A 230,686-nucleotide genomic window follows, 5' to 3' on the forward strand; every position below is an offset into this window, starting at 1 on the left:
GGTGCCATTTTCATGGAACACCCAGTCGAAGATGTAATCGTAATTGCCCACGGTACTCACCCAGCGCACCACCAGCTCGCGGCGCTCGGTGCTGACGTTAGGCTGGCCCATCTCCTGATGCTTATATTCCGGCCCCGCGTAGCGTTCGAAAATGGCGATCGCGCGCGGGATCTCCATCGGCGCGCCGGTGTAATCCGGAATGGTTTCATTGAGCATCACCGCGTTGGACGGCACGTCTTTACCGCGCACCAGCGGCGAGGTCAGGGTGCCCATGCCGTAGTCGCCGGAATCAAGATAGGCCTTAAAGTACCAGCCCACGTCCGGATCGCCGTAAGGAACGATCATGCCGCCGAGCGACCCCTGATACATAATCTGACGCTTTTTGCCGTTGTCGTTATACGTGACGGTTGAAATCATCGGGCCGACGCGGGAGTCCAGGCTCAGGTGGAAATCCCAGTTCTGCCAGTGCACCATATCGCCGGTGATGGTGTAGTTCTTGCCTTCCGGCTCGGTGATGTTGAGCGGTTTTTTCGGCGTCTCAACGCGGTCGCGGCCATCATAGGGACGCGGGGTCATGGGAACCGGAACAACGGCGCCTTCTTCAATCTTCTGGATCTTTTTCTGTTCAAGATCGACCACGGCCACCAGGTTCTCAATCGGGTGCGCCCAGTAGTTGCCGTCGCCCACGTCCAGATAGCTCACCACCTTCAGCAGGCGATCTTCCTGCTTCAGGCCGTCTTTACCGTCGAAATAGCCGACGGTCAGCGGCGTGGTAATCACTTTTTTCGGGTCGGTGATGCCGTGTTTTTTAAGCACCTCGGCGAACTCGGTACTTTCGTTAATAATCTGCTGAACCGCGGTGAAATCATCCAGCAGCACCATGCCGTGCGCGTCTTTCACCGGTTCCCAGCGCAGGATTTTTTTATCCTTCAGATCCACCACGCTTTCGATAACGTGCTTTCCATCGAGCATCACGATCTTCGCCTGACGCGGGGCATCCACAGCCGTACCGTTAAGCACAAAATCCCACACTTCGGCTTTCTCTGGCTCTGCAAGGGCAATCTGGGTAAAGCGGGTATTAGGCTTAAAGTCCGCCGAGGCTTTTACAATCTCAACGGCCTGCTTAATTTCGTCCGCCGTTAGCGCGTTTAGCGGGTGAGGGCGTTTTTCAACCTGGAAGGTCTGGTCAAGACCGGACTGGAAAACATCGTTGATGAAGGTATCGGAAATAAAGGCTTTCTTGCCTTTCATCACCACCGGCACCTCGAGCCTGAGGGTTTTGCCGTTGACGATGGCGGTTTTAGCGCCCGGTTTGACCTTCACAAAGGCACCGTCTTTCGCAATGGTGAACATCTGTGCGTAATCATCCCACTGCACGTCAGCGCCAAAGTCCTGCAGCGTTTTTTCCATCGGGACCATATGCGCCTCGCTGCCGTGGGCGAAAACAGGGGATTGCCAGGCGCAACACAGCGCAACGGCCATAGCCAGCGCCGTTCTACGGGCAGAAAAAGAAGAATTGCTTCCCATCGTAGACCTCATCTTGTTGTGTTTATTGTGTTGTGACAGCCTTATCCTGACAGGCGCCTGAGAAAAGCGTTTGCCTGCATCTGCCAGATTATTTGCCAGTCTTGCCAGGTTAAAAAAAGAGCGGGGATACATCACATGCTGGGCCATTTCCTCTCCCCACAAATGATGTCAGCACAGGCGACCCCCTCTCCCTTGAGGGAGAGGGCTGGGGTGAGGGGGAACATACGGCTGTAGTGGTCATTCCGTTCACTTCATGTTCCTTGCTATTCTGTCACGACATGACCAGTGAACGTGCCAGGGCGGCTCAGTCGCCGCCGCCCTGGCGACCCGGGCTCCCGGCGGTAAATCGCCGCTTCGCGGTGCCCTCAGCTTATTCCTTCAGGCTATCGGGTCGGGCATGAGCCTGCATCCCTGCAGGCCACGCCCTCTCGGCGCATCCCTGCGCCTCGCCCCGGCCTTACGGAAACGCCTCGGCGATTTACAGCCGGACCAAGGTATCGCTGTAAGCCATTAATTTTCCTGAAGCAATTTATCGCTTCCGGTTAAAAAAATTACAGGGATTCCTCCCCCTTTGGGGAGAGGGTCAGGGTGAGGGGCGTTAGCTGAAATCTCCCTGCTGGCGCGCCACCAGCGTCAGGATGGAGTAGAGCGCCACGGCCTGCTGGTGCTGGTTGAAGATCTCAACCGCCCATTCCACCACGCCGGTCGGTTTTTCCTCGGCACTGCGCTGTTTCTTCAGCGTTTTACGCTTGCAGGTCAAACGCACCTGAATGGTATCGCCCGGTTTGACCGGCTCGATAAAGCGCAGGTTTTCCATGCCGTAGTTGGCAATCACCGGCCCAACGCCCGCATCAACGAACAGTCCCGCCGCGGCGGAGATCAGGAAGTAGCCGTGCACCACGCGCTCGCCAAAGATCGACTCTGCCGCGCCGATCTTGTCCATATGGGCGTAAAAGTGATCGCCGCTCAGGCAGGCAAAGTTCACGATGTCCGCTTCCGTCAGGGTGCGGCGCGGCGTCAGCAGGCTGTCGCCCGGCTGCAGCTCCTCAAAGTATTTGCGGAACGGATGCACGCGATCTTCCTGCACCGTTGCGCCACGCACCCACTGCTTGCCAATGGCGGCCAGCATGGTCGGACTGCCCTGAATGGCGGTGCGCTGCAGGTAGTGCTTCACCGCGCGCAGGCCGCCCAGCTCTTCGCCGCCGCCCGCGCGCCCCGGGCCACCGTGCACCAGTTGCGGCAGCGGGGAACCGTGGCCGGTGGACTCTTTCGAGGCTTCCTCGTTGAGGATCTGAATACGCCCGTGGGCGCGCGCCGTGCCGAGAATAAACTGGCGGGCAATGTCCTGGTCTGCGGTGACCAGCGTGCCCGCCAGGCTGCCGCCGCCCGCGCGGGCAAGCTGCATCGCGTGCTGTGCATTGCGATACGGCATCAGCGTCGCAACCGGGCCAAAGGCTTCGGTTGAGTGGACTGCCGGAGTTTCATCCGGCTGCGGGCAGAACAGCAGCGTCGGCGGGAAGAACGCGCCCGCGGCCTGCAAATCCGCTTTGCCACCCAGGCGGACCTGGCAGCCTGCGGCGATCAGGTGATCCACTTTCTCCTGCACGTCCGCACGCTGTTCGGCGTTGACCAGCGCACCCATCTTTACCCCTTCCTGAGCCGGATCGCCCACCAACACCTTTTCCAGGCGGGCAATCAGCGCCTGGCTCACGGCGTCAATCTGGCTCTGCGGGACGATAATGCGGCGAATGGCCGTACATTTTTGCCCGGCTTTGGCGGTCATCTCGCGGACCACTTCCCGGATGAACAGGGCAAATTCCGGCTGCTCTGGCGTGACGTCTTCCCCCAGCACGCAGCAGTTCAGGGAGTCGGCCTCCATGGTGAACGGAATCGAATTCTCCACGATATTCGGGTGCACGCGCAGGCTTTGCCCGGTGCTGGCGGAGCCCGTAAAGGTCACCACGTCCTGACTGTCGAGCTGGTCGAGCAGATCCCCCGCGCCGCCGCAGATCAGGCTGATGGCGCCGTCCGGCACCAGCCCGCTGTCGACGATGGATTTCACCATCGCCTGCGTCACCTGTGCGGTGGCGGTGGCGGGTTTGATGATGGCGGGCATGCCGGCAAGCCAGGTCGGGGCCAACTTTTCCAGCATCCCCCAGCAGGGGAAGTTAAAGGCGTTGATGTGCACCGCCACGCCGGACTTCGAGGTCAGGACGTGACGCGCGGCAAAGCCGCCTTCTTTTGACAGAGGAATTAACTCGTCTTCCGGCCACACGGTGTCATCCGGCAGCTCGCGGCTGCCCAGGCTGGCGTAAGTGAAAAGGGTGCCGATCCCGCCTTCAATGTCCACCCAGCTGTCTGCTTTAGTCGCCCCGGTCTGTGCGGACAGGGCATAAAACGTCTCTTTTTCGCTAAGCAGGTGCTTTGCCACCGCCTTCAGCATGGCCGCACGTTCGATAAAGGTCATCTCGTGAAGCGCTTCGCCGCCGCGATCAATCGCATAGCGGCGGGCGGCCGCCATGTCCAGCCCTTCGCTGGTCACGCTCCACAGCGCTTCGCCACTGATGGCGTGATGAATAGTGCGTTCGCGGCCCCGGCCAGACTGCCAGGAACCGGATAAGAAGCTGGCTAACTGCTGCATCGCTTATCTCCAAATGTTACGTAATTTACTCATTAATAGTTTAATCATGAATCATAAAAATCAAGCGGCGTTTTTAATGAATTGTTAATGATGTGATCTGACTGGATGAATTACAGAATACGAAGGTCCGCTTATCAAGGCTTTCAGCAAAAGGCCTGCGAGCAACGTCACAGAATCAGGAAACAATTCTTGGGGTTATATTTAACCTTTGTGTAACTTTTAAAAAACAAAGTGATTCAACATTACGCTTTAATTTGCAAACTAACGAATCATAAAGGTGATGACGTGACGCAAGAACAACGGTTTGAGCAGCGCATAGCGCAGGAGACGGCGATTGAGCCTCAGGACTGGATGCCTGACGCCTACCGTAAGACGTTGATCCGTCAGATTGGCCAGCATGCGCACTCCGAAATTGTCGGCATGCTGCCGGAAGGGAACTGGATCGCTCGCGCCCCGACGCTGCGCCGAAAAGCGATCCTGCTGGCGAAGGTGCAGGACGAAGCCGGACACGGGCTTTACCTCTACAGCGCGGCGGAAACGCTGGGCTGCGCGCGGGAAGACATCTACCAGAAGATGCTCGACGGCAAGATGAAATACTCCTCCATCTTCAACTATCCGACCCTGAGCTGGGCCGATATCGGCGTGATCGGCTGGCTGGTGGACGGCGCGGCCATCGTCAACCAGGTGGCGCTGTGCCGCACTTCCTACGGTCCGTATGCCCGCGCGATGGTGAAAATCTGTAAAGAAGAGAGCTTCCACCAGCGTCAGGGCTTTGAGGCCTGCATGGCGCTGGCGCAGGGCAGTGAAGCCCAGCGCCAGATGCTGCAGGATGCCATCAACCGCTTCTGGTGGCCGGCGCTGATGATGTTCGGGCCGAACGACGACAACTCGCCGAACAGCGCCCGCAGCCTGGCGTGGAAAATCAAACGCTTCGGCAATGACGAGCTGCGCCAGCGCTTTGTCGACAACACGGTGCCGCAGGTAGAAATGCTGGGCATGACGGTGCCAGATCCCGACCTGCGTTTTGATGAAGAGAGCGGTCATTACCGCTTCGGCGAGATCGACTGGCAGGAGTTTGACGAGGTCATTAACGGGCGCGGCATCTGCAACCACGAACGCCTGGCCGCGAAACGTAAAGCCTGGGAAGAGGGCGCGTGGGTGCGGGAAGCCGCGCTGGCGCACGCCGAAAAACAGCGCGCCCGTCAGGCCGCTTAAGAGGAAATAACCATGAGCAATGTCTACTGGCCGCTGTACGAAGTGTTCGTACGCAGCAAACAGGGGTTGTCCCACCGTCACGTGGGCAGCCTGCATGCCGCCGACGATCGCATGGCGCTGGAAAATGCGCGTGATGCCTATACCCGCCGCAGCGAAGGCTGCTCTATCTGGGTGGTGAAGGCGAGCGAGATTGTCGCCTCCCAGCCGGAAGAGCGCGGCGAGTTCTTCGACCCGGCGGAAAGCAAGGTTTACCGCCACCCGACGTTCTACACGATCCCTGACGGCATCGAGCATATGTGAGGCAAAGAATGAACTCAATGACTGCCTATGCCCTGCGTCTGGGCGACAACGGTCTGGTGCTCTCCCAGCGTCTCGGCGCCTGGTGCGGCCACGCGCCGGAGCTGGAAATCGATCTCGCGCTCGCCAATATCGGCCTCGATCTGCTGGGCCAGGCGCGTAATTTCCTGACCTATGCCGCGGAGCGGGAAGGCCAGGGCGATGAAGACACGCTGGCGTTTGGCCGCGACGAGCGCCAGTTCCGCAACGTCCTGCTGGTGGAGCAGCCGAACGGCAGCTTCGCCGACACCATTGCCCGCCAGTACCTGATGGATGCCTGGAACGTGGCGCTGTATGAACGCCTAGCCCTAAGCCGCGACGGCCAGCTTGCCGCCATTGCCGCCAAAGCGATTAAAGAGGCGCGCTACCACCTGCGCTTCAGCCGCGGCTGGCTGGTGCGTCTGGGCGATGGGACAGAAACGTCTGCGCAAAAAATGCAGCAGGCCATCGACAGCCTGTGGCGTTTTACGGCGGAGCTGTTTGACGCCGATGACGTCGAGCGGGAGCTGATTGAGTCCGGCGTGGCGGTTGACCCGCGCCTCCTGCGCCAGCCGTGGGAAAGCGAAGTGTATGCCGGTCTGAATGAGGCCTGCCTGCAGGTGCCCGCCGAGGTGGCGTACCGCACCGGGGGCAAGCAGGGGCTGCATACCGAACATCTGGGCCCGATGCTGGCGGAAATGCAGTATCTCCAGCGCGCGTATCCCGGTCAGCAGTGGTAAAGGAGAACGCTATGCAACGCCTCGTCGACATCGCGCCTGCGCAAATCCCGCAGATCTGGGCGCTGTTAAGCAAGATCCCCGATCCGGAAGTGCCGGTGTTAACCATCACCGATTTAGGCATGGTGCGCAGCGTGAAGGCGCAGGGGGAAGGCTGGGTTATCGGCTTCACGCCCACCTACTCGGGCTGCCCGGCAACGGAACACCTGCTAGGGGCGATCCGCGAGGCGATGACCGCGCACGGCTTTACCCCGGTGCACATTGTGCTCCAGCTTGAACCCGCCTGGACCACCGACTGGATGACCCCCGACGCGCGCGAGCGCCTGCGGGCGTATGGCATCAGTCCACCGGTGGGGCATAGCTGTCACGCGCACGCCCCGGTGGAGGTGAGCTGCCCGCGCTGCGCCAGCATCGACACCGCGCTTATAAGTGAATTTGGCTCGACGGCCTGCAAAGCGCTCTACCGCTGCAATTCCTGCCGTGAGCCCTTCGACTATTTCAAATGTATTTGAGGCTGCCATGACAACGTTTCATTCATTAACAGTGGCAAAAGTGGAACCCGAAACCCGCGACGCGGTAACCATCACCTTTGCGGTGCCGCAGGCGCTGCAGGAGGCCTACCGCTTCCGTCCAGGCCAGCACCTGACGTTAAAAACGAAGCTTGGCGGGGACGAGCTGCGCCGCTGCTACTCCATCTGCCGGAGTGCCGCCCCGGGCGAAATCAGCGTGGCGGTCAAGGCGATTGAAGGCGGGCGCTTCTCCCGCTATGCCCGGGATGAGATCAAAGCGGGCATGGCGCTGGAGGTAATGGTTCCTCAGGGGCAGTTTGGCTACCAGCCGCGGGCCGAACGCGAAGGCCACTATCTGGCAATTGCGGCAGGCTCCGGGATCACCCCGATGCTGGCAATTATCTCCGCGACGCTTGAGACCGAACCGAACAGCCATTTCACCCTAATCTACGGCAACCGCAGCAGCCAGAGCATGATGTTCCGCCAGGCGCTGGCGGACCTGAAGGACAAATACCCGCAGCGCCTGCAGCTGGTCTCCATCTTCAGCCAGGAGCGGCTGGACAGCGACCTGCTGTATGGCCGCATCGACGGGGAAAAGCTGCAGGCGCTGGCGAAAACCCTGATCAACTTCCGCCAGTACGACGAGGCGTTTATCTGCGGCCCGTCCGCAATGATGGACGACGCGGAAGCCACGCTGAAGGCGCTGGGGATGCCGGACAAATCCATTCACCTTGAGCGCTTTAACACCTCCGGTATCACCGTTAAGCGCGCGGCGCACGTGCAGGTTGATGGACAAAAAGTGACCGTTCGCCAGGACGGGCGCGACCGTGAAATCACCCTGACGGCGGACGACGAAAGCATTCTCGATGCCGCCCTGCGTCAGGGGGCGGATCTGCCTTATGCCTGTAAGGGCGGCGTCTGCGCCACCTGTAAATGCAAAGTGCTGCGCGGGAAGGTGGACATGGCAACCAACTACAGCCTGGAGCCGGACGAGCTGGCGGCCGGGTATGTGCTGAGCTGCCAGTCGCTGCCGTTAACCGCCGACGTGATCGTCGACTTCGACGCGAAGGGGATGGCATGAGCGAACTGATTGTTACCCGTCATGGCCGCGTGCTGCAGCTGACGCTAAACCGTCCGGCGGCGCGCAACGCCCTCAACAACGTGCTGTTGACCCAGCTTGCGGAACAGCTTGAGGCCGCCGCCGTGGATGCCGAGATTTCCGTCTGCGTGATTTACGGCAGCGAGCGCTGCTTTGCCGCCGGGGCCGATCTCAACGAAATGGCGGAGAAAGACCTGCCCGCCACGCTAAACGATATTCGCCCGCAGCTGTGGTCACGCATCAATACGTTCAGTAAACCGCTGATCGCCGCCGTGAACGGCTTCGCGCTGGGCGCAGGCTGCGAGCTGGCGCTGCTGTGCGACGTGGTGATTGCCGGTGACAACGCCCGTTTCGGCCTGCCGGAAATCACGCTCGGCATCATGCCCGGCGCGGGCGGCACCCAGCGTCTTATCCGTAGCGTCGGTAAATCCCTGGCCAGCAAAATGGTGCTGACCGGTGAGAGCATTACCGCAGAGCAGGCGCTGAGCGCCGGGCTGGTGAGCGATGTTTTCCCGGCAGCGCTGACGCTGGAGTATGCCCTGAAGCAGGCGGCCCTGATGGGGCGCCACTCGCCGCTGGCGCTACAGGCAGCCAAACAGGCGCTTCGCCAGTCTCAGGAGGTGCCGCTTCAGGCCGGTCTGGCCCAGGAGCGCCAGCTGTTTACGCTGCTTTCTGCCACCGAAGACCGCCGGGAAGGCATCAACGCCTTCCTACAAAAACGCACTCCCGACTTTAAAGGACGCTAATTGTGGAATTTATTCTCAGTCATGTAGAACAGGGCGTGATGACCATTACGCTGAACCGTCCGGAGCGTCTGAACAGCTTTAACGACGTCATGCACCGGCAGCTGGCCGAGTGCCTGAAACAGGCCGAGCGCGATGACACCGTTCGCTGCCTGCTGATCACCGGGGCAGGACGCGGCTTTTGCGCCGGTCAGGACCTCAACGACCGCAACGTCGACCCTAACGGCCCGGCACCGGATCTGGGCATGTCCGTTGAAACCTTCTACAACCCGCTCGTGCGCCGCCTGGCAAAGCTGCCGAAGCCGGTCATCTGTGCCGTTAACGGCGTGGCGGCGGGCGCGGGCGCCACGCTGGCGCTCGGGTGCGACATGGTGATTGCGGCGCGTTCCGCCAGCTTCGTGATGGCCTTCAGCAAGCTCGGCCTGGTGCCGGACTGCGGCGGCACCTGGCTGCTGCCGCGCGTGGCCGGACGCGCCCGCGCCATGGGGCTGGCGCTGCTCGGCGACAAGCTCAGCGCCGAACAGGCGCAGGCGTGGGGCATGATCTGGCAGGTGGTCGATGACGAAGAGCTCTCCACTACGGCGCAGCAGATGACCCTGCATTTTGCGTCGCAGCCGACCTTCGGCCTGGGGCTGATCAAGCAGGCGATCAATGCTGCGGAAACCAATACCCTGGACGGCCAGCTCGATCTGGAGCGTGACTATCAGCGCCTGGCCGGGCGCAGCGACGACTACCGCGAGGGCGTCAGCGCCTTCCTCGCGAAGCGCGCGCCGAACTTTACGGGGAAATAAGATGCTGAACATACGTACGGTCGCCGTGATTGGCAGCGGCACGATGGGTGCCGGGATTGCCGAAGTGGCGGCCAGCCACGGGCATCAGGTGCTGCTCTATGACATCTCCAGCGATGCGATATCACGCGCCATCGACGGGATCCGCCAGCGTCTGGCCTCCCGTGTGACGCGCGGAAAACTCTCCGCCGATGCCGGGAGCCAGACCCTTGCCCGGCTTGTTCCCGTCACGGAGATCGACGCGCTCTCCACGGCCGATCTGGTGATTGAAGCGGCCTCCGAGCGGCTGGAGGTGAAAAAGGCGCTGTTTGCCCAGCTGGCTGAGATCTGCCCGCCGCAGACGGTGCTGACCAGCAATACCTCCTCCATCTCCGTCACGGCGATTGCGGCGGACGTCCACCACCCGGAGCGCGTCGCAGGCCTGCATTTCTTTAACCCAGCGCCGGTAATGAAGCTGGTGGAGGTGGTCAGCGGGCTGGCGACCTCCCCGGAAGTGGCCGACGCGCTGTGCGAGCTGGCGCTGAACTGGGGCAAACAGCCCGTTCGCTGCCAGTCAACGCCGGGGTTCATCGTCAACCGCGTCGCGCGTCCGTTTTATTCTGAAGCCTGGCGCGCGCTGGAAGAGCAGGTCGCGCCGCCGGAGGTGATTGATGCCGCCCTGCGCGAAGGCGGCGGCTTCCCGATGGGGCCGCTGGAGCTGACCGACATGATTGGTCAGGACGTAAATTTTGCGGTGACCTGCTCGGTATTTAACGCCTTCTGGCAGGAGCGTCGTTTTCTGCCTTCGCTGGTGCAGCAGGAGCTGGTGCTGGCTGGAAGGCTGGGCAAGAAAAGCGGGAAGGGCGTGTACGACTGGCAGGGCGACAAACCTGACGTGCAGTGGGTTGAGTCGGTGAACGACAGCTATAGCCCGATGCGCGTGGAAAAGCGACGTGACGGTGTCACGGAAATTGATGATGTGTACCTGATTGAAACGCAGGGAGAGACCGCGCAGGCGCTGGCGCTGCGGCTCAACGGCCCGGTGGTGGTGGTCGACCGCATCGAGCGTGACGTGGCGGTCATTGCCGCTGCCGCCAGCAACCCGCATACCGCGACGCAAAAAGCCATCCGCTACCTGCAGCAGCAGGGACACCGGGTGGTGCGAATTGCCGATTATCCCGGCCTGCTGATCTGGCGAACGCTGGCGATGATTGCCAACGAGGCGCTGGATGCCCTGCAAAAAGGGGTCGCCAGCGAGAAGGACATCGACACGGCCATGCGCCTGGGCGTGAACTACCCGAGCGGGCCGATCGCCTGGGGCGAGCGCCTGGGCTGGCAGCGCCTGCTCACACTGCTGGAGAACCTGCAGCGCCATTACGGCGAAGAGCGCTATCGCCCCTGTTCACTGCTGCGCCAGCGCGCGCTTCTGGAGAGTAGCTATGAGTCATAACGCCTGGCATAACGCCCGCACCATGTACGAACGGGACGCCTGTGCTCAGGCGATGGGGATGGACATTGTCGAGATGGACGAGGGCTACGCGGTTGTCACCATGACCATCACCCCGCAGATGCTTAACGGCCACAAAACGTGCCACGGCGGGCAGCTGTTTTCGCTGGCGGACACTGCCTTTGCCTACGCCTGCAACAGCCAGGGGCTGGCGGCGGTGGCCTCCGGCTGCTCGATTGATTTCCTGCGTCCGGGCTTTGCCGGGGACACGCTCACCGCCACCGCGCGGGTGAAGCATCAGGGCAAGCTGACCGGCGTGTACGACATTGAAATCCAGAACCAACAACAGAAAACCGTCGCCCTTTTTCGCGGAAAATCTCACCGCATCGGCGGCAGCGTGACAGGAGAAGCCTGATGCGTGACGCATTTATTTGTGATGGCGTTCGAACACCGGTGGGCCGTTACGGCGGCGCGCTTTCCGCAGTCCGAACCGACGATCTGGGTGCCGTTCCGCTGCGCGCGCTGCTGGCCCGCTACCCGCAGCTCGACCTGGAGCGGATCGACGACGTGATTTTCGGCTGCGCCAACCAGGCGGGGGAAGATAACCGCAACGTAGCGCGCATGTCGTCGCTGCTGGCCGGGCTGCCGCAGACGGTATCCGGAACCACCATTAACCGCCTGTGCGGTTCCGGGCTGGACGCGATTGGTTTTGCCGCGCGCACCATTAAGGCGGGCGATGGCGACCTGCTGATCGCGGGCGGCGTGGAGTCGATGTCCCGCGCGCCGTTCGTGATGGGCAAAGCCACAGCCGCCTTTCAGCGTCAGGCGGAGATCTTTGATACCACCATCGGCTGGCGATTTGTGAATCCGCTCATGCATCAGCAATTCGGAACTGACAGTATGCCGGAAACGGCAGAGAATGTAGCTGAATTGTTAAATATCAGCCGTGCCGATCAGGACGCGTTCGCCCTGCGCAGCCAGCAGCGTACCGCGCTGGCACAGCAGAACGGCATTCTGGCGCAGGAGATCGTGCCGGTGCCGGTGCCGGGTAAAAAAGGGGCGGTCACAGCGTTCAGCGTGGATGAACATCCGCGGGCGGACACCACGCTTGAACAGCTTGCCGGGCTGAAAACGCCGTTCCGTAAGAACGGGGTGATCACGGCGGGGAATGCCTCCGGGGTCAACGACGGCGCTGCGGCGCTGATCGTCGCCAGCGAGAAGATGGCGCTGGCGCAGGGGTTAGTCCCGCGCACGCGGATCGTGGCGATGGCGACGGCAGGCGTGGAGCCACGTCTGATGGGGCTTGGCCCGGTACCCGCCACCCGGAAGGTGCTGGAGCGCGCCGGGCTCAGTATTAACGATATGGACGTCATCGAGCTTAATGAAGCTTTCGCCGCGCAGGCGCTGGGCGTGCTGCGTCAGCTGGGCCTGCCGGACCATGCCGCGCACGTCAACCCGAACGGTGGCGCAATTGCGCTGGGCCACCCGCTGGGCATGAGCGGCGCCAGGCTGGCGCTGGCCGCGAGTAATGAACTGCACCGACGCGGCGGGCGCTACGCGCTGTGTACGATGTGCATCGGTGTGGGTCAGGGCATTGCCATGATCCTTGAGCGTGTTTGAGCATAAAAACAATGTGAGTACCCTACAATGACAAATACAACAAAGCTTGATCCGATTGAAACGGCCTCCCTTGACGAGTTACAGGCGCTGCAGACAGAGCGTCTGAAATGGACGCTGCATCACGCCTACAACAACGTGCCGATGTACAAACGCAAGTTTGACGCCGCGGGCGTTCACCCTGACGATTTCAAAGAGCTGGCGGATATCCGCAAATTCCCGTGCACCACCAAGCAGGACCTGCGGGATAACTATCCGTTCGATACCTTTGCCGTGCCGATGGAGCAGGTGGTGCGCATTCACGCGTCTTCCGGCACCACCGGCAAACCGACCGTTGTCGGCTATACGCAGGGCGACATCGACAACTGGGCCAATCTGGTGGCCCGCTCCCTGCGCGCGGCGGGCGGCAGCGCGAAGGACAAAATTCACGTGGCGTATGGCTACGGCCTGTTTACCGGCGGGCTGGGGGCGCACTACGGGGCCGAGCGTTTAGGCGCGACGGTGATCCCGATGTCCGGCGGCCAGACGGAGAAACAGGCGCAGCTGATCCGTGATTTCCAGCCGGACATGATCATGGTCACGCCATCCTACTGCCTCAACCTGATTGAAGAGCTGGAGCGCCAGATGGGCGGCGATGCCAGCGGATGTTCCCTGCGCGTGGGCGTCTTCGGCGCCGAGCCGTGGACGCAGGCCATGCGCCGGGAAATTGAAAAACGCTTAGGGATTACGGCGCTGGACATCTATGGGCTCTCCGAAGTGATGGGGCCGGGCGTGGCGATGGAGTGTATTGAAACCGTCGACGGCCCGACCATCTGGGAAGATCATTTCTACCCGGAGATCGTCAACCCGAACGACGGCACGCCGCTGGATGACGGTCAGCAGGGCGAGCTGCTGTTCACCACGCTGACCAAAGAGGCGCTGCCGGTGATCCGCTACCGCACCCGCGACCTGACGCGCCTGCTCCCGGCCACCGCGCGCAGCATGCGCCGTATGGACCGGATCAGCGGCCGCAGCGACGATATGCTGATCATCCGCGGCGTCAACGTCTTCCCGTCGCAGCTGGAAGAGGAGATCGTAAAGTTCGAACATCTTTCGCCGCACTACCAGCTGGAGGTGAACCGTCGCGGGCATCTTGATTCACTTTCCGTGAAGGTGGAGCTAAAAGAGAGCAGCCTCACGCTGACCCACGAGCAGCGTTGCCAGGTGTGCCACCAGCTGCGCCACCGCATTAAGTCGATGGTGGGGATTTCCACCGACGTGACGATCGTGAACTGCGGCAGCATCCCGCGCTCGGAGGGAAAAGCCTGCCGGGTGTTTGACCTGCGTAAAGCGGCGGCTAACGGCTAAGTTTCCTCTCACCCCGGCCCTCTTCCAAAGGGAGGGGGTTAGGGTGAGGGGCTATCCCAGGATCCTATGCTATGATTCATCCAGGACAAAAATAACAACAGAATGAATCACATGAATAAACTCGACGCCTTTATCCAGCACGCGGTCAGCTCCGTTCCCGTCAGCGGGACCTCGCTTATCTCCTCGCTATACGGTGACGCGCTTTCCCATCGCGGCGGTGAGATTTGGCTCGGCAGCCTGGCTGCCTTACTGGAAGGCATGGGGTTTGGCGAACGGTTCGTGCGTACCGCGCTGTTTCGCCTCAACAAAGAGGGCTGGCTGGACGTCTCGCGCATCGGACGACGTAGCTTTTACCGCCTGAGCGATAAAGGGCTTCGCCTGACGCGTCGCGCGGAGAATAAGATCTACCGCGCGGAACTGCCCGCCTGGGACGGAAAATGGCTATTGCTGCTCTCAGAAGGGCTGGACAAAACCACCCTTGCCGACGTCAAAAAACAGCTGATCTGGCAGGGGTTTGGCACGCTGGCGCCAAGCCTGATGGCCTCGCCGTCGCAGCATCTTGCGGACGTGCAGTCCCTGCTTCACGATGCTGGGGTGGCGGAAAACGTGATTTTCTTTGAAGCCCACTCGCCGCTGGCGCTCTCCCGCGCCGCGCTGCGTTCACGCGTGGAAGAGTGCTGGCAGTTAACCGAGCAAAACGCGATGTACGAGTCGTTTATCAGCTCGTTCCGGCCGCTGCTGCCGCTGCTGAAAGAGGCCGCGCCCGAGGAGCTGACGCCGGAACGCTGCTTCCAGATCCAGCTGCTGCTGATTCACTTTTATCGTCGCGTGGTGCTGAAGGATCCGCTACTGCCGGAAGAGTTACTGCCCGCGCACTGGGCGGGGCAAAGCGCCCGACAGCTCTGCATAAATATCTATCAGCGTGTCGCGCCGGGAGCGCTGGCGTTTGTCAGCGAGAAGGGCGAAACCTCCGTCGGCGAACTGCCCGTGCCCGGCACGCTCTACTATCAGCGCTTTGGTGGTCTCACAAGCGCATAAGGAGGGAAGATGCCTGTTTATCAAATTGACGGCCTGACGCCGGTCGTGCCTGACGAGAGCTACGTTCACCCAACGGCGGTGCTGATTGGCGACGTGATTCTGGGCAAAGGCGTTTATGTCGGTCCTAATGCCAGCCTGCGCGGTGATTTTGGCCGTATCGTGGTGAAAGACGGGGCGAATATTCAGGATAATTGCGTGATGCACGGCTTCCCGGAAGAGGACACGGTGGTGGAAGAGGACGGGCATATCGGCCACAGCGCCATTCTTCACGGCTGCGTGATCCGCCGTAATGCGCTGGTGGGCATGAACGCGGTGGTGATGGACGGGGCGGTCATTGGTGAAAACAGCATCGTCGGCGCGGCTGCGTTCGTGAAGGCGAAAGCGGAGATGCCCGCCAACCATTTGATTATCGGCAGCCCGGCCAAAGCGATTCGCGAGCTGAGCGAGCAGGAGCTCGCCTGGAAGCAGCAGGGCACGCGGGAATACCAGGTGCTGGTGGAGCGCTGCAAGCTGACGATGCATCAGGTTGAACCGCTGCGCGAGGTTGAGCCTGAACGGAAGCGGCTGACGTTTGATGAGAATTTAAGGCCGAAGTCTGCGGTGTAGGACGGGAAGTCTGCGCCAGGGCACTAACGGGAAGATGTGACCCCGCCTCATCATGCTATAAATCCTCCGACATAGACTCATCACGATAAAGGACGCAGAGTTATGCTGAGAGGAAAACGCGCTGTTATCACGGGCGGCGGCGGGGGATTTGGTCAGGCGCTTTGCGTCTGGCTGGCGCGAGAGGGCGTTGACGTTGATTTTAGCGCCCGTCGCGAGGAGGATATAGAAAAAACTTGCGCCCTCATAGCGGCTGAAGGGGGTGTGGCAAGAGGGTATCTCTGTGATTTAGCCCAGCCGGAATCCGTTTCTCAGTTCTCTTCGCAAGTCTTACATTCAGACAGGCCAATCGATATTTTAATACTGAATGCTGCTCAGTGGCTGTCAGGAACAATAGACGAACAATCGAGCTCTGAAATCGTCAATACCGTCAATTCAGGCCTGACAGGTTCAATCCTGCTCACCCAGACGCTGCTTTCAGGATTGCGACGCTCAGACGGCGCAGACATCATTGCGATTATATCCGCATGCGGTATTCCGAACTTTACAGATTCCATTGCCCATCCCGCTTTTTTTGCCAGTAAACACGGGCTAAGCGGCTTTCTAACGAAACTGTCAGCATACTTATCCAAAGAAAATATTCGGGTAACCGGGTTATATCCGCCTGATTTTGAACTGACCGGTTTAGATGCACATGTCGATCGTCAAACAAGAATGGGGGAGCGTCTGGTGAATGGACGGTCCATCTGGGAAACGATGCGTTTTGTGCTGACTCAGCCTCGAAGTTGCCATATTAGTACCATCTACTTTCAGGGGCCGACTCGTGAAGATCTGGCGCATCAGGCCTGAATCTGACGGCGGGCGCTCACCGTAATTGCTGATAAACGCGTTCAGGCATCCCATTATTCGCAAAACGGTTGCCAGAGATAATAAGGCTGTCTTTTTTCGCCATATCCATCAACAGCGCGATGCCAATGTAATTACTCCAGTTAAAGGTATTTTGCAGCACCACCACCGCATTGCCTTTTTCTTTGTCATAACCGATAAAGCTGGAGTAGCCGCCGATATAGCCGACCTGATAGGTGATTTTTTCCAGACCGATAAAGTCGGTGGTCCAGGCAATACCCTGTACCCCGTCGGGACGTTGAATATCGGTATTTCTGACTTCGGCGAAGACGCTGTCCAGCAAGGGATTGTGGGTCGTCGATACGTGATAGCGCGCATAGGCCGCCAGATCTTCGGCGTTGCTGTATAAGCTCGCTGCCGCCACCATGTTGTTGGAAAAATGCCAGTCCGGCGTGAGCTGTCCGCGCGGGATGAATTTCGGCTGATCGCCCGCGTGGCCGAGGGCGCGCTGCGGGTATCCTTTTAGCTGCTGTGGCGTAAAGCTGCTGTTAGCCATTTGCAGCGGATGGAAAATATAGCGCGAGGCTAAACTCTGGATATCTTCGCCTGTTTTGTGTTTCAGGATATAGCCGATCAGCGCGTAGCCGGTATTGGAGTATTGCGGCACTTTACTCTTTGGCGCTTGCCAGTCGGCGAGGTAACGCAACACGTTATCGCTATCCAGCTCGCCGTAGAAATTATCGCCCGTGCTTAAATAGCTGATGAATTTTCCAAGCATCGGAACATCCATATTCTGACGCGGCAGGCCGGAGGTGTGGGTTACCAGTTCAAGCAGGGTGATTTTTTGTGCATCCACGCTAAGCGGCGTACCCGGCGGTAACAATGTTGCCAGGCTATCGTTCCAGTTCAGTTGCCCTTCATTGACCAGACAAGCCACCACTTCCGCCGTGATCCCTTTGCTGAGCGAGCCGAGTGCAAACAGGGTGTCGGGCCTGACCGGATAACGATTGACCGCATCGGTTACGCCCCAGGTGTAAAACTGCGGTGAGCCGTGATTATGAATGACCGCGACCGTCATTCCTGGAACGGATTTTTGCGCCATGTAGTGACGCACCACGCTGTCAACGTCGCCATCCAGCGAATCATGAGTGAGAAGTTCCTGAGTACCTTCCGGGGAGGACATTTGTGAAAGTGTGCCACAACCGCTGAGGAGTGGGAGAGTAAGCAGAAGCCAGCGAATTTTTTTTGTTATGTTCTGCATACCTGATAGCGAGTGTGGTGGTCATTGGCGCGCCAGGAATGTATCACAAATAGCCTGCTTGAATGTAAACTTTCTACACGGTGACGGCCCTGTGGGTGGTCAACGTGACTTTTCGGCCAGCTTTGAGGGATTTTAGTATGACTCGCTTTTATCAACTTACCGCCACCCGTCTGGATGGACAGCTTACCTCTATGGCCGACTATGCCGGAAAGGTGGTTTTGGTCGTGAATACCGCCAGCCAGTGTGGCTTCACGCCGCAATATGCTGGTCTTGAAGCGCTGTACAAGAAGTACGCCGATCGGGGGTTAGTGGTGCTGGGCTTCCCCTGCAACCAGTTTGGTAAACAGGAACCCGGCGGCGCCGACGAAATCTCGAAAACCTGTTACATCAACTACGGCGTGAGTTTCCCGATGTTCGAGAAGGTTGAGGTTAACGGTAGCGCAGCGCATCCGCTGTTTCGTTATCTGAAAAACGAATTACCCGGCGTGCTGGGTGAGCGAATTAAGTGGAACTTTACTAAGTTTCTTATCGGACGCGACGGTAAACCACTGAAGCGCTTTGCTCCGATGACTACCCCAGAGAAAATGGAGGGGGAGATTGTTGAGGCTTTGCAGTGGTAGGTGTTGTGGTGACTGGGGCATTCCACAAATCAAGTGCTAACGAAAATGAATTATATGGAAGCTGGCAACTGACGCCCCTCGATTGTGGAAGATCTTACTGCCTTTCCTTATGACTGCTTTGTGCCAGCAGCGGACGTTGCGCGGTATGTTAGTTATGATACGAAATGTTTGCGTAAGATTTTTTCTAATAGTGAAAAAATTACTGTGACCCTTTTTGGAGTAATCGTCTGATAAGGCCGATATAAATAAAATTGCCATTTCTCCTGTCGCAGTTCTGGCAGGGGTTTTATGAGTTGACCATTTGCTAAGTACTCTCTACAGATAAAATCGCTGGACTGTACAACCGTTTTGCCAGCCAAAGCGGCCTGAATTTCTGCGTATGGGTCCGTAGTATAAAATTCAATATGACGAGGGACAAAGGTATTCACTGCGTCACTCATAAATTCAAAGATTTTTCCCGTTTCAGGATTAAGTAAACCACTGAATGGATAACGTTGCCGAAGATCTTCTAAATCCGTTGGAGCTCCCAGGCGCGCAACGAGTTCTGGGGATGCTACCAAAATATGTTCCACCTGCGTGATATTTTTAATGATAAAGTTTGGATTAGGTTCTCGCCCGACGCGTATACCTATATCGATACGATGCTCGACAGTATCAAGTTTCATCATGTCTAAACGCCAGTCGATAAATAATTCAGGATATGGGCGTAGCGCAGTCAATAGTTCATATAATACTTGTTCATGCTTTGGAAATCGAAGCGACGTGATACGGACAATGCCCTTCATTTCATTATCATCTTTCGCCGTCTGAAATAGTTTTTCCGAATCCTCAAGTAGTCGCCTGGCTTGAGGTAAAAAAAGCTCACCGAAGCTTGTGAGAAAGATCGAGCGAGTATTGCGTCTGAAAAGGGGTTCATCAAGCTGTTTCTCCAGCTCAGCGATTGTTCGTGTTACAACCGATGGTGAAACCGAAAGCTTTATAGAGGCTTCGCGGAAGTTGAGGGTCTCAGCGGCGATGATAAAAAACTTCAGAGCATCAAGTTTGTTCATGATTGTTGTGAAAGTTGCAATAATGTTTTTTGATATTAGCAATTAATTTGCAATTATTCCAGTCGTATAATCAAACCATCAAACAAGTAATCTATCGTATCCTTTTATCAGAACTTTGAAGAGTAATTTATGGCAATACAACCAGTAGAATTAAACAAAGCCTATCGTTTATTGCAGGTCGGGCCAACGACGATGATATCGGCTAAAAATAATGGTATTGAAAATGTCATGGCAGCTGCCTGGGTGGGATTAGTAGGCAATAACAAAGTGATGGCTTTTATAGGTCCACAGGCATTTACACGCGGCCTTGTCGAAAAAAGTGGATATTACGTTGTCCAGGTCCCAGTAGTAAATCAGATGGAAATGGTTTTATATGCAGGCGGTCACAGTTATTCTGACACACCAGAAAAAAACAATAAAATCCCACTTTTTTATCAGAAAGAGTTTGATCTGCCTTTAGTTGTAGGTTGCGCTGGCTGGCTAGTCTGTAAGGTTATACCCAATGAAGAAAATGAAAAGCAGCACAACTTGTTCATGGGGGAAATTGTCGGAGCATGGAGTGATGACCGCGTTTTCAGGAATGGGCACTGGATTTTTGATGATGCGCTTGATGAACTACGTACTGTCCATTACGTAGCTGGCGGACAGTTTTACGCCATTGGCAAAGGTACAAAATTTAATTATGGTCCGGGAAAAGACTAATCCTTACTTCTGTATAAATGTAGCCATAGAAAATGGCTACATAGAGGTAAGAACACCAAAATCAACCCATTAAAGATGTCCGCTCTTCGCTCAGAGCAGACATTATCCTCATCCAAGCCTGCTTCGCGCCAGGATAAAACCCATTACCCCCGCAGCCACGGCGTAATCGTCAGCCCGGTAAGCAAACCTTCCGGGCTGAGCAGGCGAGTGACGGTTTGCCCCCACGGCTCTATACGGTTAGCCACCAGCAACCGATAGCCTTTTTCGCTCAGAACGCGGGTAGCCGAGTCCAGATCCTGTACTTCGTACTCAATCCATCCCTGTGGTATCGGGTGCTCCGTGAGCCACTGTTCTTCTCCAAAACAGGACGCAGCCGCCTGTGCGAGCGGCCAGACGGCAAAATGCTTCACGCCTTCCAGCTGGCCCGCTTCAGTGAGCAGATATTCGCTATTCCCCTCCATCGGCTTCAGCGGAAGGCCGAGTGTCTGGACATAAAACGCGGCGCTGGACTCCGTATCCCGCGATATGGGCCCGAACCCGGCGACGAACAAGACATTAATACCCGGTAACGTCTGCAACATATCCACTCCTGAATGAGGTGAAATTCACCCTGAAATTATCTCACGATCGGCTGAAATACGACTCTCAATTCTGGTATCGCATTCACCGTGCCTGAACGTCCATGACGGGTTTAAAATTCAACGCGATGACGATCAGCAGCACGACTCCCGCACTCATGATCAACCATGCGCTGGTCAGCGAGACCGAACTGTCGCGAACGATCCCCGCAATTAACGGCATAAGCGCGGCAATCATATATCCACCTCCCTGAACTTTAGACAGTAACTTCCCGGCCTGCGCGGGCGTTCGCGCATGATCGAACGTGACGATAAGCGACAGCGGGAAGAGGGCGCCGATCCCGGTGCCAAGCAGCAGCGTGGATAAGACGGGCGTTGTACCCGGCGAAAAGACCAGGCACAGTAATCCCGCCAGCAGCAGCAACAATACGGCGATCAGCGGCACGCGGCGATCGGGGAATTTACCAATCAGCGCCGAGACGACAAACCCTGCAACAACCTCGGTTAACGTCAGCCAGGCCAGCATGTAGCCGCTGCTGCGTGCGGTCCATCCCGCCTGAATATAGAGCGGGGGCAGCCAGGCCAGTACCAGCGTATAGGCTCCCGTTCCCACGCCGAAAAAGAGCAACAGTAGTGCCGTACGGGAGGACGAGAGCGTAACGGTTTCGCGTGCTGGTTTTTCCCCCTGAGGATGCTTCACCAGCGTTATCCAGAGCATCAGCGCCAGCAGCGCTAACAGCCCTGCCATTGCCAGCGCGGGCTTCAGCGTTAGCCATGAAAACAACGGCTCAGCGCTGGCGGCGGCGACAGCCGCACCGGCCATAATGCCCGTGCTGAATAGCGACATTATCGTGCTGGCCGTTTGCGTATACTCCTTTTTTACCAGGGCAGGCATTAACGCCTGGATAGTGCCGATGCTGGCCCCGCCGAGTAACGCGGTGCCCATAAGATTCGCCGGTGAAGCGCTAAACCCGCGTAACAAACAGGCCGCAAGAAGGATGAAGAGCCCGAGCATAATTCCCCTGATTGCTCCGAGTGTGGCCAAAAGCCAGGGACCACACAGGGCGGCGAGTCCCATCATCGCCACCGGCAGGGTGGTCAGCAGGCTAAATTGCGTCGCGGTCAGCCCCGCTTCGCGCTGCAGCACGGAGAACAGTGGTCCAACCGAGGCCAGAATGGGGCGAAGGTTCAGCCCGACGATAAAAACGATAATGGCGAAGAGTAATGGCGATGTGCGTTTCAACATGGAATCCTTTTCGGGTGTGAATTGCCCGGGCAAATCGCCGCGAGCATTTATCTTAACGTTAAGATAAAATGTGTTTTTGCGTAAGATGTACCGCACAACAGGATAAATACCCACCCCATTAGAGGTGAAAATGAAAGACCATGTAGATTTCGTCGTCGGCCAGTGGGGCCGCGCCATGCCGGAGCTGGACGCCTCGTCGATGAAAATTTTTGGCCGAATGCTCCGGCTGATGAAGCATCTTGGAAAAGAATGGGCGGAGGCGATGGCGCAGTTTGGCTTTCGCGAGGGCGAGTTTGACGTGCTCGCCACGCTGCGTCGCGCCGGGGAGCCGTACTGCCTTTCGCCCACGCAGCTGTATACATCGCTGTTGATCACCTCAGGGGCGATAACGAACCGGCTCAACCGTCTTGAACAACAAGGGCTTATCACGCGGGTTGCCGATCCCGATGACAAGCGCAGCTCGCTCGTCAGCCTGACGCCGCGCGGGCAGGCTCGTATCGAACAGGCGCTGCTCGTGCATACACAGACGCAAAATGCTCTGCTAAGAAACCTCTCTGAGGCGCAACGCGCGCAGCTTGAGTCCCTGCTGAGGGAATTGCTGCTGGCGTTTCCGGCTGAGGAATGGGATGAAACGTCACCGTGTGCCGATAATACAAAAACTGCATGATTACACCTTACAGAAAGGGAACGTATGTCTTTACCGCCACTGTATGCGCTGCGCGCGTTTGAAGTTGCCGCACGGCTGAACTCCTTCAGTAAAGCGGCTGAAGTCCTGAATATCACGCCGGGAGCGGTCAGCAGGCATGTCCAGACGCTTGAAATGTGGTTCGACTGCGAGCTGTTTAAACGACAGGGGCCGAGAGTGGAGGTCAGCGACGCCGGGCGTATTCTGGCCGGTCAGCTTAGCGAGAGTTTCTCGAATATTGAGTGGGCCTGTCGCGCATTTAAAAGTGAAAACCACCTTCTGCGACTCAAAGCACCAAGCTCCCTGACGATGCGATGGCTTCTGAATGTGCTTAAATCTTTTCGCGAGAACCATGCGAAGCCGAAAATCGAAATTGCCAGCGTCTGGATGGACTTCGACACGGTTGACTTCAGCCGGGAACCTTACGATTGTGCGATCCTCCTCGGTAATGGCTATTTCGGCGAGTCAACAGAAAGCAGGCTGCTCTTCAGTGAATGGCTTATTCCGGTTTGTACCCCGTCTTTGCTGGAGTCTGCGCGGCATCAGCTTGCCCAGTGCGAGCTTATCCACCCCTCACCGGACCGACGAGACTGGCGACGCTGGCTTAAAAGGACGGGCTTATTCCCCGGACTCGACATGAGTGGCGGGATCGTGTTCGACACCCTGGAGCAGGGAAGCCTTGCGGCCATGCACGGACATGGTGTTGCTATAGCCGATCTTCGACTCACGCTTGAAGCCCTGAAAAGCGGGCTGCTCGCATTGCCCTTCAGGGAAGCCTTCGCAACCGGTGACGGCTACTATCTTGTCTGGCCCAAAAATTCGCTCAGAGGAGAGAGCATTGAACGGTTGCTGGCCTGGCTTAACCTTAATGCGCCTGTGGTGCCTTCTTTGGATATCGTCTGTCTTGATTTCAATGAAAAGCGGGTTTAATAAATAGCGGAATATTAATTGCGAGATATTCCGCATATTGAACGTGTTTATGCGTAGGGGATATTTGCCATCTTTTTATATCTATCCGGCAGGGCGCTGTTCAGGTTGAGTAATTTATCCAGTATATAAAGCGCAGGCGTTCCCTTTGCGCGTTCAGCGTCGATCAGCGCAGAGCGTAACAGATTGGCAGCCGATGTCATTTCACGGAAGTACTCCTCAGATTCAGCCGTCTGAACTTCGCCTGACGCGGCGTAATGCACCCTTGGCCAGTCCGCAAAGTCAAGCAGCGGAAGGATCCCGTCGTCTTTGGGTAAATGCGCAGAGAGCAACTCTTCAGCGTTACCCGGATTGCTTTGGGCGAAAGACAGAAGATGCAGTCGATGAATAAAGGGCGAAAGCATCTCAGCGCTATCGTTTTCTGACGAAAGTAACGTTATTAACGCATGAATATTTTCACCCGCGATGTTTTTTTCAGGTGAGATCATTTTCATTAGATGAAATAAAACATCGAGTGTCATACGTACTCCATATGCATGCAGGTGTATTTATTATTTGAGTTTCGCTCTCTGTTCCAGGTCAGGAAGAGACCGGGAATGAAGGGATGGTATTTCAATGAGATTACGTTTGAAAAACGAGAAATAGTGGGAATTAATGTGAGTTTTACTCAACATAGGTTTTATTATTCAATGAGATTCTCCAGATGTGATGATTAACTTACAATGATCAGCAGAATATCTGTCCGACAACCGTCTACAGAGGCGAGCAGACATGAGATTAGAGAGTGCGTCAGTTTTAGAAGAACTCCGGACCAGGCTAAGACCCGCATCGGTCGCGCAGGTCGGTGGGTTCCGGCCGCCTGAAGACCCCATTACGTCATGGTTTCTGAAGGGCGTTTCTCGCGCAGATGAAGGATTACCCACCTGGAAGGGCAAACCCATGTTTCCACTTCTTCAGATCAGGGTCGACGAGCTTCCTGTTATTCCTGACCAGTTGAAGGGCATAGCCCTTCTGGTGTTGTTTCACAATGTGGAACAACATCCCTTTGACGAACCGCACGGTGAAGGATGGTTAATTCGCGAGTATGCCAGCCTCGAAGGGCTTCAGCCATTGCCTGAATTGGACACGCCGTATCGGCCGTTTCCAGTTCAATGGCTGAGTGTCATTGACGATGCTCCTGGATGGGAAGATGCCTGGGATATTATTGATCTCTCTTGCGTAAATGATGATGAGCAGGCCAGTGAGAGTTTTTTTGAAGATTTCAATCGCTACAGGGGAACTAAGGTAGGGGGATTTCCGACTGAGATACAACACGGTGTGGGAATCGAAGAGTTTGTTTTTCAGGTTGGGTCAGAAGAAAAAGTAAACTGGATGTGGGCGGATAACGGTATCGGTTACTTTCACCGGTCATCAGAAGGGGAATGGCGGTTTTCATGTCAGTTCTACTGATGAGCTTCCTGCCGCGGGATCGACCACTCGCCCGGCAGTGATTTGTTTCACAAATCCCATCGCTCCTCGACCGTTCAGGATGGTATAACGTCCTGCGGCAACCGGGTTGCCGCAGACAGCCCACATAACTAAAGGCGTATATGAAACAGATTACTTTCAGTGACCTGCTGCAGCAAAGCGAGCAGGCGGCTAATTCCCCTCGCTTACGCGCGCATCGCAATTTACATCCTGAGCTTAGCGACCCGGTGCAGCGCCTGGCCATTGCAATGGAGCCCGGCACCTATGTTCGTCCCCATCGCCATCCGCACACCTTTGAACTGCTGACGGCGCTGAGCGGTCGCTTTCTGGTGCTGAACTTTGATGACAGCGGTAGCGTGACCCGGCGCGTCGTATTAGGCGAAGAGTGCAAGGTGCTGGAGATGGATGCCGGTACCTGGCATGCCGTGCTGTCGCTGGATAAAGGCGGCGTCATTTTTGAGGTTAAGCACGGGGGGTATCAGCCCGTGCCCGAGCACGATACCGCCCCATGGTCACCGGCAGAAAACGAGCCCGGCACCGGGAAGCTGATGAAATGGTACGCTCAGGCACAGGTGGGTGACGGTGGGTTTACCCTGTAATTATTCTCTTATGTGCCCGGCGCGCGGAAAGGCGAGCCGGGTAAAGAGATAAGCGATCACCTGAGTCAACTCACCGTACTAAAAAGCCAGTCACGAGCAGTCGACAGCGTCACAAACGGGCCTGACAGCGTGCTGTTGTGATGGGCGATAATATCGCTGGCGGATAAATAGTCATTATCCATTGTGGTATGCGCATCTGAAATCAATACCGTCCTGAAACCCAGCTCCGGTGCGGCCCGGCAGGTCGTATCGACACAAAACTCTGTTTTCATCCCGGCAATGACCAGCTGTTTGATGCCTCTCTGATTAAGTTCACGCAGCAATTCGGTATCACGAAAACAGCTGGGATAGCGCTTGATGAAAACAACGTCCTGCTCCTTCACGTCCAGTTCAGGTATCAGCTGTGATAACGGCCCATTCTCTGAGAGCGGGGAATCATCTGGTCCAATATGGCGGGCAAAAAAGACGGGCGCCTGAGCGTGTCGCGCGTTGGTGATTAACAGACGGATATTGGCCAGAACGGCATCGGCGGAACTGGGGGAAACTGGGCCCCGAAAGAGGCCCTGCTGCATGTCGATAATCAAGAGAGCATTGTCAGATGAAACCATTTTCTTTCTCCATTCAAAGGGTGGTGAACGGAGAGAGATTTCCCCGTCCTGGCCGGCGGGGAGTGAGGTTCTGTTTGTCAGTCGTTTGCTACAGATACGCTCGCACCGCCGAAGGTTCCGGTGGTGGTGAGGGTGGTTGTTGGCTGAACTGACTGATACATGCAATGACCTTTGTTTATTTCGCTGTTAGCGTAACTATCGCGTACAGTTATAGCGCTGGTGAGAGATTCTCTTCAATACACCAACATCAGTAGGTGCAACGTTAGCGTTGCGCCTGGCTGATATTATTTAATACTGTCGAGCCCTTTCAGGAAATCCTCAACCTGCTCGGGCGTCGCCGTGTCTGCCTGGTAAAGGATATCGAGCTTGACGTTCTTCAACCCGCAGAAGCCAAACACGCCTTCGATAATCTGCGTCTGAATCGCCGTCGAATAGCCGTGTTTATCAAATCCGGTGAGATCGCTACCGCCAGTGGCAATCAGGCGGACGGGAACATCCCTTAAGTTGCCCACAATCCGGCCGTCTTCGGCCACCTTATACGCCCAGTTCAGGGTTAACACGCGATCGAACCAGCCTTTCAACAGCGCGGGAACCGACCACCAGTACACCGGGAAGACGAATACCAGCATATCCGCGCGCTCGACGCGCTGCTGCTCGCGCAGAATATCGTCGGGGAGGGCGCTCGGATTGCCGTGATACAAATCGAGATCGGCGCGGGTCATCGCCGGATTAAACCCTTCAGCATGCAGATCGGCGATCTCAACCTGCGTACCTTCCTCGCGTAATTTTCCGGCAATACGGGCTGCCAGCGTATGGGATAACGAATTGTCGATCGGGTGTGCCGTCACGATCAGCGCGTTTTTAATGGCATGTGTTGCAGACATAGCGACCTCCAGATGGGGGAGAAGTAACGCCTATATTACTATTGGTAACTTAGTTGTCAATCCGCCCCCGGCGATCATTTTGTGCTATTCGCGTAGGTCTCCAGCACCCCGGTCATAGCGCCGCTGAGCGTATCTTCCGCCACGTTCCGGGCGAGCACGCCGTTGCCCGCCGCGGTGCTGAGCGCCTCCGCCGCGCCAATAATAGCCGTCAGTACCGCTTCCCCCTGAACGCCTTTTAAGACGATAAAAGGGGAAAGCGCGGTGCGCAGGCAGTCGGCACATTCGGCCACGCATGCTTCCCGAAACGTCTGCAGCGCGCGAGAACCGGACAGCGCCGCGGCGATTGGCCCGGTTTCAGGCCCGGCGGCAATTGCACAGTCGATATAGGCCGCGCTGAAAAAGCGGATCGTCTTCTCCAGCGTTTTGCTGTCGACCGCCAGCGTCTCGCGGAATTTCGCCAGCTGCCGATCGCTATAATCCTTGTACAGCGCCATCAGCAACCCTTCACGATCGCCAAAGTGGTCGTAGGGGATAGGTTTGGTCACGTTGGCCCGCTCGGCCAGGTAGCCAAGCGTCAGCGCCTCCGTGCCTTGCTGACGCACGATCCCTCGCGCAACCTCCAGCAGCTGCACGCGGCGATCCTCTTTTCTTAAGCGCTTAACAACCATACTTTCCTCAGAAGTGTTATCTACTCATGGTAGTTTACACGTTTTCAGCAACGTGCTGCACGCGTTGTTCCGCGGGGCGGATCCGAAACCAGATCGCATACATTGCGGGCAGGAAGATGAGCGTAATGATCGTCCCGCCCAGCGTTCCGCCGATCAGCGTCCAGGCCAGCGTGCCCCAGAATACCGAATGCGTCAGGGGAATGAACGCCAGCACGGCCGCCATGGCGGTCAGTAAGACCGGGCGTGCGCGCTGGACCGTCGCTTCAACCACCGCCTGGAACGGCTCGAGACCGTCCTTCTGGTTATGATCGATTTGACCGATCAGGATCAGCGTATTGCGCATCAGAATGCCGGAAAGGGCGATCAGACCGACCAGCGCGTTAATGCCAAACGGCTGATTAAATATCAGCAGGGTCGGCACGACGCCAATCAGCCCCAGCGGCGCGGTTAAGAACACCATCACCATCGCGGAGAGTGAGCGCACCTGCAAAATGATGATCAGCAGCGTTAGGGCAATCATGATCGGGAACAGCGGTAACATTGCCTGCGTCGCTTTGCCCGATTCCTCAATCGAACCCGCCATGTCAATACGGTACCCGGCCGGCAGCGCATCAACGATCGGCTGGAGCTGCTTCATGATGGCGACCGACACGTCCGGTGGCTGAAGATTGTCGGCAATATCGCCCCGCACGGTAATTGTCGGGGTGCGATCGCGACGGCGAAGGACCGGGTCTTCCATGCCGACCTCTATCTTGCCGATTTGAGACAGCGGCACGCGCTGTCCCGCATTGCCGACCAGGGTAAAGCCTTCGATTTTTGCCGGGTCAAGACGGATATCGCCCGCCGCGCGGGCAATGACGTCTACCGATCGAATATCTTCCCGCACGGAGGTGACTGGCACGCCTGAAAGCAGAAACTGAAGCTGATCGGCAACGGCGCTGGAGGTTAAGCCGGTCGCCTGCAGGCGGTTTTGATCGAGAGTGAAATGCAGGACGGGAACGCGTGACCCCCAGTCGGTGTTGACGGTTCGCATCATCGGGCTTGCCTGGAGCACGGCTTTCACCTTATCAGCGATGTCATGCACCTGTTCGACATCCGGGCCCGACACGCGCCAGGCAACCGGGAAGGGCGAGTAAGGGCCGAATACCAGCTGCGTCACCCGCACGCGGGCTTCGGGCACAAGACCGCTGGCGACGGCCTCCCTGAGCCTGAACTTGAGCGCCTCGCGTGACGTCTCGCTGTCCGTCAGGATCACGATTTTCGCAAAAGAGGGATCGGGCAGTTCAGGCGCCATTGCCAGATAAAAACGGGGCGACCCCTGACCAATATAGGCAGTGACGATTTTGGCTTCCGGCTGCTGGCCCAGCCACGCTTCTATTTTTGCGGTGGCGGTGCTGGTTTGCGCAATTGAGGTGCCGTAGGGCATCTGTACTTCAACCAGCACTTCCGGGCGATCGGAGGTCGGGAAAAACTGTTTTTTTACCAGCCCCATGCCGAGCACGGCCAGAATGAAAATGGCGACCACGGAGCCGGCCACGCGCCACTTTCTGGCGATAACGCGGCCAAGCAGCTGGCGAAAACGGTTATAGCGAGGCGTGTTATAGATGGCGGCATGGCCGCCTTCCACTTTGGGGATCGCCGGCAGGATCTTCACCCCAAGATAGGGCGTGAACACTACCGCGACAAACCACGATGCAATCAGGGCGAGGCCGACAATCCAGAACATATTGCTGGTGTATTCCCCGGCGGTCGACTGGGCAAACCCATTCGGCATAAAGCCAATGGCCGTCACCAGGGTTCCGGCCAGCATGGGCGCGGCGGTATGGCTCCAGGCGTAGGCTGAGGCTTTGATTCTGTCGTAACCTTCCTCCATCTTCACCACCATCATTTCGATGGCGATAATGGCATCATCAACCAGCAGGCCGAGGGCGAGTATCAGGGAGCCCAGCGTGACGCGGTCAAAGTTTATTCCCGCAGCCTCCATCACCACGAAGACGACCGCCAGCGTCAGCGGGACCGCCGCCGCAACGACTACCCCCACGCGCCAGCCCATGCTGACAAAACAAACCACCATGACCACAAGCAGTGCGACAAAGAATTTGATCATAAACTCATCGACCGACGAGCGAATATTGACGGACTGATCGGTGACTTTGGTCAGGGACATGCCAAGCGGCAGGCTATCATTAATTTTTGCCGTTTCCGCATCCAGCGCTTTACCCAGCGCCAGACCGTTCCAGCCTTCGCGCATTACGATGCCCAGCAGAAGGGCGGGTTCATGCTGATTGCGTATCAGCATCGTCGGGGGATCTTCGTAGCCACGTTCAACCGTTGCCACATCTGACAGCTTGAGGGTTTTGCCCTGAGCGACAAAAGGCGTATCGCGGATTTTCTGCAGTTCATCGAACGCGCCGTCAAGGCGGATAAAAATCTGCGCTCCTCGGGTCTCAATCGAACCCGCCGCGGTCAACGCGTTTTGGCTGTTGAGGGCATTGAAAATATCCTGGGGTGAGAGCCCTATCGTCGCCAGACGGTCGTGGGAGAAGGCGACATAAATCCGCTCGGCCTGTTCGCCGATAATGTTCACTTTCTTCACGCCGGGAACGTGCAGAAGCTGCTGGCGCAGGCCTTCGGCATCGCGTACCAGCTGCCGCTGCGGTTCGCCTTTTGCTTTCAGGGCAAAGAGAGCAAAGGTGACATCCGAGAATTCGTCATTGATCATCGGGCCGATGACGCCCGCCGGGAGACGCTGCGATTCATCTCCAAGCTTTTTACGCGCCTGATAGAACTCCTCCTGCACTTCGGCTGGCGGGGTCTTGTCCTGCAACGACAGCGTGATGAATGCCATGCCGGGACGGGTATAAGTTTCGGTACGGTCATACCACTTGAGTTCCTGCAGGCGCTTTTCCAGCGGCTCCGCGACCTGATCCTGGATCTCCTGCGCGGTCGCACCCGGCCAGACGGTTACCACCGTCATTTGCTTCACCGTGAAGGGCGGATCTTCCGCGCGCCCGAGCCCAAAGAAGGCGTAAATTCCGGCAATCGTGACCAGAACGATCAGAAACAGCGTGATGGAACGTTCGCGGACGGCCAGCGTGGACAGGTTGAAGCGGCTTCCGCTCATGGCGTGTTCTCCGCCAGGGCGTTATTGCGTTGTTTCGCGAGACTGACGACCTCACCTTCGTGCAGAAGATGTGCGCCTAGCGCAACAATCTTCTCACCGGGCTTCACGCCGCCCGTGACCAGCACGGCATCTTCACCCACGCTCAGCACCTTGACGGGCGTCCATGCGACCTTTGCGGGCTGGGCGGAAATGCGCCAGACGCCGGGACCTTTTCCTGCATCATAGAGTGAGGCCAGCGGGACCTGCATGATCTGACCTTCCGCTTTATTGTCCTGAATGTTCAGCGTGACGGTCGCCCCCAGCGGCGCGTTCGCCAGCAGGCCATCCAGCACGTAGCGGGCTTCATACGTGCGGGTCGCGGCATCGGCCGAGTCAGACAGCAGGCGAAGCGTTGCGGTGACCGGGTGTTTTTCATTGCCATAAAGCGTGGCCTGCGCTTCGCTGCCGACGGCAGGGCGCAATGTTTCCGGAAGCTGCACGAGCGCTTCACGCTGTCCCGCTCTGGCGAGCCTGATCGTCACCTGTCCGGCACTGACGACCAGACCCGGCTCGGCGAGCGTCTCCATGACCACGCCGTCTGAATCCGCCAGCAGGACGGCATATCCCGTGGCGTTTTGCGCCACGTTGGCCTGCGCGCGGGCGGCGCTGAGATCGGCCCTGGCCGTATCGGCTGCCGCTTTGATCTGATCATACTCCGAGGCAGAAACGGCGCCGGACGCCACAAGTCCGCGATAGCGCGCCTCATCGCTGGAGGCTTTTCGCGCGCGCGCCTGAGCCGCATCCACCGCACGCTGCTGCGCCTGTGCCTGTAATTTCAGGTCAACCGGATCCAGGCGCAGCAAGGGCTGACCCTGTTTGACGGTCTGGCCCGTATCAACCAGTCGCTCAAGGATTTTGCCCTGAACTCTGAAACCTAAATCGCTTTGCGTTCTTGCGACCACCACGCCCGTGAAGGCGCGGGCGCTATTGTTCGCAAGCTCGACGGATGCGGATCGGACAAGCGGTGGCTTTGTACGCGGATCGTCACTTGCGGAAATATCGCCGCATGCCACCAGGGCAAACGGCATGAGACAAACGGCAACGCGGGCTGAAGTGAGCCTGAGCATGGGAAACCTTTTCGACGTAACAGGACGGTTTCCGCATTCTCTGACTGGTGACCAAAAATGTCAATGGTCACAAGTTAGGGGGCAAGGCTTCTTAAAATGAGTGAAGAGAGAAGCACCGCCGCGGTGGGAGCCATTTCGAGATTGTATTGCAGCTGAACGGGATTAATAAAAGGACACATCACCATGTGGATAGCCTGAGTGACCTCATCCAGCGGCGTTTTTCTTTCAAACTCTCCGGCCTGCCTGCCTTCGATAATGATGCTCTCAATCAGCTTCATCAGACTTTCTGCATACCGCTCTGTCGACGGCCACTGCTCGCGCGCGGCGACGGCGGCGATGTCGTAAAGCTTACGATCGTGGAAAAACAGCTCGCTTCCGGCCTCGGTGAGCGCCTTGAAAAGACGGCGGAGTTTTTCGCTTGCTGACGGCGCATCCTCAATGGCGGAAAGCACTGCCGCCATGATCAGCTCCAGGCGGTTAGCGCAGATCACTTCGCCAATAGCCTGTTTGGAATCGAAGAACTTATAAATGTAGGATTTTGAAAAACCAATGGATTTAGCCAGTTCGGCGACGGTGGTTTTTTCATAGCCGTAGTGACCGAAGTGCTCAAAGGCCGCTTCGACGATTTGCTCTCTGACAGAATGGTCAAGTGGACCACGTATTGATGGGGCGTTCATAGTTTTAGTCATTATGTAAGCTTAGCGTGACGGGCCATGGTTGGCAACGAGTGACCATTTTGTATTTTGGTTACAGTTGTGCTGCCTTACGCCGTAAAGACGGGACAATCGGCTAGGTGGAGTAAGTGTATCACTGTTTTTTACGTTAATGTTTTTTAAGCCAGTCGAGAAAAAACTGGCTAAACGCCGTTACCTGAAGCGGCTGCAGTTTGCGCTGGGGGTAAACAAGCTGCAGCCCGACATCTTTGCGATCGTATCGGCTAAACCCGGTGAAGCTGTCGGCAAACAGCACCGTGAGCCTTCCGGTTTCAACGTCGTCTTTGACGTCCCACCACGATTTCCCCGCGATGCCAGCTCCGCTGAGCGCCCACTGACGAAGCAATGCTCCGTCGTCGCACACCATGGCGGGCTCAACGCGAACAATGCTTTCCTCACCATTAGTTTCAAAGCGCCATTCATTCATCACCACGCCCTGCGATTCCAGCGCCAGGCACCGGTGCCGGGCTAAATCGGCAAACGTGGCGGGGACGCCGTGGTCGTTAAGATACGCCCCGGAGGCAACCAGCACCCGACGGTTCGGGCGGATGTTTCTGACAACAAGACTGCTGTCCGGCAGGTTGCCAAAACGCACGCTCATATCCAGCCGGTTAGCGACCAGATCCTCAACGTGTTCTCTTAACGAAATGAAAAATTTAACGTCAGGATGGCGCCGGGAAAAATCAATGACGGCGGGGCTAAGATACTGTCTGCCAAAATCCGAGGGCGCGGAAAGGCGAATATTGCCGCTGAGCACGCCCTCTTTTTGCGTCAGTAACGACTCGGCATGATGCATCTCTTCCAGCACGCGCAGCGCGGCATGGTAAAACTCTTCCCCGGCGCGGGTCAGGGTGAGGGATCGCGTTGAGCGGTGAAACAGGCGCGTCTGGTAACGCTCCTCAATCGCCTTCAGCCTGGCCGTCATGGTAGCGGGGGAAAGCGACAGGCGTCGTCCGGCGGCGGAAAGACTTCCGGCCTCGGCAACTTCCACCAGTAAGGCCATGTCTTCGAGTTTGCCCATTATTCATATTTTCCGAAAAGTGCATCTACTTTTAGCGTAATTATCAAAATCAGATGCCGGCTGTAAAGTGATTTTATCCAAACCATAAGGGTTAAAATCATGCAACGTACCTCACTTTTTGAACGCTACAGGCTGGGTTCGCTGGACCTGAAAAATCGTATCGTCATGGCGCCGATGACCCGCGCGCGCTCCCTTCAGCCGGGAAATATCCCCTCCGCGCTGATGGCAGAGTATTACCGGCAGCGTGCCAGCGCGGGATTAATCATCACGGAAGCCACGCAGATTTCGCCTCAGGGCCAGGGATACTCATGGACACCCGGCATCCATTCGCCTGAACAGGTTTCGGGATGGCAACTCACGACGGGCGCCGTGCATCAGGCGGGCGGAGTGATTTTTTCGCAGCTCTGGCACGTCGGGCGAATGTCGCACGCCAGTTTTCACCAGGATGGTCAGCCCGTCGCCCCGTCAGCACTGGCGCCAGACGCGCAGGTGTGGGTGGTGAATGAGCATGGGGAAGGCCAGATGGTTGACTGCCCGCAGCCGAGAACACTCTCGCGCAAGGATATTCACAGCATCATCGCGGACTATCGTCAGGCGGCACTGAATGCCGTCCAGGCCGGTTTTGATGGCGTAGAAGTTCATGGCGGAAACGGGTATCTGATAGACCAGTTCCTGCGTCAAACCTCCAACAAACGCACGGATGAGTACGGCGGTACGCTGGTGAACCGCATCCGTTTTGCCCAGGAGGTGTTAAGCGCCATTGCCGAGGCCATTGGTCACGAGCGCACGGGCATCCGCCTTTCCCCATTTATTACCCAGCGCGGGATGAACGACCCGCAGGTTTCGGAGGCCATACTTGCGCTTGCGGCCTGGTGTGAACAAAAAGATATTGCATTCATCCACCTGGCGGAAGCCGACTGGGATGATGCCCCTCAGGTACCCGAGCGTTTCCGTCAGTCCCTTCGCGAGACCTTTAGCGGAACTCTTATCGTCGCGGGTAACTATGACCTTGATAAAGCTGAAAAGATCCTTGCTGCCGGCTATGCCGATTTGATTGCCTTCGGCCGACCGTTTATTGCCAACCCCGATTTGCCCCACCGGCTGGCAAACCAGCTGCCTCTTGCCCAGGTGCGCGACCCCGCCACGCTGTTTGGCGGTACCGGCACGGGATATACCGATTACCCAACGTACGCTCTACAGGAGGAAACATTATGACCCGTAAAACTTTAATTATCGGCGGCGCTTCCGGCATCGGTTTCGCCGTGGGCAGCCTGCTTGCCGGGCGCGGTGAGGAGATTATTCTTGCCGGACGCGACAGCGCAAAACTGGACGCCGCGCGACAGCGGCTGAGCGCCCACGCCGCGTCCGTTCACAACCTCGTGCTGGACATCAGCCGTGAGGAAGAGCTTGTTGCGCTCGGTGAAACGCTGGGCGAGGTCAATAATATTGTCGTCACGGCGGGTTCACAGGCGCCGGGCGGGTTGCTTTCCGGACTGGATCTCCGTGCGGCAAGGCAGGCCTTTGATACAAAATTCTGGGGAAGCCTCAATGTCGCCCGCTATCTCAGCGGGAATATTGCCCCCCGCGGTACGTTGACGTTCACCAGCGGTTTCGTGGCGCGCCGCACCGTGGCGGGCGCCATCGTAAAAACAACGATGAATGCCGCCATTGAGGCTGCGACAAAAGTGCTGGCGAAAGAGCTTTCACCGCTGCGCGTCAACGTCGTCAGTCCGGGGCTGACCGACACGGAAGCGTATGCGGGGATGGACGCCGCCGCGCGGGAAAAAATGCTCGCCGGCGCGGCGGAAACCCTGCCAGCCAAGGCCTGGGGAAGGGCGGAGGACATCGCGCAGGGGTATCTTTTCGCCATTGATAATCCCTTTGTGACGGGATCGATTATTGATATTGAGGGCGGGGCGTTAATTAACTGACCCTCATTAAATTGGTCCGCAGGTCTTCGTCTGCGGGCGACGTAATACTCTATTGAGAAACAACATGAAATATACGACGTGTTTTTGTCCCGCTATCGCGGCGCTTATTTTTGCCGGTCTGTCGGGCAATGCTATTTCCTCGCAGGGGGAATGGCTGCAGCCGAAACAGCTTATTGTGGACAACAGTCTGTCACAGGCACAATTAAAGGCGAATGAAGCTGCTGCCAGAAAATATGCCACGTTCTGGAACACCGGTAATGAAACTCTGGCGCGTGATGCCCTGGCAGTAAACTTTATTGATAAAACGCCCCCGGAAGGACGTAAGCAAGGTCCCGAGGGCGCTATTCTAGCTTCCAGGGCGTTTCGGACAGCCGTGCCTGATTTGCGTTGTGACGTTGAGCAAATGATTATTTCAGGCGATCGCGTGGTTTCGCATCTACATTTTCACGGCACCTTCACCGGGACATTCGGCAAGCTGAAAGGACAGGGGCAGAAAATAGATTTTATCGCCACCGATATTTATGAAGTCGCTGACGGTAAGATTGCGGCAAACTGGCACATTGAGGACAACCTGACGCTGATGAAACAGCTCGGCGCGCTGTAAAGTCACCACTCCGGGGCGGCCCGGAGTGATGCGAAAATCCTATAAGCCAAGATCGCTCAGCGAAGGGTGATCGTCCGGGCGTCTGCCCAGCGGCCAGTGGAACAGCCGCTCGGATTCTTTTATCGGCATATCGTTTACGCAGGCAAAGCGGCGCTTCATCAGGCCGTCCGGCTCAAACTCCCAGTTTTCATTGCCGTAAGAGCGGAACCAGTTGCCGGAATCATCATGCCATTCATAGGCATAGCGCACCGCGATCCGGTTATCCGTGAATGCCCAGAGCTCTTTAATCAGACGATACTCCAGCTCTTTTTTCCATTTCCGCTCCAGAAACGCCTGGGCTTCTTCACGGTTGGTGGCGAACTCTGCGCGGTTACGCCATTGGGTGTCCAGCGTATAGGCAAGCGCGACTTTCGCCGGATCGCGGCTGTTCCAGCCATCTTCTGCCAGCCTGACTTTTTCGATGGCGCTTTCACGAGTGAAGGGCGGTAAAGGAGGGCGTGTGTTCATGGCGATTACCTCAGTGTGATTTATGTAGACAGGTCTGTCTACTTGCGGTAATCTATGCCTGAAAAATAACGCTGTCAACACTCTTTTTGAGGCTGTCGAAAAAATGAAAATCGAACCCGCAAGTAATGAGACAAAAATCAGCGTCAGAGATAAAATATTACTCACGGCGCACGATCTTTTTTATTCCACTGGATTCAGGGCGACGGGGGTGGACACGCTGATTAAAGCGTCGAAAGTGACTAAGGTGACGTTTTATCGCCATTTTCCGAGTAAGAGCTTGCTTATTCTCGCCTATTTACACTATCGACATGAAATATGGATTAACTGGTTTGAGGCCACGCTTCGTCGACATCTCGTGGACGGCCAAACGCCTGCGGACGCTCTATCGGCTACCCTTTATGAATGGTTTATTTCGCCCGAGTTCCACGGCTGCGCGTTTATTAACGCCAGCGCGGAAGCCAAATCCGAAGAGATTGAAAGCGAAATAAAAGAGATTTGCCGCGATCATAAAATCGAAACAAAGAAGATTATTGCGTTGCTGACGAAGATTGCTGATGAGCGCGTCGTCAATGAAATCATGTTGCTCATTGACGGCGCAATTATTCATGCGCAAATGGGCATGGATACAGAAACGATAATAAATGCGTTAAAAAGGGTCTTAGCGGAACTGACCGGCCAGTGAGATTCCGGTGCTTAATCAACTCTTGCACCAAGTCGATTAAGCATCCGCGTTACACTGTTGGAATGGTGCCGCCATCAATCACAAATTCAGTACCTGTGATACTCGCAGCATGCGATGAAGCGAGGAAGACGATGAGGTTGGCAACCTCAATCGGGCGGGCAGGGCGTCCGAGCGGTATTCCACCTAACGCCTTCATAATGATCTGTTTGCCACCTTCGTAGTCTGTTCCTGCCTGCTTTGCCAGTCTCTCCGCAAGTGCCACCGCCGCTTCAGTTTCGATCCAGCCGGGGGCAACGCGCACCACCCGAACACCTTTCGGCGAGACTTCCTTTGAAAGACTTTTACTGTAGGTTGAGAGGGCTGCCTTAGCCGCCGCATAACCCGTTGTTGAATCCGGTAAAGGCAGTTCGCGCTGGATAGACGTCACGTGAATAATCACCCCATTTCCCTGCTCAAGCATTCCGGGAAGCAGGGCGCGATCTAAGCGTACTGCAGGTAACAAATTAAGATTGAGCTCCTGCTGCCACTCGTCTTCGCCAAGTGCAGCAAAACCGCCACCGGGTGAGGTTGAACCGCCTGCAACATGGATAATTACGTCGACACCTCCCATCTGTTCCTGCACTGCGGATGCGACTGAGGCACATCCAGCGACCGTAGTAAGATCAGCGGCTACGAAAGTATCCGCGATATTTACGTCTGGATCGTGGCGCGCCGTGGTAAATACCGTTGCACCGAGTTGTTTTAAAAGTCCGACGACTGCTTTGCCGAGCCCTTTCGTGCCAGCGGTAACAAGCACGCGCTTGCCTTTAAAATCAATATCTAATGACATGGACTTTCGCTCCCATTATTTACAGTACAGGTATATTCAACATAGACTGAGTAATTGACAAGTACGTACGAAAAAGTGAGTTACTAAATTATGAGTAAGTTATATAGTCCGGAATCTGCCGCAAGCGGCGTGGAGCAAGTATTACGGTTGCTGGAAGGGCGCTGGAAATTAATTATTCTTTTTCATCTTTTCGACGGAAAAGTGCAGCGCTATTCTGATTTCGAAAAACTGATCCCCGGTATTTCCCAAAAGATGCTGGCGCAGCAACTTCGACAACTCGAGTCCGACGGTATCGTTTCGCGGATGGTTTACCCTCAAGTGCCACCGAAAGTAGAGTATCGCCTCACCGATTGGGGGCAGGCATTATGCCCGGCGCTTGATGCCATGCTGAAATGGGCAGAAAAACGTGAGGCTTACGCAAGCCTGTAAGCCTGGCGGTCAGCACGCTTCAATGGAATAGCGTTATCCGTAACCCATTTGTGCAAAGGAAACGAAAAAATGAGAACACAGAAACGATGCCTTGGCTGCGTAGCTATTGTGGTTGATGACTACGATCGCGCCATTGAGTACTACACCGACAAGCTGGGGTTTACCCTCGTAGAGGATACGCCCCAACCGGGAAAACGCTGGGTAGTCGTCTCACCCAACCCGGAAAGCGACTGCACTATCCTGCTGGCTCGTGCCTCTAACGAGAGGCAGGAAGGTTTTATCGGTAATCAAAGCGGCGGCAGAGTTTTCCTGTTCCTTCAGACGGATGATTTTTGGCGCGATTACCATGCCATGAAGGCAAAAGGCGTTCATTTCTGCGAAGAACCTCGTGAGGAAGAGTACGGTACGGTGGTGGTGTTTGAAGATATTTACGGCAACCGCTGGGATCTTTATCAGACTGCGCAACCGTGAATACCACCGCAAATGATGTGTCATTCGCCTTTTGTCCTGTACGCTTCCCAGCAGAGCGTACTCAAAATTATGGGGATGTCTCTTTAGGGCCAGGGCTCTCGTCCCGCTGTGCCAGCGACAGCGCGCTGGCGCTTGCGGGATCGAACAGCGAGATGCTCTCAATCTGATTGAGTAAAATCACCTTGCGGAATGACATGGCGCTGCGGGGTTCAGAGTCGAGCGTAATGTCATGCTCCGCATACCACCTGCTGTAATTATTCTCGATGCGCAGGTTCATCGTATTCGCATCCCGGTACCCGCTCAACATCGGGATCAGCACGATATTGGCCGTTTTTTCATATTCCAGAGTCGCGGTGTGGATCATGCCGACGTAAATCCGTCTCGAGCGGAGCGTGACCTGCGCCAGCTCGCCTTGTTCCATACACTGGTATAGCAGTTGTTCGATCCCGCTCGACTGCGCCAGACGTTTGTAGAGCTTTTTCCGGCTTTCGCCGTCCAGCCTGGCGCTGCCCGCCCAGTTAGAGCGGTAGAGGCAAAACAGGATGGCGAACGCCAGCATCACGACCACCGGCGCCTGAATGCCTAAAAAACTCCAGTTCATAAAGTCGATTTGCCAGTCGGTATATTTCGGTGAGGCAAAGTGAAAAGCGTTATTGGCGGCGGAAAGGGCGAGCAGCAGCAGCCAGAGCAGACCCGTGGCAATCACCCCCTGCAGAACGAAAATACAGCCGTACAGCGCCACAAGAAAATAGACGTCCCAGCCAAAGGAACGCTTGATTTTAAAGCGGGTCGACAGGTCGCGGCTGGTGTACCAGTACCCGCAGACCATCAGCACCATAAATATCGCCGTTCCCATATCAGGCCCTCTTCAGCATGTTGACGTGACGCAGAAAATCCTGCCGCACCTCGTTGCTTTTGTAGTTCACGGAGGCGTTTCCGTCCTGGTCGATAATGATGCGGTCGCCATCTTCGACGGCTTCAATAATTTCCTGCTGGCTCATCACCTGCAGTAAGGATTCCGGGCTGGAGAAAAGGGAGAGAAAGAAACGTTTCATGTCAGGCATCCTTATGAATTAAAAGGAATAAGCCTGGATGAAGACCGATAAATTTGCTTTAAGGATATCCTGAAAGTTATAGCCGGGTGATGGCGAAGCCTCACCCGGCCTGAAAATTCGCCAAAAGAATGGCTTTCAACTTGTTGATATTTCTGCTTAATAAAAAATAAATTTGCACAAACTTGGACAAATAACGTTAATTGTGTAAGTTTTAAGTATGCGATTACGCCACGTTGTTTACAGCCAGGATGTGACCCATGAGCACTTTGCCCTCTGTCGTGAGTCGGTTTGTTGAGTACTACGCCGCACTGGATAGCCAGCCGCCGTCCGCGCTGGTCGGGCTTTACCATTCAAATGCCACGCTTGTCGATCCGTTCGGCGAGCATGACGGTATCTTTGCGCTTCAGCGCTATTTCACCCATTTGCTGGCCAACGTCGAGAATTGCCGTTTTTCTATCGATCCGCCGCTGTGCAGTGGGAACCGGTTTGTTGTCACCTGGGTGATGCACTGGTCGCATCCGCGCATTGCCGGAGGTGAGCCGCTCGATCTGCCGGGGTGCTCGGTGGTGGAGACGGAAAACGATCTCATCACGCACCAGCGCGACTACTACGATGCGGGAGAGATGATCTACGAACATCTCCCTCTGCTGGGCTGGGCGGTACGCGGCGTGAAGCGGAGAGTTAAATCATGAAGACGGTGCTGATTACCGGCGCAAGCTCGGGCATTGGCGCCGGGCTGGCAAAATCCTTTGCCGCTGACGGCTACCATGTGATTGCCTGCGGGCGCGATCCGGCGCGTCTGGAAGCACTGCATCAGACCTGCCCCAATCTCACCGTTCGTCTGTTCGATATGACGGACCGGGACGCCTGTCGCCAGGCGCTGACCGGCAGTTACGCCGATCTGATTATTCTCTGCGCCGGTACCTGCGAATATCTCGACCAGGGCGTGGTGGACGCGGCGCTGGTAGAGCGGGTCATGAACACTAATTTCCTCGGGCCGGTGAACTGCCTTGAGGCGCTACAGCCGCAGCTGGTTGCCGGTAACCGCGTGGTGCTGGTGAGCTCGATGGCCCACTGGCTTCCCTTCCCGCGTGCAGAGGCCTATGGCGCGTCCAAAGCCGCGCTGAGCTGGTTTGCCGAAAGCCTGCGCCTGGACTGGGAGCCAAAAGGCATTGCCGTGACGGTTGTTTCCCCGGGCTTTGTCGATACGCCCCTGACGCAAAAAAACGATTTTGCCATGCCGGGCAGGGTGACCGTCGACGAGGCGGTGAAGGCGATACGTATCGGTCTGGCGGCCGGGAAAATGCACATCGCGTTTCCGTCCGGGTTTGGCTTCATTTTGCGGCTGCTCTCCGGGCTGCCTGCGTTTCTACAGCGCGCGCTGCTGCGCAGGATGGTGCGTTCATGAACATTGCGATTATCGGCAGCGGCATTGCCGGGCTGACCTGCGCCTGGCGCCTGGCCGGGCATCATCAGGTGACCCTGTTTGAAGCGGGATCCACACCGGGCGGCCATACCGCAACGGTTGACGTGACGACGCCCCAGGGCACATACGCGATCGATACCGGTTTTATCGTCTACAACGACCGCACCTATCCGCGCTTTATGGGCCTGCTCAGCGAGCTGGGCATCAGCGGGCAAAAAACGCAGATGAGCTTTTCGGTACACAACCCCGAAACGGGGCTGGAGTACAACGGTCACACCCTGACGTCGCTGTTTGCCCAGCGCCGCAACCTGGTGAATCCGGCGTTCTGGCGTCTGCTTGGCGAGATCGTCCGCTTCAATCGTCTGGCAAAACAGGCGCTGGACGGGGTGGTGGACCCGAACGCCACGCTGCAGACGTTTCTGGACCAGCACGGCTTTACGCCGTTTTTTGCGCGCCACTATATTTTGCCGATGGGAGCCGCCATCTGGTCATCCTCGCTGCAGGAGATGAAGCGCTTCCCGCTGCCGCTTTTCTTACGTTTCTTCCAGAATCACGGGCTGCTGGATATCACCCATCGCCCGCAGTGGTACGTGGTGCCGGGCGGCTCGCGAGAGTATATCCGTGCGATGCTGGACAAATTAGGCGATCGGCTGACGCTGCATCTCAACTCACCGGTGCAGCGGGTGAGCCGCCACGAGCAAGGGGTTACGCTTCAGCTTGAAAACGGCAGCCATACTTTCGATCGGGTGATTTTTGCCTGCCACTCCGCCAGTGCTCTGGCGATGCTTGACGATCCCACCTCCGCAGAGCGACAGGTGCTGGGCGATATTGGCTGGCAGCGCAACGAGGTCGTGTTGCACAGCGACCCGCGCTGGCTGCCGGTGCGGCCGCGCGCGTGGGCGAGCTGGAACTACCGCCTGAGCGCGCAGGAGCAGGCGAGCGCCTGCGTTACCTACAACATGAACATTCTGCAGGGGCTTCCTGCGGGCAGCCCGCTTTTCTGCGTCACCCTGAACCCTGACGTGCCGGTAGATGAACGCTTCGTTCTGCAACGCTTCGTTTATGAACATCCGCTGTTTAACCCGCAAAGCTGGCGGGCGCAGGTGCGGCGCGGCGAGATCAACGGTCATAACCGGAGCTGGTACTGCGGGGCCTACTGGTACAACGGTTTTCATGAGGATGGCGTGCGCAGCGCGCTGGACGTGGTCAATGCGATAGCGGCCGGAGAGGGGAACTAAGATGAACAGCTGCCTCTACCACGGCGTATTACGCCACCGCCGCCTCCAGCCGAAAAAACACGAATTCAGCTACAGCGTCTTTATGGCCTGGCTGGATCTCGATGAACTGCCGCTGCTGCCGTCCGTCGGCGTACGGCACAATCGCTTTGCCGCCGCCTCGTTCCACGACGCGGACTATCCGCTCGGCACGCCGCTTAAAGAGAACGTGCTCAGCAGGCTGGAGAGCCTGACCGGAGAACGTCCGGACGGGCGGGTCATGCTCCTGACGCAGCTGCGCTATTTCGGCTTTCATTTCAATCCGGTCAACTTTTACTACTGCTATGACGAGAAGGAGACGCTGCGCTGGGTGCTGGCGGAGGTCCGCAACACGCCGTGGAATGAACGTCATTACTATGCCGTCAACGGACAGAATGCACAGCCCACGGAAAAAGCGTTTCACGTTTCCCCCTTCAATCCAATGGACATGATCTACCACTGGCGCTTTAACGACCCGGATAACACGCTGCATATGCACATTGAAAATCATCAGGAAGCGAAGGTCTTTGACGCCACGCTGGCGCTGCGCCGGGAGCCTTTGACGCGCCCCGCGCTGCGTGGGCTTTTGGTGCGTATCCCACTCATGACCCTGAAAACCGTTTTTGCCATTTACTGGCAGGCGCTGCGGCTCTGGCTCAAGCGCGTGCCGCTGTATAACCACCCCGTCAGCAGGAGTGAACGCTCATGACCGATCCCGTCTTTGCGTTAGAACCCGATATCCCGCGCAACGTGCGCATCGCGCGCTGGCTGCTTTTTCGTCTGTTAAGCGGTATCCGCGGCGGCTCGCTCACCCTGCGTGAAGGGGCGCAGACCTTCCATTTTGGCGAGACATCCTCCGCGCTGCACGCCGACGTACAAATCCTCACGCCCGGCGTATACTGGCGCGTCTTAACGGGCGGTAGCCTTGCTGCCGCAGAAGCCTGGATGGACGGCGAATGGGAAACCACCCACCTTACGCCGCTTCTGGAACTGCTGGCGCTCAACGGCGAGGTGCTTGGCCGTCTGGAAAACGGGTTCCGCCTGTTCGGCAGGCCGCTGGAGCGTCTGCGCCACTGGACGCGGCGTAACTCCCGCGCGCAGGCGCGTGAAAATATTGCCGCTCACTACGATCTGGGCAATACCTTCTATGCCCATTTTCTGGATAAAGAGCTGCTCTATTCCAGCGCCTTGTTTACGGAGGACGAGCAGGATCTGACGGCGGCCCAGCAGGCCAAAATGGCGCGCCTGTGTGACCAGTTAATGCTAGAACCGAATGACCACCTGCTGGAAATCGGTACCGGCTGGGGCGCGATGGCGGAATACGCGGCCCGTCATTATGGCTGTCGGGTGACTACCACCACGCTGTCACAGGAGCAATACGTCTGGGCGACCGAGCGAATTGCGCGCGCCGGACTGCAGGATCGGGTCGAGGTGCTGCTCTGCGACTATCGCGACCTCACCGGACAGTACGACAAGCTGGTCTCGATAGAGATGATTGAAGCCGTCGGGCAGCGCTATCTGCCCACGTTCTTCCGTACCTGCCAGGCGCGGCTGCGCCCGGGAGGACGGATGGCGATTCAGGCCATCACGATTCAGGACCAGCGCTATCGCGACTACAGCAAAAGCGTCGATTTTATCCAGCGCTACATCTTCCCCGGCGGCTTCCTGCCGAGCATCACCGCGATGAACGAGCTGATGACGCGCCACACCGATTTCGTGGTGCGCAATCTTTTCGACATGGGACCGGACTACGCCCGCACGCTGGCCCACTGGCGGCAGCGCTTTGTCCACGCCTGGCAGGATATTGAAAAGCTCGGCTTCGATGAACGGTTCCGCCGCATGTGGCTGTACTACTTTGGCTACTGCGAAGCCGGGTTTAACGCCCGCACCATCAGCGTGGTGCAGCTGACCGCCGAGCGCGTATGAAACGATATCTTCAGGTCTTTCTGCTGGCCGTCGCGTTCGATCTTTACTGGACGCTGGTGGTGCTCTTTCGCGAAAAGGGCCTGATTATCTGGCTCGCGCTGGCGGTTCTGGCATGCCTGCTTTTGCCGTCTGTATACCGTTTTTACGCCATTGGGCTGGCCGCGGCGGGAAGTTTGCTGGATACGCTCTGGGCGCTGACGGGACTGATTGCCTTTACGGGCGACTCCCTGATGCCGCTATGGATGGTGGCATTGTGGCTGATGTTTGCCACCGTCTGGACGCAGCTTACGCGCACCACCACGTTGCCCGGCTGGCTGCTGACCCTGCTTGCCGCCGTGGGAGGCCCGGTAGCGTACCTGATTGGCGAGCGGCTGGGTGCCATCACGTTTCTGGAGCCGACCTTTATCGTCATCAGCTGGATGGCGCCGGGCTGGCTGGTGTTGATGCTGTTTTTCCACCTGCTGATGGGGAGACAAAAATGAGAGCTGCGGTTTTGCTGCTTTGTCTGACGCTGGTTGTTCCCGTTGCCCTGGCCGCCGACTGGCTGGCGTGGCGGAAGGTGGGCGACGCCACGCTTACCTGGGGGCCGTTCACGGTCTATACCTCCCAGCTGCGTACTCCGGACGGGCGTTACGGTCGGGAGAACCAGGATCAGGCGCTGATAATTACCTATGCGCGCGACATCGATCGCGATGAACTGGTCGAGGCGACCCGCGACCAGTGGCAGGCGCAGGGTATCCTGGCGCAGGAAGCGCAAAGCGAAGCCTGGCTGCGGATGCTCCAGTCGCTGTGGCCTGATGTCCGACAGGGCTCACAGCTGGCGTTTGTTCTCAACGATAAGCAGGGGCAGTTCTGGTATCGCGATCCGACCCTTCAGAAAACCTTTATTCCCCTGGGACCACGCCAGTCAGAAGCGTTCAGCACCCGCTTTCTGGCCATCTGGCTCGATCCCCGCACGCAATACCCTGAACTGCGTCAGCAGTTAATCGGAGGCCAAAAATGAAACGTTTCCTGATGATGGCGCTGGCATTGACGATGCTTCTGGCGGGCTGTAGCACGGAGGTGACCGAGTACCGCCAGCAGCAGCCGCGGCTGGATATCTTCCACTACTTCCAGGGTAAAACTGAAGCGTGGGGGATGGTGCAGGATCGCAGCGGCAAGCAGATCCGTCGCTTTCACGTTGAGATTGCCGGGGATGTGATTGGCGATACGCTGACGCTCAACGAGCACTTCGTTTATGACGACGGTGAGAAGCAGCAGCGAGTCTGGCATATCCGGCGCCTGGGGAACGATCGCTATGAGGGCACGGCGGGGGATATTGAAGGGGTAGCAACGGGGCAGGCCGCAGGCAACGCGTTCAACTGGCATTACAGCATGAACGTGAAGGCCAACGGCAGCACCTGGCTACTGAACTTTGACGACTGGATGTACCTGCAGGACGAGAACCATCTGTTTAATAAAACCGAGATGAAGAAGCTGGGCGTCACCGTCGCCACGGTAACGCTGTTCTTTACCCGTAAGACATGAGTCTAGTCGCGGGTGCTGTGAATTTTACTGCCCGAGTAGATGAACCAGAGAGCAATCCCCAGGCAGACTACCGCCCCCAGACGGCTCGGCGAAAAGGGAATAGCGGCATTACCCAGCCAGCCAAAGTTATCAATTAACATGCTCATGGTGAGCTGGCCGAATATCACCGCCACCGTGGCGACGGCGGTGCCGATGCGCTGCACGGCCACGACCATAATCACAATATAAGGCACGCCAAACATTGCCCCGAGAAGCTGCCATTTCGGCACGTCCAGCAGGCTGACGGCCTGCTTAGGCTCAAAGAAGAAAATCAGCAGGGCGGTCACCAGCGCGCCGACGGAGAAGGTCAGAAACGCGCTTTTAAATACCCCCACGCTGCTGCCGAGCTGGCCGTTAATGGCGGCCTGAATGCTCAGCGTTGCGCCGCCGCAGACGGCCAGAAGAATCATAATCAGTGTCATACGTTACCCCTGTGCGACCAGAACCAGTGCTGCAATAATGAACCCCAGTGCAATAATGCGCTTTGCGTTTATCTTCCTGTGCGGCGAACCCAGCAGACCATAGTGGTCAATGATCAGGCTTTTAAAGACCTGGCCGGCCAGAATGCCAATCATCGTCATGGCGATGCCGATGGTGGGTGTCGCCACGGTCAGGATGACCACGTATACCGGACCGAGCACGCCGCCGAGCAGCTGCCAGCCGGGCTGTGCGAAAAACGACGGGCTGTTGCGCGGGCTGAAAAACAGCATCAGCAGAAACGTTAGCGCGGCACCGACGCCAAAAATACTGAACGTCGCCCATAAATCCCCGACCTTTCCACCCAGCGGTCCCAGCAGCCCCGCCTCGACGGAGAGGCCCATCCCGCCAGCAATCACCAGTAAAATCAAAACAAACTGCATTTTTCTTCCTCCCTTTTCAGGCGAAGAAGATTACGTGGGTTGTTCAATGAGAAAAATGCCATAATGCAGTAAACACCTTTGCGAGAAATGCATTAATGGTTGACGCCAGCAACATTAACATCCGCGCGCTGCTGATCTTTATCGACGTGTATGAAGCGCAGAACTTCTCCGTCGTGGCGCGGCGGCAGGGGATATCGGCCTCGCAGATATCGCGCGTGATCCACCAGCTTGAGGATGCGCTCGGGCAGCAGCTTTTCTATCGCAATACGCGGGCCGTCATTCCCACGGAAAGCGGTCATCTGTTTATTCGCTACGCCCGGTCAATGGCGGAAAACCTGGAAGAGGCGCGCCGGGAGCTGGACGCGCGTGCGGTGGAACCGTCCGGTGCGATCCGCATTAACGGACCGGTGTTTTTCGGCCAGAAGCACATTGCGCCCGGCCTTCCCGGCCTGTCGGAACGCTATCCCCGCCTGAGCGTAGAGCTGACGCTGACCGATGATTTTATCGACCCGCACCGGGATGCCGCCGACGTTATCTTCCGGATTGGCGTGCTAACGGACTCATCTTTTCACGCGCGGGTGTTCGGGCAGCAGGTGTATCATCTTGCGGCGTCGCCTGGCTACGTGCGCCGACACGGTGCGCCTGAAGGGCCGGACGATCTGAATCGCCATCACTGTCTGGTCTATCGCGGATCGTCAGGGCCTAACCGCTGGCTGTTGCGCAGGGCGGGCGAGGCGTGGACGCATTATCCCGTGACGCCATTGATGACCTCGAATAATGCGGAAGCGCTGCTGGCTGCGGCGCGGGGCGGGATGGGGATTGTACTGTTTCCGGACTGGCTGGTGAGCGAGCCGCTCCAGCGCGGTGAGCTGATTCCGCTCCTGCCCGCGCTGGAGTGTGCCATCAATACGGAACAGCAGGCGATCGCGGCGATCTACCCTGATGCCCGACATCCGCCCCTGAACGTCAGGGCGGTAATTGATTATTACGTTGAGCGTTTTGGTACGCCGCTTTACTGGCAAACGTAAGGGATTACGCGCCAAGCTCTCTGCGGATAATCTCTGCGCCAGCGCTGAGTGCTCTCAGCTTGCCGTTAGCCACCTGACGGGAGAGGGGAGCCATGCCGCAGTTGGTTGACGGATAAAGCTTGTCCGCATCGACAAACTGCAGCGCTTTTCGCAGCGTATCGGCCACTTCCTCCGGCGTTTCAACGGCGTTGGTTGCTACGTCAATCGCGCCGACCATCACTTTTTTACCTCGGATCAGCTCCAGCAGATCCATCGGCACGCGGGAGTTGTGGCACTCCAGGGAGATGATGTCGATGTTAGAGGTCTGCAGCTTAGGGAAGGCCTCTTCGTACTGGCGCCACTCGGATCCCAGCGTCTTTTTCCAGTCGGTATTGGCCTTGATGCCGTAGCCGTAGCAGATGTGGACCGCGGTCTCGCACTTCAGCCCTTCAATGGCGCGCTCCAGCGCGGCGATGCCCCAGTCGTTGACCTCGTCAAAAAAGACGTTAAACGCCGGTTCGTCGAACTGGATAATATCCACGCCCGCGGCCTCTAACTCACGCGCTTCCTGGTTGAGGATTTTAGCGAATTCCCAGGCCAGCTTTTCGCGGCTTTTATAGTGCGCGTCGTAAAGGGTGTCGATCATGGTCATCGGCCCCGGCAGGGCCCATTTGATAGGCTTGTCCGTGAGCTGACGCAGATACCTGGCATCGTCGACGAAGACCGGTTTCTGGCGCGCAACCGCAGAAACTACGGTCGGCACGCTGGCGTCATAGCGGTTACGAATGCGAACCGTTTGGCGGTTCTCAAAATCAACGCCGCTCAGGTGTTCAATGAAGGTGGTGACGAAGTGCTGACGGGTCTGTTCCCCGTCGCTGACGATATCGATTCCCGCACGGATCTGCTCATCCAGAGACAGGCGCAGCGCATCCTGCTTGCCCGCCAGAAGTTCCTGATCCTGTAATTTCCAGGGTGACCACAGCGTTTCAGGTTGCGCAAGCCAGGTCGGCTTTGGCAGGCTGCCAGCGGTAGAAGTCGGGAGCAATGTTTTCATAATAAAAGACCTTTTTTAATGTTTTAAAGCGTGTAGTTATCAGACCACTGCTCAAGAATGTGTTTGTAAGGCTTAATGAAGTATTCTTCGGTAAACCGACCCTGTTCAATCGCCAGACGGCTTCGCTCTTCCCGGTCATACACAATTTTGGTTAAGGAGTGATCCTGCTGGTTCAGATCCGGTCGGTAGCACAGCCCGGCCGCCGAGTTGGCGTTATAAATCTCCGGGCGATAGATCTTCTGGAACGTCTCCATCGTGCTGATGGTGGCAATCAGTTCGAGATCGGAGTAATCACTCAGCAAATCCCCGGTGAAGAAGAAGGCGAACGGCGCCACGCTGTGTTCCGGCATAAAGTAGCGCACGCTCAGGCCCATCTTCGCGAAGTACTGTTCCGTTAGCGACTCGCCGTCCGGCTGATACTCCACGCCCAGCACGGGGTGCTGGTTGCCGGTGCGGCGATAGGTATCTTTGCTGGATACGCTCAGGCAAATCACCGGTCCTTTTGTGAAGTTCTCTTTGTATTCCGGTGAACTCACAAAATGGCGGAAAATATTACCGTGCAGTTCGCCAAACTTTTCCGGAATGCTGAAGTGCTGCTGGTTCTTGTTGTGCTCCAGCAGCAGGACGCTGAAATCATAATCCCGCACGTAAGACGAGAAGTTATTCCCGACGATGCCAGGGATGCGCAGGTTGTTTTTCTTGTCGACAATAGTGGTTTGCAGTATCTCAATAGCCGGGAACGGTTTTTCCGCTCCAATGTTCAAATCGACAGAGATGATTTCAAGCTCAACCGCATAGCGATCGGCGTTTGGGTTATCCCAGCGCGCCAGAGCGTTGAAGCGGTTGTTTATCATCACCAGCGTATTGCGCAGGTTTTCCTGACGTTTTTCCCCGCGCGCCAGGTTGGCAAAGTTGGTGGTCGTACGCGTATTTTCAGACGGGTTGTAATTCTCATCGAAGCAACTGCGCTTAAGGGTATATGTGAAAGCTTTGCTCATTGTGGTTATGCATCCTAAGTTCATGTTGCTAAGAAGTTACCAATGCATAATTTATGCCTGAGCCCGCGGCGCAGGGGAAGTGACTTAATTTCACTGCAACATGAGGGAAGTTCATGAACAGGATTGCGCAAAGGCTGGCATAGTAAGAATAAGGGGCATCGCGCCCCTTAGCGTTATGCTGTAGGACGTTCGTTCCAGGCGTCACTGTGCATGATGTTGCCATCGACAATGCGCCAGGTGATTTTTTCGTACTGCAGACTTACGCTTTCAACATGGTTTATTTTATCGTTAGAAGCGATCTTCACGTTCGGCACGCTGCAGTTAACACCAGTAACCTTTACGTTCTCCATCAACACGGTGTAATAACAGACTTCCTGTCCGGCATCATTAATATGATAGAACTTGATTTCAGCGCTTTTAAGCGCCTGACCGGTAGATGCTGCTTTATAGAGATAGGGCGTGGAGCTATCAACCTCCTTTTCAATCCGCATGGATGAGTGTTGTCGCGTGCCGGTGATCTTGCCGTTAGCGCTGTCTACCGGTAGGTTAAGGCATAACTCAGCCCTATGATCTCAATGCTACCTTCACGGTCCTGAACATCAACGGAACCTTTAATATCTGCTCCACCATCGTCTTTTAGCCACATGTAGGGAGGAATTGGCATTCTTTATTTCCTTGTTTTATTGAGTAGCAGTATTGTTAAGCGATAAATAATAGTCGCGAGGGTCAGTACAATTAAAATATCGATATTGGCATATGTGTCATATATTGTTTCAGCATTCACGTCGCCATAAATAAAATCACATATAAATGAGGCCACGTCATGATCAAGATAGCGTTCAGCGGGCCCCAATATGCGGCCTACTATAATGCTGATGCATAGAAACCAGACCGTTTTGAATAGCCTGATGCCCCATTTACGGACAAGTGTTGGTGTAGCCACTTTCAATCACCTCAACCCAGCCGCGTGCCATCAGTGAACGCATACAGGGAACCTGAATAAGGTCCGTACTCATCAGAGCATTGCGGATCAATGCGTAATCAGAATCATGGGCAATCGTGATACATCCCTCAGATAGCGTACCCGGATGCAGCCGAAATAAACCCCGATAGACGTTATCAATCCAGGTGCCATCATCGATTCCCCAGTCATCCTTGTATAAAGCAAACCACTCATCGCGGCCAAATTCTGCCCCGGATCTAACCTTGTTCCACCGATCCTGAACCTTCGCTTTTAACCCCGAAAAGAAACCTCCAGTCCCTCTGTCAACAATCCAGTATTTCCCTGGAGGAATTGGACCTGAGCCTTTAACAGCACCACATAATCCATTGTTTCTGTAAATTCCCTGCCCGGAATGCGCCATAAACACGCCAACGCCGTGCAGGTTAAAAGGCGCATAGTCAGCACCGTTAAGCAGCATTGTTCCTTTTAAGGCCATATTTTCTCCTTAGTCTTTTAATTAGACAAAGGCAGCCTACGCCTGATGTGGGTACAGATATTCAACTCACATCATATTTCTGCGCTGCTAATTTTTTTTAAGATAATGACCTGACAATTTTTAATCTCTTTTGCGGCTGTAACGTTAGTAAACGCTGAATAAATAATAAACAAGGGTCAGGCAACAAAACGCCATGCCTACTTCTCTGGCACACGCTCCGCAATTCCCGCTATAATCCCCAAAATTTCCAACCGGTTTAGAAACAATCATGACAAAACTCACCTTACAAGAGCAGATGCTGAAAGCGGGCCTGGTCAGCAGCAAGAAAGCGGCGAAAGTGCAGCGCACGGCAAAGAAATCACGCGTTCAGGCGCGTGAGGCTCGGGAAGCGGTAGAAGAGAACAAGAAGGCGCAGATCGAGCGTGACAAACTGCTGAGCGAGCAGCAGAAGCAGGCCGTGATGGCGAAAGAGTTTAAGGCGCAGGTGAAGCAGCTGATTGAGATGAACCGCATCACCGTGGCGAAAGGCAACATCACCTTTAACTTCACCGACGGTAATCTGATCAAAAAAATCGAAGTCGACAAGCAAACCCAGGCTCAGCTGATCAACGGTCGTCTGGCGATTGCCCGTCTGGTGATTAACGCCAGCGGCGACTGCGAATATGCAATTATCCCGGCGGTGGTGGCCGATAAAATTGCCCAGCGCGATGCCGACAGCATCGTGTTAAACAGCGCGCTCAGCCAGGAAGAGCAGGACGAAGACGATCCGTACGCGGACTTCAAAATCCCTGACGATTTGATGTGGTAAAACGCGTTCAGAACGGGGCGGCGTGACGGGCGTTAACCGGCTCTCCGCTCATGGGATGAATAAAATTCAGCTCGCTGGCATGCAGCATCAGCCGGGGCGTTCCTTCAGCGCCCGGTACGTCAAGACCACCATACAGATCGCAGCCCAGAATCGGGTGCCCCAGCCGCTGGCAGTGAATACGCAGCTGATGGGTTCGCCCGGTCTCCGGAGTAAGTTCAACCCGCGTTAACGGCAGTCCCGTCTCCTGATAAAACCGTTCCACCACCCGATAGCGGGAGCGGGCGGGTTTCCCGGTGATGGCGCAGATCGACATCAGCGGGAACAGCGCCGGGTCTTTGGCAATCGGCGCATCGATTACACCTTCGTCATTTTCCACATGTCCGCAAAGCAAGGCGCTGTAGACTTTCTCCACGCTACGCTGGCTGAACTGCTGGCACAGTGCCGCGTTGATGGTCTTATTGCGCGCAACCACCATCAGCCCGGACGTGCCGAAGTCCAGGCGGTGTACCAGCGTGCAGCCGGGGAAGCTCTGGACCAGACGATAGTGAACGGAATCAAGGTTTTGCGGATTTTTTCCCGAGAGGCTGAGCAGGCCGGAAGGCTTATCGATCAGCAGCAGATGTTCATCCTGCCAGAGGATCTGAATGTCATCGTGACACGGTGGGGCAATAAAAGAATCAATGATCGCAGACATCAGGTCGCCCGGCTGGAGAGTGGGAGCGGATGATAACGAAATGCGGGGGAAAAGAAAAACCCTCCCACCGGGCGGTGAGAGGGTGAAGTCTTACGCTGCAACCAGGCTGTCGATAGCGGCTTTCGCGTCGGTCTGCGCTTTGGTCGCCACTTCAGGACCGTAGGCGATGCCTTCAGCGAACACGAAGTTCACGTCAGTGATGCCGATGAAGCCCAGGAACAGGCTCAGGTACGGCGCAACCAGGTCGGTTGGGGTGTCTTTATGGATGCCGCCACGGCTGGTCAGTACGATCGCACGTTTGCCTTTCACCAGACCTTCAGGGCCATTCTCGGTGTAACGGAAGGTTACGCCAGCGCGTGCCACCAGGTCGAAGTAGTTCTTCAGCTGGGTAGGGATGTTGAAGTTGTACATCGGGGCGTTGATGACGATAACGTCGTGCGCCTGCAGCTCGGCAATCAGCTCGTCAGAGAGCGCCAGGGCTTCCTGCTGACGTGGGCTCAGCGGTGCATCGCTTGGGCGCAGCGCGCCAACCAGCTCGCCATCCAGTACAGGAATTGGGTTTGCAGCCAGGTCACGCACGGTGATTTCGTCAGCAGAATGCTGTTCACGCCACTGTTCAACGAAGTAATCAGACAGCTGACCAGACTGAGAGTACCCTGCCAGAATACTGGATTTCAAAACTAATACTTTGCTCATGGGTGATTCCTGTTTTTGCATTTGATTGAAGGGGGTTGCCCCGTTGCTTGTTGACACTCTATTCACAATCCTGCCATAGAGATAGCGCAATATATCGAAGCCTATGTTCGAATTTTTTGAATAAGGCGCGAAAGGCGTCATTGTGGTACTCTATAGCAATCATTAAAAAGAGAATTTATCAGGGCGTGTAGCTCCCTTTAACGTTATGACAGAACAACAAAAATTCACCTTCCCGATGCTCCTGCAACAGCTCGATTCTCTGATGCTGCGCGACAAACAGCGTTTCGCCCGTCGTCTGCACGGCGTTAAGAAGGTTAAAAATCCTGATGCTCAGCAGGCCATTTACCAGGAGATGGCGAAAGAGATTGAACAGGCGGCAGGGAAAGTCTTGCTGCGCGAAGCCGCGCGACCGGCGATTACCTACCCGGAAAACCTGCCCGTCAGCCAGAAAAAACAGGACATCCTTGAGGCCGTCCGCGACCACCAGGTGGTGATTGTCGCGGGTGAAACCGGTTCGGGGAAAACCACCCAGCTGCCGAAAATCTGTATGGAGCTGGGCCGCGGGATAAAAGGCCTGATTGGCCATACCCAGCCGCGTCGTCTGGCGGCGCGCACCGTCGCCAACCGTATTGCCGAAGAGCTGCAGACGGAGCCGGGCGGCTGCATCGGCTACAAGGTGCGCTTCAGCGACCACGTGAGCGATAACACCATGGTCAAGCTGATGACCGACGGTATTCTGCTGGCGGAAATTCAGCAGGATCGCCTGCTGATGCAGTACGACACCATCATCATCGATGAAGCGCACGAGCGCAGCCTGAACATCGACTTCCTGCTCGGCTACCTGAAAGAGCTGCTGCCGCGTCGCCCGGATCTGAAAGTGATCATCACCTCCGCGACCATCGACCCGGAACGCTTCTCGAAGCACTTCAACAATGCGCCGATTATTGAGGTGTCTGGGCGGACGTATCCGGTTGAAGTGCGCTATCGCCCGATTGTGGAAGAGGCGGATGATACCGAGCGCGACCAGCTGCAGGCCATCTTCGATGCCGTTGACGAGCTGGGTAACGAAAGCGCGGGCGACATCCTGATCTTCATGAGCGGCGAACGCGAAATCCGCGATACCGCCGACGCGCTCAGCAAGCGCGACCTGCGCCACACCGAGATCCTGCCGCTGTATGCCCGCCTGTCCAACAGCGAACAGAACCGCGTCTTCCAGCCGCACAGCGGACGCCGCATCGTCCTGGCGACCAACGTGGCGGAAACCTCGCTCACCGTGCCGGGCATTAAATACGTGATCGACCCGGGTACGGCGCGCATCAGCCGCTACAGCTACCGCACCAAGGTCCAGCGGCTGCCGATTGAGCCCGTTTCGCAGGCGTCTGCTAACCAGCGTAAGGGCCGCTGCGGCCGCGTGTCGGAAGGGATCTGCATTCGTCTCTATTCCGAAGACGATTTCCTGTCGCGCCCGGAGTTTACCGACCCGGAAATTCTGCGCACCAACCTGGCGTCCGTTATCCTGCAGATGACCGCCCTGGGGCTGGGCGACATCGCGGCGTTTCCGTTCGTCGAAGCGCCGGATAAACGCAACATTCAGGACGGCGTGCGTCTGCTGGAAGAGCTCGGGGCGATTACCACCGACGAGCAGGCGACGGTTTATAAGCTGACGCCGCTGGGCCGCCAGCTCAGCCAGCTCCCGGTCGACCCGCGCCTGGCGCGTATGGTGCTGGAAGCGCAAAAGCACGGCTGCGTGCGCGAGGCGATGATCATTACCTCGGCGCTCTCCATTCAGGATCCGCGCGAGCGTCCGATGGACAAACAGCAGGCCTCGGACGAAAAGCACCGTCGCTTCCACGACAAAGAGTCCGATTTCCTCGCCTTCGTGAACCTGTGGAACTACCTCGGCGAGCAGCAGAAGGCGCTCTCTTCGAACCAGTTCCGCCGCCAGTGCCGGGTGGATTTCCTCAACTACCTGCGCGTGCGCGAGTGGCAGGATATCTATACCCAGCTGCGCCAGGTGGTGAAAGAGCTGGGCATTCCGGTGAACAGCGAACCGGCGGAGTACCGCGAAATCCATATCGCGCTGCTGACCGGCCTGCTGTCCCACATTGGGATGAAGGACGCCGAGAAGCAGGAGTATACCGGCGCGCGCAACGCCCGTTTCGCCATCTTCCCGGGTTCTGGCCTTTTCAAGAAGCCGCCGAAGTGGACCATGGTCGCGGAGCTGGTGGAAACCAGCCGCCTGTGGGGACGCATTGCCGCCCGTATCGATCCGGAATGGGTGGAGCCGGTGGCGCAGCATCTGCTTAAGCGCTCGTACAGTGAACCGCACTGGGAGCGCGCGCAGGGCGCGGTGATGGCGACCGAGAAAGTGACCGTTTACGGCCTGCCGGTGGTCGCCGCGCGTAAGGTCAACTACAGCCAGATCGATCCGGCCCTGTGCCGCGAGCTGTTTATCCGCCACGCGCTGGTGGAGGGTGACTGGCAGACGCGCCACGCCTTCTTCCGCGAAAACCTGAAGCTGCGCGCGGAAGTGGAGGAGCTTGAGCACAAGTCCCGCCGCCGCGACATTCTGGTGGATGATGAAGCGCTGTTCGAGTTTTATGACCAGCGCATCAGCCATGATGTGATTTCCGCCCGCCATTTCGACAGCTGGTGGAAGAAGGCCAGCAAAGAGACGCCGGACCTGCTCAACTTTGAAAAGAGCATGCTGATTAAAGAGGGCGCGGAGTCGGTCAGCAAGCTCGACTACCCGAACTTCTGGCATCAGGGCAACCTCAAGCTGCGTCTGACCTATCAGTTTGAGCCAGGGGCAGACGCGGACGGCGTGACCGTCCACATTCCGCTGCCGCTGTTAAACCAGGTGGACGAGAGCGGGTTCGAGTGGCAAATCCCCGGCCTGCGCCGCGAGCTGGTGATTGCGCTGATCAAATCCCTGCCGAAACCGGTGCGCCGCAACTTTGTGCCTGCGCCAAACTACGCGGAAGCGTTTTTGGGCCGCGTCACGCCGCTGGAGCTGCCGCTGCTGGACGCGCTGGAGCGCGAATTCCGCCGCATGACCGGGACGACCATTGATCGTGAGGACTGGAACTGGGATCAGGTGCCCGATCACCTGAAAATCAGCTTCCGCGTGGTGGACGATAAAAACAAAAAGCTGCTGGAAGGGCGCTCACTGAGCGAGCTGAAAGAGGCGCTGAAAGGCAAAGTCCAGGAGACGCTGTCTGCGGTGGCCGACGACGGCATCGAGCAGAGCGGGCTGCATATCTGGAGCTTTGGTCAGCTGCCGGAAAGCTACGAGCAGAAGCGCGGCAACTATAAGGTCAAAGCCTGGCCTGCGCTGGTGGACGAGCGCGACAGCGTGGCAATCAAACTGTTTGATAACCCGCAGGAACAGCAGCAGATGATGTGGCGCGGGCTGCGTCGCCTGCTGCTGCTCAACATCCCGTCGCCGATCAAGTATCTGCACGAGAAGCTGCCGAACAAGGCTAAGCTGGGGCTCTACTTTAACCCGTACGGCAAGGTGCTGGATCTTATTGACGACTGCATCTCCTGCGGTGTGGACAAACTGATCCACGAGGCGGGCGGCCCGGTCTGTACGGAAGAGGGCTTTGCCCAGCTGCATGAAAAGGTGCGTGCGGAGCTGAACGACACCGTGGTGGACATCGCGAAGCAGGTGGAGCAGATCCTCACCACCGTGTTCAATATCAACAAGCGCCTGAAGGGGCGCGTGGATATGACCATGGCGCTCGGGCTGTCGGATGTTAAAGCGCAGATGGCGGGCCTGGTGTACCGCGGCTTTGTGACAGGCAACGGCTTCAATCGTCTCGGCGATACGCTGCGTTATCTGCAGGCGATTGAAAAACGGCTGGAGAAAATGGCTATCGACCCGCACCGCGACCGCGCGCAGATGCTGAAAGTGGAGAGCGTGCAGCAGGCGTGGCAGCAGTGGCTCAACAAACTGCCGCCTGCCCGCCGCGACGATGAAGACGTGCAGGCGATCCGCTGGATGATCGAGGAGCTGCGCGTCAGCTTCTTTGCCCAGCAGCTCGGTACGCCGTATCCGATTTCGGATAAGCGTATTCTGCAGGCGATGGAGCAGATTTCAGCTTAAAACCCTTGCCCGGTTTTCTCCCTCTCCCTGTGGGAGAGGGTCGGGGTGAGGGCATCAGCCCGCACAATTTTCACCCGTTCACAATCGCCAGCGTAAACCCATCCCATCCCTTAACCCCCACCGTTTGCAGCGCGGTGGCGGTTAAACGCGGATTATCCCCTATCATCTCAATAAAACGCCGCACCCCCAGCACGCGCGCGTCGTCGCTTTGCCCGTTAATGACCTCGCCATCGCGCACCACGTTATCGCCGATAATCACCGTACCGGGGCGGGAATAGTGCAGCGCCCACTCCAGATAGCCGGGATTGTTTGGCTTATCGGCATCAATAAAGATCAGGTCGAACGGGGGAACGTTGCCGAAATTTTCCAGCGAACTCAGCGCCGGGCCCTCAATTAATCCAATGCGTTCGTTTAACCCCGCAAGCTGAATATTCTCGCGCGCAACGCGGGCATGCGTGGGATCGGCCTCAAGCGTAATCAGCTTACCGTCCGGCGGCAGCGCACGCGCCATCCAGATTGAGCTGTAGGCACCCAGCGTACCGATCTCAAGTATCCGCCGCGCCTGCGTCATGCGCACGAACAGCGCCAGCAGCTGCCCCTGATTGGCCGCTACGTCGTGCTCGGGGAGCCCGGCGCGTTTGTTGTTTTCCAGAACCTGATTCAGTACGTCATCGTCAGGGATAAGAGAAGAAATCATGTAATTATCTACGGCAGACCATTTTTGTTGCATAGATTGACTCCTTGGGTTTTCTTCCTGGCCCTGTGGGAGAGGGCCGGGGTGAGGGCATCAGCGCCCAAACCGGGTTTACGCGCTATTCCAGCCGCCGCCCAGCGCTCTGTACAAATCAATCTGCGCCAGCAGCAGGTTGTTTTTCACCTGCACGACGCTGGTCTGAACCGAGTACAGCGTGCGCTGGGCGTCCAGCACGTCCAGATAGGAGGAGTAGCCGTTGCGATTGCGGTTCTGCGCAATGCGCAGCGTCTCCTGGGCCACCTCCTGCTGGGCAAGTAGCTCCGTCAGCTGTTCCTGATAGCGACTTATCGCATCAAGGCTGTTGTTCACTTCGGCAAACGCGTTACGCACGGTTTTTTCATAGGCGTAGAGCGCCTGGTTACGCTGGGACTGAGAAATATCCACCTGCGCATTCAACGCCTGGCGGTTCAACAGCGGGGCGAGAATACTGCCCCCGACGCTCCAGAGCTGAAGCGGGTTGTCCAGCAGGCCGGAAAGGGTTCGATCCTGTATCGATCCGGTCGCGGTCAGGTTGATCGACGGCAGCAGGCTGGCGCGTGAGGCGGCAAGCGAGGCGTCTGCCGCAACCAGCTGTCGTTCGGCCTGGACGATATCCGGCCTGCGGTTCAGGAGCGTAGAAGGCAGCTGTGACGGGAGCTTCAGGGGCGTCAGCGTCTTATAGCGTTCACTGCGAGCCACCGCGCCAGGATTGCTTCCCAGCAGCAGGCTGAGGGCATTCTCCTGCTGCGCAATCTGATGCTGCAACAAGGGAACTTGCGCCCGCGTTGAGCGCAGTTCGGAATCCGACTGCATTAGCTCCAGGCGCGAGCTGTAGCCCGTCTCAAACTGACGTTTCGCGAGGTTAAACGCCTCTTCGCGTGATTTCAGGGTGGATTCGGTCACGCGCAGCTGTTCGTCAAGCGAGAGCAGGGTGACATACCCTGATGCAACGGAAGACGCGACGGTCAAATCCGCGGCGGCAGCGGCGGCTTTTTGCGCCGCCAGCGAAGCCTCGGCGGCATTGGCCGTGCTGCGGTTGACGCCCCAGATATCCACGTCATAGCTCGCCGTCAGGCTACCTCTGTACAGCGTGCCGTAGACCGGCAGCCCGGTCGCGGCGGACTGCGAACGGGCGCGCGTCCCGGTTACGCCCGCGTCAAGCGAAGGAAACAGGCTCCCGTCAGCTGCATAGACCCGCGCCTGATACTCGTTAATTCGTTCGCGGGCGATCAGCACGTCGCTGTTATTCTTAAGCGCCTGATCCACATAGCGGTTGAGGTGGTTGTCATGAAAATTGCGCCACCAGAGCTGCTCCGCCGGGGTGGCAGGGCCAGAGACGGTGCGCCACTGCGCAGGAATTTGCAGCGTCGGCTGCGCCGGTTTTACGTCGACGGACTGGCATCCGGCCAGCATGACCGCCGCCGCCAGCGCGGCAATCGGGCGAAGGATCATTACTTCGCCTCCCGCGTATCAATGGTCACCTGTACCGACATGCCCGGACGCAGCAGGGCAGAGTCCTCAGGCTTACCGAGCACCTCAATACGCACCGGAATACGCTGGGCGATTTTGACAAAGTTGCCGGTGGCGTTGTCCGGCGTGATGGCGCTGAACTCCACGCCGGTCGCCGGGGAAATACTCTCCACGCGGCCCTGATACGCTTTGTTGTTCAGGGCATCTACGGTGAACTTCACCGGCTGGCCGACGCGCAGCTCTGCGAGCTGAGTCTCTTTAATATTCGCAATGACCCAGTGCTGAGGAGGCACAAGGGTGGTGAGATGGGTTCCGGCGGTCACATACGCCCCGAGACGCACGGCGATCTGGCCGAGCTGGCCGTCGCGCGGGGCGATGATGCGGGTGTTTTGCAGGTCAATCTGCGCCAGCTCAAGCGCCGCTTTCGCGTTTTCGACATCCGCCTCAAGCGCGCCGCGGTTCACAATCACCGTCTGCAGATCCTGACGCGACATCTCAAGGGCGGCTTTCGCCTGGTCGATGTCGGCGCTGCCCTGGGCGGCACTGGCAAGCGCCGCGTCGCGCTCGCGAATGGAAAGCGAGCCGTCGGAAGTCAGCTCTTTCACCCGCTTTAAATCCGCCTGGCTTTTCAGGCTCTGGGCGCGGGCATTTTTCAGCGCGGCGTCATTTTTGGCGATGACGGCTTCGGCGCTTTTACGCTGCTGCAGGTTGTTATTCAGGGCGGCAATTTTCATCGCCAGCTGCGCCTCGGCTTGATGCACGCGCTGCCGATAGATTCGGTCATCGATCTGCACCAGCAGGTCGCCTTTTTTGACCTGCTCAAAGTCCTGAACCTTGACCTCAGTGATATAGCCGTTTACCTGCGGGCTTATAAACGTCGTCTGACCGCGCACGTAGGCATTATCGGTAAACTGTGCGTGGCGGGTGAACGGCGGCAACTGCCACGCGTAAAGGATCACCAGCACGCCAACAATACCGATGGCGGCGGCGGTAAAAACGGAAACAATGCGCACATTTTTGCGGGTGTTGGCCTGCTCTTTGGCGGCATCCTGCTGACTCATAAACTCTCCAGAACTCTATCAATTATTTGTTGCCGGTGGCGTTCTTCAGCGCCAGACGGGCAGTGATGCGCAGGCGCAGCAAGCGCCATAAAATCCAGACCAGCGTGGCGGCAGCGATGCTCGCCGTCAGCAGATAAGTATCGTTGTAAGCCAGAATATTCGCCTCCAGCGCGGTGACCGTTTGCAGCTGCGTTATCGCCTGCGTTCCCAGCAGCGCGCTGTCGCCGATCAGGCTTTTATACATCTGGGTATAAAGCTGAATTCGCTCGTTGACCAGCGGGTTGAGCGTGGTGAGCTGGTCCGCCAGCAGGCTGGAGTGGTATTTCTCGCGCCAGGTCTGGAAGGTGCCGAGGATAGCGGAGCCCAGCAGGCCGCCGAGGTTCTGGCTCATGCCAAACATCACCGAGAAGCTGACCAGGTTACGCGGGTCGGCGATCACGCCGCCAATGGCGGCCAGCATGGCGGGCGCCAGGAAGAAGGCGCTGCCGAAGCCGAGCAGGAACTGGCTTACCATCAGCTGATCCGGGCGGGTCAGGTTGTTAGACTGGCTGTCCAGCAGCGAGGCAACAATCATCAGCGCCAGGGAGGTAATAATTGGCCACGCCAGTTTCGTCGGCTTGATGGTGAGACAGCTGGTGACAATTCCGCAGACGATCCCGGCGAAAATAGACCACGCCAGGTGCGTCATCTGCTCGTTCTGTAAGCCTACGTACTGCAGCCAGCCGATGACACCGGTGTTTTGCTCTGCCAGCACGATACGGATCAGCAGCATAATCAGCCCCAGGCGGACGATGCTGCCGCTCGACAGCCAGCGGGTGTTCAGCAGCGGGTTAGTGCGGTTATGTTCAAAGACGATGGCCGCCACAATCAGCACCAGCGATAGCGCCAGCGACCAGCCAATCCACGGCGCTTCGAACCACCAGTCAAGGCGGCCTAACGAGAGTACGGCGCAGAGCAGGGCCATCCCGGGGGCCATTAAAAAGAAGGTGATAAAGTCTTTTTTCTCGAATACCTTGCGCCGGTCGCCCGGCGGCAGTTTTAAGGCTATCACGCAGGCCAGGGAGATCAGCGCCAGCCCCAGCTCGAAGAAATAGAGCCCGCGCCACTCGTCCAGCTGCAGCAGCTCGGTTGAAAACAGGCGCGCCAGCGGGATGGCGAGCGACGACCCGGTGATACCAATGGTCAGCGCCTTCAGGCGGTGCTTCGCAGGCCATGCCTGGATCTGGTAATAAATCCCCAGCGAGCTGAGCGCGGCGGCCACCATGCCGTGCGCGGCGCGAACCATCAGCGCCGAGCTGAGATCGTTAACGAACAAGTGGAAAAAGGTGACCAGCACGTACAGCACCAGAAAACCTTCGGTGAAGGCGCGCAAACCGTACTGCTGGCGGAATTTGACCAGCAGCAGGTTAATGGAGATGTTGGTCATCACATAGACCGCGGGCAGCCATGCGATTTCGGTCGACCAGGCGCCGAATGTCCCCTGCAAATTTTGCAGGTTGGCGGTCACCACCGCATTCCCCAGCGCCCCCGTCAGGCAGACCAGCAGGCCCACGACGCCGTAGGCAATGCGTTTTGGCGTACTGTGTTCGGGCGTGGAGGGCGAACCCAGCAGGGCGGGTTTCTCATGTGGCTGCCACTCGCGAGGAGCATAAGGGTCGCGTTCGGGCAGGCGCATAACGTCGTTTACCTTAGAAATGATTGAATAATTAGCGGGCTAGCGATTCTACGTCTGCCGCAAATGATAATTCAAGTGAATATGATTTACGCATGTTAATCAAATGGTGAAGGGAAATTTAAGGAAAAAGAGCGGCCCGCAGGACGGGCCGGGAACGGTCAGAGACGTTCGGGCTGCGCCTGGATGAGTGTTGCACGCTTAACGCGGCTGGCGCAGAAAATCGCGATTAAGGAAATGGTTACCGTGACGGCAAGATACCAGGCCACCGGCACCCAGTCGCCGTCATATTTTGCCAGCAGGCCGGTGGCAATCAGCGGGGCGGTACCGCCGGCCAGCGCGGCACCCAGCTGATAGCCGAGTGTAATGCCGGTGTAGCGCACGTTTGCACTGAAAATTTCAGAGCACAGCGTGCCGAGTACCGCCGTGACAGGGGCCCACAGCACGCCAAAGGCGATGACCGTCGCGAGCACGATGCCCCAGGTTGTACCGGTATTGAGCAGCATAAACCACGGAACGATAAACAGGCCAAGCACGAAGACGCTGATTGCGTACATGCGCTGACGGCCTACCTTATCGGAGAGCAACCCCATCAGCGGGATCATTATGGTCGCCACCAGGGCTCCCAGCGTCACGGCTTCCAGCGCCTGTGATTTTTGATAGGTCAGCGTGCTGGTGGCATAGCTCACTACAAACGTAGAGAAGATGTAGAAGGGGGCGGTTTCAACCACCTTCAGACCGGCGGCGATCAGCACTTCACGCCAGTGATGCTTCAGCGTATCGCGCAGCGGGGCCTTAGCCACCTGACCGGACGCTTTGACTCTCTTAAAATCGGGCGTTTCATCAATATCCTTGCGGATCCACAGGCCGAGCAACACCAGAACCGAACTCAGCAGGAACGGGATACGCCAGCCCCAGGAGAGAAAATCCTCCTCGCTGAACAGAGTCATCAGCGAAACGATAAAGGTTGCCATCAGCATGCCGATGGTGACGCCCGCTTGCGGAATGCTGCCGAAGAAGCCTTTACGTTTTTCTGGCGCGTATTCATAGGCCAGCAGCAGCGCGCCGCCCCATTCACCGCCGATGCCCATCCCCTGAATGATACGCATCAGGATCAGCAGAGCGGGAGCCCACAGGCCAATCATCTCATACGTGGGCAGCAGACCAATCATGACGGTTGCACCTCCCATTAGTGAGAGGGTTAGAACGAGGGTTTTTTTACGTCCGATACGGTCGCCAATATGGGCGAAAAGTACCCCGCCAATGGGGCGAATAAAAAAGGTTAATGAGAAAGAGAGATACGAGAGAATGAGACCGATCACCGGATCGACCATCGGGAAAAAGATCTTATTGAAGACCAGCGCGGCCGCCGTACCGTAGAGAAAATAGTCAAACCATTCAATGGCGCTCCCGGTAAGGCTGGCAATTAATACCTTTTTATTTTTTCGTAATACCGTCGTCGTACTTTCATGTTCTGTCATGACCTGAAACCCCGCCACGTTGATGATGAGAGAGAGGTGTCACCTGGCGCGCTTCAGGTGCAACCTGTGATGATGAAAAAGGTTGTGAAATTGTTAAGCAACTTAGGGTTGGATGTTGTTTTTGGCAAGCGAAGGGGGGATAAAACTGGTCAGATCACGGTGAAATAAGCAGCGCCGGGTGCTTTTACATAACGTCTGCACAATACAATGTTTTGTAAGGCTGGAAATCAAAAGCATAATAGGCAGGTGCAACCCGATGATTTTTGGATGTTTCTGGTTATTTCAGAAAATGATAAATTCGGCGCTTCAACAACGTGAGGAGTTCATCATGGTTCACCCCCATTTTCCCCTTCTGGCGGATGCCACGCTGGCGGCCATCAATACTGTCGGCGCATGGCTGGCGCAGGACGAACTGAGCGTGACGCGTCAGGCCCCGGAGATAGATGCGGTGATTCTGGCTGGAAACGCGGTGATCCCAACCATTGACGCGGCCTGCCGTATTGCCGCGCAGAGAGAAATCCCGCTCCTGATTAGTGGCGGCATCGGGCATTCGACCACCTTTTTATATGCTGCCATCGCCAGTCATCCGCGTTACCACACCGTACCGGTCGCAGGGCGGGCCGAAGCAAGCATTCTTGCCGACATTGCGCGGGAGTTCTGGAAGATCCCGCAGGGGCATCTGTGGGTTGAGGATCAATCCACCAACTGCGGTGAAAACGCGCGCTTTAGCTGGAACATGCTGAAACAGCGTCATCGAACGACCGGGCGGGTGCTGGTGGTGCAGGATCCGACGATGCAGCGCCGCACGATGGCGACGTTTGCCCGCGTTTGTCGGGATGAGTCCGAGTCACCGGAGTGGACAAGCCATCCCGGGTTTACGCCAACGCTGCAAAACGGAAAAGAGGGCGTGGAATTCGGTGAGGGCAACACCGGGCTGTGGCCCGTTGACCGCTATCTTTCTCTGGTTCTTGGGGAACTGCCGCGCCTGTATGATGACGCCAACGGCTATGGCCCGGCCGGGCGGGATTATATTGCTCACGTTGAATTCCCCGAGGCCGTCATGGCCGCATGGAAACAGCTGCAGCAGGATCCGGTCCTGAAGGTGACGCGAAAAATCATCTGAGCACGGAACAATTCCCTCGCCCCAATGGGGAGAGGGTTAGGATGAGGGGAAAAAATCACAGCGCCGCAAACTTATCCAGCGTCCGCACCAGTTGAGTGACGAAACCGTATTCGTTGTCATACCAGGCAACGGCTTTCACCAGCTGAAGTTCTCCCGCCTCTGACACCTCCGTCTGCGTGGCGTCAAACACCGAACCATAGTGCGAGCCAATCACATCTGACGACACAATTTCTTCGTCGGTATACCCAAACGATTTATTGCCCTGCGTCGCCTTTTTCAGCGCGGCGTTGATCTCCTCAACGGTGACTTTCTTGCCCAGAATGGCCACGAGCTCGGTTACCGAACCTGTTTTTACCGGCACGCGCTGCGCGTGGCCCTTAAGTTTGCCGCTGAGCGCAGGGATCACCAGGCCAATGGCTTTGGCGGCACCCGTGGTGTGCGGAATAATGTTCTCTGCCGCCGCCCGGGAGGCGCGAAGGTCTTTCCCGCGCGGGCCATCTACCAGCGCCTGCGTACCGGTATAGGCGTGAATGGTGGTCATAGTGCCCACCTTAATTTCAAACGCATCGTTCAGGGCTTTCGCCAGCGGAGCGAGGCAGTTGGTGGTGCAGGAGGCGACGGAGATGATGGTATCACTGGCGTCAATGGTGTCGTCATTAACGCTGTAGACGATAGTTTTCATGTCACCCGCAGGCGCAGAAATCAGCACTTTCTTCGCGCCGGCGTCCAGGTGCGCCCGTGATTTCTCTTCAGAAGTATAAAAGCCGGTGCACTCCACGACGATATCCACGCCTGCGGCTTTCCACGGAATGTGCTTCGCCTCTTTCTCGGCGTACACCGCAATGGTTTTACCGTCCACAATCAGCGCATCCTCGGTGAAGTCCACGCTCCACGGGAAGCCACCGTAGTTGGAATCATGCCTTAGCAGGTAGGCCAGCACTTTCGGGGAGGTGAGGTCGTTGATGGCGACGACGGTATTACTGTCCTGGGTTTCAAGAAGGCGACGCAGTACAAGGCGCCCAATGCGTCCAAAGCCGTTAATGCCAATTTTACTCATGGTGTTCTCCTGTAAACGTGTCGATGCGACAGTTTGAACTCATCCAGGCTTAGACCATCACGGGCAGGGCGGCAATTGAAGATGCTTCATGCGGGAGGAAGTATTTGAAAAACCATACAGAAAAGTTAATGAATTTTTAAGGAAAGGGGATTATGTTGGCGCGGTAACTGTTTTTAATTGAGAAATCACATGCGCACTAAATATACAAGCCTGCAAATCGGCATCCACTGGCTGGTGTTTCTGTTAATCATCGTCGCCTACTGCGCCATGGAGTTCAGAGGTTTCTTCCCGCGCACCGCGCGCCCGGCGATCAACATGATCCACGTCTCATGCGGTATCAGTATCCTGGTGCTGATGGTGACCCGTCTTCTGGTTCGTCTGAAGTTCCGCGCGCCACCGATTCAACCGAAGCCAAAAGCGATGGTGACGGGGATGTCCCATCTGGGGCATCTGGTGGTGTATCTGCTGTTTATTGCGCTGCCGCTGATTGGCATTGTGATGATGTATAACCGGGGCAGCGACTGGTTTGCTTTTGGCCTGGCGATGCCGCATGCGGCAGAGTCAAAATTTGACCTGGTTGATGTGCTGAAAGAGTGGCACGAAACGCTGGCAAATCTGGGCTATTTTGTGATTGGCCTGCACGCCGCGGCGGCGCTGATGCACCACTATTTCTGGAAAGATAATACCCTTCTGCGCATGATGCCGAAAAAGCGTTCGTAGTATTTAACGCTTGCCGGGTGGCGATGCGCCACCCGGCTTGTTTTTTAACCCAGCAAAGCACGCTCTTCGGCAGTTAACGCCAGCCCCTGAGTTGACCCCGTCTCCGACGACTTCACCGCCGCTTCCAGCACGGCCATCACCGCTAATGCCTCAACAGGATGGACAGGATTGGCGATTTCCCCGCGTAGCGCATCACGCACGTTAATATAGTACTGGCGCTGATCGCCTTTCGGGGTAGGGATCGTCTGCGGCGCGCCGTCAGCGCCGAAGAACACCATACTGTCGCTGTCTTCGCCCCAGAACTCACTGCCGGGGATCACCCCAGAGAGCAGCTGTGCTTCCTGCTGATCGATTCTGGCCTTCACCACGCTGCCCTTGTCCCCGTGGACGGCAAAGCGCGCCGTACCGCCTGCCACCAGCATGCTGGCGTGCAGAATCACCTTATGCTCCGGGTAGTTTAAGACCACGTGCGCCCAGTCGTTAATTTCTGCGCCGTCGCGCAGCGTCGCGATATTCCCCTGAACCGACTGCGGCAGGCCAAAGAGCTGCAGCGTCTGGTCGATAAGATGAGGCCCCAGGTCAAACCACAGGCCGCTCCCGGGGACATTCTGCTCGCGCCAGCGTACGCGCACTTCCGGGCGGAAGCGGTCGATGTGCGATTCAAGGTGTTTAACCTTGCCAGGCGTGCCTTGCTCAATAACCTGCTTAATGCCGAGGAAATCGCTGTCCCAGCGGCGGTTGTGGAAGACGGAGAGCAGCAGCTGCTTTTCCTCCGCCAGCGCAATCAGGTCGCGGGCTTCCTGCATGTCGAGGGTGAAAGGCTTATCCACGACCACGTGTTTACCCGAGTTCAGGGCCAGCGTCGCCAGCGGGGCGTGCGTGGCGTTGGGGGAGGCAATCACCACCAGGTCAACATCAGGATGCTGAATAGCCTCTTCAGGGGTGGCGACCACCTGTACGTCCGGCAGATCGCGTTTTACCTTCTCTTCATCGCGAGAAGAGACAACTGCCAGCTTAAGCCCGTCCACAGACTGGATCAGCGGGGCATGGAAGGTTTTCCCGACAAATCCATACCCGATCAGCGCAATGTTGATTGTTTGAACTTTACTCATGACCTTCTCCACGTTAATTCGCGCACACCGTGACCTGCAATGCGCCAGAGTCCCCAAGCTCAGGCCAGGGACGATCTAAAAAGAGTTGTTGAATGTTGGATAACCCGGAAACCAGATACGGCTCGCAGCGGTTAATTTTCAGATGATCGGCGACAATCCAGTGCACGTGGCTTGCGTCCAGCATTGCGCGTTTAACCTCGGCATCCGCTTCTTTACCGGCGCTCAACCCAAGTTCGGCATGAATGGCGCACGCCCCGAGGATAGCGATATCTGCCCGATAGCGGGACAGCAAAGATAACGTGGCGCTTCCGGCAAACAGGCGCTGCTGGTGGTCCCATTTCCCCCCGAGCAGGATCAGCTCAACGTCTTCCCGGTCGCTAAAGTGCTGGGCGATATCCAGTGACGTGGTAATGACGGTGAGCGGCCCCTGAAGAAAGGTGGCGACGGCCATCACCGTGCTCCCGGCATCCAGAAACAGGGTGGAGCCCGGTGGAACCTGCTGTGCGACCTGCTTACCCAGGCGCTGTTTGGTCTCCGGCAGCAGCGTATTGCGGCCCTGACGGTTCATGGCGGAGAGATTCAACGCGATGGCTCCGCCGTGGTTCTTCTGCGCCAGGCCCTGGTTCTCCAGGTCGGTCAGATCCCGACGGATGGTATCGGCTGAAACCTGCAGCTTTTCGGCCAGCTCGGTGATGCTGGCCTGGCCTTGCTCGCTCAGGATATCCAGAACGTAGCGTTGACGAGCGGTTTTGTGCATGGGGGTACATTCCTGCAAAATGTCGCAATAGTTTGCATAATACAGCATTTTAACGAAGAGAGAAGGGCAATGTCGTTTTGATGTGGGGGAAGTAGCGGGATGATTCAGTTGTATGATTATTAAAATTTTATTAAACAGGTATAAGAAAGCCGTTTTGAATGTTAATCACAATGTTATTGTTATGTTTTATTTAACGGTTTGGGTTATGTAACCACTGCACTACCATTGAATGGGTTTTAATTCTGTTAAATCGTTTTAGTGTGGTTTTTAATTGCTTTAATTAGTTTATTAATAGCATTAAATTTTAATTCAGCCTGTTTGGCTACTTAAATTGACACTTCTTTGAAAATCTTTGTGTCTGACCCGCGCGGAAATTAACGCAAAAATGTACAGGGAGCAAATTAAGAATTTTCCTTAAATAACAGTCGGTTTATATGTTTCATCTGAAAGGTCATTTTAAGAGTTTTGTCCAGAAACCCCATGTTTTTTCTTAATTGTAACACCGCCTTAACATTGGGGGTGTAGTGGCCTATAACACATTTTGTTATGCTGCTAACCACTTTAGGAAATAAGTAAATTCTTAATTTAAATAAGACGCAGGCAGATCTCATCTCCAGAGGAAATGGGTATGGGGGAGTTTTACCTAAAATACGGCAAGGATGCTAAATAAGATATTTGTCTAATTATCTATACCTCTTTTTGGGTAATTGCTTCAGTGTCACTCAGAGTCAGGGAGATAACAATGACGATATTACGAAAGCCTATGTTACGCCGATTTACAGCAGCACTGGCATTCATTTCATTAGCCATAAATACTGCGTACGCCAATACCAGTCAGGTGGGCATTGCCCCGGTTGCCACGACAACCTTAAAAGAAAGCATTCTTTTTGCTATCGATCGCGATCCGTCTATTAGTCAGCAGGCCGCACAATTAGGTATTGGCCAGGCACAAATAGATGAAGCGCGCAGCGGCTGGATGCCGCAAATATCGTTGAACGGGAGTACAGGGCACAGCCAGACCACCGATTCCAGCGGGTCGCTGAAGAATTCGGCCGCCTGGGGGCTGAGCCTGACGCAGCTGCTGTACGATTTTGGCAAGACCAATAACAGCATCAGCCAGTCTTCCGCCCAGCGCGATAGCTATCGCTATCAGCTGATGGGCACGCTCTCTGACGTGGCGGAAAAAACGGCGCTGAGCTACGTCGAGGTCAAACGCTATGCCGATCTGCTGCAGGCGGCAAAGGAGAACGTTCAGGCGCTGAAAAACGTTGAGCAGCTGGCAAAGCTGCGTGCCGACGCGGGCGTGAGTTCGACCTCCGATGAGCTCCAGACCCGCACGCGTATTGCTGGCATGCAGGCGACGGTCGCACAGTATCAGGCCGCCTTAAACAGCGCCCGCGCGCGGCTTGCGGTATTAACCGGTATGCAGGCAGAAAACTATTCGCCTGTACCCGCAAACCTCGCGGTTGAACCTGATTCGCTCAACCGCATTGATTATTCGCTGATACCGGCGGTTATGGCCGCGCAAAACATGGAGCGCTCTGCCCAGTACGGCGTGGAAACGGCGAAGTCCCAGCACTGGCCGACGTTAAGCCTGAAGGGCGGGCGCACCCGTTATGAATCGGACAACCGTTCGTACTGGGACGACCAGATCCAGCTCAATATTGACGCACCGCTTTATCAGGGGGGCGCAGTTTCCGCACGAGTGCGGCAGGCTGAAGGAGCACGAGCGATGGCCTCCTCTCAGGTCGATCAGGCGCGTTTCGACGTCCTGCAAAAAGCCTCCGTCGCGCAGGCGGACTGGACCGGCGCACGGGGAAGAATGGAGGCCGGGAAGCAGCAGCTGGAAAATGCCCTGCGCGCCCGGGATGTTTATAAAAATGAGTACACCCTGAGCAAGAGGAGCATTAACGATCTGCTCAGCGTTGAGCAGGATGTCTGGCAGGCTACTTCGGCGAAAATAATCGCTGAGTATGATGGCTGGAGTTCGGCAATTAATTATGCTTCCGCGGTTGATAATTTAATGCCGCTTATTGGAATAGAGAAAAACGCTGCCGCAAAATTACCCGATTTGAGTTAATAAAAGACGCGCAGTGTTGCGCAAAGTAAGACTGAAAATAATGGGTGTTTTTTCCCAGGGATAGCTACATCCATCTGGTGGACATATCCACAGGAATCCGTACACCTGCAAGGAGAAGAATATGAGTAACATAAAAGTTGTTGATGTCATCATTCGCAAAACGGCGGAGAAAACGAAATTAACCGGCGAAGGAAATCTGTCGGTCTCTATTTCATCCCCGAGCGTGATTGAAATCCAGGGTTCTGCTCAGGATGTGGTGCGCTATGTCCGCCAGGGTAAAGACCTCCTTATTTATATGAAAGATGGCAGCGTTATCCGCTGCAATAACTATTTTGTTGAAGATCCTGAAACGCATACTCAGTCAGAGCTGGTATTCAACGATCGTCAGGAACTGACGCATATTTCTTTTGCCGATGCCGGGGACGCGTCAGGCGCTGCGGTGACCGAGTTAACCGCACAGGCCACACCGATTAGCAGCATTCAACCTTTCCTTGAACAGGAAAGCGTATTAAGCGACGCGCCGTGGGGCTGGATTGCGGGAGCTGCATTAGGTGGCGGTGCCATCGGGGCGCTGCTGGCAAACGGCGGCGACGGCGAAACTAAGACAAAAGTTATTGATAATACGAAAGAGGTGGAAAGCGCCACGCCAACCTTCCTGCTGTCGGATAAAGCGGGTGACAAGCAGGGCGTGCTGAGCGCAAACGAGATCACGGACGACAGCAACCCAACCTTTAGCGGTACCGGTCAGCCGGGCGCGACCATCCAGGTTAAAGACAGCAGCGGCAGCACCATTGCGAGCACGATGGTCGGCAAAGACGGCACGTGGACGGTAATGTTACCGACCCAGACGGACGGGGAGCACACCTGGTCGGTCGTGCAGATCGACGGCAGTAAAACCACCTCTGCGGGCAGTATCACCGTGACGGTTTCAACCGCCGATGCCGCCATTACGCTTGCCACCACGGCGGGCGATAACGTGCTGAACGCCAGCGAACAATCCGCGGGCTTTACGGTTTCCGGAGCCAGCAAAAACCTGGCGCAGGGTACCTTACTTACCGTAACGCTGAACGGCAAAACCTACCCGGCTGAAGTCGGGGCAGACGGCGCGTGGAACGTGAACGTGCCTGCAGCAGACGCGCAGGCGCTGGGCGACGGCACCTGGACGATTAACGTCAGCGGCAAAGACGCGGCGGGTAATACCGTGAGCGGCAGCCAGACGATCGGCGTGGATACCACCGCACCAACCCTCTCTGTCGATACCCTCGCGCAGGACAACATCATTAATGCGGCTGAGCACAATCAGCCGCTGACCCTGACCGGTAAAACGAATGCGGAAGCCGGTCAGATCGTCACGGTCACGCTGAACGGTAAAAACTATAACGCTACGGTGGGTAGCGACGGCACCTGGTCCGTCACGCTTGCAGCGAACGACGTGCAGGCGCTCAACGAGGGCAATCACACTCTGACGGTTAACGTTAGCGACAAAGCGGGCAACGGTACGTCCGTGACGGGAGATTTCACGGTTGATACCACCGCGCCGGTCGTCACTATTGATACCGTGGCGGGCGACGATACCCTCAATATCAGCGAGCAGGGGCAGGCGCAGATTATTTCCGGGCAGGCGAGCGGCGCGTCGGCAGGCGATGTGGTCACCGTGACCGTTGGCGGACAGTCCTTCACCGGCGTGGTGCTGGCGGACGGCAGCTGGAGCGTAGGCGTTCCGGCGTCCGTGCTGGGCGCGTTGGGAGAAGGTAACCATACAATTTCAGTTTCCGTGACCGACGCGGCAGGCAACACCGGCAGCGCCACGCACGATATTACGCTGAGCGGAAACCCGCCAGAATTTACGATTGACGCCATCAGCCAGGACAACGTGCTGAATGCTCAGGAGGCAATGCAGCCGCTGAGCCTCACCGGCACCAGCAACCTGCCTGACGGCAGCACTATCACCGTGACGCTGAACAACGTCAGCTATCAGGCCACCGTTGAAAACGGTATCTGGGCGGTCCAGGTGCCGGTTTCCGACGTGCTGAATCTGGCGAACACCCTTTACACCGTTAGCGTCAGCGGTACCGACAGCGTGGGTAACAGCGGTTCTGCCGGGGCGACGCTGCTGGTGGATACCGTACTTCCGCAGGTCATTATCAACACCTTTGCGGGCGACAACCTGGTCAATAAAGCCGAAGCGGGCGTCGATCAAACCCTCAGCGGTCGCGTTACCGGCGCGGCGGCGGGCGATACCGTATCTGTCACCGTGGGCGGCAAGAGCTACACCGCAACGGTTGGCAACGACCTGACCTGGAGCGTGAAAATTCCGTCAGCGGATCTTCAGGCCTTCGGCGACGGGGATTTAACCTTTACCGCGTCGGTGACCAACGGGCACGGCAATACCGGCACCGGCGAGCGCGATATCAATATCAATGCTGAACTGCCGGGCCTGCGCGTAAACACCATTTCCGGCGATGACGTCATCAACGCGATCGAACAGCAGCAGGATCTGAGCGTCACCGGCTCCAGCACCCATCTGGCTGCCGGCACGCAGATTACCGTTACCATCAACAACGTTGATTACGTTACCGCGGTTAACGCCAGCGGCAACTGGCAGATCGGCGTCCCGGCGGCGGACCTGCAGGCCTGGAGCGCGGGAGGCATCACGGTTAGCGTCAGCGCGGTAGATGCCTGGGGCAACACCGTTGCGGCTGAACACCCGATTGAACTGGATCTGAACGCCGTGGCGGTCACCATTGATACCGTCTCCGGCGACGACCTGCTGAATGCCGCAGAAAAAGGGGCCGATTTAACCCTTTCCGGCCAGACGCAGGGCGTGGAGGCGGGGCAGACCGTGGTGGTGAAATTCGCCGACCAGACCTTCACCGCGCAGGTGCAGCAGGACGGCTCCTGGAGCCTGACCGTGCCCGCCAGCGCCATGGAAACACTCATCGACGGGCGCGCGCAGGTGAGCGTCAGCGTCACTAACGTCAACGGCAACAGTGCCGACGCGTCGCGCGTGGTCACGGTGGATACGCAGCCACCGGCGATTACGCTCGATAACCTGACCGCCGATAACATCATCAACGCGGCTGAAGCGCAGCAGGATTTACTGTTAAGCGGTAGCAGCAGTGCGGAACCCGGCCAGACGGTTACCGTGACGCTGAACGGCAAAACGTATCAGACTACGGTCCAGACGGACGGTACCTGGCAGCTGAGCGTCCCGGCGGCAGACGTCGGTGCCCTCAACGATGGCATCGTTACCGTGACGGCCACCGTGAGCGACGTGGCGGGCAACACCAGCAGCGCCGACCGCGTGGGGCTGGTGGACGCGACCGTGCCGCAGGTGACCATCAACAGCTTTGTCACCGACACCAACACCGTTAACCAGCTCGCCCATTCACAGGCGCAGATCCTGAGCGGCTCCGTCACCGGCGCGGCAGCGGGCGATCTGGTGACCATCACTATTAACAGCGTCGATTACACCACCGTGGTGGATGCGGCGGGCAAATGGAGCCTTGGCCTGCCGGCGTCCGTCGTGCAGGGGCTGGCTGACGGCACCTGGACAGTTGACGTCTCCGTGACCGACAGATCCGGCAATACCGGAAGCAGTTCGCTGGATGTGGTGGTGAATACCGTGACGCCCGTCATCGGTATCAACACGCTGGCGGCGGACGACGTGATTAACGCGACCGAGAAAGGCGAAGATCTGCAGATTTCCGGCACCAGCAACCAGCCGGAAGGCACGACTATTACGGTGACCCTCAACGGCATTCAGTACACGGCCACCGCTGACGCCAGCGGCAACTGGAGCGTGACCGTACCGGCGGCAAACGTGCTGGCGCTGGGCGAAGCGAATTACACCGTGACGGCGAACGTCACCGATAGCGTAGGCAACAGCGCCTCAGCCTCACACGATGTGCTGGTAGACAGCTCGCTGCCGGTGGTGACGATTAACACGCTGGCGGGCGACAATATCGTTAACGCGGCGGAAGTGGCGGCAGGGCAAACCCTGTCCGGTAAAGTCACGAACGCGGCGCCAGGTGACACTGTCACGATTATCCTTGGCGGCCAGACATACACGGCTGCCGTGCAGGACGATCTGACCTGGAGCCTGCCGTTAAGCGAGAGCCAGTTCACCGCGCTCGGTAACGGGGATCTCACCGTATCGGCCAGCGTCACCAACGCGCACGGCAATACCGGTTCCTCTTCGCTCGACTTCACCATCGACGCCCAGCTTCCGGGACTGCGTATTGATACGGTCGCAGGCGACGACGTGATCAACGTGATTGAACACGCGCAGAACCTGATTGTATCCGGAACCAGCACCGATCTGGCGGCGGGCAGCGCCGTGACCGTGACCATCAACGGCAAAGCCTATTCCGCAACGGTGCTGGCGGACGGCACCTGGCAGGCAGCGGTACCTGCAGCGGACGTGTCCCAGTGGGCGGATGGCTCACTGGATATCAAGGCAAGCGCGCAGGATGCTTCTGGCAACCCGGTAACCATCGGGACCGTCGTGGACGTCGATCTCACGCCGGTCGCCATCACCATCAACAGCGTGACCGACGACAACGTGCTTAACGCGGTGGAAAAAGGCCAGGATTTGGTGCTGTCCGGCACCACTTCCGGTGTTGAAGCGGGCCAGACCGTGACCATCACCTTCGCAGGGAAAACCTACACCACGACGGTGGATGGCAACGGCGACTGGACCTGGACCGTTCCGGCTGCCGATCTGAGCGGCCTGAAAGACGGCGACGCCAGCGTTCAGGTCAGCGTCATCAACGTGAACGGCAACGCCGCGTCTTCGGCGCAGGAGTTCAGCGTCGACACCACCGCGCCGACGGTGACCATCAACACCATCAGCGGCGATAACATGCTGAATGCGGCAGAGGCGGCGCAGGATCTGACCCTGAGCGGGACCTCTACTGCCGAAGCGGGCCAGACGGTCACCGTGACCTTCAACGGCAATCAATACAGCGCGCAGGTGCAGGCGGACGGCAGCTGGACGCTGGACGTGCCTGCGGCGGATCTGGCGGGCATCACCGACGGCAGCGCCGCGGTAACGGCGACCGTGTCAGATAAGGCAGGCAACCCGGCCAGCGCGGGCTCTTCAGTGCTGGTCGATACCACCGTACCGCAGATTTCGTTCAACATCGTTGCGGGCGATGACGTCGTGAATATTGCCGAGCACGGCCAGGCGCTGATCGTCTCCGGTAAGGTGACGGGCGCGCAGGCGGGCGACGTGATTACCGTGACCCTGAACGGGAAAGACTACAGCGCCATGCTGGACGCGTCCGGCAGCTGGAGCGTGGGCGTTCCGGCGGCGGACGTGGGCGCGCTGGCAAACGGCGAGCAGACGATCTCCGCGACCCTCACCGACAAAGCCGGTAACAGCACCAGCGCGACGCACGAGTTTGACGTCTCCCTCACCGCGCCGGTGATTGCCATCAATACCCTGGCGGCTGACGACGTGATCAACGCGACCGAGAAAGGCCAGGATCTGCAGGTGTCCGGCACCAGCAACCAGCCGGAAGGAGCCGCCATTACGGTGACGCTGAACGGCATCAACTATACGGCCACCGCCGACGCGAGCGGGAACTGGAGCGTGACCGTTCCGGCGGCAAACGTCTCGGCGCTAGGCGAAGCGAGCTATGTGGTGACGGCGAGCGTAACCGACAGCGCGGGCAACAGCGCGAGCACCGGCCACAGCGTGCTGGTCGACAGCGCGCTGCCGCAGGTCACCATCAACCCGGTCGCCACGGACGACGTTATTAACGCGGCGGAAGTGGCTGCCGGACAGACCCTGAGCGGGAAAGTGAGCGGCGCGGCGAGCGGTGACACTGTCACCGTTACCATCGGCGGCAATACTTATACGGCGACGGTTCAGGACGATCTGAGCTGGTCGGTCAACGTGCCGTCCACGATCTTAACCGCCATCGGGAACGGCGATCTGACGGTGTCAGCAAGCGTCACCAACGGCCACGGCAACACCGGCACCGGCGAGCGCGAAATCGTGATAGACGCTAACCTGCCTGGCCTGCGGGTCGATACCGTGGCAGGCGACGATGTCATCAACAGCATCGAGCACGCTCAAAACCTGATTATCACCGGCTCCAGCGAAGGCCTGGCAGCGGGCGCGGCGTTAACGGTGACCGTCAATGGTAAAACCTACGCCGCAACCGTGCTGGCGGACGGGACCTGGACGGCGGCCATTCCGGCGGCAGACGTCAGCGCGCTGAATGCGGGCACGGTCACCGTGACCGTGGACGGCCAGAGCGCGGCGGGCAATCCGGTTTCTATTAGCCATGACGTGAAGGTGGATCTGGCGGCAGTCGCCATCAGCATTAACCCGATTGCCTCTGACGACGTGATTAACGCGGCGGAGAAAGGCGCGGACCTGGTGCTGTCCGGCTCCACCACCAACGTGGAAGAAAACCAGACCGTCACCATCACCTTCGGCGGTAAGTCGTACACCGCGACGGTCGATGCCGACGGCAACTGGACAACCACCGTGCCGTCTGCCGATTTGGGCAGCCTGAAGGACGGCGATGCCAGCGTGCAGGTGAGCGTCACCAACGTGAACGGCAACAGCGCGTCCGCGGGCCGCGAGTACAGCGTAGACGCGACCGCGCCGACGGTGTCTATTGAAATCATCAGCGACAACAACATTATCAATGCGGCCGAAGCGCAGCAGGATCTGGTGATTAACGGCGTCACCAACGCCGAAGCGGGTCAGACCGTCACCGTGACCCTGAACGGCGTGGACTACACCACCACCGTTGAGGCTAACGGCAGCTGGAGCGTGACCGTACCGTCCGCCGATCTGGGCGCGATTGCCGACGGAAACTACACCGTCAGCGCCGCCGTATCGGATAAAGCGGGCAACCCGGCCTCCGCGGATCGCGACGTGCTGGTTGATACCACCGTTCCACAGCTGACCATTCACACCGTTTCCGACGACGACGTGATCAACAGCGCCGAGCATGCGCAGGCCCTGATTGTCACCGGTTCCGTGACCGGCGCGGCGGCGGGCGATGTGGTCACCGTCACCCTCAACGGCAAATCGTACACCGCCACTCTCGACGCCTCCGGCAACTGGAGCGTTGGCGTGCCTGCGGCGGACGTAACCGCGCTGGCCGCCGGGGATTACACCATCACCGCGGCGCTGACCGATAAAGCCGGCAACAGCAACAGCGCCACGCACGGCGTAGAGGTGAACCTGACCGCGCCGGGGCTGACCATTGACACCGTTTCCGGTGACGATGTAATCAACAATACTGAGAAAACCCAGGATCTGACCCTCTCCGGTACGGCTTCCGGCCTGGCGGCAGGTGCGGTGGTGACCGTGATGCTCAACGGCAAAGCGTACAGTGCGCAGGTGGACGATAACGGAAAATGGACCACCACCGTTCCGGCGAGCGAAGTCGGTCAGCTGGGCGAGGCGCTTTACACCGTCACCGCCTCGGCGACGGACGGCGTCGGTAACAGCACCAGCGCGTCTCACACCGTGAACGTGGAGTCCGTTCTGCCGGGCGTGATCGTTAACACCATTGCGGGCGACGACGTCATTAACGCGGCAGAGCTGGCAGCCGGCCAGACCATCAGCGGTAAGGTGGTGAATGCCGAAGCGGGCAACACCGTGACCGTGACCATTGGCGGTAACATCTACACCGCAACGGTGCAGAGCGATCTCACCTGGTCCGTCGATGTGCCTGAATCTGTTCTGACGGCGCTGGGCAACGGCGATTTGACGGTGTCAGCCAGCGTGACCAACGGCGTCGGCAACAGCGGATCCGCTGAGCGCGATATCACGATCGACGCTAACCTGCCGGGCCTGCGCGTGGATACCGTGGCGGGTGACGACGTGATCAACAGCATCGAACACGGGCAGAACCTGATTATCACCGGTTCCAGCGACGGGCTGATGGCAGGCGCGGCGCTGAACGTGACCGTAAACGGCAAGACCTATCCGGCGACCGTGCTGGAGGACGGCACCTGGAGCGCGGCGATCCCGGCCGCGGACGTCGGCGCATTGAGTGCTGGCACGGTTACCGTGACCGTTGCGGGCCAGAGCAGCGCCGGTAACCCGGTTTCCATCAGCCACGATGTAACGGTGGATCTGGCGAGCGTTGCCATCAGCATTGACGCCATCGCCACCGATGACGTGATTAACGCGGCCGAGAAGGGCGCGGATCTGGTGCTCTCAGGCACTACCTCAAACGTCGAAGAAAATCAGACCGTCACCATCACCTTCGGCGGCAAGAGCTACACCGCGACCGTAGGCGCCGACGGCAAGTGGACGACCACGGTGCCAGCGGCCGATCTGGCGGGTCTGAAAGACGGCGACGCCAGCGTGCAGGTGAGCGTCACCAACGTCAACGGCAACAGCGCCTCGGCGGGCCGCGAGTACAGCGTGGATGCGACCGCACCGTCCGTGACCATCAATACCCTGGCGACGGACGACATTCTCAATGCCACCGAAGCGAAGAGCGATCTGACGGTTTCCGGCACCAGCACCGCCGAAGCGGGCCAAACGGTCACCGTATCGCTGAACGGCAAAGACTACACCACAACCGTCAGCGCGGACGGCAGCTGGACGCTGAACGTTCCGGCGGCCGATCTGGCAGGATTAACCGACGGCAGCGTCACCGTTACCGCATCAGTCAGCGACAAGGCGGGTAACCCGGCGTCGGTGGATCACAACCTGGCGGTAGATATCACCGTCCCGGCGGTGACCATCAATACCGTGGCGGGCGATGACGTGATTAACATCGCAGAACACGGCCAGGCGCAAATCATCAGCGGCACCGCCACCGGCGCGGCAGCGGGCGATAAGGTCACCGTCACCATCGGCGGCCAGACGTACACCACCGTGCTGGACGCGGCGGGGAACTGGAGCGTGGGCGTCCCGGCGAACGTGATTTCCGGCCTCAGCGACGGCACTGTGACCGTCACCGCGTCGGTTACCGACTCGGCGGGCAACACCGGTACTGGCAGCCATAACGTGACCGTCGATACCGGTCTGCCTTCGGTCAGCTTCAACGCCATCAGCGGCGATAACGTGCTGAACGCGGTGGAGAAAGGTCAGGACCTGAGCGTCAGCGGCACCAGCGCCAACCTCGCGGAAGGCACCGTGGTGACCGTGACCCTGAACGGCAAAAACTACGCGGCCACGACGGCGGCAGACGGCACCTGGAGCCTGACGGTTCCGGCGGCGGATCTGGCGGGTCTGGGTCAGGCCAACTACACCCTGAACGCGAGCGCTACCAACGGGGTGGGCAACAGCGTGAGCAACACCGCGAACCTGCTGGTGGATACCGCGCTGCCGACCGTCACCATCCACACCGTGGCGGGCGATAACGTCATTAACGCGGCGGAAGTGGCGGCAGGCCAGACCCTGAGCGGCACCGTGGCGAATGCCGAAGCGGGCAACACCGTCACCGTGACCATTGGCGGCAACACCTACACCGCGACGGTGCAGAGCGATCTGACCTGGTCCGTCAACGTGCCGTCTGACGTGCTGACCGCGCTGGGTAACGGCAGCCTGAGCGTAACGGCGACCGTCACCAACGGCCACGGCAACACCGGTACCGGCGAGCGCGAAATCGCTATCGACGCTAACCTGCCGGGCCTGCGCGTCGATACCGTGGCGGGCGACAACGTGGTCAACAGCATCGAACATACTCAAAACCTGATCGTCAGCGGATCCAGCGACGGGCTGGCGGCAGGCACGGCGCTGACCGTCACCATCAACGGCAAAGACTATGCGGCCACGGTGCTGGCGGACGGCACCTGGAGTGCGGCTGTTCCGTCTACCGACGTGAGCGCGTGGCCGGAAGGCTCCGTCAAAATCAGCGTGACCGGCGACAGCTCAGCGGGTAACCCGATTACCATCAGCCATGATGTGACGGTAGATCTGGCGACCGTTGCCATCAGCATCAATGCGATTGCGACCGACGACGTGATTAACGCGGCGGAGAAGGGCGCGGATCTGGTGCTGTCCGGTGCGACCACCAACGTGGAAGCCGGGCAGACCGTGACCATCAGCCTGAACGGCAAAATCTACACCACCACGGTGGACGACAGCGGCAGCTGGACCTGGACCGTACCGTCTGCGGATCTGGCTGGCCTGAAGGACGGCGATGCCAGCGTGCAGGTGAGCGTCACCAACGTCAACGGCAACAGCGCCTCGGCGGGACGTGAGTACAGCGTGGATGCCACCGCGCCGACCGTCACGATTAATACCCTGGCGACGGACGACATTCTGAATGCCGCCGAAGCGAAGAGCGATCTGACCGTGTCCGGTACCAGCTCTGCAGAAGCTGGCCAGACGGTGACCGTGTCGCTGAACGGCAAAGACTACACCACAACCGTCAGCGCGGACGGCAGCTGGACGCTGAACGTCCCGGCGGCCGATGTTGCGGCCCTGACGGACGGCAGCGTGACCGTTACCGCATCGGTAAGCGATAAGGCGGGCAACCCGGCGTCGGTTGATCACACTCTGACGGTGGACGTGACCGTTCCTGCGGTGACCATCAATACCGTGGCGGGCGACGATGTCATTAACCTCGCAGAACACAGCCAGGCGCACATCATCAGCGGCACCGCCACCGGCGCGGCTGCGGGCGATAAGGTCACCGTCACCATCGGCGGCCAGACGTACACCACCGTGCTGGACGCGGCGGGGAACTGGAGCGTGGGCGTCCCGGCGAGCGTGATTTCCGGCCTCAGCGACGGCACCGTGACCGTCACGGCGTCGGTTACCGACGCGGCGGGCAACATCGGTAGCGGCAGCCATAACGTGACCGTCGATACCGGGCTGCCGTCCGTGGCGTTCAATGCCATCAGCGGCGACAACGTGCTGAACGCGGTAGAGAAAGGTCAGGATCTGAGCGTTAGCGGCACCAGCGCCAACCTCGCGGAAGGCACCGTGGTGACCGTGACCCTGAACGGCAAAAACTACGCGGCCACGACGGCGGCAGACGGCACCTGGAGCCTGACCGTTCCGGCAGCGGATCTGGCGGGTCTGGGCGAAGCGAATTACACCCTGAGCGCGAGCGCGACCAACGGCGTGGGCAACAGCGTGAGCAACACCGCGAACCTGCTGGTGGATACCGCGCTGCCGACCGTCACCATCAACACCGTGGCGGGCGATAACGTCATTAACGCGGCGGAAGTGGCGGCCGGCCAGACCCTCAGCGGCAAGGTAACGAACGCGGAGGCGGGCAATACCGTCACCGTGACCATTGGTGGCAACACCTACACCGCGACGGTGCAGAGCGATCTGACCTGGTCCGTGAGCGTGCCGGAGTCCGTCCTGACGGCGCTGGGTAACGGTGACCTGACGGTGTCAGCAACCGTCACCAACGGCCATGGCAACACCGGGACCGGCGAGCGCGAAATCGTTATCGACGCCAGCCTGCCGGGCCTGCGCGTTGATACCGTGGCGGGCGACGATGTGATCAATAGCATCGAACATACTCAAAACCTGATCGTCTCCGGCACCAGCGACGGGCTGGCGGCAGGCACAACGCTCACCGTGACCGTCAATGGCAAAACCTATGCGGCCTCCGTGCTGGCAGACGGATCCTGGAACGCGGCGATCCCGGCGGCAGACGTCGCGGCCTTCGCAGCAGGTACCGTCACCGTGACCGTTGCAGGTCAGAGCGCGGCGGGCAACCCGGTGACCATCAGCCATGACGTGACCGTCGACCTGGCGTCGGTGGCTATCAGCATCGATGCGATTGCCACCGACGACGTGATTAACGCGGCGGAAAAAGGCGCGGATCTGGTGCTCTCCGGCAGCACCTCGAACGTGGAGGAAAACCAGACCGTTACGGTTACCTTCGGCGGCAAGACTTACATCGCTAAGGTGGATGCTGACGGTAACTGGACGGCCACCGTGCCGTCTGCGGATCTCGCGGGCCTGAAGGACGGCGATGCCAGCGTACAGGTGAGCGTCACCAACGCGCACGGCAACAGCGCGTCGGCGGGCCGGGAGTACAGCGTGGACGCGACTGCGCCAACCGTGACCATTGATACGGTTGCAGGCGATAACGTGATTAACGGCAGCGAAGCGGCTGCGGGCGTTGCCATCTCCGGCACCACTACGGCGGAAGTCGGTCAGACGGTCACCGTGACGCTGGGCGGTAAGAGCTATACCGCGCAGGTGCAGCAGGGCGGCATCTGGAGCGTTAACGTTCCGGGCAGCGACCTCTCCACGCTGGCGGATAAGGGCTACACCGTGCAGGCGAGCGTGAGCGACGCCGCGGGTAACCCGGGCAGCGCGGGCAAGACAATTACGCTTGATACCACGCCGCCGACCGTCAGCTTTAACGTTGTCGCGGGCGATGACGTGATTAACAGCGTGGAGCACGGCCAGGCGCAGATCGTCAGCGGGTCGGCAACCGGCGCGAACGTCGGGGATAAAGTGGTTATCACCCTCGGTTCGCACCAGTACACCACCACCGTTGACGCCAGCGGCAACTGGAGCGTGGGCGTTCCGGCCAGCGTGATTTCCGCCCTGACCGACGGCACCGTGACCCTCAGCGCGACCATTACCGACAGCGCGGGTAACAGCAGCACCCAGACCCATGACGTGGTGGTCAACACCGCCTCCGTGGCGCTGACGGTGAACACCCTTAGCGGTGACGACGTGATCAACGCGGCTGAAGCCGGTTCGTCACTGGTGATTAACGGCTCCAGCGCGCAGTTCGCCAGCGGGACTCAGGTCACCGTGACCCTGAACGGCAAGAGCTATACGGCCACCATTCAGAGCGACGGCACCTGGACGACTACCGTACCGGTTGCAGACGTCAGCGCCCTGGCCGATGGCGCCAGCTATCAGGTGTCCGTATCGGCACAGGACAGCGCGGGCAACAGCGCCTCCGCAACGCATACTATCAGCGTGGATACCACTGCGCCGGTGGTGAGCATTGGGACGCTGTCGGTTGACGACATGCTGAACGCCGCGGAAGCGCAGCAGCCGCTGACCGTGCACGGTTCTTCCAGCGCGGAGGCGGGTCAGACCGTTACCGTGACGCTGGGCGGCAAAACCTATACTGCGCTTGTCGGCAGCGACGGCACCTGGACGCTCGACGTGCCGGCGGCAGATCTGGCCGTCCTGAGCCAGGGCGCGCTGACGGTGACCGCCTCGGTCAACGATAAAGCCGGTAATAACGGCCAGACCACGCACACCTTAACGGTAGACACCGTTGCGCCAACCGTGACCATCAGCACCGTGGCCGATGACGATATCGTCAACAACGCGGAGCAGCTGGCGGGCCAGACGATCCGTGGTACGACCACGGCGGAACAGGGCCAGACGGTGACCGTCTCCTTCAACGGGCACAGCTATCAGGCGACCGTCGAGGCGGACGGATCGTGGTCGGTCTTCGTGCCGGGCCGTGATTTCCTCGGCCTGAGCGACGGGGAGTACACCATCACCGCTTCGGTGAACGATAAGGCGGGCAACCCGGGCAGCGCAACGCACGACGTGACGCTGAACGGCGATGTGCCAACCATCACCATCAACACCTTTGCGCAGGATGATATCGTCAACGCCGCCGAGCACGGCACGCCGCTGATTATCAGCGGTACCACCGACGCGCCTGCAGGCCAGACGGTGACCATCACGCTGAACGGTAAAACCTATGCGGCTACCGTCCAGAATGACGGTACCTGGAGCTATACGGTGGGCAGCGCTGACGTGACCGCGCTGGCAGACGGCGGCTCGTACGTCATCAATGCGCAGGTGAGCAACACCATCGGCAACAGCGCCAGCGATAACCATACCGTCACGGTGGATCTCACCGCGCCGTCGATGGTGATAAGTATTGATTCGCTGCAAAACGATACCGGCCTGAGCGCAACGGATTTCATTACCAACGACAGTCAGGTCGTCGTCAACGGCTCGCTGACCGCGCAGCTCGGCAATAACGAGAAGGCGCAGATCAGCCTCGACGGCGGCGTTACCTGGATTGACCTGACCGTGACCGGCACCACCTGGCGCTACGCCGATGGCCGCACCCTGACGGACGGTATGTATCAGTACCAGGTGCGGGTGATTGATAACGCGGGCAACGTGGGGGCAACGGACAGCCAGGACGTGGTGATTGATCTGACGAAGCCTGCGGCAACCACCATTACCGTGGATTCCATTACGCAGGATACCGGCCTGTCCGGCAGCGACTTTATCACCAGCGACAACCAGATCAGCCTTAAAGGCACGCTCGGTGCGGCGCTGGGTAGCGGCGACCACGCGCAGATCAGCCTTGACGGCGGCGTCACCTGGACCGACGTCAGCGTCAGCGGCCTGAGCTGGACGTACGTCGATGGCCGCACGCTGGCCGACGGGGATTACAACTACCAGCTGCGCGTGATTGACGATGCGGGCAACATCAGCGCCACCGCCTCTCAGGTGGTGACCATTGATACCGTTGCGCCGGACGCCAGCAAAACGATCGCCATCGACAGCATCAGCGACGATACCGGCCTGAGCAGCAGCGACTTTATCACTCGCGACACGTCCCTGACGCTGCACGGCTCGCTCGGCGCGACGCTGGCCGACGGGGAATACGCGCAGATCAGCATCGACGGCGGCGTCACCTGGCAGAACGTGATTGTCACCGGCAACAGCTGGTACTACGTCGATAGCCGTACGCTGGGTAACCAGACCTATGACTACTACGTCCGCGTGGTGGATGCCGCCGGTAACGTGGGGGCCAGCGCCCATCAGCAGGTGACCGTCGATACGGTCGCCCCGGATGCGGCGATTACGGTGACCGTGGATAACATTACCGTGGATACAGGCTTCGACAATAACGACTTCCTGACCAGTTCGACCTCGTACACGCTGCACGGAACGCTCGGCGCAGAACTCGGCGCGGGTGAATTCGTGCAGGTGAGCATGGACGGCGGCAGCACCTGGGTATACGCCACCGTGAGCGGCACGCAGTGGAGCTACAGCGACACGCGTACTCTGACCGACGGCAGCCATAACTATCAGGTACGGGTCGTCGATCTGGCGGGGAACGTGGGGGCAACCACCTCGCAGGCGGTGACGGTGGATACCCAGGCGCCGCAGTACGGCGTCACCATCGACAGCATCAGCGAAGATACCGGCCAGTCCGGCAGTGATTTCATCACCATGGACACCACGCTGACCATTAACGGTTCGCTGGGCAGCGCGCTGGCAAGCGACGAGCGCGTACAGATCAGCCTGGACGGCGGGAATACGTGGCTCGATACCACGGTCACCAACCAGCGCTGGAGCTACACCGATACCCGCGATCTGCCTGACGGCGACTACACCTACCAGGTGCGGATTATCGACCAGGCGGGCAACGTGGGTTCGACCGCGTCTCAGGTCGTCACGGTAGACACCACGCCGCCGACCACGGTCGGCACGGTCGTCAGCTATACCGACGGCGAAGGCGAGCGTCAGGGCACCTTTGGCAGCGCGGTGGCAACGGACGATAACTCGCCGCTGATCAACGGGACGCTTAACCGCGCCCCGGATGACGGCGAGATCGTGCAGCTCTACCGTGACGGGGTTCTGCTCGGCCAGGTGACCATGAACGGCAGCGCGAGCTGGTCCTTCCAGGACAACGGCCTGAGCGACGGGAATCACACCTACATCGTGCGCGTCACCGACAGGGCCGGAAACTACACGGAATCCGACGGCTTTGTGCTGAACGTCGATACCAGCATCCCGACCACCACGGCGGCGATTACCGCGCAGACCACGTCGGACACTACGCCGATCGTCAGCGGTACCGTCTCCGCTGACCTGGTGAACGGTGAATATCTGGTGGTGACGGTGAACGGCAAAACCTACACCTCCCAGACGGGCGGTGCGGTGGTGGTCGACCCGGATCACAACACCTGGTATCTGCAGATCCCGGACGGCGATGCGCTGAGCGTGGCAAGCTACAGCGTGACCGCGCAGGTGAAGAGCAGCGCGGGTAACGGCAATACCACCGGTACGGCGACCGGCAGCCTGGTGATTGATACCACCTCGGTGAATACCGACTGGGCAACCACGGCGGGGAACAGCAACAACTCCACCATGACCCTCGGCATGAACAGCAGCGGTCTGTGGAATATCATCGCTAACGGCCAGTCATACTCCAGCAGCGACAGCTCGACCTATGCCGGCAATACGCTGACCAATACCCGTAACTACTACGTGGTGAGCCAGACCGCCGCCGACTTTGACCGTAACGGCACGCAGGACATTTTCGCGACGGAAAATACCTACGCCGGGTCAACGCAGGTGATGTGGACCTACGATGGCAGCACCTATAACGCCAGCCAGCTGGCAATGGGCACTACCATCTGGTACGGCGGCGTAATTGCGTACGATAAAACCGGCGATGGCTATCTGGATCTGGCCTACGGTGACTCCGGCGCGGACTCCATTACGTACCTGATCAACAAGAACGGCGTACTGTCGCCGGATGGGACCAATGGCGGAGCAGGTTTCTGGGGGCAATTCACCACCATGCGTGAAATCTCCGGCGTCGATCTGAACAACGACGGCACGGTAGATATTGTCCAGCACACTAACCGCAGCGGCGCGTACTCGTTAACCGTGATCAACAACAACGGTAACGGCACGCTCTCCATCGGTCAGAACCTGACGAACGTGTTTGTGGCAAACGCTTCAAATACCACCACGGCGGCATCCATGACGTGGGCGGACTTCAACGGCGATGGCTACATGGATCTGTACCTGGGCAGCAGCTACAACAACAACGGCGGGGTGATCTACTACAACGACGGTACCGGGAAGCTCTCGGCCACCAAGAGCGCGGTAGAAGCCTCTAACGCAGCGGCGGGCTATTTGTCTGTGGCGGTGGACTGGAACGGCGACGGACAGATGGACATCGTCAAGCTCAGCACCTACAGCGGCTCGCAAACGGCGACCCTGTTCACCAACAACGGTTACGGCTCTACCTGGACCTCAAGCCAGCTGGCTTCAGGCCTGGCGAACGTCACCGGCGTGGCGGCTGTCGACTACAACTGGGACGGCGCGCAGGACCTGCTGGTTTCTCAGCAGAACGGCAAGGTGGTGCTGGTGCAAAACAGCAAAACCATTGCTGACGGCACCGCGATGCATCTGCACATTGTCGACAGCGAGGGCATCAACGCCTACTACGGCAACACGGTCAATCTGTACAACGCCGCGGGCGTGCTGGTGGCCTCGCAGATCATCAACGCCCAGTCCGGTATCGGTTCGAACGATACCTCTGCGCTGGTGAGCTTCTACGGGCTGGATCCGAATGAAACCTATTCGGCTGAGATCCTGAAGATCACCAACGGCGTGTCGGATAACGTCACCTGGAGCGGTCTGGAAGCAGGCAACGGCAAGGAGGGCTATGTCCTGACGGCCGAAGCCGCCACCGGCGGCCACAGCGGGACTATCACCGGGACCGGGTATAACGACACCTTTATCGCGGAAAACGGCACCTATACCTACAACGGTTCCGGCGGCTGGAATACCCATTCCGACTATGACACCTGGAGCAACACCGGTGGGATGGACGTGGTGGATTACCGCAATGCGACCTCCGGCGTAACCGTTGACCTGCGCCTCTCAACCGCGCAGGACACCGGGTTCGGCACCACGCGTCTGCTGAACATTGAAGGGATTAACGGTTCGGATTTCGACGACGTCATCACCGGCAACAGCGGTGATAACCAGTTCGAAGGCCGCGGCGGAAATGACACCTTCAACATTGGCAGCGGCGGTCACGATACGTTGCTCTACAAGCTGATCAACGCGTCGGATGCGACGGGCGGTAACGGTCACGACGTGGTGAACGGCTTTACGGTCGGGACCTGGGAAGGGACAGCGGACACGGATCGTATCGACCTGCGCGATCTGCTCTCCGGCAGCGGCTATACCGGCACGGGCTCGGCGAGCTATGTGAACGGCGTGGCCACGCTGGACAGCAGCGCGGGCAATATCAGCGATTACATCCGCGTGGTGCAGAACGGCAGCAATACCGAGATCCAGGTTGACCTGGACGGTACGGGCGGCCAGTTCTCGCCGACCACTCTGGTGACCCTGAACGGCGTGCAGACGGATCTGGCGACGCTGCTGGCGAACCATCAGCTGTTAATTGCGTAAAACAACGCCGCGGGGAGCGATCCCCGCGGCCTTTTGGCATTTCTTTACACGAATAGTCATAACCCTATATTTCACAAGATTATTTTGCGGGCTCGTTTAGAAAGCGTTCGTTTTTTAATCATCCCGTAAAGGTATCATTTCAGGGCGGAATTACCGCTCTGGACAGGACGTAGCCTTATGAAGACACATCCACTGTACGAACCCTGGCTGCAGGGCATGCTCATCATCGCGAAGCACTACCGGCTGGATTTTTCCGCGGAGCATGTTCGGGTCACAATTAACCATGAAAGCCAGTCTCCGCGCCAGCTGGTGCTGGAGGAGATGGCGCGCCAGCTTGGGCTGGGGATGCGTGTGGTGGCGGCGGAAGCGGTATCCCTCGATCCGTGGCGTCTGCCGCTGCTGGCGGAATTTACCGGCGGGCAGATTGCGGTGATCAACCGCATGGACAACGAAGGCAACGTCAGCCTGCAGTTCAGCGGCGATGCGGGGCTGGAGACGACGCTGACGCGCGAGGAGATCGGGTCGCGGTTAAAGGGCCTGATGGTGCTGCGCCCGCTCGAATCCACGCCGGATGCCCGCGTGGATGACTACATCAAACCGTATGAGAAAAACTGGTTCTGGCAGCTGGCGCTGAAGGACTGGCGACGCTACAGCGATATTATGCTTGTGGCGCTGGTGGCTAACGTGCTGGCGCTCTCAGGCATGGTCTTCTCCATGCAGGTATACGACAGGGTGGTGCCGTCGCAGTCGGAGGCCACGCTGTGGGTGCTGTTTGGCGGCGTGATGATTGCCATCGTGTTCGAATTCATCATGCGTATGCTGCGGGTGCATATTTCTGATGTAGTGGGCAAGCGCGCCGACCTGCGTATCTCTGAACGCGTTTTTGCCCACGCGCTGCGGATTAAAAACGGCGCGCGATCGAAATCAACCGGATCGTTTATCGCGCAGATCCGCGAGCTGGAGTCGGTGCGCGAGCTGATCACTTCCACCACCATTGCGGCGATTTCCGATCTGCCGTTCTTCCTGCTGTTCGTCTTCATTCTGTGGATGATTGGCGGTCCGCTGGTGCTGGTGGTTCTGCTCGCCGTGCCGCTGCTGCTCATCCCGGGCCTGCTGGTACAGCGCCCGCTGGGGAAACTCTCCAGCGAAGGGATGCGCGAATCCGCCATCCGTAACGCCACGCTGGTGGAAGCGGTGCAGGGCATTGAAGACATCAAGCTGATGCGCGCCGAACAGCGTTTCCAGAACCAGTGGAATAACACCAACGACGTCGCCGCCAGCGTCGGCATGAAGCAGCGCTGGCTGACGGGCCTGCTGCTCACCTGGACGCAGGAGGTGCAGTCCATCGTTTATGCGGTAGTGCTGCTGGTGGGATGTTATCTGGTCATCAGCGGCGATATGACCACCGGTGCGCTGGTCGGGACCTCGATTCTGGCGTCGCGGACCATTGCGCCGCTGTCGCAGATCTCAGGCGTGCTCTCGCGCTGGCAGTCGGCGAAAGTGGCCCGCAAGGGGCTGGACGATCTGATGCAGCGTCCGATTGACGATCCGCAGCACGGCAAGAAGGTGCACAAGGCCCACCTGCGCGGCGACTATTCGCTTGAGGACGTTGGGTTTTACTACGACGAGGAAGAGAAACTCACCGTGCTCAACATCAGCAAGCTGCAGATCCGCGCCGGGGAGCGCGTGGCTGTGCTTGGACGCAATGGTTCCGGGAAAAGCACGCTGTTACAGCTTCTGGCGGGCATGCAGGAGCCGCAGCAGGGCAGCATTCTGCTGGACGATATTGCGCTCAATCACCTCGACCCGGCCGACGTGCGTCGGGACATGCAGCTGCTGAGCCAGCAGGCCCGGCTGTTCTTTGGCTCCGTGCGGGACAACATCCTGATGGGGAACCCGCTCGCCACCGATGACGAAATTCATCAGGCGCTGGTCAACAGCGGCGCGCTGGAGTTTGTGCGCAAGCAGAAAATGGGGCTGAACACCATCATTAACGAAGGCGGAACGGGCCTCTCCGGCGGACAGCGTCAGGCGCTGCTGCTGGCGCGTGCCCTGATCACTTCACCAAATATCCTGCTGCTGGACGAACCTACCGCCTGGCTGGACGAAATGAGCGAGAAGCAGTTTATTCAGCATCTTCACAAATGGCTGGGTAAACGCCGGACGCTGGTCGTGGCGACGCATCGCCTGCCGATTCTGGACCTGGTCGACCGCATCATCGTGCTGGAAAACGGCAAGGTGGTGATGGACGGACCGCGCGACGCTATCCTGCACCAGCACGGTATGGCACCGCAAAAAGCAGCACAGCGCACCGTGACCATGAAGCCGGCGGCGGTTGCAGAGGGGGGCGCGGCATGAATGATTTGTCTGGTTTCAATAGCCGGCTGAAGGAGCCTCGCCTGCCGCGATCTACCCTGGTGGCATGGTCGCTGTTTGCCCTGCTGGCGGTGTTTATCGCCTGGGCAAGCCTGTTCCATCTGGATGAGGTGACCACCGGCAGCGGTAAGGTGATACCATCTTCGCATGAGCAGGTCATTCAGTCCCTGGAAGGCGGCATTATCCACAGCCTGATGGTGCGCGAAGGCGACATTGTGGAACGCGGCCAGCAGCTCGCGCAGCTTGACCGGACGAAAACCGAGTCGAGCGTGCTGGAGAGTGAGTCTCGTCTGAATGCGGCGCTGGCAACGGCGGCGCGCCTGAAGGCCGAGGTGAACGACACGGAACTCGCGTTTCCGGAAGAACTGGATGACGACGTTGAGCTGGTCAAACAGGAAACGGCGCTCTACCAGTCCCGTCGTGAAAGCCTCGAAAAAGGACTGGCCGGTTTGCGTCAGGGGGCCGAGCTGGTGCAGCGCGAACTGTCGTTAACCCGTCCGCTGGTGACACAGGGAGCGGCCAGCAAGGTGGAGGTGCTACGTCTTGAGCGTCAGAAAAATGAGCTTGAGAACAAAATCACCGAGATGAAAAACCAGTATTACGTTCGCGCCCGTGAAGAGCTGGCGAAAGCCAATGCGGAGATTGAAGCCCAGCGTTCGGTGATGAAGGGTCGGGAAGACTCTCTGACCCGGCTGACCTTCAATGCCCCGGTTCGCGGGATCGTGAAGGATATCGACGTTACGACCGTGGGAGGCGTCATCCCGCCGAACGGCAAGCTGATGAGTCTGGTTCCGCTTGACGATCAGATGGTGGTTGAAGCGAAAATTTCGCCGCGCGATGTGGCGTTTATCCATCCCGGACAGAAGGCGCTGGTAAAAGTGACGGCCTATGACTACTCCATTTACGGCGGGCTGGAAGGGGAAGTGACCATGATTTCGCCGGACACCCTGCAGGATGAGGTGAAAAGAGATGTTTATTACTATCGCGTCTATATCCGTACCGACAGTAACCATCTGACCAATAAGCAAGGTCAGGAATTCCCGGTCTTTCCGGGCATGATTGCTACCGTAGACATTAAAACCGGCAGCAAAACCATTCTGGATTATCTGTTGAAACCGCTGAACAAGGCAAAAGAGGCGCTGCGGGAACGATAGGTTAAGGGCGTTCGGAACACCGAACGCCTGGTGAATTATACGGTTGACGTCATGTTTTGAGCGTGGCGTCGCTCTTTAGGTACAACGTTGATGTAATGGGTAACATACGCAAAATATAATCCGGCATAATTTTCAACAAGTTCGAGAAACGCCGGGTATATCGACATTCGACCATCACCACGATCTTTAAGATAACCTGCCTCTTGTGCCGATTTAATTATTCGGTTGACGTGAATGCGCGAAACAAAAAATTCTTTTGCTAGCGTGCTTGCTGAATATTCAATGACGGCACCATGGGCTGATTTGTTTTTCATGGCCTGCAGGTAAAGATAAAGCATAATCATACGCCCGCCATCTTTATCGATAAATAACCCCACTTCTGGCAGCACCTTTCGGAACGTTAATCCCCGAAAAAGATATTCAGCCGCGCGGCGAAAAAAGTTGTTTCTCAAAATATCATTATCCAACAGGTTAACATTAATGTTAAATGCTGGGTAAAGAATACTGACGGGCAAAAAAGCACCGGACATATAACGCTTAAGTTCATTAAGACCTTTTTCAGTGGGCGCGATTCTCGTTTTACGTCGGTCTTCCATGCAGCGCCAGGTCCTGATGCGCCCGGTAGTTCTGAGTATCGTAATGATCGCAATAACGCTGTTAGGGCTGGCTATCTTATAGCGAGAACATAACTCTTTAATCTCTGAAACTGACTCGGCCTGATTTCCAAAAATAAAACAACACATGGAGAGAATAATATTGAATCGTGATTCCTGCAGCATTGTCTTGTAGAACAAAGGTTGTTTTTTGTAGATGGTGTCATTAATTGTGTAGTGCTCTGATATTGCCTCACCGAATCGCGGATTGCTCTTTATAACATCCCTTCGATGTAGCAAGGCCCTGGATGAGATATGATTATCCATAGCATTTTTCTCGTATTTGAATGAACCGATAGATGAAGTATCCAGTCTTCTTTTTCGGAATTTTCATTATACCCTGAGAATGAGATGTTTGTCGGGGTTATTTGAAAAGAAAAGTATATTTAAACCGCGGTGATTAACGCAAAGATGTTCCGGTGAGTTCAACTGATAAATGTTTCGTACCCTGTGGCTGTATTGTAAAATTAATGATTATAAAAGGTGCGTTAGATTTTACGTGTTCACAAATGGAAAAGGTGCGTTAGTGCCCAGGAGCAGTTTATGACCCACAAAATTTCTCACAGAAATGGGGCGTGCGATGAACAAAAATTTGTCATTTCAGCCTGCGGTTTTACGTTCCAGGGATATCGTCTGATCCTAAGCCAGTACGGAATAGAGGCTTCGCATCTGCACTTTGAGGGGGATGAAATATCCGAGCGGGATATGGAAAATATCCTTATAAATCAAACTGCTCATATCGTTGTCTTTCTTGGTAAGGGGGTCGTGAATCTCCTGGAAAGCCTGAAGCGTCTGGCATCCGTGCTCAATACACTTCCCGTTATTCGACGCGTCACCCTGTATGGTGAAATGCCGGATGGCTGGCTGTATCGCACCCTGGGCAGTCTTTTAAATAATAGTTATCAGTTATCATTGATTCGTATAGCCCGCGTTTCAGATATTATAACCTTTATTCATCCGCACCATAATTTATTTAAGGACCGTTCGTGCTTATTGCGCGATCGTTACCGGGATAACTCTTCCCAGGAAAACGTAAAGTGGCTAACAAAAAGAGAGATTGATGTTTTATTAAATTTCTATCGCGGTATGTCAGTAAAAGAAATGTGCGAAAGAATGGGGTTGTCGAATAAAACGGTTTATACCCATCGGAAGGAGGGTGTTCTCAAATTAAATTTAATTAAGCGATGGCTACACGATCCGCATAATTTAAAAGCGGAAGGGCGAATTAAACATCAGCGCCAGAAAACAGAATTCACGGATAAGGAAACAGAAATATTTAATGCGCTACTTAAAAGAGAGATCTTCCCTGCCTATCAGATTATTACCGATCGTGACAAAAAGGGCGTAGGTTTTGAAATACTTATCCGCTGGAATAAAAACGGTAAAATTGTCAAGCCAGCCAGTTTTCTCACGGACATTTCAAATCATGAGATATGGTTAAAAATAACAGCGTTAGTCATCCATGCCGCCGTTTCGGGTATTAATAAGTATAACGGGAAATATTATTTTTCTGTGAACATCCCGCCTCGCCTGGCTTCCGGGAATGCATTGCCTGATATGGCACGCAAAGCCATCGATATGCTGCTCAAACCGCAGTGGGCCGAAAAGCTGGTCTTTGAATTTGCAGAGGATATTGACGTAACGAAGGACAAAAGGATCCCTGAAACCATGCGGCATTTACGTAATACGGGGTGTCGATTGTATCTGGATGACTGCTTCTCGAATCATCAAACTATGTTCCCGGTGCGCCAGGTGCATTTTGATGGACTTAAGCTGGATCGGGACATCGTTGAGCATTTTGTGGCAAACGATAATGACTATAACCTGATTAAAGCGATACAGCTTTATAGCGATATGACCGGAACGGACTGTATTGCAGAGGGGGTTGATAGTGAAGAAAAGTTTGAGAAATTAGTCGCGCTAGGCGTCAAGAATTTTCAGGGGTATTATTTATCGCGGGCCGTGAAAGAGGATGAGTTAGACCGTATGGTAAGATTGTTTAGTTAGGTAAAAATAAAGCCCCGAAGGGGCTTTTATTATTTTCGACCCAGCAACAGACCGAGAACAATACCGACAGCACCCGCGGCGACGAGGCCGGTGAGGGGATTATTTCTGACCGCTTCTGTTACATCGGAAACGGCATCGCTGGCCTGCGCGGCATATTTTTTGGCTGCACCTTTTACCTGATGCTTTGGTGAATCAACGAATTCACCAAACTGCTGCTGCGCTGAGCCTGCTAGTTCATCAAATTTATTTTTTGCTTTATCTTCAGCAAACTGGGTGTTTTTATCAGTACCGAAATCAGACATTTTTGCCTCCTTTTGTTGATAATTAAAGGATAGCCGCTCTTTGTGGATACGGGAGACGCAAGGCTAAATTCGGCACCTGAAAGGGCGGTTTTCGGATATATCTCTATATCCGGAACCCGTTATTTCTCATTGTCATCCTGACCGTAAAACAGTTTCCCGATGCGGATCAGAGGGCGGCCCTGTGACTTACGGTGCAGGTTACTGTCTCTGAGCGAATAAACGCAGCCGCAGTATTCCTGCTGGTAAAACTGTTCCCGCTTGCTGATCTCAATCATGCGTGAAGAGCCGCCCTGTTTGCGCCAGTTATAGTCCCAGTAAACCATACCCGGATAGCGCGCGGCCGCACGCTGGCCGCAGTCGTTTATCTGCTGCATGTTCTTCCAGCGGGAGATCCCGAGCGAGCTGCTGATGACGTTGAATCCATTCTCTGCCGCATAGAGCGCCGTACGCTCGAAACGCATATCGAAGCACATGGTGCAGCGGACGCCGCGCTCGGGTTCCCATTCCATGCCTTTCGCGCGCTCAAACCAGTTATCGGTGTCGTAATCGGCATCAACAAACGGCACGCCGTGTTTTTCCGCAAAGCGAATATTCTCCTCTTTACGAATGAGGTATTCCTTTTGCGGATGGATATTGGGGTTATAGAAGAAAATGGTGTACTCAATGCCCGACGCCTGGATGGCCTCCATCACTTCACCCGAGCAGGGGGCGCAGCAGGAGTGCAGCAGCAGTTTGTCAGCGCCGTTTGGCAAGGTGAGTTGAGGGCGGATAAAAGGGGCTGTCGTCATGGCGTTCTGCACTATGTTTATGAATTTTATGGAAGGGTAGCATAAATTCAGAATCTGTTGAGACGGGATCGACGCAGGAAAGAGCGATCCCGCGGGGCGGGATCTTCTCGGGTATGACGTGCCGCTATTCGGCAAATTTGAGCAACGCTTCTCCGTCAAGACGGTATCGTACCCATTCGGACTGCGGCAGCGCGCCAATGCTCAGATAAAAATTGATGGCGGGCTGGTTCCAGTCCAGCACGCTCCATTCGAGGCGGCCACACTGCCGTTTTACCGCGAGCTGAGCGATATGTTTTAGCAGCGCTGTTCCCGCGCCTTTACCGCGATATTCCGGGGAAACGTAAAGGTCTTCCATATAAATCCCGTTGCGGCCAAGCCAGGTTGAATAGCTGGTGAAGAACACGGCATAGCCGGCGATCTTGCCTTCACACTCCGCGATCAACGCTTCGGTTTTTGTGCCTGCGCCAAAGAGCGTTTCCCGGATCTCCTCCGGTGTGGTAACCACTTCTTCCGGGGCTTTTTCATACACCGCCAGCTCATAAATCATGGCGTAAATGGCTGCCGCATCTTCGGGGCGCGCCTGACGAAGGGTGATGCTCATTGTTTTTCCTGCTTTTTTGCGTGCGTCTTGATTGATGGCGTTAAGCATACGGCGTATTGTCTGAAGAATTAAGTGCAATGAAATCAACAAATGATGAATATTATGCATCCGGTACTGAGGCGTCTTGATTTAAACCTGCTGCCCGTTTTCGACGCGATTTACCGCCACCGCTCCGTTCGGCTGGCCGCTGACGAGCTGGCGATGAGCACATCGGCACTGAGCCATGCGCTGTCGCGTCTGCGTGCCACCCTGAATGACCCGCTGTTCTTCCGCGAAGGGCATCGCATGTCCCCCAGCGTGTATGCTTCTCAGCTCGCGCCTTCGATTGCTTCCGCACTGTCGTTTCTGAATCATGAGCTGACTCCGCAGCCGGAGTTTGATGCAGCCAGCAGTTCGGAGTGCTTACAAATTGCGATAACGGACTTTACCGCGCTGTGCATTTTCCCGGCGCTGATGCACAAACTGCAGCTTGCGGCCCCGGGCTTGCGTTTCGAATTGCGCTATCTGCCTCACAGCCCGGCGCTGACGGAACTGCTGGCGGGCGAGGTGGATCTGGCGCTGGGCTTCAGCACTCAGGATGATATCCGGCACCCGGAGCTGGAAGAGATCGACTGGTTTGAAGATGAGTATGTGGTCATTAGCAACGCGCGCCGGACGCGGCTGACGCTGGAGGAGTATCTCGCTGCCCGACACCTGGTGGTGACGCCATGGAATGAGAAGCAGGGCGTTCTGGACGTGCGGCTGGAACAACTGGGCTATACCCGACAAATCGCGATCAAAACGCCGTCGATGCTCAGCGCACCGTTTATCGTAGCGGAAAGCGACCTGCTGATGGCCATCCCTCGATACGCCGCTGAGAAGCTGGTTGCGGCAGCAGGCCTGAGGATTTTTCCTTTACCGTTCTCGATACGCACGTTTGAAGTGAAAATTTACTCGCATAAACGCAGCGGCCAGCGGGGCGCAACGCGCTGGCTTCAGGAGGAGCTGCAAATGCTGGCGCAAAATTCCATAAAGGCTTCGACTGCGGCGGGAGCAAGTCGACGTGAAGGCCGCGTGATATAGAGAGGATAGGTTTCGCCCGGCCATTCCGGAAAAATTTCGACCAGCATTCCGTCAGCGATCAGCTGTTCAACGCTGAGTGAAAGCACCTGGGCAATGCCAACGCCACTTACGCAGGACTGAACCATCAGATCGACATCGGTTGTGGTGAGATGGCCACGGGTTTCAACCGTCAGAACTTCCCGACCACGGCGGAATTCCCATTCGAACGGCTTACCGCGGCGAGGATCGATAAACTGGATGCACTCATGACTCTTCAACGCTTCAGGATGCCCCGGTCGCCCGTGCCGTTCCAGATAGGCCGGTGATGCTACCGTCAGCACGCGTGTCTTTAACAACAATTTTGACGTAATAGTCGAGGGGAGTTGCGGCCCAAAACGCACCGCAACATCTATTCCCTCCGTCACTAAATCCCCGACGTCCGGTTGCTGGACCACTGTCAGTTCCAGTTCCGGATGACGTTCGCGTAACAGCGGCAGGTTCGGCGCCAAAATATGTCGGGCAAATATTGGATTAAGACTGACCCTTAATGTACCCCGAACAGCCACGGCGGCACCGGAGACGTAGCTCGCTGCAACTTCGATACCTTCCAGATGCGGCGCGGCGCGCTCATACAAAGCCCGACCTTCATTCGTCAGGTTCAAGGTACGCGTAGTCCGGTTCAGCAAGCGCACGCCTAGCCTCTCTTCAAGCCTGTCTATCGATCTGCTGACGCCAGACGCTGACAGCCCCAGCACCTCGCCAGCGCGGCTGAAGCTGCCCGCCTCTACCACCGCGGCCAACACGCTTAATCCTGACAGTAACCGTCCGTCAAAACTCATTCCCGCTCACCTTTGACTTTATGCAAATATAATTTGAATAAAGCTACCTTTATCAAAGATGGCGCGCAACCTATTGTGTCAGCCAATTCGTTGCGAAGAGCAATTTTCACGATCGTCGTCCTGGCGAACCGCGCAACGAACGGCACCACTTAACCCTGAGGAACATGAAATGACAACGACGCGCACACTTTTTAAAGGCGGCATCATCCTGACCCTGGATGCTGACGTACCCAATCTCTCCGTGGGCGATGTGCTTGTGCAGGACGACCGGATAGCGGCTGTCGGCCCGGATTTGCATGCGGATGAAGCCCATGTGATTGACGCCACCGATCATATTGTTATGCCTGGCCTGATTGATGCCCATCACCACGCGTGGCTTGGGGTTATGCGCCGCATGATGCCGGACGTCGACGATCTTTTTGCTTACATTGATGTCGTCGCAGAGAAACTGGGCAAACACTATCGTCCACTGGACATGTACCTGAGTACCATGCTCACGGCACTTGCCTCACTGGACGCTGGTATCACGACCATTATTGATGCCTGCCACAACTCGCGCAGCCCCGAGCACACTGATGCAGCACTAGATGCTCTAAAGGAGAGCGGCATCCGGGCGTTACATATGGTTGGTGCGGCAATGGATAAAGAAGCTCCATCGGCGCATTTGCCTGCCGATTTGGAGCGACTGTCGCGAGGCTGGAATACAAATGACAGCCTTGTGCAGGTTGGTCTGTTTGGTCAGCTCAATCTTGACTGGTGGGAGATCGCACGCAAGCTCGACATGCGCATTCTGACTGAATTCATCGGCGATCTCGCTAACCTCGGCCCTGAGTTTGCCAGACCGGGCGTACTGGGCACGGATAACATCTTCAATCACTGCTCAAGAGTTCCTCAGGATACGTGGAAGCTGCTGGCCGATGCACGGGTCAACGTCACGGTCAATCCACGTTCGGATGCGTTATTTGGTTTCGACGATGAAACCTTTGCTTACCAGCAGGCTGTTGATAACGGCTTAACCCCGGCGCTGGGCATCGACCTGGATACTGCGTTTGGCAGCGATATGTTCGGAGAAATGCACGCGCTGTTCGGTCAGCAGCGATCGGCTATGCGCTACCGTCGCTTCCGTGGCGAGGAGAACGTGCCATCTCCCATTACGGCAGAGGCGGTCCTTAAGGCGGCAACTGTGAATGGTGCGCGAGCGGCCGGACTTGAGGACCAGATTGGGACCCTTACGCCAGGAAAGCAGGCCGACATTATCATGATTCGTACTAACGGCGTCGCCGTTTTCCCCGTGACCAACGCGATCGGCACTGTTGTGCAGGCGATTGAACGGTCTGATGTGGATACCGTGATGGTGGCTGGCCAGCTGCGCAAGCGTGCGGGCAAATTAACGGGCATCGATCTGGCGTCGCTGAGTGCGGATATCATCCGCTCTCGCGATTACCTGCTCAAAGCCAGCGGCTATCACGCCGATCTCTTTACAGCATCTTGATAACTGAGCGGCCCGACACTCCGGGCCGTTCAACTCTCTCACGCCTGTATCATCAAGGAGAATTTGATGGAAGCCCACGTCATAAAGCGGCTAGCGGAGGATAATACTCTGCCCGTGCTTCTTCCCCGCCCGGCAACGGGCGTTATCGCCGCGCTATTTTTTGGCTATCTGGCCGTCGGACTGCCGTTGCCGGTGATTCCTTTGTTCATCCATGGCCATCTCGGCTTTAGCAACGTCGTGGTGGGACTGGTAATAGGCATCCAGTTCCTGGCAACGGTGCTCACTCGCGGCTACGCCGGACGGATTACCGACCAGAAGGGCGGCAAACGCTCCGCGCTTCAGGGCGCGATCCTTTCGGCGCTGGCTGGAGGACTCTATCTGGTCGCTTCAGCAACGGACCTTTCACCCACAGCGACACTTTGCATTGTTATCGCAGGGCGTCTGATGGCCGGGTTTGGCGAAAGCCAGTTCGTGACGGGATGCGTGTCATGGGCAATTGCCTCCGTTGGCCCTCAGCGCGCCGGGATGTCTATGTCGTGGACTGGCATCGCAATGTTTGCGGCACTTTCAATCGGTGCTCCTGTTGGAATGGCCTTTTATCAGCATTACAGCCTCGCGACGGCGATGATTGCCTGTATTGCTTCACCGCTATTGGCCACGCTGATTGCATTAGGTACTACATCATATAGATCGCCAGGAGGTCCGCGGCTGCCATTCCATCGCGTAGTAGGGCGCATCTGGCGCGAAGGTCTGGGATTGATGCTGCAGGGTGTCGGGCTTACCGCTTTTGCCTCATTGTACTTTGCAGCACATCACTGGCAGAACGCTGGACTGGTAATGACTGCCTTTGGCCTCGGTTTTATTTTTGTTCGCCTCGCCTTCGGGCATCTGCCAGATCGGCTGGGCGGCTACCGCGTTGCGGTATGGTCCCTGGTGGTTGAAGCTCTCGGTCAGGCAATGTTGTGGCTGGGCTCAAACGAAGGGGTGGCGCTTGCCGGCGCTTTGGTCACCGGGTTGGGCTGTGCGCTGGTATTCCCCGCGCTGGGCGTTGAAGCCTTAAGACGCGTTCCACAAGCCAACCGCGGCAGTGCAATGGGCGCATTCGTTGCCTTTCTGGATGTCGCTTATGGAATCGCCGGGCCTGTAGCTGGCCTGATCGCCGGCCAGTTTAGTTATGCCGCTGTATATCTGTCTGGTGCAGTCTGTGCGCTGCTGGGGGCGCTGATTGCGAGCGCGTCTCGCATGCAGCAATCCTGAATAAACATCCGAGCCGGTAGCCCTTGCTGTCGGTTTAATAATCTGGAGAAATTATATGTCACGCATTTTCATCTCCGGTTCGTCTACAGGCCTCGGCCTGATGGCAGCCGAACTGCTGGTTCAACAAGGACATCAGGTTGTATTGCACGCGCGTAATGCCAACCGTGCTGAAGATGCCCTGCGCACCTTACCCCAGGCTGAAGCTGTCGTTGTAGGTGACCTGGAGACCATTGCCGGTGCCAGGGAAACGGCTTTATGCGTCAACGAACTGGGGCATTTCGATGCCGTCATCCACAATGCTGCCGTTGGCTACAACGAAGCGTATCGCGTGACCCGCGACGGGCTGCCGCATGTTTTCGCGATCAACACGCTCTCGGCTTACATACTTACCGCGTTGATTGAACGTCCGCAGCGCCTCGTCTATCTGAGTTCGGGTATGCATCATCATGCCCGGGAAAACCTGGATGATATTCTCTGGCAAAAACGTCGCTGGAATGGTGCTGACGCCTATGCTGAGAGCAAATTATATGACGCTATGCTGGCTTTTGCTCTGGCGCGTCGCTGGCGTAACGTGCGGATCAACAGCCTGGAGCCTGGCTGGGTGCCGACAAAAATGGGTGGGCCGCACGCTCCGGACGATATGGACCTGGCACATCTCACTCAGGCATGGCTCGCAGCCAGCCATGATTCTGCGGCTGATGTGACGGGCAAATATTTCTACCACATGAAGCGCATGGCCGCTAATCCACAGGCTCTCAATGCGGCATTGCAGGATCGTCTCATTGATATATGTACTGAGATTTCAGGGATAACGCTGCCGGAGTAATACGTAACGTTAACAAAATGTGTGTTAACTATAAAAACAGAGTGTTTACATTATATCAATAATAAATGTACCATACCCCCCTATAGTATCAGGAGGGCGTATGCCGCATTCACCCGAAGATAAAAAACGTATTCTTACCCGCGTCCGGCGCATTCGGGGCCAGGTAGATGCCCTTGAACGCGCGCTGGAGTCGGGCGATCCCTGTCTGGCCATCCTGCAGCAAATTGCCGCCGTGCGCGGGGCTGCCAATGGCCTGATGGGCGAAATGGTTGAGATTCACCTCAAAGATGAGCTGGTAGCGGGGGAAACCACGCCGGATCAGCGTGCCGTACGCATGGCGGAAGTCGGCCATTTACTGCGCTCTTATCTAAAATAAATCCACATACCTGACAAGAAGGGAAGACATATGAAATCTCGCGCTGCAGTTGCATTTGGCCCCGGCCAGCCGCTCAAAATCGTTGAAATTGACGTGGCACCGCCAAAGAAAGGTGAAGTGCTGATCAAAATTACCCATACCGGCGTATGTCATACCGATGCGTTTACGCTCTCGGGCGACGATCCGGAAGGCGTTTTCCCGGCGGTACTCGGCCATGAAGGCGGCGGGATTGTGGTGGAAGTGGGCGAGGGCGTGACCAGTCTGAAGCCAGGGGATCACGTGATCCCGCTGTACACCGCGGAATGCGGCGAGTGTAAGTTCTGTAAATCCGGCAAAACTAACCTCTGCCAGGCGGTGCGCTCCACTCAGGGGAAAGGGCTGATGCCGGACGGTACCACCCGTTTCTCGTATAACGGCGAGCCGGTTTATCACTACATGGGCACCAGCACCTTCAGCGAATACACCGTTTGCGCGGAGATCTCGCTGGCGAAGGTGAACCCGCAGGCTCCGCTGGACAAAGTCTGCCTGCTGGGCTGCGGCGTGACCACCGGCATCGGCGCGGTGCACAACACGGCAAAAGTTAAAGAGGGCGATACCGTGGCGGTGTTCGGTCTCGGCGGCATTGGTCTGGCGGTGATTCAGGGTGCGGTTCAGGCGAAAGCCGGTCGTATCATCGCGGTCGACACCAACCCGGAGAAATTCAGGCTGGCGGGTGAAATGGGCGCGACCGATTTCGTGAACCCGAAAGATCACGAGAAGCCGATTCAGGACGTCATCGTTGAGATGACCGACGGCGGCGTGGACTTCAGCTTCGAGTGTATCGGCAACGTCAACGTGATGCGTTCCGCGCTGGAGTGCTGCCACAAAGGCTGGGGCGAGAGCATCATTATTGGCGTGGCCGGAGCGGGCCAGGAAATTAAAACCCGTCCATTCCAGCTGGTCACCGGGCGCGTATGGCGCGGTTCCGCGTTTGGCGGCGTGAAGGGGCGTACCCAGCTTCCGGGTATGGTTGAAGATGCTATGGTCGGCAAGATTCAGCTCGATCCGTTCATTACCCACCGCTTACCGCTGGAGCAGATTAACGAGGCGTTCGATTTGATGCACGAAGGAAAATCCATCCGTACCGTTATCCATTTCGGCGACAAGTAACTCTTCTGCCAGCGGTTTTTCGCCGCTGGCATTTCTTTAATAATCTTCTCTAAAGTGTGACCAGTGCGGCGTTTTTAGCCGTAATCTAAATCTCTGCCGTGCCGATGACTATTTAACAGGCGTGTTTTTACGCATCTTACCTACAAGAGAGTCGACGGTCATGGACAACACTACTTCGATGCTGGCGCAGCGCAAGCTGGGCTTCTTGCATCACATCAGGCTGGTTCCGCTGTTTTCCTCCATTCTCGGTGGCATTATTCTTCTGTTTGCCTTGAGCTCGGGTCTGGCAGGGTATTTCCTGCTGCAGGCCGATAACGATCAGCAGGATGTCACATCCGAAATTCAGGTGCGTATGGGGCTGTCGAACAGCTCAAACCATCTGCGAACCGCGCGTATCAATCTGATCCACGCCGGTGCGGCAAGCCGTATCGCAGAGATGGATGCGATGAAGCAGAACATCAGCGAGGCGGAAACACGCATTAAGCAGTCTCAGGATAGCTTTACCGCCTACATGAATCGCGCCGTGCGTACCGCCGAGGGCGCAGCGCTGGATGCGGAGCTTAAGACCCGGTATGACGCCTATATCGCGGGCATGCAGCCGATGGTGAAATTCGCCAAAAACGGCATGTTCGAGGCGATTATCAACCATGAAAACGAAACGGCGCGTCCGCTGGACGACGCTTACAACGCCGTACTGCTGAAGGCAATTAAAATCCGTACTGACCGTGCCAATGCGCTAACGGCGCAGGCACACAGCCGCACGCAGCTGGGCCTGATGTTTATGGTGGGCGCGTTTGCGCTGGCGCTGGTGCTGACGGCGATGACCTTTGTCGTGCTGCGCCGCACGGTAATCAATCCGCTGCAGCGTGCAGCGAAACGTATCGAGAATATCGCTAAGGGCGACCTGACGATGCCGGACGACGTGGCGGGGCGCAGCGAAATTGGTCGCCTGACGCGCGATCTGCAAACCATGCAGCACTCGCTTGAAAACACCGTAGGCACTGTTCGTCAGGGGGCGGAGGAGATCTACCGCGGCACCAGCGAGATTTCAGCCGGTAACACCGACCTCTCTTCCCGTACCGAGCAGCAGGCCGCAGCCATTGAGCAAACTGCCGCGAGCATGGAACAGCTCACCGCGACGGTGAAGCAGAACGCCGATAACGCCCATCACGCCAGCAAGCTGGCGGAAGATGCCTCCGGTAAAGCCAGTCGCGGCGGTCAGATGGTTTCCGGCGTGGTGAAAACCATGGGCAATATCTCCAGCAGCTCGAAGAAGATCTCTGAAATCACCGCCGTGATTAACAGCATTGCCTTCCAGACCAATATCCTGGCGCTTAACGCGGCGGTAGAAGCGGCGCGGGCGGGCGAGCAGGGGCGCGGATTTGCCGTGGTGGCAAGTGAAGTGCGCACTCTGGCAAGCCGCAGCGCGAATGCCGCAAAAGAGATCGAAAGCCTGATCAATGAATCCGTTTCGCTGATCGACCAGGGTTCCGGCGAGGTTGTCGCCGCCGGTAACACTATGAATGAAATCGTTGAAGCGGTTAAACGCGTGACCGACATCATGCTGGAGATTGCCGCAGCGTCCGACGAGCAGAGCCGCGGTATTGTCCAGGTGAGCCAGGCGATTTCTGAGATGGATAAAGTGACCCAGCAGAACGCCTCGCTGGTGGAAGAAGCCTCCGCGGCGGCGGCTTCTCTGGAAGAACAGGGCGCGCGTCTGACCGAGGCGGTCGGGGCGTTTCGGTTGAGCAGCAAGACACAGGGGCGCACTCAACCGCAGAACTCCGCAGCGGTAAAACCGGCTGCACTACGTCCGGCGGTAGCAGATAGCGGGGATAACTGGGAGACGTTCTGAGTCGACAGCCGCGTCGGGTGGCGCTTCGCTTACCCAACCTACAAAAACTGACCTACAAAAAAGGGACCTTTCGGTCCCTTTTTCACATCTTATTTCTTATCGGGTAACGCGTACGCGATAACGTAATCACCGCGATCCGGCGACTGGCGAGCGCCACCGGCGTTAATGATGATGTACTGCTTACCGGTTTTCGGCGACACGTAGGTCATCGGTCCGGACTGGCTGCCGACCGGCAGGCGGTCTTTCCAGATCTCTTTCCCGGTGGCGGTATCAAACGCGCGCAGGTAGAAATCCTGGGTGCCGGCAAAGAACAGCAGGCCGGACTGGGTAGAGAGCGACGCGCCCAGGGTCGGCATGCCGATTGGGATTGGCATGTGCATACGAATGCCCAGCGGGCCGGTATCTTCCACCGTGCCGACAGGGACCTGCCACACCAGCTTGCCGGTTTTCAGGTCAACGGCTGACATGGTGCCAAACGGCGGCTTCTGGCACGGAATACCCAGCGGCGACAGGAAGCGTTCGCGCATCGCGCCGAACGGCGTGCCGTCCATTGGGACAATCCCCATCTCGATGCCGCTGGCATTTTTCGCCACGTTCGCGCGCGGCACCATATAGTTTGCCAGGCCCAGGCGCATATCGTTGACGAACATCAGGCTGTTGTTCGGGTCAACGGAGACGCTGCCCCAGTTCATCCCGCCGAGTGAGCCAGGGAACTGCAGGGAACGATCGAGACCCGGTGGGGTGAAGACGCCCTGATGACGCATCTCTTTAAACTGAATGCGGCACAGCAGCAGGTCGACAGGCGTCGCGCCCCACATGTCGGATTCGGTCAGCGTCTGGTTGCCAATCATCGGCATGCCGACGGAGTACGGCTGGGTCGGGGAATACCGTTCACCTTCAACGTTACCCGCCGGGACAGGGCGTTCCTCTACCTTCGCGACCGGCTTACCGGTTTCGCGGTTAAGCATGAAGATCATGCCCTGCTTGCTGGTCTGCACCAGCACAGGCGTGGTGCCGCCCTTACCGTCAGGCAGGTCGTACAGCAGCGGCTGGGAAGGCAGGTCGAAGTCCCACAGGTCGTGGTGGGTAGTCTGGAAATGCCAGCGAACCTGACCGGTGGCCGCGTCGACGGCGACGATGGATGAACTGTACTTATCGTCCAGTGCGGTACGCTCTCCCGCCCAGAAGTCTGGCGTGGCGTTGCCGGTTGGCAGGTAGATTAGATTCAGTTTGGCGTCGTAAGACATCGCTGACCAGACGTTCGGCGTACCGCGGGTGTAGGTCTGGCCTTCCGGCGGCAGGCCGGTCAGGTTCGGATTACCCGGATCCCACGCCCAGGCCAGCTTACCGGTGTGAACGTCGTAGGCGCGCACCACGCCCGGCGGCTCGCCGGTAGAGTAGTTATCCGCGACGCGACCGCCGACGACGACAACGTTCCCGGCAACCAGCGGCGTGGAGGTTTGCTGATAATATCCGGGCTTAATCTCGCCCATGCCGACGCTCAGATCCACGGTGCCATGGTCGCCAAAGTCGTCGCAGACCTTGCCGGTATCCGCGTTGATGGCAATCAGACGGGCATCGGTAGTGGGCAGGAACAGGCGGCGAGGGCATGCTGCAGGCTGCGTTTCTGCCTGTGACGTTGTCACGCTGGAGTGGTCTTCAAAATAGCCCAGACCGCGACAGCGCTGCCAGTTAGGGGCCGTGGCTTTGGAATCGTAGCGCCATTTTTCTTTACCGGAATCCACGTCCAGCGCCAGCACTTTACTGTATGGAGTACAGACAAACAGCGTGTCGCCAACCTGCAGAGGCGTGTTCTGATCTTCCGCACCCGAGCCGTTGCTCTGCGGAATATCGCCGGTGTGTGCAACCCACGCGACTTTCAGCGAGCTGACGTTTTGCTTGTTGATCTGGTCCAGCGCGGCGAAACGGTCGCCGTGGGTGGTATTGCCCCAGTGCTCCCAGTTCTTTTGCTGCTCGCCAGGGGCGACGGGTTTCACCGGAACGGGCTCGTTGGCAGCCACGAGGGTCTGAGGCTTAAACATCCAGCCCAGGCTGACCAGCATGGCCACCGCGAGCAGGGCCGCGACGCCAAAGGCGGGCGTCTTGTTCGGTGCAGCGTAGTTTGCAGTGCGCAGGAAGGGCCAGACGATGGCGCACAGGAACGCCAGTACGGCAAAGGTAAACAGGCGGGAGAAGAGCGGCCAGAAATCCCAGCCCGCATCGCTTACCGCCCAGAACAGTGAGGCAATAAATCCAATGCTATAGAGCACGATCCCGCTGGTGCGGTTGAGGAAAATCAGGATCGCGGCAATCACCATTACCACGCCCATTATCAGGAAGTAACTACTTCCGCCCACGGTGGCGAGCTTAAAGCCCAACCCGCCGACGGCCAGACCGATGAGCATCATCAGTCCGGCAAGAAGCCACTGCAGAATACGAGGTATCCCGCGCGGCGCGCTGCCAAATGCCATTTCTGTCTCCTTAGCTCCCCCCGCTGTGTCGGGTATGTACCAGTTGGGTAATAAATGCGGTGGGATTGATGGTTGATACCGGTGAATTCTTTTATATCAAATAATTTACGAACCATTTGGTGAATTCGCCGCTATGATAAAACTGTTAAATTGTTTTACGCAATTGTTAATGATTTATTCCGCATTATTTGATTAAGGCACAGGTCAACCCCCTCGCCCCTGAGGGGAGAGGGTCAGGGCGAAGGGCAAAAAGGTTTTAAACCGGCATTGATTTACGGATGGCGCTCAGCAGCGTCTGCGCACCCGTTGAGAGTGGGGTGTCGACGCGGGTCAATATGCCGATGGGTTCACCGGGGCCAGGGGAGGTAATCGGCAGCGCGATCAGCGTTCCCTGGCGTAAATCATCTTTTACCGCCCCGGAAGGGACGAACCAGACGTAGTCATAATCCAGCGTAAGCTGGCGTGAAAGCGAGGCTGACAGCGTTTCGATACACCCTGAGGGCAGCGTACACCCCTGCATTTGCAGCAAGGTTTCGGCGGTCTGGCGCGGGACGGTCCCTTTTGGGCACACCACCAACGGCCACTCCATGACGCGGCTTAACGTCACCGTGTCCTGCAGCAGTGGGTGATCGGGACGAACCACCAGCTTCAGGGACTCCAGGAACAGCAGTTCGTAATTGAGCCCCCCCATCAGTTCAGGGTCGGACATGCGGCCGATACCGATATCCAGCTCGCCCGATTTCAGCCCCGCGAGCAGCATGGTGTTATTCATGGTGGCAACCTGAATCGTGGTATGCCGTTGCTGCTTGTGGAACTGGCCAATCACCGGCGGAAGAATGCCCAGCGCGGCGGTGGGCAGGGCCCCGACGCGGACGACCTCGCTGGTGTGTTCTTCTTTTCGGTGCAGCGACTGGCCTGCGGTATTGAGCGCATCCAGCACTTTGACGGCGTGCGTAAGGAACTGTTCGCCCACGATGGTAAGCTGCGCGCCCAGCCGACCGCGGTCAAAAAGACGGGCGCCGGTCAGCTGTTCCAGCTCGTTGAGTGTTTTAGATAGCGCGGGCTGGCTCAGGTTAAGGGTTTCAGCCGCACGCCCCAGCGTTCCCTGTTGAGCGACGGCCACAAATGTATGCAAATGGCGCAAGCGTATGCGCTGACTGAACAGACCATTTTTTTCCATAGGCGATGTTAAAAACAGAGCGATGCGGGTGACAAGTTAAGTTATTTAATTTTGATAACCTGATAGCAAAATATTTTTAACATTTGATCTGTTTGAGTTACAACATGTTTTTCGGCGGGGAATAAGAGCGAACGTCCTTGTTCATTTATTGCTCATTGCTGAGGGGAAAGGGTTAAGCGTTTAGATTACGCCGTCACCGCCGTCAGAACACCACACCTGGCCGGACGTAAACGAACATTCATCCGAGGCCAGCGTGACGTACAGCGGGGCGATCTCGACGGGCTGACCCGGACGTCCCAGCGGCGTATCTCCGCCAAACTCCTTCACTTTTTCCATCGGCTGGCCGCCGCTGGACTGCAGCACCGTCCAGTATGGGCCGGGAGCGACCGCGTTGACGCGAATGCCTTTCGGACCCAGCTGCTTGGCTAAGGATTTGGTAAATACCGCCAGACAGGCTTTGGTCTGGGCGTAGTCCAGCAGCACCGGGCTGGGCTTAACGGCCTGAACGGAGGAGGTATTAATGATAACGGACGAGGCCTTCAGGTGCCGCAGGGCCGCCTTCGTGATCCAGAAAGGGGCATATACGTTGGTTTTAAACGTCGCGTCAAAATCTTCGGTAGTCAGCTCTTCAAGGGATTCACGGAACTGCTGGCGACCGGCGTTGTTGACCAGAATATCCAGCCCGCCCAGCTTCGAGACGGCTTCTTCGACCAGGTTCTGGCAGAAGGTTTCGTCCCGAACGTCCCCCGGCAGCGCGACGGCGTTCCGGCCTTCGGCTTTGATCAGGTCGATGACCTCCGCGGCGTCTTTTTCCTCTTCAGGCAGATAGTTAATCGCCACGTCAGCGCCTTCACGGGCATAGGCGATGACCACTGCGCGACCGATACCCGAGTCACCGCCGGTGATCAGCGCTTTTTTACCGGCCAGGCGGCCATGCCCTTTGTAGCTGGTTTCCCCGTGGTCGGGTACAGGCTGCATTTCGGATGCCAGTCCCGGTGGCGTTTGTGGCTGTTCCGGGAACGGGGGCTGCGGATAAGCGTTCGTACGTTGTTGGGTATCACTCATAGCTGACTCCTTAAGCCAAGGGGTGAGATTTGATGGATAACTGCAGCGTTAACGCTTCGCTGAATTATTTCTGCAAACGATCGACGCGGACGACGGCAGGAGATGATTTTTTATCAAGCGAACCGTTGATGCTGATCATCTGATCGGGTTTTACCGTTCTGCCGTCAAAGACTGCCTGGGGAATAATAACGTCGATTTTTCCGGTTTTATCCTGAAATACAAACTTATCGCCGCTACCGTCAATAAGATTACCGCGCAGTGAAATGGTCGCACCGTCGTGCAGTTGTTTTGCCTGATCGATGGTCATAATACGCGCATCATCGGTTCCGCGATATCCGCTATCCAGCGCATGGGGTGGCGGCGGAGCTTCACCTTTTTGTAACCCGCCGTTATTATCTGCGAAGGCGGCCGGAACCAGAAATATCATAAAAGCGGAAATAAGCGATAATTTCATCGGATATCCTTCATTTTGGGTGTCTTGACTTATTAAGTATTGTTGCTATTCCTTTATGTGGCAAATGTGATAAGTCCTAAAAACATTCGCGTGAGAAATCAAACTTATCGGATAATAAGCGAAACGGTGACGATGACCATGAAGCGTGAAAATGAAAAGTTGCCCGGGATAGATGAGAGTTTTCGCTTGCTGACGTTTGAATACGCGTTTCGTCAGGTGGGTTTTATTGTTCTGCTGGCTATTATCATCGCGGCTATCGCCGGTCTGTTTTCAAGCGGGTGGGTCAGCGATACGGTCAAAACCAATTCCGCAAAATCACTGACCATAAGCTATGAACGGTTTGGCCGACGGGAGACGGAGACGCGAATGGAGCTGGCGTTCCCGGTGCAATCAGACGGTAAGTATGTTCTCAGCATGACCAGCGAGAGCAGCGATGTTTACGAGCCTGGCAGCGTCTGGCCGCAGCCTGACAGCATGTTCAGCCGGGGTAAGACCCTCTATTTTGTTTATAGCAACTTGAAAAAATCAGACAACTTCTCTGTGTTATTCTTCACCACGCCTTCGAGAGCCGGTAAATGGAACACAACCATCCGTATTAACAGCGAGCCGGAGATAACCTTCTGGCAATTTATTTACCCCTAGGAGGCTGATATGGAAATGGTCTTTCGTGCGCTGGCGATTTATCTGTTCCTCGTGGTGGTTTTTAAAGTGGCCGGGCGGCGTGCGCTGCTGCAGATGACCAGCTTCGATCTCATTCTGCTCCTGATAATTAGTGAAGCTACTCAGCAGGCGCTTCTTGGACAAGATTTTTCCGTCACCGGTGCGATGATTACGATTACCACACTGGTAGTAGTAGATATTATTTTTGGCCTTATGAAGAAGTATTTTTCCCCGGTGGAGAATATTCTGGACGGCACTCCCGTGATTCTGGTGGAAAACGGAGTGCCCCTGGCTGATAAACTCAAAAAGGTCGATGTATCTTGCGATGATATTCTGGTGTCAGCGCGTCAAAATAATGGTATTACCGAAATAAGCCAAATTAAATATGCCATTCTTGAGCGCAATGGACATATTTCAATCATTCCTTTCGAGAAATAAGAGGCGAAAAGATGAGCAATCTTTTTCACGACAACAATTATACCGTGGGTGAACTGACGAAAAAACTGGCGAGCAAATTAACCGATCTCGGGCTTCGCTTAACCACGGCGGAATCCTGCACCGGCGGAAAGCTATCGGTAGCGCTCTGTGCCGAAGAGAACACGGCCGATTTTTATGATGTTGGCCTGGTCGTTTTCAGCGACGAAGCCAAAGCGCGGATCCTCGGCGTTCGTCCTGAGACGCTCGCGCGCTACACCGCCGTCAGTGAGCAGACGGTTACCGAGATGGCTGCCAGCATCCGCGACATCGCCCAGGCGGATATCAGCATCGCCATCAGCGGCTATGCAGGCCCTGAAGGGGGTGACGACGGCACGGCGGCGGGGACGGTCTGCTTTGCGTGGAACATCCGCGGCGAGACGCAAACCCGCACCGTACTTTTCTCCGGAGACTGTCAGGACGTGGTGGAAAAAGCGGTGCATTTTTCGCTGGCCGAGCTGGTGACAGCATTGTCGGACGGAAATAACGGATAAACTCACGTGGAGGTTCTATGGCTGTCATAGTCATTACCGGTGGGACGGCGGGCGTGGGAAAAGCCACGGCGCTGCGCTTCGCAAAAGCAGGTTACGATGTCGGCCTTATCGCCCGCGATGAGGCCAGCCTGCACTCAACCCAGGAAGAGCTGCGCCGCTTCGGCGTGAATGCGCACGCCGTGCAGGCGGACGTCGCCGACAGTCAGGCGGTGGTGGATGCGGCTAACGAGATTGAGTATCGCCTCGGCGCGATTGATGTCTGGGTGAACAACGCCATGGGGGCCGTGCTGGCGCCGTTTCGTACCCTTACGCCGGACGAGTTTCGGCGCGTGACAGAGGTGACATACCTCGGCTACGTGAACGGCACCCGCGCAGCTCTCGAGCTCATGGTTCCGCGCGACAGGGGCGTGATTATCCAGGTAGGGTCTGCGCTGGCCTACCGTTCCATTCCGCTGCAGTCCGCCTACTGCGGGGCCAAAGCGGCGATCCGCGGGTTCACCGATGCGGTGCGTACCGAGCTGATGCATGAGAACAGCCGGGTTCAGCTTTCGATGGTGCAGATGCCGGGGCTCAATACGCCGCAGTTCGAATGGGCAAGGAACAAGTTCGCCTGGGCGATGCGCCCGGTACCGCCGGTGTTCGAGCCTGAAGTCGCCGCCAGCGCCATCTTCAGGGCGGCGCAAAAACCGGTGCGCGAGCTGTGGGTTGGCAGCAGCACCATTCAGTCGATTGTCGGGCAGTTCCTCTTCCCGGGTTTTCTGGACAGGCTGATGGTCAAGAAAGCCTGGGAAGGCCAGATGACAGACGATCTGAACGCGCCGGACCGTCGGGATTATCTCGACCAGCCGGTTAACGACCTGCACAAAATCCATGGCCGTTTCACTGATGAAGCGAAAACTCGCGCGTCGTCCGTGACTTCCGATATGCCGGGCAAAGTGGCGTTAGGGGCCCTTGCGGTGGCGGGTATTGTGTTGACGCGTTTGCTAACCCGCCGGAAACCGTAATCAGCGCAGCGCGCTGCGGTGCGTCCAGAACCAGCGATAGCCGTAGCCGCCAAGGCTGAGCTCGAAGGTTTTACCGCAAACCAGCGCGTCATTGTAGCGTTTGTCCGCGAGACAGGCGGTCCAGGTGGCGTTGCGGATCCCCTTCACGGTGAACTGCACCGGCTGGTCGCTGAAGTTAACAAAGGTCAGGATGCTGCGTTCTTCGGTCTCGTAATAGATCCCCAGTACCGCGTCACGATCGATCGTGAGGAGCCGAAAGGGCGCAACGGCGATTTCGGGGAACTCCGAGCGGGTATTGGCGATATCAATGATCCGGTGCAGAAGCGAGTTGCGGTGGAGGAGCGAATCCGCGACGTTGATTTTCTGATAGCGATAAGGACCGCGGTCGATAATCGGCGCGATAAATTTTTTCGGGTCGGCTGCCGAAAAACCGCCGCCTTGCGATCCCGCCCACTGCATCGGGGTGCGCACAGCGTAGCGCTCCTCCAGCTCGAGGTCATCCCCCATGCCGATCTCATCGCCGTAGCGCATCACCGGAACGCCGGGCAGGGAAAAAAGCACCGCATGGCAGAACGCCAGTCGCTTCAGATCGCCGTTTAGCATCGGCGCCAGGCGGCGGCGGATCCCGCGCTGATAGACGTTCATCTCCTCTTCAGGGGCGAAGGTATCGAGGACAAACTGTTTGTCTTTCTGGCTGATGCCCTCCAGATCCAGCTCGTCGTGATTGCGCAGCCAGTTGGCAAAACAGCATGAATCGGGCGGGACGATCATCTTCTTCACCGCGTTGCGCAGCGGACGGGCGCTTTTGCGGGCCAGGCTGACGTAAAAATATTTGTTGAGCCAGAAATTGAGCACCAGATTCAGGCGGTCATTATTGCCAAAGTAGTCCTGATAGGCCTCCACCTCAACGTCGACCTCACCCAGCAGGATCGCGTCCGGGTTGTGTTGCTCGATAAGACGACGCATATGCTCGAGGATCCACAGGCCCTTTTTTTCATCACCGTTTCCCGCCTGGGTGGTCAGGTGAGATGCGGCATCCAGTCGAAATCCCGACACGCCCAGCTTGAGCCAGAAGAGGATGATGTTCTCAATCTCTTTCAGCACCGCGGGCGAGGTGAGGTTCAGATCCGGTTCGTGGCGATAGAACATGTGCCGGTAGTATTGTCCCGCCTCGTCGTCCCAGCTCCAGATGCTCTTTTCGACGCCGGGAAACATGGGGGGCGTATCGTCCTCGTCGTTATCTGACCAGAGGTAGTAATCCCGGTAGGGTGATGCCGGGTTGCGGCGTGCCTGCTGGAACCAGGGATGCGCGTCGGAGGTGTGCTGGATCAGCAGCTCGATAATGACCTGCATGCCCAGCTCGCGGGCCTGTTCGATAAAGGCGATGATATCGGCCAGCTTTCCGAAGCGGGGGTCCACCTGTAGATGGTCGCTGACGTCATAGCCTTCATCGAGAAAGGGCGTGAGGTAAAACGGTGTGATCCAGATAACCGTCGCCCCCATGCGGCGAATGTACCGCAGCTTGGCCGCTATCCCGGCGATGTCCCCGCAGCCATCGCCGTTCAGATCATAAAAGAGTGCGGTATCAATCTGGTAAATAATGGCCCGTGTATGCCAGTCCGTCATAGCGTGCCTCAGTGATAGCCTTCAGTATCCGAAACCTTGCCCCGGAAAACGTAGTAGCTCCAGGCGGTGTATACCAGGATCACCGGAATAATCAGTAACGTCCCAACCAGCATAAACAGCTGGCTGGCAGGCGGAGCTGCGGCCTCCCACAGGGTGATGCGCGGCGGGATAATGTTCGGCCAGAGGCTGATACCCAGCCCGCTGAACCCGAGGAAGATCAGCCCCAGCGTCAGCAGGAAAGGGCGCGCGTGGCTGTCCGGATTGCGGGTCAGGCGCCAGATCAGCACGCTGAAAATGCCGACCAGCAGCGGAACCGGCAGGAACCAGAAGAAGTTGGGCAGGCTAAACCAGCGGTCGGCGACGTACTGCCAGCCGAGCGGGGTCCAGACGCTGACCACCGCGATAACCACCATCAGCGCCAGCAGCACGTGGCGGGTCAGTTCGCGCATGCGTTGTTGCAGCGCGCCTTCGCTTTTCATAATGAGCCAGGTGGTGCCCAGCAGCGTGTAGGCGACGACCAGACCGATGCCGCAGAAGAGGTTAAAGGGCGTGAACCAGTCCAGCGCCGAGCCGACAAAACGTCGGCCCTCCACGTCAAAGCCGTTGATCACGGCGCCCACCACCACGCCCTGGCTGAAGGTAGCGAGCAGGGAGCCGCCGGCGAAGGAGTAGTCCCAGAATTTGCGGTGTGAGGGGGTGGCTTTGAAGCGGAACTCAAAGGCGACGCCGCGAAAGATGAGGCCGATCAGCATTGCGGTGAGCGGGATCGTCAGCGCATCAATAATGACCGCATAGGCCAGCGGAAACGCGCCGAAAAGCCCCGCGCCGCCGAGGACAAGCCAGGTCTCGTTGCCGTCCCAGACGGGCGCCACGCTGTTGACCATCACATCGCGCTCTTTCGCATCGCCCACGAAGTTAAACAGCAGGCCAATCCCCAGGTCGAAGCCGTCCATAATGATATACATCAGCGTGGCAAACACGATGATGGCAAACCAAATCACCGAGATATCGACGCCCATCAGATTCTCTCCTCTTCCGGAACAGACTCCGCTGCAGACAGCGGACGGGCTGGCGTGCCCGAGGTGTTTGACGTCAGCGTATCGACGGGCTGAGGACCTTTCTTAATCAGCCGGATAAGATAAACATAGCCCACGCCAAATACGGATGAGTAGACGACGAAGAACGCAAGCAGGCTGATGCTCATCTGCAGGGTGCTGTGCAGCGATACCGCGTCGATGGTGCGCAGGTAGCCATAGACGACCCACGGCTGACGGCCCACTTCGGTGGTCACCCAGCCGGCGAGCAGCGCCAGCAGCCCGGAAGGCCCCATGCAGAGGGCAAACCAGTGGAACGGACGCGAGTGGTAAAGTCGATGACGATAGCGCAGCCAGAGGCTGACCAGACCGAGAGTAATCATCAGCAGCCCCATCCCGACCATCACGCGGAACGACCAGAAAACGATGGTCGAGTTTGGGCGATCCTCTTTTGGGAAGTCTTTCAGCGCGGGGACCTGTTTATCCAGACTGTGCGTCAGGATCAGGCTGCCGAGGGCAGGGATCTCCAGACCGTATTTGGTGCGCTCCTCCTCCATATCCGGCAGGCCAAACAGCAGCAGCGGGGTGGCCTCGCCGGGCGGATTTTCCCAGTGACCCTCAATGGCGGCAATTTTCGCCGGCTGATGCTCAAGCGTGTTCAGGCCGTGCATATCGCCCACCACCGCCTGAATGGGCGCGACCAGCAGCGCCATCCACATCGCCATCGAAAACATGGTGCGAACGGCTGGCGTATCGTTCCCGCGCAGCAGGTGCCAGGCGCCCGACGCGCCGACAAACAGCGCGCTGCTCAGGAACGCGGCGATAGCCATATGAATAAGACGGTAAGGGAAGGAGGGGTTAAAAACGATGGCCAGCCAGTCCTGCGGGATAACCTGCCCATTTTCGATAGTGAAACCCTGCGGCGTATGCATCCAGCTGTTGGAGGCGAGGATCCAGAAGGTCGACATTAGCGTGCCGAGCGCCACCATGCAGGTCGAAAAGAAGTGCAGGCCCGGCCCGACCTTGTTCCAGCCGAACATCATAACGCCGAGGAATCCGGCCTCCAGGAAGAAGGCGGTTAACACCTCATAGGTCAGAAGCGGGCCGGTAATGCTGCCCGCGAACTGGGAGAACCCGCTCCAGTTGGTGCCAAACTGATACGCCATAACCAGCCCGGAAACGACGCCCATGCCGAAGTTAACGGCAAATATCTTTAGCCAGAAGTGGTATAGCGATCGCCAGACGTCGTTTTTGGTGCGCAGCCACATGCCTTCCAGCACCACCAGATAGCTGGCGAGGCCGATGGTGATCGCGGGAAAAAGGATATGGAACGAGACGGTAAAAGCGAACTGAATTCTGGCCAGATGAAATGCATCGAGTTCGAACATGGTCCGTACCTCTGAGACGATGGGGCACGCGACTTGCCGGGCAGTTCAGGACTGCCCGGCAAACCGATTACGGTTTAGTCTTACCGGCACCCAGCTCGGCACCGGTCAGCGGGTCGGAATGTGGATCGGACTTCGTGCGGGCAGACATCGCCTTAACCAGGGTTGCCTGCTCGGTTGTGAGCGTCACGCTGGCACTGCCATCGCCGCCGTCAACCGCAGGCTGGGGGGACTCAACGTAATCGAAATGTTTATCGCTGTTCCAGCTTCCGCGAACCTCTCCACCTTCAGACATATTGTAGTACTTGTTGGTGAATTCCTCGATTGGCGGCAGTTTTCCCGGCGGGAAATTATTACGGATGGACTGCAGCGCCTTCTCAAAGGAGAGCTGATGCGCCGCCTCACGCGTCATCAGAAACGCCAGCGCGTCCTTAACGCCGGGATCGTCGGTCACGTTGATCAGCCGTTCATAGATGATTTTGGCTCTGGCTTCGGCCGCCACGTTTGAGCGTAGGTCCGCCGTCGGCTCGCCAATGGTGTCGACGTAGGCCGCCGTCCAGGGCACGCCTGCTGAGTTGGTGAGCGGCGTACCGCCGCCGTAGAGCAGGGAGGTGATGTGGCTGTCATTCCCGTTTTCGGTCATGGAGCGATAGAGCTCGGCCTCATTTTCCACCCCTTCCGCCAGCGCGCCCTTGGCACCTTTATTCAGCATACCGACCAGGGTGCCGATAATTTCGAGGTGGCTTAACTCCTCGGTTGCGATATCCATCAGCATATCCTTACGGCCCGGATCGTCATCGCTCAACCCTTGCGTAAAGTACCGGCAGGCGGCAGCCAGTTCACCCTGCGGCCCGCCAAATTGTTCCAGTAAAAGGTTGGCAAGGCCGGGATTCGGTTCGGCGACGCGAACCGTGTATTGCAGCTGTTTGACGTGTCGAAACATGCTCACTCTCCTGTGGGTTATTTTTTCGCTTCGACACCCGACGCGTCTGAACGCAGCAGGAACTGTTCCGTCGTTTGCGGGATATGACGAATCAGCCAGTCGGCCATTTCGCGCTCTTCGGCGAGGATCGTCTCAATAGCGGGTATTGAAGCGGTATCGCCCGCTTTTTTCGCCGCCGCTAGCAGGGAGGTATAGCAGGCGATTTCAAACTGTTCGAAAACATAGCCGCTGATCGAGCCCTTCACGATTTCGTCGGAAGGGAACATGCCGCCGATGGATTGTCCCAGCGCCGCCATTTTGCTCATCGAGTCTTTTAAGACCGAACGAGAAATATCATTACGGTCGAGGATTTCCTCCAGCAATGTGATTTGCCGTTTTGTCTCATTAATATGTTGCTCAATTCTGGCGCGAACATCAGGATAATTATCGATACGGCTGGCCATGGATTCCAGCATTGATTCGGCTTGCTTTTCCATTGCATGGGCATCGCGTAGCCAGTCATGGTAGTGTTCTACGTGATTCATCATTGTATCCTCATTAGGGGTTCGCTTATTTGTTCTCACTTTCAGCAGCCTGATCGGCACGTGCGGCACTATAGCCAGATAAATGGCCGACAATATTGGCATAAATACTGATGATAATGACCCATAGCACGCTGTTCTTCCACCATATTACGGAAGGGATAGCGAGAATGAACCATATTATTGCTGCCGCTAAATGGCACCGTTTAATTGTCCTGGGACTGATGCTCATTTTATTTAACCTATGTTATAGCGTCATTTTTGCGCTTTTTGGTTAATATTGCCTACGGCCAGATCGGTGAGTTTCAGGTCGGTCTCTTTTTCTTCTTCCAGGGTTTCGGCAAGAAGCTTAACGGCTTTTTTATAGCCCAGTTGTTCTGCTAATGTGGCAAGGGTGCCGTAGCTGGCTATTTCATAATGCTCGACTTTTTGCGCAGCGGCAATTAAGGCAGCATCACGCACTTCATTTTTTTCGGTGCTTTCGATCACTTCGTTGGCTTCTTCAATTAAGCCTTCCATCGCCACGCACTTCATGCGTTTAATCTTAATTCCTTCTTCCTGTTCGACAATCTGGTCGATACGTTCGATCTGACCCTGCGTCTCCTCCAGGTGCGCGGTAAAGGCTGCGCTCAGCTTCTCGCTGGATGCGGCGCGGGCAAGCTTGCTAAGCGCGCGAGTCAGCTGTTTTTCCGCACTGTAGGTGTCCGAGAGAAGATGAATAAATATATCCTCAACACTTTTCATATTCATAATAATTACGCTCCGGTAAAATAAAGAATGGGTACTGCGAGCTTTTCAGCCCGCAGCATGCTCTCTGGTTTTATTAAAATAGTACTAAATAAGATCAGGAGTTATCAGATTTACGGCCTCCGCCGTGACTGTTCTGTCCCCCTTTCTTACCCGCTTCAGATGCGCGTTGCGGATCGTTTTTAAAATTACCACCGCTATGCTGGCCACCTTTACGTCCAGCTTCTGATGCTTTTTCACGGTCTTCAGCGAAATTACCGGAACCACCACGATGCTCTGCCATATTAAACCTCATAGTCATATATTGGTTATGTCAGTACGATACGAAAATATTTCCGTATCACTCGTCGTTCGAGTAATAACTCTAGTCGCTGTGCGGCATCCGTCAAATGCATTTGGCTATTTGCGGTTGCGTTATTTTTAAATATTTGTAAATTTGCGCTTCGCTTGAGCTGGAAATATGGATAGACAGGAAGGACTTGTAAACAACTGTTCAGATTATTCCTAACTTTGAGCTAAAAATTTGAAAGCTGAGGATAAAAATAATGACGCGTTAAAATTGGTTAATTTGCCGTCAGAGGAAAATAAAAAAATACTCCTTTATAGCTAGAAAGCGAAACCCTAAATAATTATAAGGAAAATCCTGGATAAAAAGCGTCGGGCACGAAAGGGCGGTTTCGTTGAGGCTTGTTAAGAGGCCAGTCGCACACGGTTTGACCACTGTCGTCTTAAGATCACAAATCAGAAATCTTTCCCCCCGGAAGGAACGGGTTTCTCTACACTCCAGGTAATATTCACTGGAGGCATGACATCATGGCGAACACCATCACGGCTGATGACATTCGGGAACACTTTTCGCAGGCTATGTCGGCGATGTACCAGCAGGAAGTTCCGCAGTACGGCACCTTGCTTGAACTGGTAGCGGACGTAAACCTGGCGGTGCTGGAAAATAACCCACTATTACATGAACAACTGGCAAACGCCGATGAGCTTGCGCGCCTGAACGTGGAGCGTCACGGGGCAATTCGCGTTGGCAGTGCGCAAGAGCTTTCAACCCTGCGCCGTATGTTTGCCATTATGGGCATGTACCCGGTCAGCTATTACGATCTCTCCCAGGCGGGGGTGCCGGTTCACTCAACGGCGTTTCGCCCGATCGATGATGCGGCGCTGTGCCGTAATCCGTTCCGCATCTTTACTTCGCTGCTGCGCCTTGAGCTGATTGAAAACGTCGCGCTGCGCGAACGTGCGGCGGAAATCCTCTCTCACCGGAACATCTTCACCCCGCGCTGTCTGGCGCTTCTCGATCTGTATGAATCGGAAGGGCACTTTACTGACGAGCAGGCGCACGAGTTTGTGCAGGAAGCGCTGGAAACCTTCCGCTGGCACCGTCACGCGACGGTCGATCAGGAAACCTATCTTGCGCTCCACAACGAGCACCGGCTGATTGCCGATGTGGTCTGCTTCCCCGGCTGCCACATTAACCACCTTACGCCGCGCACGCTGGATATTGATCGGGTGCAGGAGCTGATGCCGAAGTACGGTATCGAGCCGAAAATTCTGATAGAAGGCCCGCCGCGTCGCGAGGTGCCCGTACTGCTGCGTCAAACCAGCTTCAAGGCGCTGGAAGAGCCGGTGCTGTTTGCCGGGGAACATAAGGGCACCCACACCGCGCGCTTCGGTGAGATTGAACAGCGCGGCGTGGCGCTGACCCCGAAAGGCCGGGAGCTGTACGATAGCCTGCTTGCCCAGGCCGGTACCGGTAAAGATAACCTGACCCATCAGCTGCATCTGCGGGAGATCTTTAGCGCCTTCCCGGACAGCGAACTGTTAATGCGCCGTCAGGAGCTGGCGTATTTCCGCTACCGTCTGACGCCTGCGGGTGAAGCGCATCGCCATGCGTTCCGGCCGGGAGACGATCCGCAACCGCTGATCGAGCGCGGATGGGTGGTTGCCCAGCCGATCACCTACGAAGATTTCCTCCCGGTTAGCGCCGCGGGGATTTTCCAGTCCAATCTCGGGAATGAAACCCAGGCCCGCAGCCACGGTAACGCCAGCCGCGATGCGTTTGAAGACGCGCTGGGCTGCCCGGTGTATGACGAGTTTACCCTCTACCAGGAGGCTGAAACGCGCAGCAAACAGCGTTGCGGTTTGCTCTGAAATCGTTACTCTGCTGGGGTGTGATGGAAAAAATAAGGTCGTTATGCAAAATCCTTCCGCCCCTGTGGCTGAAACGCGCCAGGGCGCACTCTCTGGTTTAACCGATGAAAATGTCCACGTCTGGTGCGGCATTCCCTACGCCGCACCGCCCGTGGGCGAGTGGCGCTGGCGCTCCCCGCGGCCGCCTGAACCGTGGGATGGCGTTCGCGAGGCCACCGCCTTTTCGGCCTCAAGCTGGCAAAGCAGCGAATATTGTCAGGAGCTGGGCGGGGGCGATCCCGGCCAGTTCTCAGAAGACTGTCTTTATCTGAACGTCTGGTCCCCCAAAGAGCGCGCCGGGGCGCTTCCGGTTATGGTATGGCTGCACGGTGGTGGCTTTACCATTGGCGCGGGGGGCTTGCCGCCCTATAACGGCAAAGCGCTGGCTACGCGCGGCGTTGTTGTCGTGACGATCAACTACCGTCTCGGCCATCTCGGCTTTTTCGCCCATCCCGCGCTGGAGGGCGAGGAAGATCGCGTGGTGCATAATTTTGCACTGCTGGATCAGATCGCCGCGCTCGAATGGGTTAGGGACAATATCACCGCATTTGGTGGCGACCCCGCTAACGTGACCCTGCTTGGCGAATCCGCCGGTGCGCGCAGCGTGCTTTCTTTGCTGGCATCGCCCCTGGCGGCTGGCTTGTTCCACAAGGCGATTGTGCAAAGCGGGTACACCTTGCCGGACACGCCGCGCGAACAGGCGCTGCAAAAAGGGGAGGCGCTGGCCGCCCATTTTGGCCTGGAGAAGGCGACTGCTGAGCAGCTGCGCGCCATTCCGCCCGAGGCGTTCTGGCCGTTAACCGCGCCGCTGAACGTCGCCCCGGCGCCCATCGTCGGGGACTGCGTTCTGCCCGAAGCGATGCTGGACGTCTTTTTCGCTGCCCGCCAGCATCCCGTACCGGTGATGATTGGGTCGAACAGCGATGAGGCCAGCGTAATGGCGGTGTTTGGCATCGATCTCGCCGGGCAAATCCAGAAGCTCCGCCGGGAGCGGCGCTTCGGACTGGGGCTGATTAAGCTGCTCTATCCTGGCGTCAAAGGCGATGAAGAGCTGGGCAGGCAGGTGTGCCGCGACATGGCGTTCACCACGATGGGCTACGTCGTGATGCAGGCTCAGCAGCGCGTCGGCGGATTGTGCTGGCGTTACTGGTTTGACTATGTCGCGGAAGCGGAACATGCCACCTATATCAACGGTGCCTGGCACGGCAACGAGGTTCCCTATGTCTTTGATACGTTAGGTCAGGTGGAGCCTTCACGTCAGTACGTCAACGAACGGGATCTGCAGTTTGCTGCCCACGTGGCCGATTACTGGGTGAGCTTTGCGCGTGACGCTGGTCCTCGCGAGATCCTGCCAGGGCCGACGCACTGGCCCGCATGCCGAAAAGGGCGGGACGTTTTGTTACGCATTGGCGTGAATAAAAATGCAGGTTTTCGGCTTGAAAACCGCTTTATGCGCGCCCGCATGAGCCTCTTCAAACGGGTGATGAAGCACCACGTCAGCCTCGATTAAGCAAACATGCGCGAAACGCCGCCAGTCCGTTTTCCTCGCCTGGCGTTTCGCGCAGCACCAGCCGGTAGCTGGCGCCGGTTTTTATGCTGGTTTCATAAGGCCGCATCAGTCTTCCCGCGCGGACATCTTCGGCCACCAGCGTTTCATCGGCAATGGCAACGCCCAGCCCCTGAATGGCGGCCGTGATGGCGAGATCCATCGTGTCGAAGTGTTGATTTTTGTGCATAGCAAAGCCCGGACCTTCCTGTTTCGTCAGCCACAGCGACCAGTCTGTCTTATCTCTTGTGGGGTGCAGGAACGTCAGCGATCCCAGCGTTGCACCCGCCCGCACCGGGCTTATCACCGGGGTGAGCGCCTCTTCGAACAGCAGGTCGCCTGCGCTCATGTGCGTCCCGAACACGATGGCCGCGTCGTAAGATTCGGTTTTGAAATTGACGTTGTGATCGGTAGTGGTGGTCAGGGCGATCTGCAGATCCGGCTGCTCACGCTCCACCTCCAGCAGGCGCGGCACCAGCCAGCGCATGGCGCAGGTGGGTGCCTTGAGCCGGATCACGGTCTGCTGGCTGCGGGCCTGGTCGGCCACGGTCAGCAATTGTTCAAAAGCAGACTGCAGCTCCGGAAGCAGGGCGCTGCCCTGCGAAGAGAGGCGCAGGCCGCGCGCGTGGCGTTCAAAAAGCGGAAAGCCAAACCACGCTTCGAGGGAGGCTATCTTGCGGCTCACGGCCCCCTGCGTCAGGCAAAGTTCTGCGGCAGCATGGGTCAGATTCAGGTGACGCGCGGTGACTAAAAATGCGTCGATGGCATTGAGCGGGAGCGAACGGCGCGACATGGAAACACCTCAGCTATGCATTTTTCTCATGGCTATTATGACAACAATTCGATTGTCCCGACAACAGAGATGTTGTTTGAATAGTTATGCAATGTCCATGAGAAGGGAAAGAGGATGACTTTACGAACGCCAGTGCAGACGCGCTCCAAACTGCCCGATGTGGGCACCACCATTTTTACCGTTATCGGCCAGCTCTCGGCGCAGCATAACGCGATTAACCTTTCTCAGGGCGCACCGAATTTTTCCTGCGACCCGAAGCTGATTGCGGGCGTCACCCGCGCAATGGAGTCGGGGCATAACCAGTATGCGGCGATGACTGGCCTGCAGCCGCTCAAAGAGCGCATTGCCGATAAAATTGCCACGCTTTACGGCACGCGCTATGACCCGGCCGGCGAGGTCCTGGTGACCGCCAGCGCCAGCGAAGGTCTCTATTCGGCGATTAGCGGGCTGGTGCACCCGGGTGATGAGGTGATTTACTTTGAGCCCTCTTTTGACAGCTACGCGCCGATTGTCCGTCTGCAGGGGGCAACCCCAATTGCCATCAAGCTGACCGTGCCGGATTTTGCCGTCAACTGGGATGAGGTCCGGGCTGCCATCTCCCCACGCACGCGCATGATTATCATCAATACGCCGCACAACCCGAGCGGTCAGGTCTTCTCCGCCGACGATCTGCAGCAGCTGGCGGCGCTGACCCGCAATACTGACATCATTATTTTGTCTGACGAAGTGTACGAACACGTGGTGTTTGACGGTGAGCCGCACCACGGGATGGCCACGCACCCGCAGCTGGCGGAGCGTAGCGTGATTATTTCTTCTTTCGGAAAAACCTATCACGTCACCGGCTGGCGCGTGGGTTACTGTGTTGCACCGGCGGTGCTGATGGACGAGATTTGTAAAGTCCATCAATTTTTAATGTTCTCTGCCGATACGCCAATGCAGCACGCGTTTGCTGAACATATGGTCGACCCGCAAACCTGGCTGTCGCTGTCGGCGTTTTACCAGCGCAAGCGCGATCTGCTGCAGAGTCTGCTGGCCGATTCGCCGTTCACGCTGCTGCCCAGCGCCGGATCGTTCTTCATGCTGGCGGACTACAGCCAGTTCAGCGACGAGCGCGACAGCGATCTGGTGAAGCGGCTGATCGTCGAGTACGGTGTTGCCACTATTCCGCTGTCGGCGTTTTATGCGGACGGTACGGATAATAAATTGATTCGTCTCTCTTTTGCGAAAGATGAGGCAACGTTACGGGCAGGTGCCCATGCCCTGTGTCGGGTTAAACCACGCTGAGATAGGCTCTGAGGAGTATGAGATGAAATTACGCGCGTTAGTTGTCGGCATGGGATTGCTGTGTACCTTTTCCTCCTTCGCGGCGTCCGAGCTGCGTTACGGTCTGGAAGCAGAGTATCCGCCGTTTGAAAGCCGCAATGCGGCAGGCGAACTGGAAGGGTTTGACGTTGAGCTGGGGAACGCCATCTGCAAAGCGGCAGCGCTGAAGTGCAGCTGGGTGGAAACCTCGTTTGATGCGCTGATCCCGGGCCTGGTGGCGAAGAAATTCGACGCCATCAACTCGGCGATGAATATCACCGAGCAGCGCCGCAAGAGCATTGATTTTACCCAGCCTATCTACCGTATTCCGTCGCAGCTGGTGGGCAAGGCCGGTACGGCGGTCGAGGCGACGCCTGAAGGGCTAAAGGGGAAAACCATCGGCGTGCTGCAGGGCTCCATTCAGGAAACCTATGCCAAAGAGCACTGGGAAAAGCAGGGTGTCACCGTGGTGTCTTATAAAGATCAGAATATGGCCTGGGGCGATCTGCTGAATGGCCGTATCGACGCCTCGCTGGTCATGTCCGCGGCCGGGCAGGCAGGTTTCCTCAGCAAGCCGCAGGGGAAAGGGTTTGGCTTCATCGGCAAGCCGGTGTCTGACGACACTATCCTCGGCAGTGGGATCGGTTTTGGGTTGCGTAAAGGGGACGAGGCCACCAAAAAGCAGCTTGATACCGCGATTGATAAAGTACGTGCCGACGGCACGATCGCTAAACTCGCTGATAAGTACTTCCCGGGTATCGATGTCAGCGTAAAATAACCGCCTCATTGGCCCCGGCGAACGATGTCGCGCCGGGGCATTTTTCTACACATTTTCCAGGCTTTCTTTACACCACTTTCGGGCCGTTCTGGTCGACAGAAAATATTTCTCACTTTGTTCATATAATCACCGGCCAACAATTGGATTCTTAACCATTTTTGTTTAGGCTGTGCGTTCTTTCTTGCCGTCATTTCGCCGAGCGCGGAACACATTCACACGACCATAAGGACGTTTTTCCAGGCATGAATCGCAGACGTTTTCTAAAAGGCTCGCTGGCAGTGGCAGCCCTGAGCGGCACATCCGGCCTTGCCTCCCTGTTTTCCAAAGCGGCATACGCCGCCGACTCTGACATTGCTGACGGCCAGAGCCGTCGTTTTGACTTCTCCGTACTGCAATCCATGGCGCATGACCTGGCAAAAACCCCGTGGGGTGGCGCGCCGCGCCCGCTGCCGGAGACGCTGGCCACCATGACGCCGCAGGCGTACAACGCCATCCGCTACGATGAAAAACAGTCTCTGTGGAACAACATTGAAGGGCGTCAGCTGGACGTGCAGTTCTTCCATATGGGAATGGGGTTCCGCCGTCGCGTGCGGATGTTCTCGCTGGACCAGTCGACCTCTATGGCGCGCGAGATCCACTTCCGTCCGGAGCTGTTCAGCTACGGTGAAACGGGCGTGGATACCAAACAGCTGCAAGGGCAAAGCGATCTCGGCTTTGCGGGCTTCCGCGCCTTTAAGGCGCCGGAGCTGGCGCGTCGCGATATCGTCTCCTTCCTGGGCGCGAGCTACTTCCGCGCGGTGGATGACACCTACCAGTACGGCCTTTCCGCCCGCGGTCTGGCGGTAGACACCTTTACCGACACGCCGGAAGAGTTCCCGGACTTTACCTCCTTCTGGTTTGAAACCGTCAAGCCAGGCGACACGACCTTTACCGTTTATACGCTGCTCGACAGCCCGAGCATCACGGGGGCCTATAAATTCGTGATCCACTGCGAGAAGAGCCAGGTGATCATGGAGGTGGAAAACCACCTCTACGCGCGTAAGGACATCAAGCAGCTCGGCATTGCGCCGATGACCAGCATGTTCAGCTGCGGTAATAACGAACGCCGCATGTGTGACACCATTCACCCGCAAATTCATGACTCCGACCGCCTGGCGATGTGGCGCGGCAACGGGGAGTGGATTTGTCGTCCGCTGAACAACCCGCAGAAGCTGCAGTTTAATGCCTATATGGACAAAAACCCGAAAGGGTTCGGTCTGCTGCAGCTCGATCGCGATTTCTCCCACTATCAGGACGTGATGGGGTGGTACAACAAGCGTCCAAGCCTGTGGGTGGAACCGCGTAACGACTGGGGGAAAGGCGCGGTTGGCCTGATGGAGATCCCGACCACCGGTGAAACGCTGGATAACGTGGTCTGCTTCTGGCAGCCGGAAAAAGCAGTCAAAGCGGGCGACGAGCTGGACTTCAAATATCGCCTCTACTGGAGCGCTATGCCGCCGGTGCGCTCCCCGCTGGCCAACGTCTTCGCCACCCGCACCGGCATGGGCGGCTTCCCGGAAGGCTGGGCGCCGGGCGAAAATTACCCGAAAGTGTGGGCCCGTCGCTTTGCGATAGATTTTGTCGGCGGCGATCTGAAGGCCGCTGCGCCAAAAGGCATCGAGCCGGTGATTACGCTCTCCAGCGGTGAAGCGAAGCAGGTGGAGATCCTCTACGTTGAGCCGTTTGACGGCTATCGCATTCTCTTTGACTGGTACCCGACGTCGGATTCGACGGAGCCGGTGGATATGCGTCTGTTCCTGCGCTGCCAGGGCGACGCCATCAGTGAAACCTGGCTGTACCAGTATTTCCCACCGGCGCCGGATAAACGTAACTACGTTGACGACAGGGTAATGCGTTAACGATCGATTCCCTCTCCCTCCGGGAGAGGGTTAGGGTGAGGGGCAATGACCGCAGTAAAATCCGAAATTATCCCGGTATCTGACGCTCTCGAGCTTCGCGCCGTCGAAGAGCGCTATACTGCCGACCTGCACAATCTCGTCGTCAAAAACAGAATCTTTCTGCAAACCGCCTTTGACTGGGCGCAGCACGTAGGCAGCGAAGAGGATACCCGCCGCAACGTGCAGAGTAACCAGATGCTGCACCAGCGCGGCTACGCCAAAATGTTTTTGATCTTTAAGGATGATGCGCTGGTTGGCGTCCTGTCGTTCAACACGATTGAACCAACCAACAAGGCCGGGTACATCGGCTACTGGCTGGATGAAGCCCACCAGGGGCTGGGTATTCTCTCCCGGTCACTGCAGGCGTTTATGCGCTACTACGCTGAGCGCGGTGAGATCCGTCGTTTTGTGATCAAATGTCGGGTGGCGAATCAGCACAGCAACAGCGTTGCCGTACGCAACGGTTTTACGCTGGAAGGGTGCTTGCGGGAAGCGGAATACCTGAATGGCCGCTTTGAAGACGTGAATATCTACGGCAGGATTTATACCCTATAACGCACCCAGCAGCGGCGTACGGGTGATGCGCTGGTCGCCGTTAATCACTTTTTCGCCGCGCAGGTGAATGCTCTCGCCGGCAAATGCTTCAATAACCGCATCGCCGGTAATTTCAACCCGATGTTCGATCAGCACATCCCCGCTGATGCGCGCGCGCCCCTGAATCACGACTTTATCATCCAGCATGATCGGCCCGCCGCGCAGCCAGGCCTGACCGCCAATCAGGACGTGATGCTTGATGACACAGTTTCCCTCGACCACGGCATTCTCCGCAATCTGCGAGCTGTAGCGCACCGTTGGGATGGCATCTTCATCAAAGCCGGCAATCACGCGGGCGTTACCATAGACTTTTGCGCAGTCGCACACCCACACGTTGTTGAGTTCGTTTCCCTCGAGGATCGCGTTGTCGAAGACTTCGGCCCGGTGTTCAACAAAGGCAAAATTAACCATCGCCTCGCCGTAGATTTGCGCCTGGTGCACAATCCTCGACTGGCTCACCGTTGCCTTATCGTAGATTTGCAGGATCTGTTCATGGTCCGGCGTCAGCCCTTTGGCAGCAATGACCACGCTGTGGTGCAGCACGCGCGCTTCGCCGTAGATATGACACTCGCCCCGCACGCAGGATTGCTGAATGGTGACGTTGTCACTTATTCGCGCCCCGTGGCTGACCTCTGCGCCGTCCAGCCAGCAGCTGTCACCGATACGGGCATCATGGCTCACGACGCACGGCAGGGTAAGACGCGCGTTGCCGGACACGGTCGCTCCGGCGAACACCACGCTGTTTTCATCGTAGATCCAGCAGTGGCCGTCCTGCGCGAGGGCGCGCTCATCGTCAATCCAGCCGCCTCTCGTCCCGACAGTCACGTCGTTAAAGTCCGCCGTGGCGATAATCTGCCGCAGCGTAGTGGCGTGGCTGGTTTCGCCATTTTTCCATTGCCAGAGGCGGGTCTCGTCGCTGAGGCGATATTTGTTCATCTTTATTTCTCTGATAAGCGTCTTAACTAAACGTAGCAAATTTTTCGATTTTCGAGCGGCTGGCAACCAGACGGTAAACGCCTTAAAATAGCATTCAGAATGCACTTTCACTTTATGAGAACGCAGGAAAAATAATGACCGTCGATGAGAATTACTTCACAGAGAAATATGGCTTAACCCGTACCCATTCAGAAGTGCTGTACAGCGCGGAGATTGTGAAACCCGGTAAAACGCTGGATCTGGGCTGCGGCAACGGCCGTAACAGCCTCTATCTTGCAGCTAACGGCCACGATGTCACCGCGTGGGACAAGAACCCGATGAGCATCGATAATATCGAGCGCATTAAGGCGGAAGAAGGGATCGATAACCTCCACACGGCGATTAAAGATCTCAACAACCTGAGTTTTGACGGCGAGTACGATTTCATTCTTTCCACCGTGGTGCTGATGTTCCTGGAGTCAAAAACCATCCCGGGTCTTATCGCTAATATGCAGCGCTGCACCAGGCCTGGCGGCTACAACCTGATTGTTGCCGCGATGGACACGGTGGATTACCCGTGCACCGTCGGCTTCCCGTTTGCGTTCAAGAGCGGTGAGCTGAGCAACTACTATGAAGGCTGGGAGTTGCTCAAATACAACGAAGACGTTGGCGAACTGCACCGCACCGATGAAAACGGTAACCGCATCAAGCTGCGCTTTGCCACGATGCTGGCGCGCAAGCCCGCTTAACGGGCGGCCAGCAGGCAGATCTGCAGGGCCGTGTTGTAAGACGCTTCGAACGACGACAGCGGCAGGAATTCAAACTTCGAGTGGAAGTTATGCGCCCCGGTGAAGAAGTTCGGCGTGAGTAGCCCTTTTGCCGAGAGCGCCGCGCCGTCGGTGCCGCCGCGCATCGGCGTCGGTTTCGGCGTGATGCCGAGCGATTCCATCGCCTCGAACATCAGATCGATAGCGCGCCGGTCTTCACCAATCGCATTGCTGATATTGCTGTAGGTATCTTCAATGCGATAGTCCACTCTGGCCGTCGGATATTGGGCGGCAATCAGTGCGGCCACGTCGGCAATCTGCTGCTTGCGCGCGGCAAAGCTGTCCTTGTCAAAGTCGCGGATATTGGCCTTAAGAACGGCCTCGTTCTGTCCGGCCTGAATGCCGTTAAACCAGATATAGCCTTCACGTCCCTCGGTGCACTCCGGCGTTTGCTGGCGGTCAAAATGGCTGATGTAATCAGTCGCCATCAGCAGGGGATTCACCAGCACGCCTTTGGCGGACATCGGGTGCGCCGTTATGCCGGTAAAGCGGATCTCCGCGGCGGCCGCATTAAAATTCTCGTAAACAATTTCACCCAGCTCGCAGCAGTCGATGGTCCAGGCAAAGTCGACGTCGAAGCGCTTAAGATCCAGCGCCTTGGCACCGTTCAGGCCGATCTCTTCGTCAGGCACAAACGCCACGACGATATCCCCATGCCGATGCTCCGCCGTGAGGTTTTCCAGCACCGTCATGACCACCGTGACCGCCGATTTATTATCCGCGCCCAATACGCTGGTTCCGTCGCTGAAAATAATCTCCTCATTCGGATAAGCCAGAATTTCAGGGTGCTCGTTAACCCGCAGCCAGATGTCTTTCTCTTTATTCAGACAGAGATCTTCACCGGTAAACGTTAATATTTGTGGATGAATATCCGGTGAAAGTCCCACGTCGACGGTATCAATATGGGTAATAAAGCCGATGCGCGGCGCACCGGGCACGTTGCCTTTTTTTACCGCCGTAACCGTGGCGAATTCATCAATCACAATGTCGTCTAACCCCAGCTGTGCCAGCTCCTGCGCCAGCTCGCGCGCCATGTCATGCTGGCCCGGCGTTGAGGGAAGGGTTTTGACTTTGGGATCGCTCTGGCTGGTGATAGCGAGATAGCGGAAAAAACGATGCGTTAATTGTCTGGAAAGCGGCGAGCCCATAGTGATTTATTCCTTATTTATTTTTCAGGTGTTTGCCACATCACTTTAATGTTATTTATGAAATGGCAAAAGAATTAATTAGCCGTCGAATTAAAAAGACAGGAATAAATGATGACAAGCAAACTCACAACTATAGCGCTGGCGTTCGCTGCACTCACGGTCAGTTCCACCGTTGCTGCGAAAACGCTGGTGTATTGCTCTGAAGGATCGCCGGAAAACTTTAACCCTCAGCTATACACCTCGGGAACCAGCGTGGACGCCAGCGCCGTGCCGGTCTATAACCGTCTGGTCGATTTCAAGCCTGGCACCACGGAGCTGGTGCCAAGCCTTGCGGAGCGCTGGGAGGTGAGCGACGACGGCAAGGTCTACACCTTCTTTCTGCGTAAGGGCGTTAAGTTCCAGAGCAATAAATCCTTCACGCCAACCCGCGACTTTAACGCCGACGACGTGATCTTCTCGTTTATGCGGCAGAAAGACGTGAATCATCCCTACCACAATGTCTCTAACGGCAGCTACTCCAACTTCGAAAGCCTGGAGTTCGGCAGCCTGATAACCGCCATTGATAAAGTCGATGAGCACACCGTGCGCTTTACCCTGGCGCACCCGGAAGCGCCGTTTGTCGCCGATCTGGCCTGGTATTTTGCCTCAATCCTTTCAGCGGAATATGCTGACGCGATGATGAAAGCGGGCACGCCGGAGAAGGTGGATATGGAGCCCATCGGCACCGGGCCGTTTAAGCTGGCGCAGTATCAGAAAGATTCCCGGATCCTGTTTACGGCGTTTGCCGACTACTGGCAGGGGAAATCGAAGCTGGACAGGCTGGTGTTTAGCATCACACCGGATGCCTCCGTGCGTTTTGCGAAAATTGAGAAGAACGAATGTCAGGTCATGCCCTTCCCGAACCCGGCCGATCTGCCGCGCATGAAGGCCAACAAAAATATTAATCTGATGAGTAAGGCTGGGCTGAATACCGGCTTCCTGGCGTTCAACACGCAGAAGCCGCCGCTGGATAACGTGAAGGTCCGTCAGGCGCTGGCGATGGCCATCAATAAACCAGCCATTATTGATGCGGTGTTCCACGGTACCGGCACCGCTGCGAAGAACCTGCTGCCGCCGGGCGTATGGAGCGCAGACAGCGAGCTTAAGGATTACGACTACGACCCTGAAAAAGCCAAAGAGCTGCTGAAAGAGGCCGGTTTTGCCAACGGCGTGAACGTCGACCTGTGGGCGATGCCGGTGCAGCGTCCCTATAACCCGAATGCGAAACGCATGGCTGAGATGATTCAGGCGGACTGGGCGAAAATAGGCGTGCAGACCAAAATCGTTACCTATGAGTGGGGCGAATACCTTAAGCGTGTGAAGGGCGGTGAACATCAGGCCGCGCTGATGGGCTGGACGACGGCAACGGGCGATCCGGACAACTTTTTCGGCCCGCTATTTACCTGCACCTCGGCAAACGGTGGGTCAAATTCGGCGAAATGGTGCTATAAGCCCTTTGATAAAATTATTGCGGAAGCAAAATCAACGACCGATCGCGATAAGCGCGTGGCGCTATATAAAGAGGCGCAGCAGATGATGCATGACCAGATGCCCGCGGTAATGATTGCGCATTCAACCATTTTCGAACCGGTGCGCAAGGAGGTGACGGGCTATGAAATTGACCCGTTTGGCAAACATCTGTTCTGGCAACTGGATATAAATCAGTAATTTTTCACTGCCCGGCACGCCTCCGGGCAGTCTTTTCGCAATTTGTGCTCTCCGCATCATTTTTTGTCACAACAAACCCGCCGGTCTTTTGCTATAACTTCAAATGCATACTTGCAGATAACATGGAAAACTATCATGCGTACTCAAACTTTTTTTAAAGTTGCAGTGCTTACTGGTCTGTTGGCGTTAGCGGGCTGTTCTTCGAAAGTCGCAGCTCCCGAACAATATTCTGGCTTTTTAAAAGACTATTCAGGATTGCAGCAGACAACGTCTGCGACGGGTAAACCAACGCTGCGTTGGGTTGATCCTTCCTATAACGAAGCTAATTACGACAGTATTCTCTGGACACCGATTACGTATTATCCAACGCCAAAACCAACCACGCAAATTGGGCAAAAAACGCTTGATGAGCTGTTGAACTACACCAATACCAAAATGAAAACGGCGATTGGCACGCGTAAGCCGATTGTGACCACGCCGGGTAAACATAGCCTGATTTTCCGCGGCGCGATTACCGGGGTGAGTTCGCAGAAAGAAGGTCTGCAGTTCTATGAAGTGGTGCCGGTCGCGCTGGTGGTAGCAGGTACGCAGATGGCAACCGGGCATCGCACCATGGATACGCATCTCTTCTTTGAAGGCGAACTGATCGATGCGGCTACCAACAAACCGGTCATGAAGGTGGTGCGCAAAGGCGAAGGTAAAGATCTGAACAACGAAAGTACGCCGATGACCTTTGCAACCCTGAAGCAGGTTGTTGATGACATGGCGACGGACGCCACCATGTTTGATGTGAAAAAGACCGCGAAATAAAATAAAAAGGCCTGCGTAATGCAGGCCTTTTTATTTACGCCATTCGTAAGCGTCTGAACCAGGTTTCTGGTTTGGTAAACATCACCATATTTCCCCCCAGAATCAGCAATAACCCCACGATACCGTTGATATGCCAGACGTAGCCTTCATACACCGTAGAGATGGACAGCGCCACCAGCGGGAAGAGCAGCGTACTGTAGGCCGCTTTGCCCGGACCGATACGTCCCACCAGCGTGAAGTAGGCGCCAAAGGCAATCACCGAACCAAATACAGCCAGATAGAGCAGCGCGCCAATGTAGCTGATGGTCCACTCTGGCGCGAAGCTATCGCCTCTGAACAGCGCAATGCATCCCATCACCAGCGTGCCATAGAGCATCGCCCAGGCGTTGGTGGTCATGGTTTCCAGGCCTCTGCGCTGATGGCGCATGCTGATCATATTGCCCAGCGAGAAGCCGTAGGTGCCGAGCGCGGAGAGGCCAATCCCGGTCAGGAGCGACGCGCTCCAGCCGCTGGCAAGCAGATCGTCCCAGAAGAGAGTGACGATCCCAGTCAGGCCCAGTGCCGCCGCCGTCCAGAAGCGCGCCGGCGGGCGCTGCCCGAAGAAGATAAAGCTGTTGATGGCGTTATAGAGCACGGCCATGGAGAAGATCACCGACTCCAGCCCTGTGTTGATGTGCGAGGCTGCGGCGTAAAAACACCAGAAGTTAAAGCAGAAAACGCAGCATCCCTGGAGCATACAAAAGAGGTGATCCCGCAGCGCCAGCTTGCGCAGGCGGCGCAGGGCGATTAACACCGCCATCATCGTGAGGCTGGCGACGGCGAAACGCCAGAAAATCGAGACGGGCGCCGCTACGGGACCCTGCTGCAGGAAAATCGCAATCCAGGTGGTTCCCCAGATGACCACCACCAGTCCGTATAATATAGCGTTCATACTTTTTCTCTTCTCAAACCACGGAAGCCCGCAGTATGGCGCTGAAATTCGCGACGGGCTTTCACCGGGTTGCGGGTGACTTGCAAAATCTTGCGCTTTTTTCTTCCTGCGGGACTGGCAACGGGGGGCAACTCTTCTTAGACTGATATTCCCATCAATTATGCGCTAACGGTTATGTCTCACGCTTACGATACCTTTGAAACGCTTTGCCAACAGAATGCAGTCCTGCGGGAAACCGTCTCGCTGAATTCGGGTATTCAGCTGGCAGCGTGGTACAACAAGCACGATACGATAACGGTAAAAAGTAACCATCATACCCTCAGCCTGTACGTGGCGGACGGCTACGAAAGCTATCAAAAAACGCCGGGCGGCTGGAAGAACGGCGGGGGACCGGACCGTTTCTGTCTGATGCCCAAAGAGAGCGAATCAACGTGGGATATCCGCGATGACCTGTCGTTTGTGCATCTCTACTGCACCGACGAACACCTGCGCGACGTGGGGGAAAAAATCTGGGACAAGCGCCCGCTTTCGCTGACCCTGGACGAGCGCATTTTTGGTAGCGATCCGAAGATCACCGCGCTGTATCGCCAGTTTTTGCTCGGCTGTGACTGGCAGCAGCACGCCAACCAGCTCACCCTGAGCACGGCCTCCACGCTGCTGCTGACCCATCTGCTGCAAAACTACTCTAATGTGAAGTGGAAGCTGCCGGTCGTCACCGGAGGGCTATCGCCATTCGTGCTGCGCAACGTGCTGGCCTTCATTGAAGAGAACCTGGGCCAGCCCCTGACGCTGGCCGAGCTGGCGGCGCAGGCCGCGCTCAGCGAATACCACTTTGCCCGCATGTTCCGCCAGTCGACGGGGCTGGCGCCGCATCAGTACGTGATGCAGAGGCGAATGGATAAAGCTAAGGCCCTCGTCCAGCATACGACGACGCCGCTGACGGACATCGCGCTTGCCTGCGGGTTCAACTCCGCCAGCCACTTCAGCAACCGCTTTCGCAGCGCGACGGGCATGACGCCTTCGCAGCTACGTGCGGCGAGTGCGTGAAAACAGGGCGTAGCACATCCCGCCCAGCACCAGTCCCCAGAATGCCGAACCGATGCCCAGGATCGTGACGCCGCTTGCGGTCATCAGAAACGTGACGATGGCCGCGTCGCGCTCTGCTTCGTGACTCAGCGCCTGATATAAACTCCCGCTGATGGTGCCCAGCAGCGCCAGACCGGCCAGCGTCTGGATCCAGCTGAGCGGCAGTGCGGCCATCAGCCCGGTAATGGAGCCACCGAAAATTCCCGCCAGCAGGTAAAATCCTCCCGCTGCGATGGCCGCCAGCCAGCGTTTACCCGCATCCGGGTGTGCATCCGGGCTTTGACAAATGGCGGCGGTTATAGCCGCAATGCAGATGGAAAAGACGCCAAACGGAGAAAACAGCAGCGCCAGCCCTCCCGTGACGATGATGAGCGGTGAGACCGCCAGCGGGTAACCGGAGGCTTTCATCGTGGCGAACCCCGGCGCGTTTTGCGAAGCCATGGTCACGAGGAAGAAGGGCAAGCCAATACTCACCAGGCTGGTGAAGGTGAAGGCGGGTGCAATAAATTCGGGCATTACCAGAGAAAGGGTGAGTTTATCCGTGACAACGTCACCTGCCGCCCATGCCACAATCCCGCCCACCAGCAGCGTGACCACGATGGCATAGCGCGGCGACAGCGCTTTTGCGATTAGCCAAGCCGCAATCATGCTGCCGCACAGCAGAAAGTGCCCCTCAAGATGCGCAAACGCGTGGAGGCCAAACTGCAGCAATACCCCTGCCAGCATGGCGGCAGCAAGCGAATGAGGGATCAGCTTCATCAGACGGGCGAAAAGCCCGGTAATGCCGCAGAGCAAAATAAGCGCGTTAGCAAAGATGAACACGCCGATGGTTTCTGCCAGCGTGACGCCGTGCAGGCTGGTGGCGAGCAGCGCCGCGCCGGGCGTCGACCAGGCGGTCAGTACGGGCGCTTTGTACCACCAGGAAAGCGCCAGCGTGCTGACCCCCATCCCAATTCCCAGCGCGGTCATCCAGCCCGCAATCTGCTGTGCGCTGGCGCCTGCCGCGGCGGCGGCCTGCCAGATGATGGCGGCCGAGCTGGCGTAACCAACCAGAACGGCGACAAATCCAGCCAGTGCGACCGGAATAAAGTGAGAGGAAGGGCGCATGAAAACTCCATTGTGCGTTATAACGTCCGGAGTAAGGTAGCACTGTGCGCTATAGCGTACAAGTGGTATGCTGATCGTCACCAGGAGGGAACATGGATATCACACTACACCTTGCAACAACGCTGAAAACGCTGCGCCAGGCGCGCGGCTGGAGTTTGTCGAAGCTCGCGGACGAGACCGGCGTGTCAAAAGCCATGCTCGGTCAAATCGAGCGCAATGAATCCAGCCCGACGGTGTCGACGCTGTGGAAAATTGCCACCGGGCTGAACGTGCCGTTTTCCACGTTCATCACCCCAGAGGCGGACCGGCAGGCGGTATTTGACCCCCAGCAGCAGGCGATGGTCGTCAAGCCGCTCTTTCCGTGGGACGAGACGCTCGGGTTTGATTATTTCTCCATCACGCTGGCACCCGGCGCGCTGAGCGAATCCACGCCGCATGAGGCCGGAGTAATTGAACATGTCGTCGTAATAAGCGGCGAGCTGGAGATGAAGCTTGGCGGCAAATGGCAGATGATTTCTGCCGATTCGGGCATCCGTTTCGCAGGCGATAAACCGCACGCCTACCGCAACAGCAGCGACCGGACGGTGCATTTTCACTCCCTGATTCATTATCCCCGCTGACGCTGCGCAAAACTGTTTCGCTGACGCATACTTCTGACTACAATAGCCGCCATTTTGACCATAACGGATAACGACGAAGTATGCGCCTGCAATCCCATCATCTTGAACTTTTAAGCCCGGCCCGCGACGCCGCCATTGCCCGTGAAGCGATCCTTCATGGCGCAGATGCCGTCTACATTGGTGGCCCAGGCTTCGGTGCCCGCCATAACGCCAGCAACAGCCTGAGCGATATTGCTGAACTGGTGCCGTTCGCCCACCGTTTCGGGGCGAAAGTGTTCGTGACCCTGAACACCATTCTTCATGATGATGAGCTGGAGCCTGCGCAACGTCTGATTACCGATCTCTACCAGGCCGGGGTGGATGCCCTGATTGTTCAGGATATGGGCGTGCTGGAGCTGGATATTCCTCCCATTGAACTGCATGCCAGTACCCAGTGTGATATCCGCACGGTTGAGAAGGCGAAGTTTCTCTCTAACGTCGGCTTTTCGCAGATCGTTCTGGCGCGTGAGCTGAACCTGAATCAGATCCGCGATATTCACCAGGCTACAGACGCGACGATTGAATTCTTCATCCACGGCGCGCTGTGCGTCGCCTATTCCGGTCAGTGCAATATTTCCCACGCGCAGACGGGCCGCAGCGCCAACCGCGGCGACTGCTCTCAGGCCTGCCGTCTGCCGTATACCCTGAAAGACGATCAGGGCCGCGTCGTGGCGTTCGAAAAACACCTGCTCTCCATGAAGGATAACGATCAGACGGCCAACCTGGGCGCGCTGATCGACGCGGGCGTGCGTTCCTTCAAGATTGAAGGGCGCTACAAAGATATGAGCTACGTGAAGAACATCACCGCGCACTATCGCCAGATGCTCGACGCCATTATTGAGGATCGCGGCGATCTGGTGCGCGCGTCCGCCGGTCGCACCGAGCATTTCTTCGTTCCGTCGACGGACAAAACGTTCCACCGCGGCAGCACGGACTATTTCGTTAATGCCCGTAAAGGGGATATCGGCGCGTTTGACTCACCGAAGTTTATCGGTTTACCGGTGGGTGAAGTGCTGAAAGTGGCGAAAGATCACCTTGATGTCCAGGTGACGGAACCGCTGGCGAACGGCGATGGCCTTAACGTGATGATTAAGCGTGAGGTCGTGGGCTTCCGGGCTAATACGGTCGAGAAAACCGGCGAGAACCGCTACCGCGTCTGGCCGAATGAGATGCCGGCCGATCTCTACAAGGCGCGGCCGAACGCGGCGCTTAACCGTAACCTCGATCATAACTGGCAGCAGGCGCTGCTGAAAACCTCCAGCGAACGTCGTATCGCTGTGGACATTGAGCTGGGCGGTTGGGAAGAGCAGCTGATTCTGACCATGACCTGTGAAGACGGCATCAGCGTAACGCATACGCTCGATGGCCTGTTCGAGGTGGCAAACAACGCGGAAAAAGCGCTCAACAGCCTGAAGGATGGGGTGGCGAAGCTTGGCCAGACGATTTACTACGCCCGTAACGTTGAGGTCAGTCTGCCGGATGCCCTGTTCGTGCCGAACAGCCTGCTTAACCAGTTCCGTCGTGAAACGGCAGAGATGCTGGATGCCGCGCGCCTGGCGCAGTATCCGCGCGCTAGCCGTAAAGCGGAAGCCGTACCTGCACCCGTATACCCGGAGACACATTTATCCTTCCTGGCCAACGTTTATAACCATAAAGCGCGTGAATTCTATCATCGCCACGGCGTGCAGCTGATCGACGCGGCTTATGAAGCGCATGAAGAGAAGGGCGATGTGCCGGTGATGATCACCAAGCACTGCCTGCGCTTTGCGTTTAACCTTTGCCCTAAGCAGGCGAAAGGGAATATTAAGAGCTGGAAGGCAACCCCCATGCAGCTTGTAAACGGTGATGAAGTTCTGACTCTCAAGTTCGACTGCCGTCCTTGCGAAATGCATGTGATTGGCAAGATGAAAAACCACATCTTCAAAATGCCGCAGCCGGGCAGTATTGTGGCGTCCGTCAGTCCGGACGATCTGATGAAAACTCTGCCTAAACGCAAGGGCAGTTAATTACCGAACGTGGGTATCCGGTTTGCGCGATTTCTGCCACTGGTGGTGTTCGCGCAAACCCTCCGCCGACTCTTCCGCAGCGCTTCGTAACTCATCGCTGTCGGCTTCATGACGAAGTTGATGCGCCACATTCTTGACCCATAAATATTCGTGTCCTTTGTGCCCGGCCATAAGCTGGCCTGAAAAGAGTGCACAGATAAGCATGACGAGAGATAAGCCTTTTTTAATCATGAGATAGCCGCTGAATGACATTGCGGGGTTATCATGCCGATTATTTTTTAGTGTTATTATTTAATAATTCAAACTCGTGAAAAGAGATTGTCAAATAATGTGTGCCCGGAAAATTGTCCAGGACATTTCCTAAAAAGTTATGAATGTTTGTAAAGTGCCATTTCTGGTCCATAATCGGATATTTGCATTAAGGATAAATCTTATATAATAGTTAATCTCTGGCTAAGGAACGGGTCATTAATAAATGAAAAAAATAATTGCGCTTGCGCTTCTGGCGGTTGCTGTTGGGGCCGTTGCAGGGATTCGTTATGCTGGTGATAACAAACCAGAATATATACAATCGGCAGAAATTCGCGTTGGTTCCTATTTGACCAGCGATTATGGAGCCGTTACCTGTACCAGTAAAAAAATTAACGATGTGCGTTGGGAATTAGACTGCACCCAGCAGACGATAGGAAAAACATTCCAGTTTGCGGCGTACCCCTCTGATAAAGCACCTTATGGAGTGGCGCGGTCATTTTATCTTGAAGCCATAAATGATGACGCAAAACAGAGCGCTGAACAGGGCCTTATGCGTTATTTGCAGATCAATACTCATGCAGGTTAATAAGACTGTTTAACCTTCGTTAAGACAACGGGTGTTAGGTTGTATGGGATCCGCAGCCCGGCCATGGAGTGTCGGGACGTAGAGACCAAAATACAAATCTATCCATGCAAGCATTTACCGCCATTTTTGGCGGTTTTTTTTGCGCGGTGTTTACCGTCGTTTTATGACAGCAGTCGATAGTGCGACTGTACCAGACCCGAAGGGAAGCTGCGGCTGGATACCAGCGTCAAATCGATATCCTCTGGCAGGGCGCCAAACAGCGATTTTCCGGAGCCGAGCAGGACTGGAACGGTTGTGATCACCATATCGGCCACCAGTCCTTCTCGCAGGAACGACTGTATCACCTGCCCACCATCGAGATAGACGCGATGGACGTTCTGCAACGCCAGGTAGTCGAGCACCTCTTTAGGCGTGCGCCCTGAAAACTGTACTTTTCCCTTCAGCGCGTCGGGCACGGGCGTGTCGGCCAGCTGTCTGGAGAGCACCAGCACGGGCCGGTCATAAGGCCATGCGTCAAAGGTCAGCACTTTCTCATAGCTGCCTCTGCCCATCACTATCCACTCTTTGTCCGCGATGAACGCCGCATAGCCATGATCTTCAGTCGGATCATCGCGCTGCAGGAGCCAGTCGATATCATCATTGTGTCGGGCGATGTAACCATCAAGACTGGTTGCGATAAAAACGTGTGTGGTGACCATAAGGTTCTCCGTATTCCAGCTAAACCAAAAGACTGACGCCTCAGCGGGCTGTAGCGGAATGAGAAAATTGTTTGCGGTACTGGGCCGGGGAAATCGCGAACTGCTGGCGAAAGTGATGACGCAGCGTCGATGCCTGGCCAAACCCGGTCTGTTCCGCGATGCTGTCGATACTTAAACGACTGCTTTCCAGATAATCTTTCGCCCGCAGCAGGCGCTCATTGAGTAACCAGCGGGCAGGCGTCGTTCCTGTTGCCGCCTCGAAGCGACGAAGAAACGTGCGCTGACTCATACCGACACGACGCGCCAGCGAGTCGACGCTGTGCTGCTCGGTAAGATGCGTGTGCAGAAAATCAAACAGCTGGCCGAGGCGCTGGCTTTCCCGCAGCTGTGCCACCGGGCGGCTCAGCTGTTGCGGCTGAGAGCCATCCCGGTGTGGGGGAATGACCAGCCGCCGCGCCACGCTGTTAGCGGTTTCCATTCCATAATCCCTTCGTACAACGTGAAGGCAGAGATCGATCCCCGCCGCGCTGCCTGCAGAAGTCAGGATATCGCCTTCGTCCTGGTAGAGCACATCCTCAACCACGTCGATGTCAGGGTAGCGGGCTTTAAGCGTCTCAATGTAGCGCCAGTGCGTCGTGGCTTTGCGCCCGTTGAGCAGCCCCGTAGCGGCCAGCACAAATACGCCCGAACAGATGGACAGCAGCTGGCATCCTCGCGCGCTGGCCTGACGTAATGCGTTGCAGAGCGCGTCCGGAACCGGCGAGTCCAGCCCACGCCAGCCGGGAACCACAATCAGGTCCGCAGACGCAAGCAGGCTTAAATCACCATCGGTGACGATACGGATCCCGCCTGTTGCCCGAAGTTCACCGCTATCCACGCTCGCCACCGCAAAACGATACCATTCATCGCCCAGCTCGGGACGTGGCAGACCGAAGATCTCCACCGCTACGCCAAACTCAAAGGTACACAGGCCGTCATAGGCCAGCACCACCACCAGCGGGCGGGCAATTTGTCTTAAGTTTGTCATCTTTTTGCTGTTTTCTGGCATAAGCGAGCGCATTCACGTGCTGAATTTCTGGATAGAGTAGTGTTAACACAAACGCCAAAGATGAGGAAGGATCATGAGCTATGTTACTGAATTTCCGGCTGCCGAGCCGCAGGAAGCCGTCACCCATTTTCTGCGTCGCCTGAGCGTAGAAACCGACTGCGCCGATGTGCATCACGCCATCGCCAATAATGAGCAGGACTTTGTTTTGCTGCACGTGGTGGGGAGCCCGGAGCAGTTTGCCCGTCGCCATGTGCCGGGCGCTCTGCATATGCCGTGGAGCCAGATGACCGCTGAGCGCATGACCCAATGGCCTGAAGGGACGCTGTTCGTCGTCTACTGCGCGGGGCCGCACTGTAACGGCGCGGACAGAGCCGCGCTGAAGCTGGCGCGTCTCGGGCTGCCGGTCAAAATCATGCTCGGTGGGATCACCGGCTGGGAAGATGAACGCTACGCGTTTGCCAGCATCGAAACCACTGCCGCGCTGTGAAGATGAATTTTTTTCAACACCCGTGAAATTTTCTCGTTTGCCGGTACCGGGGAGGTATGACATTGTTTTTGGACATTTAGACATCCAGAAGTCTAAAAGTTCAAATAATGAATTATCACTGCGGGCAATTATTGCCGGCAGACTGAGGAGATTTCCATGCAACGACACCACGCCCCATACCGCGCCGACGTAGTCGGCAGTTTTTTACGCCCGGATGCCATCAAGCAGGCTCGCCTGCAATTTGCCAGCGGCGAGATTGACGCGAGACAGCTTCGCGCGGTGGAGGACGAAGCCATTCGCCACGTCGTTGAGCAGCAGTGCGCGTGCGGCCTGCATGTCGTGACCGACGGTGAGTTTCGCCGCGCCTGGTGGCACTTCGACTTCTTCGACGGTCTGCAGGGCGTTGAGCGTTACGATTCGCAGCAGGGCATCCAGTTTAACGGGGTGCAAACCAAAGCCCACGGCGTGCGCGTCACCGGCAAGCTGGGCTTTGGCGAGCACCCGATGCTGGACGATTTCCGCTATCTGAAAAGCATCAGCGGTAACGCCCAGCCAAAAATGACCATTCCCAGTCCGAGCGTGCTGCATTTCCGCGGCGGTCGCAAAGACATTGATGCGACGGTGTATCCGGACCTGAACGTCTATTTCGACGATCTGGCGACCACCTGGCGCGACGCGATTCGCGCATTCTACGATGCAGGCTGCCGTTACCTGCAGCTGGACGATACCGTATGGGCCTACCTCTGTTCGGACGATCAGCGTCGTCAGATCCGCGAGCGCGGCGACGATGCCGATGAGCTTGCACGTATCTATGCCCGCGTCCTGAACAAGGCGCTGGAGGGCAAGCCGGACGATCTGACCATCGGGTTGCACGTCTGCCGCGGTAACTTCCGCTCCACCTGGATTTCCGAAGGCGGCTACGAGCCGGTGGCGGAAGTGCTGTTCGGAACGGTCAACGTTGATGCCTTCTTCCTGGAATACGATAACGACCGCAGCGGGGATTTCGCGCCGTTGCGCTTTGTTCGCCCGGGCAAGCAGCAGGTGGTGCTGGGTCTTATCACCACGAAAAACGGCGAGCTGGAGAACCCGGAGGGAATCAAAGCCCGTCTGGAAGAGGCGGCGAAATACGTGGCGAAAGAGCAAATTTGCCTCAGCCCGCAGTGCGGCTTTGCCTCGACCGAAGAGGGCAACAGCCTGAGCGAAACCCAGCAGTGGGACAAAGTCCGTCTGGTCACGCAGATCGCCAGCGAAGTCTGGTAAATCCGTTAGGCGGCGCTGCATTATAAAAGTGCAGCGCTGTGCCATTCTGAGACGTTCTCTTTACATCCTGCGTTCCCCTCCCGGAAATAGCGCTATCTCCATTCTGGCATTCTTTTTGCTCCTGCTTCGCTGACACATTTATTTCCGCGTCCACGCCGTAACGGACGTTTTCGCACAGCGTTCTTTTTCAGGAGTGAAAATATGCACCGTCGTACCTTATTAAAAGCCTTTGCGTTATCCGCGTCCGTCGTGGCGATGGGAATGAGTTTTGGCGTGCAGGCGGCCGATACCATCAAAGTGGGGATCATGCATTCTCTCTCCGGCACGATGGCCATTTCCGAGACCCCGCTTAAAGATGTCGCCCTGATGACCATCGACGAGATCAACGCCAAAGGCGGCGTGCTGGGCAAGAAACTGGAGCCGGTAGTGGTGGATCCGGCCTCAAACTGGCCGCTGTTTGCCGAGAAGGCGCGCCAGCTGTTAAGTCAGGATAAAGTGGCGGTGGTATTCGGCTGCTGGACCTCGGTTTCGCGCAAATCCGTACTGCCGGTCTTTGAGGAGCTGAACGGCCTGCTGTTCTATCCGGTGCAGTATGAAGGCGAGGAAATGTCGCCAAACGTGTTCTATACCGGCGCGGCGCCGAACCAACAGGCCATCCCGGCGGTGGAATACCTGATGAGCGAAGACGGCGGCGCGGCGAAACGCTTCTTCCTGCTGGGCACGGACTACGTTTATCCGCGCACCACCAACAAGATCCTGCGCGCGTTCCTGCATTCGAAAGGGGTGGAGGATAAGGATATCGAAGAGGTTTACACCCCGTTTGGTCATAGCGACTACCAAACCATCGTTGCCAACATCAAAAAATTCTCAGCGGGCGGCAAAACCGCCGTGGTGTCGACCATCAACGGCGACTCCAACGTGCCGTTCTACAAAGAGCTGGCTAACCAGGGTCTGAAGGCGACCGACGTGCCGGTGGTGGCGTTCTCCGTCGGCGAAGAAGAGCTGCGCGGGATCGACACCAAACCGCTGGTGGGTAACCTGGCGGCCTGGAACTACTTTGAGTCCGTCGATAACCCGACTAACCAGGCGTTCGTGGCGGATTACAAAGCCTATGCGAAGGCGCACAAGCTGCCGAACGCCGACACCGTGGTCACCAACGACCCGATGGAGGCGACCTACGTGGGCATTCACATGTGGGCGCAGGCGGTAGAAAAAGCAGGAACTACCGATGTGGACAAAGTCCGTGCGGCGATGGCCGGTCAGTCCTTTAAGGCACCGTCAGGCTTTACGCTTACCATGGATGCCACCAACCATCATCTGCATAAGCCGGTCATGATCGGTGAAATCGAAGGTAACGGTCAGTTCAACGTGGTGTGGCAGACGGAACAGCCGGTACGCGCCCAGCCGTGGAGCCCGTTCATCGCCGGAAATGACAAAAAGCCCGACCAGCCGATGAAAACCGCCAGCAACTAAGCCATCACCGCAGGGAGAAACGTCATGAACGCCATGCGCCTGTTCATCGCTCTTGTATGGCTTTCCGGACTGCTGCCAGGGATGGTGCAGGCATCGGATGCCGATCGTTTTGTTGCCGCCAGCCGCAGCCAGCAGGCGGATTTGTTGACGCAGTGGGCCGCCGCGCCGGATGCCGCCAGGCTTCCGCTGCTTCAGTCCCTGCAGAAGGAAAATCTGTATGCCGACAGTCAAAAGCACGCCTTTGCGCAGCATAACGGGCAAATGGTGTCGCTTGGGGACGCCCGTGCGGCAGAAGGGCCAACCAAAGCCGTTCGTCTGACGAACCGGCTGCGCGTGCTGGCTGCGACCGCCATCGCCACCCATCAGCTGGTGAGTGACAGTGTCACCGAGAGGCGGGCGGCTGCGCGTCAGCTGCAGCGCGATGCCCAGCCCGGTATGCTCGCTTTTCTGGAAAAACGTGTGAACGATGAAACGGACGCCGTGGCGCGTCAGGCGCTGCTGCTGGCGGTCGCGAACCTCCAGCTGGCAAGCCCGCAGGCAGAAGTGCGCCGCAAGGCCGTAGAACTATTAGGTCAGTCCGACGATCCGGACGTACAGTCCAGGCTCACTCCGTTTACCCAGCCAGACACTGAGCCGGATGGCGGCGTGCGCGCGGCCGCAGAAGAGAGTCTTAGCCAGATCCAGCATCGGCTGATGTGGGGCGATCTGCTGGGCCAGGCGTTTATGGGGCTCTCCCTCGGGTCGGTGCTGCTGCTGGCCGCGCTGGGGCTGGCTATCACCTACGGCCTGCTGGGGGTGATTAACATGGCCCACGGCGAGATGCTGATGCTAGGGGCATATGCCACCTGGATGGTGCAGCAGGCGATGGCCGGGCTTGCGCCCCAGTGGCTGGCGCTCTATCCCGTTATCGCCTTGCCGGTCGCGTTCTGCCTGACGGCGGGCATTGGAATGGTGCTGGAGCGCACGGTGATCCGTCATCTGTACGGTCGTCCGCTGGAAACGCTGCTGGCAACGTGGGGGATCAGCCTGATGCTCATCCAGCTGGTGCGCATGACCTTTGGCGCCCAGAACCTGGAGGTGGCTAACCCAGCCTGGCTCTCCGGCGGTGTGCAGGTTTTTGCCAACCTGACGCTGCCGTGGAACCGCATCGTGGTGCTGGGCTTCGTGCTGCTGGTGCTGTTCTTTACCTGGCTCATTCTGAATAAAACTCGTCTGGGGCTTAACGTGCGGGCGGTGACGCAAAACCGCAGCATGGCCGCCTGCTGCGGGGTACCGACAGGGCGCGTCGATATGCTGGCGTTCGGGCTTGGCTCCGGAATTGCGGGGTTAGGCGGCGTGGCGTTATCGCAGCTCGGTAACGTCGGGCCGGAGCTGGGCCAGGGCTATATCATCGACTCCTTCCTTGTGGTGGTGCTCGGAGGCGTAGGCCAGCTGGCAGGCAGCGTGGCCGCGGCGTTTGGTCTGGGGATCTTTAATAAAATCCTTGAACCCCAGATGGGGGCGGTGCTGGGCAAGATCGTGATTCTGGTGGCGATCGTGCTGTTTATTCAGAAACGCCCGCAGGGGCTGTTTGCGCTGAAAGGGAGGGTGATTGACTGATGAGCCAGCCGCTGACCTTAACGCTGGCGCGCAAAGCGCCACGCACAACGCTGATTGTAGGCAGCCTTCTGGTGGTGTGCTTGCTGATATTGCCGTTTTTCGCCTTACTGCCTGCAACGCATCCGCTGGCGCTGTCAACCTGGATGCTGACGCTGACTGGCAAGATCCTCTGCTATGCCATCGTTGCGGTGGCGCTGGATCTGGTATGGGGCTACGCCGGGATGCTCTCTCTCGGGCACGGCATTTTTTTCGCCCTGGGCGGCTACGCGATGGGCATGTACCTGATGCGCCAGGCCGCGGGTGACGGTCTGCCTGCGTTTATGTCGTTTCTTTCCTGGAGCGAGCTGCCGTGGTTCTGGTGGGGAACCCAGCATTTTGCCTGGGCGCTGGTGCTAATTGTGCTGGTGCCGGGGCTACTGGCGCTGGTGTTTGGCTGGTTTGCCTTCCGCTCGAAGATCAAAGGGGTCTATTTTTCGATTATGACCCAGGCGCTGACCTATGCCGGGATGCTGCTGTTCTTTCGCAACGAAACCGGCTTTGGCGGTAATAACGGCTTTACCGGCTTCACCACGCTGCTCGGGTTTTCGGTAACGGAAACGACCACCCGTATCGCGCTGTTTCTGGCGACCGTGCTGTTGCTGCTCCTGGCCCTGGGCTGCGGATTTGCGCTGGCGAAGAGCAAGTTTGGCCGCATTCTGACCGCCGTTCGCGACGCCGAGAACCGCCTGACGTTTTGCGGATACGATCCGCGCGGGTTCAAGCTGCTGGTGTGGACGATTTCTGCCGTGCTGTGCGGTCTGGCGGGGGCGCTCTATGTCCCGCAGGTGGGCATTATCAACCCGGGCGAAATGTCGCCGACGAACTCGATAGAGGCCGCCATCTGGGTAGCGCTGGGCGGGCGCGGCACGCTGGTGGGGCCGGTGATTGGCGCGGCGCTGGTGAACGGGGCGAAAAGTTTCTTCACCGTCGCGATGCCGGAATACTGGCAGCTGTTTCTGGGGCTGATTTTTATCGCCGTTACGCTGTTTTTACCGCGCGGCGTCTACGGACTGTTTCGTAAGGGAGAAAAATAATGCAGCCAGCCGAAGGGTTATTCACCCGCCAGCTGCCCGGCGATCGCTACCGGGACCAGACTGATCCTGTACTTCAGCTTGAATCCATTAACGTTAATTTTGACGGCTTTCAGGCCCTGACCGATCTCTCGCTGAATATCGGCGTGGGCGAACTGCGCTGCGTGATCGGTCCCAACGGGGCCGGCAAAACCACGCTGATGGACGTCATCACCGGCAAAACGCGGCCAAAGAGCGGCAGGGCGATTTACGATCAGTCCATTGACCTGACCGCGCTGGAGCCTGCGGCCATCGCCCGCCAGGGCATCGGGCGTAAATTCCAGAAGCCCACGGTCTTTGAGGCGCTGACGCTGTGGGAAAACCTGGAGATCGCGATGAAAAGCGATAAGTCCGTCTGGGCGAGCCTGCGGGCAAAACTCAACGGCGCGCAGCGCGACCGCATCGATGAGGTGCTGGTTTTACTGCGGCTGACCGCCGAGCGCGACCGCCGCGCCGGGCTGCTTTCCCACGGACAAAAGCAGTTTCTGGAGATCGGCATGCTGCTGGTGCAGGACCCGCATCTTCTGCTGCTGGATGAACCCGCAGCCGGGATGACCGACGCGGAAACGGAATACACCGCAGAGCTGTTCAAAACGCTGGCAGGCAAGCATTCCCTGATGGTTGTTGAGCACGATATGGGCTTTGTTGAAACCATCGCCGATCGCGTGACGGTGTTGCATCAGGGGCGCGTGCTGGCGGAAGGTTCACTTCGCGAGGTGCAGGCCAACGAGCAGGTGATTGAGGTCTATCTGGGACGTTAAGGAGAGGGAATGTTACAGGTCAACGAACTGAATCAATATTACGGCGGCAGCCATATTCTGCGCGGCGTGAGCTTTGAGGCCGTCACCGGCGAAGTCACCTGCCTGCTGGGGCGCAACGGCGTAGGGAAAACCACGCTGCTGAAGTGTCTGATGGGGCTGATCCCGGCCAAAACCGGGGAGGTCATCTGGCAGGGAAAAACGATCACCCATAGCAAACCGCACCAGCGGGTGCAGTCTGGCGTGGCGTATGTCCCGCAGGGTCGCGAGATTTTCCCGCGCCTGAGCGTAGAGGAGAATCTCATGATGGGGCTGTCGCGATTTTCAGCACGCGAGGCGAAGCAGGTGCCGGAGGAGATCTGGCAGCTGTTCCCGGTGCTCAAAGAGATGAAGCATCGTCGCGGGGGGGACCTCTCCGGGGGACAACAGCAGCAGCTGGCGATTGGTCGCGCGCTGGCGAGCCGTCCGCAGCTGCTGATCCTGGATGAGCCGACTGAAGGCATACAGCCTTCCGTCATTAAAGAGATCGGCCACGTGATCCGTACTCTGGCAAGCAGAGGCGACATGGCGATCCTGCTGGTGGAGCAGTTTTACGACTTTGCCGCCGAGCTGGCCGACAGCTATCTGCTGATGTCGCGCGGCACGATTATTCAGCGCGGGCGGGGTGAAAACATGGAGCAGGAGGGCGTTCGCGGCCTGGTTGCGATCTGAAATGTTATAATATAACATCCTCATTCTTATAAAACGGAATGAGGATGTTATCTTGGCTGCACATATTGGAAAATTTGCCATGACTCTGGGGGCGCTGCTGGTCAGCGGCCAGCTGTTTGCTCATTCGCACGGCCATCAGATGACCGAAGCGGAACAGAAGGCGGCGAACGGCGTGTTTGAGGATAAGGACGTGAAGGACAGAGCATTGTCTGACTGGGACGGGACCTGGCAGTCGGTCTATCCGTTCCTGCTCGATGGTTCGCTGGATCCGGTCTTTAAGCAGAAAGCGCAGAAGGATAAAAGCAAATCCTTTGATGAGGTCAAAGCCTACTACCGCACGGGTTATGCGACGGACGTGGATGCCATCGGTATCGAAAATAACGTGATGGAATTCCATCAGGGCAAAGCGGTCAGCCGCTGTCAGTATGATTACAGCGGCTACAAAATTCTGACCTACGCGTCAGGTAAGAAAGGCGTTCGCTATCTGTTTGAGTGTAAGGACGCCGCTAGCAAGGCGCCGAAATTTGTGCAGTTCAGCGACCACACCATCGGACCGAAGGCCTCTTCGCACTTCCACATTTTCATGGGCAATACCTCCCACGAGGCACTGCTGAAAGAGATGGATAACTGGCCGACCTATTATCCGAATGAGATGTACAAAGAGCAGGTGGTGGAGGAGATGTTGCACCACTGATGCTTTATTGCCGGGTGGCGGCTTCGCCTTACCCGGCCTGCATTTGCTACGCCGCTTTGGGTGACTCGCACCAGGCCTTCACGCTCATCCCGCGCAGAATCATCAGCCAGGCCATGACGATGGCGACCATCATGATCGCAAACAAGGACCAGTGCGGCAGATTGGTCAGGATAATACCGGTGATCATCGGGTTTGCCGCCGCGCCGAGCCAGCCCAGCGCCTGGGCGGAGAAATAGCTCGCCTTCATTCCCGGTGGGGCAATGTTGTCGATCAGCATGTATTCACCCGGCGCATAGATAATCTCCCCCAGCGTGAAAATAGCGGCAGCGATGCCCCAGTAAACCAGGTTTTCCCCGGAGAGCATAAAGCCGCCCAGCCCCAGGATAAAAAACAGGGTGGCAAGGGTCATCAGCGGGCGAATATTGCTGGCTGAGATCTTGCGGCCCAGCGCATATTGCAGCGTCACCACCACGGCGGCGTTGACGGGCAGCACCACGGCGACCACCTTTTCGGCGAAATCACTGTCCGCATGCGCGGCCAGAACGTATTGCGAAATACAGCTCGCGAACGACCCGCCCACGTACGACGCCAGCAGGCCAGAGAGCGTGTACCAGAACAGCGCGCGGTCTTTCAGTAATACCGACGGCTGCCACGGCGTCTTCTCCTCTGCGGTATCTAACGCCACGCTTTTCTGTACAAAGAAATGGATAAAGCCCAGCGGCAGGGCGGCGCAAAAGGCCGCCAGCCAGAACGGCAGCTGCAGGCTGTACATCACCAGCAGGGTGCCAATCGGCGGGCCGACCGTCCAGCCAATGTTCAGGAAGCTGTAGTTAAGCGAGAAGACCCGCGCCTTCTGGCTGGAGGTGAGCACGTCGGAGAACCAGGCTTTCAGCACCGTCGAAAAGACGGAGTAGGCGCAGTTGATCAGCGCAAAGAACAGCACCACCAGAGTGACGTTATTGACCAGCGGGATCGCCACAAAGCCGGCGATAAACGCCACGATCGCGATCAGCATGTAGCGTTTTTTATCAAATTTATCGGCCAGAATGCCAAATCCCAGGCTGAATACCACGCCAATGGTCAGCGCCACGGTCAGGGCATAACCAATATTCTCAACGCTCATGCTGTAGACGCGCGTGAGATAAATGGTCATGAACGGCAGCGTTGCCCCTCTACCGATGGTTAACAACAATGACGATGCCAGCAGCGCTGCGGTTGAGCGCCTGAGAGATGGTTTCATATTCCTGCCCGACAGTTGCTTATGCTTTTATTAGATGTGTGTTAACAGGATTACCATGACATAAGGGGCTTGTATAGCGCCTGATTTATCCCTAAGTGCTTCAGCTGCCTGCCAGAATTAATGATCTTCTCGCAGCGTGCTTTTTTCTGTTACCTTGAAGTGTTAACAAATTATTAATAATTCAGGGGCAGGGTATGACGCGTAAAGACGGGATGCTGGCTTTGCTGGTGGTCGTAGTATGGGGGCTCAATTTTGTGGTCATTAAGCTGGGGCTGCACAACATGCCGCCGCTGATGCTGGCCGGTTTACGCTTTATGCTGGTCGCGTTTCCGGCCATCTTCTTTGTGGCGCGTCCAAAGATCCCCTTTAAACTGCTGCTGGGCTACGGTCTGACCATAAGCTTTGGCCAGTTCGCGTTTCTCTTTTGCGCCATCAAGTTCGGTATGCCGGCGGGTCTTGCCTCGCTGGTGTTACAGGCGCAGGCGTTCTTTACCATTATTCTCGGGGCGTTTGTGTTTGGCGAGCGCCTGCAGGGCAAACAGCTGGCGGGGATCACCCTGGCGGTGTTTGGCGTGCTGGTGCTGGTCGAGGCCAGCCTGAATGGTCAGCACGTGGCGCTGCTCGGGTTTATGTTGACGCTGGCGGCGGGGCTGAGCTGGGCCTGCGGGAATATCTTCAACAAGCTGATCATGCAGCACGAGGCGCGCCCGGCGGTGATGTCGCTGGTGGTGTGGAGTGCGCTGATCCCGGTTATCCCGTTTCTGCTGGCGTCGTGCATTCTGGACGGTCCGGCGGTGATGCTGAACAGCCTTGTCGACATTGATATGACCACGATCCTTTCTCTTGTCTATCTGGCCTTTGTCGCCACCATTGTGGGCTACGGGATCTGGGGATCGCTGCTGGGGCGTTATGAAACCTGGCGCGTCGCGCCGTTATCCCTGCTGGTGCCGGTGGTAGGACTTGCCAGTGCGGCAATATTGCTGGATGAAACGCTGAGCGCGCTGCAGCTGTTTGGCGCCGTGCTGATCATGGCCGGGCTGTACATTAACGTCTTTGGTCTGCGGGTGCGTCGGACGACGCGGATAAGCGAAAAGGCATAAAAAAAGCCCCGCATCTGCGGGGCAAAAACGAATCAGAGGCCGTGCTGATTATAATAAGGCACGCCTAATTCGTCGGATTTGTCGCTACCAGCACCCATGTGGTTGAAATCATAAGGCGACTGGTCATGTGCTGACGGCAAAATCATCGAATCAGGATTATTTTGCTGCGTTGCACGAGGGGTTTGCTCCGCGAAGGTCTGGCTGGAGAACAGCACCAGCAAGGCGAGGGCGGCGGAGGCGATAGCTTTCATGATTTCCTCGGTTACGTCTGTTACAGGCGATAATTAACTACAGTGTTTTAAGGGATACAGGTATCGGGATTCGCCCGGCACGCTCGTGATTCGGTACTTATGAGGCGGCACGTCAAAATAGTTTTTGAAAGTACGCGTCAGGGTTTGCTGCGATTCAAAGCCGTAACGCTCCGCCAGATAAAGGATCGGCTCGTTGCTTTCTTTCAGTTTCTGGGCAATTTCCGTCAGCTTGCGGCTACGAATATATTGACCTAATGAATGGCCGGTCTCTTTTTTGAACATCCGTTGCAGGTGCCATTTGGAGTAACCCGAACGCTCTGACACTTTTTCAAGGGAGAGCGGCGATTCCAGGTTATCCTCGATCCAGTCCAAAATGCTATGAATGGTGATAGCGTCAGTATTGCGTCTGGACATCGTCATACCTCTTTTTTTTCTGTTTACGGCAGGATTTTCTTCAGCAGAAGCTCAAGGGTTGCCACTTCATCTGCCGTTAAGTTTTTTGTTAGTTCCTGATGCAGTGTTTGTCCTACTAATTGATGACATTTCTCGCACATGGCCGCGCCATCGCTGGTTAGCTTCACCAGTACGCCGCGTTTGTCATTCGGGTTAGGGCTTCGTTCTATCCATCCTTTGCAGACGAGACGATCGAGCATGCGGGTTAACGCACCCAGATCGACAGAGAGCACCTTTTTGAGCTCAACCGGCGTGATACACACTTCGCAGCGAATGGAACACAGCACTTTGAACTGTGTTGCGGTGATATCCAGCGGTGACAGGTAGTCATTGAGCAGGCGATCTTTTTTCTGATTGACCATATGAATAAGACGACCCAGCGGAACAACGTCGTTAAAGATATCACTGGTGCTTTTCACAATGGTTGCCCTGGCAAGTAGTTAGTCACGGCAGATATTATTGCTCAGGCAAGTATAAGTCAACTGAATGAACCAGCCGATGCCACGAATTGCTAAAACGTTTCATGAACTTTTTTTAAGGTGTTTCAAATCATAGAGATAACTTCCTGTTATCTTTTCAGAAGGAAAATAATCGTTACGTTGCGCCCATGGCTGAATGTCACACTTTCCCCCTATAATTGCTGTGTTAAATATGGATAAGGACGACAACGCACTATGTTGGATTTAATAAAAGCAATCAGCCTTGGGCTGGTGGTCTTGCTGCCGTTGGCTAACCCGTTAACGACGGTAGCGCTGTTCCTCGGGCTGGCAGGGAACATGAACAGCGCCGAGCGCAACCATCAGTCGATGATGGCCTCGGTGTATGTGTTTGCCATCATGATGGTGGCTTATTACGCCGGACAGGTGGTGATGAATACCTTCGGGATTTCCATCCCTGGCCTGCGTATCGCCGGTGGGCTGATTGTGGCCTTCATTGGTTTCCGCATGTTGTTCCCGGCGCAAAAAGCGCATGAGTCGCCGGAAGCGACCAGCAAATCGGAAGAGCTGGAAACCGAACCGAGTGCGAATATTGCCTTTGTGCCGATTGCCATGCCCAGTACGGCGGGGCCGGGTACCATCGCGATGATCATCAGCTCCGCGTCGACGGTGCGCGACAGCGCAACCTTCCCGGACTGGGTCCTGACGGTGGCACCGCCGCTGATTTTTGCGATTATCGGGGTTATCGTGTGGGCGTCGCTGCGCAGCTCCGGCGCCATTATGCGCTGGGTAGGCAAGGGCGGTATCGAGGCGATTTCTCGTCTGATGGGCTTCTTACTGGTCTGTATGGGCGTGCAGTTTATTATTAACGGCGTGCTGGAGATTATTAAGACCTATCATTGATGTGATTGCCGGGTAAGCGCAGCGCTGCCCGGCATAAATAAACCTTACCCGTGCTGCCCCTGTTCCTCCAGCGCCACCGGCCACTTACGGAAGATGAGCACTGACCAGATCAGCGCCACCAGTGCCGGAATGGCACCCAGATAGCCAATCGCCGACATCGACACGTGCAGTATGACCTGATTTCCCACCAGCGCACCCGCGCCAATGCCGAGATTGAAAATCCCCGAGAACAGCGACATGGCGACATCCGTTGCATCCGGTGCCAGGGCCAGGACTTTCACCTGCATGCCGAGACCAATAATCATGATCGCCACGCCCCAGAACAGGCTGAGGATTGCCAGATGGCTTTCGCTGCCCGCGGCAGGCATCAGCAACAGCAGGCAGGCCAGCAGCAGACCAATAGCGCAGCTCACCAGCGTCGAGGCATGCCGGTTACCCAGCTTGCCGAACAGCACGCTGCCAATAATGCCCGCGCCGCCGAGGATCAGCAGTAATACGGTGGCAAAGTTGGCGCTAAAGCCCGCCACCACCTGCACAAACGGTTCAATGTAGCTGTACGCCGTGTAGTGTGCCGTCACGACGATGGCGGTCAGCAGGTAGATACTCAGCAGCGCAGGGCGACGCATCAGCAGCGGCAGGCTTTTCAGCGAGCCGGAATGTTCGCTCGGCAGCGCGGGCAGAAGTTTAATCAGACACACCAGCGTCACCAGCGCGCCCATGCCGATAGCGAAGAAGGTGGTACGCCAGCCGAAGTATTGCCCCACGATGCGGCCAATCGGCAGACCCAGCACCATCGCCAGTGCGGTACCGGTGGCAATCAGGCTCAGCGCCTGGGCGCGTTTACCAGCCGGTGCGAGTCGAATAGCCAGCGAGGCGGTGATCGACCAGAACACCGCATGGGCAAAGGCAATGCCGATGCGGCTAATGACCAGCACCGTAAAATTCCACGCCATAAACGACAGTACGTGGCTTGCAATAAACAAGACAAACAGGCCGATCAACAGCCTGCGTCGCTCCATCTGGCTGGTCAGCAGCATAAACGGCAAGGACATCAGCGCCACTACCCAGGCGTAGATGGTCAACATAATGCCCACCTGAGCCGTTTCCATCTGAAAACTATCAGCGATGTCAGACAACAGCCCAACCGGCACAAATTCTGTGGTGTTAAAAATAAACGCGGCAATGGCCAGCGTGACCACGCGTAGCCACGCAACCCTGCGGGAAACTGTGTTCGTTGTCATAGGGATGTCGGAGATTCGTTGCTGAAAAGAAGAGGAGACGATCTTAAAACGTTGAACGGCGAAAACTCAACCATTATGTGATGCAGATCTCAAAATTTACCTTGTGAAAGCGGTAGCCGGGAACGCTGTTTTCATTGAATATAAAAGAACAACACAATAAAAACAGGCGGTAAGACAATGCAGGAGATTGATTTTTATCTGGTCGATGCGTTCAGCAATATCACGTTCGGCGGCAACCCGGCTGCCGTTTGTCCGCTCAAGGAATGGTTGCCCGATGAGACTTTGCTGAAGATGGCGCAGCAGCATAATCAGTCGGAAACGGCTTTTTTCGTCTGCACTAAAGGGGGCATTGAGCTACGCTGGTTTACCACGCTTACAGAGGTCAATCTCTGCGGCCACGCCACCCTTGCCGCTGCGTACGTTCTGTTTAATGAACTGGATTACCCCGACTCGCGGATCCACTTTGACACCGCCTCTGGCCGCCTGACGGTAACCCGGGAGGGGGAATGGATGACGCTGGACTTCCCGGCATGTCCAACCCATGAAGAGACACCTCCGCCGGAGATGCTCTCGGCGCTGGGTATCAGCCGCTACGTTGAAGCCCGTAAGGGGCGCGCATGGCTGATCGTGCTGGAAAATCGCCAGCAGGTCGAGGCGCTTGCGCCACACTTTTCGGCGATGACGCCGGGCGAGCATAAGGTGAGCGTGACGGCGCGCGGCGAGGGGGAATACGATTTTGTCAGCCGCTTTTTCTCCCCCGGCGTTTCCGTTCCGGAAGACCCGGTCACCGGCTCCGCGCACACGATGCTGATCCCGTACTGGGGTGAACAGTTGGGGAAAACAGCCATGCTTGCCCGTCAGGTTTCCGCGCGCGGCGGCGACGTGCGCTGTGAGCTGAAAGGCTCGCGCGTGCTGATGAGCGGACAGGCCACGCTTTATCTGAAAGGCACAGTTTTTCTGCGCTAAATACCCATAACAAGAGAGGAAGAGACAATGCAGGAAATTGATTTTTATCTGGTGGATGCCTTCAGCGATAAAACCTTTGGCGGCAACGCCGCAGCGGTATGTCCTCTGGAAGAGTGGCTGCCGGACGAAACGTTGCTCAAAATGGCGCAGCAGCATAACCAGTCTGAAACCGCCTTTTTCGTGCGCACCGACGGTGGGTTTGAGCTGCGCTGGTTCACCACGCTGGATGAAATTAACCTCTGCGGTCATGCCACGCTTGCCGCATCGCACGTTATTTTCGAATACCTTGACTATCCGCACACTGAAATCACCTTCACCACGCGCTTCGTGGGCGAACTGACGGTTAAACGCAGCGGCGACTGGCTGACGCTGAACTTCCCGGCGTGGTCAACGGAGGTTGTCGAGAACCCACCTGCGCTGCTGTTTAGCGCGCTGGGCATCACTGAGGCAAAAGAGGTGCGCGTCGGACGTGATTACCTGGTGGTGCTGGAGAGCCAGCAGCAGGTGGAAGCGTTAACGCCGGATATTGGGGCGCTGCTTCCGCTGGATAAAATGGTCTGCGTGACGGCGCCGGGAGAAGAATATGACTTCGTCAGCCGCTTCTTCTGCCCGGGCGAAGGGGTGCCGGAAGACCCGGTCACCGGATCTGCCCACAGCATGCTGATCCCTTACTGGAGCGAAAAGCTGGGCAAGACGTCGCTCAATGCTCGTCAGGTGTCACACCGTGGCGGAGATCTGCGCTGCGAGCTGAAGGGCGATCGCGTGCTGATCGGCGGTCAGGCCACCCTGTATCTGAAAGGGCGTGTCTTTTTGCGCTAACAGGGCGGAGCGATAAGTTAATACTATGAAGCACCCTGGCAGGCCTGCGCTATGTTGAAATTTAGCCTCATAAAAAAGCAAGGAGCCTGCCATGTATTCCATTACCTCTGAATCTGCACGTCACCCGGATATTCTTAGCCTGATCGCGGCGCTTGACCGCTATCAGAGCGAACTCTATCCCGCTGAAAGTAATCATCTGCTCGATCTGGCTTCGCTGCCGGAAGCCTCGCTGATCCTGATGGTCATTCGCGACCAGCAGCTTCAGGCCGTTGGCTGCGGCGCAATCGTGCTCAACGGCGACGGAACGGGCGAGATGAAGCGGGTCTATATCGATCCGGCCCATCGCGGGCAGCATCTCGGCGAGACGCTGCTGGCCGCCCTGGAAGATGAGGCCCTGAGCCGTCATTGCCACACGGTACGGCTGGAGACCGGTATTAAACAGCGCGCCGCGGTGCGTCTTTATGAACAGTGCGGATACGATTTACGCCCGGCGTTTGCCCCGTACGTTGACGACCCGCTCAGCCTGTTTATGGAGAAGGCGCTGGTTGAAGACGTTCGTTTAGCAGCGCTATAAAGGCCTCCAGCTGGCGGGTCATCGCCCCGCGTCGCCACACCAGCCAGGTGGTGAGCCAGCGCCAGTTTTCCGCCAGCGGCCAGGCTTCAATCTGATGATGCCCAGGCATACTCTCCAGCATTGAGCGCGGCATCAGCGCGATGCCTGCGCCCGCGATAACGCAGGCGAGCATGCCGTGATAGGACTCCATCTCATGAATGCGGCCGGGCGCGGCGCGGTCAGCATGAAACCAGCTCTCCAGGTGTCGACGGTACGAGCAGTTGGCGCGAAAAGCGTAAACGTCGCTGCCGCTAACCTGCGCGGCGCGTGCGACCTCCGCGTGCCCGGCAGGCGTGACCAGCATCATCTCCTCCCGATAGACCGGCATGCCTTCCAGCTCCGGGTGCGACAGCGGCCCGTCGACGAAGGCGGCGCTGAGGGTTCCCTCCAGTACGCCATCGATCATCGTCCCGGATGGCCCGGTAGAAAGGGCAAACTGGATGCGCGGATAGCGCTGGTTAAACTGCGCCAGCGTTTCAGGAATGCGCACGGCTGCGGTACTTTCCAGCGCGCCGAGGGCAAATAACCCCTGCGGCTCATCTCCCGCTACAACCATGCGCGCTTCATCCACCAGGGCGAGGATTTGCTTGCTGTAGCGCAGGAAGTTATGCCCGGCCGGGGATAAACGCAAACGCTGGTTCTCACGAATAAACAGCTCAACGCCAAGATCGGCTTCCAGCTGGCGAATGCGGGTCGTCAGGTTAGACGGCACGCGATGCACCTTCTGCGCCGCCTGGGTGATACTGCCCGTCAGTGCGACGGCGTTAAACATTTCAAGCTGGGTTAAATCCATAATGTTCTCGTTTCGTGAATAAGGTGGTTAGTATTATTCATTTTTAAGAAATAGCAGAGTGAGCCACAATTAATCAACCGAAACACGTGGAGAACAACATGACTTATTCATCTGCTACACATGCCTTCTCTGTCAGCCCGGCCACGGGTGAAACCCTCTCAACCTGGCCTTGGGCGACGCCGGAACAGGTTGACCGCGCAATTTCTCAGTCCGACGCGGGGTACCGCCAGTGGCGTCGTGAAAGCGTTGCCCACAGGGCGCAAAAGCTGCGCGATCTCGGCGCAGCGCTGCGACACCGCGCGGAAGAGATGGCGCAGACGATCTCCCGTGAAATGGGCAAACCCATCCTGCAGGCGCGGGCGGAAGTGGCAAAATCCGCGGGTCTGTGCGACTGGTATGCCGAGCACGGCCCGGCGATGCTGCGTGCGGAGCCTACGCTGGTGGAAAACCAGAATGCGGTCATTGAATACCGTCCGCTGGGGCCGATCCTCGCGGTGATGCCTTGGAACTTCCCGCTCTGGCAGGTGCTGCGCGGCGCGGTGCCAATTCTGCTGGCCGGTAACAGCTATCTGCTCAAACACGCCCCCAACGTGCTCGGCTCTGCGGATCTTATCGCGCAGATCTTTGCGGATGCGGGTTTCCCAGAAGGCGTGTTCGGCTGGGTGAACGCCACCAATGACGGCGTCAGCCAGGCGATTAACGATCGTCGTATTGCGGCGGTGACCGTCACCGGCAGCGTGCGTGCCGGGGCAGCCATTGGTGCTCAGGCGGGGGCCGCGCTGAAAAAATGCGTGCTTGAGCTGGGCGGCTCTGACCCGTTTATCGTCCTCAACGATGCCGACCTGGATCTTGCCGTGAAGGCGGCGGTGGCGGGTCGCTATCAGAATACCGGGCAGGTGTGCGCGGCGGCCAAACGCTTTATTGTGGAAGAGGGTATTGCGAAGACCTTTACACAGCGCTTTGTCGATGCAGTTTCTGCGTTAAAGATGGGCGCGCCGGAAGAAGAAGAGAACTACCTGGGCCCGATGGCGCGGTTTGACCTGCGCGATGAACTGCATCAGCAGGTGCAGGCGACGCTTGCAGAAGGGGCAACGCTGCTGCTGGGCGGAGAGAAGATCGGCGGTGAGGGGAACTATTACGCGCCAACCGTGCTGGCGAACGTTACCCCGTCGATGACGGCGTTCCGCCAGGAGCTGTTTGGTCCGGTCGCGGCCATTACGGTCGCGAAAGACGCGGATCACGCCCTGACTCTTGCCAACGACAGCGACTTTGGCCTGTCTGCGACGGTCTTCACCGCTGACGCAGAGCTTGCGGATAAATTCTCACGCGAGCTGGAGTGCGGCGGCGTGTTTATCAACGGCTATAGCGCCAGCGATGCGCGCGTGGCCTTCGGCGGTGTGAAGAAAAGCGGCTTTGGACGCGAGCTTTCCCACTTTGGGTTGCACGAGTTCTGTAACGCGCAGACGGTATGGAAGGATCGCGTGTAATCCTCGATTTCGGCCCTCATCACGAGGGCCGTTGTCATTTATCTGCAATGGTTCTGTCATTTTCATTTCGTAGACTTCATCGCGTCTAACGCCTTGTAAATGAAGCTAATTATGAACCTAACGCAAATTTTTCGCCGTATTGCGCAGCGTCTCACTCCCCGTCACTTTGGCCTGTTGACAGGGATCTTTTGCATTATTGGCCTTTTCTCCGCGCTGCAGCTCTCCTCGTCATTTCTGCTTAACGCCTCCCTGAACGACGCTCAGCGCAACGAGCAGCAAAACCTTCTGGCCTGGCAGCAGCAGAGCAAGCTGGATCAGGCCCGTGTTTCCCTGCTGGCGGCAAGCGATTTGCTTAACCGGTCCGGCGTCTGGTTTATGCAGGATAAAGAGACCGGCTCCGACGGGAGCTGGCATAGCCTGATGGATGATGCGCAAAAGGCGCTGAAGATTTCTCAGCAGGCATGGAAGGCCTGGCTGGCGCTGAATCCGCCGAAAGACGACGCGCTGGTGAACAGCTATCAACTTTTCTACGGCGCGATCGAAGAGCAGGCTGAAGGTCTGGTCAAAACCAACACCATCGACGCTTTTTTTGCCGTACCTGCTCAGGCGTTTCAGTCTGATTTTAATGACAACTATGCGCGCTATCAGCAGGCAAGCGAGAAGCAGGCCATGAAGGGGCGCCAGAGCCTCATGGCGCAGCTCTCCGGCCTGCAAACGTTGTTCCTGTTTGCGCCTGTGCTGTTGCTCGCCATCGCGGTTATCGTGTGGTTCGGCATGTCGAGATGGGTGATTACGCCGCTTCGTCGACTCATCGCGCATATCAACCGGCTGGCAGCAGGGGATCTCTCCGGCAAGCCGCCCAACGTCATGCGCTTCAACCGGGAGATAGGGCAGCTCAGCGACAGTATCGCCACGATGCAGCACGGCCTGCAGCAGCTGGTGACGCAGGTCAGCCATGCCACCGCCACGATGGTGGAAAACATCGGCTCCCTCGCGGAGGGTAACCAGAAACTGTATCAGCAGTCAGCGCGTCAGGCGAAAGAGCTTGAGGATGTGACGGCGCATATCGCGTCGCTGGAAAGCCATGTGGAAGGGAATACCGGCTATGCCAGGCTCGCCAGCTCGCGGGCCGATGAGGCGCGCCAGGCCGCCGTGGGCGGCGACCAGATGATGTTAACCGTAAACGCGTCCATGCAGGCGATCGTCGACCGATCGTCTGAGATGCGTGGGATCGTGGCGATGATCGACAGCGTGGCGTTTCAGACCAACATCCTGGCGCTCAATGCCGCCATCGAAGCTGCCCATGCAGGAAACCAGGGACGTGGGTTTGCCGTCGTCGCCCGGGAGGTCGGTCTTTTGGCCAGAAAGAGCAGCCACTCGACGCAGACCATACAGGAGCTGATCAACCGCTCGCTGCAGGGCATTGAAGACGGTTCCCGCGCCGTCACCCTGATGGAAGAGAATCTCCAGCAGGTCACCGGGCTGGTGGGTAATCTAAGCAGTTTGCTTAATGAGATCTCCGCTGCCACGCTCAGTCAGGGAGAGAGTATTCACCAGATGACGCGTCAGCTTCAGGCGCTGAATCAGGTCTCCCGTCAGACGGATTTGCTGGTCTCTGACGCCTCGGATGCCTCAGAGCGGCTGCAAAAGCAATCCGATCTTTTATTGCAGGCCGTTTCGCGTTTTCGTCTTAGCGCCTGACGTAATACATAAGCCTCTGTTATACTCGCAGCCCGTTTTAGCCTGAGGGCAAGGAGCAAAGTGTGGCTGCGGTCATCCATAATGAGATGTTGGACGAGATTCTGGCGCAGGTTCGTCCGTTAATTGGAAAGGGGAAGGTTGCCGACTATATTCCGGCCCTTGCCTCGGTAAGCGGGAATAAGCTGGGCATCGCTATCTGTACTATCGACGGACAGCGATTCCAGGCAGGCGATGCCACTGAACGTTTTTCCATTCAGTCCATTTCGAAAGTGCTGAGTCTGGTTGCAGCGATGCGCCAGTACGAAGAAGAAGAGATTTGGCAGCGCGTGGGTAAAGATCCTTCCGGCCAGCCTTTTAACTCGCTGCTTCAGCTCGAAATAGAACAGGGGAAACCGCGAAACCCCTTCATCAACGCCGGGGCGCTGGTGGTCTGCGATATGCTGCAAAGCCGCCTCAGCGCTCCGCGCCAGCGAATGCTTGAGATTGTTCGTCAGCTCTCGGGCGTTGACGATATTGCCTATGATGCGCTGGTAGCGCGCTCGGAGTTTGAACACTCCGCCCGTAACGCGGCTATCGCGTGGCTGATGAAATCCTTCGGTAATTTCCACAACGACGTGGCGACCGTCCTGCAAAACTACTTCCATTACTGCGCACTGAAAATGAGCTGCGTTGAGCTGGCTCAGACGTTCCTGTTCCTTGCGCATCAGGGTCATGCGCCGCATCTCGATCAGGAAGTGGTTTCTCCTCTACAGGCTCGCCAGGTTAACGCGCTGATGGCCACCAGCGGGATGTATCAAAACGCCGGTGAGTTTGCCTGGCGCGTTGGATTGCCAGCTAAATCGGGCGTTGGCGGCGGAGTCGTGGCGATTGTGCCGCACGAAATGGCGATAGCCGTCTGGAGCCCGGAGCTGGATGAAACGGGAAATTCGCTTGCCGGTGTCGCGGTTCTGGAGAAACTGACCCAGCGTCTGGGACGTTCCGTATACTGATGTCCGATCTTGATCCTCTTTTTTCCCGCCTGGCGCGATCGACATTTCGCTCGCGCTTTCGCTTAGGCGATAAGGAACGACAGTACTGCTGGGACAAAGGCCCCGAAACCATTGACCAGCATGCCGCGGATTTTGTCGAAAAGCGCCTTGCGCCTGCACACCCTGCAAACGACGGCAAGCAGACGCCCATGCGCGGACACCCGGTGTTTATCGCCCAGCATGCCACGGCCACCTGTTGTCGGGGCTGTCTGGCAAAATGGCATAACATTCCACAGGGTGTAACGCTCACTGCGCAGCAGCAAAATTATATTGTCGGCGTCATTCACCACTGGCTGGTGTTGCAAATGAACGCCTAAATTTGACGAGTTATGCTCCTGTGTTATTTGTGTTATAGATGCATCCTAAGTTAGTCCCAATCGTGCTGACGACCGCAATAATTGCCGTAAGCTTTCATATGGAATGATATTTAATGCGTTCTGCTCTTACTGCCTTCAGGCCGTTCCAGGTTGACACGCCGCTGCGAAATGCATCGACGATCTTTATCCTCACCACCTTATTCTATTTTGTGGGCGCGGAGTTACGGCTCGTTGAGGCCCTCTCTCTGTTCTGGCCGCTGAATGGCGTCATGGCAGGGATCTTCGCCCGCTATGTTTACCTGAATCGCCTGCATTACTATGCGGTATGTTATGTCGCGATGCTGTTGTACGACGCGGTGACGACTAACTGGGGTATCGCTTCATTGGTGATCAACCTGTCTAACATGATCTTTATCGTTGTCGTCGCCGTGCTGATTCAGCGCGACAAGCGGCTAATGAAGAAAACCCCCGATCCGCTTAACGCATTACGCCTGTTTAACTACTGCCTGATTGCCGCGCTGCTTTGTGCCTTGCTCGGCGCGGTGGGGTCGGTTGGGATTGACAGTCACACCTTCTGGCCGCTGTTTGCCGACTGGTTTAGCGAGCAGTTCTCAACCGGCGTGCTTGTTGTGCCTTGTATGCTCACGTTACGTATGCCCGGGCGTGAACTCAGGTTACGTCTGGAGCAGTTGCTGCCTGTGATGGCGCTGATTGTCTCGGTGGTCGCTTCGGTGGTGATTGGCGGAGCGGGGAGCCTTTCGTTTCCTCTGCCTGCGCTTATCTGGTGTGCGGTTCGTTACTCCTTGCCTGCGACCTGTCTGCTGACGTTTATCACGGGCGCCACTGAAATTATTCTGGTCGCCAACTCGATTATTAACATTGCCGTGGCGACGCCGTTTACGACCCCAATGATGTTTTCAGCCCGGCTGGGGATCGCCACGATGGCGATCTGTCCGGTGATGGTATCCGTCAGCATGGCGGCGATTAACTCCCTGATCCGTCAGGTTTCGCTCAGGGCGGATTATGACTTTTTAACGCACGTCTATTCGCGTTCCGGGCTTTACGAGGCGTTAAAGCAGGAAGAAACCTACCGTCATACACGTTTTCTGACCGTCATGCTGTTGGATATTGATTATTTCAAAAGCATTAATGATAACTACGGCCACGAGTGCGGAGACCGCGTGCTGGCGTCGTTTGCCCGACAGGTTCAGCAGGTTGTCGGTGAAGACGGCATGGTGGCGCGCATGGGCGGGGAAGAGTTCGCGGTGGTAGTTAATTCAGGCGACGCGCAGCACGGTTTTGAACTGGCTGAACGTATCCGATCTACCGTTGCCAGCCATCCTTTTACATGGCGTCACCAGACGCTCTATCTGACGGTCAGTATTGGCCTCGGAAGTGGGAAGGCAGAGTCATGGCAGTTGACCGAGGTCTTCAACAAGCTGATGGCCGAGGCGGACGATCATCTCTATCGTTCAAAAAAAGCGGGTCGAAACCGTACCAGCGCCCGGGTGGCGGACGAGCAAATTGCTACGCCCTCCGGGAGTGAAACCTAGCTGCGTTAATCGTCATAAGGCATTGACGTGAATAGTAAGCGGCTTAACAGGACGTCAGAACACTGACAATGTCTCTGTTTAAGCTACGCTTTTAGTAACGCTTTACGTCAGGAGACATTATGAAAGCACCTGCAACCCCTGAAAATGAAACGGAACGTCTCAACTCGCTGCGCGAGTCTGGTTTGCTTGAGATTGACAGTTCCCCGGCGTTTGACCGCTTAACGCGTCTGGCAAAACGCTTTTTCCAGGTGCCGCTGGCGATGGTCAATCTTATCGATGAGCATTCGCTGATCGTCAAGTCGGCTGATGGTCAGGCACCGAGCGCCGTTCCGCGTAACATCTCATTCTGTGGACATACGATCCTCACCGAAGCGCCGCTGGTGGTGGGGGACATGCTTCAGGACGATCGCTTTGCGGATAATCCGCTGGTGGCCGGTGAGCCGCGCGTGCGGTTTTACGCGGGCTTCCCGCTGCGCCTGCGTGACGGCGCGAGCGTGGGCTCGCTGTGCCTGATTGATTACGCTCCCCGTGAGTTTTCAGCGTCCGACCTCGCCGTGCTGGGGGACCTGGGCGCGCTGGCGGAAGATGAATTTGCTGCCATCAGTGCGGCGACCACGGATGAATTAACCGGGTTATTCAACCGTCGGGGCTTTAATCAGCTTGTGCGTTTCACGCTTTCCGTTGCCCGGCGCCGGGCTGAGCCGCTGACGCTTGGCTGGCTGGATTTGGATCGTTTTAAGGAAATTAACGATCGCTACGGCCATGAAGAGGGAGATAAGGCGCTGAAAGCCATGGCGCAACTGATGCGTAGCTCATTCCGTGAAGCAGATCTGCTGGTGCGTTTTGGCGGGGATGAGTTCGCCGTGCTGTTTGCGGATACGGATGAGCAGGGGGCCTGGATTGCCATGCAGTATCTCGCCGAGCAGGTAGAAAGTTATAACGCCCGTAAGCTGCATCCCTGGTCGCTTCATTTCTCATGGGGGCTTAGCGAATTCGATCATAACGGCAACGATCTGCAGCAGTGGTTAAAAGATGCCGATGAAAAGATGTATGCCATGAAACAGCAGCGCCAGCGCGCCCGGTGACATAACAAAAGCCTATGTTCGAACCGTTTGCGTTAAGAAGATGTTAAATGCACAGTGATGGTATTCAACGTAAGGAAAAACAATGAATACCTCACTGCAAATCAAAAACCTCACCCGAGACGAAATTCTTACCCATATTGATGCGCTGGCCGGGATCCTAGAAAACTGCGTAAACGGCGGGGCATCCGTCAGCTTTATGCTCCCTTATAGCCTGGATAAGGCCCGTCTTTTCTGGCGCGGTATTGCCGAAAGCGTAGCGCGAGGCGAGCGGCTGGTGCTTGCCTGCGTCGATGCGCAGGACGGCGTCATCGGAACGGTGCAGCTGATCACAGACCAGCCGGAAAACCAGCCGCATCGGGCCGATGTGGCAAAGCTGCTGGTTCATGAGAAAGCGCGCCGGAAAGGGGCCGCGATGGCATTGATGGAAGCGCTGGAGGCTGAGGCCCGGGCCAGAGATATTTCGGTTCTGGTGCTTGATACCTCCACCGGCAGCGGGGCCGAAACCTTCTACCAGCGTGCCGGCTGGCAAAAGGTTGGTGAGATCCCGCGCTACGCGCTGATGCCGGACGGTGCCATGACGGCCACGTCCGTGTTTTATAAGTTCCTGTAAATATTCTGCACAACTACGCGACGTATTGATCAAAACAGGGTTTCTGGTCGTTAAGTTTTGATAAGTTATCGTACCAATCTTATCAGGCTGTATGACTAATCATAAAAGGAACCCCTTGTGAACACGCTCAACCGTCGTGATTTTCCCGGTGCTCAATACCCAGAACGCATCATTCAGTTTGGTGAAGGCAACTTCCTGCGTGCGTTTGTCGACTGGCAAATCGACCTGCTAAATGAACATACCGATCTTAATGCCGGCGTGGTTATCGTCCGTCCTATTCAGAGCGATTTTCCACCGTCGCTGAGCACTCAGGATGGTCTCTATACCACTATCGTTCGTGGCCTGAACGGGCAGGGGGAAGCGGTGAGCGAGAGCCGTCTTATTCGCTCGGTTAACCGTGAAATCAGCGTCTACGACGACTATGACGCGTTTCTGAAACTGGCTCGCAATCCGGATATGCGGTTTGTTTTCTCGAATACCACTGAAGCCGGTATCAGCTACCACGCAGGTGACAAATTCGACGATGCGCCTGCAGTGAGCTATCCGGCGAAGCTGACGCGACTGCTGTTTGAGCGCTTCAGCCACTTCAACGGTGCACCTGATAAAGGCTGGATTATCATTCCGTGCGAACTGATTGACTACAACGGAGATGCCTTACGTGAACTCGTCCTGCGCTATGCGCAGGAATGGGCGCTGCCTGCGGCCTTTTTCCGGTGGCTAAACGACGCCAACTGCTTCTGCTCGACGCTGGTAGACCGTATCGTGACCGGTTACCCGCGCGATGAAGCGGCTGCGCTTGAAGCTGAGCTTGGTTATCACGATGGGTTCCTGGACACGGCTGAACATTTCTATCTGTTCGTTATCCAGGGGCCGGCATCCCTTGCGCACGAACTTCGTCTGGATAAGTACCCGTTAAACGTGCTGATTGTCGATGACATCAGGCCCTACAAGGAACGCAAGGTGGCCATTCTGAACGGCGCGCACACGGCGCTGGTGCCGGTCGCCTTCCAGGCCGGGCTGGATACGGTAGGCGAGGCGATGAATGATGCCGAGGTCTGCGCGTTCGTCGAAAAAGCGATTTATCAGGAAATCATTCCGGTCCTCGATTTGCCGCGTGAAGAACTGGAATCTTTCGCCAGTGCGGTAACAGGACGTTTTCGTAACCCCTACATCCGACACCAGCTGCTCTCCATCGCGCTTAACGGCATGACCAAATACCGCACCCGCATCCTGCCGCAGCTGCTGGCAGGGCAGAAGGCGACGGGGCAATTACCAGCACGCCTGACGTTTGCTCTGGCCGCATTGATCGCGTTTTATCGCGCGGAGCGTAATGGCGAGAGCTATCCGGTGCAGGATGATGCATGCTGGCTGGAACGTTATCAGCAGCTGTGGGCGCAGCACCGCGATCGGCAGCTGAGCACCCGTGAACTGGTGCAGTCGGTGCTCAGCGTGAGTGAGCACTGGGAACAGGATCTGACGCAGGTGAACGGTCTTGTCGACCAGGTGACGCTGGATCTGGATGCCATTCTGCTTAAGGGCATGCGCGCCGCGGTTAAACCGCTTTGCTAATGCGTTCACCCGGCTTCGGCCGGGTTTGAACAGGTCCCATTTAGTTACAACATACTATGTGCTTTGTTTTTAAAAAATCACATGCAGCACCGTGCGGTTTTCGCTACTCAGGGGAGAAAATGCAATGTTCCGTTAACATGCTTGCAACGGTGACGGGGATCACGTTTAATAGCCTCGCTCTTTTCTTTCCTGAAACTCACTATGATCGTTCGTCCTAAACAGCACTGGCTACAACTGATTTTTGTCTGGCACGGTTCGGTACTTCCCAAGATCTATACCCGATTGCTGCTCAACTTCCTGCTTTCTATCGCCGTTATCCTGATGTTACCGTGGTATACCTCGCTCGGTATCAAATTTACCGTGGCGCCATTTAGCATTCTCGGCGTGGCGATCGCTATCTTTCTGGGTTTCAGAAACAACGCCTGTTATTCACGCTACGTCGAGGCGAGGCTGCTCTGGGGGCAGCTGATGATAGCGGCACGCTCGCTGTTTCGCGAGGTAAAAAACACCTTGCCTGACGATAAGCACCTGGGCGAATTTGTCCGCCTGCAGATTGCTTTTGCCAACTGCCTGCGCATGACCCTGCGCCGGGAGCTGAACGCCGAGCAACTCTCTCGCTATCTTGCTGCGGATGATTTACGTCACGTGATGAGCTCCAACTCACCGGCGAACCGTATTTTACTGATCATGGGGGAGTGGCTGGCCGTGCGGCGGCGAAACGGGCAACTCTCAGACATTCTGTTCCATAGCCTGAACAATCGTCTGAACGACATGTCTATCGTCCTATCCGGCTGCGAGCGCATTGCAACCACGCCGGTGCCGTTTGCCTATACGCTGATTTTGCACCGCACTGTGTATCTGTTCTGCATCATGCTGCCGTTCGCGCTGGTTGTGGACCTGCACTACATGACGCCCTTCGTTTCGGCGCTGATCTCCTACACCTTTATCTCGCTGGACACCCTGGCGGAAGAGCTGGAAGATCCGTTTGGCACCGAAGATAATGACCTGCCGCTGGACGCCATCTGCAACATGATGGAACGCGATCTGCTGCAGATGAACGATGAAGAGAACATTCCGGACAGGCTGATGCCGGATAAGCACTATCAGCTGACCTGACGGGCGTTCCACTCGTCGCGGGTGATCTCCCACAGCTCGGAGTCCAGCATCCCGCTGACGTAGGCTTTCTTCTCCGTTCTGATAAGCCGCATGCCGCAACTGTCTGAAATACGCCGGGAGCGGCTGTTGGCGGCGGCTTTAGGCGCGCGCAATACGGGTTTGTTTAGCGTATTGAACCAGTAATCCGTCGCGGCAATACTGGCTTCGCGCATATATCCGTGCCCCTGAAATTCCGGCGCGAGCCAGAACCCGCGGTTGTTGTCCTCGACGTCGTACAGGCAAATAATGCCCATCAATTCATCCGGCACATCGCGTCGCCGGATGCTCCAGAACCAGGCAATCCCTTTTGCCATATCCGGCAGCGCCACGTTGTTGACATAGTTTTCCGCGCCGTTATCCGGGTAGGGCCAGGGCACGGAGGAGACCATATAACGGACAATCTCCCAGCGCGGATACAGCTTTTGTATCTGGACGGCATCTTCCGCTACCAGCGGTTTCAGCAGTAAGCGTTCTGTCGTGAGCGTCGGTATCGTCATGCGCGGATCTCCCTATTTAGGCGTTATGCTTTTGTTTGCGTTCTGGTATTTTCATCTTAATAGCACTCTATCTCAGCTATCTCACCTTTCCATCCTACTATCATTTGCAGAGGTCACTATGGCATTGAGGCGAGCCAACCCGCAGGAAGCCGAAACACTCTGGAACATTCGCAACCAGGCGATTCGTCACGGCTGTAAAACCAGTTACGACGCCGAGGTCATTGCGCGCTGGACGCCGGATCTCATGCCCGAACGCTATCGGCAGATGGTCATTGAATACCCTTTTTACGTGGTGGAAGATGAAAAGGGCGACGTTGCGGCGACCGGCTATCTGGATCTGGATACCCACTGTCTGGAGGCGATATTCACCTTGCCCGCGGCATTCGGTAAAGGCATGGCGACCCGGATTATCGAGGCGCTCAAAAATGAAGCCCGTAGCCGGGGGATAACCCGTCTGAGGCTGGATGCAACCCCTAACGCACAGTCGTTTTATCAGACGCTGGGGTTTGTCACGCTGCGCGAAAACTATCATCATTCGCGTATGGCGGGGGCTGATTTACGCTGTTTTGAAATGGCGATCGACTTGTAATGTGAGGAACACATGGCCGTCACGGTAAGACCTCTATGCGAAAACGATTATTCCCAATGGCGACCGCTGTGGGATGGCTATACCCATTTTTATGATTGCTACCTCGAGGAATCCGTCACCGCAGCGACGTGGGAAAGGGCGCTCTCAGCGCATTCACCGATGTTCTGCCGGGTGGTAGAGAAGGACCAAAAGGTCATCGGTTTCGCGATGTGTATTCTGCATGAAGGAACCTGGTCTACCGCGCCCATCTGCTACTTGGAAGATCTGTTTGTTGATGCCGATGAACGCGGGGCGGGAGCAGGTAAAGCGCTCATTGACGCCCTGATTGAGGAAGGCAAGCGCGAAGGGTGGTCAAAACTGTACTGGGTCACCCGGGAGAACAACCCGGCGCGTAAACTCTATGACAAATACGGTGAGGCTGACGATTACGTCCGCTATCGCCTCTCCCTTTAAGGCGACAACGCCTGTGTTTGTATCACACTGTATCAAGGTCCCGGATACATACACAGGCTTGCAATAAACCCGCTTTCGCACATATCCGCTATACACTGCAGTGTTGTTATATCCCCGTGAATTGTAATCAACCGGAGATACCAACATGTTTTGCAAACTCGCGTACTCGACCCTTGCACTGACCATTTCTCTTGGCACCGTGATGTCCTGTCAGGCTGAAGTCACCGGCACGAATATCGCGGCCGCCTTTGATCATCCGCAGCAAATTAACGCCGGCGATCTGAACGTCGGTTATGTCGACCTCGGCCCGAAAGACGGTCAGCCGGTTATTTTACTGCACGGCTGGCCCTATGATATTCACAGCTACGCCGAGGTTGCACCCGCACTGGCGGCAAAAGGCTATCGGGTGATTGTGCCTTCTCTGCGCGGCTACGGCACCACGCGCTTCCTGTCAGCCAAAAAGCCGCGCAACGGCCAGCCTTCAGCCATGGCAAAAGATATTGTGAACCTGATGGACGCCCTGAATATTAAGCAGGCGGTATTTGCAGGATATGACTGGGGTGCCCGAACGGCAGATATCGTTGCGGCGCTGTGGCCCGAGCGCGTTAAGTCACTTGTTTCAGTGAGCGGGTATCTCATCAGCAGCCAGCAGATTGGCAAACAGCCGTTGCCGCCAAAAGCGGAGCAGCAGTGGTGGTATCAGTTCTACTTCGCCACCGCGCGCGGTGCTGAAGGCTATGCGAAAAACACGCATGACTTCGCCCGTTTAATCTGGTCTCAGGCATCGCCTGACTGGAAATTTAGCGATGCTGTCTTTAACGCCAGCGCCAAATCCCTCGACAATCCGGACCACGTCGCCGTGACGCTCAGCAACTATCGCTGGCGCTTAGGGCTGGAAAAAGGTGAGCGCAAATACGACAGCTACGAGCAGAAACTGGCCACGCTGCCGAATATCACCGTTCCAACGATCACCATCGAAGGTGGGAACAACGGCGCGCCGCATCCTGCACCGCAGGCCTATGCGGGTAAATTTACCGGTAAGTACGAGCACCGCACTTTTGGGGCCACCGTAGGGCACAACCCGCCTCAGGAAGATCCGCAGGATTTTGTTAAGGCCGTTGTTGACGCTGACAAACTCTGAAATGTGCTATTTTCAGTACGTTACCCTTCGGTCTGGAGATTTCGGTGGAGCATATTGATCATATCCTTGTCGTCGATGACGACAGGGATATTCGTGAACTGATTGTCGATTACCTTGCTAAGTCTGGTTATCGCGCGACGGGCGCGGCCAACGGCAAAGAGATGCGCATCGTGCTGGATAAACAGCATATCGACCTGGTTGTGCTGGATGTCATGATGCCCGGCGATGACGGCCTTACGCTGTGTCGAGAGCTGCGCGTCGGGAAACATAAAGATCTCCCCATCCTGATGCTGACGGCGCGCAACGAGGAGACGGACAGGATCCTGGGTCTGGAGATGGGCGCGGATGACTACGTGGTGAAACCATTTGTCGCCCGCGAGCTGCTGGCGCGTATCAAAGCGATTTTACGGCGTTTTCGCACGATGCCGCCCAATCTACAGGTGACGGAAGCAGGGCGGCTAGTGATGTTTGGTGAATGGCAGCTCGATACCGTCGCTCGCCACTTAATCGATCCGGAAGGGGTAATTGTGGCGCTCAGCGGCGCGGAGTATCGGCTGCTGCGCGTTTTCCTTGACCATCCGCAGCGCGTGCTGACCCGTGACCAGCTGCTCAACCTGACGCAGGGGCGAGACGCCGAGCTGTTTGAACGCTCAATCGACCTGCTGGTTAGCCGGGTTCGCCAGCGTCTCAACGAAGATGCCCGCATGCCCGCTTATATCAAAACCGTGCGCAGCGAAGGCTACGTTTTTACGATGCCAGTGACCATCAAAGAGGTTAACGAATGAGGCTCTGGCCACGCTCGCTGCTGGCCCGTTTGCTGCTCGTCGTGCTGGCCGGTCTGCTGCTGGCTAACGCCCTGAGCCTGACGCTGGTCATGGTTGAACGCATGCACAGCGCCCGCACGGTGATGCTTGGTAATCTGGAAAACGATGTCGCAACCAGCGTCGCCATATTAGACCGCTTACCGGCGAGCGAACGTGCCGCCTGGCTGCCGCGGCTTGAACGGGGTAACTATCGTTATATTCTGGGCACAGGGGAACCTGGCGCAGCGCCGACGGATAAGCGTTCGCAAGATGCTATCCGAACCTTAAAAGCGACGCTTGCCGCGCATTACCCGCTTAGCTTTACCGCGGTTCCCGGCGCCATTTCGCATATTCAGGCCCATCTTACGTTACGCGATGGCGCACCGCTGACCATCGACCTGATCCCGCGCATGCCGCCCGTCGCCAGCTGGCTACCGGTCGTTCTCATCCTGCAGCTGCTGGTTCTGGCTGTCTGCTCCTGGATAGCCGTGCGGCAGGTCGTGCGGCCTTTTTCACACTTTACCCGCGCGGTGGATGCGCTGGATCCGGCGGCCAGCACGCCAATGACGGAAAAAGGGCCGCTTGAGGTGCAGCGGGCAGCGCATGCCTTCAACGCCATGCAGGCGCGCATTCAGTCTTATCTCCGGGAACGCGCGCAGATCCTGGCCTCGATTTCTCACGATCTCCAGACGCCCATTACCCGCATGAAGCTCCGCGTCGAAATGGCCGGAGAGCCTGAACTTCGCGACAAACTCCTGAACGACCTTGATAACATGTCTCGTCTGGTGCGGGAGGGCATTGCGTATGCCCGGTCATCGGAATCACTGGAGGAGACGTCGCTTAAGCTGGAGCTGAACGCCTGGATCAACAGCATCGCCTGCGATTACCAGGACATTGGTAAAAACGTGCACTTTCAGGCAGGCGAAGCCCGCTTGCCCATCGTCACGCGGCCGCAGGCGCTTCGCCGGGTGATGACCAATCTGCTGGATAACGCCCTCAAATTCGGCGAGCATGCTGCGATTTCAATTGACGATTCATCAGACAGCGAGGTCATTATTCACATTGTGGACGACGGTCCGGGGATCCCCGAAGCCGAGCTTGATGCGGTATTACAGCCGTTTTATCGGGTTGAAACCTCGCGCAACCGCGAGACTGGCGGGACAGGACTCGGACTGGCGATCGCCGCGCAGCTCACCGCTCAGCTGGAAGGAAAGCTCAGGCTGGCGAACCGTAACGGGGGCGGGCTGGACGTCTCCATTACGCTACTGCGCCGTGAGTAAAATTGTACGGCTTTGTATCTCTCTGCCTGGGCGATACAGAGCCAGACAAAACCCTCGCATTTACACATATCCTGAACACATCCGCACGCTTAAATAGCCTCACTGCAGCGTCGCAGGACTTGTATTGTGAGGTTTCTATGTTTCTGGTTATCGCTTTTCTGGGTGGGATGATAAGCCTGCTCAGCCCATGTACGCTCCCGGTTATTCCACTTTTGTTCGCCGGTTTCCAGGGCCAGCGTCGGCATATTCTGGCCCTGCTTGCTGGGATGATCGTGATGTTTACCCTGGTGGCGATGGCCGTCACCGTCGCCAGCGAGTGGATCGCAGAGGCAACCATCGTTGGGCGCTGGGTCGCGCTCGTCATTCTGGCCACTGCCGCGCTAGCCTTAATTTTTCCGTCTTTCGCCCAGCGTATTGCGGGACCGGCCGTCAGCGCGGGTAATGTTCTCAACACCCGAAGCGGGCAAACGCGCGGAATGGCATCGGCTTTTCTGGCCGGGCTTGCTGTAGGACTGCTCTGGTCTCCCTGCGCCGGTCCCATTCTGGGTGCGATTTTCGGCATTAACATTGCGGGGCATTCCGCTATTACCACCGGCGCTCTGCTGGCCGCCTATGGCAGCGGATGCGCAATGATGCTGGGATTACTCGTCATTGGAGGCCGCACGCTGATGGCACCTTTAAGGGCAAAATCGGCGCTAATGGAAAAGCTGCGACAGGGTGCAGGCGTTGTGATGTTAGCGACCGTCGCATTTAACGCGACGGGGATGACTTCGCTGCTTAAAGGGGCAAACGGCGTCTCGGACCGTCTTGAAACCGCGCTGTTAAATCTGACGAAACCCACAGCCACGCCGGTGAAGCTTGAGCCGATAGTGATTACAGAGCCCAGCAGTCAGCTGCCTTCGTTCAGCGGTGGAACAGGGTGGGTGAACGGTGACCCTGTCACGTCTGAATCGTTACGCGGGAAGGTTGTACTTATTGATTTCTGGACGTGGGACTGCATTAATTGCCAGCATACGCTCCCCCATGTGCGGGAGTGGGCCACTAAGTACCAACCGCAGGGTCTGGTGGTGATCGGAGTTCACACCCCGGAATACCCCTGGGAAAAACCGCTTTCGTCGGTTAAAAATGCGGTGAATAAATGGCAACTGCCGTATCGGGTGGTCACGGATAACAACTATAAAATCTGGAATGCTTTCGGCAACCAGTACTGGCCAGCGCATTACTTTTTTGATGCCAAAGGGCAGCTGCGCTATACCGCCTTTGGCGAGGGTGACTATGAGCAACAGGAAAAGGTTATCCAGCAGTTGCTCAAAGAAGCTCGGTCATAGCCCGTTCAGGGCTGGCGTTGAGCCACGATAAACAACCGGGGGAAAGCCAGCAGTATCTGCCCGTTTTCCTGAAGCGGATACTGCTCTTCCAGCAGTTCATGGTAGCGTTTCAGGAAACGTTTCTGCTCGCTTTCATTCAGTTCCTGGAGCCAGGGCCGCAGGCCGGTGGCGCTTACCCAGTCAATAATGGCCTGATGAGAGCTCATTTTGTGATAATAGGTCGTCCGCCAGATATCCACGTCACAGCCAGCCTCCGACAGAATATCGTAATAAGCATGTACGCCTGGCAGAGGCTCGCGGCCACGGTCTGGGTAGTCTTGCTCAAGCGCCACTTCACGCATCGCCACATGGGTCGGTTCCAGCCAGTTGTCAGGCATCTGGATCGCCAGTACGCCATTTAGCTTAAGCAGGGAGACAAGATGTGGCAGGAGATCGTAATGGTCCGGAACCCATTGCAGCGACGCGTTGGCATAAATCAGGCCCAGCGGCTGGCCAGGCTTGTACTGACGGATATCGGCCTCAATAAAGTGGCAGTCAGGTAAGGCTGCGCGTGCTTCCTCAAGCATGGCAGGGGAGTTATCGACCCCGGTGATATGTGCAGATGGCCAGCGATGCTTCAACAGCGCCGTGCTGTTTCCTGGTCCACAGCCTAGATCAGCGATGGTAGCGATCTCATCCAGAGGAATTCTGGCGAGCAGTTCTGCAGCTGGACGCGTTCTTTCTGCGCCAAATTGCAGGTAAAGAGAAGGGTTCCAGTCGGTCATCATCAATTCTCCGTTTGGCATGCTTCTGCAAGAATAGCACAGGCAGGCGCCTTCAAAGCGGTACGGGAGAGGTTCAGGGCAGATGAATTCCGCAGTTTCTGTGAAACAAAAGAGAGGAAAAAAATAAGAAAACGGAAATATTACCCCTTAAAGGATTAAGGGGCAATGTTTTTATTGTAATAATTTTATGATTATTGTTTTTTAATATTTTATCGGCAAAGTGCTTCTTATGTTCTGTACCCGAAACTTTAAATATTAGATAATAATCGATGGGTATATCCCTGGTGTTTCATAGGTCTTTGACCTCCTGACCGCTTAGTTTTGCGAGAACTTCGTGGTCAGGTACTTTTTAAGTATAGGGAATATGCGGCACAATGAAAGCTGTCCTAAGAGACAGGTGAAACTAGTTTCAGGTGTTATTATCAGGAACATGAGAATGAATTCTGTCATTGAATTTTTTTTACACGACTACGATGATTTACCACCAGCATTAGCGCGCGAACTCTACAGACTCAGAAGAAAAACTTTTCGGGACCGACTCGACTGGAAGGTGGAATGCGTCGAAGGTATGGAAAAGGATCAATTTGATTCCCATAACACGACATACTTACTGGGTATGTATGATGGGCAGCTGCTATGCGGCGCGCGATTTATTAACGCAACGCAGCCGACAATGATAAGCGAGATCTTTCACAACTATTTCGATAATCCCATTGTTTTTCCAGAAGATGTTCCCTGCTGTGAAGTGAGTCGTTTATTTTTAGATAAAGAAACACGAGACTCCGCAAGCCTGCAGGGCGTGCCCGCCAGTAAAGCATTGTTTCTTGCAATGATTATTTATTGCATTAAGAATAAATATCATGGAATGTACGCAGTAGCCAGCCGTGGTATGTATGCCATATTTCGCCATGCTAACTGGAAAGTTGAAGTTATTCAGCGCGGTGTTTCTGAAAAAGGGGAGGTTATTTACTATATTTACATGCCTGCCAGTATAGGCATTATTGAAGACATTATTAGCAAAGATAAATCCAGTCACTGGCTTCGCGAAATGCTTGAGCATTTACACCATTTATAACCAGTGGCTGAGGCTTACTCCTCCAGTAACCGGAGTTCCGTTCCAAGTTTTATTGCGTGTCTGGCATTATTCACACCGAGTTTTTTCATTATATTGCCCATATGGAATTTAACGGTGCGCTCGGCAATAGACAAAATAACAGCAATTTCTGCGTACGTTTTCCCGGCACTGACCCATTTAAGGATTTGGCGCTCACGTGGCGATAAGAAAACATTCTTTTTCTGCTGATGCTGACTATACAGATTGAGTGTCTTCTGATGTAACTGAACAAGGAAGCGTAGAAATTGCGGCCGATACTTCTCTATGTCAATGCCAGAATGCTTAGGACTGATGACGGATAAGACAACAAGATTATTCAGATAGTCATGCAGAGGAAACGTCTGTCCCTGGTAAATATCATACTGGACACTTTCGTCGAAAATGCGTGTCAGGTTATAACCATCCGACAGTACGACATCACTTTCCCAGAAAAAATCTTCAACACAGCGCAAAGCCCTAATAATGACAGGGTCAATGAACTGGTATTTTCTTTCAAGGTAGATATTAAACCACTCAGGGCTATTATTGATTATCCTCATCTGTGAAGGATCTTTCTTGTTCATAATAGCGTAGGCGAAGACGATCCCTTTGAAATCCTCAAAAAACGCGTCAAGCTCACTCTGAATTAGCGTATTGATCGTTATGTCGTTGTAATATGTATCCTTCACGTGAGATGCTGCCTCCTGTTCGAATGGAGGAGCAAGTATAATATGCTTCGTTATCCGTAGCGAGTCGCATTTTAATCCAGACAACAGATAAGACAGGCTACCTCAGCGGGCAGCCTTGTGAACGTTTGGCATTTTTGAATGGTAAATGCAGATGACTCAGGGAATTGTTGATGATTTTATCGAATTGCGAAATCGTTCACTAAATATAGTAGGCTGCAAAATTTAGGAGGTTTTCCCTTTTCTTACGCGTAACGTACAAGCATACCGTTTACATACGTCTATAAATCAGGATTTAAACCAGTAGGTTACAGAATACCTTTAAGGGCAACATGATACAGCAGCATGATGGTTTTACCGTCGACAATCTTGCCCGTTTCAATGCTGCGTAAAGCCTCTTCAAGCGTCATTTCCAGCACGTCGATATCTTCTCCTTCAGCCTTGATCCCGCCGCCTGCGCTGGTTCTGTCATGTGGTTGGTACTCGGCAAGATAAAAGTAGAGTTTCTCCGTGACGGAGCCTGGGCTCATATAGGCTTCAAAGATTTTCTGCACGCGCGAAACGTGAAATCCGGTCTCTTCTTCCGCTTCTGCTTTAATGCGGCTTTCGGGATCCATGTTGTCCAGCAATCCTGCTGCTGCCTCAATTAAATCGTCTTCATGGCCGTTGATAAAGACAGGGAAGCGGAACTGGCGCGTCAGGATCACCGTCTTTTTCTCACGGTTATAGAGTAGAATCGTCGCGCCGTTGCCACGGTCATAGACTTCCCGATGCTGCCGCTGCCATTCACCATCACGCCGCTGCAGGTCAAAGGTGTATTTTTTGAGGATGTACCAGTTGTCTGACAGGGTTTCACTGTCGATGATGCGCACATCTGCACGTTTTGATTGCACGAATGTCCCTCCTTACGTAGAGTAATGATCATAAACAGCATCATCATGCATGTTCAGGATAAAACATGCAACATCAGGAATTCACCATGCTCACCAGTCAGCGAAAACAATTGATCCTTGAAAAGCTTGGTGTCGAAGGTCAGGTACAGTCAAAAGCGCTCAGTATTCTCTTTGACGTCTCTGAAGACACCATCCGGCGCGATCTGCGCGAGCTGGCGGCAGAAGGGCGTTTGCAGCGTGTTCACGGCGGCGCGCTGCCGTCATCTTCCGCTATTGCTCCTTTTGCCGAACGGCAATCCGTTAAGATGGATGCCAAAAAAAGGGTGGCCCGGAAAGGGGCACAGCTAATTTCATCAGGCCAGGTGGTGATTGTCGACGGTGGCACGACAACCTCCGAGCTGATTACGTTTTTCCCTCCTGACTTGCGCATCACCGTGGTGACGCACAGCCCGAGTATTGCTCTGGGGCTCGTTGATCATCCTTCCATTGAGGTGATTTTGATCGGCGGACGCTTGTATAAACACTCGATTGTTGCGGTCGGCACTGCGGCCATTGAAGGCATAGCGAATATACATGCGGACCTGTTCTTTATGGGCGTGACCGGTATTCATCCTGACGCGGGGCTGACAACCGGTGATTTCGAAGAGGCATGCATCAAACGTGCATTTTCCGGCAGAGCCGCGGAGACGGTCGTTCTGGCTTCTCCGGAAAAGATCAACACCGCGTCTTCGTTTGTGATTGGCGATGTGTCTTCGGTAAATACCATCGTTGTTGAAGACGGTACAGATAAGGACTGGATCCGCGCGGTATCGGAAAAGGGCGTATCCGTCGTTCTGACCTCAGATCGTGACCCCCTCTGACAGCCAGCCTTTGACCACGGGCTGGCTGGCGTTCCGGATTAAGCTTCTGGAATGTTCTCAAGCGCGGTATAAACGCTGAGACCATATTTTCGGGCTACTTCAATATCCTTATCGGCACCTTTAGACGCACCGGCAATACGATAAATCGCATCACATTTTGCGATGAGCCGGTGAGCAACGGGGTACAGCATCGCTTCGCTGATTTCATCACCCACCGTTATTGAGCCTGCGGCTTTTGCCAGCGGCAAAGCAAGCCATTCACCAATGACCGGAATGTGGCCACGCTGGTAAACGGCTAATGCTGCGCTTTCGAGACGCGCCAGATTCTCATCGATTCGTGCCTGAACGCCATCGGTACCGCTGCGATAGGGCCCGGCAATTAAAATCAACTGTTGTGTCATAAATACCTCTGTCAGTGTTATTGCATGAAAATGCACATTTACAGACGAGACTTTACGACATCACTGGCCAGGAATACAGCATTTCGTGCAATATCGTGCAACAAACTGCATGAGTGAATCGTTTGACGGTTACTGGAAGACTCGTTGAGCTACTCGCTCTCCGGCGTATGGCACACGGCCTCGATGTTATGACCATCAGGTGAGATGACAAAAGCGGCATAATAATTTTCACCGTACGAACGCAATCCCGGCCCGCCGTTATCACGTCCGCCAGCGCGAAGCGCGGCATGGAAAAAATCATCAACCTGCTGACGCGTATTAGCCACAAACGCCAGATGCAGGGGCGCGGGTTTGTCATTTGTATGGAAAAGGCAAAGTGAAACGTCCCCGGAGCTCATTTCAACACCATACTCCGGCGCGCCTTCATCGATGATTTTTACCCCAAGCGGGCGAAGCGCCTCGAGGAAGAAAGTTTTACTTTTTTCATAATCGCTGACGCCGAATTTCACATGATCGAACATTATCGACTCCTCAAAAGAGATAGAGAAATGAAGAGTATAGAAGGTGAGAGGAGTCGAATACGATCAAAGGCGTGTCAATGTGACAGATATCTCTCTACATAGCAGACCGTTTCCGCCCAACAAATGTCCAGCGCAGGTAGTCGTAAATCCAGTTAAACAGTAACGTGTACGGCAGGAAAAACAGTACAAGACCGATCTCAACAAAAAATGCCTCAGTCACTGTAAGATTCAGCATAACCATCGCGACAGGAATTAGGGTGATGATGAGTCCCGTTTCAAAACCTACAGCATGGATCGCTCGAATGAGAAACGTCCGTTGAAAGCGGTATTTTTTCTGCAGCGAGTCGAAGAGTTTATTAAAAATAAAATTCCAGACCGTTGCGGTAAGGGCGGATATCACGGACAACGAGCCCGACTGGAGTATCGACACGTTCATCAGCCAGGCAAGAGACAGCGCGATAATAATGTTGGCCATCACTTCAAAAATGACTGCGTGGAAAATTCTCTCTTTAACACTTTTATTTAATTCAATTTCCATTTGCTTAGGGCTGCGTTTTCAAAAGCTGAAGTATATCAGACATCGTTCAACCCTTTCTAAACGTACAGGTTATGTTAAATGCAGCCCAGGCCCGCTAATGTGGAATGTACAGCTTCAATAAGAGGGGTCTGGGGCTCATGGCCCAGAAAGGAAACCAGTTTTGAATTATCCATTTCTATTGTCTGCTCCCAGATATAACGCATCTCCTGCATTTCATGCAGTGTGGTATTAAAGGGGCTTATCGCCGAGATAAGCCACCAGGGAAACGATTTCACCTTCGCCTGAATACCGGCACGCTCCGCGACGTGCTTTATGGCGGCAGTCATCGCTGTCCCGTCAGGATCCCAATGCCCGCGCATATGGAAACTGGCAAACGGTTCGAGTTCCTCCCGACGCGACAGCAGTGCAACGAGCGTTTCGGCGACATCCGGCAGATAAGCCCACTGGTGGCCTGCGCCGGTTTTCCCGGGGTTTTGAATTATCTTCGGCGGTTGCCCCGGTTTGACCAATCCCTGCGAAAACCAGTTATTGCCGGCATGGGGACCAAAAAAGTCACCTGCACGTAAAATCAGCACCTTTCCGCCACGCTGCGCATAGTCTGCAAGCTCCTGCTCCATTTGCACCCGTATCGCACCTTTTCGGGTAAACGGATTCTGAGGAGAATCCTCGCGTAAGAGGGGAAAAGCATCCGGACCGTAGTTATAAATCGTGCCCGGCAGAACGATTAACGCACCGTTTCGCTCCGCTGCATTTATGGTGTTATGCAGCATGGGCAAAACCAGCTGTTCCCAGTTTCGATAACCCGGCGGGTTTACGCCATGGATAATAACGCTGCATTCGGACGCCGCTGCCTCAACCTGTTCTGCATTCTGCGCATCACCACTTATCCAAGGAATGCTTTTGTTGCGATCGTCAGTTTTCGGAGCGCTGCGGCGCAATGCACGCACATCCCATTCATCACGGATCAATTTGCGGGCTATTTCGCCACCGATCCCACCCGTTGCGCCCAGTATCAGTACCTTATTTGTGTTTTTCATCGTTTGACCCTTATTGGATATCTGCTTGACATCATAATGACCGCACGGGCTAAATGTAATTGCATAATATAAGCCAGCAGGTATTCATTTTTGTATGAAGCTAAATATCCCGTGGGAATGGTATCGCACCTTTCTGGCCGTGATGAGGGAAGGGTCTCTGTCAGGGGCCGCACGCAGGCTTGCCATTACTCAGCCAACCGCCGGGCGCCATATTGCGGCGCTGGAGTCAGCCCTGGGCCTTGTTTTATTTACCCGTTCACAGACAGGATTACAGGCCACGGATGCAGCCGTTGAGCTGAAGGGCCATGCGCAGTCGATGGAAAATACGGCCATGATGATTGAGCGGTCGGCAGCCAGTTTCAGTTCCGGCGCAACCGGATTACGAGGCATTGTGCGCGTCGCCGCCAGTGAAATCATCGGCACGGAGGTTCTGCCTCCAGTGATTGCACAAATAAAGAAAGAATATCCGCAGATAGTTATTGAACTGGTTCTGTCTAATCGCGTTCAGGATTTACTGAACCGGGAAGCGGATATTGCCGTACGCATGGCCACGCCTGTGCAGGAGCAACTGATTGCACGCCGGATGGGCAGGGTTGAAATAGGTCTGCATGCCGCGCCAGCCTATCTGTCACGATGTGGTGCTCCGGAAAGTATTGATGAGTTATTCACCCATACGCTCGTGGGTTTCGATAATACGACTCCCTTTATTTTACAGGCACTTAAACAATATCCACAGCTAAACCGTGAATTGTTTACCGTGCGGAGTGACAGTGATATTGCACAATTAAACCTCATTCGTGCAGGAGCGGGTATCGGTATGTGCCAGGTACAACTGGCCGATTTTTCTCCGCCGTTACAGAGGGTCATGCCTGATTTCTTTGCATTTCATCTCGACACCTGGCTGGTGATGCATGAGGATTTACGCCATAGCCAGGCCTGTAAAACGGTGTTTGATTATCTTGCGGAGGGTTTGCAGGCTTATATCAACAGGACAAAACGGTAAATAATAAGGCTGGGAAGAACAGTACCGTCAAGCTGACGTGCTATCTGCGTTTTAAGGGATGTGAAATGCGTAAGTTCAGTTCAAAGTTCTGATGCGGCAGATGAGCGTATTCAACACGGCCTTTGGTTGAGACGTTGAGCAAAAGCTGGATGCACATAAGATGGTCAGCTAAGACGCTTTAATAGTCCATCGGCATCCAGGCTAACGATGACCACAAAACACCAGATTTCCCCTGATTTCATACCGGTGCGCATAATGTATATTATGTTAAATCGCCTACTGTGGTAAATAAGTTCACAAGACACTCCCACTAACTGATAAATCAATACGTTAGGATTTCTGATCTCCCTCTCGTTTCTTGCATCATGTTGATCGTTAACTTACTTCATGAACTTAGATGGTTCACATAAAATCATAGGGTTAAGTCACCCCTAATCTTTCGTTTGCTGGCATTATGTTTAAGAGCTATTTTCTTAATATCCACATATAGATAATGAAATTCGTTGTGATTTCTGACTACTCTCCGGATGGGAAGAATAAAATCCGCCTTCTGTGAAGGCGGATTTCTACTTTGTCAGGCGTTCAATCAGCTGGCGCTGGTATTCAGGCAGCTGGCTGGTTCTCACCCCCTGAAAAAAAAGTGGCGGGAGCCATGTCATGCCCGCATGTAATGCACTGGCTTTCATGGGTGTGAAAACATCGGCAAGCTCGGTACCTGTTCTGCCATTTTTTCCGTATGTTGAGTCATCACCGGCAGCAGTAGTAACAATAAGCATTTCCTTACCCTTCCATAAATCCGGGCCAACGCTACCCCATGTGTCATTCATATACGCTTTCATCATTGGGGTGATATTGAACCAGTGGGTGGGAAAGATAAATACTATCCTGTCATTCTGGCGTGTGATACGCCTCTCCTCATCACCGTTTATCTTGCGCGTATCGAAACCATAGAGCGTTTCAAGGTTACGAACAGTGACTCCATCTACGCTCTCAGCAGCCTGCTGTAGCCCTTTAATCATAACGGACTGCTCCGGATACGGATGAGAAACGATTACAAGCGTCCTTATATGGCTTTTCTCTTTACTGATGGCAGCTTTAAGTGGCATCACTAAGACCAGCAGAAAAAACGCCAGCATTTTAACAGGCAGCCCCGGAAAGAGTGGTTTCATACTTGCCTCCAGTTTCAGGGAAATTAAAGTTAAACAGGCAGATTTTGCCTCACAGAACAGGCAGTATCACTGCGACAGGAAATCACGAAGGTAAAATCTCAATCGTGGCCGCTCTGGCGCGTGTCCCTGTCATTGCGGAAACATAGCTGCTGCCGGAGTACTTTTTCTGGTAAGCCTGATCTATTTTACTTTCAAGCTCAGGGTCTGATGGTTTTGCAAACAGGACGTCGAACTCCTGTCCAATAGCCAGTATCTTACCCGCCTGCTGGGACAATGCAGCCTGATACCATTTTGAACGGGTACCACTATAGGCTCGGACGAAAAGTCGGTTACCCACCTTCACTTCCCAAATCCATGTCGGCTTACCGGTCGTATTCATATCGGGATGATACGGAGCGATTTTTAGGTCATCGGCCTCATCTATTCTTGTTAATACTTCATAGTTCCAGAACATAAACCTCTCCTCTTTCATATGCGGCTATTTTTTTCTATTGCAGCATTAACTCGATAAATTAATGTTGCATGAGAAATTAGAGCCTGCTTCACGAGTAACAGCAGAGTGGCTGTTATTAAAATTAGGATTAATGCATCTCAGCGACGGTATTACCGACTATCAACTGAATAATATATTGGCGGTCCATAATGAAACTGAGCTGGCATGCCTTTCCTGCGGTTGCCAGTCGACTCCAGAGTACCAGCACTGCCTGTATTTTTGCCTGTTCGAGCGCAAATCCAATACCATCAAGACTGTCTGCGTTTGTCTGAAGTTCTTTTATCATCTTCACGCATTCGCCGGTCAGGCCATCATAGCTAAGTGAAAACGTTTGTTTAGTATCCATTCGGCACGCTCTTTAGGGGGAATACACAACACCCCATGCTAAGAGAGCAGTGTCTGTCGTTTGTCGCACAGACACTGCATCTGAAAACACCGGACGGTGCTATGGCTTACTTATACCGGTATAAGACGGATCAAATGCCAGCGTCACGAATCCGCGCTCTGCCAGGGTCTGAGCATAAAGACCTGAAGCTAAGATTTTTGTTGAAAAATGCAGTGATGTTATCGAACGGGATCTTATCCATACGATCATATAAATCGACATGTGTTGCATCTTTAACAATCAGAAGCTCTTTTGGTTGATTTGCCGCTTCATAAGCCGTTTTGGAGAAGTAAAGCGAATGCGCTTTTTCACCATGGATGAACAGGATCGGGCGCGGAGAAATTTCCTTAATATAGGTCATGAGCGGGAAATTCATGAAGGCCATCGGCGTTGTCACGGACCATGAGTTACCAGAGTTGACGGCTCGTGGATGATAGCCGCGTTTGGTCATGTAATAGTCCGCATAGTCCACGAGGAACTGTGCTTCACCGCCCTTCAGTTTATTATAGGCTGGCTGGTATGCAGGTTTACCGTTTGCCGCATCTTCCCAGCGCTGGAGGCTCATCTTCTCCAGCGCCTGCTCGCGTTGCTCCGGCGTTACGCTGTCGTTGTAGCCTTTCGACATCACGCGGCTCATATCATACATGGTGCTGGCAACGACCGCTTTTACGCGTTTATCCACGGCAACAGCGTTCAGGGCAATCCCACCCATGCCGCAGATACCGATGACACCGATACGTTCACGATCCACATAAGGTTGCAGTCCAATGAAATCGACTGCGGCCATAAAGTCTTCGGTATTGATATCAGGCGAAGCAATATTGCGGGGTTCACCACTGCTTTCCTGCTCTTTTACAGCGCCAAATGGCCCGGAAATCACAAGCGCAGCAAGCTTCTTGTTCCCGCGATCTTTAGGAAGATACACATCAGCGGCAAGCGTAATGCCGTAACGGTTTTTAAAAGTCACTTTTTGATGATCCACTTTTTCGCTCCTTGGGAAAGTCTTATCCCACGTCTGAACCAGACGGACTGAAGAATCTGCTGTACTTGATGCTGGCTGGGCGACCGCAGCTTCTGTTGAAATCAGAGCCATCGCTCCGGCAAGGAGTGCGCCATTAAAAAAGCGCGTTGAAGATTTTAGCGTCATGATATTAAAACCTTTCATTGGATATTGAGGGATATGTTTCAGACAGCATGCATGAGTATTTCAGTTACAACTTCCGGTGGGTAATCACTGGCGATACCAAACGCTTTGACATTGATCTGGACGTTCTCAACGATAGCGGGCAGATCTGCTTCCCTGATGTTCAGCTGTTCAAGACGTGTTGGCGTACCAATTTCTTCGAACCACTTCTCAAGCGCTGCGATGCCGTCGTCTGCCGAACTGAGTCCGAACACATATTTTGCGAAACGATCAAACTGCGGTGTATTTCGGTTTTTGTACCATTTCATCCAGGCGGGCATAACAACGGACAACCCTGCCCCATGCGGAACGTTGAAAAGTGCTGATAAAGAGTGCTCGATTGCATGATTCGGATAACTGAATCCGGCACAGCCTGACAGGATCAAACCGTTTTGGGCAAGGGTTGCAGCCCAGGCAAATTCCCCACGCGCAGCCTCATCCTCCGGATTGGCGATGAGCGTTTGTGTGGTTTCAATTACCGTATTTAGCAGTGCTTCAACCAGACGCGACTGAATTGCAGGCTGAACGGTTGCGGTGAAGTACACTTCGATAAGGTGTGAAATGATATCAGCGGCAGAATAGACCAGGTAATCCCGGGAGACGCCCGCCATCAGTGCCGGACTCAGGACGGATACCACAGGACGCGTGTAGTCGTTACCGATCGATAATTTTTCATGTGTTTCTTCATTGGTGACAACGGCATACGGGTTCATTTCGCTTCCCGTTGCGGCCAGGGTCAGAATGGCAAACAAAGGTAAAGCAGAGGAAAGCTCGCCTTTACCAGCGAATAAATCCCAGACGTTACCATTATAATGTGCGCCGGCCGCAATAGCCTTAGCACTGTCAAGTACGGAGCCGCCGCCAACGCTAAGGATAGCGTCCACGTTATGTTGTTTGGCCAGTTCCACCCCTTCACGGACTTTGGATATCACCGGGTTACTTACGATACCGCCAAGTTCTATATACTCGATGCCGTTATCGGCAAGATTCTGGCTGACCGTATCGAACAGGCCTTCTCGTTTAATACGTTCGCTTCCGTAGCACAGCAGGACTTTTCGTGCGCCAGCACTGGCAATGTGTGCACCGATAGTATTCTCTTTTCCGGAACCGAATTCGATTCGGGTTGGGTTGTAGAAAGTAAACTCTTTCACGTATGTCTCCTCCGGATAACCTGCCTGACAGTTAAAAATGGCTTTAACCTGAACGGTTTAAATTTGCTCGCGGTGAACCCTGACTTACAGGACACTGCCTCATTTCAGTGTTGTTATTTTGAGTGTCTTTAATGAAGGGTGTTATTAAAATACTCTGCATTATTTGCCTGATCCTCTGAACCTGATCTCAAAGCGTATATTTCAATTTTCATAGCTGCTAAGTTGTTAACGTCAAAAGGAGTAACAAATGTGAGGCATTACAGAATGATTTCTGAGAAGTCGGTTGAAAAACTACTGGGTGAACTTTCGGTCGATATAGCTCAGCGCACACCCTGCACCGGTGATTTCCCTACAGCCGTAGAAGGACTCGAATTGTTCCGCCGAAACGAACCCGCTCCTCCGGTGAGCTGCCTGGTCCCTCCCAGTATCGTTCTGGTGGCCGATGGCGCGAAGATCATGTGGGTTGGTGGTGAACCTTACGAATACAATGCGGAAAAATTCCTGATCACATCTCTTGACCTGCCAGCCAGCTCGGAAGTATTACAGGCTTCGACATCCCGTCCCTGCGTGGGCGTAGCCTATAAACTTGACCAGCGCGTACTGATGGAATTAATTGCACAGGGAAGCCTGCCGCCGGTTAAAAAACGAGACGCGGGAACGGGTGTCGGTATAGGAACTATTACTGATGTTTTGCTGGAGCCTTTCTGCCGTCTGCTTTCTTTGCTTGACGAGCCTGAAGCTATTCCTGTTCTCGGGCCGCTGATTCAAAGAGAGATACATTACCGGCTTTTGATGAGCGATCAGTCCGATCATCTCAGACAGATTGCAGCAGTAGACGGCCATGGCTACCGTATCGGTAAAGCTATTGACTGGTTAAAGACCAATATTGCATCACCTTTACGCGTAGAAGAACTGGCAAGTCGGGTGCAAATGAGCACGCCCTCTTTCCACCAACACTTCAGGCAGCTTGCGGGAATGAGCCCGCTACGGTATCAGAAATGGCTGCGCCTCAATGAAGCCAGGCGACTGATGCTGAATGAACATTACGATGTCACCACAGCAGCCTATGCTGTCGGTTACGAAAGCCTGTCGCATTTCAGCCGGGAATATACGCGGATGTTCGGGGAATCACCCAAGAAGGATATAACCGTGCTGAGAAAGTCAGCTGGTAAGCTTTAGTATTATCGTAATGTATTTTACCTTATCCTGTTATTGTACCGGTTGCGCAAAACTTGCAGGAAAGCCATAAAGGCGGGAGAATCCTGTCGGCGGTGAGGATAAAAGATGTGGTAGCCCTCAAACCAGGGGCACCACTCGGTCAGTACCACAATCAACCTGCCGTTTCTGATATATTCATCCGCAACATATTCTGGAAGGCAGGCTACGCCCAGGCCATCAAGAGCTGCATCAAGCTGATGTACCGTGCTGTTCGCAATATATTGCCCCTTCACCTTCAGGCTGAACTTCTGGTCTTCCTTCTCGAATTCCCAGGCATACAAACCACTCGTGTCGGAATACCGGACGTTGATGCAATTGTGGTTCAAAAGATCCTGCGGTTTTTTAGGCTTCCCATAGCGTTGAAAATAATCCGGTGCTGCAACAATCAATTGCCGCCAGTCCTGGCTGATTTTAACGGCAATCATATCATTATTCAGCGCATCTCCGGGGCGGATCCCCGCGTCAAAACGCTGATCAACGATGTCGGTAAATCCATAATCAATTCCGATTTCAATCTGAATGTCAGGGTAGCGGCTCAGGAAGTCAGGCAACACCGGGCGGATCAGGTACTGGATAACGTCATCTGAACCCGTAAGGCGAATGATGCCAGTGGGCTTTTCACGAAGCTCACTCAGCCGACTAATTGCGTCATCAACCTGCTCCATCAAGGGGCCAATTTCGTTGATGAGCCTTTCACCCGCTTCTGTGGTGGAGATACTGCGGGTGGTTCTGGCCAGCAACCTGATCCCAAGCCTTTCTTCCAGGGATTTTACTGTATGGCTGACAGCTGAGGGCGTCACACCGATCTCTGCTGCCGCTTTAGTAAAGCTCTTGAGTCTGGCCACGCTTAAAAAAACTTTCAGTTCATCCACACTCGCCTCCTCCAGGGGAGAAGCCAGCGTACCAGCCAATGGTTAATTATCAAATATTTTTCACAAGTAAGTGAAATAAATGCTGATTAATTAATTTTATATCAAATGTTACCTTCACATCATCAATAGTGAGCGTGTCATTACTCTGATAACGCGTTTGTGGCTCTGATCCTGAGGTAACTGTTATGCAAGATTTCATCTATCACAAGCCGGTAAAAATTCTGTTTGGGCATGACCAAATCCCTGCACTTGCGCAGGAAGTCCCGCAGGATAAAAAGGTCATTTTTTCATGGGGCAGTTTACTCTGTTTACCTACATCCGACCGTTTCTGGAGAATGTCACGAAAGTTAATTCTGATGAAGTAACGCTAATATTGTTACTGATTGGGGTAGCTGGACTTGCCGGAACGACAGTGATTGGGTTTGTGATCAAAAATCGCCTTTATCAGACACTGGTTGGGATACCACTTGTCATGGCTACAGTCGCTGTAATCCTGATCCCTATGGGTAACAATATTCCTACCGTCTGTGTTTTGTTGGGACTTTGGGGCGTGTTATCAACAGCTGCACCGGTAGGATGGTGGAGCTGGGTTGCCAGTGCCACTGCGTCAGATACAGAATCAGGGGGCGGTCTTATGGTAGCAACAGTTCAGTTCTCAATCGCACTGGGGTCTACAGTGGGCGGGATTTTGTTTGATCAGTTTGGTTTTCAAAGTACATTTGCGTTAAGTGCAGGAATACTTATTTTCTCAGCGATGTTGACTCTGTGGACCTCAAAGCTAAGAACAGTACCTGTATGAATCGTCGCTTAGCCTCCTTAAAGGGGGCTTTTCAAGCTATCTGGCACCATACCCCGTTGCCAATATTAAGTAGTTCATGGTGAGAAAAACTCACATTACCCATCTGGCGTTCTACTCAAGACGCGGGACCGGGTTACGAAAGCTTATCCCATTTCAGTCGGGAATATACGCGGATGTTCGGTCAATCACCTAAGAGGGATATTACTGTGCTGAGAAAGTCTGCCGCTAAGCTTTAATACACCCTGGTATCGTTTACATTTAAGTCAAGCAATATCATTTGATCACCGAGTTAACGCTGCTATTATCTAAGTCTTAGTGTTCGAATCATAAATTTTTTCAATAAATTATCCTGCTAATTAATAGTCCTCACGGAATGAAGGAGCTTCCTCGATGAACTTACCCGGTCAGCAGTCGCCTGACAGCACCCTTCCCTCATATGATCTCTCGCGAAGCCTTGGCCTACAGGCCGGTGCAGATATCGATTTTAAAAAGCTGGCCGCGCAGCTCGACTGCTCGCGTAATTTTTACAATGTCGGCATCATTTTTGATGATGGCAAGCAACGCTGGCTGGTTCGCCCGTCTCGACGCATTGCTGATGTGAATCAGAGCACCGTCAGCCATGTAGTCATCAGTAAAATTCCAGATGCTAAGGAAATCAGTGCAGAAAAAGCTGTGGTTGCGACGCTAACTACTCCGTCACTTGCTACGGAAATTACCTCGACCGGTTTTGCCTGTGGCGCGATGATTGTTACGCTTGTCATGGCGTTTGGTGCCGGTGCGGCAGTACCGTTTACCGCTGGCGGGTCTGGTGTGATTGCGGCGATTAGCCTGTCCGGTACGCTGGCTACGGGAGCGCAATGCATGATTGGCGCGGGCCGTCTGCTGGCTATCCATAACGACCATGGTTCCGACGTTGCATGGCTTGACAGCCAGGACTGGTACGTTGCTACCACGACAGTTCTGGATGTTATTTCGCTTGCTGCGGCAGGAACCGCGCTAAGAGGTACTTTAGAAACGTACAAGCTGATGAAAGCGGCGTCTTCAAGTAAAGTTACCGCCTGGTTCCAGAGCCTGAGCCGTGCCGAGCGTAAGCGCATCACGGAAGAGATCATTAAAGCGCAGAATCCAGGTATCTCCAGTGCCGGGGTAAAGGCCGCGATCCGCGCAGGTGTTTATCCGAAACGTTTCCCAAGCGAATCGTTACAAAAATCACTGCAGCGCGAGCTGATGAGTGCGGTCAACAACGCATCGGCCTTTGTGGGGAGCTCACTCACTGGGACTATCCGCAATCCGCAAAATACCGTCCAGTCAGGACGCTATGTGGTTGGTGTGCTGCAATCATTTTTACCTAACTGAACGCTGAGTATTCAAATGTTTAAAGTTTTAACCCGTCGCCTGCAACACTGTAACGAGGTGGCTACCAGCATAAGCAATACCTCCCCGACACAGCTGCAACAGCTAAAGACTCAGTTGGCTGAAGAAATGGGCAAACCTGTGGGTCTACACACCATGGGTATTCCGGCGGCAATCAGTACTCTCGGGGTAATTGTTAGCTTCGCGATTCCTCAGCTGTGGTTGGGCTATGGCGTATTCGCCGCACTCGGCCAGCCAGCCGAACGCGTATTCGTGTGGATTGTGCTGATCGCCCTACTGTTCGCAGGCATCAACGGCGTGACGATGTTTATGATTGGCAAAGGAAGCATGCGCGCCGTGCGGTTACATCTTACGCTGGCGGTGATAAGTCTGGTATTAACGGCAGCCTATCTGCTGGCCGCGCTGAGCGGTAGCGCTGCTCCGGGCGTCAGTCTGGCCGCTGCGATGGTGAGTACCGTCATGCTGGGGCTTAGCGGCAGCTGCATCTTCTCTACCGCTTTCTATAAGATGCTGCTATTTACTCTGCATAACAGAGCCTGGCGCAAACTGATCAGCAAGGCGCGCTAAGCATTCATCACGTAAAAACCCGCCGCTAACGGCGGTATTTTTTTGGTTTTTTAAGCCTGCGCAACCAAATCAACTTATACGCCGCAGGGATAATAAACAGCGATAGCAGCGGAGCCGTGATCATGCCGCCAATCATTGGCGCCGCTATCCGGCTCATGACTTCTGATCCGGCACCGGTTCCCCACAAAATGGGCAGCAGACCGGCAATAATCACCGCGACGGTCATCGCCTTTGGCCGCACGCGCAGCACGGCGCCATGATAAAGGGCGTCATCAAGTCCCTGTACGGTGAAGGTTTCCCGATGGGATAACTTCGGATGCGCTTCAACGGCATGACGCAAATACATCAGCATTACCACCCCAAATTCTGCCGCCACCCCTGCCAGAGCGATAAAGCCGGTGCCGGTTGCCACAGACATATGGAAACCCTGCCAGTACAGGAACCATATCCCCCCGACCAGCGCGAACGGCAGGCTCATCAGGATCAGCAACGCTTCATCCACGCGACGGAATGCCAGATACAGCAGAATGAAGATGATCATCACCGTCATCGGTACCATTAGCTTCAGTTTCTTATTGGCGTGCTCAAGCAGTTCAAACTGTCCAGAGAATGCGACGCTGGTGCCCGGTCTCAGCTTTACGTTCTGACTAATAGCAGTCTTAATGTCGTTCACCACCGACACCATATCCCTGCCGCGGGCATCGATATAAATCCAGCTCGCAGGACGGGCATTCTCCGTTTTCAGCATCGTAGGGCCGGAAACGACGTTGATATCCGCCACATCGCCCAGCGTGATCTGCTGTTTCATCGGCGTCAGGATCGGCATCTGCCTCAGCGCGGTCGGGCTGTTTCGGTAGTCCTGAGGATAGCGAATATTAATCGGGTAGCGGGCGACGCCTTCCACCGTTTCTCCCACCGTCTCCCCGCCGATGGCCGTGGAGACGAAAAGCTGCACGTCGCCAACCGTCATCCCGTAGCGGGAGGCTTTTTCCCGGTTGATATCAACGTCGATGTAGCGCCCGCCTTCCAGACGTTCAGCCAGGGCTGACACCACTCCCGGCACCGTTTTAGCTACCGCTTCAATGCTCTGCGCCGTGGCGTCGATATCAGCCAGAACAGTACCTGACACCTTGATGCCAATCGGGCTTTTAATGCCGGTTGAAAGCATATCGATGCGGTTGCGGATGGGCGGAACCCAGAGATTCGCCAGGCCAGGTAAACGAACGGTCTTGTCGAGCTCGTTAACGATCTTGTCAATCGTCATGCCGGGTCGCCACTGATCCTCAGGCTTAAGCTGAATGGTGGTTTCGACCATTTCGAGCGGCGCGGAATCCGTTGCCGTTTCGGCTTTGCCGGTCTTGCCGAAGACAGAGGCCACTTCAGGGACTGTTTTTATTAACTTGTCCGTGGTCTGTAAGAGCGCGGCCGCTTCTGCCGGAGACACACCCGGCAATGTTGATGGCATATACAGCAGATCGCCTTCGTTGATCTTTGGCAGGAACTCGCCGCCCACCTGGCTCAGGGGCCAGATCACCGTGAAGATGGATAAGGTCGCAACCAGCAGGGTGGTTTTTGGCCAGTGTAGCACCCTGATCAGTAGTGGATGGTAGGCTTTAATCAGCAACCTGTTTAATGGGTTACTGGTCTCTGCGGGGATTTTACCCCGGATCCAGAATCCCATTAGAATGGGGATCACGATGATGGCCAGCGCGGCCGCCCCCGCCATGGCGTACGTTTTCGTGAAGGCCAGTGGACCAAACAGCCGCCCTTCCTGTCCCTCGAGGGTAAAGATGGGAATAAACGACAAGGTAATGATCAGCAGGCTGATAAACAGCGCGGGGCCAACCTCTACAGAGGCGTTGGTGATCACCTTCCAGCGGGTGGCGTTATCAATCGGCTCCCCCGGGTGGCGGTGGTCCCACTCTTCCAGCCGTTTATGCGCATTTTCAATCATCACGATGGCGGCATCCACCATCGCGCCGACGGCAATGGCAATGCCTCCCAGCGACATGATATTAGCGTTCAGCCCCTGGAAATGCATAACGATAAAGGCAATACACAGGCCAAGCGGCAGAGAGATAATTGCGACCAGCGCAGAGCGGACGTGCCACAGGAACAGCGCGCAGACGATGGCCACCACGATAAACTCCTCAAGAAGCTTGCCGCTCAGGTTGTCGATTGCCCGATCGATGAGCTGGCTGCGATCGTAGGTAGTCACAATCTCAACGCCTTCCGGCAGGCTGGCCTTCAGCGTCTCCAGCTTGTCTTTCACCGCCGTTATGACCTCGCGCGCGTTTTTACCCGAACGCAGGATCACCACGCCGCCCGCCACTTCACCCTGCCCGTTCAGCTCGGCAATACCACGGCGCATTTCCGGCCCCGTTTGTACGCGGGCAACATCACGCAGGTAAATCGGCACGCCGTTCTCACCGGTTTTCAGGACGATGTGATTGAAATCATCGATGGTCTGCAGATAGCCGCTGGCCCGGACCATATATTCCGCTTCCGCGAGTTCTACGGACGATCCCCCCGCTTCCTGATTAGACGATTCAAGGGCCTGCTTAACCTCCGGCAGGCTGACGCCGAACTGCGCCAGCTTTAACGGGTCAACCTGAATCTGATACTGCTTCACCACGCCGCCGACGGAGGCCACCTCGGCCACGTTCGGGATAGTTTTTAGCTCAAACTTCAGGAACCAGTCCTGCAATGATCGCAGCTCGGCGAGATCGTGTTTTCCACTGCGGTCCACCAGCGCATACTCAAATATCCAGCCCACGCCCGTGGCGTCCGGGCCGATTTCTGAACTCACGCCGGCAGGGAGTTTGCCCTGAACCTGATTCAGATACTCCAGCACGCGCGAACGGGCCCAGTACAAATCGGTGCCATCTTCAAAAATGACGTACACGTACGAATCACCAAACTGCGAAAAGCCGCGCACGGTCTTTGCGCCGGGAACCGACAGCATGGTGGTGGTGAGTGGATAGGTCACCTGGTTTTCAACAATCTGCGGGGCCTGGCCGGGATAGCGGGTTTTGATAATCACCTGCACGTCAGACAGATCGGGTAAGGCATCGACAGGCGTGTTAATAATCGTCCATGTGCCCCAGACGCTGAGGAACAGCGCCCCCATCATGACCAGGAAACGATTGGCCACTGACCGTCGGATAATCCATTCAATCATCATCGTCTCCTTAATGGCCTGAATGCGCGTCGTCAGCGGCTTCAACGTGGCGCATGCGCTCCAGCGCACCGGTAATATTGGCCTCCGAGTCAATCAGGAACAGACCGCTGACCACCACCGACTCCCCCTCCTCCAGTCCGCTACCAATGCCGGACTGCTGCTGAGATTCATGCAGAACGCGGATCCTTTTCGGCATAAAATTCCCGTTCGTATCAACGGTAATAACGCGCTGCTCTTTGCCGGTATCAATAACGGCCTGAGACGGAATGAGCAGCATTTCCTGACTGTGGGTATTCAGCTTCAGGTAGGCATTCATGCCAGGTTTCAGCAGCTCATCCTTGTTGGAGACCTGCAGGCGCAGCTGCAGCGTACGGGTGGTTGGATCCACGCTCGGCAGAAGACTCCATTTTTCAACCGGGAAGGATTTATCCGGCCAGGCCGGTATCGAAACAGCAAACTGCGAGGTATCTTTCAGCAGATAAGCAATGGACTCAGGGACCGCCGCACCGATCCAGACCGGATCCATCCCCTGAATTTGTGCCACGACCTTATCTTTCGAAATATTCATCCCGGTACGGAGGTCAAAGGCAGTAATCACCCCGTCGATCGGTGCCCTGATGGTAAACCGGGTCTGGATCGTTCGGGTCGCACGCAGCCTCTGAATATCCTCATCCGGCATACCCGCCAGCCGAAGCCGTTCCAGAACCCCTTTGATTTGCGTCGGCGTTCCGCCGGTGCCGGAGAGCAACAGGAACTCGCTCTGCGCTTCGACCCAGTCCGGAATGGTGATATCAATCAGCGGCGTTCCTTTCTTCACCTTATCGCCGATCGTCAGCGGGTAGACTTTCTCAACGAACCCTTCCGCGCGCGCCTGCACAATGACAAACTGATAGTCGTTATAGCTGACGTTGGCCGGGATCGTCTGGGCATAATTCAGCGTTCCGCGCGTCACCTTTTGCGTTTTTAATCCTAAATTCTGGACCTGGGTCGGATCGATACGGATACCGTCACCGCTTTTATCGTTATTTTCGTCCGCATATTTCGGGACCAGATCCATATCCATAAACGGTGATTTACCGGGCTTATCGAATTTCACGTCTGGTTTCATCGGGTCATACCAGAAAAGTACCCTTCTTTCAGAGACGCTATTTTCTGTTTTTTCAGATGAATGAAACGCCTGCAAAGTCGTCACCGATATCAGCCCTCCCGCAATAAGGCTGCTGACTATCATGGCAGCATATTTTATTTTGAATGAGGCCATGCCGTTTCTCGCTATTTAATGCTCTTCAGTAAAGAGATATTGCCCTGCTGAACAAATGAAAAATCAACATGACTGTCGACTTTCAATGCATTGATACTCTCGTCAGCCTGAATAAAGGTGAAACGCATGGTCATCGAGGGCCAGCCAATCGCCGGGATCGCTTCATGAGAAATCGTGACTTTTTTATTCGTGAGATCAATATCCTTCACGATGCCGGTCCCGGTGATGAGCTGCTCTGAGGTCGCTTCGCTGGTAGAGTTCATCCCCTCGTGCTGATGAACCTCAGCCTGGATGCTGGCAGAAAACACAATGGAGGTCGCTCCGAATACAATGGCCTTAAGAGAATTGCGCATGCTTATTTTCCTGTTTAATTAAATAACGTTATTCGACCCAACCGCCGCCAAGCGCGGTGAAAAGATTAATTTCATTAACCTGCCTGGCATAAATAAGGTCGAGAATATTTTGCTGTGTAGCGAAAAGAGAACGTTCCGCGTCCAGGACTTCGATATAGCTGACTGCACCGCTGGAATATAGCCCACCTGCACGTTGAAGAGTGATGCGGAGTGAATCAAGGTACCGCTGCTGCGCAGCAAGCTGCTGGTTGATGCTGTCCCGCAGCGCGAGCGCGTCGGCAACCTGTTTGAATGCGGCCTGTATTTTTTGTTCGTAATTAATAACCGACTGCTGCTGGCGAATTTCGGCCAGCTTCAGGTTTGCCTTATTCCTGCCCGCATTAAAAATGGGAATGTCTATTTTAGGGATAAAATTCCACATCCCGCTGCCCGCGGTAAACAGGCTGGATAATTCCGTACTGCCAGTTGAAAGCCCGCTGGTTAATGATATTGACGGGAAAAAGGCGGCACGCGCGGCGCCGATATTCGCATCGGCCGCTTTAAGCTGATACTCCGCTTCCAAAATGTCCGGGCGCTGCAGCAGTATCGCTGAGGAGAGATGAGGCGGCAGTTTTACCGGCGCAACGTCGCTGGCGTTCATGCCGCTCTCGCCCGGGAGCGCGCGATACGTGCCGAGGACCAGCTGCAGGGCATTATTGGCCTGCGCCAGCTCTCCCTCTCTTTTGGCAATCTCTGCCTGCGTGCTTTCGATCTGTCCCCGGGCCTGTTCCAGCGCCAGCACGTTCGTACTGCCCGTCACCAGCTGTTGCTCAACGAACGCATAAGACTGCCGGTAATTTTTCAGTGTATCCCGCGCGATACGCAGCTGTTTAAACGCCAGCTGCTGGTTGAAATAACTCTGTGAAACGTTAGAGACGAGCAGGATATGCACCGCGCGACGGGCCTCTTCGCTGGCGAAATAGTTTTGTCGGCCGGCCTCGCTCATGTTCTTCAGCTTGCCGAAGAAGTCGAGTTCATAGCTAAGCTCAAAACCCGCGTCGTACTGCTGCGCGGTCGGTTTGTCACTTTTCAACCCACCGCTGTAGGTGATACCCGAGGAGGCATTCAGCTGCGGATAACGATCCGCATCCGTCACGCTGAACTGCGCCCGTGCCTCTTCAACCTTCAGAGCGGCCATTTTTACATCGCGATTATTGTTCAGCGCTTCCGTAATCAGCCCGGCTACCTGCGGGTCGACGAAAAAGTTGCGCCACCCGGTGTCCTGATACCCCACCACCGCAGGCGTCAGGCCGTTGCGCGAAAGTGAAAACTGCTGGGGTACCGGTGATGCCGGGCGCTGGTATTCGGGGGCCAGCGAGACGCAGCCCGCCAGGATAAATACCGTACTGATGCTGAGTCGTTTTAACAGGAACATAGCGGTTCAAATGAAGTCCAGAGTATTTTTAGGGCTACTCTACTGAACGCTTCCTGTTTGACGGGTGACGGGATAATGACAATGTTGTCATTTTTAACGTAAGTCATTGTGAACGGTTGCGGGCTCCATAGAATGTCATCAGCAGCCAGTCAGGGGAGCAAGATGAAAATACTGATCGTTGAAGATGAAATGAAAACCGGTGAGTACCTCAGCAAGGGGCTCACTGAAGCGGGGTTTGTCGTGGACCACGCTGTTAATGGCCTGAACGGCTACCATCTCGCCATGACCGCTGAATACGATCTGCTGATTCTGGATATCATGCTGCCCGATGTGAACGGCTGGGACATTGTCCGCATGCTCCGCTCTGCCGGCAAAGGGATGCCCATCCTGTTACTCACGGCTCTCGGCACGATTGAACACCGGGTTAAGGGGCTTGAGCTGGGCGCGGATGACTATCTGATTAAGCCTTTCGCCTTTGCCGAGCTGCTCGCCCGGGTCAGGACGCTGTTGAGGCGCGGAAATACGGTGATCGCGGAAAGCCAGCTTCAGGTGGCTGACCTGACGGTTGACCTTGTGTCGAGAAAGGTCAGCCGTACCGGAAGCCGCATCCTGTTAACCAGCAAAGAATTCAGCCTGCTGGAGTTTTTCATGCGTCATCAGGGAGAGGTGCTTCCCCGTTCACTGATTGCCTCCCAGGTATGGGACATGAACTTTGACAGCGACACGAACGCGATTGACGTTGCGGTAAAGCGGCTGCGCGCAAAGATCGATAATGACTTTGAACCGAAGCTGATCCAGACGGTGCGCGGCGTGGGCTATATGCTGGAGGTGCCGGATGCGCGTTAAGCCCCTCCGACGCCCGTTCTCGCTTGCGCTGCGGCTGACCTTTTTTATCAGCCTCTCCACCATACTGGCCTTTTTCGCCTTTACGTGGTTTATGCTGCATTCCGTTGAAAAGCACTTCGCCGAGCAGGATATCAGCGACCTGCAGCAAATCAGCACCGCGATGCACCGCATCCTGCAGTCACCGGCCGATCCTGACCAAAAGAAAATCAGCAAGATCAAAGAGTCGATCGCCAGCTACCGCAACGTGGCCGTCCTGCTTCTGGATCCGCAGGGCAATACCCTGTTCAGCTCGGCGCAAGGAGCGGCACTACGCCCCGCGATGAACACGGCGAACTTTAGCGAACACCGCCGCGCGCAGGATGTGTTTCTCTGGACGGTTGAAGGCCCGGCCGACCCCATGCACGGCGGGTCCGACATGAAAATGGAAACGTACCGGATTATCGCCTCCTCAGGCACGGCGACGCTGCAGGGCAAAACGCAGGGCTACGTGATGCTGATCGGGCTCTCCATTAATTTTCATCTGCACTACCTTGAGGCGCTGAAAAAAAACCTTCTGGCGATTGCCGCCGTTATCAGCCTGCTGATTATTCTTGTCATCCGCATCGCCGTGCGCCAGGGACATTTGCCCCTGCGTAACGTCAGCAACGCTATTAAAAACATCACCTCCGAAAATCTTGACGCGCGGCTGGAGCCGTCCCGCGTCCCCGTTGAGCTGGAGCAGCTGGTCATCTCCTTCAACCAGATGATCGAAAAGATTGAAGATGTTTTTACCCGTCAGGCTAACTTTTCCGCCGACATCGCGCACGAAATCAGAACCCCCATCACCAACCTGGTGACGCAAACGGAAATCGCGCTGAGCCAGAACCGTTCTCAAAAGGAGCTGGAAGATGTGTTGTACTCCAGCCTCGAAGAGTACAACCGGATGACCCGCATGGTCAGCGACATGCTGTTCCTTGCTCAGGCGGATAATAATCAGCTTATCCCGGATCGGGTGATGTTTGATTTAAGCGGCGAGGTCATGAAGGTGTTTGATTTCTTCGAAGCCTGGGCGGAAGAACGCCACATCGCTCTGAAATTTAACGGGATGCCCTGCCTGATAGAAGGCGATCCGCAGATGTTCAGGAGAGCAATCAATAATCTGCTCTCCAACGCCCTGCGCTATACGCCGGAAGGGAAAACGGTAACGGTCTCCATCAGAACACAGGATAACAACGTTGAGCTGGTGACAGAAAACCCCGGTACGCCGATCCCGCAGGCGCATCTGTCGAAGCTGTTTGACCGTTTTTATCGCGTCGACCCGTCCAGGCAGCGCAAAGGCGAAGGCAGCGGAATTGGGCTTGCCATCGTGAAGTCCATCGTCACGGCGCACAACGGAAAAGTCCGCGTGGAATCGGATGCGGTGTCGACGCGCTTCATCCTCACCGTGCCGGGAAAGGTTGCCTGAGCGCTCAGCGCACGGAACGGCACACCTCCAGCACTTTCTCTCTGAGCCACCGGTGCGCCGGGTCCTGCTCCATGCGCGGATGCCACATCTGTGACACCGTAATGGTCCTGGTCTTAAAGGGCAGTTCAAAGACGTGTACCTGCTCATTCATCGGCTGATTGAGCAGGTACAACGCAGGCACCATGGCAATCAGATCGGAGGCCAGCGCCACGGATAACGCCGTAGGAAAGCCGGGCACCACGCTGGCGATCTTGCGTTTCATCCCCTTTTCTGCCAGCGCGTCATCGACAGCCCCATGCAACGATCCGTTCGGAGAGGCCACAACATGGCCCCACGCGACATAATCGTCAAGGCTGACATCATGCCGTAATGACAGCGGATGCCCCTTGCGCACCGCGCCAACAAACCGATCCTGAAAGAGCCTTTGCAGCCGTATTTCAGGCCCCATATTGTTCTGCACGCCAATCTCCAGGTCGACCAGCCCCTCGCGCAAATAGCGCGACGTTTTTTCAGGTTTCGGCGAAAAACGAATACAGACGTCGGGCGCCACCTCCGCCACCGCCGCAATAAGTAGTGGCCCAAATGCCACCACAAAACCGTCGTTGGCCCGGATGGTGAACAGCCGTTCGAGATTTTCCACCTTCAGCGTGTCGGTGGAGGGCTGCAGAACCGCCCTTGCCTCGTAGACGGCGCTTCTGGCGCGATCCCGGGTGGCTTCGGCCCAGGGCGTCAGCACCATGTGACGACCGGCCCGTACCAGAATAGGATCGCCGGTCACCTCCCGGAGCCTGCTGAGGGTACGGCTCATGGCGGAGGTGCTCAGGCTTAAACGTCGCGCCGCGCCCGCCACGCTGGCTTCTGCCAGCAAAACGTCGAGCGCAACCAGAAGGTTAAAATCAGGATCGGACACGGTGGCTCCTCAGATATGGCGTTATGTGCAATGATTAAGTGCAAATGCTGCGTCTTCCGCCCTGTATACCGCATGATTATAGTTTCGTCATCACGATTCTTATCCGGAGTAACGACGATGACGCTATTTTCAAACCTGCCCGGCGATGAAGGTTTACCCGGGCATGAACGCGCCCGGGTCCTGGCCGCCGTTATGACCACCACGCTGATGGGCGTCTTTGACGGCACCATGATCAACATCGCGCTCCCCTCTATGGCAAGGGCGATGCAGGTCCCCGCGAACGTTGCGGTCTGGTTCGCTAACGGCTATCTGCTGTCAGCGGCAATGACGCTGGCTATTTTCGCCGCGCTGGCGGCGCGCGTGGGCTATCGCCCGGTCTTTCTGAGCGGGCTTGCCACCTTTACGCTCACCTCACTCGGCTGCGCGCTGGCAACAACGCCGGAAATGTTAACCGGGATGCGGATCCTGCAGGGCATCGGCGGGGCGGCGACCCTGAGTATCGCCCCGGCGATCCTGCGTTCCGTTTTTCCTGGCCGACTGCTTGGCCGTATTCTGGGGCTGCACGCCCTGCTTATCGCCTCCAGCACGGCGATTGCTCCTGTGCTCGGAGGAACAATACTGGACGCCCTGAGCTGGCAATGGCTGTTCGCCATTAACCTCATTCCGGGCAGCATCGCCCTGATGCTGGCATGGCGGGCTTTACCGCGGGAATCGGCCGTGGACCGAACTCCCTTTGACGCGCCGGGCGCCGTGCTCTCCGCCGTCCTGCTAGGTTCCGCGATCATGCTGGCCGACAGCCTTCAGCACGTGGCGCAACAGATTAGCGCGCAGGCCATCTTCTGGGGCGTTCTCGCACTGGTCAGCGCCTTCGCCTTTACCTGGCGGATTCGGCGTGCGCAACATCCGTTACTGCCGCCGGTGATGTTCAGAAACGGGCGCTTCACCCTCGCCGCGCTGACCTCGTTGGCCTCGTTTGTCAGCCAGGGGATCACGTTTGTCGCACTGCCGTTCCTGTTTCAGAGCGTATATGGCTACAGCCCTGTAGTGTCCGCGCTGCTGTTCACCCCGTGGCCGATTGGCATCGTACTGATCGCGCCGCACGCGGGTCGCTGGGCTGATACCATTTCCGCGCCGCTGATCTCGACCCTCGGGCTGATCGTGTTTGTTGGTGGGCTGGTCCTGCTGGCGACGTTGCCGGCAAATCCTTCCGTATGGAATATCTGCCTGCGCAGCCTGGTTTGTGGGATTGGGTTTGGCTGCTTCCAGAGTCCCAATAACCGGGAAATGCTCTCTAACGTGGCGCGGGAATATGCCAGCTATGCCTCTGGCGTGCTTTCTATCGTCAGGACATTCGGCCAGTGTCTCGGTGTCGCCGCGGTGGGGGTGCTGATGGGAGCAGCGGCAGGATGGGACCATCAACATGCTATCCAGGTTGCACTGTGGTTAGCCGTCATCGCCTCGACGGGTTCGGTGGTATTTAGCCTGAGCAGGCTGCGCCCTGCGGTTCGGGCATCCGCGTAAATTGTTGCAGCGCCTCTCGGCGCTGCTCGTTTTTACGCCTACGCTGCAGGGCGTTCGTTCCACGCATCAGTGTACTGAATATTTCCGTCCAGAATTTTCCATGTGATTTTTGCATATCGCAAAGATACATTTTCCATGTGACCAGTACCGGGACAATCTCTTGTATCATGCATTATTGGAGTTATTGAAATGACCTTCACCCCTTCCATAAGGATATTGAAGTATTCCACTTCCTGACCAGCATCATTGATGTGGTAGAACTTTAATTCAGCACTATGAAGCGTTTGACCTGTAGCCACAGCTTTGTATAGATAGGATGAAGATGAATCAATTGCTTTTGTTAGACTGAAAGCAGAGTGTTGCCTTGTACCTGTAAGTTTACCCGTTGCATCATCTGTTGGAATGCTCAGGTTATGAATCAGATCTCTGAGCTCTATACTTCCTTCACGGTCTGCAACATCAGAACCGCCACGGATCATTGCTCCGCCATCGTCTTTCAAAAAGAGGTGTACTGGTACAGCCATTTCTATAACTCCTTATGTTAATTAATCTCTTATTCCATTGGCTATGAGGTTAATTACAGGCATGATCGCTACACCATCTGCATAGAACAGATCAGATGCAGGCCGGGTAAGCGCAGCGCCACCCGGCAAGAAAGACAGCGCGTTTGTTTACTCCAGCGCCAGCAGCGCAAAGCTCGCCAGCCAGTGCCCGCCGCTGTAGTGGCTGCCGACCACATGCTCAACGCTTGCGGCCAGATGTTTAATCACCGCCTCGCGCAGCGCCTGCTGCGCCGGATGGTTAGCGGGAAGCGCTTTGGCAATATGCTTCATACACCACGCGCGGCTGAGGTTTAATCCGTCGAGATGGGCAATTTTCGGGTCGGTGCGATCGCTCACTTCCGCCGGATTCATCAGCGCCGTAACGGCACCCACCTCCGGGAGAAACGCGTCAAACCAGGCCGGGAAGTCTTCAGACACTTTGCTCATCAGCAGCGCCTCCGTCAGCGCGCCGGAAATATACTCGTCTCCGCCGGGCTCATAATGAGCCGGATAGCGCGTGTCGGCGAGATAAAACCGCTCCGCCGCTGCCACAATCGCCTGTTCAAGCGCCTTGTCTCCCACTGCGCGACCGTAATCGAGCGCCAGCGCGAGGGCAAACGCGGTGTTGTAGTGCGTCCCGACGCGGATCGGATAGGTGAGCTTGCCGAGGTAATCCACCAGCCGGTTGCGAATGTCCTGAGTTAACGGCTCCAGCATCTGATACCAGCCCGCGGCCTGCGGCAGCGACGACTGTTTCAGCTCCTGGGCCAGCGCAAGCAGCCAGCCGTAGCCATACGGCCGCTCAAACGAGGCGCGGAACGGCGCGGTGAAATAGGCCAGTTCCTTCGCCACGTTCTCTTCGGTTATGTGCTCGTCAAAAAGCGCGACGATCGCATCCCGGCAAGGTAATTCTGGATAGAGCCGCACGCAGCGCAGCAGCAGCCAGTAGCCGTGCACCGCCGAGTGCCAGTCAAAACAACCGTAGAAAATGGGATGCAGCTCGCGCGGCGGCAGAACGTCACCATCATCATTCAGCAGGTGCATGATGTGGTTCGGGTATTCCTGGCGCAAATAGGTCAAAGGCATGCGGGCAAACGCGTCGGCCTGATCTTGCGTTAATTCCATGACAGCTCCTTAGCGAAACACGAGGAAATACATTAAGAACACGTTCACCACCAGCAGGGTTAACGCGGTCGGGATCTGGATCTTGATCACCTGATATTTGTCCTTAAGCTCCAGCAGCGCGGCGGGAACGATATTGAAGTTCGCGGCCATCGGCGTCATCAGCGTGCCGCAATAGCCCGCGTACATGCCAATCGCCAGCAGCGGCGCCGGGTTGCCGTGATGCACGTTGATTAGAAACGGCAAGGCGATACCGGCACTTAACACCGGGAATGCCGCAAAGGCGTTACCCATGATCATGGTAAACAGCGCCATACCCACGCAGTAAATGACTACCAGCATGAAGCGGCTATCCGGGTTCACAAACAGGCTCACCACCTTCTGTACCGAGTCGCCCGTGTTGGCCACCACGAACACGCCGCCGAGCATGGCCAGCATCTGCGGCAGGATCACCGCCCAGCCAATGGTATCGACAAGACGACGAGACTGACGAACGGCATGCAGCGGCGTGCCTTTGGTCAGCCACCAGCCGGTGAGGATCGCCGCGACGCAGGCCACGCACAGCGCCGCCAGGGTCAGCTGTTTCTGATCGAGCAGAAACACGCCGCCGATCGAAACGCCCTTCAGGAATAACGTGCCCAACACCGTCACCACGGGGATCATCAGCGCGGGCAGGAACAGCCAGTTTTTAAGCCGCTTTGACGACGCGACGCGCTCCTCCTCGGTCGACATTTTATAGTGCCCTTTCCCGACGAGGCCAAAACCCGCCAGCAGCGCGATAATGATAACGCCGCCGCCGATAATCCGGTAAGCCAGCGATTTCCCCAGCTCCTGGACCATCAGATCGCCAAACAGGAAGATCCCGCCAAACAAGAACCAGAACAGCGCGGTGGTAAAACGCTTCGGATTAGCGCGATCGCGCAGGGTCATCACAACCAGCAGCATCACGACAAAGCCAATCAGGTAGTACACGCGGTTAATGGTGATAAGCGTCATCATTGCGCAGCCTCCTGCGTACCCTGCTCTGCACGCCAGGCCATCACGTCGCGACGGATGCTTGCATCGAGGCGCAGCAGGCGCGTCATATGAATAACTAATGCCGCAATGGCGGTTGGAATGGCCCACAGCCCGATATGCAGCGGTTCAATGCCCTGAATACCATTTTCTTTCAGGAACGCGTCGATCAGCAGCACCGCCCCGAAGGCAATAAAGATATCTTCCCCAAAGAAGACCGCGATGTTGTCGCACGCGGCTGCATGGGCTTTGATTTTGTCGCGAATGTGCTGCGGCAGCTCGCCATATTCGTTCAGCGCCGCCCCTTCGGCCATCGGCGCCAGGAGCGGGCGCACCGTCTGGGCATGACCGCCCAGCGACATCAGCCCCAGCGCGGCGGTACCTTCACGGGCGACAAAATAGAGCATCAGAATACGCGCCGAGGTGGCGCTGGCGATCTTCGCCACCCAGGCCTGGGCGCGCTCTTTTAGCCCGTAATATTCCAGCAGACCAATCACCGGCAGGATCAGGATGAAGGTGGCCAGCGATCGGCTATTGACGAACTTCTCGCCAAAGGTCTCCAGCAGCATGCCGAAATCCATGCCGACCAGCAGACCCGTCGCCAGCCCCGCCACCACGACCACCAGCAGCGGGTTGAAGCGCAGTGCAAAACCAATAACCACGATCGGTATCCCGATCAGCGGCAGCAGCGTAGTACCGTCCATAACGTTTACCCTATCGAAAGTGAGCGTTGCGCGCCGACGGCTATTTTTTTAATTTGCGGCGAGCGATGTTGTGTTTTGTTGGCAGGCTTCGCAAAACCTGCGCTAAAAAGCTATATCTGAACCTCAAAAACATGTAAACAAATTATCAATAAAATGTTCTTATTTTATCGATGAGTTTACATTTCTGGCTAAGGAACGTTATGACCTCAGAAAAGAGTGCTTCACCCGATCGCGACGATATCAACGATGGCCGGATCGTCTCTTCCCGCCATCTGGTATCCGAGCGCTGCGCGGAGTTATCAGAGCTGGAATATGCGCTGATCATGACCAGCAACGCGTTTAACAAATGGATGGTGCGCTGCATGACGGCTGCCGGCGAGCCCGATATGGGCGCCTTTGACGTTTCGCTGCTGCATCACGTGAACCACCGCGACCGCAAGAAAAAGCTGGCCGATATCTGCTTCGTTCTCAACGTGGAAGATACCCACGTCGTGACCTATGCCCTGAAAAAGCTGGTCAAAGCAGGCTACGTGACGAGCGAGAAAGCGGGCAAAGAGCTCTTTTTCTCTACCACCGAGGAAGGGAAAGCGCTGTGCATGAAATACCGGGACGTGCGGGAAGCGTGCCTGATTGCGATCCACGCGGAGAGCGGCATTGCCGGGAAGTCGATTGGCGAGACCGCGCAACTGTTACGCACGATCTCATCCCTGTATGACACCGCCGCCCGGGCGGCGGCGTCACTGTAACTAAGGACGGCGGAACAGCGTAATGCTCCGTCCGGCCAACGCATACTCTACGGTTTCGGTGATCGCTGTCCCGGTGGCAGCATCATCCGCCGTAGACAGCTCCAGCACCCATCCCCCTTCGCCAAACTGCGGGATCTGGAACGGCACGGTGCCTTCAAAAGGATTGAACAGCATCAGCACGTCGTGCCAGATACCGTCCTCCTGCCTGAGATCCGGCCTGCTGATGGAGACCCCGAGGGTTGAGCCTTCATCCCACTGCTCGGCCTGCTGTGGGCCGCCCCCGGCATTGAACCAGCGGATCTCCAGCCCGTCGCGCCAGCTTTCACGGCGCAGCAGTGGCTGTTGCGCGCGCAAGGTAATGAGACGACGGGTAAACTCGCGCAGCGCAGCGTCGTTTTCGGACAGCCCCTTCCAGTCGATCCATGAGATCTCACTGTCCTGGCAGTACCCATTGTTGTTGCCCTTCTGCGTGCGGCCAAACTCGTCCCCCGCCAGCAGCATCGGCGTGCCGTGGGAAAACAGCAGCGTGGTCAGGAAATTACGTTTCTGCCGCTCCCGGGTAGCAATAATATCCGGGTTCTCGGTTGGCCCTTCCTCGCCGTAGTTGTATGAGCGGTTATCGTTATGCCCGTCGTTATTGTCCTCGCCGTTGTCGGCGTTGTGCTTCTCGTTGTACGACACCAGGTCATTCAGCGTAAAGCCGTCGTGGGCGGTGATAAAATTGACGCTGGCCCACGGACGACGTCCGCGCAGATCGTACAGATCGCCGGAACCGAGCAGCCGCGCGGCAAAGTCCGTGGAGACATTGTCCCCCTTCCAGTACTCGCGAACGGTGTCGCGGTATTTGTCGTTCCACTCCCCCCAGCCCGGCGGGAAACCGCCGACCTGATACCCGCCGGGGCCGATATCCCAGGGTTCACCAATCAGCTTCAGTCGGGATAACACCGGATCCTGGGTCATGGCGTCAAAAAAACCGCCGCGCGGGTCAAACCCTTCGGGCTCGCGGCCCAGGATCGTCCCGAGGTCGAAGCGAAAACCGTCGATGTGCATCGATTCCGCCCAGTAGCGCAGGGAATCCATCACCATCTGCAGCACGCGCGGATGCGAGGTGTTGACCGTGTTTCCCGTCCCGGTGTCGTTGATGTAATACCGGTGCTGGTCCGGGAGCGTGCGGTAATAGCTGTAGTTATCAATCCCCTTAAACGAGAGCGTCGGGCCAAGCTCGTTCCCTTCCGCCGTGTGGTTGTACACCACGTCAAGAATGACCTCGATGCCCGCGTCATGATAGGCGCGCACCATATCGCGAAAGCCCTGGATCCCCGCCGGGCCGTAGTAGCGTGACGCAGGGGCAAAAAAGCCCAGCGTGTTATAGCCCCAGAAGTTCTTCAGGCCGCGGTCGAGCAGGTGCTGATCGTCCGGAAACCAGTGAACCGGCAGCAGCTCCACCGAGGTGATGCCGAGGCTTTTGATATAGTCGACAGAGGCTTTGTGCCCCATCCCCTCAAACGTGCCCCGCAGCTCGGGCGGAATGGCCGGGTTCATCTGGGTAAACCCTTTCACGTGGCTCTCATAGACAACGGTATGCGGCCAGGGCACGTTCGGCCGGCTGTTGTCCTGCCAGTCAAAGGCGTTCGGGTCGATGACCCTGCATTTCGGCGTAAACGGCGCGCTGTCGCGGGTATCAAAGCTCAAATCCAGCTCGTCATGCCCCAGCTCATAGCCGAAATGGGCGTCGTTCCAGTCGATGTCACCCACCAGTTCGCGAGCGTAAGGGTCGATAAGCAGCTTATACGGGTTGAAGCGATGACCATTTTCCGGGTCGTAGGGGCCGTAGACGCGATAGCCGTACAGCGCGCCCGGCTTCAGATCGGGCACATAGCCGTGCCAGACCTCATGGGTATACTCCGGCAGCTCCAGCCGGGCGATTTCCTTTTTCCCGGACGGGTCAAACAGACAGAGCTCCACCCGTTCAGCATGAGCGGAGAACAGCGCGAAGTTGACCCCTTTCCCGTCATAATTCGCACCCAACTGCTGGCCATGACCGGCCCGAATTTCAAACGTTGTATCCTTTGCCATTTTCGTTCTCCACGATTATTCGCAGGTAAGCAGAACCAGTACACATCCCTTTTCTGACGTTAAATCCAGCGTCTTTTGCAGAATGCGGCTCTCACCGCTGAACAGATCCCGATAGCGCTTCCCGGCCAGTTCGTCGGGTATCGCTACAGTGGTATTGACCCACAGCTGATGATTATCGGTGATGCCAAAAACCAGACGCGGCACGGCGACAATCAGCGCCTCCTCGTCCTTAACGCGCGCATAAATAATCAGGTTCTCCTCCCGCTCGCCGGTGACCTTAAGCGGCAGCCAGTCGCCGTAGCGGAAAAGCGCGTCGTAGTGCGGACGCAGCCGCAGCAGCGTGGCGGTAACGAACTGTTTGACCCTGCCGTCCCGCCAGCATGCCGGGCTGTCAAACACCGTGGCATCCGCCACGCTGAGGTGCTGCACCAGGGCCGGAAAGTTCGGCTCGCGTCGGTTATCCGGGTCAACCAGGCTGAAGTTAAGCGCCTCGCTGCCCTGATAGATATCCGGCACGCCGGGCGCCGTCAGCTTAATCACAGTCTGGCTGAGGCTGTTCATCAGCCCCGCGCGGATAAAGGGCTGCATCGCCTCGCTGAAATCATGCAGGAACGGGGCGTTGTCCGGCGAAAGCATGTGTCGCGCGTAGCTCAACACCACGCTCTCATAGCTCTCGTTACTGTCGATCCAGTCGGTGCGCTGTTTCGCCTCGCGCAGCGCTTTTTCGAGGAAGCCGAGGAAGCGTTCTTGCAGTGATTTCAGCCCGTCGGCGTCGTCCGGTGACAGCGTGGCGGGCCAGACGCCCGCCAGCGCCTGGTAGATCATCCACGTATCGGCGGCGTTCGGCGCGGTACCGTCATTGAGAAAGCGCACCTGGGTCTGGTTCATCTGCCGCCAGCGGGCAAGGTTGTCGCCCCACCGCTCCGGGGCTTCCGTCAGGGTGTAAAGGCGCGCGCGGGCATCCTCCCCGCGCTTGGTATCGTGTGTGGAGGTGCCCAGCAGCGCATCGGGCTGACGGGCCAGACGAATGCGCATCTCCTGGTGGAAGCGGGATAAGGAAAACGCGCGCGGCGTCGGGTCGGCGCCCACTTCATTGAGCGCAAGCTCGAGGTTGTGGCGAAAGAAGAGCGTGTCTTCAACGGACTTCGCCATCAGCGGCCCGGTAAGCTGCTGGAAGCGGGTCCTGAAAAGCGCGGCGCTCTCGCGGCAATCTTCCGGCAGATCGCCGGTAAGAATGCGCACGATCAGGCTGAGCGCCGCTTCCGACGTCTCCACGCTGGCTACCACGCGGTTAAGCAGCGCCACGTCCGGCGGGGTTAATCCTTCCCGGGTGCCGTAGGTGCGGTAGACCGGAAACGCAATAAGCAGTTCGCGCAGCGCGTGACGGATTTCCTCGCGCGGCAGCGCAACCTCATTGCGGCGGGCCAGATCCTCAGCAAGGTTTAGCAGCGTGGTGAATTCACCCTCGAAATTGCGATCGGTCATCAGGCCTTTGGCATCGCGCAGCTCCGCGTGGCGATCGACCGTCACGCCCAGCGTCTCGTCGTGGATTGTCTCCAGGCGCGAGAGATTATCGTCGTCGACCAGCACTTCCGCCAGCGAGGCAATAAACTCGTAGCCGGTGGTGCCGGATACCGGCCAGTCTGCGGGGAGCTGCTCACCTTTTGCGAGAATTTTTTCGACCGTGATGTAACAGTCGGGCCCGGCGGCCTGACGCAGGCGCTGCAGATAGCCCAGCGGATCCGCCAGACCGTCGACATGGTCAATGCGCAGGCCGTCCACCACGCCCGCGTGGACCAGCTCAAGGATCAGCCGGTGCGTGTCGTCGAAGACCGCATCATCCTCAACCCGAACGCCGACCAGCCCGGTTATCTCAAAGAAGCGCCGCCATGAGAGCTGCTTCGGCGCCTCCCGCCAGGACATAAGCCGCCAGCTTTGCGCGTCGTGCAGCTCGGCTATGCTCTTTTCCTCGCTGTAGGTACCCGGGTTGAGCGGATACTCGGCGTCGTAGTAAACCAGCGCGGCCTTTTCCGTGACAGGGTCACGTTTTAAGGTGATGGCACCCTTCTCCAGCTCCGCCTCAAAGGTATCGCCAAGAAACGGCAGCGTAAGCGGTCGTGACCCGTCGATATCGAAGTAGCGGAAATAGCGGCTCTGCTGGCCATATTCAATCACGTCGCGCCACCAGGCGTTTTCCAGCGAGGTGGACATATGGTTGGGGACAATGTCCAGAATCAGCCCCATACCGGCCTGCTTAAGCGCCGCCGCCATGCGGTCAAACCCCTCTCGTCCGCCGATCGCGGGGTCGATTTCATTCGGGTTGGTCACGTCATAGCCGTGGGTAGACCCCGTCGTGGCAGTGAACACGGGCGACGCGTAAAGGTGGCTGATGCCGAGGTCCTTCATATACGGCACCAGCGCCACAACGCGGTCAAAGGTCATGCCGTTACGGAACTGAATTCGGTACGTGGCGGAAGGGATCATAACGATGCTTCTCCATCAGCAAAGCGAACGACAATACCGTTCGGGGGTAAAACGTCAGAGACTTCCGGCCAGGCAAAGCGCGTCTCACCCGCGAGATCGGGCAGCGCGACGGGCTTAATGCCGATATTAAGCGCCAGCGAGAGCGTCCCCGACGGAAAGCGCCAGCACACCGCCACCATGCCGGGCGCGGTCTTGAGCACATGGCCCTCAACGGCACCGCGCGGATGCAGAAGCGGAACGATATGGCGATGGCGCAGCGTCAACAGATTGCGCGTGTAGCGCAGCCACGTTTTGCCCTCGTCGGTGGCAATCTTATGCCAGTCGAGCTTTGAGCGAACAAAGGTGTTCACGTCGTTCGGATCCGGAACGGCTTCATCGTGTCCGGCGTGACCGGTAAACTCTTTCGCGCGCCCTTCCCGTACCGCCTTTGCCAGATCGCCGTGAAAGTCGGTGAAGAACAGGAACGGATGCGTTTCCCCAAACTCCTCGCCCATAAACAGCAGCGGGATATGCGGGGAGAGCAGCAGCGCGGCAAGCAGCACCCGCGTCTTGTCGGCACCCGCGAGGGAGATAAGCCGCTCGCCCTGGGCGCGATTGCCTGTCTGATCGTGGTTTTGAATAAAATCGACGAAGAACTGCGGCGGCTGCGTGCGGCACTCCACCCCGCGAGATTCTCCGGTTTGCAGAGACACCTCGCCCTGGTAGACAAACCCTTCCGCCAGCGCCCGGGCGAACTTCTTCTCAGGCTCAAAGGCAAAATCCTGGTAATACGCGTGGGTCTCGCCGGTGGCAAACACGTGGGCGGCGTTGTGGAAGTCATCGTTCCACTCGCCGGTAAACAGCGGCGCGTTGCCCTGTTCATCGCGGGGATGCAGGAAAATCACGTTGCGGCTGTCTTCCGTGGTCAGGTGAACGTGACGGTGCGGAATGGCCTCGCGAATTTTTGCGGCAATCTCCTCGAGAACATGGGGGTCCGAGCCGTCCTTAATCTGGTCGATGGCATCAAAGCGCAGCCCGTCCAGGCGGTATTCCGTCAGCCAGTAGAGCGGCGCGTCGGTGATGTACTGCCTGACCGGCTCGCGCTCGTAGGCGATGCCGTTACCCCACGGCGTCATCCGCTGTGCATCAAAAAACGCGGGCGAAAGCAGAGGCAGATAGTTTCCTTCGGGCCCAAAGTGGTTGAGCACGATATCCAGCACCACGGAAAGCCCCAGGCCGTGGGCGGCGTCGATAAAGGCGTGGAAATCCTCCGGCGTGCCGTACGCTGAGTGTGGGGCATACAGCAGCACGCCGTCATATCCCCAGCCGCGGGAACCGCCAAACTGGGAGACGGGCATCACTTCAAGCTGGGTAATCCCGAGCTCTGCCAGATACGGCAGCTTGTCGATGGCCGACCGGAAGGTGCCCTCCGGAGTGAAGGTGCCGATATGCAGTTCGTAAATGACCGTCTCTTCCCACGGACGCCCTGCCCAGTCGCGGTTGACCGGCTGGTAAAGTCGGGGATCGATCACCACCGAGGGGCCGTTAACGTCGCCCTTTTGCGCCCGCGAGGCGGGATCGGGCACCGCCATGCCGTCCTGAAGAACAAACTGATATTCTGCACCGTGCGTGACGCCAGGGACGTCTGCCTGGAACCAGCCGTCGCCGGTTGCCGTCATCGGCACGTCGGTGGCGGCAAGACGTAGCGTAAGTTCTTTCTGTCCTTCTGCCCAGACGCGAAAACGTACAACGTCATCGGAAATAAACTCAGCACCCCACTGCTTTTGAAATGTCCTGAATTCCATTCATTGTCCTCGAATGACCCACATTTTACGCGGAACGAAGTACAAGCTTAGTTCAGGATTAAAAGTACGTGAGCTCAGCGGATTTAACCGCTTCGTCTATTCTTTATGAAATAACTCACTATCGGGAATACTATGCAGATTCGAAAAGGATTAAATACGGACCTCGTCCGTCTTGAATGTTGTGACTTTTCTTTCACCATTAGCCACATTGCGCGAGAGCCCTTTATCCATTGTGATTTGCATATTGAAGCCGTCGCCGAGCCCTGGATAAAAACCTACGAACTCGACATTCAAACGCTTGAAAACCATTGCGTTAATCCGGACGCCATATTTCTTGTGGCGGAAACGGACGACGGTGAAATAGCCGGATTTATTACCGCGTCAGTCGGCTGGAATAAGTTTATCTCGGTGGATTACATAGCCGTGGATCGCACGAAACGCAGAACCGGCGCCGCACAAAAATTGATGGCCGCCGCGCACGTGTGGGCCCGCAGCGTAAACGCGCCGGGATTACGGCTTGAAACACAAAATGTGAACGTCTCAGCCTGTCTGTTTTACCGTAACTACGGGTTCACCCTGGGCGGATACGATCGTTATCTCTACAACGCCCTACCGGAAAAAGACGAGGTCGCCCTGTTCTGGTATTACATGCTGGTCTAGCGGAAACACATTGCCACATCGCGGTCATATTTCTGTCACTGAATTTCATTACGCTTTCGGGATTTTAACCACGGTGTTGAGGAAAGAAGCGTGAATTCAATGGCTAAGGCATTACTGCTGGCATTACCTGTTTTGAGTGCAGCGGCAACCGCGACGGCTGCCGGGCGCGACCTGTGCGAACCGAAAGCGTACGAAATGGCGCTGCGCTATCAGCAGAAATCGGCAGAGATTATGGCCCTTCAGCTGCAAACCTATCGGTTTGCCACCGAGCGTTTCAACGAAAAGTTAAAGGATCTGAAAACGCCCGAAAACTACGCCGTGGTGATGGACCTCGACGAAACGGTGCTGGATAACACCCCTCTGCTGGTGCGCGACGCGGAGCAGTGTCACGACTATACGAAATGGGACACCTGGAGCGACTGGGAGAAACAGGGTAAACCCGGCTTAATTCCGGGGGCGAAAGCGTTTCTTGACCACGTGAATCAAAGCAAAGTCCGCATCTACTACGTTTCGGATCGTATGCAGGAAAATAAAGCCGATACGCTCAGGACGTTAAAAGCCCTGGGACTTCCGCAGGTGTCCGATGAAAGCGTGCTTCTGGACACGGTCAGCAAGGAAGAGCGTCGCCAGAGCATCCTCAAAAAGCAGCAGATCGTGATGCTGTTCGGCGACAGCCTGCCGGACTTCGCCGTGCAGTTTAAAAACAAAAAGCCAAGCGAGCAGCAGCGTGAGCTGGTTGAAGCCAGCGCCGAACGCTTCGGCAACGACTGGATTGTGCTGCCTAATGCCGCTTATGGCTCATGGTCCAAAGCCACGCCGGACAGCTGGAACGTACCGCTGAAAAAATAATGTCTACGGGCCGGGAAAGCTATCGCGCGCCTTCCCGGCCCTTCGGTTTCCTATCCATCCCGTTTATAGGTCCTATCATTTCTGGGCAGGTTCTTATAATTTTACGGAGCAGTAAGATGAGCACTTTCAAAGGAGACTCGTATGCTTACCGTGAAAAAACTTGCTCTTTCCACGCTGATTTCCAGTTCACTGTTTTTTTACCCTGCGCTCCAGGCCTCGGCGGAGACGCCGCAGCACGTCGTTAAACAACCTGCGGGCGGTTACAGCGTGCAGGTCGGCGACGTTCTGGTCACCTCGTTTACCGACGGGACCGTCGCGCAGGATCTGCACAAGCTGCTGCGCCGGACAACGCCGCAAAACATTGATGCGCTGCTCGCGAAAAACTTTCAGACCAACCCGGCTGAGGTCTCCATCAACGCTTTTCTGATTGCGATACCCGGACATAAAATCCTGGTGGATACCGGCTCGGGCCAGCTCTTTGGCCCTGATACCGGCGGACGTCTGGTTGAAAGCCTCGCCACGCAGGGGATAAAACCCGAAGACATTACTGAAGTCCTGCTGACCCACGCCCACTCCGATCATGCCGGTGGCCTGGTGAAGGATGGAAAAGTGGTGTTCAGCAACGCGCGCGTTTTCGTTGGCAAACCGGATATCGACTTTTTCTTTAATGACGACAACCAGAAGAAAACCGGCTACGGCAAGAACTACTTTGACGTCGCGCAGAAGACCTTAAAACCCTATCTGGATGCGGGAAAAGTGGTGCCGTTTAGCGGCACATCGGAGATTCTACCGGGGCTGACCGGCACGGTTCATCCCGGACACACGCCGGGCTCAGCCTTCTACACGCTGACAAGTAAAGGCGAGAAGATCACCTTTGTCGGCGACATCATTCATGCCGCGGCGGTTCAGTTCCCGCAGCCTGCGGTGACCATCACCTACGATGAAGATCAGAACAAAGCGGCAACCGTTCGCGAGCATGCGTTCGCTGACTTTGTGAAAAACAAGGACCTGGTTGCCGCCCCGCACCTGCCTTTCCCGGGCATCGGCTATGTGACGAAAGGCGAGAAAGGGGGCTATGCCTGGGTCCCTGTGACCTATACCAACCGTGACGCCAGCAGCGCGAAATAAGATGACGCCCATCTCTGATATGGACATAGACCTGATCCTGACCCTGGACGCCCTGCTTCAGGACAGGAATATCACCCATGCGGCCGCGCGGCTGGGCATCAGCCAGCCCGCGCTGTCCGCCCGTCTGGCGCGTCTGCGCACGCTGTTTGGCGAACCGCTGTTTATTCCCTCCCCGCATGGACGCGGGGTATTGCCCACGCCGCGAGCGGAAGCGCTCAGGCCGCAGGTGGCAAGCGTGCTGCGCGGCATCAGCGCGATGTTTGCGCCCACCGCGTTTGATGCGCAAACCAGCAGCCGGACCTTTGTTATCGCGCTGCATGAGAATCCGGCGCTGATGCTCGGCACCGGGCTACTTAACCAGATTAGAACCGATGCCCCCGGTATCCGCCTGCGCTTCGCCCTGCCGGAGATAGCTGACCTGCCGCAGCAGCTGGAAAACGGGGATGTGGATATCTACATTGGCGTGAGCGCAGGAGCCCATGACGGATGGGTGAGGCGCAAACTCCTCGACGACGCGTTTGCCACCGCCCAGCGTAAAGGCCATCCGCGCGGAACGGGTCCGTTAGATCTGGATAGCTACTGCGCGCTTTCCCATCTGGTGGTGTCGTCGGCGGGGGATCCGTTTAGCGGCTTTGTTGACCAAACCCTCGCCGGGCTGGGCTACCAGCGACACGTCGCCATGTCCACCCAGAGCTACGCCGTAGCGCCTGCGCTGGTTGCCGGTACCGACCTGGTGTGCACCCTGCCGGAACGGATGCTGAAGCAGTTTGCCTGCACGCTGGATCTCTTTGCACCACCGCTGCCGCTCCAGCCGATTACCATCAACATGTACTGGCACCCGAAAAACAGCCAGGATCCGGCGAATGCCTGGCTGCGCGAACAGCTGCTGCGGGCCGCCGGACGTCAGGTGTGATCGAGCGTTACCAGAAACTTTTTAAGCACCTCTGAGCGAATAATCCGGTGGCAAACCAGGGTGAGTTCGCTCTCCCGCAGCCGGTCGAGGATGTCCACGTAGACGACATTCTCGACGCTCACCGCCTTTGCCGACGCGGGGAGCAGCGCCAGCCCAAACCCCGCCGAAACCAGGCTTATCACCGTGGGCACGTCGGTCGCGTTCTGCACGACGTCCGGCTGAAAGCCCGCTCCGCTGCAGGCATCATAGAAGTACTGCTCCAGCCCCATTCCCTCCGGATCGCGCAGGGAGATCCATTTTTCGTCTTTCACCGACGAAAGCGTCAGCGCGGCGGATCCGGCCAGCGGATGCTGACGATACAGCGCCAGCACCGTTTTCTCCGAGGCGAACGGGCGGCTTTGCAGATCGTCCGGCAGCGACGGCAGCGGCGCGCGGATGATGGCCACATCCAGCTGGTTGCTCTGCACGGCGGCGTAGAGCGTCTGCACGTTTCCGGTCATCAGGGACATGGTAATGGCCGGCCAGCGGGTGTGCATCTGGCGCAGCGCGGCGGGCAGCCTGCCGTCAAACATCGCGCTCGACACGCACCCGAGGTTTAACACACCCTGCTCGCCCCGTGCCGTTTGTCTGGCGTCCAGCACCGCCTGTTCGGTCAGCGAGATGGCGAGCCGGGCTTTCACGAGAAATGCTTCGCCCGCGGGCGTCAGGGTCAAGCGGCGGTTCGCCCGGCTGAAAAGCGTGACGCCTAAACGTTCTTCCAGGGCCTTTATCTGCTGGCTCAGCGCCGGCTGCGCCATGTTCAGACGCTCGGCGGCCCGGTGCATGTGGAGCTCTTCGGCCACGACGATGAAGTGGCGCATCTGACGAAACTGCACGAGACGTCCCCCTGTATTGATATAAATTTCCTTATCAATTTAACAGTAATGATGCAATTGATGCTATTGGTCATTGCCATAAAAATGGAGGGATTCAACCGAGGGAGGAAAATATGGAAAACAAGATTAACGATCTTCGCAGCGCCATCGCCTTACTGCAGCGCCACGACGGGCAGTATATTGAAACCGATCGTCCGGTCGACCCCAACGCCGAACTGGCGGGCGTCTATCGCCATATCGGCGCAGGCGGCACGGTCAAACGCCCAACCCGCACGGGCCCGGCCATGATGTTCAACAGCATCAAGGGCTATCCGCACTCCCGCATCCTGGTGGGCATGCACGCCAGCCGCGAGCGCGCGGCGCTGCTGTTAGGCTGCGAGCCTTCTGAACTGGCAAAGCACGTCGGCCAGGCGGTGAAAAAGCCGGTCGCGCCGGTTGTCGTTCCGGCTGCGCAGGCTCCCTGTCAGGAGCAGGTCTTCTATGCTGACGATCCTGACTTCGATCTGCGCAAGCTGCTTCCGGCCCCGACCAACACGCCGATTGATGCGGGTCCGTTCTTCTGTCTGGGACTGGTGCTGGCAAGCGATCCGGAAGACAGCTCGCTGACGGATGTCACCATTCACCGCCTCTGCGTGCAGGAGCGCGACGAGCTTTCCATGTTCCTTGCCGCCGGGCGCCATATCGAAGTGTTCCGCAAAAAGGCAGAAGAGGCAGGAAAGCCGCTGCCGGTGACGATCAACATGGGTCTCGACCCCGCCATCTACATCGGCGCGTGCTTTGAGGCCCCCACCACGCCGTTTGGCTACAACGAGCTGGGCGTCGCCGGGGCGCTGCGCCAGCAGTCGGTCGAGCTGGTGCAGGGCGTGGCGGTCAAAGAGAAAGCCATCGCGCGGGCGGAAATCATCATCGAAGGTGAACTGCTGCCGGGCGTGCGCGTGAGAGAGGATCAGCATACCAACACCGGCCACGCGATGCCGGAGTTCCCGGGCTACTGCGGCGAGGCGAACCCCTCCCTGCCGGTGATTAAAGTGAAAGCCGTGACCATGCGAAACCACGCGATCCTGCAAACGCTGGTGGGACCGGGGGAAGAACATACCACGCTGGCCGGACTGCCGACGGAGGCCAGCATCCGTAATGCCGTTGAAGAGGCAATTCCGGGTTTCCTGCAAAACGTCTATGCCCATACCGCGGGCGGCGGCAAGTTCCTCGGGATACTGCAGGTGAAAAAACGCCAGCCGTCAGACGAAGGACGTCAGGGCCAGGCGGCGCTTATCGCCCTGGCCACCTATTCGGAGCTGAAAAACATTATTCTTGTCGACGAAGACGTGGATATTTTCGACAGCGACGACATCCTCTGGGCGATGACCACCCGCATGCAGGGCGATGTCAGCATCACCAATATTCCTGGGATCCGCGGCCACCAGCTGGATCCGTCCCAGTCGCCGGATTACAGCACCTCGATTCGCGGAAACGGCATCTCCTGCAAGACCATCTTCGACTGCACGGTGCCGTGGGCGCTGAAGGATCGCTTCGAGCGCGCGCCGTTTATGGAGGTGGATCCGCGTCCGTGGGCGCCGGAGCTGTTTGCTGGCAACACAAAATAAAAACACCACGCGTATGGCCCGCGGGTCATACGCTGATTTTCTTTTCAAGCGTGGCGATGTTTTCACCCGTCACGCGTTCCACAGTGAAACGATCGACGCTCAGCAAAATGAGCATCAGCCCCCTGCCGCTCTCCAGCAGCGGCGAGATTTCACAAAAACGGTCTCGCCTGGCGGCCTCAAGCCGCTCCAGCGGGAACGCGTCACCCGCGTCGGTAAAAACAATGCAGACATCGCTGTCGCGGATGTCGAACCGTACGCTGAATGCGCGCGAGGCATCCTCATGCAGCGCGTGGCGGATGATATTCGTCGCCACCTCACAGACGGCGAGATCGAGCGCGAAACGCCACTCGTCATCTACGGGAAGCGCCCTCAGCCGCTCTTCCAGCCAGCCGGCCAGCGGCGTCAGGGAACCGAGCACCGCCGGAAATTCTGCCTGCACCGGCGTCTGCATCTACTGCCCCAGCTGCGCAAGCGCGCTGCTTTTATCCGGATAGATACGGAATATGCGATCCATGCGGGTCAGGGTGAACATATTCATTATCCCGGGGTTCAGGGAGCACAGCGCCATGTCGCCTTTCCCGTTCATCAGCTTAAACAACGACACCAGCATTCCCAGCCCGCTGCTGTCGATAAAATCCACTTTGCTGAAGTCGACAATCAAAGCCTTGCGATCGTCGCCAATTTCTTCCGTGACGGACGCTTTAAACGTCGCGGCAACGGAGGCATCCAGCCGCCGGACCGCGGGCGTGAGAATGTTGGCATGCGGTAGTCGTTCGGTGTTAATAATCATTCTGTTCTCCCTGACGCTCGATCACGAGCAGTGAAACGTCATCGGTTAAGGCGGTCGGTTCATCACGATTTGCGTTGCGCCAGCCGGTCAGGTGGTCACCGAACCGCGGCAGGAGCTGGTCAACCGGAAGTCGGGCATGGTCATGAAGCCAGCGTTCGAGACGCTGCGGGCCAAACTGCTCGCCGCTGACGTTCTCACACTCCGTGATACCGTCACTGAATAAGCATAAGCGATCCCCCGAATTGAGGGTAAACGCGACGTCCTCCCAGCTGAGGTCAGGCATCAGCCCGACCGGCGGGCCGCCGTTGCCCACGGACGTGACGGCGCTGTTTGCGTTCACAATGACGGGAGTTGGATGCCCGGCCTGACACAACACCCCTCGTCCGCTCTCGGGGTCGATCACCCCGTAGATAATGGTGAAATAGCTGGTAATGTCGCTCTCTTCACTGCAAAAGCGGCTGTTCAGGATCCTGATCACCTCCGCAGGCGACTGAATGCCGCCCCGATCGGTAAACAAAAAACGGTCTACCACCCGACCATGTAAGAACTGGCGCGCCACCGCGAGGGACATCATCGCGGCCCCCACGCCGTGACCGGACACATCCACGCAATAGAACCCAATGTGAGAATCGAGTGGAAAAATATTGAACACATCGCCTGAGACCCACGCAGACGGCAAGAAAAGCCAGTCGGAAAAGTAGTTCCCAAAGCGTAAGCGGTGCGATGGCAGCACCGAGTGCTGAACGCGCGCCGCGAGTTCAAGATCCTGTTCAATCTGATGCAACGCTTCACTCAGGCGCTTGTTGTGCGCCGCGAGGGTCGCCTCCAGGGTCAAAATACGGACCCCGGCGTGGAGCCGCGCCCGCAGTTCATCCTGCTCGACCGGCTTGCTTAAAAAGTCGTCCGCCCCGGCATCAAAGCCCTGCGTTAAATCCCCGGCATTTTCGCGTGCCGTGAGCAGAATGACATAGACGTAGTGGCCAAACTGACGGTTGCGGATGGTCTGACAGAGCGTGAGTCCGTCCATTTCCGGCATGTCCCAGTCGCTTATCACCATGCTGATCGGCTGGCTGGACAGTATTTCCAGCGCGGCGACGCCGTTTTCCGCCTCGCTCACGATATACCCCCACTGGGTGAGCATTCGGGAGAGTAACCGACGATAAATCAGCGAATCTTCAACGATTAACACGTGCAGCGCTGACATACATCCCTCCTAAAGCGGTAAGAACCAGATGAGGCTCACGGTCCCTTCCCTGAATTTTGCATTCCCGTTGCCGTGCCCCGGATAGCGCGTCCCCGCATAGTTCGCGTACTGGATGGAGAACGAACCCGGCGTATAGCCGGCATAACCGAAGCTGTAGCTGTAATCGCCGTTCCAGGGCTGCTGCTGGCTGCTGTCCGGGAACCAGAATGCCGTCGCGCGAACGAAGAAATGTTGTTTGAAGGTGTAGCCGCAGCCGCCGAGCATGACGTTTTTATTTTTGCGAATGTCATCGCTGCTGAGATCGTAGTAGCGCGGCACCCAGCTGTACCCGACCTGGCAAATGATGGAATCCCCTTTATTAATCAGGAGCGTGTTTTCGACCGGTTTCGGTAGCGAAAACTTGTAGGCCAGCGTAAAGGCGCCCTGTTCGAAATAGGTATGTCGTCGGCTACCCGACGTCCAGAAGTGGTTATCGCCGTAGTTGCTGTAAACCAGGCTCACCGTGTTGGCGTGCCAGTCATCGTAGCCGAAGCTGTAGCGAAAATCGGCGGTGTAGCGGCTGGTGTCTCTGACCGGCAGTCGGGACGTGATGTTGGCAAACCAGAAGCTGTAGGGGGAATACTGAAGGCTGAGATTTAGCGTCTGGTTAAACTTTTTCTTTTCCGTAGCGGTGTCTGAACTGTTCGGAATGCTCATCCACTGCTCTTTCAGTCCCGAGCTAAAGCTCAGCGCACCTGAGAATTTCTTGTCGTTACCCGAGAACAGGCGCCCCCAGCGGCTGGTAAAGACGCCAGCCTGAACGGGTTCACCGTTCTTATCGCGCAGGGATTCATTTTCACTGCTTTTCGCCGCCTCCGCGGCGGGTATCGCGGCGAGCAGCACGCCCGCCATAAGCCATTTTTCGCGCATAACCGCCATCCTTAGTTAGGTATCCAGCGTGCGCCGACGTCGTATTTTGCCATCAGCCACAAAATACCCAGTGCCGCCGCATGCACTAACGTGTTCTCTATCCAGGCGTGACGCCATAAGTCGAAGGTGATGAACTGGCTCACCAGCAGCACCACGTACACATGCAAAATAAAGGTATAAAGCGAGTGCTGGCCGAGCGGGATCAGGAACCATCCCAGCAGGCGATTGAGCGGCGTCCAGCAATACGTCAGCACCAGGTAGACGGTGACCATCAGGGCGATATCGTTTAACACCCTCACCGGGCCCAGCCCGTTCTTCGCCGCCCAGGTGTGATAAAACGAATTGAAGCTGTCAGGCGGGATGACGTGCATCAGCAGCGCGGGCGGCATAAACGGGTTGGTATGGTTCTGGGCGACAAATCCCAGCACCAGCGACACCATGACTAGCGCCACTACCACCCCTTTCCCCGGCGGCGTCCGGGCGAAAGAGAGCAGTTCGGCTTTATACCAGCCGCTGGCCATGCCCAGCACAAAGATGAACTGCCAGGCGAGCAGCGGGAAGGCAAATTCGAATTCCGACGGCGTCAGCCGAAGCGGCCAGCGCTGCCACAGGCCGTACACCAGCAGCGACAGCCCCAGCAGCCACCAGACTTTTCCTTTCTGCAGCATCCCCAAAAATAGCGGGCTGAGTAGCAGCAAAAAGATATACAGCCCCAGAATTTGCGTCTGATGGGGGCCAATCTGCAAATAGAGGATAATGTTGAACCAGGTCTCTTTAATTTGCGGCGTAACAGGATAAAGCGACCAGCTTTGGCCCGAAAAGCGGTCGGTAAAATGGGTGACCTCGAAAACGTTAATATGCGGGATATAGGCCAGGAGAATAAAGGACACTATGATAATGATATTTACACGATATATTTTCCACGCCCTGAGATAAAGCCCCCAGGAAACCGTGAGCAAAACCACTTTTTGCAAACGCGCGCGGTTCAGCATGCCCAGCATAAACCCCGAGAGAATAACAAAACCTTCTGCACCGGTTGTTAACCCAAAACGCTCCCAGGAGAATATATTAAATACCGACATCACCTCCGTATGCGCCACGACCATCATGACGAGGGCAATGCCGCGCATAAAGTCGATTCTCAGGTCCCTGGCACCTGCAACGGCATACCTCCATGCTGTTGATTTAGCGTCATCTTCTTGCGCTACCGACGGCGCAACATGGCTCATAGGGTGTCTTTTGCCTGAAAACGAAAATTAAGGTCTAAATAAAGTAGATAGCCTAAAGGAATAGTAACCGCAATTTATCGTCAGCAGATGAAAGATATTAAGCAGAATTTAAGCTGAATTAACCACTGCTAAATATTAATAAAAACGTGGCTGGACACTTTTATTCGGCGTTCTACACTTATCTTAAATCTTGTTTAATCGCTATTTTCTTTCGCTTTTGGGCAACTGTCTGCGCAGCAGAATGGGTCTGCATTTTCACGGAATCAGGAACGCCGGAACTATGGATTTTTATTTTTCCCGTTTTGAACATCGTCGTCCTCCGGAACCGTTAACAACACCGCGCTGGGTCATGTTCACCTGGCAGGTGTTAGCGGTCGCGGCGCTTATTCTGGGTGCCAATTATATTTACTGGCGCTGGACCGCCTCCCTGAATACTGACGCATTATGGTATGCCATTCCGCTGGTCCTCGCCGAAACCCTGGCCTGGATAGGGACCGTGCTGTTTACCATCAATTTGTGGAAAGAACAGGATCCTCCTCAGAGTCCGCCGCCCGGCGAAATTAACGAATGTCTGTCGCCTGAGGAGGCCGTTGAGCCCCGTCCCGTAAAAGTGGATATGTTCATTGCCACCTACTCGGAAGACACCGAGCTGGTCAGGCTGTCCATTCGCGATGCCCTGAAGATGGCGTACCCGTTCCCGATTGACTACCGCATCCACGTGCTTGATGACGGCCGCCGCCCGGAGATGAAAGCCGTTTGTGAAGAGGAAGGCGTTAACTATATCACTCGCCAGACCAACATCGGCTTTAAGGCCGGCAACCTGCGCAACGGCCTTGAGCAAACCGACGGCGATTTCATTGTTATCTGCGACGCCGACACCCGGGTATTTCCCACCCTGCTTAGCCATACGCTGGGCTACTTCCGCGACCCGGACGTGGCCTGGGTGCAGACGCCGCAGTGGTTCTTCGATCTTCCGGAAGGAGAAAATCTGTCGCGCTGGGGCCAGCGAAAGGCCGGAAAAGTGGGCTACGGTCTGGGCTGGCTGATTCAAAAGTGTGTTGGCCCGGTCACCGTAGGCCGCGACCCGTTTTTTAACGATCCGCGCATGTTCTATGACGTGATCCTGCGGCGGCGCAACTGGGCGAACGCGGCTTTCTGCTGTGGCGCGGCGTCCATTCACCGTCGCGAGGCGGTCATGCAGGCCGCGCTGAGAAGCTACGTCTGGTCCGTTGAAGAGGAGATCCATCGTCACACGCGCGATATTCGCGATGAGGAGACCCGGGACGCGCTGCAGAATGCAATGCGTCCGCACGTGGCGTTTGACACCGAGCTTACCCCCTACAAATTCCACGTCTCGGAAGATATTTACACCTCGGTGCTGCTGCACGGTGACGCCGCACGACGCTGGCGCTCGGTTATGCATCCGCGGGTTGAGTCGAAGATGCTCTCTCCGCAGGATATGCTCACCTGGATGATCCAGCGCTTTAAGTACGCCGCCGGCTCGCTGGATATTTTGTTTCATGACAACATCTTCAGCCGTCGCCGCTTCAGGCTCTCTCTGCCCCAGACGCTGATGTATGCCACCACCTTCTGGTCATACATGGCCTGCGTATGGAACACGGTGTTTTTGATTTCACCCATTATCTATCTGTTCACCGGCATTCCGCCGGTGTCCGCCTGGTCGACGCCGTTCTATCTGCATTTTCTCCCGTTTTTTATTTTCTCCGAGCTGGCCTTTATGTTCGGCACCTGGGGGATCTCGGCCTGGGACGGCAGGGCCTCATACCTCTCCTTCTTTTCCATGAACCTGCGCGCGCTCAATACGGTGCTGCGGGGCGAACAGATCAAATTTCACGTCACGCCAAAAGAGCGGCAGACGGGCCGTTTTCTCTACCTGGTGAAGCCGCAGATTGCCATCGTGGTGCTCACCCTCGCAGGGCTTATCTGGGGCGGTATCCAGGTGGCGCGTGGACAGGTGGACGACCCCTCCGGCTATGTCATCAATATTTTCTGGGGAGGGGTGAACATCGCCGCCATGCTGCCGCTGATTTTCGCGGCCATGTGGACGCCCGCTGAAGAGGACGAGGTCACCCAATGAGGATACGTGATGCCCTGCTGCCCGCGCGCAGCTACCTCACCATTTTGCTCGGCTTCCTGATCGGCTTTGCCATTGTGGTCTGGGTGGAGAAACAGATGCCCACGCGCGTGGAAAGCAGCGGCGGCATCGCGCTCAGTAAAGACTTTCCGCCGCTGCCCACAAAACGGGCGCTGACCTATGACGAAGCCATCTGGGCGCGGGTCGCCTGGCAATACTACGTGAATAATACTCAGCCAAACGGGCTGGCGAACGCCAGCGACGGTGAACCCTGGCTGAGCCTCTGGAGCGTGGGAAGCTACCTCTTTGCGACCGCTGCCGCAGAGCAGCTCAACATTATTTCCGCCGATGAGTTTGACGAGAGGGTCAGCACCGCCGTGTTCACGCTGGGGCAACTGCCGCTCAATGACAAAGGTCTCCCCGCCGCCTATTACCATGCGGACACGCTCAAGATTCTGGGCAAGCCTGACGCCTCCGCAATCGGTCTGAGCCGGCTGCTGACGGCATTACAGACCCTGCTGTGGCGCTATCCCCAGCACGCGGCGGCTATCCGCGATTTGTTGAGCGTTTGGCGCACCGCGGCGCTGATTGAAAATAACACCCAAAGCCAGGCTGCGGTGCCGCTCCACCACTGGACGCTGACCGACGACGAACAGCGGGACAGCTTTGGCTACCGTCTCTATGCCAGCCATACGCTGCGCCTGATAGACAGCGCGGCAGGACTCGCGGTGACCAACCCGCCTGAAGGGCAAAAGATGATCGATCTGGATGGCGTAATGGTGCCCGATGAAGGGCTTCGCACGCCCTGGGGCAAGCAAACCTCGCTGATCAGTCTCCCCTATCTTTTAACCGGTCTTGAGCTGGGTTTTGATGCGCAGAGCGCTGAAATTGCGTGGCGAATTATGCAGATCCAGCAGCGGCGCCACGGCCTGCGCGCGCCAAAACCGCCGATCAGCACGGATTATGCCGAACCCGCGCCGGATTACGTTAACGATCTGCCGGACAGGCAGCCGGTACAGGTGCGTAACCTGCGCGACGAGGTGCCGGAGAAAGTGGCGATTACCTCCACCCGCACCGCGTTTGCCTGGTATGCCCTGTTCCGCAACAGCTGGAGCGAAGCGTTGCGCCAGCAGGTTCTGGCCCTTCAGGTGCCGGGTAAAGGCTGGCAGCGCGGGTTAAATCTCAACAACAGCGTGAATGGCGTCGTGGACGCCGATACCAACGCCATTGTGCTGGAAAGTCTGTCTTACATCGCACATGGCCAGATGCTCTGTCTGGCCTGCCTCTACACATCCCCCTCAGCAGGAGCAACGCCATGAAGCCACGATCCCCGATCCTTTTCCACCTGCTCACGGGAATAACGATCTGCTGGCTGGCGCTATCGACCGTGCGTGCGGATACCGAGCTCCCTGCATCAGGTTACTCCCCGCGCAGCGGCGAGCTGACCGCTCGGGAGATGACCATCGCGAAAAACGCCTGGCAGTATTTCGTCACCAACTATCAGCCCACGACGGGCCTGGTGAATGCGGTCAACAAATATCCCTCCACCACCATGTGGGACAGCGCCTCCTATCTGGCCGCCCTGACGGCGGCGCGCGAGCTGGGGATGATTGATAAAGCGGAATTTGACCGCCGGATGCTGAAGTTTCTCGCCACGTTAAACACCCTGGTACTGTTCCGCAACGAGCTGCCCAACAAGGCCTATAACACCATCAGCGGCCAGAAGGTGGACTACACCAATAAGCCCGGCGAAATTGGCTTCTCGGCGCTGGATATCGGGCGAATGCTGGTCTGGCTGAAAATCATCAAGGAGCGTTACCCGGAATACGGCAACAGCATTGATAACGTGGTGCTCGGCTGGGATTTCAGCCACGCGATCGACCCCTGCGGCACGCTGTACGGGGCCTATCTGGAGAACGGCCAGCCGAAGTACGTTCAGGAAGGTCGACTGGGCTATGAAGAGTACGGCGCGGCCGGTTTCCAGCTGTGGGGATTTAATACCTGCAAAGCCAGCCGTCCGCAGCCTTACGAGCTGGCCGAGATCTACTGCGTGCTGGTCCCGTACGATACGCGCGATCCACGCAACACGTCGCAGCATAACTACGTGGTGACAGAATCCTACCTGCTCTACGGGCTGGAGTTCGGCTTTGACAAACCGACCGACCGGGATAACGCCCCGCGCGACTACTCCCTGACGTGGATGAAAAACTTTGCCGACCGCGTTTATCAGGCTCAGGAGAACCGCTATACCATTACTGGCGTCCTCACCGCGCGCTCCGAGCACCAGCTCGATAAGGCCCCTTACTTCGTCTATGACACCGTTTTCAGCGACGGGTACAACTGGAACACCATTACCGATAAGGGACAGTTCGTCCCTAACGCTGCCGCGATTTCGCTGAAGGCGGCGCTGGGCATGTGGGTGCTGTGGAACTCCCCTTATACCGACCGCCTGCTGAATACCATTGAGAATGCCAATGAAGAGGGAAAAGGCTACTACGAAGGGCTGTATGAAAACGGCGACGGGCCGATCAAAGAGTTCACCGCGAACAACAACGGCATCATGCTGGAGGCCCTGTTGTTCAAAAAAGAGGGAAAACTGCTGGCCTTCAACACCGACAATCCGAAGAGCAAGGATTTTGCCCCGTCGCTGTGGGATCAAAAGCTGCTCGATCAGTTTGAAGAGAACAACACGCTGCGCAGCCGTCCGTTCCTGACCAGCACACCGGCCGTAAAAAGCTGGTGCGACCGGACCGGCGTCACGCAGCGCACCAAACCCGCCTGCCAGGCCTGCCAGTGCGCGTCATGCAGCGCGGACGAGCCCGTTAAACTGCCTCCGGTGACTGCGCAATGCTTAAAACCTTAGCCAGAGGGCTTGCGGGATTACTCCTTGCAGGCGCGATCGTCTTTGCGCTGTTTGCCCATCAGGGCGCAGGCTGGCGCTGGCTCATCAGTGGCGGCTGGCACTCGAGCGCGCGTATTGCCGCCCTGACGCCGGAAGAGCGGACGTGGGCGGCGATCGCCTGGCGCTATTTCGTCAATAATACCCAGCCGCAAACCGGGCTGGTCAACGGCAGCGACAAACAGCCCCGCGTCACGCTCTGGCAAATGGGCGACACGCTTATCGCCCTGCTGGCGGCCAAAGAGCTGGGGCTGATTGACGACGCCGAATATGACGCTCGCCTGACGCGGCTGATGGGCACCCTTAACCGCCTGATGCTGACCGAGGCCCGGACGCCGGGTCGACTCTATTCCAGCCAGACGGCGACGCCGATCGACTTTAGCGGCAAGCCCGTTAAAAATGGCTGGTCCGCACGCGATATGGCGCGTCTGATGCTCGCCCTGCGCCTCACCGCTGAGCGGGAACCGCAGTACA

211 protein-coding genes and 5 pseudogenes (2 of these 216 cut by a window edge) are annotated in these 230,686 nt (G+C 56.5%); 119 read left to right on the top strand and 97 right to left on the bottom strand.

Features of this window, described 5'->3' with window-relative positions; translation table 11 throughout:
• Together tynA and paaZ are read right to left on the bottom strand one after the other, a co-directional pair.
• Positions 1–1,527, bottom strand: the 5' portion of a protein-coding gene (tynA, locus tag F0319_RS10080; protein WP_149366815.1) for a primary-amine oxidase. Its footprint begins 747 nt before the window's first position; 1,527 of the gene's 2,274 nt are visible here — the first part of the coding sequence; the start codon lies at positions 1,525–1,527; its stop codon lies off the left edge, out of view.
• A 598-nt stretch (positions 1,528–2,125) separates the two neighbouring features.
• Positions 2,126–4,168 (bottom strand): phenylacetic acid degradation bifunctional protein PaaZ, encoded by a 2,043-nt coding sequence (gene paaZ / locus F0319_RS10085; RefSeq protein WP_149366816.1) that lies wholly within the window; start codon positions 4,166–4,168, stop codon positions 2,126–2,128.
• A 285-nt stretch (positions 4,169–4,453) separates the two neighbouring features.
• On the opposite strand from paaZ, the gene paaA reads away from it, so the two are divergent.
• From paaA to F0319_RS10155, 14 genes are all read left to right on the top strand, one after another.
• Positions 4,454–5,383, top strand: coding sequence for a 1,2-phenylacetyl-CoA epoxidase subunit PaaA (gene paaA / locus F0319_RS10090; RefSeq protein WP_063616970.1), 930 nt, complete (start codon positions 4,454–4,456; stop codon positions 5,381–5,383).
• A gap of 12 nt (positions 5,384–5,395) precedes the next feature.
• Complete coding sequence (gene paaB, locus F0319_RS10095) at positions 5,396–5,683, top strand: 1,2-phenylacetyl-CoA epoxidase subunit PaaB (RefSeq protein ID WP_008502380.1); 288 nt, start codon at positions 5,396–5,398, stop codon at positions 5,681–5,683.
• A gap of 8 nt (positions 5,684–5,691) precedes the next feature.
• Complete coding sequence (paaC, locus tag F0319_RS10100; protein WP_149366817.1) at positions 5,692–6,438, top strand: 1,2-phenylacetyl-CoA epoxidase subunit PaaC; 747 nt, start codon at positions 5,692–5,694, stop codon at positions 6,436–6,438.
• Between the two features lie 11 nt (positions 6,439–6,449).
• The gene (gene paaD / locus F0319_RS10105) at positions 6,450–6,947 is read left to right on the top strand and encodes a 1,2-phenylacetyl-CoA epoxidase subunit PaaD (protein ID WP_149366818.1); all 498 of its coding nucleotides are present in this window, start codon (positions 6,450–6,452) and stop codon (positions 6,945–6,947) included.
• A 7-nt stretch (positions 6,948–6,954) separates the two neighbouring features.
• Positions 6,955–8,025: a 1,2-phenylacetyl-CoA epoxidase subunit PaaE gene (paaE, locus tag F0319_RS10110; protein WP_111964719.1), complete on the top strand. Its 1,071-nt coding sequence runs from the start codon at positions 6,955–6,957 to the stop codon at positions 8,023–8,025.
• Positions 8,022–8,789 carry a 2,3-dehydroadipyl-CoA hydratase PaaF gene (paaF, locus tag F0319_RS10115; RefSeq protein ID WP_149366819.1) on the top strand — a complete coding sequence of 256 codons (768 nt, stop codon included), beginning with the start codon at positions 8,022–8,024 and terminating at the stop codon, positions 8,787–8,789. The genes paaE and paaF overlap by 4 nt, the downstream gene beginning before the upstream one ends.
• A complete protein-coding gene (gene paaG, locus F0319_RS10120) occupies positions 8,789–9,577 on the top strand; it encodes a 2-(1,2-epoxy-1,2-dihydrophenyl)acetyl-CoA isomerase PaaG (protein ID WP_149366820.1) in 789 nt (262 codons plus the stop codon). Before paaF ends, paaG begins: the two co-directional genes overlap by 1 nt.
• A gap of 1 nt (position 9,578) precedes the next feature.
• Entirely contained in the window at positions 9,579–11,003 is a 1,425-nt protein-coding gene (paaH, locus tag F0319_RS10125) for a 3-hydroxyacyl-CoA dehydrogenase PaaH (protein ID WP_149366821.1), read from the top strand.
• A complete protein-coding gene (paaI, locus tag F0319_RS10130) occupies positions 10,993–11,415 on the top strand; it encodes a hydroxyphenylacetyl-CoA thioesterase PaaI (protein ID WP_008502373.1) in 423 nt (140 codons plus the stop codon). Before paaH ends, paaI begins: the two co-directional genes overlap by 11 nt.
• Positions 11,415–12,620: a 3-oxoadipyl-CoA thiolase gene (pcaF, locus tag F0319_RS10135; protein WP_149366822.1), complete on the top strand. Its 1,206-nt coding sequence runs from the start codon at positions 11,415–11,417 to the stop codon at positions 12,618–12,620. Before paaI ends, pcaF begins: the two co-directional genes overlap by 1 nt.
• A 27-nt stretch (positions 12,621–12,647) precedes the next feature.
• Positions 12,648–13,964, top strand: coding sequence for a phenylacetate--CoA ligase PaaK (paaK, locus tag F0319_RS10140; protein WP_136194799.1), 1,317 nt, complete (start codon positions 12,648–12,650; stop codon positions 13,962–13,964).
• A gap of 102 nt (positions 13,965–14,066) precedes the next feature.
• On the top strand, positions 14,067–15,002 hold the full coding sequence (gene paaX, locus F0319_RS10145) for a phenylacetic acid degradation operon negative regulatory protein PaaX (protein WP_028016008.1): 936 nt from the start codon (positions 14,067–14,069) through the stop codon (positions 15,000–15,002).
• A 9-nt stretch (positions 15,003–15,011) separates the two neighbouring features.
• A complete protein-coding gene (gene paaY, locus F0319_RS10150; RefSeq protein WP_111964714.1) occupies positions 15,012–15,608 on the top strand; it encodes a phenylacetic acid degradation protein PaaY in 597 nt (198 codons plus the stop codon).
• Positions 15,609–15,710: 102 nt separating this feature from the next.
• Positions 15,711–16,454, top strand: a complete 744-nt coding sequence (locus F0319_RS10155) for an SDR family oxidoreductase (RefSeq protein ID WP_149366823.1) — start codon at positions 15,711–15,713, stop codon at positions 16,452–16,454.
• Positions 16,455–16,470: 16 nt separating this feature from the next.
• Here F0319_RS10155 and F0319_RS10160 read toward each other — a convergent pair whose 3' ends face one another.
• A complete protein-coding gene (locus tag F0319_RS10160; RefSeq protein WP_240168088.1) occupies positions 16,471–17,712 on the bottom strand; it encodes a serine hydrolase domain-containing protein in 1,242 nt (413 codons plus the stop codon).
• 137 nt (positions 17,713–17,849) lie between these two features.
• Between F0319_RS10160 and F0319_RS10165 the strand changes: the two genes are divergently transcribed.
• Complete coding sequence (locus tag F0319_RS10165) at positions 17,850–18,332, top strand: glutathione peroxidase (protein ID WP_149366824.1); 483 nt, start codon at positions 17,850–17,852, stop codon at positions 18,330–18,332.
• A 152-nt stretch (positions 18,333–18,484) separates the two neighbouring features.
• On the opposite strand, the gene F0319_RS10170 is transcribed toward F0319_RS10165, so the two are convergent.
• Complete coding sequence (locus F0319_RS10170) at positions 18,485–19,381, bottom strand: LysR family transcriptional regulator (protein ID WP_047174611.1); 897 nt, start codon at positions 19,379–19,381, stop codon at positions 18,485–18,487.
• 129 nt (positions 19,382–19,510) lie between these two features.
• Here F0319_RS10170 and F0319_RS10175 point away from each other — a divergent pair, with 129 nt between their 5' ends.
• Complete coding sequence (locus F0319_RS10175; protein ID WP_149366825.1) at positions 19,511–20,083, top strand: flavin reductase family protein; 573 nt, start codon at positions 19,511–19,513, stop codon at positions 20,081–20,083.
• 143 nt (positions 20,084–20,226) lie between these two features.
• Here F0319_RS10175 and F0319_RS10180 read toward each other — a convergent pair whose 3' ends face one another.
• Both F0319_RS10180 and F0319_RS10185 read right to left on the bottom strand, forming a co-directional pair.
• Positions 20,227–20,664: a VOC family protein gene (locus tag F0319_RS10180; protein ID WP_149366826.1), complete on the bottom strand. Its 438-nt coding sequence runs from the start codon at positions 20,662–20,664 to the stop codon at positions 20,227–20,229.
• An 82-nt stretch (positions 20,665–20,746) separates the two neighbouring features.
• Positions 20,747–21,907, bottom strand: a complete 1,161-nt coding sequence (locus F0319_RS10185; RefSeq protein WP_149366827.1) for an MFS transporter — start codon at positions 21,905–21,907, stop codon at positions 20,747–20,749.
• A 130-nt stretch (positions 21,908–22,037) separates the two neighbouring features.
• Here F0319_RS10185 and F0319_RS10190 point away from each other — a divergent pair, with 130 nt between their 5' ends.
• Together F0319_RS10190 and F0319_RS10195 are read left to right on the top strand one after the other, a co-directional pair.
• Positions 22,038–22,574, top strand: a complete 537-nt coding sequence (locus tag F0319_RS10190; protein WP_149366828.1) for a MarR family winged helix-turn-helix transcriptional regulator — start codon at positions 22,038–22,040, stop codon at positions 22,572–22,574.
• A 24-nt stretch (positions 22,575–22,598) separates the two neighbouring features.
• Positions 22,599–23,522, top strand: a complete 924-nt coding sequence (locus F0319_RS10195) for a LysR substrate-binding domain-containing protein (protein ID WP_149366829.1) — start codon at positions 22,599–22,601, stop codon at positions 23,520–23,522.
• Between the two features lie 47 nt (positions 23,523–23,569).
• Here F0319_RS10195 and F0319_RS10200 read toward each other — a convergent pair whose 3' ends face one another.
• Entirely contained in the window at positions 23,570–24,040 is a 471-nt protein-coding gene (locus tag F0319_RS10200; protein ID WP_149366830.1) for a hypothetical protein, read from the bottom strand.
• A 250-nt stretch (positions 24,041–24,290) separates the two neighbouring features.
• Between F0319_RS10200 and F0319_RS10205 the strand changes: the two genes are divergently transcribed.
• Positions 24,291–24,968, top strand: coding sequence for a DUF1963 domain-containing protein (locus F0319_RS10205; protein WP_149366831.1), 678 nt, complete (start codon positions 24,291–24,293; stop codon positions 24,966–24,968).
• 140 nt (positions 24,969–25,108) lie between these two features.
• Positions 25,109–25,585 carry a WbuC family cupin fold metalloprotein gene (locus tag F0319_RS10210; protein WP_149366832.1) on the top strand — a complete coding sequence of 159 codons (477 nt, stop codon included), beginning with the start codon at positions 25,109–25,111 and terminating at the stop codon, positions 25,583–25,585.
• A 65-nt stretch (positions 25,586–25,650) separates the two neighbouring features.
• Here F0319_RS10210 and F0319_RS10215 read toward each other — a convergent pair whose 3' ends face one another.
• From F0319_RS10215 to F0319_RS10245, 7 genes are all read right to left on the bottom strand, one after another.
• Positions 25,651–26,193 carry a cysteine hydrolase family protein gene (locus tag F0319_RS10215; RefSeq protein WP_149366833.1) on the bottom strand — a complete coding sequence of 181 codons (543 nt, stop codon included), beginning with the start codon at positions 26,191–26,193 and terminating at the stop codon, positions 25,651–25,653.
• Positions 26,194–26,477: 284 nt separating this feature from the next.
• Positions 26,478–27,077: an NAD(P)H-dependent oxidoreductase gene (locus F0319_RS10220; RefSeq protein WP_149366834.1), complete on the bottom strand. Its 600-nt coding sequence runs from the start codon at positions 27,075–27,077 to the stop codon at positions 26,478–26,480.
• A 74-nt stretch (positions 27,078–27,151) separates the two neighbouring features.
• Positions 27,152–27,745 (bottom strand): TetR/AcrR family transcriptional regulator, encoded by a 594-nt coding sequence (locus F0319_RS10225; protein ID WP_111964699.1) that lies wholly within the window; start codon positions 27,743–27,745, stop codon positions 27,152–27,154.
• 34 nt (positions 27,746–27,779) lie between these two features.
• Complete coding sequence (locus F0319_RS10230) at positions 27,780–30,869, bottom strand: efflux RND transporter permease subunit (RefSeq protein WP_149366835.1); 3,090 nt, start codon at positions 30,867–30,869, stop codon at positions 27,780–27,782.
• Complete coding sequence (locus tag F0319_RS10235) at positions 30,866–31,975, bottom strand: efflux RND transporter periplasmic adaptor subunit (protein WP_149366836.1); 1,110 nt, start codon at positions 31,973–31,975, stop codon at positions 30,866–30,868. Before F0319_RS10235 ends, F0319_RS10230 begins: the two co-directional genes overlap by 4 nt.
• A gap of 74 nt (positions 31,976–32,049) precedes the next feature.
• Complete coding sequence (locus F0319_RS10240) at positions 32,050–32,664, bottom strand: TetR/AcrR family transcriptional regulator (RefSeq protein WP_115874978.1); 615 nt, start codon at positions 32,662–32,664, stop codon at positions 32,050–32,052.
• A 133-nt stretch (positions 32,665–32,797) separates the two neighbouring features.
• Positions 32,798–33,709, bottom strand: coding sequence for a LysR family transcriptional regulator (locus tag F0319_RS10245; protein WP_115874979.1), 912 nt, complete (start codon positions 33,707–33,709; stop codon positions 32,798–32,800).
• 99 nt (positions 33,710–33,808) lie between these two features.
• On the opposite strand from F0319_RS10245, the gene F0319_RS10250 reads away from it, so the two are divergent.
• From F0319_RS10250 to F0319_RS10260, 3 genes are all read left to right on the top strand, one after another.
• Positions 33,809–34,924, top strand: a complete 1,116-nt coding sequence (locus F0319_RS10250) for an alkene reductase (RefSeq protein WP_149366837.1) — start codon at positions 33,809–33,811, stop codon at positions 34,922–34,924.
• On the top strand, positions 34,921–35,640 hold the full coding sequence (locus F0319_RS10255) for an SDR family oxidoreductase (protein ID WP_149366838.1): 720 nt from the start codon (positions 34,921–34,923) through the stop codon (positions 35,638–35,640). Before F0319_RS10250 ends, F0319_RS10255 begins: the two co-directional genes overlap by 4 nt.
• A 64-nt stretch (positions 35,641–35,704) precedes the next feature.
• On the top strand, positions 35,705–36,244 hold the full coding sequence (locus tag F0319_RS10260; RefSeq protein WP_149367126.1) for an ester cyclase: 540 nt from the start codon (positions 35,705–35,707) through the stop codon (positions 36,242–36,244).
• A 39-nt stretch (positions 36,245–36,283) separates the two neighbouring features.
• Here the strand turns inward: F0319_RS10260 and F0319_RS10265 are convergent, their stop codons facing one another.
• On the bottom strand, positions 36,284–36,751 hold the full coding sequence (locus F0319_RS10265; protein WP_111964691.1) for a nuclear transport factor 2 family protein: 468 nt from the start codon (positions 36,749–36,751) through the stop codon (positions 36,284–36,286).
• A gap of 103 nt (positions 36,752–36,854) precedes the next feature.
• Between F0319_RS10265 and F0319_RS10270 the strand changes: the two genes are divergently transcribed.
• Complete coding sequence (locus F0319_RS10270; RefSeq protein WP_149366839.1) at positions 36,855–37,433, top strand: TetR/AcrR family transcriptional regulator; 579 nt, start codon at positions 36,855–36,857, stop codon at positions 37,431–37,433.
• 49 nt (positions 37,434–37,482) lie between these two features.
• Here F0319_RS10270 and F0319_RS10275 read toward each other — a convergent pair whose 3' ends face one another.
• Complete coding sequence (locus F0319_RS10275) at positions 37,483–38,262, bottom strand: SDR family oxidoreductase (RefSeq protein WP_049121983.1); 780 nt, start codon at positions 38,260–38,262, stop codon at positions 37,483–37,485.
• 90 nt (positions 38,263–38,352) lie between these two features.
• Here F0319_RS10275 and F0319_RS10280 point away from each other — a divergent pair, with 90 nt between their 5' ends.
• Complete coding sequence (locus F0319_RS10280; protein WP_115874985.1) at positions 38,353–38,691, top strand: winged helix-turn-helix transcriptional regulator; 339 nt, start codon at positions 38,353–38,355, stop codon at positions 38,689–38,691.
• Between the two features lie 69 nt (positions 38,692–38,760).
• A complete protein-coding gene (locus F0319_RS10285) occupies positions 38,761–39,162 on the top strand; it encodes a VOC family protein (RefSeq protein WP_149366840.1) in 402 nt (133 codons plus the stop codon).
• Between the two features lie 67 nt (positions 39,163–39,229).
• On the opposite strand, the gene F0319_RS10290 is transcribed toward F0319_RS10285, so the two are convergent.
• Together F0319_RS10290 and F0319_RS10295 are read right to left on the bottom strand one after the other, a co-directional pair.
• Positions 39,230–40,018 carry a hypothetical protein gene (locus F0319_RS10290; protein WP_149366841.1) on the bottom strand — a complete coding sequence of 263 codons (789 nt, stop codon included), beginning with the start codon at positions 40,016–40,018 and terminating at the stop codon, positions 39,230–39,232.
• 1 nt (position 40,019) lies between these two features.
• Positions 40,020–40,217 (bottom strand): hypothetical protein, encoded by a 198-nt coding sequence (locus tag F0319_RS10295; protein ID WP_023311615.1) that lies wholly within the window; start codon positions 40,215–40,217, stop codon positions 40,020–40,022.
• 257 nt (positions 40,218–40,474) lie between these two features.
• Here F0319_RS10295 and F0319_RS10300 point away from each other — a divergent pair, with 257 nt between their 5' ends.
• From F0319_RS10300 to F0319_RS10335, 8 genes are read left to right on the top strand one after another with little or no spacing between them, the layout of a single operon-like run.
• Positions 40,475–40,909, top strand: a complete 435-nt coding sequence (locus F0319_RS10300) for a nuclear transport factor 2 family protein (RefSeq protein WP_008502330.1) — start codon at positions 40,475–40,477, stop codon at positions 40,907–40,909.
• The gene (locus F0319_RS10305; protein ID WP_149366842.1) at positions 40,906–41,625 is read left to right on the top strand and encodes an SDR family NAD(P)-dependent oxidoreductase; all 720 of its coding nucleotides are present in this window, start codon (positions 40,906–40,908) and stop codon (positions 41,623–41,625) included. The genes F0319_RS10300 and F0319_RS10305 overlap by 4 nt, the downstream gene beginning before the upstream one ends.
• Positions 41,622–42,881 carry an NAD(P)/FAD-dependent oxidoreductase gene (locus F0319_RS10310; protein WP_149366843.1) on the top strand — a complete coding sequence of 420 codons (1,260 nt, stop codon included), beginning with the start codon at positions 41,622–41,624 and terminating at the stop codon, positions 42,879–42,881. The genes F0319_RS10305 and F0319_RS10310 overlap by 4 nt, the downstream gene beginning before the upstream one ends.
• Before the next feature lies 1 nt (position 42,882).
• Positions 42,883–43,605: a DUF1365 domain-containing protein gene (locus F0319_RS10315; protein WP_149366844.1), complete on the top strand. Its 723-nt coding sequence runs from the start codon at positions 42,883–42,885 to the stop codon at positions 43,603–43,605.
• Entirely contained in the window at positions 43,602–44,822 is a 1,221-nt protein-coding gene (locus F0319_RS10320; protein WP_149366845.1) for an SAM-dependent methyltransferase, read from the top strand. The genes F0319_RS10315 and F0319_RS10320 overlap by 4 nt, the downstream gene beginning before the upstream one ends.
• Positions 44,819–45,304: a DUF2878 domain-containing protein gene (locus tag F0319_RS10325; RefSeq protein WP_149366846.1), complete on the top strand. Its 486-nt coding sequence runs from the start codon at positions 44,819–44,821 to the stop codon at positions 45,302–45,304. The genes F0319_RS10320 and F0319_RS10325 overlap by 4 nt, the downstream gene beginning before the upstream one ends.
• Positions 45,301–45,825: a hypothetical protein gene (locus F0319_RS10330; protein WP_149366847.1), complete on the top strand. Its 525-nt coding sequence runs from the start codon at positions 45,301–45,303 to the stop codon at positions 45,823–45,825. Before F0319_RS10325 ends, F0319_RS10330 begins: the two co-directional genes overlap by 4 nt.
• The gene (locus F0319_RS10335) at positions 45,822–46,349 is read left to right on the top strand and encodes a DUF3833 domain-containing protein (protein WP_111964680.1); all 528 of its coding nucleotides are present in this window, start codon (positions 45,822–45,824) and stop codon (positions 46,347–46,349) included. Before F0319_RS10330 ends, F0319_RS10335 begins: the two co-directional genes overlap by 4 nt.
• Positions 46,350–46,351: 2 nt before the next feature.
• On the opposite strand, the gene F0319_RS10340 is transcribed toward F0319_RS10335, so the two are convergent.
• A complete protein-coding gene (locus tag F0319_RS10340) occupies positions 46,352–46,810 on the bottom strand; it encodes a DMT family transporter (RefSeq protein ID WP_149366848.1) in 459 nt (152 codons plus the stop codon).
• Positions 46,811–46,813: 3 nt separating this feature from the next.
• Positions 46,814–47,248 (bottom strand): DMT family transporter, encoded by a 435-nt coding sequence (locus tag F0319_RS10345; protein WP_045910475.1) that lies wholly within the window; start codon positions 47,246–47,248, stop codon positions 46,814–46,816.
• A gap of 95 nt (positions 47,249–47,343) precedes the next feature.
• Here F0319_RS10345 and F0319_RS10350 point away from each other — a divergent pair, with 95 nt between their 5' ends.
• Positions 47,344–48,276: a LysR family transcriptional regulator gene (locus tag F0319_RS10350; RefSeq protein ID WP_111964678.1), complete on the top strand. Its 933-nt coding sequence runs from the start codon at positions 47,344–47,346 to the stop codon at positions 48,274–48,276.
• A 4-nt stretch (positions 48,277–48,280) separates the two neighbouring features.
• Here the strand turns inward: F0319_RS10350 and F0319_RS10355 are convergent, their stop codons facing one another.
• The 4 genes and pseudogenes from F0319_RS10355 to F0319_RS10375 all read right to left on the bottom strand — a co-directional run bounded on the left by F0319_RS10355 (position 48,281) and on the right by F0319_RS10375 (position 51,746).
• Positions 48,281–49,309, bottom strand: coding sequence for a methionine synthase (locus F0319_RS10355; protein ID WP_149366849.1), 1,029 nt, complete (start codon positions 49,307–49,309; stop codon positions 48,281–48,283).
• 23 nt (positions 49,310–49,332) lie between these two features.
• Positions 49,333–50,307: a DUF1852 domain-containing protein gene (locus tag F0319_RS10360; RefSeq protein ID WP_111964676.1), complete on the bottom strand. Its 975-nt coding sequence runs from the start codon at positions 50,305–50,307 to the stop codon at positions 49,333–49,335.
• A gap of 173 nt (positions 50,308–50,480) precedes the next feature.
• Positions 50,481–50,971, bottom strand: a pseudogene (locus F0319_RS10365) (Hcp family type VI secretion system effector).
• 253 nt (positions 50,972–51,224) lie between these two features.
• A complete protein-coding gene (locus tag F0319_RS10375; protein WP_111964673.1) occupies positions 51,225–51,746 on the bottom strand; it encodes a DUF2778 domain-containing protein in 522 nt (173 codons plus the stop codon).
• Between the two features lie 268 nt (positions 51,747–52,014).
• Here F0319_RS10375 and F0319_RS10380 point away from each other — a divergent pair, with 268 nt between their 5' ends.
• The gene (locus F0319_RS10380; protein WP_111964672.1) at positions 52,015–52,554 is read left to right on the top strand and encodes a DUF2058 domain-containing protein; all 540 of its coding nucleotides are present in this window, start codon (positions 52,015–52,017) and stop codon (positions 52,552–52,554) included.
• Positions 52,555–52,561: 7 nt separating this feature from the next.
• Here F0319_RS10380 and F0319_RS10385 read toward each other — a convergent pair whose 3' ends face one another.
• Together F0319_RS10385 and azoR are read right to left on the bottom strand one after the other, a co-directional pair.
• The gene (locus F0319_RS10385; RefSeq protein ID WP_149366851.1) at positions 52,562–53,248 is read right to left on the bottom strand and encodes an RluA family pseudouridine synthase; all 687 of its coding nucleotides are present in this window, start codon (positions 53,246–53,248) and stop codon (positions 52,562–52,564) included.
• A gap of 90 nt (positions 53,249–53,338) precedes the next feature.
• Positions 53,339–53,944 carry an FMN-dependent NADH-azoreductase gene (gene azoR, locus F0319_RS10390; protein ID WP_008502313.1) on the bottom strand — a complete coding sequence of 202 codons (606 nt, stop codon included), beginning with the start codon at positions 53,942–53,944 and terminating at the stop codon, positions 53,339–53,341.
• Positions 53,945–54,149: 205 nt separating this feature from the next.
• Between azoR and hrpA the strand changes: the two genes are divergently transcribed.
• A complete protein-coding gene (gene hrpA / locus F0319_RS10395) occupies positions 54,150–58,052 on the top strand; it encodes an ATP-dependent RNA helicase HrpA (RefSeq protein WP_149366852.1) in 3,903 nt (1,300 codons plus the stop codon).
• A 70-nt stretch (positions 58,053–58,122) separates the two neighbouring features.
• On the opposite strand, the gene F0319_RS10400 is transcribed toward hrpA, so the two are convergent.
• The 5 genes from F0319_RS10400 to F0319_RS10420 form a co-directional block, all read right to left on the bottom strand.
• Positions 58,123–58,782, bottom strand: a complete 660-nt coding sequence (locus F0319_RS10400) for an O-methyltransferase (protein ID WP_149366853.1) — start codon at positions 58,780–58,782, stop codon at positions 58,123–58,125.
• A 75-nt stretch (positions 58,783–58,857) separates the two neighbouring features.
• Positions 58,858–60,237, bottom strand: coding sequence for an efflux transporter outer membrane subunit (locus tag F0319_RS10405; RefSeq protein ID WP_149366854.1), 1,380 nt, complete (start codon positions 60,235–60,237; stop codon positions 58,858–58,860).
• Positions 60,237–61,316: an HlyD family secretion protein gene (locus F0319_RS10410; RefSeq protein WP_111964667.1), complete on the bottom strand. Its 1,080-nt coding sequence runs from the start codon at positions 61,314–61,316 to the stop codon at positions 60,237–60,239. The genes F0319_RS10405 and F0319_RS10410 overlap by 1 nt, the downstream gene beginning before the upstream one ends.
• 22 nt (positions 61,317–61,338) lie before the next feature.
• Positions 61,339–62,991, bottom strand: a complete 1,653-nt coding sequence (locus F0319_RS10415) for an MFS transporter (RefSeq protein WP_127730759.1) — start codon at positions 62,989–62,991, stop codon at positions 61,339–61,341.
• 158 nt (positions 62,992–63,149) lie between these two features.
• Complete coding sequence (locus F0319_RS10420) at positions 63,150–64,469, bottom strand: MFS transporter (protein WP_136194831.1); 1,320 nt, start codon at positions 64,467–64,469, stop codon at positions 63,150–63,152.
• A gap of 328 nt (positions 64,470–64,797) precedes the next feature.
• On the opposite strand from F0319_RS10420, the gene F0319_RS10425 reads away from it, so the two are divergent.
• Positions 64,798–65,592, top strand: a complete 795-nt coding sequence (locus F0319_RS10425) for a YdcF family protein (RefSeq protein ID WP_149366855.1) — start codon at positions 64,798–64,800, stop codon at positions 65,590–65,592.
• 55 nt (positions 65,593–65,647) lie between these two features.
• Here F0319_RS10425 and gap read toward each other — a convergent pair whose 3' ends face one another.
• Positions 65,648–66,649: a type I glyceraldehyde-3-phosphate dehydrogenase gene (gene gap / locus F0319_RS10430; protein WP_023311641.1), complete on the bottom strand. Its 1,002-nt coding sequence runs from the start codon at positions 66,647–66,649 to the stop codon at positions 65,648–65,650.
• 189 nt (positions 66,650–66,838) lie between these two features.
• On the opposite strand from gap, the gene cybB reads away from it, so the two are divergent.
• Positions 66,839–67,369: a cytochrome b561 gene (cybB, locus tag F0319_RS10435; RefSeq protein WP_149366856.1), complete on the top strand. Its 531-nt coding sequence runs from the start codon at positions 66,839–66,841 to the stop codon at positions 67,367–67,369.
• A gap of 44 nt (positions 67,370–67,413) precedes the next feature.
• On the opposite strand, the gene F0319_RS10440 is transcribed toward cybB, so the two are convergent.
• Both F0319_RS10440 and F0319_RS10445 read right to left on the bottom strand, forming a co-directional pair.
• Positions 67,414–68,481, bottom strand: coding sequence for an oxidoreductase (locus tag F0319_RS10440; RefSeq protein ID WP_149366857.1), 1,068 nt, complete (start codon positions 68,479–68,481; stop codon positions 67,414–67,416).
• 13 nt (positions 68,482–68,494) lie between these two features.
• Positions 68,495–69,238, bottom strand: coding sequence for a DeoR/GlpR family DNA-binding transcription regulator (locus tag F0319_RS10445; protein ID WP_111964663.1), 744 nt, complete (start codon positions 69,236–69,238; stop codon positions 68,495–68,497).
• Positions 69,239–69,980: 742 nt separating this feature from the next.
• Here F0319_RS10445 and F0319_RS10450 point away from each other — a divergent pair.
• The 5 genes and pseudogenes from F0319_RS10450 (at position 69,981) to F0319_RS10465 (ending at position 92,975) form a co-directional block, all read left to right on the top strand.
• Positions 69,981–71,318, top strand: coding sequence for a TolC family outer membrane protein (locus F0319_RS10450; protein ID WP_115875011.1), 1,338 nt, complete (start codon positions 69,981–69,983; stop codon positions 71,316–71,318).
• A 121-nt stretch (positions 71,319–71,439) separates the two neighbouring features.
• Positions 71,440–73,950: pseudogene (locus F0319_RS22620) on the top strand (Ig-like domain-containing protein); the annotation flags it as partial.
• Between the two features lie 90 nt (positions 73,951–74,040).
• Complete coding sequence (locus F0319_RS10455) at positions 74,041–89,445, top strand: Ig-like domain-containing protein (protein ID WP_478210374.1); 15,405 nt, start codon at positions 74,041–74,043, stop codon at positions 89,443–89,445.
• A 177-nt stretch (positions 89,446–89,622) separates the two neighbouring features.
• Positions 89,623–91,803, top strand: coding sequence for a type I secretion system permease/ATPase (locus tag F0319_RS10460; protein ID WP_149366859.1), 2,181 nt, complete (start codon positions 89,623–89,625; stop codon positions 91,801–91,803).
• Positions 91,800–92,975, top strand: coding sequence for an HlyD family type I secretion periplasmic adaptor subunit (locus F0319_RS10465; RefSeq protein ID WP_149366860.1), 1,176 nt, complete (start codon positions 91,800–91,802; stop codon positions 92,973–92,975). Before F0319_RS10460 ends, F0319_RS10465 begins: the two co-directional genes overlap by 4 nt.
• 35 nt (positions 92,976–93,010) lie before the next feature.
• Here the strand turns inward: F0319_RS10465 and F0319_RS10470 are convergent, their stop codons facing one another.
• Entirely contained in the window at positions 93,011–93,895 is an 885-nt protein-coding gene (locus F0319_RS10470) for a MarR family transcriptional regulator (RefSeq protein ID WP_149366861.1), read from the bottom strand.
• A gap of 276 nt (positions 93,896–94,171) precedes the next feature.
• Here F0319_RS10470 and F0319_RS10475 point away from each other — a divergent pair, with 276 nt between their 5' ends.
• Positions 94,172–95,635 (top strand): EAL domain-containing protein, encoded by a 1,464-nt coding sequence (locus F0319_RS10475; protein WP_149366862.1) that lies wholly within the window; start codon positions 94,172–94,174, stop codon positions 95,633–95,635.
• A gap of 29 nt (positions 95,636–95,664) precedes the next feature.
• Here F0319_RS10475 and F0319_RS10480 read toward each other — a convergent pair whose 3' ends face one another.
• From F0319_RS10480 to F0319_RS10490, 3 genes are all read right to left on the bottom strand, one after another.
• Entirely contained in the window at positions 95,665–95,937 is a 273-nt protein-coding gene (locus F0319_RS10480; protein WP_023311651.1) for an ElaB/YgaM/YqjD family protein, read from the bottom strand.
• A gap of 119 nt (positions 95,938–96,056) precedes the next feature.
• Positions 96,057–96,725: an epoxyqueuosine reductase QueH gene (locus tag F0319_RS10485; protein WP_111964656.1), complete on the bottom strand. Its 669-nt coding sequence runs from the start codon at positions 96,723–96,725 to the stop codon at positions 96,057–96,059.
• Between the two features lie 124 nt (positions 96,726–96,849).
• Entirely contained in the window at positions 96,850–97,326 is a 477-nt protein-coding gene (locus F0319_RS10490; protein ID WP_149366863.1) for a GNAT family N-acetyltransferase, read from the bottom strand.
• A gap of 90 nt (positions 97,327–97,416) precedes the next feature.
• On the opposite strand from F0319_RS10490, the gene F0319_RS10495 reads away from it, so the two are divergent.
• Positions 97,417–98,388, top strand: coding sequence for a LysR family transcriptional regulator (locus F0319_RS10495; RefSeq protein ID WP_149366864.1), 972 nt, complete (start codon positions 97,417–97,419; stop codon positions 98,386–98,388).
• On the opposite strand, the gene F0319_RS10500 is transcribed toward F0319_RS10495, so the two are convergent.
• Positions 98,301–99,206, bottom strand: coding sequence for a LysR family transcriptional regulator (locus tag F0319_RS10500; protein ID WP_111964653.1), 906 nt, complete (start codon positions 99,204–99,206; stop codon positions 98,301–98,303). The genes F0319_RS10495 and F0319_RS10500 overlap by 88 nt on opposite strands.
• A gap of 169 nt (positions 99,207–99,375) precedes the next feature.
• Here F0319_RS10500 and F0319_RS10505 point away from each other — a divergent pair, with 169 nt between their 5' ends.
• The 6 genes from F0319_RS10505 to F0319_RS10530 all read left to right on the top strand — a co-directional run bounded on the left by F0319_RS10505 (position 99,376) and on the right by F0319_RS10530 (position 106,161).
• Entirely contained in the window at positions 99,376–100,698 is a 1,323-nt protein-coding gene (locus F0319_RS10505) for an amidohydrolase family protein (RefSeq protein ID WP_149366865.1), read from the top strand.
• Between the two features lie 114 nt (positions 100,699–100,812).
• A complete protein-coding gene (locus F0319_RS10510; RefSeq protein WP_240168089.1) occupies positions 100,813–101,955 on the top strand; it encodes an arabinose transporter in 1,143 nt (380 codons plus the stop codon).
• Between the two features lie 55 nt (positions 101,956–102,010).
• The gene (locus F0319_RS10515; RefSeq protein WP_149366867.1) at positions 102,011–102,781 is read left to right on the top strand and encodes an SDR family NAD(P)-dependent oxidoreductase; all 771 of its coding nucleotides are present in this window, start codon (positions 102,011–102,013) and stop codon (positions 102,779–102,781) included.
• Positions 102,782–102,881: 100 nt separating this feature from the next.
• A complete protein-coding gene (locus tag F0319_RS10520) occupies positions 102,882–103,157 on the top strand; it encodes a metal/formaldehyde-sensitive transcriptional repressor (protein ID WP_021242544.1) in 276 nt (91 codons plus the stop codon).
• A 30-nt stretch (positions 103,158–103,187) separates the two neighbouring features.
• Positions 103,188–104,306: an S-(hydroxymethyl)glutathione dehydrogenase/class III alcohol dehydrogenase gene (locus F0319_RS10525; RefSeq protein ID WP_149366868.1), complete on the top strand. Its 1,119-nt coding sequence runs from the start codon at positions 103,188–103,190 to the stop codon at positions 104,304–104,306.
• 160 nt (positions 104,307–104,466) lie between these two features.
• A complete protein-coding gene (locus tag F0319_RS10530; protein WP_127730792.1) occupies positions 104,467–106,161 on the top strand; it encodes a methyl-accepting chemotaxis protein in 1,695 nt (564 codons plus the stop codon).
• A gap of 89 nt (positions 106,162–106,250) precedes the next feature.
• Here the strand turns inward: F0319_RS10530 and F0319_RS10535 are convergent, their stop codons facing one another.
• The 4 genes from F0319_RS10535 to F0319_RS10550 form a co-directional block, all read right to left on the bottom strand.
• A complete protein-coding gene (locus F0319_RS10535; protein WP_149366869.1) occupies positions 106,251–108,632 on the bottom strand; it encodes a glucose/quinate/shikimate family membrane-bound PQQ-dependent dehydrogenase in 2,382 nt (793 codons plus the stop codon).
• A 256-nt stretch (positions 108,633–108,888) separates the two neighbouring features.
• Positions 108,889–109,812: a LysR substrate-binding domain-containing protein gene (locus F0319_RS10540; RefSeq protein ID WP_149366870.1), complete on the bottom strand. Its 924-nt coding sequence runs from the start codon at positions 109,810–109,812 to the stop codon at positions 108,889–108,891.
• Positions 109,813–109,992: 180 nt separating this feature from the next.
• Complete coding sequence (locus F0319_RS10545; RefSeq protein WP_149366871.1) at positions 109,993–110,877, bottom strand: SDR family oxidoreductase; 885 nt, start codon at positions 110,875–110,877, stop codon at positions 109,993–109,995.
• 64 nt (positions 110,878–110,941) lie between these two features.
• Positions 110,942–111,331: a YdeI family stress tolerance OB fold protein gene (locus tag F0319_RS10550; RefSeq protein ID WP_045910503.1), complete on the bottom strand. Its 390-nt coding sequence runs from the start codon at positions 111,329–111,331 to the stop codon at positions 110,942–110,944.
• Positions 111,332–111,469: 138 nt separating this feature from the next.
• Between F0319_RS10550 and F0319_RS10555 the strand changes: the two genes are divergently transcribed.
• The 4 genes from F0319_RS10555 to F0319_RS10570 are packed head-to-tail and all read left to right on the top strand — an operon-like array spanning position 111,470 to position 113,963.
• The gene (locus F0319_RS10555) at positions 111,470–111,973 is read left to right on the top strand and encodes a hypothetical protein (protein WP_149366872.1); all 504 of its coding nucleotides are present in this window, start codon (positions 111,470–111,472) and stop codon (positions 111,971–111,973) included.
• Positions 111,974–111,982: 9 nt separating this feature from the next.
• Positions 111,983–112,429, top strand: coding sequence for a DUF421 domain-containing protein (locus F0319_RS10560; RefSeq protein WP_111964645.1), 447 nt, complete (start codon positions 111,983–111,985; stop codon positions 112,427–112,429).
• Between the two features lie 11 nt (positions 112,430–112,440).
• The gene (locus F0319_RS10565) at positions 112,441–112,959 is read left to right on the top strand and encodes a 2-oxo-tetronate isomerase (RefSeq protein ID WP_111964644.1); all 519 of its coding nucleotides are present in this window, start codon (positions 112,441–112,443) and stop codon (positions 112,957–112,959) included.
• Between the two features lie 17 nt (positions 112,960–112,976).
• Positions 112,977–113,963 (top strand): SDR family oxidoreductase, encoded by a 987-nt coding sequence (locus tag F0319_RS10570; protein WP_149366873.1) that lies wholly within the window; start codon positions 112,977–112,979, stop codon positions 113,961–113,963.
• On the opposite strand, the gene F0319_RS10575 is transcribed toward F0319_RS10570, so the two are convergent.
• From F0319_RS10575 to F0319_RS10610, 8 genes are all read right to left on the bottom strand, one after another.
• Positions 113,964–115,589, bottom strand: coding sequence for an alpha-amylase family protein (locus F0319_RS10575; RefSeq protein WP_149366874.1), 1,626 nt, complete (start codon positions 115,587–115,589; stop codon positions 113,964–113,966).
• An 8-nt stretch (positions 115,590–115,597) separates the two neighbouring features.
• Positions 115,598–116,608: a cytochrome d ubiquinol oxidase subunit II gene (gene cydB / locus F0319_RS10580; RefSeq protein ID WP_111964641.1), complete on the bottom strand. Its 1,011-nt coding sequence runs from the start codon at positions 116,606–116,608 to the stop codon at positions 115,598–115,600.
• Positions 116,608–118,011 carry a cytochrome ubiquinol oxidase subunit I gene (locus F0319_RS10585; RefSeq protein WP_149366875.1) on the bottom strand — a complete coding sequence of 468 codons (1,404 nt, stop codon included), beginning with the start codon at positions 118,009–118,011 and terminating at the stop codon, positions 116,608–116,610. The genes cydB and F0319_RS10585 overlap by 1 nt, the downstream gene beginning before the upstream one ends.
• 67 nt (positions 118,012–118,078) lie before the next feature.
• Positions 118,079–118,951 (bottom strand): manganese catalase family protein, encoded by an 873-nt coding sequence (locus F0319_RS10590; RefSeq protein WP_008502274.1) that lies wholly within the window; start codon positions 118,949–118,951, stop codon positions 118,079–118,081.
• A gap of 17 nt (positions 118,952–118,968) precedes the next feature.
• Complete coding sequence (locus F0319_RS10595) at positions 118,969–119,475, bottom strand: ferritin-like domain-containing protein (RefSeq protein ID WP_014883791.1); 507 nt, start codon at positions 119,473–119,475, stop codon at positions 118,969–118,971.
• A gap of 25 nt (positions 119,476–119,500) precedes the next feature.
• Positions 119,501–119,704: a hypothetical protein gene (locus F0319_RS10600; protein WP_111964639.1), complete on the bottom strand. Its 204-nt coding sequence runs from the start codon at positions 119,702–119,704 to the stop codon at positions 119,501–119,503.
• Positions 119,705–119,727: 23 nt separating this feature from the next.
• Positions 119,728–120,222: a YciE/YciF ferroxidase family protein gene (locus F0319_RS10605; protein ID WP_149366876.1), complete on the bottom strand. Its 495-nt coding sequence runs from the start codon at positions 120,220–120,222 to the stop codon at positions 119,728–119,730.
• A 94-nt stretch (positions 120,223–120,316) separates the two neighbouring features.
• Complete coding sequence (locus F0319_RS10610) at positions 120,317–120,502, bottom strand: con-10 family general stress protein (protein ID WP_004150795.1); 186 nt, start codon at positions 120,500–120,502, stop codon at positions 120,317–120,319.
• Positions 120,503–121,032: 530 nt separating this feature from the next.
• Here F0319_RS10610 and hglS point away from each other — a divergent pair.
• Positions 121,033–122,376: a 2-oxoadipate dioxygenase/decarboxylase HglS gene (hglS, locus tag F0319_RS10615; RefSeq protein WP_149366877.1), complete on the top strand. Its 1,344-nt coding sequence runs from the start codon at positions 121,033–121,035 to the stop codon at positions 122,374–122,376.
• A gap of 43 nt (positions 122,377–122,419) precedes the next feature.
• On the top strand, positions 122,420–123,925 hold the full coding sequence (locus tag F0319_RS10620; RefSeq protein ID WP_149366878.1) for a carboxylesterase/lipase family protein: 1,506 nt from the start codon (positions 122,420–122,422) through the stop codon (positions 123,923–123,925).
• On the opposite strand, the gene F0319_RS10625 is transcribed toward F0319_RS10620, so the two are convergent.
• Positions 123,912–124,754, bottom strand: a complete 843-nt coding sequence (locus tag F0319_RS10625) for a LysR family transcriptional regulator (RefSeq protein ID WP_149366879.1) — start codon at positions 124,752–124,754, stop codon at positions 123,912–123,914. The genes F0319_RS10620 and F0319_RS10625 overlap by 14 nt on opposite strands.
• 114 nt (positions 124,755–124,868) lie before the next feature.
• Between F0319_RS10625 and F0319_RS10630 the strand changes: the two genes are divergently transcribed.
• From F0319_RS10630 to rimL, 4 genes are all read left to right on the top strand, one after another.
• Complete coding sequence (locus tag F0319_RS10630; protein WP_149366880.1) at positions 124,869–126,038, top strand: pyridoxal phosphate-dependent aminotransferase; 1,170 nt, start codon at positions 124,869–124,871, stop codon at positions 126,036–126,038.
• A 22-nt stretch (positions 126,039–126,060) separates the two neighbouring features.
• Positions 126,061–126,834: a transporter substrate-binding domain-containing protein gene (locus F0319_RS10635; RefSeq protein ID WP_111964633.1), complete on the top strand. Its 774-nt coding sequence runs from the start codon at positions 126,061–126,063 to the stop codon at positions 126,832–126,834.
• 242 nt (positions 126,835–127,076) lie between these two features.
• The gene (locus F0319_RS10640; protein ID WP_115875031.1) at positions 127,077–128,732 is read left to right on the top strand and encodes a glucan biosynthesis protein D; all 1,656 of its coding nucleotides are present in this window, start codon (positions 127,077–127,079) and stop codon (positions 128,730–128,732) included.
• A 45-nt stretch (positions 128,733–128,777) separates the two neighbouring features.
• Positions 128,778–129,326: a 50S ribosomal protein L7/L12-serine acetyltransferase gene (rimL, locus tag F0319_RS10645; protein WP_149366881.1), complete on the top strand. Its 549-nt coding sequence runs from the start codon at positions 128,778–128,780 to the stop codon at positions 129,324–129,326.
• Here the strand turns inward: rimL and ydcK are convergent.
• Positions 129,321–130,301 carry a YdcK family protein gene (ydcK, locus tag F0319_RS10650; protein WP_149366882.1) on the bottom strand — a complete coding sequence of 327 codons (981 nt, stop codon included), beginning with the start codon at positions 130,299–130,301 and terminating at the stop codon, positions 129,321–129,323. The two genes, rimL and ydcK, sit on opposite strands and share 6 nt — an antisense overlap.
• Positions 130,302–130,435: 134 nt before the next feature.
• Between ydcK and tehB the strand changes: the two genes are divergently transcribed.
• Entirely contained in the window at positions 130,436–131,029 is a 594-nt protein-coding gene (tehB, locus tag F0319_RS10655) for a tellurite resistance methyltransferase TehB (RefSeq protein WP_111964629.1), read from the top strand.
• On the opposite strand, the gene pepT is transcribed toward tehB, so the two are convergent.
• Complete coding sequence (gene pepT / locus F0319_RS10660; protein WP_149366883.1) at positions 131,026–132,255, bottom strand: peptidase T; 1,230 nt, start codon at positions 132,253–132,255, stop codon at positions 131,026–131,028. The two genes, tehB and pepT, sit on opposite strands and share 4 nt — an antisense overlap.
• Positions 132,256–132,366: 111 nt before the next feature.
• On the opposite strand from pepT, the gene F0319_RS10665 reads away from it, so the two are divergent.
• Both F0319_RS10665 and F0319_RS10670 read left to right on the top strand, forming a co-directional pair.
• Positions 132,367–133,962 (top strand): ABC transporter substrate-binding protein, encoded by a 1,596-nt coding sequence (locus F0319_RS10665; protein ID WP_149367127.1) that lies wholly within the window; start codon positions 132,367–132,369, stop codon positions 133,960–133,962.
• 135 nt (positions 133,963–134,097) lie between these two features.
• Complete coding sequence (locus tag F0319_RS10670) at positions 134,098–134,772, top strand: DUF3313 domain-containing protein (RefSeq protein WP_111964626.1); 675 nt, start codon at positions 134,098–134,100, stop codon at positions 134,770–134,772.
• A 34-nt stretch (positions 134,773–134,806) separates the two neighbouring features.
• On the opposite strand, the gene F0319_RS10675 is transcribed toward F0319_RS10670, so the two are convergent.
• Positions 134,807–135,703, bottom strand: a complete 897-nt coding sequence (locus tag F0319_RS10675) for a DMT family transporter (RefSeq protein WP_149366884.1) — start codon at positions 135,701–135,703, stop codon at positions 134,807–134,809.
• A gap of 174 nt (positions 135,704–135,877) precedes the next feature.
• Here F0319_RS10675 and F0319_RS10680 point away from each other — a divergent pair, with 174 nt between their 5' ends.
• Positions 135,878–136,750: a helix-turn-helix transcriptional regulator gene (locus F0319_RS10680; protein ID WP_149366885.1), complete on the top strand. Its 873-nt coding sequence runs from the start codon at positions 135,878–135,880 to the stop codon at positions 136,748–136,750.
• Here F0319_RS10680 and F0319_RS10685 read toward each other — a convergent pair.
• On the bottom strand, positions 136,730–137,896 hold the full coding sequence (locus tag F0319_RS10685) for a benzoate/H(+) symporter BenE family transporter (protein ID WP_149366886.1): 1,167 nt from the start codon (positions 137,894–137,896) through the stop codon (positions 136,730–136,732). The genes F0319_RS10680 and F0319_RS10685 overlap by 21 nt on opposite strands.
• A 92-nt stretch (positions 137,897–137,988) precedes the next feature.
• Here F0319_RS10685 and F0319_RS10690 point away from each other — a divergent pair, with 92 nt between their 5' ends.
• Both F0319_RS10690 and F0319_RS10695 read left to right on the top strand, forming a co-directional pair.
• Positions 137,989–138,516 carry a helix-turn-helix domain-containing protein gene (locus tag F0319_RS10690; protein ID WP_149366887.1) on the top strand — a complete coding sequence of 176 codons (528 nt, stop codon included), beginning with the start codon at positions 137,989–137,991 and terminating at the stop codon, positions 138,514–138,516.
• A gap of 80 nt (positions 138,517–138,596) precedes the next feature.
• Positions 138,597–140,561, top strand: coding sequence for a peptidase U32 family protein (locus F0319_RS10695; protein ID WP_149366888.1), 1,965 nt, complete (start codon positions 138,597–138,599; stop codon positions 140,559–140,561).
• Here F0319_RS10695 and F0319_RS10700 read toward each other — a convergent pair whose 3' ends face one another.
• Positions 140,562–140,792: a DUF2554 family protein gene (locus F0319_RS10700; RefSeq protein ID WP_111964737.1), complete on the bottom strand. Its 231-nt coding sequence runs from the start codon at positions 140,790–140,792 to the stop codon at positions 140,562–140,564.
• Between the two features lie 244 nt (positions 140,793–141,036).
• On the opposite strand from F0319_RS10700, the gene F0319_RS10705 reads away from it, so the two are divergent.
• The gene (locus F0319_RS10705) at positions 141,037–141,399 is read left to right on the top strand and encodes a hypothetical protein (protein WP_149366889.1); all 363 of its coding nucleotides are present in this window, start codon (positions 141,037–141,039) and stop codon (positions 141,397–141,399) included.
• A 161-nt stretch (positions 141,400–141,560) separates the two neighbouring features.
• Here the strand turns inward: F0319_RS10705 and F0319_RS10710 are convergent, their stop codons facing one another.
• Positions 141,561–142,097: a dihydrofolate reductase family protein gene (locus tag F0319_RS10710; protein WP_136194852.1), complete on the bottom strand. Its 537-nt coding sequence runs from the start codon at positions 142,095–142,097 to the stop codon at positions 141,561–141,563.
• A gap of 40 nt (positions 142,098–142,137) precedes the next feature.
• Positions 142,138–143,145 carry a transcriptional regulator FtrA gene (gene ftrA / locus F0319_RS10715; protein ID WP_149366890.1) on the bottom strand — a complete coding sequence of 336 codons (1,008 nt, stop codon included), beginning with the start codon at positions 143,143–143,145 and terminating at the stop codon, positions 142,138–142,140.
• A 73-nt stretch (positions 143,146–143,218) separates the two neighbouring features.
• On the opposite strand from ftrA, the gene F0319_RS10720 reads away from it, so the two are divergent.
• From F0319_RS10720 to zinT, 8 genes are all read left to right on the top strand, one after another.
• Complete coding sequence (locus F0319_RS10720; RefSeq protein WP_149366891.1) at positions 143,219–143,632, top strand: rhodanese-like domain-containing protein; 414 nt, start codon at positions 143,219–143,221, stop codon at positions 143,630–143,632.
• 156 nt (positions 143,633–143,788) lie between these two features.
• Positions 143,789–144,892, top strand: a complete 1,104-nt coding sequence (locus tag F0319_RS10725; protein WP_111964617.1) for a cobalamin-independent methionine synthase II family protein — start codon at positions 143,789–143,791, stop codon at positions 144,890–144,892.
• Between the two features lie 201 nt (positions 144,893–145,093).
• Positions 145,094–146,365, top strand: coding sequence for an urea ABC transporter substrate-binding protein (urtA, locus tag F0319_RS10730; protein WP_047958573.1), 1,272 nt, complete (start codon positions 145,094–145,096; stop codon positions 146,363–146,365).
• A gap of 24 nt (positions 146,366–146,389) precedes the next feature.
• Positions 146,390–147,964 carry an urea ABC transporter permease subunit UrtB gene (gene urtB / locus F0319_RS10735; protein ID WP_149366892.1) on the top strand — a complete coding sequence of 525 codons (1,575 nt, stop codon included), beginning with the start codon at positions 146,390–146,392 and terminating at the stop codon, positions 147,962–147,964.
• Entirely contained in the window at positions 147,964–149,037 is a 1,074-nt protein-coding gene (urtC, locus tag F0319_RS10740; RefSeq protein ID WP_149366893.1) for an urea ABC transporter permease subunit UrtC, read from the top strand. The genes urtB and urtC overlap by 1 nt, the downstream gene beginning before the upstream one ends.
• Positions 149,037–149,834, top strand: coding sequence for an urea ABC transporter ATP-binding protein UrtD (urtD, locus tag F0319_RS10745; RefSeq protein ID WP_149366894.1), 798 nt, complete (start codon positions 149,037–149,039; stop codon positions 149,832–149,834). Before urtC ends, urtD begins: the two co-directional genes overlap by 1 nt.
• Before the next feature lie 9 nt (positions 149,835–149,843).
• Complete coding sequence (gene urtE / locus F0319_RS10750; RefSeq protein WP_149366895.1) at positions 149,844–150,542, top strand: urea ABC transporter ATP-binding subunit UrtE; 699 nt, start codon at positions 149,844–149,846, stop codon at positions 150,540–150,542.
• Between the two features lie 52 nt (positions 150,543–150,594).
• Positions 150,595–151,236 (top strand): metal-binding protein ZinT, encoded by a 642-nt coding sequence (gene zinT / locus F0319_RS10755; RefSeq protein WP_127730853.1) that lies wholly within the window; start codon positions 150,595–150,597, stop codon positions 151,234–151,236.
• 46 nt (positions 151,237–151,282) lie between these two features.
• Here the strand turns inward: zinT and ydeE are convergent, their stop codons facing one another.
• The gene (ydeE, locus tag F0319_RS10760; RefSeq protein ID WP_127730855.1) at positions 151,283–152,476 is read right to left on the bottom strand and encodes an efflux MFS transporter YdeE; all 1,194 of its coding nucleotides are present in this window, start codon (positions 152,474–152,476) and stop codon (positions 151,283–151,285) included.
• Between the two features lie 194 nt (positions 152,477–152,670).
• Here ydeE and eamA point away from each other — a divergent pair, with 194 nt between their 5' ends.
• A complete protein-coding gene (gene eamA, locus F0319_RS10765; RefSeq protein WP_149366896.1) occupies positions 152,671–153,576 on the top strand; it encodes an O-acetylserine/cysteine exporter in 906 nt (301 codons plus the stop codon).
• Positions 153,577–153,608: 32 nt separating this feature from the next.
• Here eamA and marB read toward each other — a convergent pair whose 3' ends face one another.
• The 3 genes from marB to marR are packed head-to-tail and all read right to left on the bottom strand — an operon-like array spanning position 153,609 to position 154,699.
• Positions 153,609–153,827 (bottom strand): multiple antibiotic resistance protein MarB, encoded by a 219-nt coding sequence (gene marB, locus F0319_RS10770; protein ID WP_111964609.1) that lies wholly within the window; start codon positions 153,825–153,827, stop codon positions 153,609–153,611.
• A gap of 33 nt (positions 153,828–153,860) precedes the next feature.
• Positions 153,861–154,241: an MDR efflux pump AcrAB transcriptional activator MarA gene (gene marA, locus F0319_RS10775; RefSeq protein ID WP_008502237.1), complete on the bottom strand. Its 381-nt coding sequence runs from the start codon at positions 154,239–154,241 to the stop codon at positions 153,861–153,863.
• A gap of 23 nt (positions 154,242–154,264) precedes the next feature.
• Positions 154,265–154,699 carry a multiple antibiotic resistance transcriptional regulator MarR gene (marR, locus tag F0319_RS10780; RefSeq protein ID WP_111964608.1) on the bottom strand — a complete coding sequence of 145 codons (435 nt, stop codon included), beginning with the start codon at positions 154,697–154,699 and terminating at the stop codon, positions 154,265–154,267.
• A 255-nt stretch (positions 154,700–154,954) separates the two neighbouring features.
• Between marR and F0319_RS10785 the strand changes: the two genes are divergently transcribed.
• Positions 154,955–155,620, top strand: a complete 666-nt coding sequence (locus tag F0319_RS10785) for a MarC family NAAT transporter (protein WP_023335699.1) — start codon at positions 154,955–154,957, stop codon at positions 155,618–155,620.
• Positions 155,621–155,664: 44 nt separating this feature from the next.
• Here the strand turns inward: F0319_RS10785 and F0319_RS10790 are convergent, their stop codons facing one another.
• Entirely contained in the window at positions 155,665–156,861 is a 1,197-nt protein-coding gene (locus tag F0319_RS10790; protein WP_149366897.1) for a sugar transporter, read from the bottom strand.
• A 177-nt stretch (positions 156,862–157,038) separates the two neighbouring features.
• Here F0319_RS10790 and F0319_RS10795 point away from each other — a divergent pair, with 177 nt between their 5' ends.
• The 3 genes from F0319_RS10795 (at position 157,039) to F0319_RS10805 (ending at position 159,220) form a co-directional block, all read left to right on the top strand.
• On the top strand, positions 157,039–157,827 hold the full coding sequence (locus F0319_RS10795) for a PhzF family phenazine biosynthesis protein (protein WP_149366898.1): 789 nt from the start codon (positions 157,039–157,041) through the stop codon (positions 157,825–157,827).
• Between the two features lie 27 nt (positions 157,828–157,854).
• The gene (locus tag F0319_RS10800; protein WP_111964605.1) at positions 157,855–158,646 is read left to right on the top strand and encodes a PhzF family phenazine biosynthesis protein; all 792 of its coding nucleotides are present in this window, start codon (positions 157,855–157,857) and stop codon (positions 158,644–158,646) included.
• Between the two features lie 91 nt (positions 158,647–158,737).
• Entirely contained in the window at positions 158,738–159,220 is a 483-nt protein-coding gene (locus tag F0319_RS10805; RefSeq protein ID WP_127730865.1) for a GNAT family N-acetyltransferase, read from the top strand.
• Here F0319_RS10805 and ptrR read toward each other — a convergent pair.
• Positions 159,174–160,052, bottom strand: coding sequence for a putrescine utilization regulator PtrR (ptrR, locus tag F0319_RS10810; RefSeq protein WP_127730867.1), 879 nt, complete (start codon positions 160,050–160,052; stop codon positions 159,174–159,176). The genes F0319_RS10805 and ptrR overlap by 47 nt on opposite strands.
• A 98-nt stretch (positions 160,053–160,150) precedes the next feature.
• Between ptrR and sad the strand changes: the two genes are divergently transcribed.
• The 9 genes from sad to F0319_RS10855 all read left to right on the top strand — a co-directional run bounded on the left by sad (position 160,151) and on the right by F0319_RS10855 (position 170,518).
• Entirely contained in the window at positions 160,151–161,539 is a 1,389-nt protein-coding gene (gene sad, locus F0319_RS10815; protein WP_149366899.1) for a succinate-semialdehyde dehydrogenase, read from the top strand.
• A 111-nt stretch (positions 161,540–161,650) separates the two neighbouring features.
• Complete coding sequence (locus tag F0319_RS10820) at positions 161,651–163,240, top strand: methyl-accepting chemotaxis protein (RefSeq protein WP_149366900.1); 1,590 nt, start codon at positions 161,651–161,653, stop codon at positions 163,238–163,240.
• 62 nt (positions 163,241–163,302) lie between these two features.
• The gene (gene glsB / locus F0319_RS10825; protein ID WP_111964600.1) at positions 163,303–164,229 is read left to right on the top strand and encodes a glutaminase B; all 927 of its coding nucleotides are present in this window, start codon (positions 163,303–163,305) and stop codon (positions 164,227–164,229) included.
• Positions 164,229–164,585, top strand: coding sequence for a DUF4186 domain-containing protein (locus F0319_RS10830; protein ID WP_111964599.1), 357 nt, complete (start codon positions 164,229–164,231; stop codon positions 164,583–164,585). Before glsB ends, F0319_RS10830 begins: the two co-directional genes overlap by 1 nt.
• Before the next feature lie 113 nt (positions 164,586–164,698).
• On the top strand, positions 164,699–166,138 hold the full coding sequence (locus F0319_RS10835) for a sensor domain-containing diguanylate cyclase (protein ID WP_149366901.1): 1,440 nt from the start codon (positions 164,699–164,701) through the stop codon (positions 166,136–166,138).
• A gap of 119 nt (positions 166,139–166,257) precedes the next feature.
• Entirely contained in the window at positions 166,258–167,223 is a 966-nt protein-coding gene (locus F0319_RS10840) for a sensor domain-containing diguanylate cyclase (protein ID WP_149366902.1), read from the top strand.
• A gap of 82 nt (positions 167,224–167,305) precedes the next feature.
• Positions 167,306–167,833 (top strand): GNAT family N-acetyltransferase, encoded by a 528-nt coding sequence (locus tag F0319_RS10845; RefSeq protein ID WP_149366903.1) that lies wholly within the window; start codon positions 167,306–167,308, stop codon positions 167,831–167,833.
• A 117-nt stretch (positions 167,834–167,950) separates the two neighbouring features.
• Complete coding sequence (locus F0319_RS10850) at positions 167,951–169,402, top strand: tagaturonate reductase (RefSeq protein WP_111964595.1); 1,452 nt, start codon at positions 167,951–167,953, stop codon at positions 169,400–169,402.
• A gap of 201 nt (positions 169,403–169,603) precedes the next feature.
• A complete protein-coding gene (locus F0319_RS10855; RefSeq protein WP_149366904.1) occupies positions 169,604–170,518 on the top strand; it encodes a bestrophin family protein in 915 nt (304 codons plus the stop codon).
• Here F0319_RS10855 and F0319_RS10860 read toward each other — a convergent pair.
• Entirely contained in the window at positions 170,506–171,054 is a 549-nt protein-coding gene (locus F0319_RS10860; protein ID WP_149366905.1) for a GNAT family N-acetyltransferase, read from the bottom strand. The genes F0319_RS10855 and F0319_RS10860 overlap by 13 nt on opposite strands.
• Before the next feature lie 118 nt (positions 171,055–171,172).
• Here F0319_RS10860 and F0319_RS10865 point away from each other — a divergent pair, with 118 nt between their 5' ends.
• The 6 genes from F0319_RS10865 (at position 171,173) to F0319_RS10890 (ending at position 176,648) form a co-directional block, all read left to right on the top strand.
• Positions 171,173–171,643 carry a GNAT family N-acetyltransferase gene (locus tag F0319_RS10865; RefSeq protein WP_111964592.1) on the top strand — a complete coding sequence of 157 codons (471 nt, stop codon included), beginning with the start codon at positions 171,173–171,175 and terminating at the stop codon, positions 171,641–171,643.
• Positions 171,644–171,655: 12 nt separating this feature from the next.
• Positions 171,656–172,096 carry a GNAT family N-acetyltransferase gene (locus tag F0319_RS10870; protein ID WP_115875061.1) on the top strand — a complete coding sequence of 147 codons (441 nt, stop codon included), beginning with the start codon at positions 171,656–171,658 and terminating at the stop codon, positions 172,094–172,096.
• A 145-nt stretch (positions 172,097–172,241) separates the two neighbouring features.
• A complete protein-coding gene (locus F0319_RS10875; RefSeq protein WP_149366906.1) occupies positions 172,242–173,237 on the top strand; it encodes an alpha/beta fold hydrolase in 996 nt (331 codons plus the stop codon).
• A 44-nt stretch (positions 173,238–173,281) separates the two neighbouring features.
• Positions 173,282–174,022: a response regulator gene (locus F0319_RS10880; RefSeq protein ID WP_111964589.1), complete on the top strand. Its 741-nt coding sequence runs from the start codon at positions 173,282–173,284 to the stop codon at positions 174,020–174,022.
• On the top strand, positions 174,019–175,320 hold the full coding sequence (locus F0319_RS10885) for an ATP-binding protein (RefSeq protein WP_149366907.1): 1,302 nt from the start codon (positions 174,019–174,021) through the stop codon (positions 175,318–175,320). Before F0319_RS10880 ends, F0319_RS10885 begins: the two co-directional genes overlap by 4 nt.
• A gap of 137 nt (positions 175,321–175,457) precedes the next feature.
• Positions 175,458–176,648 (top strand): cytochrome c biogenesis protein/redoxin, encoded by a 1,191-nt coding sequence (locus F0319_RS10890; RefSeq protein WP_149366908.1) that lies wholly within the window; start codon positions 175,458–175,460, stop codon positions 176,646–176,648.
• A gap of 5 nt (positions 176,649–176,653) precedes the next feature.
• Here the strand turns inward: F0319_RS10890 and tam are convergent, their stop codons facing one another.
• Complete coding sequence (gene tam / locus F0319_RS10895; protein ID WP_133295429.1) at positions 176,654–177,412, bottom strand: trans-aconitate 2-methyltransferase; 759 nt, start codon at positions 177,410–177,412, stop codon at positions 176,654–176,656.
• Positions 177,413–177,848: 436 nt separating this feature from the next.
• On the opposite strand from tam, the gene F0319_RS10900 reads away from it, so the two are divergent.
• Positions 177,849–178,487 carry an acyl-homoserine-lactone synthase gene (locus tag F0319_RS10900; protein WP_149366909.1) on the top strand — a complete coding sequence of 213 codons (639 nt, stop codon included), beginning with the start codon at positions 177,849–177,851 and terminating at the stop codon, positions 178,485–178,487.
• A 14-nt stretch (positions 178,488–178,501) separates the two neighbouring features.
• Here the strand turns inward: F0319_RS10900 and F0319_RS10905 are convergent, their stop codons facing one another.
• Together F0319_RS10905 and F0319_RS10910 are read right to left on the bottom strand one after the other, a co-directional pair.
• A complete protein-coding gene (locus tag F0319_RS10905) occupies positions 178,502–179,194 on the bottom strand; it encodes a helix-turn-helix transcriptional regulator (protein WP_127730892.1) in 693 nt (230 codons plus the stop codon).
• 305 nt (positions 179,195–179,499) lie between these two features.
• The gene (locus tag F0319_RS10910) at positions 179,500–180,084 is read right to left on the bottom strand and encodes an NUDIX hydrolase (protein ID WP_127730894.1); all 585 of its coding nucleotides are present in this window, start codon (positions 180,082–180,084) and stop codon (positions 179,500–179,502) included.
• An 86-nt stretch (positions 180,085–180,170) separates the two neighbouring features.
• Here F0319_RS10910 and F0319_RS10915 point away from each other — a divergent pair, with 86 nt between their 5' ends.
• Complete coding sequence (locus F0319_RS10915) at positions 180,171–180,944, top strand: DeoR/GlpR family DNA-binding transcription regulator (RefSeq protein ID WP_149367128.1); 774 nt, start codon at positions 180,171–180,173, stop codon at positions 180,942–180,944.
• A gap of 38 nt (positions 180,945–180,982) precedes the next feature.
• Here the strand turns inward: F0319_RS10915 and F0319_RS10920 are convergent, their stop codons facing one another.
• From F0319_RS10920 to F0319_RS10935, 4 genes are all read right to left on the bottom strand, one after another.
• Positions 180,983–181,345 (bottom strand): TIR domain-containing protein, encoded by a 363-nt coding sequence (locus F0319_RS10920; protein ID WP_149366910.1) that lies wholly within the window; start codon positions 181,343–181,345, stop codon positions 180,983–180,985.
• A gap of 149 nt (positions 181,346–181,494) precedes the next feature.
• Positions 181,495–181,866 carry a VOC family protein gene (locus F0319_RS10925; protein ID WP_127730896.1) on the bottom strand — a complete coding sequence of 124 codons (372 nt, stop codon included), beginning with the start codon at positions 181,864–181,866 and terminating at the stop codon, positions 181,495–181,497.
• Between the two features lie 94 nt (positions 181,867–181,960).
• Positions 181,961–182,404: a PACE efflux transporter gene (locus tag F0319_RS10930; RefSeq protein ID WP_136194867.1), complete on the bottom strand. Its 444-nt coding sequence runs from the start codon at positions 182,402–182,404 to the stop codon at positions 181,961–181,963.
• Between the two features lie 74 nt (positions 182,405–182,478).
• Positions 182,479–183,441, bottom strand: a complete 963-nt coding sequence (locus F0319_RS10935) for an NAD-dependent epimerase/dehydratase family protein (RefSeq protein WP_149366911.1) — start codon at positions 183,439–183,441, stop codon at positions 182,479–182,481.
• 94 nt (positions 183,442–183,535) lie between these two features.
• Here F0319_RS10935 and F0319_RS10940 point away from each other — a divergent pair, with 94 nt between their 5' ends.
• Positions 183,536–184,444 carry a LysR family transcriptional regulator gene (locus tag F0319_RS10940; protein ID WP_149366912.1) on the top strand — a complete coding sequence of 303 codons (909 nt, stop codon included), beginning with the start codon at positions 183,536–183,538 and terminating at the stop codon, positions 184,442–184,444.
• A 566-nt stretch (positions 184,445–185,010) separates the two neighbouring features.
• Here the strand turns inward: F0319_RS10940 and F0319_RS10945 are convergent.
• From F0319_RS10945 to F0319_RS10960, 4 genes are all read right to left on the bottom strand, one after another.
• Entirely contained in the window at positions 185,011–185,550 is a 540-nt protein-coding gene (locus tag F0319_RS10945; RefSeq protein WP_240168097.1) for an NAD(P)H-dependent oxidoreductase, read from the bottom strand.
• A gap of 145 nt (positions 185,551–185,695) precedes the next feature.
• Complete coding sequence (locus tag F0319_RS10950; RefSeq protein WP_149366914.1) at positions 185,696–186,067, bottom strand: DUF2255 family protein; 372 nt, start codon at positions 186,065–186,067, stop codon at positions 185,696–185,698.
• Between the two features lie 127 nt (positions 186,068–186,194).
• Positions 186,195–186,452, bottom strand: coding sequence for a hypothetical protein (locus tag F0319_RS10955; protein ID WP_149366915.1), 258 nt, complete (start codon positions 186,450–186,452; stop codon positions 186,195–186,197).
• Positions 186,453–186,582: 130 nt separating this feature from the next.
• On the bottom strand, positions 186,583–187,656 hold the full coding sequence (locus F0319_RS10960) for an alpha/beta hydrolase (RefSeq protein WP_149366916.1): 1,074 nt from the start codon (positions 187,654–187,656) through the stop codon (positions 186,583–186,585).
• Between the two features lie 29 nt (positions 187,657–187,685).
• Between F0319_RS10960 and F0319_RS22340 the strand changes: the two are divergent.
• Positions 187,686–187,868 (top strand): annotated as a pseudogene (locus F0319_RS22340) (hypothetical protein); the annotation flags it as partial.
• Here the strand turns inward: F0319_RS22340 and F0319_RS22625 are convergent.
• Positions 187,815–188,825: pseudogene (locus F0319_RS22625) on the bottom strand (iron-containing alcohol dehydrogenase); the annotation flags it as partial. The pseudogenes F0319_RS22340 and F0319_RS22625 sit on opposite strands and share 54 nt — an antisense overlap.
• 264 nt (positions 188,826–189,089) lie before the next feature.
• On the opposite strand from F0319_RS22625, the gene F0319_RS10970 reads away from it, so the two are divergent.
• The gene (locus tag F0319_RS10970; protein WP_149366918.1) at positions 189,090–190,004 is read left to right on the top strand and encodes an AraC family transcriptional regulator; all 915 of its coding nucleotides are present in this window, start codon (positions 189,090–189,092) and stop codon (positions 190,002–190,004) included.
• Between the two features lie 17 nt (positions 190,005–190,021).
• Here F0319_RS10970 and F0319_RS10975 read toward each other — a convergent pair whose 3' ends face one another.
• Positions 190,022–190,915 carry a LysR family transcriptional regulator gene (locus tag F0319_RS10975; protein ID WP_111964574.1) on the bottom strand — a complete coding sequence of 298 codons (894 nt, stop codon included), beginning with the start codon at positions 190,913–190,915 and terminating at the stop codon, positions 190,022–190,024.
• Positions 190,916–191,204: 289 nt separating this feature from the next.
• Here F0319_RS10975 and F0319_RS10985 point away from each other — a divergent pair, with 289 nt between their 5' ends.
• From F0319_RS10985 to F0319_RS11000, 4 genes and pseudogenes are all read left to right on the top strand, one after another.
• Complete coding sequence (locus tag F0319_RS10985) at positions 191,205–191,714, top strand: MFS transporter (protein ID WP_223582292.1); 510 nt, start codon at positions 191,205–191,207, stop codon at positions 191,712–191,714.
• Between the two features lie 131 nt (positions 191,715–191,845).
• Positions 191,846–191,950 (top strand): annotated as a pseudogene (locus tag F0319_RS10990) (AraC family transcriptional regulator); the annotation flags it as partial.
• A gap of 154 nt (positions 191,951–192,104) precedes the next feature.
• Complete coding sequence (locus tag F0319_RS10995; RefSeq protein ID WP_111963557.1) at positions 192,105–193,070, top strand: Ssp4 family T6SS effector; 966 nt, start codon at positions 192,105–192,107, stop codon at positions 193,068–193,070.
• A 15-nt stretch (positions 193,071–193,085) separates the two neighbouring features.
• The gene (locus F0319_RS11000) at positions 193,086–193,655 is read left to right on the top strand and encodes a hypothetical protein (RefSeq protein ID WP_111963558.1); all 570 of its coding nucleotides are present in this window, start codon (positions 193,086–193,088) and stop codon (positions 193,653–193,655) included.
• A gap of 25 nt (positions 193,656–193,680) precedes the next feature.
• Here F0319_RS11000 and silA read toward each other — a convergent pair whose 3' ends face one another.
• Genes silA through F0319_RS11020 form a run of 4 tightly spaced genes read right to left on the bottom strand, consistent with a single transcriptional unit; the run spans position 193,681 to position 199,864 of the window.
• The gene (gene silA, locus F0319_RS11005; RefSeq protein WP_149367129.1) at positions 193,681–196,836 is read right to left on the bottom strand and encodes a Cu(+)/Ag(+) efflux RND transporter permease subunit SilA; all 3,156 of its coding nucleotides are present in this window, start codon (positions 196,834–196,836) and stop codon (positions 193,681–193,683) included.
• A gap of 10 nt (positions 196,837–196,846) precedes the next feature.
• A complete protein-coding gene (locus F0319_RS11010) occupies positions 196,847–198,097 on the bottom strand; it encodes an efflux RND transporter periplasmic adaptor subunit (protein WP_149366920.1) in 1,251 nt (416 codons plus the stop codon).
• Between the two features lie 11 nt (positions 198,098–198,108).
• A complete protein-coding gene (gene cusF / locus F0319_RS11015) occupies positions 198,109–198,450 on the bottom strand; it encodes a cation efflux system protein CusF (RefSeq protein WP_149366921.1) in 342 nt (113 codons plus the stop codon).
• A 28-nt stretch (positions 198,451–198,478) separates the two neighbouring features.
• The gene (locus tag F0319_RS11020; RefSeq protein ID WP_149366922.1) at positions 198,479–199,864 is read right to left on the bottom strand and encodes an efflux transporter outer membrane subunit; all 1,386 of its coding nucleotides are present in this window, start codon (positions 199,862–199,864) and stop codon (positions 198,479–198,481) included.
• Between the two features lie 162 nt (positions 199,865–200,026).
• On the opposite strand from F0319_RS11020, the gene F0319_RS11025 reads away from it, so the two are divergent.
• Both F0319_RS11025 and F0319_RS11030 read left to right on the top strand, forming a co-directional pair.
• Positions 200,027–200,710 (top strand): copper/silver response regulator transcription factor, encoded by a 684-nt coding sequence (locus tag F0319_RS11025; protein WP_149366923.1) that lies wholly within the window; start codon positions 200,027–200,029, stop codon positions 200,708–200,710.
• Positions 200,700–202,154 (top strand): Cu(+)/Ag(+) sensor histidine kinase, encoded by a 1,455-nt coding sequence (locus F0319_RS11030; RefSeq protein ID WP_149366924.1) that lies wholly within the window; start codon positions 200,700–200,702, stop codon positions 202,152–202,154. The genes F0319_RS11025 and F0319_RS11030 overlap by 11 nt, the downstream gene beginning before the upstream one ends.
• Before the next feature lie 4 nt (positions 202,155–202,158).
• Here the strand turns inward: F0319_RS11030 and F0319_RS11035 are convergent, their stop codons facing one another.
• A complete protein-coding gene (locus F0319_RS11035; protein ID WP_136194879.1) occupies positions 202,159–203,064 on the bottom strand; it encodes a LysR family transcriptional regulator in 906 nt (301 codons plus the stop codon).
• Between the two features lie 117 nt (positions 203,065–203,181).
• Between F0319_RS11035 and F0319_RS11040 the strand changes: the two genes are divergently transcribed.
• Entirely contained in the window at positions 203,182–204,585 is a 1,404-nt protein-coding gene (locus F0319_RS11040) for an MFS transporter (RefSeq protein ID WP_149366925.1), read from the top strand.
• A gap of 38 nt (positions 204,586–204,623) precedes the next feature.
• Here F0319_RS11040 and F0319_RS11045 read toward each other — a convergent pair whose 3' ends face one another.
• From F0319_RS11045 to F0319_RS11060, 4 genes are all read right to left on the bottom strand, one after another.
• Positions 204,624–205,109, bottom strand: a complete 486-nt coding sequence (locus F0319_RS11045; protein ID WP_149366926.1) for an Hcp family type VI secretion system effector — start codon at positions 205,107–205,109, stop codon at positions 204,624–204,626.
• Positions 205,110–205,256: 147 nt separating this feature from the next.
• Complete coding sequence (locus F0319_RS11050) at positions 205,257–206,252, bottom strand: DUF2891 domain-containing protein (protein WP_149366927.1); 996 nt, start codon at positions 206,250–206,252, stop codon at positions 205,257–205,259.
• Positions 206,253–206,261: 9 nt separating this feature from the next.
• Complete coding sequence (locus tag F0319_RS11055) at positions 206,262–207,248, bottom strand: DUF979 domain-containing protein (RefSeq protein WP_111963569.1); 987 nt, start codon at positions 207,246–207,248, stop codon at positions 206,262–206,264.
• Positions 207,245–207,967, bottom strand: coding sequence for a DUF969 domain-containing protein (locus tag F0319_RS11060; protein WP_023327494.1), 723 nt, complete (start codon positions 207,965–207,967; stop codon positions 207,245–207,247). Before F0319_RS11060 ends, F0319_RS11055 begins: the two co-directional genes overlap by 4 nt.
• 200 nt (positions 207,968–208,167) lie before the next feature.
• Here F0319_RS11060 and F0319_RS11065 point away from each other — a divergent pair, with 200 nt between their 5' ends.
• Entirely contained in the window at positions 208,168–208,713 is a 546-nt protein-coding gene (locus F0319_RS11065; protein ID WP_024908533.1) for a winged helix DNA-binding protein, read from the top strand.
• Here the strand turns inward: F0319_RS11065 and glgX are convergent, their stop codons facing one another.
• Genes glgX through treZ form a run of 3 tightly spaced genes read right to left on the bottom strand, consistent with a single transcriptional unit; the run spans position 208,714 to position 215,057 of the window.
• Complete coding sequence (gene glgX, locus F0319_RS11070; RefSeq protein ID WP_149366928.1) at positions 208,714–210,789, bottom strand: glycogen debranching protein GlgX; 2,076 nt, start codon at positions 210,787–210,789, stop codon at positions 208,714–208,716. It lies immediately after the preceding gene.
• A gap of 15 nt (positions 210,790–210,804) precedes the next feature.
• The gene (treY, locus tag F0319_RS11075; RefSeq protein ID WP_149366929.1) at positions 210,805–213,273 is read right to left on the bottom strand and encodes a malto-oligosyltrehalose synthase; all 2,469 of its coding nucleotides are present in this window, start codon (positions 213,271–213,273) and stop codon (positions 210,805–210,807) included.
• Complete coding sequence (treZ, locus tag F0319_RS11080; protein ID WP_149366930.1) at positions 213,270–215,057, bottom strand: malto-oligosyltrehalose trehalohydrolase; 1,788 nt, start codon at positions 215,055–215,057, stop codon at positions 213,270–213,272. Before treZ ends, treY begins: the two co-directional genes overlap by 4 nt.
• 132 nt (positions 215,058–215,189) lie before the next feature.
• On the opposite strand from treZ, the gene F0319_RS11085 reads away from it, so the two are divergent.
• From F0319_RS11085 to F0319_RS11100, 4 genes are all read left to right on the top strand, one after another.
• Entirely contained in the window at positions 215,190–215,717 is a 528-nt protein-coding gene (locus F0319_RS11085) for a GNAT family N-acetyltransferase (RefSeq protein WP_149366931.1), read from the top strand.
• Between the two features lie 90 nt (positions 215,718–215,807).
• On the top strand, positions 215,808–216,566 hold the full coding sequence (locus tag F0319_RS11090) for a 5'-nucleotidase, lipoprotein e(P4) family (protein WP_149366932.1): 759 nt from the start codon (positions 215,808–215,810) through the stop codon (positions 216,564–216,566).
• Between the two features lie 141 nt (positions 216,567–216,707).
• Complete coding sequence (locus tag F0319_RS11095; protein ID WP_149366933.1) at positions 216,708–217,694, top strand: MBL fold metallo-hydrolase; 987 nt, start codon at positions 216,708–216,710, stop codon at positions 217,692–217,694.
• 1 nt (position 217,695) lies between these two features.
• A complete protein-coding gene (locus F0319_RS11100; RefSeq protein WP_149366934.1) occupies positions 217,696–218,607 on the top strand; it encodes a LysR family transcriptional regulator in 912 nt (303 codons plus the stop codon).
• Here F0319_RS11100 and F0319_RS11105 read toward each other — a convergent pair.
• A complete protein-coding gene (locus F0319_RS11105) occupies positions 218,598–219,482 on the bottom strand; it encodes a LysR substrate-binding domain-containing protein (RefSeq protein ID WP_149366935.1) in 885 nt (294 codons plus the stop codon). The two genes, F0319_RS11100 and F0319_RS11105, sit on opposite strands and share 10 nt — an antisense overlap.
• 113 nt (positions 219,483–219,595) lie before the next feature.
• Between F0319_RS11105 and F0319_RS11110 the strand changes: the two genes are divergently transcribed.
• A complete protein-coding gene (locus tag F0319_RS11110; protein ID WP_149366936.1) occupies positions 219,596–221,086 on the top strand; it encodes a UbiD family decarboxylase in 1,491 nt (496 codons plus the stop codon).
• A 25-nt stretch (positions 221,087–221,111) separates the two neighbouring features.
• Here the strand turns inward: F0319_RS11110 and F0319_RS11115 are convergent, their stop codons facing one another.
• Genes F0319_RS11115 through opgC form a run of 5 tightly spaced genes read right to left on the bottom strand, consistent with a single transcriptional unit; the run spans position 221,112 to position 225,218 of the window.
• Positions 221,112–221,537, bottom strand: a complete 426-nt coding sequence (locus F0319_RS11115) for an ATP-binding protein (protein WP_111963579.1) — start codon at positions 221,535–221,537, stop codon at positions 221,112–221,114.
• Positions 221,538–221,876, bottom strand: coding sequence for an STAS domain-containing protein (locus F0319_RS11120; protein WP_023292380.1), 339 nt, complete (start codon positions 221,874–221,876; stop codon positions 221,538–221,540).
• Entirely contained in the window at positions 221,866–223,080 is a 1,215-nt protein-coding gene (locus F0319_RS11125; protein WP_149366937.1) for a PP2C family protein-serine/threonine phosphatase, read from the bottom strand. The genes F0319_RS11120 and F0319_RS11125 overlap by 11 nt, the downstream gene beginning before the upstream one ends.
• A 9-nt stretch (positions 223,081–223,089) precedes the next feature.
• Positions 223,090–223,989, bottom strand: a complete 900-nt coding sequence (locus tag F0319_RS11130) for a hypothetical protein (protein WP_149366938.1) — start codon at positions 223,987–223,989, stop codon at positions 223,090–223,092.
• A gap of 11 nt (positions 223,990–224,000) precedes the next feature.
• Entirely contained in the window at positions 224,001–225,218 is a 1,218-nt protein-coding gene (gene opgC / locus F0319_RS11135) for an OpgC domain-containing protein (RefSeq protein WP_149366939.1), read from the bottom strand.
• Between the two features lie 280 nt (positions 225,219–225,498).
• Between opgC and F0319_RS11140 the strand changes: the two genes are divergently transcribed.
• The 4 genes in view from F0319_RS11140 to F0319_RS11155 are tightly spaced (each overlapping or abutting the next) and all read left to right on the top strand, a layout consistent with a single transcriptional unit that may run on beyond the window.
• A complete protein-coding gene (locus F0319_RS11140; RefSeq protein WP_149366940.1) occupies positions 225,499–227,316 on the top strand; it encodes a glycosyltransferase family 2 protein in 1,818 nt (605 codons plus the stop codon).
• Positions 227,313–228,632 (top strand): DUF3131 domain-containing protein, encoded by a 1,320-nt coding sequence (locus F0319_RS11145; RefSeq protein ID WP_149366941.1) that lies wholly within the window; start codon positions 227,313–227,315, stop codon positions 228,630–228,632. Before F0319_RS11140 ends, F0319_RS11145 begins: the two co-directional genes overlap by 4 nt.
• Positions 228,629–230,176 carry a DUF3131 domain-containing protein gene (locus F0319_RS11150; protein ID WP_149366942.1) on the top strand — a complete coding sequence of 516 codons (1,548 nt, stop codon included), beginning with the start codon at positions 228,629–228,631 and terminating at the stop codon, positions 230,174–230,176. Before F0319_RS11145 ends, F0319_RS11150 begins: the two co-directional genes overlap by 4 nt.
• Positions 230,161–230,686, top strand: the 5' end (the start) of a protein-coding gene (locus F0319_RS11155; protein WP_149366943.1) for a DUF3131 domain-containing protein. Its footprint extends 869 nt past the window's final position; only the first 526 of its 1,395 coding nucleotides appear in the window; it begins with the start codon at positions 230,161–230,163; the stop codon falls past the right edge of the window. Before F0319_RS11150 ends, F0319_RS11155 begins: the two co-directional genes overlap by 16 nt.

This window comes from Enterobacter vonholyi (assembly GCF_008364555.1).
GTDB lineage: Bacteria > Pseudomonadota > Gammaproteobacteria > Enterobacterales > Enterobacteriaceae > Enterobacter > Enterobacter vonholyi.

Coding starts and splice junctions, on each gene's coding strand:
- F0319_RS10260 (WP_149367126.1), top strand. CDS start 35,705: ATGAAATATACGACGTGTTTTTGTCCCGCTATCGCGGCGCTTATTTTT.
- F0319_RS10630 (WP_149366880.1), top strand. CDS start 124,869: ATGACTTTACGAACGCCAGTGCAGACGCGCTCCAAACTGCCCGATGTG.
- F0319_RS10450 (WP_115875011.1), top strand. CDS start 69,981: ATGACGATATTACGAAAGCCTATGTTACGCCGATTTACAGCAGCACTG.
- paaH (WP_149366821.1), top strand. CDS start 9,579: ATGCTGAACATACGTACGGTCGCCGTGATTGGCAGCGGCACGATGGGT.
- F0319_RS10480 (WP_023311651.1), bottom strand. CDS start 95,937: ATGTCTGATTTCGGTACTGATAAAAACACCCAGTTTGCTGAAGATAAA.
- cybB (WP_149366856.1), top strand. CDS start 66,839: ATGCGCACTAAATATACAAGCCTGCAAATCGGCATCCACTGGCTGGTG.
- F0319_RS10525 (WP_149366868.1), top strand. CDS start 103,188: ATGAAATCTCGCGCTGCAGTTGCATTTGGCCCCGGCCAGCCGCTCAAA.
- opgC (WP_149366939.1), bottom strand. CDS start 225,218: ATGAGCCATGTTGCGCCGTCGGTAGCGCAAGAAGATGACGCTAAATCA.
- sad (WP_149366899.1), top strand. CDS start 160,151: ATGACTTATTCATCTGCTACACATGCCTTCTCTGTCAGCCCGGCCACG.
- F0319_RS10155 (WP_149366823.1), top strand. CDS start 15,711: ATGCTGAGAGGAAAACGCGCTGTTATCACGGGCGGCGGCGGGGGATTT.
- F0319_RS11055 (WP_111963569.1), bottom strand. CDS start 207,248: ATGATGACGCTTATCACCATTAACCGCGTGTACTACCTGATTGGCTTT.
- F0319_RS11025 (WP_149366923.1), top strand. CDS start 200,027: ATGAAAATACTGATCGTTGAAGATGAAATGAAAACCGGTGAGTACCTC.
- F0319_RS10515 (WP_149366867.1), top strand. CDS start 102,011: ATGTCACGCATTTTCATCTCCGGTTCGTCTACAGGCCTCGGCCTGATG.
- cydB (WP_111964641.1), bottom strand. CDS start 116,608: ATGGGCGTCGATATCTCGGTGATTTGGTTTGCCATCATCGTGTTTGCC.
- F0319_RS10505 (WP_149366865.1), top strand. CDS start 99,376: ATGACAACGACGCGCACACTTTTTAAAGGCGGCATCATCCTGACCCTG.
- F0319_RS10460 (WP_149366859.1), top strand. CDS start 89,623: ATGAAGACACATCCACTGTACGAACCCTGGCTGCAGGGCATGCTCATC.
- F0319_RS10400 (WP_149366853.1), bottom strand. CDS start 58,782: ATGCAACAAAAATGGTCTGCCGTAGATAATTACATGATTTCTTCTCTT.
- F0319_RS10590 (WP_008502274.1), bottom strand. CDS start 118,951: ATGTTTCGACACGTCAAACAGCTGCAATACACGGTTCGCGTCGCCGAA.
- F0319_RS10350 (WP_111964678.1), top strand. CDS start 47,344: ATGGTTGACGCCAGCAACATTAACATCCGCGCGCTGCTGATCTTTATC.
- F0319_RS10870 (WP_115875061.1), top strand. CDS start 171,656: ATGGCCGTCACGGTAAGACCTCTATGCGAAAACGATTATTCCCAATGG.
- F0319_RS10220 (WP_149366834.1), bottom strand. CDS start 27,077: ATGTCTGCAACACATGCCATTAAAAACGCGCTGATCGTGACGGCACAC.
- F0319_RS10175 (WP_149366825.1), top strand. CDS start 19,511: ATGGCAATACAACCAGTAGAATTAAACAAAGCCTATCGTTTATTGCAG.
- F0319_RS10205 (WP_149366831.1), top strand. CDS start 24,291: ATGAGATTAGAGAGTGCGTCAGTTTTAGAAGAACTCCGGACCAGGCTA.
- F0319_RS10495 (WP_149366864.1), top strand. CDS start 97,417: ATGATGAATATTATGCATCCGGTACTGAGGCGTCTTGATTTAAACCTG.
- F0319_RS10620 (WP_149366878.1), top strand. CDS start 122,420: ATGCAAAATCCTTCCGCCCCTGTGGCTGAAACGCGCCAGGGCGCACTC.
- F0319_RS10665 (WP_149367127.1), top strand. CDS start 132,367: ATGACAAGCAAACTCACAACTATAGCGCTGGCGTTCGCTGCACTCACG.
- paaZ (WP_149366816.1), bottom strand. CDS start 4,168: ATGCAGCAGTTAGCCAGCTTCTTATCCGGTTCCTGGCAGTCTGGCCGG.
- F0319_RS10685 (WP_149366886.1), bottom strand. CDS start 137,896: ATGCGCCCTTCCTCTCACTTTATTCCGGTCGCACTGGCTGGATTTGTC.
- F0319_RS10890 (WP_149366908.1), top strand. CDS start 175,458: ATGTTTCTGGTTATCGCTTTTCTGGGTGGGATGATAAGCCTGCTCAGC.
- F0319_RS10215 (WP_149366833.1), bottom strand. CDS start 26,193: ATGGTTTCATCTGACAATGCTCTCTTGATTATCGACATGCAGCAGGGC.
- azoR (WP_008502313.1), bottom strand. CDS start 53,944: ATGAGCAAAGTATTAGTTTTGAAATCCAGTATTCTGGCAGGGTACTCT.
- F0319_RS11145 (WP_149366941.1), top strand. CDS start 227,313: ATGAGGATACGTGATGCCCTGCTGCCCGCGCGCAGCTACCTCACCATT.
- F0319_RS10570 (WP_149366873.1), top strand. CDS start 112,977: ATGGCTGTCATAGTCATTACCGGTGGGACGGCGGGCGTGGGAAAAGCC.
- F0319_RS10565 (WP_111964644.1), top strand. CDS start 112,441: ATGAGCAATCTTTTTCACGACAACAATTATACCGTGGGTGAACTGACG.
- F0319_RS10720 (WP_149366891.1), top strand. CDS start 143,219: ATGAGCTATGTTACTGAATTTCCGGCTGCCGAGCCGCAGGAAGCCGTC.
- F0319_RS10585 (WP_149366875.1), bottom strand. CDS start 118,011: ATGTTCGAACTCGATGCATTTCATCTGGCCAGAATTCAGTTCGCTTTT.
- F0319_RS10240 (WP_115874978.1), bottom strand. CDS start 32,664: ATGACTAAAACTATGAACGCCCCATCAATACGTGGTCCACTTGACCAT.
- eamA (WP_149366896.1), top strand. CDS start 152,671: ATGACGCGTAAAGACGGGATGCTGGCTTTGCTGGTGGTCGTAGTATGG.
- F0319_RS10855 (WP_149366904.1), top strand. CDS start 169,604: ATGATCGTTCGTCCTAAACAGCACTGGCTACAACTGATTTTTGTCTGG.
- F0319_RS10250 (WP_149366837.1), top strand. CDS start 33,809: ATGCAACGTACCTCACTTTTTGAACGCTACAGGCTGGGTTCGCTGGAC.
- F0319_RS10940 (WP_149366912.1), top strand. CDS start 183,536: ATGAAGCTAAATATCCCGTGGGAATGGTATCGCACCTTTCTGGCCGTG.
- cusF (WP_149366921.1), bottom strand. CDS start 198,450: ATGCGCAATTCTCTTAAGGCCATTGTATTCGGAGCGACCTCCATTGTG.
- paaD (WP_149366818.1), top strand. CDS start 6,450: ATGCAACGCCTCGTCGACATCGCGCCTGCGCAAATCCCGCAGATCTGG.
- F0319_RS10725 (WP_111964617.1), top strand. CDS start 143,789: ATGCAACGACACCACGCCCCATACCGCGCCGACGTAGTCGGCAGTTTT.
- F0319_RS10820 (WP_149366900.1), top strand. CDS start 161,651: ATGAACCTAACGCAAATTTTTCGCCGTATTGCGCAGCGTCTCACTCCC.
- F0319_RS10875 (WP_149366906.1), top strand. CDS start 172,242: ATGTTTTGCAAACTCGCGTACTCGACCCTTGCACTGACCATTTCTCTT.
- F0319_RS10345 (WP_045910475.1), bottom strand. CDS start 47,248: ATGCAGTTTGTTTTGATTTTACTGGTGATTGCTGGCGGGATGGGCCTC.
- F0319_RS10595 (WP_014883791.1), bottom strand. CDS start 119,475: ATGAATCACGTAGAACACTACCATGACTGGCTACGCGATGCCCATGCA.
- F0319_RS10275 (WP_049121983.1), bottom strand. CDS start 38,262: ATGTCATTAGATATTGATTTTAAAGGCAAGCGCGTGCTTGTTACCGCT.
- F0319_RS10185 (WP_149366827.1), bottom strand. CDS start 21,907: ATGTTGAAACGCACATCGCCATTACTCTTCGCCATTATCGTTTTTATC.
- F0319_RS10680 (WP_149366885.1), top strand. CDS start 135,878: ATGTCTCACGCTTACGATACCTTTGAAACGCTTTGCCAACAGAATGCA.
- F0319_RS10885 (WP_149366907.1), top strand. CDS start 174,019: ATGAGGCTCTGGCCACGCTCGCTGCTGGCCCGTTTGCTGCTCGTCGTG.
- ydcK (WP_149366882.1), bottom strand. CDS start 130,301: ATGAACAAATATCGCCTCAGCGACGAGACCCGCCTCTGGCAATGGAAA.
- F0319_RS10410 (WP_111964667.1), bottom strand. CDS start 61,316: ATGAGTCAGCAGGATGCCGCCAAAGAGCAGGCCAACACCCGCAAAAAT.
- F0319_RS10675 (WP_149366884.1), bottom strand. CDS start 135,703: ATGAACGCTATATTATACGGACTGGTGGTGGTCATCTGGGGAACCACC.
- F0319_RS10695 (WP_149366888.1), top strand. CDS start 138,597: ATGCGCCTGCAATCCCATCATCTTGAACTTTTAAGCCCGGCCCGCGAC.
- F0319_RS10300 (WP_008502330.1), top strand. CDS start 40,475: ATGAGCACTTTGCCCTCTGTCGTGAGTCGGTTTGTTGAGTACTACGCC.
- treZ (WP_149366930.1), bottom strand. CDS start 215,057: ATGGAATTCAGGACATTTCAAAAGCAGTGGGGTGCTGAGTTTATTTCC.
- F0319_RS10475 (WP_149366862.1), top strand. CDS start 94,172: ATGACCCACAAAATTTCTCACAGAAATGGGGCGTGCGATGAACAAAAA.
- ptrR (WP_127730867.1), bottom strand. CDS start 160,052: ATGGATTTAACCCAGCTTGAAATGTTTAACGCCGTCGCACTGACGGGC.
- F0319_RS10500 (WP_111964653.1), bottom strand. CDS start 99,206: ATGAGTTTTGACGGACGGTTACTGTCAGGATTAAGCGTGTTGGCCGCG.
- F0319_RS11100 (WP_149366934.1), top strand. CDS start 217,696: ATGACGCCCATCTCTGATATGGACATAGACCTGATCCTGACCCTGGAC.
- paaC (WP_149366817.1), top strand. CDS start 5,692: ATGAACTCAATGACTGCCTATGCCCTGCGTCTGGGCGACAACGGTCTG.
- F0319_RS10415 (WP_127730759.1), bottom strand. CDS start 62,991: ATGCGCCTGCCCGAACGCGACCCTTATGCTCCTCGCGAGTGGCAGCCA.
- F0319_RS10280 (WP_115874985.1), top strand. CDS start 38,353: ATGAGTAAGTTATATAGTCCGGAATCTGCCGCAAGCGGCGTGGAGCAA.
- hrpA (WP_149366852.1), top strand. CDS start 54,150: ATGACAGAACAACAAAAATTCACCTTCCCGATGCTCCTGCAACAGCTC.
- F0319_RS10915 (WP_149367128.1), top strand. CDS start 180,171: ATGCTCACCAGTCAGCGAAAACAATTGATCCTTGAAAAGCTTGGTGTC.
- paaK (WP_136194799.1), top strand. CDS start 12,648: ATGACAAATACAACAAAGCTTGATCCGATTGAAACGGCCTCCCTTGAC.
- F0319_RS10575 (WP_149366874.1), bottom strand. CDS start 115,589: ATGACGGACTGGCATACACGGGCCATTATTTACCAGATTGATACCGCA.
- F0319_RS11140 (WP_149366940.1), top strand. CDS start 225,499: ATGGATTTTTATTTTTCCCGTTTTGAACATCGTCGTCCTCCGGAACCG.
- F0319_RS11125 (WP_149366937.1), bottom strand. CDS start 223,080: ATGTCAGCGCTGCACGTGTTAATCGTTGAAGATTCGCTGATTTATCGT.
- marB (WP_111964609.1), bottom strand. CDS start 153,827: ATGAAAGCTATCGCCTCCGCCGCCCTCGCCTTGCTGGTGCTGTTCTCC.
- F0319_RS10930 (WP_136194867.1), bottom strand. CDS start 182,404: ATGGAAATTGAATTAAATAAAAGTGTTAAAGAGAGAATTTTCCACGCA.
- F0319_RS10520 (WP_021242544.1), top strand. CDS start 102,882: ATGCCGCATTCACCCGAAGATAAAAAACGTATTCTTACCCGCGTCCGG.
- F0319_RS11110 (WP_149366936.1), top strand. CDS start 219,596: ATGGAAAACAAGATTAACGATCTTCGCAGCGCCATCGCCTTACTGCAG.
- F0319_RS10355 (WP_149366849.1), bottom strand. CDS start 49,309: ATGAAAACATTGCTCCCGACTTCTACCGCTGGCAGCCTGCCAAAGCCG.
- F0319_RS11115 (WP_111963579.1), bottom strand. CDS start 221,537: ATGCAGACGCCGGTGCAGGCAGAATTTCCGGCGGTGCTCGGTTCCCTG.
- F0319_RS10195 (WP_149366829.1), top strand. CDS start 22,599: ATGTCTTTACCGCCACTGTATGCGCTGCGCGCGTTTGAAGTTGCCGCA.
- tam (WP_133295429.1), bottom strand. CDS start 177,412: ATGACCGACTGGAACCCTTCTCTTTACCTGCAATTTGGCGCAGAAAGA.
- F0319_RS10690 (WP_149366887.1), top strand. CDS start 137,989: ATGGATATCACACTACACCTTGCAACAACGCTGAAAACGCTGCGCCAG.
- F0319_RS10955 (WP_149366915.1), bottom strand. CDS start 186,452: ATGGATACTAAACAAACGTTTTCACTTAGCTATGATGGCCTGACCGGC.
- F0319_RS11040 (WP_149366925.1), top strand. CDS start 203,182: ATGACGCTATTTTCAAACCTGCCCGGCGATGAAGGTTTACCCGGGCAT.
- urtA (WP_047958573.1), top strand. CDS start 145,094: ATGCACCGTCGTACCTTATTAAAAGCCTTTGCGTTATCCGCGTCCGTC.
- F0319_RS10865 (WP_111964592.1), top strand. CDS start 171,173: ATGGCATTGAGGCGAGCCAACCCGCAGGAAGCCGAAACACTCTGGAAC.
- F0319_RS10555 (WP_149366872.1), top strand. CDS start 111,470: ATGAAGCGTGAAAATGAAAAGTTGCCCGGGATAGATGAGAGTTTTCGC.
- F0319_RS10180 (WP_149366826.1), bottom strand. CDS start 20,664: ATGTTGCAGACGTTACCGGGTATTAATGTCTTGTTCGTCGCCGGGTTC.
- F0319_RS10985 (WP_223582292.1), top strand. CDS start 191,205: ATGGGGCAGTTTACTCTGTTTACCTACATCCGACCGTTTCTGGAGAAT.
- F0319_RS10310 (WP_149366843.1), top strand. CDS start 41,622: ATGAACATTGCGATTATCGGCAGCGGCATTGCCGGGCTGACCTGCGCC.
- F0319_RS10405 (WP_149366854.1), bottom strand. CDS start 60,237: ATGATCCTTCGCCCGATTGCCGCGCTGGCGGCGGCGGTCATGCTGGCC.
- F0319_RS10900 (WP_149366909.1), top strand. CDS start 177,849: ATGAATTCTGTCATTGAATTTTTTTTACACGACTACGATGATTTACCA.
- urtC (WP_149366893.1), top strand. CDS start 147,964: ATGAGCCAGCCGCTGACCTTAACGCTGGCGCGCAAAGCGCCACGCACA.
- F0319_RS10840 (WP_149366902.1), top strand. CDS start 166,258: ATGAAAGCACCTGCAACCCCTGAAAATGAAACGGAACGTCTCAACTCG.
- urtB (WP_149366892.1), top strand. CDS start 146,390: ATGAACGCCATGCGCCTGTTCATCGCTCTTGTATGGCTTTCCGGACTG.
- F0319_RS10375 (WP_111964673.1), bottom strand. CDS start 51,746: ATGGCCTTAAAAGGAACAATGCTGCTTAACGGTGCTGACTATGCGCCT.
- ydeE (WP_127730855.1), bottom strand. CDS start 152,476: ATGAAACCATCTCTCAGGCGCTCAACCGCAGCGCTGCTGGCATCGTCA.
- F0319_RS10830 (WP_111964599.1), top strand. CDS start 164,229: ATGTCCGATCTTGATCCTCTTTTTTCCCGCCTGGCGCGATCGACATTT.
- F0319_RS10160 (WP_240168088.1), bottom strand. CDS start 17,712: ATGCAGAACATAACAAAAAAAATTCGCTGGCTTCTGCTTACTCTCCCA.
- F0319_RS10340 (WP_149366848.1), bottom strand. CDS start 46,810: ATGACACTGATTATGATTCTTCTGGCCGTCTGCGGCGGCGCAACGCTG.
- pcaF (WP_149366822.1), top strand. CDS start 11,415: ATGCGTGACGCATTTATTTGTGATGGCGTTCGAACACCGGTGGGCCGT.
- F0319_RS10245 (WP_115874979.1), bottom strand. CDS start 33,709: ATGGGCAAACTCGAAGACATGGCCTTACTGGTGGAAGTTGCCGAGGCC.
- F0319_RS10945 (WP_240168097.1), bottom strand. CDS start 185,550: ATGCCACTTAAAGCTGCCATCAGTAAAGAGAAAAGCCATATAAGGACG.
- rimL (WP_149366881.1), top strand. CDS start 128,778: ATGACCGCAGTAAAATCCGAAATTATCCCGGTATCTGACGCTCTCGAG.
- paaX (WP_028016008.1), top strand. CDS start 14,067: ATGAATCACATGAATAAACTCGACGCCTTTATCCAGCACGCGGTCAGC.
- F0319_RS10290 (WP_149366841.1), bottom strand. CDS start 40,018: ATGGGAACGGCGATATTTATGGTGCTGATGGTCTGCGGGTACTGGTAC.
- F0319_RS10235 (WP_149366836.1), bottom strand. CDS start 31,975: ATGCTCAGGCTCACTTCAGCCCGCGTTGCCGTTTGTCTCATGCCGTTT.
- F0319_RS10535 (WP_149366869.1), bottom strand. CDS start 108,632: ATGGCATTTGGCAGCGCGCCGCGCGGGATACCTCGTATTCTGCAGTGG.
- F0319_RS10335 (WP_111964680.1), top strand. CDS start 45,822: ATGAAACGTTTCCTGATGATGGCGCTGGCATTGACGATGCTTCTGGCG.
- F0319_RS10845 (WP_149366903.1), top strand. CDS start 167,306: ATGAATACCTCACTGCAAATCAAAAACCTCACCCGAGACGAAATTCTT.
- F0319_RS10860 (WP_149366905.1), bottom strand. CDS start 171,054: ATGACGATACCGACGCTCACGACAGAACGCTTACTGCTGAAACCGCTG.
- F0319_RS10545 (WP_149366871.1), bottom strand. CDS start 110,877: ATGAGTGATACCCAACAACGTACGAACGCTTATCCGCAGCCCCCGTTC.
- F0319_RS10485 (WP_111964656.1), bottom strand. CDS start 96,725: ATGACGACAGCCCCTTTTATCCGCCCTCAACTCACCTTGCCAAACGGC.
- F0319_RS10165 (WP_149366824.1), top strand. CDS start 17,850: ATGACTCGCTTTTATCAACTTACCGCCACCCGTCTGGATGGACAGCTT.
- F0319_RS10540 (WP_149366870.1), bottom strand. CDS start 109,812: ATGGAAAAAAATGGTCTGTTCAGTCAGCGCATACGCTTGCGCCATTTG.
- F0319_RS10705 (WP_149366889.1), top strand. CDS start 141,037: ATGAAAAAAATAATTGCGCTTGCGCTTCTGGCGGTTGCTGTTGGGGCC.
- F0319_RS10470 (WP_149366861.1), bottom strand. CDS start 93,895: ATGGATAATCATATCTCATCCAGGGCCTTGCTACATCGAAGGGATGTT.
- F0319_RS10270 (WP_149366839.1), top strand. CDS start 36,855: ATGAAAATCGAACCCGCAAGTAATGAGACAAAAATCAGCGTCAGAGAT.
- F0319_RS10610 (WP_004150795.1), bottom strand. CDS start 120,502: ATGGCAGAGCATCGTGGTGGTTCCGGTAATTTCGCTGAAGACCGTGAA.
- F0319_RS10950 (WP_149366914.1), bottom strand. CDS start 186,067: ATGTTCTGGAACTATGAAGTATTAACAAGAATAGATGAGGCCGATGAC.
- F0319_RS10995 (WP_111963557.1), top strand. CDS start 192,105: ATGAACTTACCCGGTCAGCAGTCGCCTGACAGCACCCTTCCCTCATAT.
- F0319_RS10805 (WP_127730865.1), top strand. CDS start 158,738: ATGTATTCCATTACCTCTGAATCTGCACGTCACCCGGATATTCTTAGC.
- F0319_RS10800 (WP_111964605.1), top strand. CDS start 157,855: ATGCAGGAAATTGATTTTTATCTGGTGGATGCCTTCAGCGATAAAACC.
- F0319_RS11000 (WP_111963558.1), top strand. CDS start 193,086: ATGTTTAAAGTTTTAACCCGTCGCCTGCAACACTGTAACGAGGTGGCT.
- F0319_RS10920 (WP_149366910.1), bottom strand. CDS start 181,345: ATGACACAACAGTTGATTTTAATTGCCGGGCCCTATCGCAGCGGTACC.
- F0319_RS10935 (WP_149366911.1), bottom strand. CDS start 183,441: ATGAAAAACACAAATAAGGTACTGATACTGGGCGCAACGGGTGGGATC.
- F0319_RS10710 (WP_136194852.1), bottom strand. CDS start 142,097: ATGGTCACCACACACGTTTTTATCGCAACCAGTCTTGATGGTTACATC.
- F0319_RS10380 (WP_111964672.1), top strand. CDS start 52,015: ATGACAAAACTCACCTTACAAGAGCAGATGCTGAAAGCGGGCCTGGTC.
- silA (WP_149367129.1), bottom strand. CDS start 196,836: ATGATTGAATGGATTATCCGACGGTCAGTGGCCAATCGTTTCCTGGTC.
- F0319_RS11095 (WP_149366933.1), top strand. CDS start 216,708: ATGCTTACCGTGAAAAAACTTGCTCTTTCCACGCTGATTTCCAGTTCA.
- F0319_RS11085 (WP_149366931.1), top strand. CDS start 215,190: ATGCAGATTCGAAAAGGATTAAATACGGACCTCGTCCGTCTTGAATGT.
- F0319_RS10265 (WP_111964691.1), bottom strand. CDS start 36,751: ATGAACACACGCCCTCCTTTACCGCCCTTCACTCGTGAAAGCGCCATC.
- F0319_RS10490 (WP_149366863.1), bottom strand. CDS start 97,326: ATGAGCATCACCCTTCGTCAGGCGCGCCCCGAAGATGCGGCAGCCATT.
- paaF (WP_149366819.1), top strand. CDS start 8,022: ATGAGCGAACTGATTGTTACCCGTCATGGCCGCGTGCTGCAGCTGACG.
- F0319_RS10790 (WP_149366897.1), bottom strand. CDS start 156,861: ATGACAACGAACACAGTTTCCCGCAGGGTTGCGTGGCTACGCGTGGTC.
- paaB (WP_008502380.1), top strand. CDS start 5,396: ATGAGCAATGTCTACTGGCCGCTGTACGAAGTGTTCGTACGCAGCAAA.
- F0319_RS10670 (WP_111964626.1), top strand. CDS start 134,098: ATGCGTACTCAAACTTTTTTTAAAGTTGCAGTGCTTACTGGTCTGTTG.
- F0319_RS10420 (WP_136194831.1), bottom strand. CDS start 64,469: ATGACAGAACATGAAAGTACGACGACGGTATTACGAAAAAATAAAAAG.
- urtD (WP_149366894.1), top strand. CDS start 149,037: ATGCAGCCAGCCGAAGGGTTATTCACCCGCCAGCTGCCCGGCGATCGC.
- F0319_RS11010 (WP_149366920.1), bottom strand. CDS start 198,097: ATGGCCTCATTCAAAATAAAATATGCTGCCATGATAGTCAGCAGCCTT.
- F0319_RS10635 (WP_111964633.1), top strand. CDS start 126,061: ATGAAATTACGCGCGTTAGTTGTCGGCATGGGATTGCTGTGTACCTTT.
- F0319_RS11150 (WP_149366942.1), top strand. CDS start 228,629: ATGAAGCCACGATCCCCGATCCTTTTCCACCTGCTCACGGGAATAACG.
- F0319_RS10225 (WP_111964699.1), bottom strand. CDS start 27,745: ATGGTTGTTAAGCGCTTAAGAAAAGAGGATCGCCGCGTGCAGCTGCTG.
- F0319_RS10530 (WP_127730792.1), top strand. CDS start 104,467: ATGGACAACACTACTTCGATGCTGGCGCAGCGCAAGCTGGGCTTCTTG.
- F0319_RS11130 (WP_149366938.1), bottom strand. CDS start 223,989: ATGCGCGAAAAATGGCTTATGGCGGGCGTGCTGCTCGCCGCGATACCC.
- F0319_RS10560 (WP_111964645.1), top strand. CDS start 111,983: ATGGAAATGGTCTTTCGTGCGCTGGCGATTTATCTGTTCCTCGTGGTG.
- F0319_RS11030 (WP_149366924.1), top strand. CDS start 200,700: ATGCGCGTTAAGCCCCTCCGACGCCCGTTCTCGCTTGCGCTGCGGCTG.
- F0319_RS10230 (WP_149366835.1), bottom strand. CDS start 30,869: ATGAGCGGAAGCCGCTTCAACCTGTCCACGCTGGCCGTCCGCGAACGT.
- F0319_RS10190 (WP_149366828.1), top strand. CDS start 22,038: ATGAAAGACCATGTAGATTTCGTCGTCGGCCAGTGGGGCCGCGCCATG.
- F0319_RS10295 (WP_023311615.1), bottom strand. CDS start 40,217: ATGAAACGTTTCTTTCTCTCCCTTTTCTCCAGCCCGGAATCCTTACTG.
- F0319_RS10305 (WP_149366842.1), top strand. CDS start 40,906: ATGAAGACGGTGCTGATTACCGGCGCAAGCTCGGGCATTGGCGCCGGG.
- F0319_RS10200 (WP_149366830.1), bottom strand. CDS start 24,040: ATGACACTCGATGTTTTATTTCATCTAATGAAAATGATCTCACCTGAA.
- F0319_RS11065 (WP_024908533.1), top strand. CDS start 208,168: ATGACCTCAGAAAAGAGTGCTTCACCCGATCGCGACGATATCAACGAT.
- pepT (WP_149366883.1), bottom strand. CDS start 132,255: ATGGGCTCGCCGCTTTCCAGACAATTAACGCATCGTTTTTTCCGCTAT.
- F0319_RS11050 (WP_149366927.1), bottom strand. CDS start 206,252: ATGGAATTAACGCAAGATCAGGCCGACGCGTTTGCCCGCATGCCTTTG.
- F0319_RS11120 (WP_023292380.1), bottom strand. CDS start 221,876: ATGATTATTAACACCGAACGACTACCGCATGCCAACATTCTCACGCCC.
- paaY (WP_111964714.1), top strand. CDS start 15,012: ATGCCTGTTTATCAAATTGACGGCCTGACGCCGGTCGTGCCTGACGAG.
- F0319_RS10255 (WP_149366838.1), top strand. CDS start 34,921: ATGACCCGTAAAACTTTAATTATCGGCGGCGCTTCCGGCATCGGTTTC.
- paaI (WP_008502373.1), top strand. CDS start 10,993: ATGAGTCATAACGCCTGGCATAACGCCCGCACCATGTACGAACGGGAC.
- F0319_RS10700 (WP_111964737.1), bottom strand. CDS start 140,792: ATGATTAAAAAAGGCTTATCTCTCGTCATGCTTATCTGTGCACTCTTT.
- ftrA (WP_149366890.1), bottom strand. CDS start 143,145: ATGCCAGAAAACAGCAAAAAGATGACAAACTTAAGACAAATTGCCCGC.
- F0319_RS10640 (WP_115875031.1), top strand. CDS start 127,077: ATGAATCGCAGACGTTTTCTAAAAGGCTCGCTGGCAGTGGCAGCCCTG.
- marA (WP_008502237.1), bottom strand. CDS start 154,241: ATGTCCAGACGCAATACTGACGCTATCACCATTCATAGCATTTTGGAC.
- F0319_RS10925 (WP_127730896.1), bottom strand. CDS start 181,866: ATGTTCGATCATGTGAAATTCGGCGTCAGCGATTATGAAAAAAGTAAA.
- F0319_RS10605 (WP_149366876.1), bottom strand. CDS start 120,222: ATGAATATGAAAAGTGTTGAGGATATATTTATTCATCTTCTCTCGGAC.
- glgX (WP_149366928.1), bottom strand. CDS start 210,789: ATGGCAAAGGATACAACGTTTGAAATTCGGGCCGGTCATGGCCAGCAG.
- F0319_RS10600 (WP_111964639.1), bottom strand. CDS start 119,704: ATGAGCATCAGTCCCAGGACAATTAAACGGTGCCATTTAGCGGCAGCA.
- gap (WP_023311641.1), bottom strand. CDS start 66,649: ATGAGTAAAATTGGCATTAACGGCTTTGGACGCATTGGGCGCCTTGTA.
- F0319_RS10360 (WP_111964676.1), bottom strand. CDS start 50,307: ATGAGCAAAGCTTTCACATATACCCTTAAGCGCAGTTGCTTCGATGAG.
- F0319_RS10785 (WP_023335699.1), top strand. CDS start 154,955: ATGTTGGATTTAATAAAAGCAATCAGCCTTGGGCTGGTGGTCTTGCTG.
- F0319_RS10425 (WP_149366855.1), top strand. CDS start 64,798: ATGGTTCACCCCCATTTTCCCCTTCTGGCGGATGCCACGCTGGCGGCC.
- F0319_RS10795 (WP_149366898.1), top strand. CDS start 157,039: ATGCAGGAGATTGATTTTTATCTGGTCGATGCGTTCAGCAATATCACG.
- F0319_RS10835 (WP_149366901.1), top strand. CDS start 164,699: ATGCGTTCTGCTCTTACTGCCTTCAGGCCGTTCCAGGTTGACACGCCG.
- F0319_RS10445 (WP_111964663.1), bottom strand. CDS start 69,238: ATGCACAAAACCGCTCGTCAACGCTACGTTCTGGATATCCTGAGCGAG.
- F0319_RS10285 (WP_149366840.1), top strand. CDS start 38,761: ATGAGAACACAGAAACGATGCCTTGGCTGCGTAGCTATTGTGGTTGAT.
- F0319_RS10320 (WP_149366845.1), top strand. CDS start 43,602: ATGACCGATCCCGTCTTTGCGTTAGAACCCGATATCCCGCGCAACGTG.
- F0319_RS10465 (WP_149366860.1), top strand. CDS start 91,800: ATGAATGATTTGTCTGGTTTCAATAGCCGGCTGAAGGAGCCTCGCCTG.
- F0319_RS10440 (WP_149366857.1), bottom strand. CDS start 68,481: ATGAGTAAAGTTCAAACAATCAACATTGCGCTGATCGGGTATGGATTT.
- treY (WP_149366929.1), bottom strand. CDS start 213,273: ATGATCCCTTCCGCCACGTACCGAATTCAGTTCCGTAACGGCATGACC.
- F0319_RS11060 (WP_023327494.1), bottom strand. CDS start 207,967: ATGGACGGTACTACGCTGCTGCCGCTGATCGGGATACCGATCGTGGTT.
- F0319_RS10325 (WP_149366846.1), top strand. CDS start 44,819: ATGAAACGATATCTTCAGGTCTTTCTGCTGGCCGTCGCGTTCGATCTT.
- hglS (WP_149366877.1), top strand. CDS start 121,033: ATGGCGAACACCATCACGGCTGATGACATTCGGGAACACTTTTCGCAG.
- F0319_RS10550 (WP_045910503.1), bottom strand. CDS start 111,331: ATGAAATTATCGCTTATTTCCGCTTTTATGATATTTCTGGTTCCGGCC.
- F0319_RS10170 (WP_047174611.1), bottom strand. CDS start 19,381: ATGAACAAACTTGATGCTCTGAAGTTTTTTATCATCGCCGCTGAGACC.
- F0319_RS10970 (WP_149366918.1), top strand. CDS start 189,090: ATGATTTCTGAGAAGTCGGTTGAAAAACTACTGGGTGAACTTTCGGTC.
- tehB (WP_111964629.1), top strand. CDS start 130,436: ATGACCGTCGATGAGAATTACTTCACAGAGAAATATGGCTTAACCCGT.
- F0319_RS10625 (WP_149366879.1), bottom strand. CDS start 124,754: ATGTCGCGCCGTTCGCTCCCGCTCAATGCCATCGACGCATTTTTAGTC.
- F0319_RS10330 (WP_149366847.1), top strand. CDS start 45,301: ATGAGAGCTGCGGTTTTGCTGCTTTGTCTGACGCTGGTTGTTCCCGTT.
- paaE (WP_111964719.1), top strand. CDS start 6,955: ATGACAACGTTTCATTCATTAACAGTGGCAAAAGTGGAACCCGAAACC.
- F0319_RS10315 (WP_149366844.1), top strand. CDS start 42,883: ATGAACAGCTGCCTCTACCACGGCGTATTACGCCACCGCCGCCTCCAG.
- F0319_RS11020 (WP_149366922.1), bottom strand. CDS start 199,864: ATGTTCCTGTTAAAACGACTCAGCATCAGTACGGTATTTATCCTGGCG.
- F0319_RS10385 (WP_149366851.1), bottom strand. CDS start 53,248: ATGTCTGCGATCATTGATTCTTTTATTGCCCCACCGTGTCACGATGAC.
- F0319_RS10960 (WP_149366916.1), bottom strand. CDS start 187,656: ATGAAAGGTTTTAATATCATGACGCTAAAATCTTCAACGCGCTTTTTT.
- F0319_RS10210 (WP_149366832.1), top strand. CDS start 25,109: ATGAAACAGATTACTTTCAGTGACCTGCTGCAGCAAAGCGAGCAGGCG.
- urtE (WP_149366895.1), top strand. CDS start 149,844: ATGTTACAGGTCAACGAACTGAATCAATATTACGGCGGCAGCCATATT.
- F0319_RS11045 (WP_149366926.1), bottom strand. CDS start 205,109: ATGGCTGTACCAGTACACCTCTTTTTGAAAGACGATGGCGGAGCAATG.